At 59.9% G+C, this 229,635-nt stretch carries 209 protein-coding genes, 1 tRNA gene and 1 pseudogene (1 of these 211 running past the window's edge); 105 read left to right on the plus strand and 106 right to left on the minus strand.

Annotated features, from left to right (window positions below; all coding sequences use genetic code 11):
• Positions 1–102: the 3' portion of a sigma-54 dependent transcriptional regulator gene (locus CAG25_RS06585; protein WP_085610835.1), read on the plus strand. Its footprint begins 1,227 nt before the window's first position; only the last 102 of its 1,329 coding nucleotides appear in the window; the start codon falls outside the window, past its left edge; it ends in the stop codon at positions 100–102.
• 295 nt (positions 103–397) lie between these two features.
• A complete protein-coding gene (locus tag CAG25_RS06590) occupies positions 398–1,717 on the plus strand; it encodes an MFS transporter (RefSeq protein ID WP_085610836.1) in 1,320 nt (439 codons plus the stop codon).
• A gap of 129 nt (positions 1,718–1,846) precedes the next feature.
• Here the strand turns inward: CAG25_RS06590 and CAG25_RS06595 are convergent, their stop codons facing one another.
• Positions 1,847–2,602 carry a hypothetical protein gene (locus CAG25_RS06595; RefSeq protein ID WP_064599065.1) on the minus strand — a complete coding sequence of 252 codons (756 nt, stop codon included), beginning with the start codon at positions 2,600–2,602 and terminating at the stop codon, positions 1,847–1,849.
• Positions 2,603–2,945: 343 nt separating this feature from the next.
• Between CAG25_RS06595 and CAG25_RS06600 the strand changes: the two genes are divergently transcribed.
• Together CAG25_RS06600 and CAG25_RS06605 are read left to right on the plus strand one after the other, a co-directional pair.
• Positions 2,946–3,263, plus strand: coding sequence for a hypothetical protein (locus CAG25_RS06600; RefSeq protein WP_085610837.1), 318 nt, complete (start codon positions 2,946–2,948; stop codon positions 3,261–3,263).
• Between the two features lie 124 nt (positions 3,264–3,387).
• Complete coding sequence (locus CAG25_RS06605; RefSeq protein ID WP_039765924.1) at positions 3,388–4,017, plus strand: flavin reductase family protein; 630 nt, start codon at positions 3,388–3,390, stop codon at positions 4,015–4,017.
• Positions 4,018–4,021: 4 nt separating this feature from the next.
• Here the strand turns inward: CAG25_RS06605 and CAG25_RS06610 are convergent, their stop codons facing one another.
• Complete coding sequence (locus CAG25_RS06610) at positions 4,022–4,264, minus strand: hypothetical protein (protein WP_007960172.1); 243 nt, start codon at positions 4,262–4,264, stop codon at positions 4,022–4,024.
• Positions 4,265–4,307: 43 nt separating this feature from the next.
• Entirely contained in the window at positions 4,308–4,661 is a 354-nt protein-coding gene (locus tag CAG25_RS06615) for a putative quinol monooxygenase (RefSeq protein ID WP_064599069.1), read from the minus strand.
• Between the two features lie 336 nt (positions 4,662–4,997).
• Between CAG25_RS06615 and CAG25_RS06620 the strand changes: the two genes are divergently transcribed.
• Positions 4,998–5,927 carry an AraC family transcriptional regulator gene (locus CAG25_RS06620; protein WP_064383794.1) on the plus strand — a complete coding sequence of 310 codons (930 nt, stop codon included), beginning with the start codon at positions 4,998–5,000 and terminating at the stop codon, positions 5,925–5,927.
• 165 nt (positions 5,928–6,092) lie between these two features.
• On the opposite strand, the gene CAG25_RS06625 is transcribed toward CAG25_RS06620, so the two are convergent.
• The 6 genes from CAG25_RS06625 to CAG25_RS06650 form a co-directional block, all read right to left on the minus strand.
• A complete protein-coding gene (locus CAG25_RS06625) occupies positions 6,093–7,148 on the minus strand; it encodes an ABC transporter ATP-binding protein (RefSeq protein WP_085610838.1) in 1,056 nt (351 codons plus the stop codon).
• Between the two features lie 16 nt (positions 7,149–7,164).
• A complete protein-coding gene (locus CAG25_RS06630) occupies positions 7,165–8,013 on the minus strand; it encodes an ABC transporter permease (RefSeq protein WP_007960165.1) in 849 nt (282 codons plus the stop codon).
• Entirely contained in the window at positions 8,010–8,918 is a 909-nt protein-coding gene (locus CAG25_RS06635; RefSeq protein WP_085610839.1) for an ABC transporter permease, read from the minus strand. Before CAG25_RS06635 ends, CAG25_RS06630 begins: the two co-directional genes overlap by 4 nt.
• 184 nt (positions 8,919–9,102) lie before the next feature.
• Complete coding sequence (locus CAG25_RS06640) at positions 9,103–10,206, minus strand: extracellular solute-binding protein (protein ID WP_064383797.1); 1,104 nt, start codon at positions 10,204–10,206, stop codon at positions 9,103–9,105.
• A 217-nt stretch (positions 10,207–10,423) separates the two neighbouring features.
• On the minus strand, positions 10,424–11,872 hold the full coding sequence (locus CAG25_RS06645) for an aldehyde dehydrogenase family protein (protein WP_085610978.1): 1,449 nt from the start codon (positions 11,870–11,872) through the stop codon (positions 10,424–10,426).
• Positions 11,872–13,509, minus strand: a complete 1,638-nt coding sequence (locus tag CAG25_RS06650; RefSeq protein ID WP_085610979.1) for a 5-guanidino-2-oxopentanoate decarboxylase — start codon at positions 13,507–13,509, stop codon at positions 11,872–11,874. Before CAG25_RS06650 ends, CAG25_RS06645 begins: the two co-directional genes overlap by 1 nt.
• A gap of 138 nt (positions 13,510–13,647) precedes the next feature.
• On the opposite strand from CAG25_RS06650, the gene CAG25_RS06655 reads away from it, so the two are divergent.
• Positions 13,648–14,526, plus strand: a complete 879-nt coding sequence (locus tag CAG25_RS06655; RefSeq protein ID WP_074688417.1) for a LysR substrate-binding domain-containing protein — start codon at positions 13,648–13,650, stop codon at positions 14,524–14,526.
• A gap of 241 nt (positions 14,527–14,767) precedes the next feature.
• Here CAG25_RS06655 and CAG25_RS06660 read toward each other — a convergent pair whose 3' ends face one another.
• Entirely contained in the window at positions 14,768–15,382 is a 615-nt protein-coding gene (locus CAG25_RS06660) for an NAD(P)-dependent oxidoreductase (protein ID WP_085610840.1), read from the minus strand.
• 46 nt (positions 15,383–15,428) lie between these two features.
• Positions 15,429–16,307 carry an MBL fold metallo-hydrolase gene (locus CAG25_RS06665; RefSeq protein ID WP_085610841.1) on the minus strand — a complete coding sequence of 293 codons (879 nt, stop codon included), beginning with the start codon at positions 16,305–16,307 and terminating at the stop codon, positions 15,429–15,431.
• A gap of 115 nt (positions 16,308–16,422) precedes the next feature.
• Between CAG25_RS06665 and CAG25_RS06670 the strand changes: the two genes are divergently transcribed.
• Together CAG25_RS06670 and CAG25_RS28610 are read left to right on the plus strand one after the other, a co-directional pair.
• The gene (locus CAG25_RS06670) at positions 16,423–17,328 is read left to right on the plus strand and encodes a LysR family transcriptional regulator (protein WP_218191690.1); all 906 of its coding nucleotides are present in this window, start codon (positions 16,423–16,425) and stop codon (positions 17,326–17,328) included.
• An 86-nt stretch (positions 17,329–17,414) separates the two neighbouring features.
• Positions 17,415–17,591, plus strand: coding sequence for a hypothetical protein (locus CAG25_RS28610; RefSeq protein WP_007953274.1), 177 nt, complete (start codon positions 17,415–17,417; stop codon positions 17,589–17,591).
• A gap of 7 nt (positions 17,592–17,598) precedes the next feature.
• On the opposite strand, the gene CAG25_RS06680 is transcribed toward CAG25_RS28610, so the two are convergent.
• Positions 17,599–18,495 carry a helix-turn-helix domain-containing protein gene (locus tag CAG25_RS06680; RefSeq protein WP_085610843.1) on the minus strand — a complete coding sequence of 299 codons (897 nt, stop codon included), beginning with the start codon at positions 18,493–18,495 and terminating at the stop codon, positions 17,599–17,601.
• Between the two features lie 187 nt (positions 18,496–18,682).
• On the opposite strand from CAG25_RS06680, the gene pobA reads away from it, so the two are divergent.
• Complete coding sequence (gene pobA, locus CAG25_RS06685) at positions 18,683–19,867, plus strand: 4-hydroxybenzoate 3-monooxygenase (RefSeq protein ID WP_178076450.1); 1,185 nt, start codon at positions 18,683–18,685, stop codon at positions 19,865–19,867.
• 79 nt (positions 19,868–19,946) lie between these two features.
• Positions 19,947–21,464 (plus strand): MDR family MFS transporter, encoded by a 1,518-nt coding sequence (locus tag CAG25_RS06690; protein ID WP_085610845.1) that lies wholly within the window; start codon positions 19,947–19,949, stop codon positions 21,462–21,464.
• 44 nt (positions 21,465–21,508) lie between these two features.
• Here CAG25_RS06690 and CAG25_RS06695 read toward each other — a convergent pair whose 3' ends face one another.
• The 4 genes from CAG25_RS06695 to CAG25_RS06710 all read right to left on the minus strand — a co-directional run bounded on the left by CAG25_RS06695 (position 21,509) and on the right by CAG25_RS06710 (position 25,462).
• A complete protein-coding gene (locus CAG25_RS06695) occupies positions 21,509–22,357 on the minus strand; it encodes a cache domain-containing protein (protein ID WP_085610846.1) in 849 nt (282 codons plus the stop codon).
• Between the two features lie 124 nt (positions 22,358–22,481).
• Positions 22,482–23,357 (minus strand): ATPase, encoded by an 876-nt coding sequence (locus CAG25_RS06700; protein WP_085610847.1) that lies wholly within the window; start codon positions 23,355–23,357, stop codon positions 22,482–22,484.
• A gap of 116 nt (positions 23,358–23,473) precedes the next feature.
• Positions 23,474–24,466 carry an NAD(P)-dependent oxidoreductase gene (locus tag CAG25_RS06705; RefSeq protein WP_039765898.1) on the minus strand — a complete coding sequence of 331 codons (993 nt, stop codon included), beginning with the start codon at positions 24,464–24,466 and terminating at the stop codon, positions 23,474–23,476.
• A gap of 108 nt (positions 24,467–24,574) precedes the next feature.
• A complete protein-coding gene (locus CAG25_RS06710) occupies positions 24,575–25,462 on the minus strand; it encodes a LysR family transcriptional regulator ArgP (RefSeq protein ID WP_085610848.1) in 888 nt (295 codons plus the stop codon).
• A gap of 96 nt (positions 25,463–25,558) precedes the next feature.
• On the opposite strand from CAG25_RS06710, the gene CAG25_RS06715 reads away from it, so the two are divergent.
• The 10 genes from CAG25_RS06715 to CAG25_RS06760 all read left to right on the plus strand — a co-directional run bounded on the left by CAG25_RS06715 (position 25,559) and on the right by CAG25_RS06760 (position 39,548).
• Entirely contained in the window at positions 25,559–25,960 is a 402-nt protein-coding gene (locus tag CAG25_RS06715) for an ACT domain-containing protein (protein WP_085610849.1), read from the plus strand.
• Positions 25,961–25,965: 5 nt separating this feature from the next.
• Positions 25,966–26,568 (plus strand): LysE/ArgO family amino acid transporter, encoded by a 603-nt coding sequence (locus CAG25_RS06720; protein WP_085610850.1) that lies wholly within the window; start codon positions 25,966–25,968, stop codon positions 26,566–26,568.
• A 176-nt stretch (positions 26,569–26,744) separates the two neighbouring features.
• Positions 26,745–27,341, plus strand: coding sequence for a superoxide dismutase (locus CAG25_RS06725; RefSeq protein WP_003227660.1), 597 nt, complete (start codon positions 26,745–26,747; stop codon positions 27,339–27,341).
• Positions 27,342–27,695: 354 nt separating this feature from the next.
• Entirely contained in the window at positions 27,696–29,747 is a 2,052-nt protein-coding gene (locus CAG25_RS06730; protein ID WP_039765890.1) for a bifunctional diguanylate cyclase/phosphodiesterase, read from the plus strand.
• Between the two features lie 194 nt (positions 29,748–29,941).
• Positions 29,942–31,288 (plus strand): imelysin family protein, encoded by a 1,347-nt coding sequence (locus CAG25_RS06735; RefSeq protein ID WP_085610851.1) that lies wholly within the window; start codon positions 29,942–29,944, stop codon positions 31,286–31,288.
• Between the two features lie 287 nt (positions 31,289–31,575).
• Positions 31,576–33,003 (plus strand): di-heme oxidoredictase family protein, encoded by a 1,428-nt coding sequence (locus CAG25_RS06740; protein WP_085610852.1) that lies wholly within the window; start codon positions 31,576–31,578, stop codon positions 33,001–33,003.
• Positions 33,004–33,029: 26 nt separating this feature from the next.
• Positions 33,030–34,094, plus strand: a complete 1,065-nt coding sequence (locus CAG25_RS06745) for an imelysin family protein (protein WP_085610853.1) — start codon at positions 33,030–33,032, stop codon at positions 34,092–34,094.
• A gap of 14 nt (positions 34,095–34,108) precedes the next feature.
• Complete coding sequence (locus CAG25_RS06750) at positions 34,109–35,209, plus strand: DUF1513 domain-containing protein (protein ID WP_085610854.1); 1,101 nt, start codon at positions 34,109–34,111, stop codon at positions 35,207–35,209.
• 147 nt (positions 35,210–35,356) lie between these two features.
• Entirely contained in the window at positions 35,357–36,505 is a 1,149-nt protein-coding gene (locus CAG25_RS06755; protein WP_085610855.1) for an efflux RND transporter periplasmic adaptor subunit, read from the plus strand.
• 13 nt (positions 36,506–36,518) lie between these two features.
• Positions 36,519–39,548, plus strand: coding sequence for a multidrug efflux RND transporter permease subunit (locus CAG25_RS06760; protein WP_085610856.1), 3,030 nt, complete (start codon positions 36,519–36,521; stop codon positions 39,546–39,548).
• 72 nt (positions 39,549–39,620) lie between these two features.
• Here CAG25_RS06760 and CAG25_RS06765 read toward each other — a convergent pair whose 3' ends face one another.
• From CAG25_RS06765 to colR, 5 genes are all read right to left on the minus strand, one after another.
• Complete coding sequence (locus tag CAG25_RS06765) at positions 39,621–39,848, minus strand: hypothetical protein (protein WP_011335717.1); 228 nt, start codon at positions 39,846–39,848, stop codon at positions 39,621–39,623.
• Between the two features lie 2 nt (positions 39,849–39,850).
• Entirely contained in the window at positions 39,851–40,564 is a 714-nt protein-coding gene (locus tag CAG25_RS06770) for a lipopolysaccharide kinase InaA family protein (protein ID WP_064599119.1), read from the minus strand.
• A 4-nt stretch (positions 40,565–40,568) separates the two neighbouring features.
• On the minus strand, positions 40,569–41,237 hold the full coding sequence (locus tag CAG25_RS06775; protein ID WP_011335719.1) for a class I SAM-dependent methyltransferase: 669 nt from the start codon (positions 41,235–41,237) through the stop codon (positions 40,569–40,571).
• A gap of 162 nt (positions 41,238–41,399) precedes the next feature.
• Entirely contained in the window at positions 41,400–42,674 is a 1,275-nt protein-coding gene (locus tag CAG25_RS06780) for a HAMP domain-containing sensor histidine kinase (RefSeq protein ID WP_064599121.1), read from the minus strand.
• Positions 42,664–43,347: a two-component system response regulator ColR gene (colR, locus tag CAG25_RS06785; RefSeq protein ID WP_085610857.1), complete on the minus strand. Its 684-nt coding sequence runs from the start codon at positions 43,345–43,347 to the stop codon at positions 42,664–42,666. Before colR ends, CAG25_RS06780 begins: the two co-directional genes overlap by 11 nt.
• A 203-nt stretch (positions 43,348–43,550) precedes the next feature.
• On the opposite strand from colR, the gene CAG25_RS06790 reads away from it, so the two are divergent.
• Positions 43,551–45,500 carry an LTA synthase family protein gene (locus CAG25_RS06790; RefSeq protein ID WP_085610858.1) on the plus strand — a complete coding sequence of 650 codons (1,950 nt, stop codon included), beginning with the start codon at positions 43,551–43,553 and terminating at the stop codon, positions 45,498–45,500.
• Between the two features lie 51 nt (positions 45,501–45,551).
• A complete protein-coding gene (locus CAG25_RS06795) occupies positions 45,552–46,295 on the plus strand; it encodes a phosphatase PAP2 family protein (RefSeq protein WP_085610859.1) in 744 nt (247 codons plus the stop codon).
• Positions 46,296–46,370: 75 nt separating this feature from the next.
• On the opposite strand, the gene groL is transcribed toward CAG25_RS06795, so the two are convergent.
• The 4 genes from groL to CAG25_RS06815 all read right to left on the minus strand — a co-directional run bounded on the left by groL (position 46,371) and on the right by CAG25_RS06815 (position 49,891).
• Positions 46,371–48,017, minus strand: coding sequence for a chaperonin GroEL (gene groL, locus CAG25_RS06800; RefSeq protein ID WP_039765873.1), 1,647 nt, complete (start codon positions 48,015–48,017; stop codon positions 46,371–46,373).
• 49 nt (positions 48,018–48,066) lie between these two features.
• Positions 48,067–48,360 (minus strand): co-chaperone GroES, encoded by a 294-nt coding sequence (locus CAG25_RS06805; protein ID WP_003227685.1) that lies wholly within the window; start codon positions 48,358–48,360, stop codon positions 48,067–48,069.
• Positions 48,361–48,617: 257 nt separating this feature from the next.
• Entirely contained in the window at positions 48,618–49,094 is a 477-nt protein-coding gene (locus tag CAG25_RS06810; RefSeq protein WP_085610860.1) for an FxsA family protein, read from the minus strand.
• A gap of 65 nt (positions 49,095–49,159) precedes the next feature.
• Positions 49,160–49,891 carry a HugZ family protein gene (locus CAG25_RS06815; protein ID WP_085610861.1) on the minus strand — a complete coding sequence of 244 codons (732 nt, stop codon included), beginning with the start codon at positions 49,889–49,891 and terminating at the stop codon, positions 49,160–49,162.
• A gap of 160 nt (positions 49,892–50,051) precedes the next feature.
• Between CAG25_RS06815 and CAG25_RS06820 the strand changes: the two genes are divergently transcribed.
• A complete protein-coding gene (locus CAG25_RS06820; protein ID WP_011335726.1) occupies positions 50,052–50,810 on the plus strand; it encodes an SDR family oxidoreductase in 759 nt (252 codons plus the stop codon).
• A gap of 68 nt (positions 50,811–50,878) precedes the next feature.
• Here CAG25_RS06820 and apbC read toward each other — a convergent pair whose 3' ends face one another.
• Positions 50,879–51,973, minus strand: coding sequence for an iron-sulfur cluster carrier protein ApbC (gene apbC / locus CAG25_RS06825; RefSeq protein ID WP_064383825.1), 1,095 nt, complete (start codon positions 51,971–51,973; stop codon positions 50,879–50,881).
• Between the two features lie 155 nt (positions 51,974–52,128).
• Here apbC and metG point away from each other — a divergent pair, with 155 nt between their 5' ends.
• From metG to CAG25_RS06865, 8 genes are all read left to right on the plus strand, one after another.
• Entirely contained in the window at positions 52,129–54,180 is a 2,052-nt protein-coding gene (gene metG, locus CAG25_RS06830; protein ID WP_085610862.1) for a methionine--tRNA ligase, read from the plus strand.
• Between the two features lie 132 nt (positions 54,181–54,312).
• Positions 54,313–54,882, plus strand: coding sequence for an electron transport complex protein RnfA (locus CAG25_RS06835; protein ID WP_085610863.1), 570 nt, complete (start codon positions 54,313–54,315; stop codon positions 54,880–54,882).
• Entirely contained in the window at positions 54,879–56,093 is a 1,215-nt protein-coding gene (rsxB, locus tag CAG25_RS06840; protein WP_085610864.1) for an electron transport complex subunit RsxB, read from the plus strand. Before CAG25_RS06835 ends, rsxB begins: the two co-directional genes overlap by 4 nt.
• Positions 56,080–57,063 (plus strand): RnfABCDGE type electron transport complex subunit D, encoded by a 984-nt coding sequence (locus CAG25_RS06845; protein ID WP_085610865.1) that lies wholly within the window; start codon positions 56,080–56,082, stop codon positions 57,061–57,063. Before rsxB ends, CAG25_RS06845 begins: the two co-directional genes overlap by 14 nt.
• The gene (locus tag CAG25_RS06850) at positions 57,060–57,665 is read left to right on the plus strand and encodes an RnfABCDGE type electron transport complex subunit G (RefSeq protein WP_085610866.1); all 606 of its coding nucleotides are present in this window, start codon (positions 57,060–57,062) and stop codon (positions 57,663–57,665) included. Before CAG25_RS06845 ends, CAG25_RS06850 begins: the two co-directional genes overlap by 4 nt.
• The gene (locus CAG25_RS06855; RefSeq protein WP_085610867.1) at positions 57,662–58,243 is read left to right on the plus strand and encodes an Rnf-Nqr domain containing protein; all 582 of its coding nucleotides are present in this window, start codon (positions 57,662–57,664) and stop codon (positions 58,241–58,243) included. Before CAG25_RS06850 ends, CAG25_RS06855 begins: the two co-directional genes overlap by 4 nt.
• Positions 58,240–58,878, plus strand: a complete 639-nt coding sequence (nth, locus tag CAG25_RS06860; RefSeq protein ID WP_039765852.1) for an endonuclease III — start codon at positions 58,240–58,242, stop codon at positions 58,876–58,878. Before CAG25_RS06855 ends, nth begins: the two co-directional genes overlap by 4 nt.
• Positions 58,879–58,985: 107 nt before the next feature.
• Complete coding sequence (locus CAG25_RS06865) at positions 58,986–59,165, plus strand: PA3496 family putative envelope integrity protein (protein ID WP_085610868.1); 180 nt, start codon at positions 58,986–58,988, stop codon at positions 59,163–59,165.
• 88 nt (positions 59,166–59,253) lie between these two features.
• Here the strand turns inward: CAG25_RS06865 and CAG25_RS06870 are convergent, their stop codons facing one another.
• Positions 59,254–59,880 (minus strand): response regulator transcription factor, encoded by a 627-nt coding sequence (locus CAG25_RS06870; protein ID WP_007953203.1) that lies wholly within the window; start codon positions 59,878–59,880, stop codon positions 59,254–59,256.
• Between the two features lie 400 nt (positions 59,881–60,280).
• Here CAG25_RS06870 and CAG25_RS06875 point away from each other — a divergent pair, with 400 nt between their 5' ends.
• Positions 60,281–60,862 (plus strand): hypothetical protein, encoded by a 582-nt coding sequence (locus tag CAG25_RS06875; RefSeq protein WP_085610869.1) that lies wholly within the window; start codon positions 60,281–60,283, stop codon positions 60,860–60,862.
• A 133-nt stretch (positions 60,863–60,995) separates the two neighbouring features.
• Here the strand turns inward: CAG25_RS06875 and CAG25_RS06880 are convergent, their stop codons facing one another.
• Together CAG25_RS06880 and CAG25_RS06885 are read right to left on the minus strand one after the other, a co-directional pair.
• A complete protein-coding gene (locus tag CAG25_RS06880; protein ID WP_007953201.1) occupies positions 60,996–62,213 on the minus strand; it encodes an argininosuccinate synthase in 1,218 nt (405 codons plus the stop codon).
• Between the two features lie 129 nt (positions 62,214–62,342).
• Positions 62,343–63,251, minus strand: a complete 909-nt coding sequence (locus CAG25_RS06885; protein ID WP_007953200.1) for an OmpA family protein — start codon at positions 63,249–63,251, stop codon at positions 62,343–62,345.
• A gap of 160 nt (positions 63,252–63,411) precedes the next feature.
• On the opposite strand from CAG25_RS06885, the gene pyrC reads away from it, so the two are divergent.
• Positions 63,412–64,458 carry a dihydroorotase gene (gene pyrC, locus CAG25_RS06890; RefSeq protein WP_085610870.1) on the plus strand — a complete coding sequence of 349 codons (1,047 nt, stop codon included), beginning with the start codon at positions 63,412–63,414 and terminating at the stop codon, positions 64,456–64,458.
• Positions 64,455–65,129, plus strand: a complete 675-nt coding sequence (rnt, locus tag CAG25_RS06895) for a ribonuclease T (RefSeq protein ID WP_085610871.1) — start codon at positions 64,455–64,457, stop codon at positions 65,127–65,129. Before pyrC ends, rnt begins: the two co-directional genes overlap by 4 nt.
• 74 nt (positions 65,130–65,203) lie before the next feature.
• Here the strand turns inward: rnt and CAG25_RS06900 are convergent, their stop codons facing one another.
• Positions 65,204–65,806, minus strand: coding sequence for a peroxiredoxin (locus tag CAG25_RS06900; protein WP_007953195.1), 603 nt, complete (start codon positions 65,804–65,806; stop codon positions 65,204–65,206).
• 291 nt (positions 65,807–66,097) lie between these two features.
• Between CAG25_RS06900 and CAG25_RS06905 the strand changes: the two genes are divergently transcribed.
• Together CAG25_RS06905 and bfr are read left to right on the plus strand one after the other, a co-directional pair.
• The gene (locus tag CAG25_RS06905) at positions 66,098–66,316 is read left to right on the plus strand and encodes a bacterioferritin-associated ferredoxin (RefSeq protein ID WP_085610872.1); all 219 of its coding nucleotides are present in this window, start codon (positions 66,098–66,100) and stop codon (positions 66,314–66,316) included.
• A gap of 199 nt (positions 66,317–66,515) precedes the next feature.
• Positions 66,516–66,992 (plus strand): bacterioferritin, encoded by a 477-nt coding sequence (gene bfr / locus CAG25_RS06910; protein ID WP_064599145.1) that lies wholly within the window; start codon positions 66,516–66,518, stop codon positions 66,990–66,992.
• A gap of 105 nt (positions 66,993–67,097) precedes the next feature.
• Here bfr and grxD read toward each other — a convergent pair whose 3' ends face one another.
• The 3 genes from grxD to CAG25_RS06925 all read right to left on the minus strand — a co-directional run bounded on the left by grxD (position 67,098) and on the right by CAG25_RS06925 (position 70,064).
• Complete coding sequence (grxD, locus tag CAG25_RS06915; protein WP_039765841.1) at positions 67,098–67,439, minus strand: Grx4 family monothiol glutaredoxin; 342 nt, start codon at positions 67,437–67,439, stop codon at positions 67,098–67,100.
• A 97-nt stretch (positions 67,440–67,536) separates the two neighbouring features.
• The gene (locus tag CAG25_RS06920) at positions 67,537–69,642 is read right to left on the minus strand and encodes a molybdopterin oxidoreductase family protein (RefSeq protein WP_085610873.1); all 2,106 of its coding nucleotides are present in this window, start codon (positions 69,640–69,642) and stop codon (positions 67,537–67,539) included.
• 131 nt (positions 69,643–69,773) lie between these two features.
• Entirely contained in the window at positions 69,774–70,064 is a 291-nt protein-coding gene (locus CAG25_RS06925) for a hypothetical protein (protein WP_085610874.1), read from the minus strand.
• A gap of 406 nt (positions 70,065–70,470) precedes the next feature.
• Between CAG25_RS06925 and argF the strand changes: the two genes are divergently transcribed.
• Together argF and CAG25_RS06935 are read left to right on the plus strand one after the other, a co-directional pair.
• Positions 70,471–71,391 (plus strand): ornithine carbamoyltransferase, encoded by a 921-nt coding sequence (gene argF, locus CAG25_RS06930; RefSeq protein WP_085610875.1) that lies wholly within the window; start codon positions 70,471–70,473, stop codon positions 71,389–71,391.
• Positions 71,388–72,497, plus strand: a complete 1,110-nt coding sequence (locus CAG25_RS06935; protein WP_085610876.1) for an ABC transporter ATP-binding protein — start codon at positions 71,388–71,390, stop codon at positions 72,495–72,497. Before argF ends, CAG25_RS06935 begins: the two co-directional genes overlap by 4 nt.
• A gap of 49 nt (positions 72,498–72,546) precedes the next feature.
• On the opposite strand, the gene CAG25_RS06940 is transcribed toward CAG25_RS06935, so the two are convergent.
• Entirely contained in the window at positions 72,547–73,329 is a 783-nt protein-coding gene (locus CAG25_RS06940) for a PhzF family phenazine biosynthesis protein (protein WP_085610877.1), read from the minus strand.
• Between the two features lie 89 nt (positions 73,330–73,418).
• Positions 73,419–73,889 carry a Cys-tRNA(Pro) deacylase gene (gene ybaK, locus CAG25_RS06945; RefSeq protein WP_007953184.1) on the minus strand — a complete coding sequence of 157 codons (471 nt, stop codon included), beginning with the start codon at positions 73,887–73,889 and terminating at the stop codon, positions 73,419–73,421.
• A gap of 360 nt (positions 73,890–74,249) precedes the next feature.
• On the opposite strand from ybaK, the gene CAG25_RS06950 reads away from it, so the two are divergent.
• The 11 genes from CAG25_RS06950 to CAG25_RS07000 all read left to right on the plus strand — a co-directional run bounded on the left by CAG25_RS06950 (position 74,250) and on the right by CAG25_RS07000 (position 86,749).
• Positions 74,250–75,101 carry an MIP/aquaporin family protein gene (locus CAG25_RS06950; protein ID WP_085610878.1) on the plus strand — a complete coding sequence of 284 codons (852 nt, stop codon included), beginning with the start codon at positions 74,250–74,252 and terminating at the stop codon, positions 75,099–75,101.
• Between the two features lie 78 nt (positions 75,102–75,179).
• A complete protein-coding gene (gene glpK, locus CAG25_RS06955; protein WP_039765827.1) occupies positions 75,180–76,682 on the plus strand; it encodes a glycerol kinase GlpK in 1,503 nt (500 codons plus the stop codon).
• Between the two features lie 275 nt (positions 76,683–76,957).
• On the plus strand, positions 76,958–77,713 hold the full coding sequence (locus CAG25_RS06960) for a DeoR/GlpR family transcriptional regulator (RefSeq protein WP_007953179.1): 756 nt from the start codon (positions 76,958–76,960) through the stop codon (positions 77,711–77,713).
• Positions 77,714–77,958: 245 nt separating this feature from the next.
• On the plus strand, positions 77,959–79,497 hold the full coding sequence (glpD, locus tag CAG25_RS06965) for a glycerol-3-phosphate dehydrogenase (RefSeq protein ID WP_085610879.1): 1,539 nt from the start codon (positions 77,959–77,961) through the stop codon (positions 79,495–79,497).
• A 340-nt stretch (positions 79,498–79,837) separates the two neighbouring features.
• Positions 79,838–80,752, plus strand: a complete 915-nt coding sequence (locus CAG25_RS06970) for a glutamate/aspartate ABC transporter substrate-binding protein (protein ID WP_039765825.1) — start codon at positions 79,838–79,840, stop codon at positions 80,750–80,752.
• A 194-nt stretch (positions 80,753–80,946) separates the two neighbouring features.
• Positions 80,947–81,693 (plus strand): amino acid ABC transporter permease, encoded by a 747-nt coding sequence (locus CAG25_RS06975; RefSeq protein ID WP_007953174.1) that lies wholly within the window; start codon positions 80,947–80,949, stop codon positions 81,691–81,693.
• Entirely contained in the window at positions 81,693–82,364 is a 672-nt protein-coding gene (locus CAG25_RS06980; RefSeq protein WP_007953172.1) for an amino acid ABC transporter permease, read from the plus strand. The genes CAG25_RS06975 and CAG25_RS06980 overlap by 1 nt, the downstream gene beginning before the upstream one ends.
• Positions 82,361–83,095: an amino acid ABC transporter ATP-binding protein gene (locus CAG25_RS06985; RefSeq protein ID WP_007953170.1), complete on the plus strand. Its 735-nt coding sequence runs from the start codon at positions 82,361–82,363 to the stop codon at positions 83,093–83,095. Before CAG25_RS06980 ends, CAG25_RS06985 begins: the two co-directional genes overlap by 4 nt.
• Before the next feature lie 65 nt (positions 83,096–83,160).
• A complete protein-coding gene (locus CAG25_RS06990; RefSeq protein WP_085610880.1) occupies positions 83,161–85,074 on the plus strand; it encodes a sensor histidine kinase in 1,914 nt (637 codons plus the stop codon).
• On the plus strand, positions 85,071–86,399 hold the full coding sequence (locus CAG25_RS06995; RefSeq protein WP_039765821.1) for a sigma-54 dependent transcriptional regulator: 1,329 nt from the start codon (positions 85,071–85,073) through the stop codon (positions 86,397–86,399). The genes CAG25_RS06990 and CAG25_RS06995 overlap by 4 nt, the downstream gene beginning before the upstream one ends.
• A 20-nt stretch (positions 86,400–86,419) precedes the next feature.
• Positions 86,420–86,749, plus strand: a complete 330-nt coding sequence (locus tag CAG25_RS07000; RefSeq protein WP_162831789.1) for a GlpM family protein — start codon at positions 86,420–86,422, stop codon at positions 86,747–86,749.
• A gap of 1 nt (position 86,750) precedes the next feature.
• Here the strand turns inward: CAG25_RS07000 and CAG25_RS07005 are convergent, their stop codons facing one another.
• Positions 86,751–87,785: an alpha/beta fold hydrolase gene (locus CAG25_RS07005; protein WP_085610881.1), complete on the minus strand. Its 1,035-nt coding sequence runs from the start codon at positions 87,783–87,785 to the stop codon at positions 86,751–86,753.
• Positions 87,786–87,915: 130 nt separating this feature from the next.
• The gene (gene metE / locus CAG25_RS07010; RefSeq protein WP_085610882.1) at positions 87,916–90,228 is read right to left on the minus strand and encodes a 5-methyltetrahydropteroyltriglutamate--homocysteine S-methyltransferase; all 2,313 of its coding nucleotides are present in this window, start codon (positions 90,226–90,228) and stop codon (positions 87,916–87,918) included.
• A 111-nt stretch (positions 90,229–90,339) separates the two neighbouring features.
• Here metE and metR point away from each other — a divergent pair, with 111 nt between their 5' ends.
• A complete protein-coding gene (metR, locus tag CAG25_RS07015) occupies positions 90,340–91,257 on the plus strand; it encodes a transcriptional regulator MetR (protein WP_007953158.1) in 918 nt (305 codons plus the stop codon).
• Here metR and CAG25_RS07020 read toward each other — a convergent pair.
• Genes CAG25_RS07020 through CAG25_RS07035 form a run of 4 tightly spaced genes read right to left on the minus strand, consistent with a single transcriptional unit; the run spans position 91,241 to position 94,286 of the window.
• On the minus strand, positions 91,241–91,771 hold the full coding sequence (locus CAG25_RS07020) for a GNAT family N-acetyltransferase (RefSeq protein ID WP_085610883.1): 531 nt from the start codon (positions 91,769–91,771) through the stop codon (positions 91,241–91,243). The two genes, metR and CAG25_RS07020, sit on opposite strands and share 17 nt — an antisense overlap.
• A 2-nt stretch (positions 91,772–91,773) precedes the next feature.
• Complete coding sequence (locus CAG25_RS07025) at positions 91,774–92,412, minus strand: LysE family translocator (RefSeq protein WP_085610884.1); 639 nt, start codon at positions 92,410–92,412, stop codon at positions 91,774–91,776.
• A 23-nt stretch (positions 92,413–92,435) separates the two neighbouring features.
• Positions 92,436–92,870 (minus strand): NUDIX domain-containing protein, encoded by a 435-nt coding sequence (locus CAG25_RS07030; RefSeq protein WP_085610885.1) that lies wholly within the window; start codon positions 92,868–92,870, stop codon positions 92,436–92,438.
• A gap of 57 nt (positions 92,871–92,927) precedes the next feature.
• Positions 92,928–94,286, minus strand: a complete 1,359-nt coding sequence (locus CAG25_RS07035; protein ID WP_064599172.1) for an HD domain-containing phosphohydrolase — start codon at positions 94,284–94,286, stop codon at positions 92,928–92,930.
• A 256-nt stretch (positions 94,287–94,542) separates the two neighbouring features.
• Between CAG25_RS07035 and CAG25_RS07040 the strand changes: the two genes are divergently transcribed.
• Genes CAG25_RS07040 through CAG25_RS07060 form a run of 5 tightly spaced genes read left to right on the plus strand, consistent with a single transcriptional unit; the run spans position 94,543 to position 102,842 of the window.
• Complete coding sequence (locus tag CAG25_RS07040) at positions 94,543–96,816, plus strand: EAL domain-containing protein (RefSeq protein WP_085610886.1); 2,274 nt, start codon at positions 94,543–94,545, stop codon at positions 96,814–96,816.
• On the plus strand, positions 96,813–98,687 hold the full coding sequence (locus tag CAG25_RS07045) for a bifunctional diguanylate cyclase/phosphodiesterase (protein ID WP_085610887.1): 1,875 nt from the start codon (positions 96,813–96,815) through the stop codon (positions 98,685–98,687). Before CAG25_RS07040 ends, CAG25_RS07045 begins: the two co-directional genes overlap by 4 nt.
• A complete protein-coding gene (locus CAG25_RS07050; protein WP_085610888.1) occupies positions 98,684–99,631 on the plus strand; it encodes a cytochrome-c peroxidase in 948 nt (315 codons plus the stop codon). The genes CAG25_RS07045 and CAG25_RS07050 overlap by 4 nt, the downstream gene beginning before the upstream one ends.
• Entirely contained in the window at positions 99,628–101,442 is a 1,815-nt protein-coding gene (locus CAG25_RS07055) for a DAHL domain-containing protein (RefSeq protein ID WP_085610889.1), read from the plus strand. Before CAG25_RS07050 ends, CAG25_RS07055 begins: the two co-directional genes overlap by 4 nt.
• On the plus strand, positions 101,439–102,842 hold the full coding sequence (locus CAG25_RS07060; RefSeq protein ID WP_085610890.1) for an ATP-binding protein: 1,404 nt from the start codon (positions 101,439–101,441) through the stop codon (positions 102,840–102,842). Before CAG25_RS07055 ends, CAG25_RS07060 begins: the two co-directional genes overlap by 4 nt.
• A 7-nt stretch (positions 102,843–102,849) precedes the next feature.
• On the opposite strand, the gene CAG25_RS07065 is transcribed toward CAG25_RS07060, so the two are convergent.
• Both CAG25_RS07065 and CAG25_RS07070 read right to left on the minus strand, forming a co-directional pair.
• On the minus strand, positions 102,850–104,175 hold the full coding sequence (locus tag CAG25_RS07065) for an APC family permease (protein WP_085610891.1): 1,326 nt from the start codon (positions 104,173–104,175) through the stop codon (positions 102,850–102,852).
• Positions 104,176–104,321: 146 nt separating this feature from the next.
• Positions 104,322–105,137: a carbon-nitrogen hydrolase family protein gene (locus CAG25_RS07070; protein ID WP_085610892.1), complete on the minus strand. Its 816-nt coding sequence runs from the start codon at positions 105,135–105,137 to the stop codon at positions 104,322–104,324.
• 125 nt (positions 105,138–105,262) lie between these two features.
• Here CAG25_RS07070 and CAG25_RS07075 point away from each other — a divergent pair, with 125 nt between their 5' ends.
• Both CAG25_RS07075 and CAG25_RS07080 read left to right on the plus strand, forming a co-directional pair.
• Entirely contained in the window at positions 105,263–106,063 is an 801-nt protein-coding gene (locus CAG25_RS07075) for a LuxR C-terminal-related transcriptional regulator (RefSeq protein WP_011335770.1), read from the plus strand.
• Positions 106,064–106,099: 36 nt separating this feature from the next.
• Positions 106,100–107,719 carry an FMN-binding glutamate synthase family protein gene (locus CAG25_RS07080; RefSeq protein ID WP_085610893.1) on the plus strand — a complete coding sequence of 540 codons (1,620 nt, stop codon included), beginning with the start codon at positions 106,100–106,102 and terminating at the stop codon, positions 107,717–107,719.
• Positions 107,720–107,723: 4 nt separating this feature from the next.
• On the opposite strand, the gene CAG25_RS07085 is transcribed toward CAG25_RS07080, so the two are convergent.
• The 4 genes from CAG25_RS07085 to CAG25_RS07100 form a co-directional block, all read right to left on the minus strand.
• Positions 107,724–109,292 carry a glycosyltransferase family 39 protein gene (locus CAG25_RS07085; protein WP_143492871.1) on the minus strand — a complete coding sequence of 523 codons (1,569 nt, stop codon included), beginning with the start codon at positions 109,290–109,292 and terminating at the stop codon, positions 107,724–107,726.
• On the minus strand, positions 109,289–109,663 hold the full coding sequence (locus CAG25_RS07090; protein ID WP_085610895.1) for a GtrA family protein: 375 nt from the start codon (positions 109,661–109,663) through the stop codon (positions 109,289–109,291). Before CAG25_RS07090 ends, CAG25_RS07085 begins: the two co-directional genes overlap by 4 nt.
• Before the next feature lie 108 nt (positions 109,664–109,771).
• Positions 109,772–111,277 carry a glucosyltransferase domain-containing protein gene (locus tag CAG25_RS07095; protein ID WP_085610896.1) on the minus strand — a complete coding sequence of 502 codons (1,506 nt, stop codon included), beginning with the start codon at positions 111,275–111,277 and terminating at the stop codon, positions 109,772–109,774.
• A gap of 170 nt (positions 111,278–111,447) precedes the next feature.
• A complete protein-coding gene (locus tag CAG25_RS07100) occupies positions 111,448–112,869 on the minus strand; it encodes an amino acid permease (protein ID WP_011335773.1) in 1,422 nt (473 codons plus the stop codon).
• Between the two features lie 498 nt (positions 112,870–113,367).
• Here CAG25_RS07100 and CAG25_RS07105 point away from each other — a divergent pair, with 498 nt between their 5' ends.
• The gene (locus tag CAG25_RS07105) at positions 113,368–116,499 is read left to right on the plus strand and encodes a transglycosylase domain-containing protein (RefSeq protein WP_085610897.1); all 3,132 of its coding nucleotides are present in this window, start codon (positions 113,368–113,370) and stop codon (positions 116,497–116,499) included.
• A gap of 290 nt (positions 116,500–116,789) precedes the next feature.
• Complete coding sequence (locus tag CAG25_RS07110) at positions 116,790–121,709, plus strand: NEL-type E3 ubiquitin ligase domain-containing protein (RefSeq protein ID WP_256575315.1); 4,920 nt, start codon at positions 116,790–116,792, stop codon at positions 121,707–121,709.
• Positions 121,710–121,773: 64 nt separating this feature from the next.
• Here CAG25_RS07110 and CAG25_RS07115 read toward each other — a convergent pair whose 3' ends face one another.
• From CAG25_RS07115 to CAG25_RS07135, 6 genes are all read right to left on the minus strand, one after another.
• On the minus strand, positions 121,774–122,124 hold the full coding sequence (locus CAG25_RS07115; protein WP_371857709.1) for a CS1 type fimbrial major subunit: 351 nt from the start codon (positions 122,122–122,124) through the stop codon (positions 121,774–121,776).
• Entirely contained in the window at positions 122,125–122,274 is a 150-nt protein-coding gene (locus CAG25_RS29080; protein WP_371857707.1) for a hypothetical protein, read from the minus strand.
• 33 nt (positions 122,275–122,307) lie between these two features.
• Positions 122,308–123,051: a pilus assembly protein gene (locus CAG25_RS07120; RefSeq protein ID WP_085610899.1), complete on the minus strand. Its 744-nt coding sequence runs from the start codon at positions 123,049–123,051 to the stop codon at positions 122,308–122,310.
• A 43-nt stretch (positions 123,052–123,094) separates the two neighbouring features.
• Entirely contained in the window at positions 123,095–124,309 is a 1,215-nt protein-coding gene (locus CAG25_RS07125; protein ID WP_085610900.1) for a hypothetical protein, read from the minus strand.
• A 4-nt stretch (positions 124,310–124,313) separates the two neighbouring features.
• The gene (locus CAG25_RS07130) at positions 124,314–126,836 is read right to left on the minus strand and encodes a CS1-pili formation C-terminal domain-containing protein (protein ID WP_085610901.1); all 2,523 of its coding nucleotides are present in this window, start codon (positions 126,834–126,836) and stop codon (positions 124,314–124,316) included.
• 81 nt (positions 126,837–126,917) lie between these two features.
• Entirely contained in the window at positions 126,918–127,412 is a 495-nt protein-coding gene (locus CAG25_RS07135) for a CS1 type fimbrial major subunit (RefSeq protein ID WP_064599207.1), read from the minus strand.
• A 478-nt stretch (positions 127,413–127,890) separates the two neighbouring features.
• On the opposite strand from CAG25_RS07135, the gene CAG25_RS07140 reads away from it, so the two are divergent.
• Together CAG25_RS07140 and CAG25_RS07145 are read left to right on the plus strand one after the other, a co-directional pair.
• Positions 127,891–128,466, plus strand: coding sequence for a PadR family transcriptional regulator (locus CAG25_RS07140; protein ID WP_039765773.1), 576 nt, complete (start codon positions 127,891–127,893; stop codon positions 128,464–128,466).
• On the plus strand, positions 128,463–129,248 hold the full coding sequence (locus CAG25_RS07145; RefSeq protein WP_064599209.1) for a siderophore-interacting protein: 786 nt from the start codon (positions 128,463–128,465) through the stop codon (positions 129,246–129,248). Before CAG25_RS07140 ends, CAG25_RS07145 begins: the two co-directional genes overlap by 4 nt.
• Positions 129,249–129,266: 18 nt before the next feature.
• Here the strand turns inward: CAG25_RS07145 and CAG25_RS07150 are convergent, their stop codons facing one another.
• Positions 129,267–129,905: a Pr6Pr family membrane protein gene (locus CAG25_RS07150; protein ID WP_085610902.1), complete on the minus strand. Its 639-nt coding sequence runs from the start codon at positions 129,903–129,905 to the stop codon at positions 129,267–129,269.
• A gap of 1 nt (position 129,906) precedes the next feature.
• On the minus strand, positions 129,907–130,137 hold the full coding sequence (locus tag CAG25_RS07155; protein ID WP_007956650.1) for a VF530 family DNA-binding protein: 231 nt from the start codon (positions 130,135–130,137) through the stop codon (positions 129,907–129,909).
• 300 nt (positions 130,138–130,437) lie between these two features.
• On the opposite strand from CAG25_RS07155, the gene CAG25_RS07160 reads away from it, so the two are divergent.
• From CAG25_RS07160 to cmoB, 10 genes are all read left to right on the plus strand, one after another.
• Positions 130,438–131,799, plus strand: a complete 1,362-nt coding sequence (locus tag CAG25_RS07160; RefSeq protein WP_085610903.1) for a carbohydrate porin — start codon at positions 130,438–130,440, stop codon at positions 131,797–131,799.
• A 135-nt stretch (positions 131,800–131,934) separates the two neighbouring features.
• Positions 131,935–134,346, plus strand: coding sequence for a glucose/quinate/shikimate family membrane-bound PQQ-dependent dehydrogenase (locus CAG25_RS07165; RefSeq protein WP_039765764.1), 2,412 nt, complete (start codon positions 131,935–131,937; stop codon positions 134,344–134,346).
• Positions 134,347–134,722: 376 nt separating this feature from the next.
• A complete protein-coding gene (locus CAG25_RS07170) occupies positions 134,723–135,091 on the plus strand; it encodes a DUF6124 family protein (RefSeq protein ID WP_085610904.1) in 369 nt (122 codons plus the stop codon).
• A 702-nt stretch (positions 135,092–135,793) separates the two neighbouring features.
• On the plus strand, positions 135,794–138,217 hold the full coding sequence (lon, locus tag CAG25_RS07175) for an endopeptidase La (protein WP_085610905.1): 2,424 nt from the start codon (positions 135,794–135,796) through the stop codon (positions 138,215–138,217).
• A 168-nt stretch (positions 138,218–138,385) separates the two neighbouring features.
• Positions 138,386–138,763 (plus strand): hypothetical protein, encoded by a 378-nt coding sequence (locus CAG25_RS07180; protein ID WP_085610906.1) that lies wholly within the window; start codon positions 138,386–138,388, stop codon positions 138,761–138,763.
• Positions 138,764–138,884: 121 nt separating this feature from the next.
• A complete protein-coding gene (locus tag CAG25_RS07185) occupies positions 138,885–139,277 on the plus strand; it encodes a protease inhibitor I42 family protein (RefSeq protein WP_085610907.1) in 393 nt (130 codons plus the stop codon).
• Between the two features lie 2 nt (positions 139,278–139,279).
• On the plus strand, positions 139,280–139,930 hold the full coding sequence (locus tag CAG25_RS07190; RefSeq protein ID WP_178076445.1) for a lysoplasmalogenase: 651 nt from the start codon (positions 139,280–139,282) through the stop codon (positions 139,928–139,930).
• A 123-nt stretch (positions 139,931–140,053) separates the two neighbouring features.
• Positions 140,054–140,539 carry a hypothetical protein gene (locus CAG25_RS07195; RefSeq protein ID WP_085610909.1) on the plus strand — a complete coding sequence of 162 codons (486 nt, stop codon included), beginning with the start codon at positions 140,054–140,056 and terminating at the stop codon, positions 140,537–140,539.
• Positions 140,540–140,767: 228 nt separating this feature from the next.
• A complete protein-coding gene (gene cmoA / locus CAG25_RS07200; RefSeq protein ID WP_236191106.1) occupies positions 140,768–141,475 on the plus strand; it encodes a carboxy-S-adenosyl-L-methionine synthase CmoA in 708 nt (235 codons plus the stop codon).
• Positions 141,472–142,428, plus strand: a complete 957-nt coding sequence (cmoB, locus tag CAG25_RS07205; protein WP_085610910.1) for a tRNA 5-methoxyuridine(34)/uridine 5-oxyacetic acid(34) synthase CmoB — start codon at positions 141,472–141,474, stop codon at positions 142,426–142,428. The genes cmoA and cmoB overlap by 4 nt, the downstream gene beginning before the upstream one ends.
• 123 nt (positions 142,429–142,551) lie before the next feature.
• Here cmoB and tadA read toward each other — a convergent pair whose 3' ends face one another.
• Genes tadA through CAG25_RS28570 form a run of 3 tightly spaced genes read right to left on the minus strand, consistent with a single transcriptional unit; the run spans position 142,552 to position 144,591 of the window.
• On the minus strand, positions 142,552–143,049 hold the full coding sequence (gene tadA / locus CAG25_RS07210; RefSeq protein ID WP_085610911.1) for a tRNA adenosine(34) deaminase TadA: 498 nt from the start codon (positions 143,047–143,049) through the stop codon (positions 142,552–142,554).
• Positions 143,049–144,425, minus strand: a complete 1,377-nt coding sequence (locus tag CAG25_RS07215; protein WP_064599224.1) for a multicopper oxidase family protein — start codon at positions 144,423–144,425, stop codon at positions 143,049–143,051. Before CAG25_RS07215 ends, tadA begins: the two co-directional genes overlap by 1 nt.
• Before the next feature lie 13 nt (positions 144,426–144,438).
• Positions 144,439–144,591 carry a hypothetical protein gene (locus CAG25_RS28570; RefSeq protein WP_158090085.1) on the minus strand — a complete coding sequence of 51 codons (153 nt, stop codon included), beginning with the start codon at positions 144,589–144,591 and terminating at the stop codon, positions 144,439–144,441.
• Positions 144,592–144,622: 31 nt separating this feature from the next.
• Between CAG25_RS28570 and CAG25_RS07220 the strand changes: the two genes are divergently transcribed.
• On the plus strand, positions 144,623–147,700 hold the full coding sequence (locus CAG25_RS07220) for a membrane-targeted effector domain-containing toxin (protein WP_085610912.1): 3,078 nt from the start codon (positions 144,623–144,625) through the stop codon (positions 147,698–147,700).
• 246 nt (positions 147,701–147,946) lie between these two features.
• A complete protein-coding gene (locus tag CAG25_RS07225) occupies positions 147,947–152,218 on the plus strand; it encodes a membrane-targeted effector domain-containing toxin (RefSeq protein WP_371857710.1) in 4,272 nt (1,423 codons plus the stop codon).
• A gap of 81 nt (positions 152,219–152,299) precedes the next feature.
• Here the strand turns inward: CAG25_RS07225 and guaA are convergent, their stop codons facing one another.
• The 4 genes from guaA to CAG25_RS07245 all read right to left on the minus strand — a co-directional run bounded on the left by guaA (position 152,300) and on the right by CAG25_RS07245 (position 157,041).
• Positions 152,300–153,877, minus strand: a complete 1,578-nt coding sequence (gene guaA / locus CAG25_RS07230; protein ID WP_064599229.1) for a glutamine-hydrolyzing GMP synthase — start codon at positions 153,875–153,877, stop codon at positions 152,300–152,302.
• A gap of 99 nt (positions 153,878–153,976) precedes the next feature.
• Positions 153,977–155,446 carry an IMP dehydrogenase gene (gene guaB / locus CAG25_RS07235; protein WP_011335798.1) on the minus strand — a complete coding sequence of 490 codons (1,470 nt, stop codon included), beginning with the start codon at positions 155,444–155,446 and terminating at the stop codon, positions 153,977–153,979.
• A 115-nt stretch (positions 155,447–155,561) separates the two neighbouring features.
• Positions 155,562–156,110, minus strand: a complete 549-nt coding sequence (locus CAG25_RS07240; protein ID WP_085610914.1) for a sugar ABC transporter ATPase — start codon at positions 156,108–156,110, stop codon at positions 155,562–155,564.
• 163 nt (positions 156,111–156,273) lie between these two features.
• Complete coding sequence (locus CAG25_RS07245) at positions 156,274–157,041, minus strand: sulfite exporter TauE/SafE family protein (RefSeq protein WP_074691031.1); 768 nt, start codon at positions 157,039–157,041, stop codon at positions 156,274–156,276.
• A 100-nt stretch (positions 157,042–157,141) separates the two neighbouring features.
• On the opposite strand from CAG25_RS07245, the gene CAG25_RS07250 reads away from it, so the two are divergent.
• The 4 genes from CAG25_RS07250 (at position 157,142) to leuA (ending at position 162,267) form a co-directional block, all read left to right on the plus strand.
• Complete coding sequence (locus CAG25_RS07250) at positions 157,142–158,029, plus strand: LysR family transcriptional regulator (RefSeq protein ID WP_085610915.1); 888 nt, start codon at positions 157,142–157,144, stop codon at positions 158,027–158,029.
• A gap of 10 nt (positions 158,030–158,039) precedes the next feature.
• Positions 158,040–159,419, plus strand: a complete 1,380-nt coding sequence (xseA, locus tag CAG25_RS07255) for an exodeoxyribonuclease VII large subunit (protein ID WP_007956669.1) — start codon at positions 158,040–158,042, stop codon at positions 159,417–159,419.
• Between the two features lie 3 nt (positions 159,420–159,422).
• Positions 159,423–160,244, plus strand: coding sequence for a peptidoglycan DD-metalloendopeptidase family protein (locus tag CAG25_RS07260; protein WP_085610916.1), 822 nt, complete (start codon positions 159,423–159,425; stop codon positions 160,242–160,244).
• A gap of 343 nt (positions 160,245–160,587) precedes the next feature.
• Positions 160,588–162,267 (plus strand): 2-isopropylmalate synthase, encoded by a 1,680-nt coding sequence (leuA, locus tag CAG25_RS07275; RefSeq protein WP_064599237.1) that lies wholly within the window; start codon positions 160,588–160,590, stop codon positions 162,265–162,267.
• A gap of 203 nt (positions 162,268–162,470) precedes the next feature.
• Here the strand turns inward: leuA and CAG25_RS07280 are convergent, their stop codons facing one another.
• The 21 genes from CAG25_RS07280 to trmJ all read right to left on the minus strand — a co-directional run bounded on the left by CAG25_RS07280 (position 162,471) and on the right by trmJ (position 181,223).
• Positions 162,471–163,262 (minus strand): amidohydrolase, encoded by a 792-nt coding sequence (locus CAG25_RS07280; protein ID WP_085610918.1) that lies wholly within the window; start codon positions 163,260–163,262, stop codon positions 162,471–162,473.
• Entirely contained in the window at positions 163,250–164,398 is a 1,149-nt protein-coding gene (locus CAG25_RS07285; protein WP_085610919.1) for a pyridoxal phosphate-dependent aminotransferase, read from the minus strand. Before CAG25_RS07285 ends, CAG25_RS07280 begins: the two co-directional genes overlap by 13 nt.
• 119 nt (positions 164,399–164,517) lie before the next feature.
• Entirely contained in the window at positions 164,518–165,990 is a 1,473-nt protein-coding gene (gene der, locus CAG25_RS07290) for a ribosome biogenesis GTPase Der (protein ID WP_007956675.1), read from the minus strand.
• 136 nt (positions 165,991–166,126) lie between these two features.
• The gene (bamB, locus tag CAG25_RS07295; protein WP_085610920.1) at positions 166,127–167,278 is read right to left on the minus strand and encodes an outer membrane protein assembly factor BamB; all 1,152 of its coding nucleotides are present in this window, start codon (positions 167,276–167,278) and stop codon (positions 166,127–166,129) included.
• The gene (locus tag CAG25_RS07300) at positions 167,271–167,912 is read right to left on the minus strand and encodes a tetratricopeptide repeat protein (RefSeq protein ID WP_011335807.1); all 642 of its coding nucleotides are present in this window, start codon (positions 167,910–167,912) and stop codon (positions 167,271–167,273) included. The genes bamB and CAG25_RS07300 overlap by 8 nt, the downstream gene beginning before the upstream one ends.
• Before the next feature lie 41 nt (positions 167,913–167,953).
• Positions 167,954–169,243, minus strand: coding sequence for a histidine--tRNA ligase (gene hisS, locus CAG25_RS07305; protein WP_064383908.1), 1,290 nt, complete (start codon positions 169,241–169,243; stop codon positions 167,954–167,956).
• Between the two features lie 22 nt (positions 169,244–169,265).
• A complete protein-coding gene (ispG, locus tag CAG25_RS07310; protein WP_007956680.1) occupies positions 169,266–170,375 on the minus strand; it encodes a flavodoxin-dependent (E)-4-hydroxy-3-methylbut-2-enyl-diphosphate synthase in 1,110 nt (369 codons plus the stop codon).
• 3 nt (positions 170,376–170,378) lie between these two features.
• Positions 170,379–171,437, minus strand: coding sequence for a RodZ domain-containing protein (locus CAG25_RS07315; protein ID WP_085610921.1), 1,059 nt, complete (start codon positions 171,435–171,437; stop codon positions 170,379–170,381).
• On the minus strand, positions 171,437–172,195 hold the full coding sequence (pilW, locus tag CAG25_RS07320) for a type IV pilus biogenesis/stability protein PilW (protein WP_007956682.1): 759 nt from the start codon (positions 172,193–172,195) through the stop codon (positions 171,437–171,439). Before pilW ends, CAG25_RS07315 begins: the two co-directional genes overlap by 1 nt.
• Positions 172,196–172,207: 12 nt before the next feature.
• Positions 172,208–173,356, minus strand: coding sequence for a 23S rRNA (adenine(2503)-C(2))-methyltransferase RlmN (rlmN, locus tag CAG25_RS07325; RefSeq protein ID WP_007964428.1), 1,149 nt, complete (start codon positions 173,354–173,356; stop codon positions 172,208–172,210).
• A gap of 29 nt (positions 173,357–173,385) precedes the next feature.
• Entirely contained in the window at positions 173,386–173,811 is a 426-nt protein-coding gene (gene ndk, locus CAG25_RS07330) for a nucleoside-diphosphate kinase (RefSeq protein ID WP_039765715.1), read from the minus strand.
• Between the two features lie 88 nt (positions 173,812–173,899).
• Positions 173,900–174,100, minus strand: a complete 201-nt coding sequence (gene iscX, locus CAG25_RS07335; protein ID WP_008084655.1) for a Fe-S cluster assembly protein IscX — start codon at positions 174,098–174,100, stop codon at positions 173,900–173,902.
• A 14-nt stretch (positions 174,101–174,114) separates the two neighbouring features.
• On the minus strand, positions 174,115–174,456 hold the full coding sequence (gene fdx, locus CAG25_RS07340) for an ISC system 2Fe-2S type ferredoxin (protein WP_007956685.1): 342 nt from the start codon (positions 174,454–174,456) through the stop codon (positions 174,115–174,117).
• Positions 174,456–176,321, minus strand: a complete 1,866-nt coding sequence (hscA, locus tag CAG25_RS07345) for a Fe-S protein assembly chaperone HscA (protein ID WP_085610922.1) — start codon at positions 176,319–176,321, stop codon at positions 174,456–174,458. The genes fdx and hscA overlap by 1 nt, the downstream gene beginning before the upstream one ends.
• A 51-nt stretch (positions 176,322–176,372) precedes the next feature.
• Positions 176,373–176,894 (minus strand): co-chaperone HscB, encoded by a 522-nt coding sequence (gene hscB, locus CAG25_RS07350; protein ID WP_085610923.1) that lies wholly within the window; start codon positions 176,892–176,894, stop codon positions 176,373–176,375.
• An 8-nt stretch (positions 176,895–176,902) separates the two neighbouring features.
• Positions 176,903–177,226: an iron-sulfur cluster assembly protein IscA gene (gene iscA, locus CAG25_RS07355; RefSeq protein ID WP_003227904.1), complete on the minus strand. Its 324-nt coding sequence runs from the start codon at positions 177,224–177,226 to the stop codon at positions 176,903–176,905.
• Between the two features lie 34 nt (positions 177,227–177,260).
• Positions 177,261–177,647 (minus strand): Fe-S cluster assembly scaffold IscU, encoded by a 387-nt coding sequence (gene iscU / locus CAG25_RS07360; protein ID WP_003227907.1) that lies wholly within the window; start codon positions 177,645–177,647, stop codon positions 177,261–177,263.
• A 101-nt stretch (positions 177,648–177,748) separates the two neighbouring features.
• A complete protein-coding gene (locus CAG25_RS07365; protein WP_064599246.1) occupies positions 177,749–178,963 on the minus strand; it encodes an IscS subfamily cysteine desulfurase in 1,215 nt (404 codons plus the stop codon).
• Positions 178,964–179,013: 50 nt separating this feature from the next.
• Positions 179,014–179,505, minus strand: a complete 492-nt coding sequence (iscR, locus tag CAG25_RS07370; RefSeq protein ID WP_007956690.1) for a Fe-S cluster assembly transcriptional regulator IscR — start codon at positions 179,503–179,505, stop codon at positions 179,014–179,016.
• A 168-nt stretch (positions 179,506–179,673) separates the two neighbouring features.
• On the minus strand, positions 179,674–180,450 hold the full coding sequence (cysE, locus tag CAG25_RS07375) for a serine O-acetyltransferase (RefSeq protein WP_007956691.1): 777 nt from the start codon (positions 180,448–180,450) through the stop codon (positions 179,674–179,676).
• 2 nt (positions 180,451–180,452) lie between these two features.
• Complete coding sequence (gene trmJ, locus CAG25_RS07380; RefSeq protein WP_085610924.1) at positions 180,453–181,223, minus strand: tRNA (cytosine(32)/uridine(32)-2'-O)-methyltransferase TrmJ; 771 nt, start codon at positions 181,221–181,223, stop codon at positions 180,453–180,455.
• A gap of 145 nt (positions 181,224–181,368) precedes the next feature.
• Between trmJ and suhB the strand changes: the two genes are divergently transcribed.
• A complete protein-coding gene (gene suhB / locus CAG25_RS07385) occupies positions 181,369–182,187 on the plus strand; it encodes an inositol-phosphate phosphatase (RefSeq protein ID WP_007941397.1) in 819 nt (272 codons plus the stop codon).
• A gap of 97 nt (positions 182,188–182,284) precedes the next feature.
• Here the strand turns inward: suhB and CAG25_RS07390 are convergent, their stop codons facing one another.
• The 6 genes from CAG25_RS07390 to queA form a co-directional block, all read right to left on the minus strand.
• Positions 182,285–182,833, minus strand: a complete 549-nt coding sequence (locus CAG25_RS07390) for a glycine zipper 2TM domain-containing protein (protein ID WP_007956693.1) — start codon at positions 182,831–182,833, stop codon at positions 182,285–182,287.
• A gap of 120 nt (positions 182,834–182,953) precedes the next feature.
• On the minus strand, positions 182,954–183,868 hold the full coding sequence (gene secF, locus CAG25_RS07395) for a protein translocase subunit SecF (protein WP_007956694.1): 915 nt from the start codon (positions 183,866–183,868) through the stop codon (positions 182,954–182,956).
• A 9-nt stretch (positions 183,869–183,877) separates the two neighbouring features.
• Complete coding sequence (secD, locus tag CAG25_RS07400; RefSeq protein WP_039765691.1) at positions 183,878–185,746, minus strand: protein translocase subunit SecD; 1,869 nt, start codon at positions 185,744–185,746, stop codon at positions 183,878–183,880.
• Positions 185,747–185,810: 64 nt separating this feature from the next.
• Entirely contained in the window at positions 185,811–186,146 is a 336-nt protein-coding gene (gene yajC / locus CAG25_RS07405; protein ID WP_007956696.1) for a preprotein translocase subunit YajC, read from the minus strand.
• A 43-nt stretch (positions 186,147–186,189) separates the two neighbouring features.
• On the minus strand, positions 186,190–187,305 hold the full coding sequence (tgt, locus tag CAG25_RS07410) for a tRNA guanosine(34) transglycosylase Tgt (RefSeq protein WP_161794909.1): 1,116 nt from the start codon (positions 187,303–187,305) through the stop codon (positions 186,190–186,192).
• Positions 187,306–187,319: 14 nt separating this feature from the next.
• The gene (gene queA / locus CAG25_RS07415) at positions 187,320–188,369 is read right to left on the minus strand and encodes a tRNA preQ1(34) S-adenosylmethionine ribosyltransferase-isomerase QueA (protein ID WP_085610925.1); all 1,050 of its coding nucleotides are present in this window, start codon (positions 188,367–188,369) and stop codon (positions 187,320–187,322) included.
• Between the two features lie 108 nt (positions 188,370–188,477).
• Between queA and CAG25_RS07420 the strand changes: the two genes are divergently transcribed.
• The 12 genes from CAG25_RS07420 to CAG25_RS07475 all read left to right on the plus strand — a co-directional run bounded on the left by CAG25_RS07420 (position 188,478) and on the right by CAG25_RS07475 (position 198,124).
• Positions 188,478–188,562 (plus strand) — tRNA-Leu (locus CAG25_RS07420).
• Between the two features lie 164 nt (positions 188,563–188,726).
• Positions 188,727–189,968: an integrase arm-type DNA-binding domain-containing protein gene (locus CAG25_RS07425; RefSeq protein ID WP_085610926.1), complete on the plus strand. Its 1,242-nt coding sequence runs from the start codon at positions 188,727–188,729 to the stop codon at positions 189,966–189,968.
• A gap of 243 nt (positions 189,969–190,211) precedes the next feature.
• Positions 190,212–191,135, plus strand: coding sequence for a hypothetical protein (locus tag CAG25_RS07430; RefSeq protein ID WP_085610980.1), 924 nt, complete (start codon positions 190,212–190,214; stop codon positions 191,133–191,135).
• Positions 191,136–191,213: 78 nt separating this feature from the next.
• On the plus strand, positions 191,214–191,480 hold the full coding sequence (locus CAG25_RS07435; RefSeq protein ID WP_371857708.1) for a helix-turn-helix transcriptional regulator: 267 nt from the start codon (positions 191,214–191,216) through the stop codon (positions 191,478–191,480).
• Positions 191,477–192,085, plus strand: coding sequence for a hypothetical protein (locus CAG25_RS07440; RefSeq protein ID WP_085610927.1), 609 nt, complete (start codon positions 191,477–191,479; stop codon positions 192,083–192,085). Before CAG25_RS07435 ends, CAG25_RS07440 begins: the two co-directional genes overlap by 4 nt.
• The gene (locus CAG25_RS07445; protein ID WP_085610928.1) at positions 192,082–192,387 is read left to right on the plus strand and encodes a hypothetical protein; all 306 of its coding nucleotides are present in this window, start codon (positions 192,082–192,084) and stop codon (positions 192,385–192,387) included. Before CAG25_RS07440 ends, CAG25_RS07445 begins: the two co-directional genes overlap by 4 nt.
• 376 nt (positions 192,388–192,763) lie before the next feature.
• Positions 192,764–192,922 (plus strand): hypothetical protein, encoded by a 159-nt coding sequence (locus CAG25_RS28615; RefSeq protein WP_170930078.1) that lies wholly within the window; start codon positions 192,764–192,766, stop codon positions 192,920–192,922.
• On the plus strand, positions 192,919–193,203 hold the full coding sequence (locus CAG25_RS07450; protein ID WP_085610929.1) for a hypothetical protein: 285 nt from the start codon (positions 192,919–192,921) through the stop codon (positions 193,201–193,203). Before CAG25_RS28615 ends, CAG25_RS07450 begins: the two co-directional genes overlap by 4 nt.
• Positions 193,200–193,472, plus strand: a complete 273-nt coding sequence (locus CAG25_RS07455; protein ID WP_085610930.1) for a DUF3077 domain-containing protein — start codon at positions 193,200–193,202, stop codon at positions 193,470–193,472. Before CAG25_RS07450 ends, CAG25_RS07455 begins: the two co-directional genes overlap by 4 nt.
• Positions 193,469–196,387: a DUF927 domain-containing protein gene (locus CAG25_RS07460; RefSeq protein ID WP_085610931.1), complete on the plus strand. Its 2,919-nt coding sequence runs from the start codon at positions 193,469–193,471 to the stop codon at positions 196,385–196,387. Before CAG25_RS07455 ends, CAG25_RS07460 begins: the two co-directional genes overlap by 4 nt.
• 215 nt (positions 196,388–196,602) lie before the next feature.
• On the plus strand, positions 196,603–197,445 hold the full coding sequence (locus CAG25_RS07465; RefSeq protein WP_085610981.1) for a chromosome segregation protein SMC: 843 nt from the start codon (positions 196,603–196,605) through the stop codon (positions 197,443–197,445).
• 313 nt (positions 197,446–197,758) lie between these two features.
• Positions 197,759–198,124 (plus strand): histone-like nucleoid-structuring protein, MvaT/MvaU family, encoded by a 366-nt coding sequence (locus tag CAG25_RS07475; protein WP_085610933.1) that lies wholly within the window; start codon positions 197,759–197,761, stop codon positions 198,122–198,124.
• Positions 198,125–198,259: 135 nt separating this feature from the next.
• Here the strand turns inward: CAG25_RS07475 and CAG25_RS07480 are convergent, their stop codons facing one another.
• The 3 genes from CAG25_RS07480 to CAG25_RS07490 all read right to left on the minus strand — a co-directional run bounded on the left by CAG25_RS07480 (position 198,260) and on the right by CAG25_RS07490 (position 204,915).
• Positions 198,260–201,760, minus strand: coding sequence for an SIR2 family protein (locus CAG25_RS07480; RefSeq protein ID WP_085610934.1), 3,501 nt, complete (start codon positions 201,758–201,760; stop codon positions 198,260–198,262).
• 81 nt (positions 201,761–201,841) lie between these two features.
• Positions 201,842–202,582: a hypothetical protein gene (locus CAG25_RS07485; protein ID WP_085610935.1), complete on the minus strand. Its 741-nt coding sequence runs from the start codon at positions 202,580–202,582 to the stop codon at positions 201,842–201,844.
• Positions 202,583–203,712: 1,130 nt separating this feature from the next.
• Positions 203,713–204,915 carry a hypothetical protein gene (locus tag CAG25_RS07490; protein WP_085610936.1) on the minus strand — a complete coding sequence of 401 codons (1,203 nt, stop codon included), beginning with the start codon at positions 204,913–204,915 and terminating at the stop codon, positions 203,713–203,715.
• A 348-nt stretch (positions 204,916–205,263) separates the two neighbouring features.
• Here CAG25_RS07490 and CAG25_RS07495 point away from each other — a divergent pair, with 348 nt between their 5' ends.
• From CAG25_RS07495 to CAG25_RS07520, 6 genes are all read left to right on the plus strand, one after another.
• Complete coding sequence (locus CAG25_RS07495; RefSeq protein WP_085610937.1) at positions 205,264–205,593, plus strand: hypothetical protein; 330 nt, start codon at positions 205,264–205,266, stop codon at positions 205,591–205,593.
• A 155-nt stretch (positions 205,594–205,748) separates the two neighbouring features.
• Positions 205,749–206,120: a hypothetical protein gene (locus tag CAG25_RS07500; RefSeq protein ID WP_085610938.1), complete on the plus strand. Its 372-nt coding sequence runs from the start codon at positions 205,749–205,751 to the stop codon at positions 206,118–206,120.
• Positions 206,121–206,239: 119 nt separating this feature from the next.
• Complete coding sequence (locus CAG25_RS07505) at positions 206,240–206,986, plus strand: hypothetical protein (RefSeq protein ID WP_085610939.1); 747 nt, start codon at positions 206,240–206,242, stop codon at positions 206,984–206,986.
• Positions 206,987–207,057: 71 nt separating this feature from the next.
• Positions 207,058–208,977, plus strand: a complete 1,920-nt coding sequence (locus CAG25_RS07510) for an alkaline phosphatase D family protein (RefSeq protein WP_085610940.1) — start codon at positions 207,058–207,060, stop codon at positions 208,975–208,977.
• A 199-nt stretch (positions 208,978–209,176) separates the two neighbouring features.
• A complete protein-coding gene (locus CAG25_RS07515) occupies positions 209,177–209,431 on the plus strand; it encodes a type II toxin-antitoxin system Phd/YefM family antitoxin (protein ID WP_039765667.1) in 255 nt (84 codons plus the stop codon).
• Positions 209,428–209,682 carry a Txe/YoeB family addiction module toxin gene (locus CAG25_RS07520; RefSeq protein ID WP_011335833.1) on the plus strand — a complete coding sequence of 85 codons (255 nt, stop codon included), beginning with the start codon at positions 209,428–209,430 and terminating at the stop codon, positions 209,680–209,682. The genes CAG25_RS07515 and CAG25_RS07520 overlap by 4 nt, the downstream gene beginning before the upstream one ends.
• Before the next feature lie 8 nt (positions 209,683–209,690).
• Here CAG25_RS07520 and CAG25_RS07525 read toward each other — a convergent pair whose 3' ends face one another.
• Positions 209,691–210,863 carry an aspartate aminotransferase family protein gene (locus tag CAG25_RS07525; RefSeq protein ID WP_085610941.1) on the minus strand — a complete coding sequence of 391 codons (1,173 nt, stop codon included), beginning with the start codon at positions 210,861–210,863 and terminating at the stop codon, positions 209,691–209,693.
• 102 nt (positions 210,864–210,965) lie between these two features.
• Here CAG25_RS07525 and CAG25_RS07530 point away from each other — a divergent pair, with 102 nt between their 5' ends.
• From CAG25_RS07530 to CAG25_RS07545, 4 genes are all read left to right on the plus strand, one after another.
• Positions 210,966–211,871 (plus strand): LysR family transcriptional regulator, encoded by a 906-nt coding sequence (locus CAG25_RS07530; protein ID WP_007956710.1) that lies wholly within the window; start codon positions 210,966–210,968, stop codon positions 211,869–211,871.
• 45 nt (positions 211,872–211,916) lie between these two features.
• The gene (locus CAG25_RS07535) at positions 211,917–212,321 is read left to right on the plus strand and encodes a GNAT family N-acetyltransferase (RefSeq protein WP_085610942.1); all 405 of its coding nucleotides are present in this window, start codon (positions 211,917–211,919) and stop codon (positions 212,319–212,321) included.
• A gap of 64 nt (positions 212,322–212,385) precedes the next feature.
• Positions 212,386–212,910, plus strand: coding sequence for a hypothetical protein (locus CAG25_RS07540; RefSeq protein WP_085610943.1), 525 nt, complete (start codon positions 212,386–212,388; stop codon positions 212,908–212,910).
• Between the two features lie 173 nt (positions 212,911–213,083).
• On the plus strand, positions 213,084–213,788 hold the full coding sequence (locus CAG25_RS07545; RefSeq protein ID WP_085610944.1) for a hypothetical protein: 705 nt from the start codon (positions 213,084–213,086) through the stop codon (positions 213,786–213,788).
• Positions 213,789–213,858: 70 nt separating this feature from the next.
• On the opposite strand, the gene CAG25_RS07550 is transcribed toward CAG25_RS07545, so the two are convergent.
• The 9 genes from CAG25_RS07550 to hmpA all read right to left on the minus strand — a co-directional run bounded on the left by CAG25_RS07550 (position 213,859) and on the right by hmpA (position 222,732).
• On the minus strand, positions 213,859–214,350 hold the full coding sequence (locus CAG25_RS07550) for a RidA family protein (RefSeq protein WP_064599271.1): 492 nt from the start codon (positions 214,348–214,350) through the stop codon (positions 213,859–213,861).
• Between the two features lie 230 nt (positions 214,351–214,580).
• Positions 214,581–215,468 carry a heme o synthase gene (gene cyoE / locus CAG25_RS07555; RefSeq protein ID WP_039765651.1) on the minus strand — a complete coding sequence of 296 codons (888 nt, stop codon included), beginning with the start codon at positions 215,466–215,468 and terminating at the stop codon, positions 214,581–214,583.
• Between the two features lie 10 nt (positions 215,469–215,478).
• On the minus strand, positions 215,479–215,814 hold the full coding sequence (gene cyoD / locus CAG25_RS07560) for a cytochrome o ubiquinol oxidase subunit IV (RefSeq protein ID WP_007956718.1): 336 nt from the start codon (positions 215,812–215,814) through the stop codon (positions 215,479–215,481).
• The gene (locus tag CAG25_RS07565) at positions 215,814–216,440 is read right to left on the minus strand and encodes a cytochrome o ubiquinol oxidase subunit III (RefSeq protein ID WP_007956720.1); all 627 of its coding nucleotides are present in this window, start codon (positions 216,438–216,440) and stop codon (positions 215,814–215,816) included. Before CAG25_RS07565 ends, cyoD begins: the two co-directional genes overlap by 1 nt.
• Before the next feature lie 3 nt (positions 216,441–216,443).
• Positions 216,444–218,474: a cytochrome o ubiquinol oxidase subunit I gene (cyoB, locus tag CAG25_RS07570; RefSeq protein ID WP_064383941.1), complete on the minus strand. Its 2,031-nt coding sequence runs from the start codon at positions 218,472–218,474 to the stop codon at positions 216,444–216,446.
• Positions 218,475–218,477: 3 nt separating this feature from the next.
• On the minus strand, positions 218,478–219,419 hold the full coding sequence (gene cyoA / locus CAG25_RS07575; protein WP_011335843.1) for a ubiquinol oxidase subunit II: 942 nt from the start codon (positions 219,417–219,419) through the stop codon (positions 218,478–218,480).
• Between the two features lie 825 nt (positions 219,420–220,244).
• Positions 220,245–220,754, minus strand: a complete 510-nt coding sequence (locus CAG25_RS07585; RefSeq protein ID WP_007956723.1) for a disulfide bond formation protein B — start codon at positions 220,752–220,754, stop codon at positions 220,245–220,247.
• A 25-nt stretch (positions 220,755–220,779) separates the two neighbouring features.
• Positions 220,780–221,340 (minus strand): ester cyclase, encoded by a 561-nt coding sequence (locus tag CAG25_RS07590; RefSeq protein ID WP_085610945.1) that lies wholly within the window; start codon positions 221,338–221,340, stop codon positions 220,780–220,782.
• Positions 221,341–221,550: 210 nt separating this feature from the next.
• On the minus strand, positions 221,551–222,732 hold the full coding sequence (gene hmpA / locus CAG25_RS07595; protein WP_085610946.1) for an NO-inducible flavohemoprotein: 1,182 nt from the start codon (positions 222,730–222,732) through the stop codon (positions 221,551–221,553).
• Between the two features lie 163 nt (positions 222,733–222,895).
• Between hmpA and norR the strand changes: the two genes are divergently transcribed.
• The 5 genes from norR to CAG25_RS07620 all read left to right on the plus strand — a co-directional run bounded on the left by norR (position 222,896) and on the right by CAG25_RS07620 (position 227,204).
• Positions 222,896–224,452 carry a nitric oxide reductase transcriptional regulator NorR gene (norR, locus tag CAG25_RS07600; protein ID WP_085610947.1) on the plus strand — a complete coding sequence of 519 codons (1,557 nt, stop codon included), beginning with the start codon at positions 222,896–222,898 and terminating at the stop codon, positions 224,450–224,452.
• Positions 224,453–224,599: 147 nt separating this feature from the next.
• The gene (locus CAG25_RS07605; RefSeq protein ID WP_011335848.1) at positions 224,600–225,502 is read left to right on the plus strand and encodes a chemotaxis protein CheV; all 903 of its coding nucleotides are present in this window, start codon (positions 224,600–224,602) and stop codon (positions 225,500–225,502) included.
• Between the two features lie 27 nt (positions 225,503–225,529).
• Positions 225,530–225,988, plus strand: a complete 459-nt coding sequence (locus CAG25_RS07610; RefSeq protein ID WP_085610948.1) for an N-acetyltransferase — start codon at positions 225,530–225,532, stop codon at positions 225,986–225,988.
• 61 nt (positions 225,989–226,049) lie between these two features.
• Positions 226,050–226,367 carry a hypothetical protein gene (locus CAG25_RS07615; RefSeq protein WP_039765638.1) on the plus strand — a complete coding sequence of 106 codons (318 nt, stop codon included), beginning with the start codon at positions 226,050–226,052 and terminating at the stop codon, positions 226,365–226,367.
• 87 nt (positions 226,368–226,454) lie between these two features.
• Entirely contained in the window at positions 226,455–227,204 is a 750-nt protein-coding gene (locus CAG25_RS07620) for a YkgJ family cysteine cluster protein (RefSeq protein ID WP_085610949.1), read from the plus strand.
• Here the strand turns inward: CAG25_RS07620 and CAG25_RS07625 are convergent.
• The 4 genes and pseudogenes from CAG25_RS07625 to CAG25_RS07635 all read right to left on the minus strand — a co-directional run.
• Positions 227,201–228,265 (minus strand): methyl-accepting chemotaxis protein, encoded by a 1,065-nt coding sequence (locus tag CAG25_RS07625; protein ID WP_371857711.1) that lies wholly within the window; start codon positions 228,263–228,265, stop codon positions 227,201–227,203. The genes CAG25_RS07620 and CAG25_RS07625 overlap by 4 nt on opposite strands.
• Positions 228,266–228,508: 243 nt before the next feature.
• Positions 228,509–228,790: pseudogene (locus CAG25_RS29085) on the minus strand (PAS domain-containing protein); the annotation flags it as partial.
• Between the two features lie 147 nt (positions 228,791–228,937).
• Entirely contained in the window at positions 228,938–229,165 is a 228-nt protein-coding gene (locus CAG25_RS07630; RefSeq protein ID WP_085610951.1) for a hypothetical protein, read from the minus strand.
• A gap of 134 nt (positions 229,166–229,299) precedes the next feature.
• The coding region (locus CAG25_RS07635) for a DUF6124 family protein (RefSeq protein ID WP_085643985.1) at positions 229,300–229,635 on the minus strand (336 nt) is incomplete at its 5' end.

Raw genomic sequence — 229,635 nt, forward strand, 5'->3', positions numbered from 1 at the left:
GATGTGAAAGCCGTGCTTGAGGAACTGCAACTGCCGCGTCGCACGTTTAATGAAAAGATGCAACGGCATGGTTTGACCCGGGAAATGTTCGTACCCGACTGATCGTTTGATGATTGATCGTTCCCACGCTCCGCGTGGGAATGCCTCAATGGACGCTCTGCGCCCGCTTTGGGACGCAGAGCGTCCCCGGCTGCATTCCCACGCAGAGCGTGGGAACGATCACGCTGAATGAGCGGAAATCCGCTCATTCATTCCGGATCATCGGCAAAATCCCGCTCAACCCATTTCCCCAACCCTTCTAAACCGGCCCTCCCCCCGTTGGCACAGCTCCTGCTATAGCCCTCGCAGGCTGCGTTCCAACGCGCTCCACAAAAACAATTAAACGAAGGATCCTTCAATGGATAACTCCAACGCCCTGCCCCTTGGGTCGGCTGCCGTGCCGGCCAAAGAACGAACCACCGCCAGTCGCATCAAGTCGATCTTCAGCGGTTCCGTCGGCAACATGGTCGAGTGGTACGACTGGTACGTCTATGCCGCCTTCTCGCTGTACTTCGCCAAAGCCTTCTTCCCCAAAGGCGACACCACCGCCCAACTGCTCAACACCGCCGCGATCTTCGCCGTGGGCTTCCTGATGCGCCCGATCGGTGGCTGGCTGATGGGCCTGTACGCCGACAAGGTCGGACGCAAAAAAGCCCTGATGGCCTCGGTTTACCTGATGTGCTTCGGCTCGCTGATCATCGCCCTGAGCCCGGGCTATGAAACCATCGGTGTCGGCGCGCCGATCCTGCTGGTGTTCGCCCGCCTGCTGCAAGGCCTGTCGGTCGGTGGCGAATACGGCACCTCGGCGACCTACCTGTCGGAGATGGCGACCAGGGATCGTCGCGGCTTCTTCTCCAGCTTCCAGTACGTGACTTTGATTTCCGGCCAGCTCATCGCGCTGGGCGTGCTGATCGTGCTGCAACAGTTCCTGACCACCGAAGAGCTGTACGCCTGGGGCTGGCGTATTCCGTTCGCCATCGGCGCGCTGTGTGCAATCGTCGCGCTGTACCTGCGTCGCGGCATGGAAGAAACCGAGTCGTTCACCAAGAAGGAGAAGTCCAAGGAAAGCGCCATGCGCACCTTGCTGCGTCATCCGAAGGAACTGCTCACCGTGGTCGGCCTGACCATGGGCGGTACGCTGGCGTTCTACACCTACACCACCTACATGCAGAAATACCTGGTGAATACCGTCGGCATGAGCATCTCCGACTCCACCACCATTTCGGCGGCCACGCTGTTCCTGTTCATGTGCCTGCAACCGATCATCGGCGGCCTGTCCGATAAAATCGGTCGTCGCCCGATCCTGATCGCCTTCGGCGTGCTCGGGACGATCTTCACCGTGCCGATCCTGATGACCCTGCACACCATCCAGACCTGGTGGGGCGCGTTCTTCCTGATCATGGCGGCGCTGATCATCGTCAGCGGCTACACCTCGATCAACGCCGTGGTGAAAGCCGAGCTGTTCCCGACCGAAATCCGCGCCCTGGGCGTCGGCCTGCCGTACGCGCTGACCGTGTCGATCTTCGGCGGCACAGCCGAATATATCGCGCTGTGGTTCAAGAGCATCGGCATGGAAACCGGTTATTACTGGTACGTGACCGCGTGCATCGCGGTGTCCCTGCTGGTGTACATCACCATGAAAGACACCCAGAAACACTCGCGCATCGTCACTGACTGATCGGGTTTATGCAGCCACTGCAATGGTGGCTGTTCTGGCCTCATCGCGAGCAGGCTCGCTCCCACAGGATCAGATTTACGCCGATCCGATGTGGGAGCGAGCCTGCTCGCGATTGGAGTCACCTCGGTCTCATGCTGACTCGGCAATCGCCGGTTTTCCATAACGTTTCTGCGCAAAAGACGCGCCGACAATCATCACCAGCAGAATCCCCGCCAGCACCGCCGACGAACCGATGGTGCCAAAGTCCAGCCCACCCTTCTCATGGGACTTGGTCATCAAGTCGCCCAAGGTCGCGCCGAAGGGCCGGGTCAGCACGAACGCCACCCAGAACAGCGCCACCGTCGAAATCTTCGTGAAGTACTTGAGCAGCACGACTACGCCAATCGCCGAGCCGATCAACAGCGCGCCACCGGCAAAGCCCAGACCCGAGTCGTCCGCCAGGTAATCGCCGAGCGCGGTGCCCAGGGTGTTGGAGAACAGAATCGCCATCCAGTAGAACATCTCGCCGCGAAAGCTCTGCACCTTGGTGACGTTGAGCGAGTCGCCACTCAGGCGCCACACCGCGAAAATCGCCAGCAGGATCGCGATCAGGATCATGGAACCTGTGGCGTAACCCAGTTCCAGCGTACGGTCCATGAAGTCCGACATAGTGGTGCCGGCGGTGCTGGTCGACAGGATCACGATCCAGTACAGCAGCGGTTTGTAGGTCTTGGACATCAGTTGCGCGATCAGAGTCAGGACAAACACGCTGATCAGGATCAGCGAGCTGATGGCGTAACCGACATTGAGGGTCATCGACAGCAAATCCCCCGCGGTTTCCCCCAGGGTCGTCGCGCAGATTTTCATGACCCAGAAGGCCAGGGTGATTTGAGGCAGTTTGTTCATCGCAGGCAACGCTCCAGTGGGTGACGGCCGGTTTTTGGCTTTATGGCCGTGGGCAGACTGGCGTTGCGCGGGTGAAAAACCGGTCGGGAATCCATGAAAAATCTGTCACACAAACGAAAAGCGGCGATTAATCACCGGTTAATGCCCCCGCCGCATCCTGCACCTACCTGATCGATTAACTGCGCGACGCTCGCTGCGACGACGAAAGCGAATTGAATGCGTCGCCCTTAATATCAATTTAATCGATTGTTTTTAGCATTATTTTGCGCTTTTTAATCAATTTAGTTGGCGTAGCATGAACCCCATGCGAAAAACATCGCCAACGAACCCGGAGACAACGACCATGAAAACCAAACTGATCCTCGCCCTGACCCTGTCCGTACTGGCCGCCAACACCTTCGCCGCCGATGGCTCGGACAAAACCAAATCCGCCGACTTCATTTCCGGCGCCAGCGCTGCCATCGAAACCAGCCACACCGGTACCTACGCTGCTGACGGCTTCGACAAGACCAACGTCGGCAAAGCCGTTGCTGCGGATGGTTTCGACAAGACCGGCACTGCCAACGCTATCGCCGCAGACGGTTTCGATAAAACCGGTACTGCCAACGCCATCGCTGCCGACGGTTTCGATAAAACCGGCACTGCCGCAGCCATCAGCTGATCATCAAATACACACACCACAGCCCGGCTTCGGCCGGGCTTAGTCATGTCTGGAGGGCTGGAAATCAGCCGCCCGTCCTTGCACTATGGCCGCTCTCTGACAGCCGTTTCCAGGACCACCCGCCATGCCCGATGACATCCATTTCTACGAACCGGCCAACGGCCACGGCCTGCCCCACGATCCGTTCAACGCCATCGTCGGCCCGCGGCCCATCGGCTGGATTTCTTCGCAGGATGCCGAAGGCCGGCTGAACCTGGCGCCCTACAGTTTTTTCAACGCGTTCAACTACATTCCGCCGATCATCGGGTTCTCCAGCGTCGGGCGCAAAGACAGCCTGAACAACATCGAGCAGACCGGCGAATTCGTCTGGAACCTCGCCACCCGCCCGCTGGCCGAGCAGATGAACCAGAGCTGCGCGATGGTCGGGCCGCAGGTCAATGAGTTCGAACTGGCGGGGCTGACACCGGTGGCGTCAAAGGTGATTGCCGTGCCACGCGTAGGCGAAAGCCCGGTGTCCTTCGAATGCAAGGTCACCCAGATCATTCAGCTGCAGCGCGCCGACGGCGAGACCGTGCCGAGCTGGCTGGTGCTCGGCGAAGTGGTCGCCGTGCACATTGCCAAGTGGCTGTTGAAGGACGGGATCTACGACACCGCCGCCGCCGAACCGATACTGCGGGGCGGCGGGCCGGCGGACTACTTCCAGCTGGGGCCGGAGGCATTGTTCAAGATGTGGCGCCCGGGGGCGACGAAGTAAGCGTTTACCAGATCAGCTCGGCGTCGTCGGTGACGCCCTTGAGCTTGTCCAGTTCATTGATCGCGGCTTCATCGGCCGCGATGGCGCCGGGGAAAACCTGATCGTTCAGCAGTTTGTGAAAGCGCGGCGCGCCGCCGTCGACCAGGGCCTTGACGGCGATCGCCGCGTGATAACCCTTGTTGCCGCCCAACTCGACGGGGACTACAGCGGAAACCGCTTCGAAGTGTTCGAACTCTTTACGTGCCATATCGCAGGTCCTGGCTCAGTCGGATAAGCCGGACATTAAACATTCAACCGGCAAGTTTGTGTACCGGCGCAGTGCATTGCCCTACGGCCTGTGCGGCCGAGACTTCCTTGAACGTGTGGAAATCCAGGCTGTTGACCACCAGGTCCTGCACCAGCTCGGCAAAGACTTCCATCGACGGGCTGCTGAAGTACGCGGTCATCGACTGCTGGTTGCTCCAGAAACCGGAGACCAGCCACAATTCGGGATCACACTGCGAATGCTGCAAGGCAAAGCTCAGGCAGCCGGGGGCGGCGCGGGACGGTTCGATCAGGGCGCTCAGGCGCATGCCGAGTTCCGCCGAACGTCCGGCACGCGCTCGAACGAAGGCCATATGACTGACGGGAATCTGCTTGGACATGTTCAACCCTCCCAGGGAGTCGCGTGGCAGCCGGGGACGGGCTGCGACAGGATTCAAGGTTAAGGGCCGCTCCCCGTTCGCCGTTAGTCGATTCCTGCCGTCGCGTTGCACAATCCTGCGAGACTGTCTTGCAGACCTGTAACAAGTCGTAAATTCCTGTCACCGTCCTGTCACACCGATTTCGGGCAACTCTGACCACCTGCGTCCTGCTATGGCTGGATGGGCCAACAACCCAATGCAGGATCAGGCAAGCATTTCGCAGGATGTGTCTACCGCCCTGACTTGCACAAACTTATGCTCTGCTCCACTCCACCGACTTTGCCGAGGATGCCGCACGTGACGTCATTCGATCGTTTTCAAGCGCCACCCGATGCCGACATGGAAAAGCAGCGCGCGGAACTGGCGGCGATCATCCGCCGCAACACGTCCGAAGATGGCAGTTATGCCACTGCCGTCGGTTCGCTGTTCATGTCGCGCCACACCCAGTCCCATGACTTCGCCCCGGTGCTTGCGCAACCGGCGCTGTGCATCATGGCCCAGGGGCGCAAAGAGGTACGGCTGGCGGATGAGTTCTTCAATTACGACCCGCTCAATTATCTGGTGGTGTCGGTCTCGATGCCGTTGAGTGGACGGGTGGTGAATGTCTCGCCGGAGGAGCCGATCCTCGCCGTGCGCCTGGACATTGATCCTGCGGAAATCACCGCGCTGATCGCCGACGCCGGTCCGATGGGCGTACCGACCCGGCCGACCGGGCGTGGTCTGTATGTGGAGAAAATCGACAGCGCGATGCTTGATGCGGTGCTGCGTCTGGCGCGTCTGCTCGACGCACCGAAAGACATCGCCATGCTCGCGCCGCTGATCCGCCGGGAAATTCTCTATCGCCTGCTGCGCAGCCCGCAGGGGCATCGGCTGTACGAAATCGCCATTGCCAACAGCCAGAGCCACCGCATCAGCCAGGCGATCAAATGGCTCAACGGCAACTTCGAACAGCCGCTGCGCATTGATGACCTGGCGAAGGAAGTGAACCTCAGCGTCTCGACCCTGCATCATCGCTTCAAGGCGATGACGGCGATGAGCCCGTTGCAGTATCAGAAGCAACTGCGCCTGCAAGAGGCGCGGCGCCTGATGCTGGCTGAGGGGCTGGAGGCGTCGGCGGCCGGGTATCGGGTGGGGTATGAAAGCCCTTCGCAGTTCAGTCGCGAGTACAGCCGGCTGTTTGGGGCGCCGCCGCTAAGGGATCTGGCGCGGTTGCGGCTGACGGTCTGATCTGGATTATTGCGTCGCGGCTACTGGCCTCTTCGTCGGATCGCCGCCCGGACCAAGCCCGCTCCCACATGTTCTGTGTCGTACACAGGTTTTGCAGTCGACACCAGCCACTGTGGGAGCGGGCTTTCCCGCGAAGAGGTCGGCAGAGCCAGCATCAATTCTGGATCAGGCGCCGAGCACCCGACATGCCTCACTCGGCAACGTCACCGACACCGGATGCCCGATCCCCAATCCAAAGCCCTGACACGGCGTACTCAGCGCCGTGAAGGTCACCCCGGAACATTCCACCGTAGTCTCGATGGTCGCGCCGATATCCCGCACAAACGTCACCTTGCCCAGCAAGCGATTGCCCGCAGTGGCTTGGGGCGCCGACAGTTGCAGGTCTTCAGGGCGGATCAGCATTTTCACTTTCTGCCCGATCACGATGCTGCTGCAGATCGGCACTTGCAGGGCATCGCCGCCCGGCAGCACGACCTTGCCATCGCCCAGCGCGGTGGCCGGGAAAATATTCCCCGAGCCGATAAAGTCCGCGACGAATTCGTTGGCCGGATGCCGGTAGATTTCAATCGGCGTACCCACCTGCTGCACCCGATGCTCACCCAACACCACCACGATATCGGCCATGGTCATGGCCTCGCGCTGATCGTGAGTGACCATGATGGTGGTGATGTTCAGGCGTTGTTGCAGCTGACGGATTTCCACCTGCATCGACTCGCGCAACTTGGCGTCGAGCGCCGACAGCGGTTCGTCGAGCAACAGGATTTTCGGGTGCGAGGCAATCGCCCGGGCAATCGCCACCCGCTGACGCTGGCCACCGGAGAGCTTGGCCACCGGGCGATCGATCATCGGTTGCAGCTGGATCAACTCCAGCAACTCCACCACTCGCGCCTGTTGATCGGCCTTGCTGACGCCGCGCAGTTTCAGCGGATAGGCGATGTTTTCGCCCACGGTCATGTGCGGGAACAGCGCCAGCGACTGAAACACCATGCCGAAGTTGCGCAGGTGCGCCGGGGTGTGGCCGATATCCTCGCCGTCCAGGCGGATCTCGCCGCCGGTGAGGGTTTCCAGCCCGGCGATCATCCGCAGCAACGTGGTCTTGCCGCAACCCGACGGACCGAGGAAGCACACCAGTTTGCCCTCGGGCAAATGCAGGTTGACGTCTTTTACCGCGCAGGCCGAGCCGTAGTGTTTCTCGACGTTTTCCAGAATCAGACCAGACATAAATCACCTCAAGAAATCAAAAGGAAACGCCGCCTTCACCGACCAGCTTCTCCAGCGCCCAGATCAGGACGAAGTCGATCAGCACGATCAGCACGGCAAACGAGAACACGGTAGGGTCGAGCGATGACACGGTGCGGCTGTACATCCAGATCGGCACGGTCATGACGTCGATGGTGTAGAGGAAATAGGTCACGGTGAATTCGTTGAACGAGACGATGAACGCCAGCAGCATCCCCGCCAGAATCCCCGACTTCATCAACGGCACCACCACATCGACGATGGCCCTCAATGGTGAGGCGCCAAGCATCTGCGCGGCTTCTTCGACTTCGCTGCCGATGGAGAGCATGGCCGCCGTGCAGTTCTTCACCACGAACGGCAGGGCCAGAATCACGTGGGCAATCACCAGCCGCGAGGTGGTCATGTGGAACGGCAGGCTGTCGAACACCAGCAGCAACGCCAGCCCCAGCACCACCATCGGGAACACCAGCGGCAGCGACATCAATTGCAGCGCCACACCCTTGCCACGGAACTCGCAACGGGTCAGCGCGTAGGCCGCCGGCACCGCGATCAGCGTGGCGAAAATCATCGTCAGGCACGACACCAGCAAACTGGTGCCCATCGCTTGACCGAGGCTCAGCACATCGCTGGCGTCCGGTGACACAAACGTGTGCCACGCCGCCTTGTACCACTGCAGGCTGTAGCTGCTCGGCGGGAAGTCGAGGTTCGACGCGCCGCTGAACGACATCACGATCATGGTCAGGATCGGCAACACGGCCAGGAACAAAATGATCCCGGAGAGGATGCCGGCAAACTTGCCGGTGTCGCCCGGCAACAGCGACTGACGCTTCTTGATCAGGGCACTCATTGCGAAGCCTCCAGCAGACGGCGACGGCGGCCGGTGATGTATTCGGACAGGGTCATGATGGCGAGCGTGGTGACGATCAGCACCACCCCGGCGGCGGACGCGGCAGGCCAGTTCATCAGCGGGGCGATCTGGTCATGCACCATCACCGCGAGCATTGGCACTCGCCGACCGCCGAGCAACAGCGGCACCACGAAGCTGCTGGCGTTGTAGGCGAACACCAGGGTCGCGCCGGTGATGATCCCCGGCAGACTCATCGGCAACACCACCTGACGGAATACCTGAAAACGACTGGCGCCCAGCGTCGCGGCAGCCTCTTCGTAGCTGCGGGCGACGCCGCGCATGGCGCTGGCAATCGGCAGCACGGCCAGCGGAAACGCGGTCTGCACCAGGCCCATCAACACGCCATTCTGGTTGTACAGCAACATGATCGGCCGCTTGATCAGACCCAGGCCCATCAGGGTCTGGTTGAGCATGCCACCGGGGCCGAGGATCACCAGCCAGCCGTAGCTTTGCAGCAGCAGGTTGACCAGCAGCGGCAACAGCACCGCCGCCAGAAAGATCCGCCGCACGAACGGCGAGGTCAGGCGAGACATGGTGTACGCCACCGGGATCGCCAGCACCACCGCGATCACCGCGCTGATCAGCGCCAGACGCAAGGTCAGCAGCAACGATTTGAGGTAGTAGGGTTCGAGCAACTGGGCGTAACTGGCCAGGCTGAAGCCGGACCACTCCGCGCCCTTGGTGCCGACGCTCATGCGCAACACCAGCAGGCTGGCGGCAATCAGCACGCCGAGAAACAGCATCGACGGCGTGAGGAAAAACCACGCCCGCGCGGTCGGCGAAACACCGCGCGCCGGGCGCACGTTACCCGTGCCGACCGGTTGGGTCAGGGATTGATGTTCCATAGCAATGATCTCGTCAATGGAGAACGAATCTCCCAAACACCACTCTCCCCTGTGGGAGCGACGGTTCGCCGCTTCGACTTGCTCGCGAAAGCGGCGGGTCAGTCAACCCATGAAGCGACTGACAGATTGCATTCGCGAGCAAGCCCGCTCCCACAAGGTTTCTGTGGTGTCTGGAAGTACGGCGTCAGGAAGAAAAGATTTCCGTGTAGCGACGAATCCACTGGTCATGCACGGTCGCCAGGAAGGCGTTGTCGTGCATGATCGCCTTCTCCGCGATCTGCTCCGGCGTGAGGATGAAGGGGCTCTTGCGCGCTTCGGCGGAGATGATCGCCTTGGCGTTGACCGGGCCGTTGAAGATGTCTTCGGCCATCTTGCCCTGCACCAGCGGGTCGAGGGAGTGATCGATGAAGGCGTAGGCCAGGTCGGTGTCGCCCGGACGGTTCTTCGGCATCACCGAGAGCATCAGGTCGGTGTAGAAACCTTCCTTCATGCCGAACGTGGCACCGAGGCCATAGTTCGGATCACGGATCTGCTTGGGGAAAAACGCCGGGGCGTAGAGGCCGCCCATGTCCAGGGAACCGGTGCGGAACAGCTCGGCAATCTGGTTGGGGTTTTCACCCAGAGTCACCACGCGGTCTTTCAGCTCCGCGAGCTTCTTGAAGCCCGGTTCGATGTTGTGTTCGTCGCCACCGGCCAGTTTCGCGGCGATGATGATCAGGTCCATCGCTTCGGTCCAGTTCGGCGGCGGCAGGAAAATGTTCGGCGCCAGATCGGCGTCCCACAGCGCGGCATAGCTGTCCGGCGCGGTGCTCTGGGTGCGGGTGCTGTAGACCAGACTGTTGCACCACAGCAGGTAGCCGATGCCGTGACCGTTGGCCCCGGTGCGGTATTTTTCCGGGACGTCGACCAGGTTGGGAATGCGGTTGAGATCGGGTTTTTCCAGCAGTCCGGCAGCGGCCAGACCTTCGGCGCCAACGCCAGCCAGAGTGATGATGTCGTACTGCGGACGGTCACCGCCGGCCTTGAGTTTGGCGACCATTTCCGAGGTGCTGCCGGTGCGGTCGGCAATCACTTTGGCGCCAGTCTTGGCTTCGAACGTTGCAGCGATGTTGCGCAGCGCGGCCAGGCCCGTGTCATCGGACCAGGTCAACAGGCGCAGGGTCTTGCCGGCGAAGCGGGTGTCGCTGGCACTGGCCCGGATGAAGGGCATGCTCATGGCCGCCGCAGCCACCGAAGCCACGCCGACGGTTTTGATGAATTGACGCCTGTTCAGATCGTGCTCGCCCATTTGGGACTCCCATTATTCTTGTAAGTATGAGATTGATCGCAACCCTTGCATCTGCTTGACCGATATTGCTCAAGCGCCCGGTTTCAAAGGGCTTGAGCGTGGTCTGCGGGTTCATCCTGAGGTCGTGCAAAACACCTGACTATCGATAAAAACTCATTGGAGCCATGACGCCGGCGCATGCCTCGTTGCGAGGCATGCGCTGACCTTTTTCGGGCATTCAGAGCGCGCGGATCACGTGCTTGATTTCCTGAAATGCCGCCAGGCCCCACGGCCCCAATTCGCGGCCGAGGCTGCTCTGTTTGTAGCCGCCCCACGCGGTCTGCGGGAAGATCACCTGCGGCGCGTTGAGCCACACCAGCCCCGCCTGCAAGGCATTGGCGACCCGATCCGCGGTCTCGGCATTGCGCGTGACCACGCTGGCCACCAGACCGAACTGGCTGTCGTTGGCCAAGGCAATCGCCTCGGCTTGCGTAGCGAAACTGCGCACGCAGATCACCGGGCCGAAAATCTCTTCGCACCACAGCGCACTGTCGAGGGGCACTTCGGTGAAGATTGTCGGCTGCAAGAAATAGCCGCGCGGCAGATCGGCGGGACGATTACCGCCACAGATCAGCTTGGCCCCGGCGCTGAGGCCACGGTCAATATGACCGAGCACTCGCTGGTATTGCGCCTGATTGACCAGTGCGCCCATCTCGACGTCAGGATCGAACGGATCGGCGACACGGATTTTTTCCGCGCGGGCCTTCAGACGAATCAGGAATTCGTCGGCCAGTTCATCGGCGACCAGCACCCGGCTGGTGGCCGAGCACATCTGCCCGGCATTGAAGAAGCCGCCACCGCATGCAAGCTCCACCGCCAGATCCAGGTCGGCATCTTCCAGAATCAGCAGCGAGGACTTGCCGCCCAGTTCCAGGCTCACGCCCTTCACGGTTTCAGCGGCGCGCTGCATCACCTGCACACCGACGGCGTTGCTGCCGGTGAAGGAAATCTTGGCGATGCGCGGGTCCGCCGACAGCGGCGCGCCGACTGCCAGACCGGTGCCGCACACCAGGTTGAACACGCCTTTTGGCAAACCGGATTCGGCGATGATGGTCGCCAGTTCCAACTCCGGCAGCGGTGTGACTTCAGACGGTTTGAGCACCACGCAGCAACCGGCGGCCAGGGCCGGGGCGAGTTTCCACGCGGTGGTGACCATCGGGAAATTCCACGGCACGATCAGCCCGACCACGCCGCACGGCTCGCGGCGCAGACGTGCGCTGAAGTCGTCGCTGGGCAGCGGCACGTCGCTGTCGAGTTTGGCGTCGAGACCTTCGGCGAGTTCGGCGTAGTACTCGAAGGTGGCGATCACGTCATCGACATCGATGCTCGCTTCGAACTGCGGTTTGCCGTTGTTGCTCGACTGCAACTTCATCAGATGTTCGCGACCGTTGCGCACGCCATTGGCGATGTTGCGCAGGATCGCGCCGCGCTCGGCACCGGTGGTTTTCGACCAGCTTTTGAAGGCTTCGGTCGCCGCCGTTACCGCTTGATTGACGGCGCTTTCGTCACCGCCGTTGACCGTGGTCAGCAGTGCTTCGGTGGCCGGGTTGATCACGCGCAGGTGTTCGCGCCCGGCGGACCATTGGCCGTTGATGTACAGGCCGTCGAGTGTGGTCGGGAAATTCATCATTGGGCCACCGCCTTCATCCATTGGGTCTGGTCGATCTCGATCAGGGTCGGGCCCTGACGATCGGTGGCGGCGCGCAATGCACTGCGCAGGTGTTCGGCGGAGCTGATCGCCTCGGCCGCGCAACCCAGGGCCTTGGCCACACCGATGAAGTCCGGGGTGTAGATGTCCACGCCCACCGGCTCGATGGCACGGTTGACCATGTATTTCTTGATCTCTTCGTAACCCTGGTTATTCCACAGCAGGATGATCACCGGAGTGCGCGCTTCCACGGCGCTGGCCAGTTCCGGCAGGGTGAATTGCAGACCGCCGTCGCCGATCAGGCACACCACCGGCGGACGCGCGCCGTGTTCGAGGTTGCCGCCGAGCCATGCGCCAATCGCCGCCGGCAAGGCGTAACCGAGAGTGCCGTAACCGGTGGACGAGTTGAACCAGCGGCGCGGGCGCTCCGGGTTGAAGGTCAGGTTGCCGGTGTACACCGGTTGCGTGGAGTCGCCGACGAACACCGCGTTCGGCAATTCGTGCAGCACGGTTTCGAGGAAACGGGTCTGGGCCAGCATCGGGGCGTCCCAGGTCGCGGCCAGGTCTTCACGCAGACGGGCGGCGCGTACCTGGCCCCAATCGTTGCGGCGCTCGGCCAGCGGTTTGTGCGACAGCGCACTGAGCAGCGCCTGTGCGGCGTTGCGCGAGTCGGCCACCAGCGCCACGTGCGGCGGGTAATTGCGCACGGTCTGGTCGGGATCGATATCGACGCGCAGCAGCTTGCCGGGGATTTCGAAACCGCCGGCAAAGGTGACGTCGTAGTCGGTTTCCGCCAGTTCGGTGCCGATCGCCAGCACCACGTCGGCATCGGCCACCAGAGCGCGAGTCGCCACCAGACTCTGGGTCGAACCGATCAACAGCGGATGGCTCGACGGCAGCATGCCTTTGGCGTTGATGGTCAGGGCCACCGGCGCATCGAGCAGTTCGGCCAGTTCGGTGAGTTCGACAGCCGCATCGATGGCGCCGCCCCCAGCGAGGATCAGCGGACGCTGGGCGCCGGCCAGCAGTTCAGTCATGCGGCTCACGGCGGCCGGCGCAGCACCGGCGCGGTCGATGTTGACCGGCACGCTGGTCAGCAGTTCGTCGGCTTCTTCGACCAGCACGTCCAGCGGAATTTCGATGTGCACCGGACGCGGACGCCCGGCCTGGAACAGCGCGAAAGCACGGGCCAGCACGCCCGGCAATTCGGACGCCGACATCAGGGTGTGGGAGAACGCCGCCACGCCGCCGACCAGTGCGCTCTGATTCGGCAGTTCATGCAGCTTGCCGCGACCGCCGCCCAATTGGCTGCGCGACTGCACGCTGGAGATCACCAGCATCGGGATCGAATCGGCATAGGCCTGGCCCATGGCGGTGGTGATATTGGTCATGCCCGGGCCGGTGATGATGAAGCACACACCCGGTTTGCCGCTGGTGCGGGCGTAGCCGTCGGCCATGAAGCCGGCGCCCTGTTCATGGCGCGGGGTGACGTGGTTGATGCTCGAACGGGCCAGCCCGCGATACAGCTCCACGGTATGCACCCCGGGAATGCCGAACACCTGCTCGACCCCATAATCTTCGAGTAACTTGACCAGTACTTCGCCACACGTCGCCATGTCTTTGCCCTTCTTGTTCATTGAGGCACCGGGCTTTAAGGAACCGGTGATTGGCCTCATTGAAACGGGCGACCCGTAGCCGCAACAATCGATAAAAGCTCATACTAGCCATGTCCTCACGTCATACCTTGGATCCACATGAAACGACTGCCTCCCCTGCCCGCTCTGCACACGTTTCTGATCACCGCGCAGTGCTGCAACTTCACCCGGGCTGCCGAGCAGTTGCACATCACCCAGGGTGCGGTGAGCCGGCAGATCGCCGGGCTGGAGGAACATCTGGGTTATGAGCTGTTCATTCGTCTGGCCCGGGGCCTGGAGCTGACGGCCGAAGGTCGCGAATGGCTGCCACGGGTGCAGCAAGTGTTCAGCCTGATCGGCGACTCGGTGGAGCAGATCGGCGCCAAGCGCGAAACCCTGCAACTCAAAGCGCCGAGCTGCGTGATGCGCTGGCTGTTGCCGCGTCTGCTGCAATGGCAGCGCGAGCGCCCGGACGTGCCGGTGAAACTCACGGCGTCGTTGCAGCACGGGGTGGATTTTCATCGCGAGCAGTTCGACGCGGCGGTGATCTACGGCACCGCGCCCCACGACTCTCCTGCGACCCTGCATCTGTTCGATGAACAACTGACGCCAGTCTGCTCACCGACGCTGCTCAACGGCGGGCCGGCCCTGCACACACCGGCAGATCTGCAACAGCATCTGCTGCTGCACCCGACTCACACCGATGACGACTGGACACTCTGGCTTGAAGCCGCCGAACTGCACCTGAGCAATATCGCCAGCGGTCAGCATTTCGAGACGCTGGATCAGGCGATGTCGATGGCGTCCCATGGGACGGGGGTGGCGATCGGCGACTGGTCACTGATCGGCGACGACTTGAACGCCGGGCGACTGGTGATGCCGTTCGATCTGAAGGTGAAGACGGGATTGGGCTATTACATCGTCGCGCCGGCGTCGGAGCCGTCGGCGAAGTTACAGGAGTTGATGGGGTGGTTGGTGGAGCAGGCTCATACGCGGTGAGGCCCCCCCTCACCCCAGCCCTCTCCCGGAGGGAGAGGGAGCCGATCGTGGGATGCTCGAAAATTACGCCGACCTGAACGTGCTGTACCGAATCCATAATCGACTCGAACTTTCAGGTCGATGAATCACGTCAGACAACTCGGTCGGCTCCCTCTCCCTCCGGGAGACTGCTGGGCGGGCGGCGTTCCGATGAGGGCCAATTTTCGGATCAGACACAAACCCCGAAAACCACCCAAAACCCTCAATAACCGACGGTAAACCGCTGCCGCGAATGCTTCGGTGTTTCCACTTCGTCGATCAGCGCAATCGCGTAGTCGGCAAAGCTGATCGAACTCTGACCCTCAGCACTCACCAGCAAGTCATCCTTGCCGACCCGGAACTTACCGGTGCGCTCGCCTTCGACAAACAGCGCCGACGGCGACAGGAATGTCCAGTCCAGTTCCTTCTCCTGACGCAGTGCATCAAGGAACGCCGCACCGGCGCTGGCCTCAGCCTTGTACTCGGCCGGGAAACCGGCGCTGTCGATCACGCGGGTGCCGTCCGGCAGCAACAGCGAGCCGGCACCGCCCACAACCAGCAGACGTTTCACCCCGGCCTGTTTCACCGGACCGATCAGCGCGCTGGCCGGCACCGTGGCGAAATGCGCGGCGCTGATCACCACATCGTGACCGGCGACGGCGTCCTGCAACGCGGCGGCGTCCAGCACGTCGACATTCTTGCTGACCACACCGGCACGAGCGCCGATCTTCGAGGTATCCCGGGCGATAGCGGTGACGCTGTGGCCGCGACGCAGGGCTTCTTCCAGCAATTGGCTGCCGGCACGGCCGGTGGCACCAATGATTGCGATCTTGCTCATGACATTCTCCAGTTGGCTTGAGAGTGCTGCGTTTTTCAGAATCGGATTACCACTGCATTTCGCCCTTGGCGACTTTGGCGCTCAGCTCCAGCGAGCTTTCTTCGCCCAGTGTCGGGTAGCGTTTTTTCATCGCGGCGATCAGCGCGGCAGAGTCCTTGGCCTTGGTAGTTTCGGCATCGAACGCCTTAATGTAGTCGGCGGTGAATTTCACGGCCGCCAGCGACCGGGCGCTGTCACCCAGGTAGTGACCGGGCACCACGGTTTTCGGTTTCAGGGTTTCGATCGAGTGCAGGGTTTGCAGCCAGTCGGCATGGGATTGCGCGGTCTGGGTGTCGGCCATCCACACGTGGATGTTCTCGGCGACGACCACACCGCCGACCACCGCTTTCAACGAAGGAATCCACACGAAGCTGCGATCCGGCTGTTTGCCGTCAAGGCCGATCACCTGCAGTTTCTGCCCTTCGAGCATCAGGCTGTCGCCCTTGAGCACGCCCGGTACGATGGTTTTGCCCGGCATGTCGGCGCCCATTTTCGGGCCCCAGAAGGCGAGTTTGCCGTCGACGGTTTTTTTGATGTGATCAACGGTCGGTTGCGAGGCCAGCACCTTGGCATCCGGAAAGGCTTTGGTCAGGGTGTCGAGACCGAAGTAGTAATCCGGGTCACCGTGGCTGATGTAGATGGTGGTCAGTTGCTTGCCGCTGGCGCGGATCTTTTCCACCACTTGTTCGGCCTGGGATTTGCCGAACTGCGCGTCCACCAGAATCGCGTCCTTCTCGCCGCTGACCAGCACCGAGGTCACCGGGAAGATCGCATGGGTGCCCGGGTTGTAGACATCAAGAGTCAGGTTCGCGGCCGCTGCATGGGCAGCAAAGCCGAGGGTGGCGGTGGCCAGTAAAACGCGCTTGAGGGTGGTGAAGCCGATCATGGGTTGCTCCGCTGTTCGAATGCCGTGCTTGGCGATGGGGACAGAGCTTAGTTGCCAGACTCGTTACAAAAAATGCGATGCTTGAACATAGTTTGTTTCTGAAAGCGGGCAAATCATGGATCGTCTCCAAGCAATGCGGGTGTTTGTCACGGTGGTGGATCTGGGCAGCCAGTCGGCGGCGGCCGATCACCTGGATCTGTCGCGGCCGGTGGTGTCGCGATATCTGGCAGAACTGGAAGACTGGGTCGGGGCGCGTCTGATGCACCGCACCACGCGCAAACTGAGCCTGACCGCCGCCGGCAACGAAATCCTGCCGCGCTGCCGGCAGATGCTGGAGCTGTCCGGCGACATGCAGGCCGCCGTCAGCGAACCCGCCGATGCGCCTCGGGGTCTGCTGCGAATCAGTGTCAGTACCTCGTTCGGCCAGGCGCAACTGGCCGATGCCATGGCGGCGTTCGTCAAAGCGTATCCGGGAGTGAGCATCGACCTGCAAATGCTCGATCGCACGGTGAACCTGGTGGACGAACGCATCGACCTGGCGATCCGCACCAGCAATGACCTCGACCCCAACCTGATCGCCCGGCGCCTGACGGTCTGCCGTTCGGTGGTCTGCGCCGCACCCGCCTATCTGCGGGAACATCCGCAGCCGCAGCGGGTTGAAGATCTGAGCCGGCACAACTGCCTGACCCATTCCTATTTCGGCAAGAGCCTGTGGCATTTCGAGGAGGATGGCGAACCGGTCTCGTTGCCGGTGCAGGGCAACATCAGCGCCAACGAGGCCAGCACCCTGCTGCGCGCGACCCTGGCCGGCGCCGGCGTGGCGATGCTGCCGACCTATCAGGCCGGGGTGCATGTGCACAGCGGCGAACTGGTTCGCCTGCTGCCCCACGCCGAGCCCCGGCAGATGAACATCTACGCCGTGTACGCCTCGCGCAAGCACATGCCGGCAGCGTTGCGCTGCATGCTGGACTTTCTGGTGCAGCGTTTTCCCGAAAACCCGCAGTGGGATATCGGACTGTAAAGCCGTTCACAGAGCCGCTGGCAACTCCACGGCGCTGACCTATGCTGAAAGTAGTACCCAAGGGTATTCGTTCAGAGGTCAACGCCATGAACACCAGAACAAGAAGATACCTCGCGATTTTCATCACCTGCGCGGCCACGCTGGCGCTGTACGGCACCGCGGCATGGCGCGTGGAGCAGTTGCGGCAACTGCCCCGTGAATACGCGAGCTGCAACTTCGAGCGCTGCATCCCTCACAACGCCACCCTCAACGCCCTGCGCTGATAAGGGCTCAGGCGTCGTCGTTCTGCTCGGCCTTCAAGCGGTCGCGGAATGCCTTTGGCGAGATCCCCACCCGGCGCCGGAACAAGCGCGTGAAGTTGGTCGGATCGGAAAACCCCAACACCTCGGACATCTCGTAAATGGTCATGCTGGTGTACGTCAGCAGACGCTTGGCTTCCAGCAACTGACGCTCGTGCATGATCTGCAACGCCGGCTGCCCCGCCAGTTCACGGCAGGTGCCGTTGAGGTGCGAGACGGAAATCCCCAGCCGATGGGCCAGGTCTTCGACCTTGACGTGCTGGCGGTAGGTTTCTTCCACCAGTTGAATGAACCCGTTGAGGTATTCGCGCTGACGCTGCGGGCGTTGCGTGGCGTTGTGACGGCGGATCGCCTGACGGCTGACCCAGACCATGATCACACTGACCAGCGAATGCATGAGCATTTCCCGCGCCGGTTGATGGCCGTTGTACTCGGCCTGCAACGCGGCAAACAGACTGTTGAGGTAATCCGCGTCCTTGCCCGCCGGATAGCTTTCGGCCTGGGCCAGGGCCTGCACCGCGCTGCCCAGTTGCGCCTGCAAATGGTTGATCAACGGAGTGGCGAGGGTGACGACAAACCCTTCGACGTCCTCGGAAAAACGGAATCCATGCACCGATAACGGCGGCAGGATCTGGATCGCGGTTTCGTTCAGTTGCGTGCGTTGGCCTTCGATTTCAAGCTCTGCCTGACCTTTGAATACGAAGAGCAACTGGCACAAATCGGCGTGGCGGTGGGGTTTGATTTCCCATTGGTGTTCGCGGCTGCGTTTGGAAATGGTTTCACAGTGCAGCAAGTCAGGGGTCGGCCAGTCCAGGCTTTCACCGTAGAGCTTGAACACCGGAATCGAAGGCAGGTCAGGCTTGTTCATCACTTCAATCCAGGCCTCGAGGTTTGCGGGCGATAATCGCACCGATTGGCAGAATGTACAGGTATCGGCTCAGTTTTCACCTTCAATTGACAGACCCGCAAGGGAAAAATGCAAGCACTCGAATCCTGAAACTCATTCACCGGCCGTTGTCGCGTGAAGCTTGCGAGTCATAAAAACAATGAAAACGCTGAAAACCCAAGTCGCCATTATCGGCGCCGGTCCGTCCGGATTACTGCTCGGCCAACTGCTGCACAACGCCGGCATCGACACCCTGATTCTGGAGCGCCAGACACCTGACTACGTGCTCGGCCGAATCCGCGCCGGCGTGCTTGAACAAGGCATGGTAGAGCTGTTGCGCGAGGCTGGCGTGGGTCAGCGGATGGACGCCGAAGGGCTGGTGCACGGTGGGTTCGAACTGGCCCTCGACGGGCGCCGGATCCACATCGACCTGCAAGCGCTGACCGGTGGAAAAACCGTGATGGTCTACGGTCAGACCGAGGTCACCCGCGACCTGATGGCCGCTCGTCGGGAGACCGGAGGGCAGACCATCTACGAAGCCCGCCATGTCGTTCCCTGTGACATGAAAAGCGACGAAGCCTATGTCACCTTCGAAAAGGACGGCGAAACCTGGCGTGTCGATTGTGACTACATCGCCGGTTGCGACGGTTTCCACGGCGTGGCCCGGCAGTCGATTCCCGAGGATTGCCTGAAAGTCTTCGAACGGGTTTATCCGTTTGGCTGGCTGGGCATTCTCGCCGACACGCCACCGATTCACGAGGAACTGGTCTACGCCCGCCACGAGCGCGGCTTCGCCCTGTGCAGCATGCGCTCGGCGACCCGCACCCGTTATTACCTGCAAGTGCCGGCCGAGGAAAACGTCGACGACTGGTCGGATCAGCGTTTCTGGGATGAACTGCGCAAGCGTCTGCCGGAGGATCTGGCGCAGAAACTGGTGACCGGTCCGTCGATTGAAAAGAGCATCGCGCCGCTGCGCAGCTTTGTGGTCGAGCCGATGCAATACGGGCGGATGTTTCTCGTTGGGGACGCGGCGCACATCGTTCCGCCGACCGGCGCCAAGGGGCTGAATCTGGCGGCCAGCGATGTCAGCACCTTGTTCAGGATTCTGCTGAAGGTCTATCGCGAAGGTCGCACCGAGTTGCTGGAGAAATACTCGGAGATCTGCCTGCGTCGGGTGTGGAAAGCCGAACGGTTTTCCTGGTGGATGACTTCGATGCTGCACCGCTTCGACGAGCACGATGATTTCAGCCAGCGGATCTGCGCTTCGGAACTGGACTACTTTGTCAGCTCGGAGGCCGGTCAAAAAACCATTGCAGAAAATTACGTCGGGCTTCCTTATGAGGCTATCGAATAGCCTGCTACCGACTTACACTGGCGAGCATCCCCGCTCGCCTGGCGATCTGCGGGACACTCACTGCCCGCAGGTTTTGCCCGTGACCAATCTCAACCATCCCGAAACGCCCAAACCGGCCATTCGCAGCGTGCTGGTCGCGCTGATGATGGCGATCTTTCTCGGTGCGCTGGACCAGACCATCGTCGCCGTTTCCATGCCGGCCATCTCCGCCCAATTCAAGGACGTCAGCCTGCTGGCCTGGGTGATTTCCGGCTACATGGTGGCGATGACCGTGGCGGTGCCGATCTACGGCAAGCTCGGCGATCTGTACGGGCGGCGCAAACTAATGCTGTTCGGCATGGGCCTGTTCACCCTCGCCTCGCTGTTCTGCGGCATGGCCCAGAGCATGGAGCAACTGGTGCTGGCGCGGATTTTCCAGGGCATCGGCGCTGGCGGGATGATTTCGGTAAGCCAGGCGATCATCGGCGACATCGTGCCGCCTCGCGAACGCGGGCGTTATCAGGGCTATTTCTCCAGCATGTACGCGGTGGCCAGCGTTGCCGGCCCGGTGCTCGGCGGCTACATGACCGAGTACCTGTCGTGGCGCTGGGTGTTCCTGATCAACCTGCCGCTGGGCCTTGGCGCTTACTGGGTGGCCCGCCGCAACCTGATCGGTTTGCCGATTCCGCAGCGCAAACCGGTCATCGATTATCTCGGCACACTGTTGATGATCATCGGCCTGACCGCTCTGTTGCTGGCGATCACTCAGGTCGGCCAAGGCCATGCGTGGCGCAGCAGCGAAGTGCTCGGTCTCTTCGCTTGCGCGGTGGCGGTGCTGGCGGTGTTCGTCTGGCACGAGCGGCGCGCCCGGGAGCCGTTGTTGCCGATGCACCTGTTCACCAACCGCAGCGCCCTGCTGTGCTGGTGCACGATTTTCTTTTGCAGCTTCCAGGCGATTTCCCTGATCGTGCTGATGCCGCTGCGCTTCCAGAGCGTGACCGGCGCCGGGGCGGACAGCGCTGCATTGCACTTGCTGCCGCTGGCGATGGGATTACCGATCGGCGCGTATTTCGCCGGACGCCGCACTTCGATCACCGGACGCTACAAACCGCAGATTCTGAGCGGCGCGCTGCTGATGCCGATCTCGATCCTTGGCATGGCCTTCAGCCCGCCCGATGCCACGCTGCTCAGCAGCCTGTTCATGCTGCTCAGCGGGATCGCCGGCGGCATGCAGTTCCCGACTTCGCTGGTCGGTACGCAGAACTCGGTCGAGCAAAAGGACATTGGCGTCGCCACCAGTACCACCAACCTGTTCCGCTCTCTGGGCGGCGCGGTGGGCGTGGCGTTGATGTCGGCGCTGTTGCTGGCGTTGTTGCAGGACTCCAGTTTCGCCCACCTGGCCGGCAGCTCGCTGATGAGCGAAGGGCATTCCGGCAACGTGCTGCTCGACGGCCTGAACGCGGCGCCCGGCGATGCGCAGAATGCCTTGCGTGCCGAACTGCTGGTGACGTTCCGGCATTTGCTGATGGTCAGCGCGGCGGTGTCGCTGCTCGGGCTGGCGGCGGCGATTGCGATGCCGAACCGGTTGCTGCGGGGCCGTGAGCACGGCACCCGCTGATTGATGCCGATCGCTCCCACGCGCGGCATGGGAGCTTTCAGCAATCAAGCACTGTAATAACCGACCGCCACCAGCATGTTCCCGACCTTTTTCAGGTAGGCATGCTTGTTCTCGACCTTGCCGGTCACCGGATTTTTCCAGCGGTACTCGTACTCGCCCTCATCCTGCTTGCCGATCAGCGCCAGAATCGGTTCGCCCACCGGTTTGCCCTCCGGGTCGTCGACCTTTGCGAAGTCGGTGTTGATCAGCCGCAGGTTGGTGCCATGGGCAACGTAGCGGTGGTTGTCGAGATTGACCACGAACACATAGAGGTCGTCCTGCAGGTAACCGCCCCTGAGTGAGTTGATCGCGGACAGCGTGCCCTTCTCATCCCTGGTCAGGTCAGTGGCTGCCTTTTCGAGCAACGCTTTCGCCTGCTCCGCCGACGCGCGCGGAAGGTAATAACCCACCGCCAGAATCCGCTGACCGATGCGTTGATAGTAAACGTGCTTGCGCTCGACCTTGCCGTCGGACCAGTTCTGCCAGCGGTATTCGGCCTGCTGGATGCCGTTGCCTTCCGGCACTTTCAAGGCGTCCTTGAAGGACTTCTGCAAGTCCGGCCCGAGCACTTCACTCACGTCGCGACCGATCAATGCCGACGACGGCCCGCCGCTGGCGAGCATCACGCCCTTGGTATCGACCACGAACACATAGCGGTCCTTGTCGACGAATTCGCCCTGACGGCTGAACGCCGCAAACGCCTTGTCGCCGTTGTCGTGGTAATAGGCCAGAGCCTTTTCCAGCAAGGCGATGGCGGCCTTGCTGTCGTCTTTTTCCGTGGTGGCCGCGTTGGCCTGACCGAAACTCAACAGCAGCACCGCGCCGAGCCAGGCCAGCTTGTGCACAAACCCCATGACGCATCCCCCGTTCTTGTTGGTGTTTCAAGAGCGTAGACGGCCTGAAGGCATGTATGGATATTCAGAAGGCTTCTGAATGTTGCTGTGGCGAGGGTGTTCATTCCCTCGCCACACAAGAGGCTTACGGACGGGCGTTGAGTTGCTGTTGCAGGTTCTGGATCTGCGCTTGCAGGGTGTTGATGTTGCGGGTCATCTGCGCGCGGAACGCGTCGAACTCGGCAGTGTTGGTGCCACCCTGCGCAGCAGCCGGACGGTTGTCCTGCTCGCTCTTGAGGATGACGATTTCCTGCTCCAGACGGTCGATGGCGGCGTTTGAGCCACCCTGTTTTTTCAGAGCCGTGATGTCGGCACCGAGACTTTTGAACTGCGCATCGAAGCCCTTCACCTGTGCATCGAAGCTCTTGAGCTGGGCATCGAGCTTGCTGGTGTCGGCCGGCGTGCTTTTCAACGTTGCCAGTTCGGCGCTCAGGGCTTTGACCTGGGCTTGCAACTGGGTGTTGGCGTTCTGCTGTTCGGTGGTCTGGGCGGTCATCTGCGCCAGGCGCTTGTCCAGATCCGTCGCCTGCCCGGCCACGCCCTGCTGCTGTTTGCTCTGATCCTGAAGGGCGCTTTGCAGCTGTTTGATCTGCAGTTTCAGGGCTTCGCTGTCGGTGGTGACGTTGGTCTGGCTGGCCACGACCTTGCCGGAAATGTCCTGCAGACGCCCCGCCGCTTCCTCACTGATGCGCGCGAAACTTTCCTGGGTCGCCACCAGTTGCTGCTCCATCAGCGAAATCTGCTGGAAGCTCCACCAGGCCAGACCAATGAATGCGAAGAACAGCGCGCCAACCAGTGCCCATAACGGCCCGGTGCTGGCGGCCTTGACCTTGACCACGGGTGGCGTGCGCGAATGCACGGTGGTGCGGGCGGTGACCGGAAAATCGTCGTCATCGAGGGTATCGGCGCGCAGGCTCGGTACATCGTCGAAATCGTCGTGGGCATCGTTACGCATGGACATTGAGGCAACCTTTGTGAAACGCGGTGATGGCAGATTGGCGCGAAGTATAAACCCCGCGGCCGCTGGGGTTGACCCTCAAGCCGTGGCGCGGTTCAGTGCCGGCCGGCAGATTCGTATCAACGAATGTCCTGAGCCTTCCACCAGCCACAGAACTCATCGAGGGCCGTCCACAGACTGACTTTCGGATCGTAGTCCAGATAATGCCGGGCGCGACTGATGTCGAGGGTGAAATTTTTGTTCATCACCTGCATGCCCAGGCGCGACAGGGTCGGCTCGGGACGCCCGGGCCAGAGCTTGCACACACCTTCGTTGAGCGCCGCCACGCTGTAGGCCAGGCCGTAGGAACGATACTTGGTGACCTGTGGGACTTCCATCTTGCGCATCACGTAATTGACCACATCCCACAGCGGCACCGGAGCGCCGTTGCTGATGTTGTAGGCCTTGCCCAGCGCGGAGGCGTCGGCCAGCAGGCTGCTGAGCAACGCTTCGTTGAGGTTGTGCACGCTGGTGAAATCGACCTTGTTCAGACCGTTGCCGATGATTGCCAGACGGCCCTTGCGCTGCATGTTCAGCAAGCGCGGGAAGATGCTCATGTCGCCGGCGCCGGTGACGAAGCGCGGTCGCAGGGCGAGGGTTTCGAGGCCGAATTCCTGAGCGCCGAAGACCTTTTGCTCGGCCAGGTATTTGGTCGCCGCATAGTGATGCTTGAAGCGCTTGGGCACTTGCTCTTCGGTCAGCCCGAGGTGGTCGCGACCGTCAAAGTAGATCGAGGGCGACGACAGATGCACCAGCCGCCGAACCCGTTGCTTCAGGCAGGCCTCGACCACGTTTTCGGTGACTTGCACATTGCCCTGATGGAAGTCCTGATAGCGGCCCCACAGGCCAACCGCGCCGGCGCAATGCACCACGGCTTCGACGTCATTGCACAATTCCCGCACCAGATCCGGATCGCTCAGATCGCCTTGAACGAACTCGGCACCGCGACGCACCAGATGCTCGACACCCTCGGCCCGGCGACCGTTGACCCGCACGTCCAGGCCCTGCTCCAGGGCGAAACGCGCAAAGCGTCCGCCAATGAAGCCGCTTGCGCCGGTGACCAGAATTTTCATGTAGAGCTCCAACAAAACCAGCTGCAAGCTTCGAGCTTCGAGCTGCAAGGTAAAAACAGTACGCAAGCGCTTTACTTGGCGCTTGCAGCTTGACGCTCGTAGCTGCTTTCAGGCCACCAGCCATTGCGCCGACGAGCGCACCAATTGCTCGGTCAACAGCCCGAGCAACTGACCGCCATTGCGCCAATGATGCCAGTACAAGGGCACGTCGATCGGTTTATCTGGCAACAGTTCGCGCAGCACGCCGCGCTCCAGTTGCTCGCGGACCTGCAATTCCGGCACCAGGCCCCAGCCGAGCCCGGCTTCGGTCAGGCGGAGGAAACCTTCGGACGACGGGCACAGGTGATGTTCGAAACCGCCATCGACGCCGAGGGACGCGAGGTATCGATGCTGGAGAAAATCGTCAGGGCCGAACACCAGCGCCGGGGTGCGCGGTAATTGTTCGGCCCGCACGCCGTCGGGGAAATGCCGCTCGATGAACGCCGGGCTGGCCAGCGCTCGATAGCGCATCGCCCCGAGCAACACGCTGCGTGCCCCCGCCACCGGCCGCTCGCTGGCGCACAGGCAACCGGCCACTTCACCGGCGCGCATGCGTTTCAGGCCGACGGTCTGGTCTTCGACGATCAGATCGAGCAATAGATGTTGTTCGGCGCAGAAGTCGCCCACCGCCTCGGCCCACCAGGTGGCGAGACTGTCGGCATTCAGGGCGATACGCAGGCGCTCCGGCAGGCCCTCTTCGTCCAGCGCAGGCACCAGCGTCTGCAAATCCCGTTCGAGCAGGCGCACCTGCTGCACATGGTTGAGCAGGCGCCGGCCAATTTCGGTAGGCGACGGCGGCGTGCCACGCACCAGAACCGGCTGGCCGACCCGCGCTTCCAGCAATTTGATCCGCTGGGAGATCGCCGATTGCGAAAGGCCCAGCACCTGCGCCGCCCGTTCGAATCCGGCCTGCTCGACCACGGCGGCCAGAGCGGAAAGCAATTTGTAGTCGAACATCAGTTTTCCTAATGAGCGATCAGCACTATTGGTTTTTCTTATACAACGTCAACCGGGAGAATAGCCAGCAAGCACTCTTTATCAAGGATCACCCCCATGGCTGGCGAAACCTCGTTGACCACCCTGCTGCGCAGCATGAGCCCGCAGCTCAATGCCGGCGAATTCGTGTTCTGCACCTTGTCCGACGGCGAGTTGCCGAGCGGCCTGGAAGTCGTAGGCAGTTTCCGTGAACAGGAAGGCCTGACGGTGATTCTCGAACGCTCCCACGCCGAGCGCGCCGGGTTCAGCTTCGACTATGTCGCGGCGTGGATCACGCTGAACGTGCATTCGGCACTGGAAGCCGTCGGCCTGACCGCCGCCTTCGCCACCGCACTGGGCAAGGCCGGCATCAGCTGCAACGTGATTGCCGGCTATTACCACGATCATCTGTTCGTCGGTCAGGCCGACGCCGAACGTGCCATGCAAGTGCTGCGCGACCTCGCAGCCAACGCGGAGTAATCGTCATGTGGCAAAGCTATACCAACGGTTTGCTGGTGGCGTTCGGGCTGATCATGGCGATCGGCACGCAAAATGCCTTTGTCCTGGCCCAGAGCCTGCGGCGTGAGCATCACCTGCCGGTCGCCGCGCTGTGCGTCGCCTGTGATGCGCTGCTGGTGGCGGCGGGTGTGTTCGGTCTGGCCACGGTGCTGGCGCAGAACCCGACATTGCTGGCGGTCGCCCGCTGGGGCGGCGCGGTGTTCCTGATCTGGTACGGCAGCCAGGCGTTGCGCAGGGCGTTTTCGAAACAGAGCCTGCAACAGGGTGAAAACCAGACCGTGCGTTCGCTGCGCGCGGTGATGCTAAGCGCACTGGCGGTGACCCTGCTCAACCCGCACGTCTATCTCGACACCGTCTTGCTGATCGGTTCTCTCGGCGCACAACAGTCGGTGCCCGGCGCCTATGTCGTGGGCGCGGCGAGTGCTTCGCTGCTGTGGTTTTTCACCCTCGCCCTCGGTGCAGCATGGCTGGCACCGTGGCTGGCACGGCCGAGTACGTGGCGGATTCTCGATCTGTTGGTGGCGGTAATGATGTTCACCGTGGCAGGGCAATTGATATTGGCTTCATGATTTATTCCAAACAGCTCTGGAACCTCTATCCCACACAGTTGTTGCGTGGTTAAGCCGCCCCCCCGGTGCTATGATCCGAACCCTGCGCCGCAAAGAGTAAAAACTCGCCGGTGCATTTCTGGCCGCCCGTGATCGGCCTTGCGCTCACCGCAACAGACCTGATTAGGAGAATCATCATGGCTTTCGAATTGCCGCCGCTGCCTTACGCACACGATGCCCTGCAGCCGCACATTTCCAAGGAAACCCTGGAATTCCACCACGACAAGCACCACAACACCTACGTCGTGAACCTGAACAACCTGGTGCCAGGCACCGAGTTCGAAGGCAAGACCCTGGAAGAAATCGTCAAGACTTCCTCGGGCGGCATCTTCAACAACGCCGCTCAGGTCTGGAACCACACCTTCTACTGGAACTGCCTGGCGCCAAACGCTGGCGGTCAACCAACCGGCGCACTGGCTGAAGCCATCAACGCGGCTTTCGGTTCGTTCGACAAGTTCAAGGAAGAGTTCAGCAAAACCTCGATCGGCACCTTCGGTTCCGGCTGGGGCTGGCTGGTGAAAAAGGCTGACGGTTCCCTGGCCCTGGCCAGCACCATCGGCGCCGGCAACCCGCTGACCAGCGGCGACACCCCGCTGCTGACCTGCGACGTCTGGGAACACGCTTACTACATCGACTACCGTAACCTGCGTCCTAAGTACGTCGAGGCGTTCTGGAACCTGGTCAACTGGAAGTTCGTGGCCGAGCAGTTCGAAGGCAAGACCTTCACCGCTTAAGCTGCACGCCAGACAAAAACCCGGCTTTGCCGGGTTTTTTTATACCTGCGGAAATAATCGTGAGTGCGTTGCATCACAAACAAGGCTTTTTCCCACACCTGAAGCAGCCCTTCTCGCCTTGCTCCCAAGCCACGGCGAACTAACATCAAAAGAGGAAAAATTGTCCGACGTCCCTCAAGTTGGAGACCGAAACTACCGACACAGTACAACCAGGGCAAATACTCCAGACAGCAGCATATCGGCCAAGGCCACGGACAAATTTTCCGCGGCTCGATTGTCCCTTTGACTGCCAACACGGGATTGCCAATACTCATGGCAACTTGACGCTACCCGCACGGAACAAGGAATAACCCTTTGAAGCTGGAACTCAAGAACAGCTTGTCGGTGAAGTTGCTCCGGGTCGTGCTCCTGTCGGCATTGATCGTCGGCGTGGTCTTGAGCTGCGCGCAGATCGTGTTCGATGCCTATAAAACACGCCAGGCCGTCGCCGGCGATGCCGAACGCATCCTCGACATGTTCCGCGATCCCTCCACCCAGGCGGTCTACAGCCTGGACCGGGAGATGGGCATGCAGGTGATCGAAGGCCTGTTCCAGGACGACGCCGTGCGTCAGGCATCCATCGGCCATCCCAACGAAGCGATGCTCGCGCAAAAGTCGCGTGAGCTGCAGCAATCCAACAGCCGCTGGCTGACCGACCTGATCCTCGGCCAGGAACGCACGTTCACCACCCAACTGGTGGGGCGCGGGCCGTACAGCGAATATTACGGCGACCTGAGCATCACTCTCGACACGGCCACCTACGGTCAGGGTTTCATTGTCAGTTCGGTGATCATCTTCATTTCCGGCGTGTTGCGCGCCCTGGCCATGGGCCTGGTGCTGTATCTGGTCTATCACTGGCTGCTGACCAAACCGCTGTCGCGGATCATCGAGCACCTCACCGAGATCAACCCGGACCGCCCCAGCGAACACAAGATTCCGCAGCTCAAGGGTCACGAAAAAAACGAACTGGGGATCTGGATCAATACCGCCAACCAGCTACTCGAATCCATCGAACGCAATACCCACCTGCGCCATGAAGCGGAAAACAGCCTGCTGCGCATGGCCCAATACGATTTCCTCACCGGCCTGCCGAATCGCCAGCAATTGCAGCAGCAGCTGGACAAGATTCTAGTGGATGCCGGCAAGCTGCAACGGCGGGTCGCCGTCCTTTGCGTAGGTCTGGACGATTTCAAAGGCATCAACGAACAATTCAGCTACCAGACCGGTGACCAGTTGCTGCTGGCCCTGGCTGACCGGCTTCGTGCCCACAGCGGTCGCCTTGGCGCCCTCGCCCGTCTTGGCGGCGACCAGTTCGCGCTGGTGCAGGCCGATATCGAGCAACCCTACGAAGCGGCGGAACTGGCGCAAAGTATCCTTGATGACCTGGAAGCCCCGTTCGCCCTTGATCATCAGGAGATCCGCCTGCGCGCGACCATCGGCATCACCTTGTTCCCGGAAGACGGCGACAGCACCGAGAAGCTGCTGCAGAAAGCCGAGCAGACCATGACCCTGGCCAAGACCCGCTCGCGCAACCGCTATCAGTTCTACATCGCGAGCGTCGACAGCGAGATGCGCCGCCGTCGCGAACTGGAAAAAGACCTGCGCGACGCCTTGCTGCGCGATCAGTTCTACCTCGTCTATCAGCCGCAGATCAGCTACCGCGATCATCGCGTAGTCGGGGTCGAGGCATTGATCCGCTGGCAGCATCCGGAACACGGCCTGGTGCCGCCGGACCTGTTCATCCCGCTGGCGGAACAGAACGGCACCATCATCGCCATCGGCGAATGGGTGCTGGATCAGGCCTGCAAGCAACTGCGCGACTGGCACGATCAGGGCTTCGTCGACCTGCGCATGGCGGTCAACCTGTCCACCGTGCAACTGCACCACGCCGAGCTGCCACGGGTCGTCAACAACCTGCTGCAGATGTACCGCCTGCCGCCACGCAGCCTGGAGCTGGAAGTCACCGAAACCGGCCTGATGGAAGACATCAGCACCGCCGCCCAGCACCTGCTGAGCCTGCGCCGCTCCGGCGCACTGATCGCTATCGACGACTTCGGCACCGGCTATTCCTCGCTGAGTTATCTCAAGAGTCTGCCGCTGGACAAGATCAAGATTGACAAGAGCTTCGTCCAGGACCTGCTGGATGACGACGATGATGCGACAATCGTTCGCGCCATCATCCAACTGGGCAAGAGCCTGGGCATGCAGGTGATCGCCGAGGGCGTGGAAACCGCCGAACAGGAAACCTACATCATTTCCGAAGGCTGCCACGAAGGTCAGGGCTACCACTACAGCAAACCGCTGCCGGCGCGCGAGTTGGGCATTTATCTCAAGCAGGCCCAGCGCAGCAACGCGGCCATCCTCTGAAACGTGCCTGCCAGGCCCGACGCAACCCGGGTTCTGCCGGGCATCAACCTCGCTGTTGATCCAGCGCAGACCCCGCGCAAATAAGAAATATTTCCAGCTACAACCCTTTACACATAATGCGAAAGATTTGCATTATGTCGCAGTTTTGCGCACCCCGCGCCTGTCCACTCAATCACCGAAGCAGGATGTTCGCCATGATTCGTACGCCTCTGGCTACCGCCAGTCTGCTGGCCATCGCTATTTCCCTCGCCGGTTGCGGCGAAGGTAAAGACAAAGAAAAGGCCGCCGCTCCTGCGCCGACTCCGGCTGCGAGCACCGCTGCACCGGCTGCGCCTGCTGCTGCCGGTAAAGTCGACGAGGCCGCCGGCAAAGCCGTTGTCTCGCACTACGCCGACATGGTCTTCGCCGTTTACAGCGATGCCGAATCCACCGCGAAAACCCTGCAAACCGCCGTCGACGCGTTCCTCGCCAAGCCGAACGCCGACACCCTGAAAGCCGCCAAGGCTGCCTGGGTCGCTGCCCGCGTTCCTTACCTGCAGAGCGAAGTGTTCCGCTTCGGCAACACCATCATCGACGACTGGGAAGGTCAGGTGAACGCCTGGCCTCTGGACGAAGGCCTGATCGACTACGTCGACAAATCCTACGAACACGCACTGGGCAACCCGGGCGCCACCGCCAACATCATCGCCAACACCGAAGTACAGGTCGGCGAAGACAAGGTCGACGTCAAGGACATCACCCCGGAAAAACTCGCCAGCCTGAACGAGCTGGGCGGTTCCGAAGCCAACGTTGCCACCGGCTACCACGCCATCGAATTCCTGCTCTGGGGCCAGGACCTGAACGGCACCGGCCCTGGCGCCGGCAACCGTCCGGCCTCGGACTACCTGGAAGGCAAAGGCGCCACCGGCGGTCACAACGAGCGTCGTCGTGCCTACCTGAAAGCCGTGACCCAACTGCTGGTCAGCGACCTGGAAGAAATGGTCGGCAACTGGAAGCCGAACGTGGCCGACAACTACCGCGCCACCCTGGAAGCCGAACCGGCTGAAAGCGGCCTGCGCAAGATGCTGTTCGGCATGGGCAGCCTGTCCCTGGGCGAGCTGGCCGGCGAGCGCATGAAAGTGTCCCTGGAAGCGAACTCCCCGGAAGACGAACAGGATTGCTTCAGCGACAACACCCACAACTCGCACTTCTACGATGCCAAGGGCATTCGTAACGTTTACCTGGGCGAGTACACCCGCGTCGACGGCACCAAACTGACCGGCGCCAGCCTGTCGTCGCTGGTGGCCAAGGTCGACCCGGCTGCCGACACCGCGCTGAAAGCCGATCTGGCCGCCACCGAAGCCAAGATCCAGGTCATGGTCGATCACGCCAACAAGGGTGAGCACTACGACCAGTTGATCGCAGCCGGCAACACGGCTGGTAACCAGATTGTTCGCGACGCCATCGCTTCGCTGGTCAAGCAGACCGGTTCGATCGAGGCCGCAGCCGGCAAGCTCGGCATCAGCGACCTGAACCCGGACAACGCTGATCACGAGTTCTGATCACAGCGTCCGCGTTAAAAAAGGCGACCTTCGGGTCGCCTTTTTCGTTTCCGCCATATACAAAACCTGTGGGAGCGCGCTTGCTCGCGAAAGCGTCCTGTCAGGCAACGCATCAGTGGCTGAACCAGCGCTTTCGCGAGCAAGCTCGCTCCCACAAGATTTGCACCCAGCCTTAAGATTTCTGAAACCCCTACCCTGCATCAAGCAAACGATAATTCCTCTTATTCAAACCCACTCGCCCTGTTAGACTTTGCGCCTTTAAATTCGCCCCTCTTGCAGGAAGTCTGATGCCCTCGCTGCCTCTTCGCTTGTCCGCACTGTTTCTGGCCCTGGGCCTGAGTGCCTGCGATGACGCCCCGCGTTTCACCAAGGCCGAGCCGGGTGAAGCCCGTTCCGGCGGCGCGGCGACCGTGCGCAAGAGCGATCAGAACGCGTTCTCCCTGCCGTCGGCCAACCTGCCGCCCTCGCGGCGGGTGGACTTCAGCGTCGGCAACAGCTTCTTCCGCAGCCCGTGGGTGATCGCGCCGTCGACCACCACCGCCCGCGACGGCCTCGGCCCGCTGTTCAATACCAACGCCTGCCAGAACTGCCACATCAAGGACGGCCGCGGCCATCCGCCGACGCCGGATGCGGCCAACGCGGTGTCGATGCTGGTGCGTTTGTCGATTCCCGATGCGCCGGCCTATGCCAAGGTCATCGAACAGGTGGGCGTAGTGCCCGAGCCGGTCTACGGCGGCCAGTTCCAGGACATGGCCGTCCCCGGTGTCGCGCCGGAAGGCAAGGTGCGGGTCGATTACACGCCGGTGCCGGTACGCTTCAAGGACGGCACCGAAGTCGAGTTGCGCAAACCGGTCCTGCAGATAACCCAGCTCGGCTATGGCCCGATGCACCCGGACACACGTTTCTCGGCCCGCGTTGCACCGCCGATGATCGGCCTGGGCCTGCTCGAAGCGATCCCGGAAGAAGCGATCCTCGCCAACGCCGCCGCGCAGGCCAAAGAGAACAACGGCATCAACGGCCGGCCCAACCGGGTCTGGGATGATGAGCAGCAAAAGACCGTCATGGGGCGATTTGGCTGGAAAGCCGGCCAACCAAACCTCAATCAACAAAATGTTCACGCGTTTTCGGGTGATATGGGCCTGACCACCAGCCTGAGACCATTTGATGACTGCACCGACGCGCAAACCGCCTGCAAACAGGCGCCGAACGGCAACGGCCCGGACGGCGAGCCGGAAGTCAGCGACAACATCCTGCGCCTGGTGCTGTTCTACAGCCGCAACCTCGCCGTTCCCGCGCGCCGTGGGGTCAACGATGCGCAGGTGCTGGCCGGCAAGAACCTGTTCTTCCAGGCAGGCTGCCAGGCCTGTCACACGCCGAAATACACCACCGCCGCCAATGCCGCCGAACCTGAACTGGCCCATCAAGTGATTCGCCCGTACAGCGATCTGCTGCTGCACGACATGGGCGAAGGCCTGGCGGACAACCGTACTGAATTCCAGGCCTCCGGCCGCGACTGGCGCACCCCGCCGCTGTGGGGCATCGGCCTGACGCAAACGGTCAGCGGCCACACCCAGTTTCTGCATGACGGCCGCGCCCGCAATCTGCTCGAAGCCGTGCTCTGGCATGGCGGCGAAGCGAAAGCGGCGCAGCAACAGGTTTTGTCTTTCAACGCCGAGCAGCGTGCCGCGCTGCTGGCGTTCTTGAACTCACTTTAAACACTTGAACGAATCGGGAGCCCGACATGTTCCGTCCCAAGCTGTTGTTCACCAGCCTTGCCGCACTGGCCCTCGGCGCGTGCTCGCCGCAGGATCCGCAAGCCGTCACCTCGGCGGCCATCGCCAAATCGGTGATCCTGCCGACCTACACCCGCTGGGTCGAAGCCGACAAGCAACTGGCCGTCAGCGCCCTCGCCTACTGCCAGGGCAAAGAGTCGCTGGACACCGCCCGTGCCGACTTCCTGCATGCGCAGAAAGCCTGGGCCGAGTTGCAACCGCTGCTGATCGGCCCGCTGGCCGAGGGCAACCGCTCGTGGCAGGTGCAATTCTGGCCGGACAAGAAAAACCTGGTCGGCCGTCAGGTCGAGCAACTGGTCAGCGCCCAGCCACAGATCGACGCCGCCGCCCTGGCCAAGTCCAGCGTCGTGGTTCAAGGCCTGTCCGCTTACGAGTACATCCTGTTCGACGCCAAGCCTGACGTCGCCAACGACGCGCAGAAAGCCAAATACTGCCCACTGCTGGTGGCCATCGGCGAGCGTCAGAAACAACTGGCCGAAGAGATCCTCAGCAGCTGGAACAACACCGACGGCATGCTCGCGCAGATGAGCAAATTCCCCAACCAGCGCTACGCCGACTCCCACGAAGCGATTGCCGATCTGCTGCGGGTTCAGGTCACCGCCCTCGACACCCTGAAGAAAAAACTCGGCACGCCGATGGGCCGCCAGAGCAAAGGCGTGCCTCAGCCATTCCAGGCTGACGCATGGCGCAGCCAGTCGTCCATGGAGTCGCTGGAAGCCAGCCTCGCGGCGGCCAAAACCGTCTGGGAAGGCGTCGACAACAAAGGCCTGCGCGGCTTGTTGCCGGCTGAGCAAAAGCCGTTGGCGGACAAGATCGATGCAGCCTATGCGGCGTCGCTCAAACTGTTCGGCAGTACTCAGCGCTCGCTGACCGAAATGCTCAACGATGACGCCGGTCGCCAGCAGCTCAACGACATTTACGACAGCCTCAACGTCGTCCACCGCCTGCACGAAGGCGAGCTGGCCAAGGCGCTGGGCATCCAACTGGGCTTCAACGCCAACGACGGTGACTGATGAGGGCACGTGCCATGCTGCGACGCCAGGCTCTGACTTTAGGTAGTTTGCTGCTGGGAGCAGTGACGCTGGGCGGCTGGACGCTGTTCAAACGCAAGGACCAAAGCCCGCTGCTGTTGTCGGCGCGGGACGACACCGACGGCAAGCATTACGCCGTCGGTTATCGACTGGACGGCACCCAGGTGTTCGCCACCGAAGTCGGCCAGCGTTGCCACGACATCATCAATCACCCGACGCTGTCGATCGCGCTGTTCGTCGCCCGCCGGCCGGGCACCGAGAGCTACCTGATCGACCTGCGCAACGGTGCATTGCTGCAAACCGTGACCTCGCAGCCGAACCGGCATTTCTACGGCCACGCGGTGATCCACCACAGCGGTGACTACCTGTACGCCACCGAAAACGACACCACCGATCCGGGCCGTGGCCTGCTCGGGGTGTACAGATTCGAAGGCGAACGGCTGGTGCACAGCGGCGAGCTTTCCACCCACGGTCTCGGCCCGCATCAGGTGTCGTGGATGCCCGACGGTGAAACCCTGGTGGTGGCCAACGGCGGGATCCGCACCGAGGCCGAAAGCCGGGTCGACATGAACCTCGACGCCATGGAGCCGAGCCTGGTGCTGATGCAACGGGACGGCACCCTGCTGAGCAAGGAAACCCTCGCCCAGCAGATGAACAGCGTGCGCCACCTGGGGATTGCCAGCGATGGCACCATCGTTGCCGGCCAGCAATTCATGGGGCCTTCCCACGAGCGTTCGGAGCTGCTGGCGATCAAACGTCCCGGCCAGCCATTCGTGGCGTTCCCGGTGCCGGAGCATCAGTTGCAGTCGATGGGGCATTACACCGCCAGCGTCGCCGTGCACAGCGACCTGCGGCTGGTGGCACTGACCGCACCGCGTGGCAACCGTTTCTTCATCTGGGACCTGGACAGCGGCGAAGTGCGCCTCGACGCGCCATTACCCGACTGCGCCGGTGTCGGTGCGGTGAAGGACGGGTTTGTCGTGACCTCCGGTCAGGGACGTTGCCGCTACTACGATTGCCGCCAGGATGATCTGCTCGCCAAACCGCTGGATTTGCCCGCAGGGCTCTGGGACAACCATCTTCATCTGATGGCCTGAAATTCGCCGCCGACCGCTCGGTCGGCGGCCCCGCTTTTCTCCACCTTCCTCCCTTACACCCGGAAAAAACTGGCAGTTGGAATCCCTGCCGGACTCGGGGTAATGTGCCCGCCTGTCTCGCCTGATTTTCTCCAAGGAACTGGAAATATGCTGCGTCGCCGCATGCTGATCATGTTGGGTGTTGTACTGCTGATCGTTCTGCTTCTCGCCGGTTACAAGGCCTTCTCGATCTATACGATGATCCAGGGCTTTTCCAAACCGAAGCCGCCGATCAGCGTCGCCGTGGCCACGGCCGTCGAGCGCCCGTGGCAGATGCGCCTGCCCACCGTCGGCACGCTGAAGGCCTTGCAAGGTGTCGATCTGAGCCTGGAGAACGCCGGCACCGTCACCGAGCTGAAGTTCGAATCGGGGCAGAAGGTCAAGGCCGGCCAACCCTTGCTGCAACTGGACAGCGCGGTCGAAGCCGCCTTCCTCGAAACCGCCAAGGCCGATCTCGGCCTCGCGCAGCTGGATTACGGTCGCGGCAGCCAGCTCGTCGGCAGCAGCGCCATCTCCAAAGGCGAATTCGACCGGCTCTCGGCGCAGTTGCAAAAGAACAAGGCCACGGTCAATCAACTCAATGCGGCGCTGGCGAAAAAACGCATCGTCGCGCCCTTCAGCGGCACCATCGGCATCCGCCTCGTCGACATCGGCGACTACCTCGCCAGCGGCACCAAGATCGCCACTCTGCAGGATCTGAGCAGTCTCTACGCCGACTTCTACGTGCCCGAACAATCGGTGCCGAAACTGGCTATCGGTCAACCGGTACAGATCACGGTCGCGGCGTATCCCGGCCAGCATTTCACCGGCGCCATCAGCGCCATCAACCCGATCGTCGAAAGCACCACCCGTAACATCCTCGTGCGCGCCACACTGGCCAACCCCGATGGCAAGTTGCTGCCGGGCATGTTCACCAGCGTCGAGGTGCTGCTGCCGGATCCGCAGAAACACATCGTGGTCCCGGAAAGCGCGATCACCTACACCCTCTACGGCAACTCGACGTACGTGGTCACCCAGAAGAAAGCCGAAGACGGCACCGTCGAGAAAGACGACAAGGGCCAACCGGTACTGATCGCCGAGCGCAGGTTCGTCGAGACCGGCGAACGCCGTGATGGTCAGGTGATGATCAACAAGGGCGTGCAGAGCGGCGAACAGGTGGTGACGGCCGGCCAGATCAAACTGGACAACGGCGCCCACATTGCCATCAGCGACGACAAGACCCTCGGCGAGCAGAACAGTCCGCCCCGCGCCGACTGATCAAGGAAACCCCATGGCTTTTACTGATCCGTTCATCCGCCGCCCGGTGCTCGCCACCGTGGTCAGCCTGCTGATTGTGCTGCTGGGCTTCCAGGCCTGGAGCAAACTGCCGCTGCGCCAGTACCCACAAATGGAAAACGCCCTGATCACGGTGACCACCGCGTACCCCGGGGCCAACGCCGAAACCATCCAGGGCTACATCACCCAGCCGATGCAACAGAGCCTGGCCAGCGCCGAAGGCATCGACTACATGACCTCGGTCAGTCGCCAGAACTTCTCGGTGATTTCGATCTACGCACGCATCGGCTCCAACAGCGACCGTTTGTTCACCGAATTGCTGGCCAAGGCCAACGAGGTGAAGAACAAACTGCCCCAGGACGCCGAAGATCCGGTGCTGAGCAAGGAAGCCGCCGACGCCTCGGCACTGATGTACATCAGCTTCTTCAGCAAGGAGCTGAACAACCCGCAGATCACCGACTACCTGTCGCGGGTGATCCAGCCGAAACTGGCGACCCTGCCGGGCATGGCCGAAGCGGAGATTCTCGGCAACCAGGTGTTCGCCATGCGCCTGTGGATCGACCCGGTGAAACTCGCCGGCTTCGGCCTCAGTGCCAGCGACGTGACCAATGCGGTGCGCCAGTACAACTTCCTCTCCGCCGCCGGCGAAGTGAAAGGCGAGTACGTGGTCACCAGCATCAACGCCAACACCGAACTGAAGTCCGCCGAAGCCTTCGGCAAGATTCCGCTCAAGGTCAGCGGCGACAGCCGGGTGCTGCTCAGCGATGTGGCGCGGGTCGAGATGGGCGCGGAGAACTACAACTCGATCAGTTCATTCGGCGGTACGCCCTCGGTATACATCGGGATCAAGGCCACGCCCGGGGCCAACCCGCTGGAAGTGATCAAGGAAGTACGCAAGATCATGCCGGAGCTGGAAGCCCAGCTGCCGCCCAACCTCAAGAGCGAAATCGCCTACGACGCCACGCTGTTCATCCAGGCGTCCATCGACGAAGTGGTGAAAACCCTGTTCGAGGCGGTGCTGATCGTGATCGTGGTGGTGTTCCTGTTCCTCGGCGCCCTGCGTTCGGTAGTGATTCCGGTGGTGACCATTCCGCTATCGATGATCGGCGTGATGTTCTTCATGCAGATGATGGGCTACTCGATCAACCTGCTGACCCTGCTGGCAATGGTGCTGGCCATCGGGCTGGTGGTGGACGACGCGATTGTGGTGGTGGAAAACATTCACCGGCACATCGAGGAAGGCAAGACACCGCTGGACGCCGCGCTTGAAGGCGCCCGGGAAATCGCCATGCCGGTGGTGTCGATGACCATCACCCTCGCGGCGGTGTACGCACCAATCGGCTTCCTGACCGGACTGACCGGGGCGCTGTTCAAGGAGTTTGCGTTGACCCTGGCCGGGGCGGTGGTGATCTCCGGCGTCGTCGCGCTGACCCTGTCACCGATGATGTGCGCCATGCTGCTGCGCCACGATGAAAACCCCACGGGCCTGGCCCACCGCCTCGACCGGATTTTCGACAGCCTCAAGCGGCGCTATCAGAGCATGCTGCACGGCACGCTCAATACCCGGCCGGTGGTACTGGTGTTTGCGGTGATCGTGCTGTGCCTGATTCCGGTGCTGCTCAAGTTCACCAAGTCGGAACTGGCGCCGGACGAGGACCAGGGCATCATTTTCATGATGGCCAACGCCCCGCAGCCGACCAACCTCGATTACCTGAACACCTACACCGACGAGTTCATCAAGATCTTCAAGGAGTTCCCGGAGTACTACTCATCGTTCCAGATCAACGGTTATAACGGCGTGCAGAGCGGCATCGGCGGCTTCCTGCTCAAGCCCTGGAACGAGCGTAGCCGCACGCAAATGGAAATCCTCCCCGAGGTACAGAGCAAACTCGAGGGCATTCCGGGCCTGCAGATCTTCGGTTTCAACCTGCCATCCCTGCCCGGCACCGGTGAGGGCCTGCCGTTCGAGTTTGTGATCAACACCGCCAACGACTACGAGCTGTTGCTGCAAGTGGCCGACCGGATCAAGAAGCGCGCCATGGAGTCGGGCAAGTTCGCCTTCGTCGACCTTGATCTGGCTTTCGACAAACCCGAAGTGGTGGTCGACATCGACCGCGCGAAGGCTGCGCAGATGGGTGTGTCGATGCAGGATCTGGGCGGTACGCTGGCGACTTTGCTGGGCGAGGCGGAAATCAACCGGTTCACCATCGAAGGCCGCAGCTACAAGGTCATCGCCCAGGTCGAACGGGCCTACCGCGATAACCCGGACTGGCTGAACAATTACTACGTGAAAAACACCCAGGGCGAACTGCTGCCGCTGTCGACCCTGATCACCGTCACTGACCGCGCGCGACCGCGGCAACTCAACCAGTTCCAGCAACTCAACGCGGCCAAGCTGTCCGGGTTCCCGCTGGTGAGCATGGGGGAAGCCATCGACAGCGTGTTGCAGATCGCCCGGGAAGAAGCCCCGGCCGGTTTTGCTTTCGATTACGGCGGCGCATCGCGGCAGTTCGTCCAGGAAGGCAGCGCGCTGTGGGTGACCTTCGCGTTAGCGCTGGCGATCATTTTCCTGGTGCTGGCGGCGCAGTTCGAAAGCTTCCGCGATCCATTGGTGATTCTGGTGACCGTGCCGCTGTCGATCTGCGGGGCGCTGATTCCGCTGTTCCTCGGCTGGTCGAGCATGAACATCTACACCCAGGTCGGGCTGGTGACGCTGATCGGGCTGATCAGTAAGCACGGGATCCTGATCGTCGAGTTCGCCAACCAGCTGCGCAAGGAGAAGGGCCTGACACCCCGCGAGGCGGTGGAGGAAGCAGCGGCTATTCGTCTGCGCCCGGTGTTGATGACCACGGCGGCGATGGTGTTCGGCATGGTGCCGCTGATCGTGGCCACCGGCGCCGGTGCGGTCAGCCGCTTCGACATAGGGACGGTGATTGCAACCGGGATGTCGATCGGGACGCTGTTTACGCTGTTTGTCCTGCCGTGTGTTTACACCGTGCTGGCGAAACCCGATCCCAAGGCATGACGCAGTAAAACAAGCCATGACGCAATAAAAAAGGCCTCGCATTGGCGAGGCCTTTGGCTCTAATCGAACGATTCAACTCTGCGGCCTCATCCCTTGAGAAAGTCCGAACATGAACAGCAATAGATCATGATCGGGTTGTGTGGCCACGGCGGCTTTCGCCACCCGAGGCATCGGGCAATGCGGATCACTGGCCGATGCGCCAATGACCTGCATGCGTGGCTGTTCCCAGGCCGCCACCGCCAATGATGCAACTGCCAAGGCTCCTACCAGAAACAAACCTCGTGCAATTTCTAGTTTCATCGCTATAAACCTTTGATAGCGCTGCCAAACGCCGTCTCATAAAAGTAGACGAGTTTTTTCCAGTCCGTAGCGCTGAACGACGAGTGGCGACGCAGTTGCTTCATGTCATGGGCGGCCGCGCGATGAGCGGTCAGACGCTGACGGCATTTTTCCAGATCGATCAGAGCGACTTCGACCTTGGCCGATTCACCTGCGCCCGTCACCCGCACGAACACGTGCTTGATGTAGATGCAGCTGTGCTGCCAACGGCCCTTGTGCATGCGCGCCAGGTTTTCGGCGAGGTCCTTGAGCACGCGTTCATAGACGGCTTCGCCATATTGCTCACGACCGCCGGCGGCCTTCCATTGCTCAAACTCCTGAAAGCCATCGAGGGATTTGGTCACCAACAGCGCGCGCCAATTGAATTTCGGATCGGGCTGCGCACCACAGAACACGATTTCAGGAACACGAACCCCGAGACGGGAAACCCCGGTCAGCGCATCCAGTTCACGCAACACGGTAGGCCGCCCGAACGGGTGCCGCCAGCTGCGATAGATATGTCCGGTCTGGCGCTTGGCATACAGCAGTTGACCATCGCGCCCCACCACCCGCTGCACACCACTTTCGCCACCACGACGCACATTGGGTTCTTCCACCCACTCACCGCGCTGGTTCCAGTAGTAGTCGAAGCGATCCTCGGGAGCGACTTCCGCTTCTGCTGCAAATTGCACTGCCATCCTCTTACCTCTTGCGTAATACGTAGACTCGCCACATGGCATAGAGCGGAATAAAGTCCAGTTGTTCCTGGATCCGGAATCCTGCTTCTTCGAATTCCTTTTCAACCGTTGCGGCCGGTAACACAAATCGATTCTGGTAACCTTCCTGCCCACGCTTGCGCTCGGCGCGCTTGCGTTTCCAGGCCTTGAAATTGCCGTCCACCCACAGCGAAATGATTACGCTGTCCCGGGTGACACGCTCGAACTCGCGCAGAATCGCCCGGCGGTGCTCGGCTTCGCCGATGTGATGCAGCAGTCGCATGCAAAAAATGCTGTCGACGGCGTTATCAGGCAAGGCAATGTCGAACGCAGATGTGTGCAAGGGTTGTACCCGTTTCACCACATCCGCCGGTTGTGCCTGCATGGCGGTCTTGATCATCGACTCGGAGTTGTCCGCTCCGATGATCACCCGATTGGGTTTTTCCGCCAGCAGTGGCCAGAAACGTCCAGCACCGCATGGCAGGTCCAGCACCAGGCCCGGCTCGCCAACAAGGGTCAACGCCTTGCGGGCCAACTGCTGATCTCGCCAATTGGACAAACGACGCCCCAGACCGTCCTGATGTTTACGCAGGTACTTCTGCGCATGGTTGTCGTCGTATTTTTCGGAAAAATCGAGCTTGATCGGGCCGGCCATCACCAGGACTCCTGAAATTACTGATGACGTCACCTTAAGCAGCGGCGTGTCAGCGTCAGGTCATCCCTTTGTGAAAAAAACGTCATGTAAACCGGCAAACTATTTCAAGGTTATACAGGATTTAGACAGGTTGGAGGCACTCTCGTGTCAGATGCGCAGCTTTCAGCGCTTGCCCAGATCCACCTCGAAACGGCAGCCATTAGGCTCCATCGTGCTCAAAGTGACACTCCAGCCCTGGTTCTCGCAGATGCGTTGAACCAGTGACAGACCCAATCCCAGCCCTTCTCCGCGTTTTTCGTTGCCGCGCACAAAAGGCTGGAACATCGCCTCGCGCTTTTCCTCGGGAATGCCGACGCCCGAATCCTCGACCACAAAACCGTTGGCATTGAGGGTCAAGCGAATGAACCCCTGCTCGGTGTAGTGCAAGGCGTTGCGCAGCAAGTTGCCCATCACGGCATTGAGCAGTGTCGCGTTGTAACGGGTGTCGGGCGGATTGCCCGGTTCGAAAATCAGCTGCAAGCCCTTGGATTCGATGGGCTCTCGCCACAGGCACAGCAAACTGTCAGCCACTTGCGAGAGGCTTTGCTGGGGCGCTGCGCCGGCGTCTTCACGTTGGGCCCGTGCCAGCATCAGGAAGGTCTGCACCAGTTCGCGCATTTCCTCACTGGCGCGCGCGATGCGCTGAACCTGAGCCTTGCCGCGCTGATCGATACCCGGGTTTTCCAGCAGCAGTTCACAGGAGCTGGCCAGCACCATGAGCGGTGTACGCAACTCATGGCTGACGTCGCTGGTAAACAAGCGTTCCCGCGTCAGTGCCTGACGCAATCGCCCAAGTGTCGCGTCGAACGCCACCGCAAGCTCGCCCACCTCGTCCGCCGCGTAGTCGGGCGCCAGCGGAGGCGCCAGTCCGAGCAACTGATCGCGATGACGTACCTGGCGGGCCAGCCGCACCACCGGGGCCATCACCTTGCGGGCCAGCACCCAGCCGAGGAACACCGCCAGTGCCAGACTGAGCACGAAGCCCACCAGCACCACGGCGAACAATACGCGCTCGCGCTCTTCAAAATCGCTTTGATCCTGCAGCAGCACATAACGCCGACCATCAACGATCTCGACCATTGCGTGATACGACAGCTGCTCGCGAAAGACTTCATGGAAACCTGAATCCAGGTGTCGCAGGTCCTTGGGCAGCTCGAAATCCCCCGGCCCGCCACTGAAATAAAACAACTGATCCGGTTCTGGTCGATGGCTCCAGTCCGAGACGTTGTCCATCAACAGCAGGCGTTGCAGGTCGCCGCCCAGCCCGGCGGAAATCAGTTTTTCCTCGACCAGGTGCACGGTCGCGACGATGCCCATGGCAAACGCCCCGGCTACCAGCGCGCTCATCAGCGCAAAGGCGATGATGATCCGCTGGGCAAGGCTTTGCTTAAACTCCATCGCGGCCCTCGGCCAAGCGGTAACCCACGCCATGCACGGTGTGCAGCAATGGCTTGGAGAATGGTTTGTCGATCACCTGGCGCAATTGGTGAACATGGCTGCGCAGGCTGTCGCTGTCCGGGCAGTCATCGCCCCACAGCGCTTCTTCGAGAATTTCCCGACGCAGGACATGCGGGCTCTTTTGCATCAGCACCGCCAGCAGTTTCAGGCCGACCGGGTTGAGCTTGAGCAATTTGCCTTCGCGGGTCACTTCGAGGGTATCGAGGTCGTAGCTCAGATCGCCGACCTGCAGGGCACGACGGCCGCCGCCCTGGGTGCGGCGCATCACGGCTTCGACCCGGGCCGCCAGTTCCGACAGCGCGAACGGCTTGACCAGATAATCGTCGGCACCGGACTTGAAGCCCTGCAAGCGGTCATCGAGCTGATCGCGGGCGGTGAGCATGATCACCGGCGTATCACGACGGGCGTCTTCGCGCAGGCGCTTGCACAGGGTGTAGCCGTCGATCCCCGGCAGCATGATGTCGAGCACGATCAGGTCGTAATGCTCGGTGGCGGCCAGATGCAGCCCCGACAGACCGTCCTGGGCGCAATCGACGGTGTAGCCTTTGAGCCCCAGGTAATCGGCCAGATTGGCCAGGATATCGCGGTTGTCTTCGACCAATAGAATTCGCATGGGCACCTCCTCCGTACACGGTAGCGGCCGTCTTGGCCCGCGCAGCTTACGGCCATCGCCGACTCACGGCTAGGGCGGCAAGCAGCACAAATCCAGTCTTTCAACCAAATTCATTCGTTAACAAGTTTTTCACTATCGGTTCACAACCTGACTACAGTGACAACGCGAGACTCTCGCGCCATTAGATATAAGGAATGTAGACAATGGACTTCTTCAAGACAGCGCCTGTGCGCTTTCTGCTGCTGGTCACCGGCGCCTGGCTGGTGGTGTTTCTCCTGACCCGAACCGTGCTGTTGCTGACTCATCTGGATGAGGCCGGCGGCGTCGCGCTTTCCATGTTCGGCATCGGCTTGCTGTATGACCTGGGCTTTCTCACCTATGCCGCGCTGCCGATGGGCCTGTATTTACTGCTGTGTCCGCCGGCCTTGTGGCGCCGGCGCGGTCATCGCTGGTTCCTTCAGGGACTGTTGACCGTCAGTCTGTTCGCCATGCTGTTCACCTCCGTGGCCGAATGGCTGTTCTGGGACGAGTTCGGTGTGCGCTTCAACTTCATCGCCGTCGACTATCTGGTGTACTCCGATGAAGTCTTGAATAACGTGCTGGAGTCCTACCCGATCGGCACGTTGCTGAGCATTCTTGCGCTGCTCGCCGTCGCATTGAGTTTCGCGTTGCGCAAACCTTTCAACGCGGCGCTGGACGCCCCGTTGCCGCCACTGCGCGGTCGCCTGCTCAATGCCCTCGGTCTGTTGGTGGTGGCGGGACTGAGCCTGCAACTGCTCAGTCAGGACGCGCCGCGCGCTCAGGGCGGCAATGCCTATCAGAATGAACTGGCGAGCAATGGCCCGTATCAGTTCTTCGCCGCGTTCCGTAACAACGAACTGGACTATGGCCAGTTCTACAGCAGTCTGTCGCCGGAAAAAGTCGCCGGCCAGATACGTGCTGAATTGAGCGAACCCAACGCGCGCTTCATCGGCCAGGATCCACAGGACATCCGCCGAGTGATCGACAATCCTGGCACCGTGCGTAAACCGAACATCGTACTGGTCACCATCGAAAGCCTGAGTGCCAAGTACCTGGGCAGCAACGGCGATGAGCGCAACCTGACACCGAATCTGGATGCCTTGCGCAAGCAGAGTCTGTACTTCAACAATTTCTACGCCACCGGCACCCGCACTGATCGGGGCCTGGAAGCCATCACGCTGGCCATTCCGCCGACGCCCGGCCGTTCGATCGTCAAGCGCATCGGCCGCGAAAGCGGCTTCGCCAGCCTCGGCCAGCAGCTCAGCGCCGTCGGCTACGACAGCGTGTTCGTCTACGGCGGACGCGGTTATTTCGACAACATGAACGCGTTCTTCAGCGGCAACGGCTACCGCGTCGTCGATCAGAGCAGCGTCGATGAATCGGAAATTCACTTCAAGAATGCCTGGGGCATGGCCGACGAGGATCTGTACAAGCAGACCCTGAAGCTGGCCGATGCCGATTACGCCAGGCAGCAGCCTTTCCTGTTGCAACTGATGACCACCTCCAACCACCGCCCTTACACCTATCCGGACAATCGGATCGACATCAAGTCCGGCAACGGTCGCGATGGCGCGGTGAAATACACCGACTACGCCATCGGCCAGTTCCTGGAGCAGGCGCGACAGAAACCGTGGTTCGACAATACGATCTTCATCTTTGTAGCCGATCACACCGCCGGCAGCGCGGGCAAGGAAGACTTGCCGATCAGCAACTACCAGATCCCGCTGTTCATCTATGCACCGAAGCTGATCGAACCACGGGAAAACGCGCAACTGGCCAGCCAGATCGATCTAGCGCCAACCCTGCTGGGGTTGCTGAACCTGGATTACCAATCGACGTTCTTCGGTCGCAACCTGCTGCAGGACAACCCGCTGCCACCGCGAGTCGTGGTCGGCAACTATCAACATCTGGGACTGTTCGATGGGAAGGATCTGGCGATTCTCAGCCCGCGCCAGGGCCTGCGCCGGCATGACGATGCGCTGACCGAAAGTCGCGAGTCCAGGGCCGGCAGCGACGACCCGCTGATCAGCCGCGCCATCACCTATTACCAAACGGCCAGTTATGGCTTCAAGCAACAGCTGCTTGGCTGGAAAGCGCCCAGGGAGGGCGCCGAGCAAGTCAGCGAACGTTAATCGAAGCGCCCCGGGCTGATGCCCCGGGGCGTTTCCCGCTCTGGATATGTCATGTCATCAAGCGTTGTACGCCCTGCCCCTCGCCCACTGAATTTCTGGTTGTGCCTGGGGATTCCCGCCGTGGCGGCCGTCATTCTGGTGTTGCTGGAGCTGACCGATCTGGACATGGATCTGGCCCGGCTTTTCTATGACCCGGCGGCCGGTGACTTCATTGGCCGGCACAGTTATTTTCTCGAAGACATCCTCCACGACCGCGCCAAACAAGTGGTGATCGCCTTTTCGGTGTTTGCCATCCTCGGGTTCATCGGCGCGTTTTTCATCGAGCGGCTCAAACCGTTCAAGCGTGAGCTGGGCTGCCTGGTGTTGTCGCTGGGTCTGGCCACCTCTTTCGTCACGCCGGTGAAAGCGGTGACAGCGGTGCAATGCCCCTGGAGTCTCGAACAATTCGGCGGCCACGAAACCTACAGCAAACTGCTGGAGCATCGCCCGCCGACCGACAAGCCCGGTCGTTGCTGGCCGGGTGGTCATGCGGCTACGGGTTTCACCTTGTTTGCGCTGTTCTTCGTGCTGCGTGATCGTCGCCCACGGTTGGCACGCCAGGCATTCATCTTTGCCTTCGCGCTGGGTTCGGTGTTTTCGATCAGCCGGATGATGCAGGGCGCGCACTTCTTTTCTCATAACGTTTGGACGGCGATCTTCTGCTGGCTGATCTGTCTGGGCTCGTATTACTGGATTCTGTATCGCCCGGCAGCCAAGACCCCGGCCACGACTCGGGTACAACCGGCCAACGCCTGAACCCTGAAACGCGGGCAATAAAAAACCCCGTCTGCTCTCGCAGACGGGGTTTTTCGTTACAGGGGTAAGGCTGGCTTACATCATGCCGCCCATGCCACCCATGCCGCCCATGTCTGGCATACCGCCGCCAGCTGCACCTTCTTTCTTCGGTGCGTCAGCAACAGCTGCTTCGGTGGTCAGGATCAGACCGCCGATGGAGGCTGCAGCTTGCAGAGCCGAACGGGTCACCTTGGTTGGGTCCAGGATGCCCATTTCGATCATGTCGCCGTATTCGCCGGAAGCAGCGTTGTAACCGAAGTTACCTTTGCCGTTCTTGACTTCGTTGACGACTACGCTTGGCTCGTCACCGGAGTTGGCAGCGATCTGACGCAGCGGCGCTTCAACAGCGCGACGCAGCACAGCGATACCGACGTTCTGGTCAGCGTTGTCGCCGGTCAGTTCGGTCAGGGCTTCCAGAGCACGGATCAGCGCAACGCCACCGCCAGGTACCACGCCTTCTTCAACGGCTGCACGGGTTGCGTGCAGGGCGTCTTCAACGCGGGCTTTCTTCTCTTTCATTTCGACTTCGGAACCAGCGCCAACCTTGATCACTGCAACGCCGCCGGACAGCTTGGCCAGACGCTCTTGCAGTTTTTCACGGTCGTAGTCCGAGGAAGTTTCGGCAACCTGGGCACGGATCTGAGCGATGCGGGCTTCGATGTCGCCTTGAACGCCAGCACCGTCGACGATGATGGTGTTTTCCTTGGACAGGGTGACGCGCTTGGCGTTGCCCAGGTGTTCCAGGGTGGTGCTTTCCAGGCTCAGGCCGATCTCTTCGGAGATCACGGTACCGCCGGTCAGAACGGCGATATCCTGCAGCATGGCCTTGCGACGGTCGCCGAAGCCTGGAGCCTTGACGGCTGCGACTTTAACGATGCCACGCATGTTGTTCACAACCAGAGTCGCCAGGGCTTCGCCTTCAACGTCTTCGGCCACGATCAGCAGTGGACGGCCGGCTTTGGCTACGGCTTCCAGCACTGGCAGCATTTCGCGGATGTTCGAGATCTTCTTGTCGACCAGCAGGATCAGCGGGCCGTCGAGCTCGGCGACCATGGTGTCCGGCTTGTTGACGAAGTACGGGGACAGGTAACCACGGTCGAACTGCATGCCTTCTACAACCGACAGTTCGTTTTCCAGGCCCGAGCCTTCTTCAACGGTGATCACGCCTTCTTTACCGACTTTTTCCATGGCTTCGGCAATGATGTCGCCGATGGAGTTGTCGGAGTTGGCGGAGATGGTGCCGACCTGAGCGATGGCCTTGGTGTCAGCGCATGGCTTGGACAGGGCTTTCAGTTCTTTGACGATCGCGATGGTCGCTTTGTCGATACCGCGCTTCAGGTCCATCGGGTTCATGCCGGCAGCGACGGCTTTCAGGCCTTCGTTGACGATCGACTGAGCCAGAACGGTAGCGGTGGTAGTACCGTCACCGGCGTCATCGTTGGCACGGGAGGCAACGTCTTTGACCAGCTGCGCGCCCATGTTTTCGAAGCGATCTTCGAGTTCGATTTCTTTGGCGACGGAAACACCGTCCTTGGTGATGGTCGGAGCGCCGAAGCTCTTCTCGAGGATCACGTTACGGCCTTTCGGGCCCAGGGTCGCTTTTACCGCGTCAGCCAGAACGTTGACGCCTTTGAGCATCTTGGAGCGAGCGGCATCGCCGAACTTAACTTCTTTAGCAGCCATGATCGATATTCCTTAAATACTTTGTAGTAGCGGGAAAATGAGCGGGGTATCAGCCTTCCAGTACAGCGAGAATCTCGTTCTCAGCCATTACCAGCAGGTCTTCGCCGTCGACTTTCACAGTGTTGCTGCCGGAGTAAGGACCGAACACAACCTTGTCGCCGACTTTAACGGCCAGCGCACGCACTTCACCGTTTTCCAGAGTCTTGCCTGGACCTGCAGCGACGATCACACCGTGGTTGGCCTTTTCAGCAGCCGAACCTGGCAGGACGATACCGCCAGCGGTTTTCTTTTCTTCTTCGCTGCGACGGATGACGACGCGGTCATGCAGAGGACGAAGCTTCATTGTCGATCTCTCCTAATTGTGGTTTTCATCGGCCGGTGTAGTCCCGGCGGGTTTAACGAATCCGGCCTGCGCCGGTTGCGGCTCGTCGAGCGAGCCGCGAAAGTCTGTCCGACTCATATGCCGGAACCTTGCGGTGACCGATACATAAGGGCGCATAAGCTTATTACAAGGGCTGGAGACAAAAAATTTTCATGCGGCTGCATGAATTCGTGCCATAAACGAACACGGCACCCGAAGGTGCCGTGTCGATGCAGAATTTACTTGCTGTCGCGGTGTTCGAACTCGCCTTCGATCACGTCGCCTTCACGGCCAAGAGGCTGGCGCGGCGCGGGACCGCCGCGAGGTTGCAGGTCATCGGCGAACGCTCGCTGGCGCATGGCCTGTTCTTCGGCGCGCTGGCGCATCTTGTTGGCGACCAGCCGACGGCTGAACGGCAACAGCAGCACCAGACCGACCACGTCGCTGATGAAGCCCGGCAGGATCAACAGACCACCGGCCAGGGCCAGCATCAGGCCTTCGAGCATGGTCTGCGCAGGCAGTTCGCCGCGGTTCAGGCTTTCACGGGCACGCAGTGCGGTGGCCAACCCGGCGATGCGCAGCACGAACACGCCGAACATCGAGCCGAGAATGATCAGCAGCAGGGCCGGGAAAAACCCGATAGCCCCTGCCACTTTGACGAATACGAACAGCTCCAACACCGGGAACAGCAGAAAGAGCAACAAAAAAGGGCGCATCAAAGTTTCCTCAACGCAAGAAATGCCTTGCAGTAAGCCTTAGATGACGTCGCCCTTTCGTGAATTCAAGCGTCGGCCAGCGCATTTTTTGGCCAGACCTCGGCGTGAGCCAGAGAAACCAAGGCCTCGCGCACTTGTATCGGCGTATGACAGGGGGTTTGAAACGGTAGCCAGTACAACGCCTGTCCGATGCGCAGGTGCATGCCTTCAGTGTCGATCCCGGCCAGTTGCGCCGGTACGGTTTTCGGCAGACCGGCGAGGTCCACGTAATGCGCGATGGCCTTGGCGTGGTCGCTGTTCATGTGCTCGACCATGCTGATCTCGGCCTTGCCGGCGAACGGGTTGGCCAGTGTCAGTTGGTCGACCCAATGGATCGCGCCGAAGCCGCCTATATAGCGGTGGCGTACCGGCTTGAGCACCCAGAAGTCGAAATCGTGGGCCTTGTGGTAATTCTGCGAGTCGGGAAAGTAGCGGTAGTAACGCTCGGCGGCGGCTTCGATGGCGGCAGCGTCTTCGAGTTTTTCCGCCTCGGCCAGATAGGTCAGGCGACCAACGGCTTGCACATCGTCGGCCTCGCGCTCACCCACCAGCAGCGAACATTTCGGATCTTTCTGCAGGTTGTGGGTGTGCTGGGCGATACGGCTGATCAGGATCAGCGGCCGGCCCTGCTCGTCCAGGCAGTAGGGAACCACAGAGCCGAACGGAAAACCGGGCATCGATCTGGAGTGGGTCGACAGCACGCCACGGTATTCCTTGAGAAGCAATTCTCGGGCATTCTTAGCCGCTTCAACGCTCAATTTATGACTCCTTAAATAGAATCCGTCGACAAAACGGACAGGCGCATGGGTTTTGTCCCACTCGCCATCGGGCAGTTCTCATGTGCAACAGGCTGCTGGCCGGTGCAGATCGAGAGGCTACCTGTAAGGACCACTCTGACCTGCTCTCGGGGGCATGCGAATGCAACTCAACGACAAAGTAATCATTATCACTGGCGGTTGCCAAGGCTTGGGCCGCTCGATGGCCGAGTATTTCGCGGGCAAGGGCGCGAAGCTGGCGCTGGTCGACCTGAACCAGGAAAAACTCGATGACGCGGTCGCGGCCTGCAAGGCCAAGGGTGTCGAGGCGCGCAGCTACCTGTGCAACGTCGCCAACGAAGAGCAAGTGACGCATATGGTCGCCCAGGTCGCCGAAGACTTCGGCGCGATCCACGGTCTGATCAACAACGCCGGGATCCTGCGCGACGGCCTGCTGCTCAAGGTCAAGGACGGCGAGATGACCAAGATGAGCCTGGCCCAGTGGCAGGCGGTGATCGACGTCAACCTGACCGGCGTGTTCCTCTGCACCCGTGAAGTGGCGGCGAAAATGGTCGAGCTGAAGAACAGCGGCGCGATCATCAACATCTCGTCGATCTCCCGCGCGGGCAACGTCGGCCAGACCAACTACTCCGCCGCCAAGGCCGGCGTCGCTGCAGCGACCGTGACCTGGGCGAAGGAACTGGCGCGCTACGGCATTCGCGTGGCCGGGATTGCACCGGGCTTCATCGAAACCGAGATGACCCTGGGCATGAAACCTGAAGCGCTGGAGAAAATGACCTCGGGCATTCCGCTCAAGCGCATGGGCAAACCGGAAGAGATCGCCCATTCGGCGGCGTACATCTTCGAGAACGACTACTACACCGGCCGGATTCTGGAGATGGACGGCGGGTTGCGCATCTGACCTCTGTCGCGCAATGAAAAACGCCCCGGTGCACAGGCACCGGGGCGTTTTTGTTTAAACCACAGCCATCAATCGTCGCTGATGGTGATGTTCGGCATTGCCGGCGACGCCGCTTCCTGCAGCACGATCCGCGCGCCGACGTGGCGGGCCAGTTCCTGATAGACCATGGCGATCTGGCTGTCCGGCTCGGAAATCACCGTCGGTTTGCCGCCATCAGCCTGTTCGCGGATCAGCATCGACAGCGGCAACGAAGCCAGCAACTCGACGCCGAACTGGGTCGCCAGCTTCTCGCCACCGCCCTCACCGAACAGATGCTCGGCATGACCGCAGTTCGAGCAGATGTGCACGGCCATGTTTTCCACCACGCCCAGCACGGGGATGTTGACCTTGCGGAACATTTCCACGCCCTTGCGCGCGTCGAGCAGCGCCAGATCCTGCGGTGTGGTGACGATCACGGCGCCAGCCACCGGGACTTTCTGCGCCAGGGTCAGCTGGATATCGCCGGTGCCTGGCGGCATGTCGATCACCAGATAATCCAGGTCGCCCCACGCGGTTTGCGTGACCAGTTGCAGCAGCGCGCCGGAGACCATCGGCCCGCGCCAGACCATCGGCGTGTTGTCGTCGGTCAGAAACGCCATCGACATCACTTCCACGCCATGGGCCTGCAGCGGCACGAACCATTTCTGATCCTTGACCTGCGGGCGGGTGCCCTCGGGAATGCCGAACATGATGCCTTGGCTCGGGCCGTAGATATCGGCGTCGAGAATCCCGACCTTCGCGCCCTCACGGGCCAGCGCCAGTGCCAGGTTGGCGGCGGTGGTGGATTTGCCCACCCCGCCCTTGCCCGACGCAACGGCGACCACGTTCTTGACATTGGCCAGCCCGGGAATCTGCGCCTGGGCCTTGTGCGCGGCGATCACGCTGTTGACCTCGACCTTCGCAGTCACCACGCCGTCGAGGTTTTCGATGGCCAGTTGCAGCAATTGCGCCCAGCCGCTCTTGAACAGACCGGCGGCATAGCCGATTTCCAGCTGCACGCTGACGCGATCGCCGGTGATTTCGATGTTGCGCACGCAACCGGCGCTGACCGGATCCTGGTTCAGGTAAGGGTCGGTGTATTGGCTGAGGACGGCTTCCACCGCTGCGCGAGTGACGGCACTCATGGGCAACTCCGATAACAAGACTGGGAAAAGATGGCGGGTATCCTACCCCTTCTGTCCTCCGGACGGCATGCCCGGCAACGATTTGCAGAGGTGAAATATCTTTCCCGGCGCTTTATAGTGGCCGACCTCCGTTTCATCAAGTAGCGAAGCCCCACATGTCCGAACCACGCAAGATTCTCGTCACCAGCGCCCTGCCCTACGCCAACGGTTCGATCCACCTTGGCCATATGCTGGAATACATCCAGACCGATATGTGGGTGCGCTTCCAGAAGCATCGCGGCAATCAGTGCATTTATGTCTGCGCCGACGACGCCCACGGTTCGGCGATCATGCTGCGCGCGGAAAAGGAAGGCATCACCCCGGAACAACTGATCGCCAACGTCCAGGCCGAACACAGCGCCGACTTTGCCGAGTTCCTGGTGGACTTCGACAACTTCCACTCCACTCACGCCGAAGAGAACCGTGAGCTGTCGAGCCAGATCTACCTGAAGCTGCGTGACGCCGGGCACATCGCCCAACGTTCGATCACCCAGTATTTCGACCCGGAAAAGAAAATGTTCCTGGCCGACCGCTTCATCAAGGGCACCTGCCCGAAGTGCGGCACCGAAGACCAGTACGGCGACAACTGCGAAAAATGCGGTGCGACCTACGCACCGACCGACCTGAAGGATCCGAAGTCGGCCATCTCCGGCGCCACTCCGGTGCTCAAGGATTCCCAGCACTTCTTCTTCAAACTGCCGGATTTCCAGGAAATGCTCCAGGCCTGGACCCGCAGCGGCACCCTGCAGGACGCCGTGGCCAACAAGATCGCCGAATGGCTGGACGCCGGCCTGCAACAGTGGGACATCTCCCGCGATGCGCCGTACTTCGGTTTCGAGATCCCGGGCGAGCCGGGCAAGTACTTCTACGTGTGGCTGGATGCGCCGATCGGCTACATGGCCAGCTTCAAGAACCTCTGCAACCGCACGCCGGAGCTGGACTTCGACGCGTTCTGGGGCAAGGACTCCACCGCCGAGCTGTACCACTTCATCGGCAAGGACATCGTCAACTTCCACGCCCTGTTCTGGCCGGCGATGCTCGAAGGCGCGGGTTTGCGCAAGCCAACCGGGATCAACGTGCACGGCTACCTGACCGTCAACGGTCAGAAGATGTCGAAGTCCCGCGGCACCTTCATCAAGGCCCGTACCTACCTGGATCACCTGTCGCCGGAATACCTGCGCTACTACTACGCGGCCAAACTCGGCCGTGGCGTGGACGACCTCGACCTGAACCTCGAAGATTTCGTGCAGAAGGTCAACTCCGATCTGGTCGGCAAAGTCGTCAACATCGCCAGCCGTTGCGCCGGTTTCATCCAGAAGGGCAACGCCGGTCTGCTGGTGGACACCAACGCCGCACCGGAACTGACCGAAGCCTTCCTGGCTGCCGCGCCGAGCATCGCCGACGCCTATGAGGCCCGCGACTTCGCCCGTGCCATGCGCGAAACCATGGCGTTGGCCGACCGCGCCAACGCCTGGATCGCCGACAAGGCGCCATGGTCGCTGAACAAGCAGGAAGGCAAGCAGGATGAAGTCCAGGCAGTCTGCGCCACGGCGATCAACCTGTTCCGTCAGCTGGTGATCTTCATCAAACCGGTGCTGCCAGTGCTGGCCGCCGATGCCGAGGCGTTCCTCAACGTCGCGCCGCTGACCTGGAACGACCACACCACCCTGCTGGCCAACCACCAGTTGAACGAATTCAAACCGTTGATGACCCGCATCGACCCGGTAAAAGTGCAAGCCATGACCGACGCCTCGAAAGAAGACCTGACCGCCAGCCAGACCGACACCGGCGCCGCCGCGCCTGCCGGCAATGGCGAACTGGCCAGGGATCCGCTGTCGCCGGAAATCGACTTCGACACCTTCGCCGCCGTCGACCTGCGCGTGGCGCTGATCGTCAAGGCTGAACACGTTGAAGGTGCGGACAAGCTGCTGCGTCTGACCCTCGACATCGGTGACGAGCAACGCAACGTGTTCTCCGGGATCAAGAGCGCTTACCCGGATCCGTCGAAGCTCGACGGCCGCCTGACCATGATGATCGCCAACCTCAAGCCACGGAAAATGAAGTTCGGCATCTCCGAAGGCATGGTGATGGCAGCCGGCCCTGGTGGTGAAGAAATCTACCTGCTGAGCCCGGACAGCGGCGCCAAGCCGGGTCAGCGCATCAAGTAAGGTTCTGCCCTGACAGATCCCACAGGCGTGCTCCGTGCGCCTGTGGGATTTTTCATATCTGGCCCGCCCTCCACGGCTGCCGGATAATGCCTAACCTTAAGTGACACACGCCCCGTTCCTGCCGGCAGAACCATGACCGAACTCGTGCTTACGCTCTTCAGTGCTGCGCTGATCAACAACTTCGTGTTGCACTGGCCGCTGGGCGTCGATCCGCTGTTGGGCAGTGAGCGTCGACAAGTGCATGCGCTGGGGCTGGCGACGTTGTGTCTGATGCTGCTTGTCGGTGTGGCGGGTTACGTGCTCTGGCATTGGCTGCTAGTGCCGTTGCAACTGGAATTCCTGCGCCTGTTTGTGTTTATGCCGTTGAGCATCTTGCTGATCACGCCGTTGCTGAAGCTGTTGGCGTATTGGCTCCCCGCGCTGCCATTCGATGGTTTGTGGCCGCTGCTGCTGGGCAATGCCGGTGTGCTGGGGCTGACGCTGCTCAACGCGCAAGCGGACAAAGGCCTGTTGCATGCGACAGCGCTGAGCCTTGGCGCCGGCTTGGGTTTCTGGCTGGTGTTGAGCCTGTTCAACGATTTGCGCGAACGCACAGCCGACAACGATATTCCCCTGCCCTTTCGTGGCCTGCCGATCCTGTTGATCGGCGCCGGACTGATGGCCGTGGCTTTTCTCGGATTCAGTGGACTGATCAAAACATGAGTCTGATTCAACGCATCGATGCCCTGCTGCCGCAGACCCAATGCGGCAAGTGCGGCCATCCCGGATGCAAACCCTACGCTGAAGGCATTGCCGACGGCGAGCCGATCAACAAGTGCCCGCCGGGTGGCGACGAAACCATCGCGGCGCTGGCCGAACTGTTGAAAATCCCGGTGCTGGAGCTGGACACCAGTCGCGGTTCGGCGCCGCCGCAAGTGGCCTACATCCGCGAAGCCGAATGCATCGGCTGCACCAAATGCATTCAGGCCTGCCCGATCGACGCCATCGTCGGCGCAGCAAAGCTGATGCACACGGTGATCATCGATGAATGCACCGGTTGCGATCTGTGCGTGGCGCCTTGCCCGGTCGATTGCATCGAGATGCACCCGCTGCCTTTGGGCACGCTGCCGGTGGTGGGTGGCCTGGCCACCAGCCTTGAAGAACAGCAGGCCCGCGCGGCGAAACGCGATCACGCCCGGCAACGTTTCGAACGGCGCAACGCTCGCCTGCAACGCGAAGAACAGCAGAAGCAGGCCGAACGCGAAGCCCGGGCGCAGCGCGCGGCCCAGGTCGAAGTCGTCGCCACCACGCTCGATCCGGTGCAGGCGGCGCTGGAACGGGTCCGTGCACAAAAAGCCGCGACCGCCGATGCTGCGCTGAAAAAAGCCAAGATCGACGTGGCCATGAGTCGGGCGCAATTGAACAAGTCGCTCAAGGCCTTCGGTCATCCGCCGACCTTCGATCAGCAATCGCAACTGATCGTCCTGCAACAACAGTTCGAAGCGGCCGAACAGGCACTGGCGAAGCTGGAAAGCAACGCGGCACCTGCGCCAGTAGCAGCCGCCCCGGCGAAGGACGCCGATCTGAAACGGGCAAAAATCCAACTGGCGATGCGCCGTGCCGAACTGAAAAAAGCGCAAACCGCAGAGGCCCCGCCAGCCGAGATCGCCTTACTGGAGCAAGCGCTGCGTGACGCCGAACAGGCGCTGCACAACGCCGAAGCCGCCAGCGATCAACCGGCGCCGGAGCTTGTGCGTGTCGAGAAACGCCCGATCGACGACCAGCTGCGTCAGCTGAAAACCGAACTGGCCTACGCTCGCGCCGATCTGAACAAACTGCAACGGCGCGACGGCACGCCCGCCGACATCCTCGAAAAGGCCCGCGCCCGCCTGCAAGAAGCAGAGCGGCAGGTACAAGCCCATGTCATCCATTGAAGCCAGAGACGAGCGCCTGCAACAGGCAATGAAGCTGGTTTTGCTGGCGACATTGCCGGGATGGCTGGCGTTGTTCTGGTTTTACGGTTGGGGCGTGCTGATCAACCTGATCCTGTCCGTCGTCACGGCCTTGGGGGTTGAAGCTGTCGTGACTTATCTGCGCCGGCAACCGCTGCAGTCCACCTTGAGCGATGGCAGCGCGGTGGTCAGCGCCACGCTGCTGGCGATCGCGCTGCCGCCCTATTGCCCGTGGTGGCTGACGGTCACGGCGATCGCCTCGGGCCTGCTGCTGGGCAAACATCTGTACGGTGGCGTGGGCCGAAACCCTTTCAATCCGGCCATGCTCGGCTTTGCCTTGGCCATGGTGATGTTCCCTCAGCCGATGACCCACTGGCCGGCCCACGGCATGGAGCTGACGGCGGCTTTTGGCCAGGTGTTCAATCTGGGCGCGCAACCGGACGCCTGGGTTCAGGCCACCGCGCTGGACAGTCTGCGCATCAATAAAAGCCTGACCATGGATGAACTGTTTGCCGGCGATCCGGCGTTCGGTCGCGTTGGCGGGCACGGCGTCGAATGGGTGAACCTGGCGTTCCTCGGCGGTGGGTTGTTGCTGTTGCAGCGTCGGGTGTTTGGCTGGCACGCGCCGGTCGGCATGCTCGCCAGCCTGTTCGTGATCAGCCTGTTGTGCTGGAACGGTTCGGGATCGGACTCCCACGGCTCGCCACTGTTTCACCTGCTGAGCGGCGCGACCATGCTGGGGGCGTTTTTCATCGTCACTGAACCGGTGTCGGGGGCAAAAAGCCCGCTCGCCCGTCTGTTGTTCGGCGTCGGCGTGGGGTTGCTGACTTATGTGATTCGCACCTGGGGTGGTTACCCCGACGGCGTGGCGTTTGCAGTGCTGCTGATGAACCTGTGCGTGCCGGCGCTTGAGCGTTTCGCCATGGCCCGTCAGGCGCAGGTGGCACCATGAACCGCGCGAGCAGCCTGATCACACTGGTGTTGATCAGCGCGCTGGGAATCGGCGTGACATGGTTGATGCAACGCAGCAATGCGCCGCAGATCGCCGCCGAACAGCGTCTGCTTGAAAGTCGCAAGCTGCTGGACGTGCTGCCGGCCGACAGTTACGACAATCAGCCGCTTGAACAACCTCTGGCGCTGACCGACATCCACCTGAGCCACAGTCAGTTGCTGGGCGGTTATCGGGCGAGCAAAAGCGGCCAACCCGTGGCAGTGCTGTTACGCAGCCAGGCCCAAGGTTATGCCGGCAATATCGAGTTGCTGATTGCCATCGACGCCAACGGCCGATTGCTCGGTGTGAAAACCCTTGAGCAAAACGAAACGCCGTCGCTGGGCGGGCATATCGGTGACTGGCCAAACAGCTGGCTTCAGCGCTTTAGCGGAAAATCGAGCAGCCAGCCGACGGACAGCGGATGGGCTCTGAAAAAGGATCAGGGACAGTTCGACCAGATCGCGGGCGCCACCATTACGTCTCGTGCGGCGATCAATGCCATCCACGATGCCCTGCGTTACTTCGATGAACACCGGACGACCCTGCTCGGGAGCGCGCCATGAACACGCCAGCGACACTGTCGAATTCAATGATGCTGGTGCTGTTGATCGGAGCCACCGACTCCATTGCGGGTTCACTGGCGACGCTGTTGATGTTTACGGTTGTCGTGGGCGTTTACGGTTTGTGCATGGCACCGCTGCGCTCGCGCCTGAGCAGCGAGAGCCTGTTGCCGGTCAGCCTGGTGCTGGCCGCAACCCTGGCGGGCTGCGCCGATATTGTTCTGCAACGCGGTGCGCTGCAGTGGCATCAACTGATCAGTCTTTATGCCGGGTTGATTGGCTTGCAGTGCGTCGTGCTGGAGCACGATGGATTTTTTCGCCAGCCTGTACGTGAACGTCTGAAACAGTGCGGGCTGTTTGTCGCGCTGATGATTGTGCTTGCGATGTTGCGTGAGCTGATCGGTCAGGGCAGCATCGGCCATCATTTGTCGGAACACTGGCAAGGTTTGCTTCTGTTCGGCGACGGTCTTCATTTCGCGACGCTGGCTCCCGGCGCCTTCATATTGCTTGGACTGTTACTGGCCGCCCGTCAGGCCTGGACTCGCCCTGCCGACCTACCCGAGGAAACGCATCACCCATGAATGCCGCAAAACGTCTGGAGATCTTCCGCCGGTTTCACGAGGACAACCCCGAACCCAAGACCGAGCTGGCCTATTCTTCGCCTTTCGAACTGTTGATCGCAGTGATTCTGTCCGCGCAATCGACGGATGTCGGGGTGAACAAGGCAACGGCCAAGCTGTTCCCGGTGGCGAACACGCCGGCGGCCATTCACGCGCTAGGCGTTGAAGGTCTGTCCGAATACATCAAGACCATCGGCCTCTATAACAGCAAGGCCAAAAACGTGATCGAGACCTGTCGTCTCCTGGTCGAGCTGCACAATGGCGAAGTCCCGCAGACTCGCGAAGAACTGGAGGCCTTGCCGGGCGTTGGCCGCAAAACTGCCAATGTCGTGCTCAACACTGCGTTCCGACAGTTGACCATGGCCGTTGACACCCACATTTTCCGGGTCAGCAACCGCACCGGCATTGCACCGGGAAAAAATGTGGTCGAGGTGGAAAAGAAGCTGATGAAGTTCGTGCCAAAGGAATACCTGCTCGACTCGCACCACTGGCTCATTCTTCACGGACGCTATGTGTGTCTGGCACGCAAGCCCCGCTGTGGCAGCTGTCGGATCGAAGATTTGTGCGAGTACAAGCACAAGACTTCCGACGATTGAGCGGCTATTGGAGTTATTGATTTATCGATTGAAAAAATCTTTTTTACCATCTGCCGGAATATCGATATAAGGGGCGCCAAAGGCAGTCTTAGCCTGGAGTTGACCTTATGACTGACAGCAAAGAACAACTGGATGTAGACGACGATTTCATCGCTGCCGAAGCCGAAGACGCCGAACCGGTGGTTGAAGTTGCCAAGACCAATCTCAGCAAGCGCCGAACCATCGACAACCTGCTTGAGGAGCGCCGACTGCAGAAGCAATTGGCCGATTACAACTTTGATCTCTGATATTTGAAAGCCTCCCGAAACGGAGGCTTTTCTCTTTCTGGCATACGCTGATTCCGATCCGCCCATGATCCGTCAGCCACAGAAACTCTCAGACCAGGCCGTTCCGCTGCGCCAACTCAATCAGATCCACCAGCGACCGCGCATTGAGCTTTAAAAGCAATCGGGTCTTGTAGGTACTCACGGTCTTGTTACTGAGGAACATCCCGTCGGCGATTTCCTTGTTGGTCTTGCCGCGCGCCAGTTGCTGCAACACCATCATTTCACGCCCGGACAGGCGATCCACCATATCGGCCTCGCTGGCGTTTCCCAGGCTGGTCCTCACCGTATGCAACGCCTGATTCGGAAAATAGCTGTATCCGGACAGTACCGCCTTGATTGCACTCAGCAACTCCGTCAGATCCTGTTGCTTGCAAACATAACCCGCCGCCCCCGATTGCATGCAGCGCATGGAAAAGTGCCCAGGCGACTGGGATGTCAGCACGAGCACCTTCAACGGCATCGCACTTGTCGTAAGACGCGCAATGACTTCCAGTCCATCCAGTTTCGGTATGCCGATATCCAGTATTACGATATCCGGCATCTGATCACGGGCAAGTTGTAATGCATCCACTCCATTGTCGGTTTCTGCAATGACTTCGTAGCCATGACGTTCCATCAGCATACGCACCGCAAGACGAATGACGGGGTGATCATCCACGATCAGCACTTTATTCATGGGCAAGTCCAGTTTCGCTGTTCGAATTTTTAGAACCGGCACAATAACGCAGTCATTTCACTCATGGCATGGAGAAGTTCATTCATACCGGCATCAAGAGACAACTCCTACAGCCAATAAAGATTTTTCCTACAGAAAAGGACCACGAGAAAAATGACAGTCTTGAAGAACATAAAACCCGCCACCCAACCGTTCGAAACTCGACAATATTTTGACAAAGCCCCCCCCCAACAAAAAAACCAACCAAAAGAAATAAAAACCAGAAACAACATACCTATATTAATTCAACGACATTTCCGATAAACACCAACTAACCAGCGTCAGACCATCAATCTGACAGCCCGCTATACAAATCATTAGAAACCCCATAACGAGACCAACAACTTCATGAGCAGAGCACATGTTAAAAACCGACAGAAAGATCAACAACCCCATAAACATTATCGCCGTATTTGCATTGATAACCGAGACTTCCGCAGCGGTTTCCTTGCCCTTTCTGGATAACGAAGACCGGAAGATCTACATCTGGCTTCTAATCAGTTTTCCTTTTTTCCTGTCGTTCCTTTTCTTCATAACCCTTAATTTCAACTATCGGTCCCTTTATGCACCTTCGGATTTTGAAAACGACGACAGCTTTTTAAAGGCTTTTGAGGAAACTGCATCCCACTTGCATGAAACAGCGACTCAGCCCGATATAGAATTGCACACAGTAAAACTGCAAAAATCTTTCACTACGCTATATATCGTTGATATCAGGGGACGAAGTGTCGAATTTGACACAGACGCGCTATTGAAAAAAATCCCACCCTCTTCCAAGCACTCGCTCAGAATATTCCTGTTCCTGACCCGCTCGATATCGGACGTTTCATTAACAGAAAACGTCTTAAAATCGTTTAAACAAGCAAAGAAGGCTGCCGGAACTACCTACTGCATTGCTTACGACGTGGATTCAATGAGTATGATCCAGGTGGAAAAGGTTTGAACGCGCTGCAGAAGACGGGCACAGCAACCGCAACGAAAATACAGATCCGGATCAGTTTGAAGAACGGAGCGCCCAGAAACACAAAGGCCTTGTCTTACGACAAGGCCTTTGTTTCACATCCGAACCAAACGATTCAGAACAACTTGCGGCCCTTGTTGGCAGCGATGCGCATGCGCAGTGCGTTGAGCTTGATGAAGCCCGCCGCATCGGCCTGGTTGTAGGCGCCGCCGTCTTCTTCGAAGGTCGCGATGTTGGCGTCGAACAGCGAATCGTCGGACTTGCGGCCGGTCACGATCACGTTGCCCTTGTACAGTTTCAGGCGCACGACGCCATTCACGTTGACCTGGGAAGCGTCGATCATCTGTTGCAGCATCAGACGCTCAGGGCTCCACCAGTAGCCGGTGTAGATCAGGCTGGCGTATTTCGGCATCAGCTCGTCTTTGAGGTGAGCGACTTCGCGGTCCAGGGTGATCGATTCGATCGCGCGGTGAGCGCGCAGCATGATGGTGCCGCCCGGGGTTTCGTAGCAGCCACGGGACTTCATGCCGACGTAACGGTTCTCGACGATGTCGAGACGGCCGATGCCGTGCTCGCCACCGATCTTGTTCAGGGTCGCCAGTACGGTGGCCGGGGTCATTTCGACGCCGTCCAGCGCAACGATGTCGCCGTTGCGGTAGGTCAGTTCCAGGTATTGCGGGGTGTCGGGAGCCTTCTCCGGGGAGACGGTCCAGCGCCACATGTCTTCTTCGTGCTCGGTCCAGGTGTCTTCCAGCACGCCGCCTTCATAGGAGATGTGCAGCAGGTTGGCGTCCATCGAGTACGGAGATTTCTTCTTGCCGTGACGCTCGATCGGGATCGCGTGCTTCTCGGCGTAGTCCATCAGCTTCTCGCGGGACAGCAGGTCCCACTCGCGCCATGGAGCAATTACTTTCACGCCTGGCTTGAGTGCGTAGGCACCCAGTTCGAAACGCACCTGGTCGTTGCCTTTGCCGGTGGCGCCGTGGGAAATGGCGTCGGCGCCGGTTTCGTTGGCGATTTCGATCAGACGCTTGGCGATCAGCGGACGCGCGATGGAAGTACCCAGCAGGTACTCGCCTTCGTAAACGGTGTTGGCGCGGAACATCGGGAACACGAAGTCACGCACGAATTCTTCGCGCAGGTCGTCGATGTAGATTTCTTTGACGCCCATGGCCTGCGCCTTGGCGCGAGCCGGCTCGACCTCTTCGCCCTGACCCAGGTCAGCGGTGAAGGTCACGACTTCACAGTTATAAGTATCCTGCAGCCACTTGAGGATCACCGAAGTGTCCAGGCCGCCGGAATACGCCAGAACGACCTTGTTTACGTCCGCCATGCCATCACTCCACGGGGTTCTACGGAAAGCCGAGGAGTCTACCGCCCAAACGCGATAATTTACAGAGGCGCGACAGCTTAAGACGACAAAGCGACAGAATCTGTCGAGAGGGCGACGATGACCGGCAGGTCAGGAAGTCGCCGCCGTGTTGGCCGGAGTGCTGGCCTGAGGCGCCGGTGCGGTAGTCGGTGCCACCCGCGCCAGGTGCACGTTGACCCGGCGGTTCTTGGCCCGGTTGGCGGCATTGGTGTTCGGGACCAACGGGTAGCGTTCGCCATGGAAACGCACGGTGATCTGCGATTCCTGGATGCCGTTGGCCTTGAAGAAGTCGACCACGGCCAGCGCGCGGCGGCGCGACAGCTCGCGATTGGTCAGGCGATTGCCGCTGTTGTCGGAGTGGCCGTCGAGCTCAATGTGATTGACCGTCGGATCGGCCTTCATGTACTCGAGCATCACTTGCAGCTTGGCCTTGGCGGCGGCGTCCAGTTCGATGCCTTCGCCGGGGAAGCCGATCTGCGATTGTTTGACCTGATCGAAATTCTGCGGGAGCAGTTTCGCCACGCAGGTCTGATAGTCATTGAACGCCTTGCTGAACTTGACCGGCAACAGGCGCACTTCAGACACCCGACCATCGCCCGAGGCCCGGCGCACCACGGGGCTGCGACCATCCATCAAACCGCTGATCAGTTGCCCGGCCTGGGATTGAGAACTGTTGAACAGCACGTTGCCGCTGCCCAGTCGAACCGTGCCCAGATTGATGTCGCCACGCCCCGGCTGCCACGGCGCTGCCGCGGCCAGCAAGGTTGCCGAACCGCCGCCCAGCATGGCGTTGTAGGCGTTCAGGCGAAAGGTCGCCTGCTCACCGGCCTTGCGCACGAACTGCCCCGAGCCGAAGTCGGTGATCGGCTGCGTCAGACGGCACTCGAACTTGTCGCCCTCGACCGTCCACTCAATGTTCTCCAGACGGGTCTGGTAGGTCAGTGCCATCGCGGGAAGGCTGGCAAACACACTGAGCAAGGCTAAATATCGCTGGCGCACGGGAGGCTCCATTGGCTTCTACAACAAAAAAGACCGAGACATACATCTTTACGGCATACCTATGGGATATCGGACGCTCGTCGCAAAACTTGATAGCGAGTGCCTGCAAGAGTCTTTTCCGGTAGCATTCGCCTCAGTTTGACCCGCCTGGAATCCCCTCATGTCCGACCGCCTGACCCTGCTGCGTCCCGACGACTGGCACATTCATCTTCGCGATGGTGCCGTGTTGACCAACACCGTTGCGGATGTCGCGCGCACCTTTGGTCGCGCGATCATCATGCCCAACCTGGTACCTCCGGTGCGCAACGCCGCTGAAGCCGGCGGCTATCGCCAGCGGATTCTCGCTGCCCGCCCGGCCGGCAGTCGTTTCGAGCCGCTGATGGTGCTGTACCTCACCGACCGCACCCAGCCCGAAGAAATCCGTGAGGCCAAGGCCAGCGGTTTCGTGCACGCCGCCAAGCTGTACCCGGCCGGCGCCACCACCAACTCCGATTCCGGGGTCACCAGCATCGACAAGATTTTCCCGGCGCTGGAAGCCATGGCCGAAGTCGGCATGCCGCTGTTGATCCACGGTGAAGTCACCCGTGGCGACGTCGACGTGTTCGACCGCGAAAAAATCTTCATCGACGAGCACATGCGCCGCGTGGTCGAGCGTTTCCCGACGCTGAAAGTGGTGTTCGAACACATCACCACCGGCGATGCCGTGCAGTTCGTCAACGAGGCGTCCGCAAACGTCGGCGCAACGATCACCGCGCATCACCTGCTCTACAACCGCAACCACATGCTGGTGGGCGGGATCCGGCCGCACTTCTATTGCCTGCCGATCCTCAAGCGCAACACACACCAGGAAGCCCTGCTCGACGCCGCCACCAGCGGCAGCGCGAAGTTCTTCCTCGGCACCGACTCGGCGCCGCACGCCCAGCACGCCAAGGAAGCCGCCTGCGGCTGCGCCGGCTGCTACACCGCGTACGCCGCCATCGAGCTGTACGCCGAAGCCTTCGAACAGCGCAATGCCCTGGACAAGCTCGAAGCGTTCGCCAGTCTCAACGGCCCACGTTTTTACGGCCTGCCGGCAAACACCGATCGCATCACCCTGGTTCGTGACGAATGGACCGCCCCAACCAGCCTGCCTTTCGGCGAGCTGACCGTTATCCCGCTGCGCGCCGGTGAAAAACTGCGCTGGCGCCTGCTGGAGGAACACGCGTGAGTGAAGACCATTTCGACGACGAACTGGACGGTCAAAGTGGCGGCGGTTCGCGCCATCCAATGGCAGCACGCTTTCGCGGCTACCTGCCGGTTGTCGTCGACGTAGAAACCGGTGGCTTCAACTCGGCCACCGACGCTCTGCTGGAGATTGCCGCGACCACCATCGCCATGGATGAAAAGGGTTTTGTCTATCCGGATCACACCTACTTCTTCCGCGTCGAGCCGTTCGAAGGCGCCAACGTTGAAGCGGCGGCACTGGAGTTCACCGGGATCAAGCTCGATCACCCGTTGCGCATGGCCGTCAGCGAAGAGACGGCGCTGACCGACATCTTCCGTGGCGTGCGCAAGGCCTTGAAGGCCAACGGCTGCAAGCGGGCGATTCTGGTCGGCCACAACAGCAGCTTCGATCTGGGCTTCCTCAACGCGGCCGTCGCGCGGCTGGACATGAAGCGCAATCCGTTCCACCCGTTCTCCAGCTTCGACACCGCGACCCTCGCCGGTCTGGCTTACGGTCAAACCGTGTTGGCCAAGGCCTGTCAGGCAGCCGACATCGACTTCGATGGTCGTGAAGCGCATTCGGCGCGTTACGATACCGAGAAGACGGCCGAGCTGTTCTGCGGCATCGTCAACCGCTGGAAACAGATGGGCGGCTGGGAAGATTTCGACGACTGAGGGTCGCCGGGTTAAATCCCGCGCATGAAAAAACCGGCTCAAGAGCCGGTTTTTTTGTACCTCGACGATGCGCCTTACAGGGCAGCCGCGTTCTCGGTCAGGTAAGCCGCAACGCCTTCTGGCGAAGCGTTCATGCCTTTGTCGCCTTTTTTCCAGTTGGCAGGGCAGACTTCGCCGTGCTCTTCGTGGAATTGCAGAGCGTCGACCAGACGGATCAGCTCTTCCATGTTACGGCCCAGCGGCAGGTCGTTGACGATCTGCGAGCGGACAACGCCTTTGTCGTCGATCAGGAACGCGCCACGGAAAGCCACGCCGCCTTCGGACTCAACGTCGTAGGCCTTGGCGATGTCGTGCTTCATGTCGGCAGCCATGGTGTATTTCACCTGGCCGATGCCGCCATTGTTGACCGGGGTGTTGCGCCAGGCATTGTGGGTGAAGTGCGAGTCGATCGATACGGCGATCACTTCTACGTTGCGTGCCTTGAAGTCGGCCATGCGGTTGTCCAGGGCGATCAGCTCGGACGGGCAGACGAAGGTGAAGTCCAGCGGGTAGAAGAACACCAGGCCGTATTTGCCTTTGATGGCCGAGGACAGAGTGAAGCTGTCAACGATCTCGCCATTGCCGAGTACGGCCGGGACGGTGAAGTCAGGGGCTTGTTTGCCTACGAGTACGCTCATTGATATCTCCTGGTGTAGAAACTTGAAGTTCAGGGTCCGGGCCAGCCTGCCACCCTCAGGCGACAGCCCTGTGACACGAACCCCCTTCGCAAGGGCCGACCATCATACACTGCGTTTTTCGACTGGCCTTAACGGTTTTTCGCGAAATCCCGGCTGGCATTCAGCCATGCACCACCGTTCGTCAGTCACAGCCGTTGGCGATGAAAACCCTTCGGAAAGCACTTTGACAATCATTCTCGTTAACATTAAGATCCATCGCAATTGAGTCACAACCAGCGACGGTTCTCACTTATGTATGTTTGCCTCTGCACTGGCGTCACCGACGGACAAATCCGCGAAGCGATCTATGAAGGTTGCTGCAGCTATAAAGAAGTCCGTCAGGCCACCGGCGTCGCCAGCCAATGCGGCAAATGCGCGTGCCTGGCGAAGGAAGTGGTTCGCGAAACCCTGACCACGCTGCAAACCGCCCAGGCCGCGATCCCCTACCCGGCAGAATTTACAGCCGCGTAATTATCCCGATTTCGAAGAACCGGACTTAAGTCCGGTTTTTTTATGCCTGAAAATCAACTGCTTAGCGTCTAGACGCGGAACACAAACATTCTTATTCCGATTAATTTTCATTTATTATTCAATAACTTAGGTTTGACACTTATAAATACCAAGCTCAAACTCTGCCTTATATACCGCTACTTAGGGCAGGACTCCCATCATGAAAGGCGACGTAACAGTCATCCAGCATCTCAACAAGATCCTTGCCAATGAGCTGGTCGCGATCAATCAGTACTTCCTGCATGCGCGCATGTATGAAGATTGGGGCCTGAACAAGCTCGGCAAGCACGAGTACCACGAATCCATCGACGAGATGAAGCACGCGGACAAGCTGATCAAGCGCATCCTGTTCCTCGAAGGCCTGCCGAACGTGCAGGACCTGGGCAAGCTGCACATCGGCGAGCACACCCAGGAAATGCTGGAATGCGACCTGCGCATCGAGAAGACCGGCCATGCTGACCTGAAGGCCGCCATCGCCCACTGCGAGTCCGTCGGTGACTTTGGCAGCCGCGAACTGCTCGAAGACATTCTTGAATCCGAGGAAGAACATATCGACTGGCTGGAAACCCAACTGGGCCTGATCGATAAAGTCGGTCTTGAGAACTATCTGCAATCGCAGATGGGCGAAGACGAGTAATCAGCCAGCGCTAAACTCGAGACATTAAAAAGCCCCGCCCTCTTTCGAGAGGCGGGGCTTTTTATTGCCCGGACTTCAGCTCGCCGAAATCCGGGCAGAAGCCAATCAGGCTTCGGACTTGGCCGCAGCAGCCTTGGCGGATGCTTCCTTGACCAGGGTCTGCAGCTCACCGTTGGCGAACATTTCAGCCATGATGTCGCTGCCGCCGACCAGTTCACCGGCTACCCACAGCTGCGGGAAAGTCGGCCAGTTGGCGTACTTCGGCAGGTTGGCACGGATTTCCGGGTTCTGCAGGATGTCGACGTAGGCGAACTTCTCGCCACAGCCCATCACAGCCTGCGCAGCTTTCGCGGAGAAGCCACACTGCGGGGCATTCGGCGAGCCTTTCATGTAAAGCAGAATGGTGTTGTTGGCAATCTGCTCTTTAATCGTTTCGATGATATCCATGGAGCACCTCGGCTGAACTTTCCGACTCATGGGTCGGCACGGTGGCGCATTGTAACGGAATCCCGAGCGCGCTGCTCGGTCTCCCCGACAGACTTGCTCAAGCCGCCGCCACCGTCACCGGCACGCCATTGAGCGCCGCATTGCCTGACAGCTCGTCGAGCTGGCATTCATCGGTCAGGTCATTGGCGCTGGAGCCGGGTTGGCCGCTGGCAATCGCCAACTGCACACCCGGACGGGCGTGGCCCCATCCGTGCGGCAGGCTGACCACGCCTTTCATCATGTCCGCGCTGCCCAGCACCTCGACCTCGATCTGCCCGACCCGCGAACTGACCCGCACAAGCTGACCATCACTGAGCCCGCGACTGGCGAGATCGTCCGGGTTCATCAGCAGCTGATGACGCGGTTTGCCCTTCACCAGTCGATGGTAATTGTGCATCCACGAATTGTTGCTGCGCACATGACGGCGGCCGATCATCAACAGCTCATCGGCGGCCGGCGCCTGCAAAGCGGCGAAACGCGCCAAGTCAGCGAGGATTTCCGGCGGCGCTGCCTGAACTCGTTGATTGGCGCTCTTCAATCGCGATGTCAGGTTAGGTTTGAGCGCCCCAAGATCGACCCCGTGCGGATGATCGAACAGTGTTGCCAGCGACAATTTGTGTTCGGACGCATCGCCATAGGCGCCCATGCGCAACCCCATATCGATCATCTTCGCCGGCGGCATCGTCGGTTTCAGCTCCTTGCCGGTCTTCGCGGCAAAGGCCTTGGCCAGGCCGACGAAGATCTCCCAGTCGTGCAGTGCCCCCTCCGGTTTGGCGAGGATCGCCCGATTGAAACGGCTGACGTTGCGCACCGCGAACAGGTTGAAGGTGGTGTCGTAGTGATCGTTCTCCAGCGCCGAGGTCGACGGCAGGATCAGGTCGGCATAGCGCGTGGTTTCGTTGATGTACAGGTCGACGCTGACCATAAACTCCAGCCCGTCCAGCGCCTGCTCCAGTTGCCGGCCGTTGGGCGTGGACAACACCGGATTGCCAGCGACGGTAATCAGCGCGCGAATCTGGCCCTCGCCTTCGGTGAGCATTTCTTCGGCCAGCGCCGAGACCGGCAACTCGCCGCCGTATTCAGGACGCCCGGATACGCGGCTCTGCCATTTGTTGAAATGCCCGCCCGAAGTCGACGCCACCAGATCCACCGCAGGCTCGGTGCACAAGGCACCGCCGACGCGGTCCAGGTTGCCGGTCACCAGATTGATCAACTGCACGACCCAATGGCACAGCGTGCCGAAGGCCTGAGTGGAAACACCCATTCGGCCGTAGCAAACGGCACTTGGTGCAGCGGCGAAGTCCCGGGCCAGCTGGCGGATCTGCTCGGCGGGAACGGCGCACAACGGGCTCATGGCTTCGGCGGTGAAACCCGCTACCGCCGCGCGCACTTCGTCCAGACCGTCCACCGGCAGATGACTGTCCGAAGTCAGGCCCTCGGCGAAAAGAGTATTGAGCACACCAAACAGCAACGCCGCATCGCCGCCGGGGCGCACGAACAGATGCTGATCGGCCATCGCCGCCGTCTCGCTGCGCCGAGGATCGACCACCACCACTTTGCCGCCCCGGGCCTGAATCGCCTTCAGACGCTTCTCGACATCCGGCACGGTCATGATGCTGCCATTGGACGCCAGCGGATTGCCGCCCAGAATCAGCATGAAATCGGTGTGATCGATATCCGGGATCGGCAGCAGCAAGCCGTGGCCGTACATCAAGTAGCTGGTCAGGTGATGGGGCAGTTGATCGACCGACGTCGCCGAATAGCGGTTGCGGGTTTTCAACAGGCCGAGGAAGTAATTGCTGTGGGTCATCAGCCCATAGTTATGCACGCTGGGATTGCCCTGATACACGGCGACCGCGTTCTGCCCATGACGCTCCTGAATCGCCGAGAGTTTTTCGGCGACCAGTTCGAACGCTTCGTCCCACTCGATGGGTAGCCATTCGTTGCCGACCCGGCGCATGGGCTGGCGCAGGCGATCCGGATCGTTCTGGATGTCTTGCAGCGCCACGGCCTTGGGGCAGATGTGCCCACGACTGAACGTGTCCTGAGCATCGCCCTTGATCGAGGTGATTTGCACCTGACCGTCGGTTTCGGTGGTTTCGATGGTCAAACCGCAGATGGCTTCACACAGGTGGCAGGCACGGTGATGGAGAGTCTTGGTCATGGCCAGTCTCTGTCTTGTTCTGGGCAGGCAATCACGCCTGCGGGAACAAAACTATGGCCCGCAGCCCGATGCAGCGCCAGCGACGTTCGTCTTGTGAATCGGCGGCCATCAGGCCGGCCGATAGACTCGCGTCAGTTCGCCGGAAGCTGTGGCGGCGCGGCCAGCTGGATTTCCTGGATGGTCTCGATCTGCTCGTGGGCGACGTGGACGCCGGTGAGTTCGCCGATCAGTCGCCAATGCTCGTCGAGCCCGGCGCTGATGGTCGCCATCCGGTCGATCATCTGTCGACTGGCGGCCTTGACAACGTCGTCTTCGCTGCGCATCAGTTCGAAGGACATCGAGGTCATCGAGGCGGTGAGGTGGGTCAATGAGCGTGCCGTGTGGCCCAGCAGTTCCATTAACAGTTTTTCTTTCGATTCCATGCGGAGGCTTCCTGCGTCGCTCGTGATTTATTTATAACCCAGCACTTTGCTTTAGCAAATGTTTCAACCTGCGCATCCGACCAAGCGAACCGGTGGCTCACCGGTCGCAAACCGACCAGAGCGGTGCCATCCCCGCCGCGGCGGATTGCCAAGCCCGGTGGGGCCAGTGTACAAAGACCTCGCTGCCCTCTCGAAAACTGACCGGAAATCACAGTGTCCGCACTGCTGACACCCCGGCGCATTTCTGCAAAAACCGTAGCCTATTGGAAAAACGCGACATTTAGTGTCAATATCGCGCCTTCCCCTATTTCGTCGCCCCCGTGCGGCTTACGCCGCAGGTCTCGCCCGTTGTTCCGATAAACAAGGCTTTGAGCATCTGCGGTTTGTAGCAAAAAGGTAGTCAATGATGAGCGCAAGGCACTTTCTCTCCCTGATGGATTGCACGCCCGAAGAGCTGGTCAGCGTGATCCGTCGAGGCGTTGAGCTCAAGGACCTGCGTAACCGCGGCGTACTGTTCGAGCCTCTGAAAAACCGCGTCCTGGGGATGATCTTCGAGAAATCCTCGACCCGCACACGCATCTCCTTCGAAGCCGGCATGATCCAGCTCGGCGGCCAGGCGATCTTCCTGTCGCCGCGCGACACCCAGCTGGGCCGCGGCGAGCCGATCGGCGACTGCGCCATCGTCATGTCGAGCATGCTCGATGCGGTGATGATCCGTACCTTTGCCCACAGCACCCTGACCGAATTCGCCGCCAACTCACGCGTGCCGGTGATCAACGGCCTGTCCGATGACCTGCACCCGTGCCAGTTGCTGGCCGACATGCAGACCTTCCTCGAACACCGCGGCTCGATCCAGGGCAAGACCGTGGCCTGGATCGGCGACGGCAACAACATGTGCAACAGCTATATAGAAGCGGCGATCCAGTTCGACTTCCAGTTGCGCGTGGCCTGCCCCGAAGGCTACGAACCAAACCCTCATTTCGTGGCCAAGGCCGGTGACCGCGTGACCATCGTCCGCGACCCGCAAGACGCCGTGCGTGGCGCGCACCTGGTCAGCACCGATGTCTGGACCTCCATGGGCCAGGAAGAGGAGACCGCCAAGCGCCTGAAGCTGTTTGCGCCGTTTCAGGTCAACCGTGCCCTGCTCGACCTGGCAGCCGATGACGTGCTATTCATGCACTGCCTGCCCGCTCACCGCGGTGAGGAAATCAGCCTCGACCTGCTCGATGACCCGCGCTCCGTCGCCTGGGATCAGGCAGAAAACCGTCTCCACGCACAAAAGGCCCTGCTCGAGTTCCTTGTCGAACCGGCATATCACCACGCATGAGTCATGAATTACTGCTGAACCTGCGCAACCTCGCTTGCGGCTATCAAGATCAACGTGTGGTGCAGAACCTCAATCTGCACCTCAACGCCGGTGACATCGGCTGCCTGCTTGGCTCCTCCGGCTGCGGCAAGACCACCACCCTGCGTGCGATTGCCGGTTTCGAACCGGTGCACGAAGGGGAAATCTCTCTCGGCGGTGAAGTGATCTCCAGCGCCGGTTTCACCCTCGCCCCGGAAAAACGCCGGATCGGCATGGTGTTCCAGGACTACGCGCTGTTCCCGCACCTGAGTGTCGCGGACAACATCGCCTTCGGCATCCGCAAGCACCCGAACAAGGAGCGCGTGACCGAGGAGCTGCTGGAACTGGTCAACCTGAAGAACCTCGGCAAACGCTTCCCCCATGAGCTGTCCGGCGGCCAGCAACAACGTGTCGCCCTCGCCCGCGCCCTGGCGCCAGAGCCGCAGTTGTTGCTGCTCGACGAGCCGTTCTCCAACCTCGATGGCGAATTGCGCCGCAAGCTCAGCCATGAAGTGCGCGACATCCTCAAGACCCGTGGCACCAGTGCGATTCTGGTGACTCACGATCAGGAAGAAGCCTTCGCCGTCAGCGATCACGTCGGTGTGTTCAAGGAAGGCCGGCTGGAGCAGTGGGACACGCCGTACAACCTTTATCACGAACCGGCGACACCGTACGTGGCCAGTTTTATCGGTCAGGGTTACTTCATTCGCGGCCAATTGGGCACCCCGGAATCGGTGCAGACCGAACTCGGCGAACTGCGCGGCAATCGCGCCTACACCTGGCCGATCGGTGGCGCGGTGGATGTACTGCTGCGTCCGGACGACATCGTTTACGCGCCGGACAGCGGGTTGAAAGCGCGAATCGTCGGCAAGACCTTCCTCGGCGCTTCGACCCTGTATCGCCTGCAACTGCCGACCGGTGCACAACTGGAATCGATCTTCCCGAGCCACGCCGACCATCAGGTGGGTGCGGATGTCGGGATTCGGGTGGCGGCGGAACATCTGGTGCTGTTCCAGGCCTCCGGCAGCACCGCCGCGCAGATTCCGGCGGTGGAAAACGGCGTTCGCCGTTACAGCACCGCGCACTGATCTGCACACAAACAACGAGGGAGCCTGATGGCTCCCTTATTTTTTGCTCTCAGCCCAGCATCAATGTGCCGCTGGCCACCAGCGTCGCATTGCCGCCGATCTTCACCCGCTCGCCTTCCAGCCGACAAAACAGCTCGCCGCCCCGCGCCGAACGCTGGCATGCAGTCAGACTGGATTTGCCCAGACGTTTCGACCAGTACGGAATCAGGCTGCAATGGGTCGAACCGGTCACCGGGTCTTCATTGATGCCGATGGCCGGAGCGAAATAGCGCGAGACAAAATCATGCTGATTGCCCCGGGCCGTGACGATCGCACCCAACCACGGCAGCTTGGCGAGGGCGACCATGTCCGGCTGGCAATCGAGCACCGCCTGCTCCGACTCCAGCACCACAAACAGCTCGTTGGAACTCAGAACATCGACTGCCTGGACATTCAGCGCCCGCTCGATCTCCAGGGTGACGCCTTTCTCAACCGCTTCGATGGCCGGAAAATCCAGCCACAACCGGCCACCTTCGCGGCTGACACTCAACGGCCCGGACTTGCAGGTGAAGTCCAGACGCTCGGCGCTTTCCTTATAGATCTCGAACAGCACATAGGCGCTGGCCAGAGTCGCGTGACCGCACAGCGGCACCTCGGTGGTCGGCGTGAACCAGCGGATGTGCCACGCCTGCCCCTCGCGCACCAGAAACGCGGTTTCCGCCAGATTGTGCTCGGCGGCGATCTTTTGCATCAGCTCATCCGCAAGCCACGCGTCGAGCCGATAGACCATTGCCGGATTGCCACTGAACGGCCGATCACTGAACGCGTCGACCTGATGAAACTCGAGCTGCATAACCTTCTCCCTGTGTCAGTCGAACGAGCATGCAGCGCCGGCCGGATCAGCGCCAGTGACAGTGCCGGCCAATTTTCTTCATACAGACGTCAAGGGCGACCGATGTCGGCAAATTTCGCCTGGGTGTGTTCCGCCAATACCGCCGGCGCCAGTTCCACTTCCAGCCCGCGCCGACCGGCGCTGACATATATGGTCGCAAAAGGCTGGGCCGAATTATCGATGAAAGTACGCAGGCGTTTTTTCTGCCCCAGCGGACTGATGCCGCCCAACAGATAACCGGTGGAGCGCTGCGCGGCGGCCGGGTCGGCCATCTCGACTTTTTTCACGCCGGCGGCGTGGGCAAGCCCCTTGAGGTCGAGACTTCCGACGACCGGCACCACCGCCACCAGCAACTCACCCTTCTCACTGGCCGCCAGCAGCGTCTTGAACACCTGCGCCGGATCGAGCCCCAGTTTCTCCGCGGCCTCCAGACCATACGACGCGGCCTTCGGGTCATGTTCGTAACTGTGCACGCGATGTTCGGCACGAACTTTTTTCAACAAGTCCAACGCAGGGGTCATGGCAGCTCCGGGCTCGGCAGTGGCAAAAAATCCTGCGGCGGATTTTAGGCCATCGCTGGGCAAAAGGCTCTACCACGCGCCACGTTTCCCGGGGTTTGCAGGCCAGTAACAACCGCGCAGGCCGGGTGACCCGCAGGATCATTCACATGACTGATAGTTTATTTGTGACTGACGGTTCACTTTCGACCTTTGACAGGTTTGTTTCTTGTCTATATTTTTTCGAATCTGAATAATGTAAGAATTATCGTCATCGCAGCACCCAGCAGTAAACCGGGAACAGGATGGGGATCCTGCCTCGGCGAAAATAGCGCATTGCCCTGTCGGCAACGCGCCAGACAACAACAAAAACCGAGGTTTTCAATGACAACTGCGTTACAGCAACCATCGCTCTCGAGCCAGTGCCTGGCCGAGTTTCTGGGTACTGCACTCCTGATCTTTTTCGGTACGGGTTGTGTCGCCGCGCTCAAGGTCGCGGGCGCCAGCTTCGGCCTGTGGGAAATCAGCATCATCTGGGGCGTCGGCGTCAGCATGGCGATCTACCTCACCGCCGGCGTTTCCGGTGCGCACCTGAACCCCGCCGTCAGTATTGCCCTGAGCATTTTCGCCGACTTCGAAAAGCGCAAACTGCCGTTCTACATTCTGGCCCAGATCGCCGGTGCCTTCTGCGGCGCGCTGCTGGTCTACACGCTGTACAGCAACCTGTTCTTCGATTTCGAACAAACTCACCATATGGTCCGTGGCACTGAAGCCAGCCTGGAACTGGCGTCGGTGTTCTCCACCTTCCCGAACCCTGCGCTGTCGACCGCACAAGCATTTCTGGTCGAGATGATCATCACCGCGATCCTGATGGGCGTGATCATGTCCCTGACCGACGACAACAACGGCCTGCCGAAAGGCCCGCTGGCGCCGCTGCTGATCGGTCTGCTGATTGCCGTGATCGGCAGTTCGATGGGCCCGCTGACCGGTTTCGCGATGAACCCGGCCCGGGACTTCGGCCCGAAACTGATGACTTTCTTCGCCGGCTGGGGTGAAATTTCCTTCACTGGCGCACGTGAAATCCCGTACTTCCTGATTCCGATTTTTGCACCGATTGTCGGTGCCTGCCTCGGCGCTGCCGGGTATCGCGGGCTGATTGCCCGTCACCTGACCGGCGCCACACCTGCTACAAAGGATGCAGAACCGGCCATTGACGGCAAACCAAGAACTTCTTGAAACAGTCGGCGCGGGCTCCTGCCCTTATAGAGCCCGCGCCACGGCCCACTCTCCCTTATTTCGTCCAAGGCAATCGACATGACCGACATTCAGAACAAGAACTACATCATTGCCCTCGATCAGGGTACGACCAGCTCCCGCGCGATCATTTTCGACCGCGACGCGAACGTGGTCTGCACCGCACAACGCGAATTCGCTCAGCATTACCCGCAAGCCGGTTGGGTCGAACACGATCCGATGGAAATCTTCGCCACCCAGAGCGCAGTGATGGTCGAAGCCCTGGCCCAAGCCGGCCTGCATCACGATCAGGTCGCCGCCATCGGCATCACCAACCAGCGTGAAACCACCGTGGTCTGGGACAAGACCACCGGCCGCCCGGTGTACAACGCGATCGTCTGGCAATGCCGCCGCAGCACCGAGATCTGCCAACAGCTCAAGCGCGACGGTCATGAAGACTACATCCGCGACACCACCGGCCTGGTCACCGACCCGTACTTCTCCGGCACCAAGCTGAAGTGGATCCTCGACAACGTCGAAGGCAGCCGTGAGCGCGCGCGCAACGGCGAACTGCTGTTCGGCACCGTCGACAGCTGGCTGATCTGGAAATTCACCGGCGGCAAGGTCCACGTCACCGACTACACCAACGCCTCGCGCACCATGCTCTTCAACATCCACACGCTGGAGTGGGACGCGAAGATGCTGGAGATCCTCGACATCCCGCGCGAGATGCTGCCGGAAGTCAAAGCCTCTTCGGAAATCTACGGCCGCACCAAAAGCGGCATTGCCATCGGCGGTATCGCCGGCGACCAGCAGGCTGCGCTGTTCGGCCAGATGTGCGTCGAGCCGGGCCAGGCGAAAAACACCTACGGCACCGGTTGCTTCCTGCTGATGAACACCGGCGACAAAGCGGTGAAATCGCAACACGGCATGCTCACCACTATCGCTTGCGGCCCGCGCGGCGAAGTGGCTTACGCCCTGGAAGGCGCGGTGTTCAACGGCGGTTCGACCGTACAGTGGCTGCGCGATGAACTGAAAATCGTCAACGACGCCCACGACACCGAATACTTCGCCAATAAAGTGAAGGACAGCAACGGCGTGTATCTGGTGCCCGCCTTCACCGGCCTCGGCGCGCCCTACTGGGACCCGTATGCCCGTGGCGCCCTGTTCGGCCTGACCCGTGGCGTGCGCGTGGATCACATCATCCGCGCTGCGCTGGAATCGATTGCCTACCAGACCCGCGACGTCCTCGACGCCATGCAGCAGGACTCCGGCGAACGCCTCAAGGCCCTGCGCGTGGACGGCGGTGCAGTGGCGAACAACTTCCTCATGCAGTTCCAGGCCGACATCCTCGGCACCCAGGTCGAACGTCCGAAAATGCGCGAAACCACGGCGCTGGGCGCAGCTTATCTGGCCGGCCTGGCGTGCGGTTTCTGGGGCAGCCTGGAAGAACTGCGCGGCAAAGCGGTGATCGAGCGCGAGTTCGAACCGAGCCTGGACGAAGCAGCCAAAGAGAAGCTCTATAAAGGCTGGAAAAAAGCCGTCAGCCGTACCCGTGACTGGGAGCGTGAAGACGCTGAATAAGCCAGTCTGAGGACTGACTAAGGCTGGTCCAAACAGCGTGAAAGCGTAGCGAGCGAAGGCAAGACAAGGCAAAAACAGGCGAGGGCCGGCTGGGGTCGCACTCGACTTTACGGGTTTGTAAATGAGCAGTCCGAGCCTGTTTTTAACGCAGGATTGCTTGCGTAACGCCGAAGGCGCCCAGCACGAAGTAGCTTTCACGTTGTTTGGAAACTGGTAGGGAGCGGATTCCTGCGTCATCATGGGCAAATTTTGCACGGCAGCCCAAAGGAAGCCCCATGAATCTGCCTCCCCGTCAGCAGCAAATCCTCGAGCTGGTCCGCGAACGCGGCTATGTGAGCATCGAGGAAATGGCCACGCTGTTCGTTGTTACCCCGCAAACCATCCGCCGCGATATCAATCAACTGGCGGAAGCCAATCTGCTGCGTCGCTACCACGGCGGCGCCGCCTATGATTCCAGCGTTGAAAACACCGCCTACGCGATGCGCGCCGATCAGATGCGCGATGAAAAGCAACGCATCGGCGAAGCCATCGCCGCACAGATTCCCGATCACGCCTCGCTGTTCATCAATATCGGCACGACGACCGAATCGATTGCCCGCGCCCTGCTCAATCACAGCCACCTGAAGATCATCACCAACAACCTGCACGTCGCTTCGATGCTCAGCGCCAAGGATGATTTCGATGTGCTGCTGACCGGCGGCAACGTGCGTCGCGACGGCGGCGTGGTGGGTCAGGCGAGCGTGGACTTCATCAACCAGTTCAAGGTCGACTTTGCGCTGGTGGGCATCAGCGGTATCGACGAAGACGGCAGCCTGCTCGACTTCGATTACCAGGAAGTGCGGGTGTCCCAGGCGATCATCGCCAATGCCCGGCAGGTGATCCTGGCGGCGGACTCCAGCAAGTTCGGCCGTAACGCGATGATCCGCCTCGGCCCGATCAGCCTGATCGATTGCCTGGTCACCGATCAGCAACCGGTGCCGGCCCTGGCGCAACTGCTGAGCCAGCACAAGATTCGTCTGGAAGTCGTTTAACCCTCTCCGCATAACTCCCTCCCGGCGAATTCTCGTTCCCACGCTCTGCGTGGGAACGATCAGACACGCCCTGATCCGCGCTGACGCGCATTTCATGTTCGAATATTTTCCTTTTTCGGCCCTTCGATGAGTTTTTTCAATCGAAGTCGACTGGCTGCGCGCGTCTTTATGGGCTACCATTTTCGCAAATGAACATTCATGTTCGATTTCCAAGACAGAAAATCAAAAGAGCCCGAGGCCAGCCGATGTCCACATCTACCTTGCGTACGCCCCCTATCTCCGAGATCTACGACATCGCCGTCATCGGCGGCGGGATCAATGGCGTGGGGATCGCAGCGGATGCCGCCGGTCGCGGTCTTTCGGTGTTCCTTTGCGAAAAGGATGATCTGGCCAGCCACACCTCGTCGGCCAGCAGCAAGCTGATCCACGGTGGCCTGCGCTACCTCGAACATTACGAATTCCGTCTGGTGCGCGAAGCCCTGGCCGAACGCGAAGTGCTGCTGGCCAAGGCCCCGCACATCGTCAAGCCAATGCGTTTCGTGCTGCCGCACCGCCCGCACCTGCGTCCGGCGTGGATGATCCGCGCGGGCCTGTTCCTTTATGACCACCTCGGCAAGCGCGAAAAACTGGCGGGCTCGAAAAGCCTGAAGTTCGGCGCCGACAGCGCACTGAAAAGCGAAATCAGCAAAGGCTTCGAGTACTCCGACTGCTGGGTCGACGACGCCCGCCTCGTGGTTCTCAACGCCATGGCCGCCCGTGAAAAAGGCGCGCACATTCACACCCAGACCCGTTGCGTCAGCGCCCGCCGCGCCAAGGGCCTGTGGCACCTGAACCTGGAACGCGCCGACGGCAGCCTGTTTTCGATCACCGCCAAGGCATTGGTGAATGCCGCTGGCCCGTGGGTCGCCAAGTTCATCCGTGACGACCTGAAGATGGAATCGCCGTACGGCATCCGCCTGATCCAGGGCAGCCACATCATCGTGCCGAAACTGTACGAAGGCGATCACGCGCACATCCTGCAAAACGAAGATCAGCGCATCGTTTTCACCATTCCGTACCTGAACAACCTGACCCTGATCGGCACCACCGACCGCGAGTACACCGGCGATCCGGCCAAAGTGGCGATCACCGACGGCGAAACCGATTACCTGCTCAAAGTGGTCAACGCCCACTTCAAGAAGCAGATCAGCCGTGACGACATCCTGCACACCTACTCGGGCGTGCGTCCGCTGTGCAACGACGAATCCGATAACCCGTCGGCCGTGACCCGCGACTACACCCTGGCGTTGTCCGGCAGTACCGAAGAAGCGCCGCTGCTGTCGGTGTTCGGCGGCAAGCTGACCACCTACCGCAAGCTCGCCGAGTCGGCGATGACGCAGCTGATGCCGTTCTTCACCCAGATGCGCCCGAGCTGGACGGCCACCGCCACCCTGCCCGGCGGCGAGGACATGACCACGCCACAGGCCCTGAGCGCGCAGATCCGCGACAAGTTCGACTGGGTACCGACCGAAATTGCCCGTCGCTGGGCCACTACCTACGGCAGCCGCACCTGGCGCATGCTCGAAGGCGTCGACACTCTGGCCGACATGGGCGAACACATCGGCGGCGGGCTTTACACCCGTGAAGTCGACTACCTGTGCACCGAAGAATGGGCCACCACCGCGCATGACATTCTTTGGCGTCGCAGCAAACTGGGCCTGTTCACCACGGCGGCTGAGCAAGAGCGCCTGGCGGCGTACCTGAACAAGGTCGAGCAGAACCGCAGCAAGATCGAAGCGGCCTGATCCGTTCCTCGTTGAACAAAAAGCCCCTGAATCGAATGATTCAGGGGCTTTTTGCATTCAAGGCGAAACAAGGCGTGTCGCAGACGTTCGGTTTTCCGAACGCGACCTGACGGTCAATTCGGTTAACCGGATCAGATCCACGAAAAAACACCATCACAAAACTTTAATAACCTTATAAATCAATGCATTAGCGTGTAGCGACTGGTCTGGCACGACTCATGCTCTACACTCCTTCGACGAATGCCTGTTGCGCCAACACAACAGGAGCCGTCAGGCATTCGAAGCTCAAAAGGGCCCGCTCAACCGGCTCCATAAAAAAAACAATGTCGAGGAAAATTTGATGCGCATCGTTCCCCATATCCTGGGCGCAGCCATTGCTGCCGCTCTGATCAGCACACCAGTTTTCGCTGCCGAACTCACCGGCACCCTTAAGAAGATCAAAGAGTCCGGCGTCATCACCCTGGGCCACCGTGACGCTTCCATTCCTTTCTCCTACATCGCTGACGCTTCCGGCAAGCCGGTCGGCTACTCCCACGATATCCAGCTGGCCATCGTCGAAGCGATCAAGAAAGACCTCGACCTGCCAAACCTGCAGGTCAAATACAACCTCGTCACCTCGCAAACCCGTATCCCGCTGGTGCAGAACGGCACCGTGGACGTCGAGTGCGGCTCCACCACCAACAACGTCGAGCGTCAGCAACAGGTCGACTTCTCCGTCGGCATCTTCGAAATCGGTACCCGTCTGCTGTCCAAGGCTGACTCCAAGTACAAGGATTTCGACGATCTGAAAGGCAAGAACGTCGTGACCACCGCCGGCACCACTTCCGAGCGCATCCTCAAGGCGATGAACGCTGACAAGCAGATGGGCATGAACGTGATCTCCGCCAAGGACCACGGTGAATCCTTCCAGATGCTGGAATCGGGTCGTGCCGTTGCGTTCATGATGGACGACGCCCTGCTGGCCGGCGAAGCCGCCAAAGCCAAGAAAGCCTCCGACTGGGCCGTGACCGGTACTCCACAGTCGTACGAAATCTACGGCTGCATGATGCGCAAGGGCGACGCGCCGTTCAAAAAGGCTGTCGACGACGCCATCAAGGCGACCTACGCCTCGGGCGAGATCAACAAGATCTACGAAAAATGGTTCATGCAGCCGATTCCGCCAAAAGGCCTGAACCTGAACTTCCCGATGAGCGACGAGCTCAAGGCCCTGATCGCCAATCCGACCGACAAAGCGGCTGACGACAAGAAATCCTGATTTCTGACTAACCTTATCCCCTGAGGAGGCGCCTGCCTTTTCAGGGGATGGTCACTCCCTGCTGGCACTTATTGGAAACACTCGAACCGGTGGCTGTCGAGCCGATCGCGTGTGCCTGATTTTCACAATCAGGGCGGGAACGGAGCTTCCCCAGGCGGGCACTTGTACATCGATCGAATCGAGGGGAGACCCTAATGAATTACAACTGGGACTGGGGCGTGTTCTTCAAGTCCACCGGCGTGGGCAGCGAGACCTATCTCGACTGGTTCATTTCCGGTCTGGGCTGGACCATCGCCATCGCCATCGTCGCCTGGATCATCGCCCTGCTGCTCGGCTCGCTGCTGGGCATCATGCGCACCGTGCCGAACCGCATCGTGTCGGGCATCGCGACCTGCTACGTCGAACTGTTCCGTAACGTGCCGCTGCTGGTTCAGCTGTTCATCTGGTACTTCCTGGTGCCCGATCTGCTGCCGCCGGATCTGCAGGAGTGGTACAAGCAGGACCTGAACCCGACCACCTCGGCCTACCTGAGCGTTGTCGTTTGCCTGGGCCTGTTCACCGCCGCCCGGGTCTGCGAACAGGTTCGCACCGGTATCCAGGCGCTGCCACGGGGCCAGGAATCCGCCGCCCGCGCCATGGGTTTCAAGCTGCCGCAGATCTACTGGAACGTGCTGCTGCCCCAGGCCTACCGGATCATCATTCCGCCGCTCACCTCGGAATTCCTGAACGTGTTCAAGAACTCCTCCGTGGCGTCCCTGATCGGTCTGATGGAGCTGCTGGCGCAAACCAAACAGACCGCCGAATTCTCGGCCAACCTGTTTGAAGCCTTCACCCTGGCGACCCTGATCTACTTCACCCTCAACATGAGCCTGATGCTGCTGATGCGCATGGTCGAGAAGAAAGTCGCCGTGCCCGGCCTGATCTCCGTGGGGGGTAAATAATGGAATTCGATTTCAGTGGCATCGTTCCGGCCATTCCCGGCCTGTGGAACGGCATGCTGATGACCCTCAAGCTGATGGCGCTGGGCGTGGTCGGCGGGATCATCCTCGGCACCATCCTCGCGCTGATGCGCCTGTCCCACAGCAAACTGCTGTCGAGCATTGCCGGTGCGTACGTCAACTATTTCCGTTCGATCCCGCTGCTGCTGGTGATCACCTGGTTCTATCTGGCAGTGCCGTTCGTGCTGCGCTGGATCACCGGCGAAGACACCCCGATCGGCGCGTTCACCTCGTGCATCGTGGCGTTCATGATGTTCGAAGCGGCGTACTTCTGCGAAATCGTCCGGGCCGGCGTGCAGTCGATCCCCAAAGGTCAGATGGGCGCAGCGCAGGCACTGGGCATGACCTACGGCCAGATGATGCGCCTGATCATCCTGCCTCAGGCGTTCCGCAAGATGACCCCGCTGCTGCTGCAGCAGAGCATCATCCTGTTCCAGGACACCTCGCTGGTCTACACCGTGGGCCTGGTGGACTTCCTCAACGCCTCGCGCGCCAGTGGCGACATCATTGGCCGCTCGAATGAGTTCCTGATCTTCGCAGGTCTCGTGTACTTCACCATCAGCTTTGCCGCCTCGGTGCTGGTCAAGCGTCTGCAAAAAAGGTTCGCCGTATGATCTCTATCAAGAACATCAACAAGTGGTATGGGGACTTCCAGGTGCTGACCGATTGCAGCACCGAGGTCAAAAAGGGTGAAGTGATCGTGGTCTGCGGCCCGTCCGGTTCGGGCAAGTCGACCCTGATCAAGTGCGTCAACGCACTGGAGCCGTTCCAGAAAGGCGACATCGTGGTCGACGGCACATCGATTGCCGATCCGAAGACCAACCTGCCGAAGCTGCGTTCGCGCGTCGGTATGGTGTTCCAGCACTTCGAACTGTTTCCGCACCTGACCATCACCGAAAACCTGACCATCGCGCAGATCAAGGTGCTGGGCCGCAGCAAGGAAGAGGCGACCAAGAAAGGACTGCAACTGCTGGAGCGCGTCGGCCTGTCGGCTCACGCCCACAAGCATCCGGGGCAACTGTCCGGTGGTCAGCAACAGCGCGTGGCGATTGCCCGTGCGCTGGCGATGGACCCGATCGTCATGCTGTTCGACGAACCGACCTCGGCGCTGGACCCGGAAATGGTCAACGAAGTGCTCGACGTGATGGTGCAGCTGGCCCACGAAGGCATGACCATGATGTGCGTGACCCACGAAATGGGCTTCGCCCGTAAAGTGGCCGACCGCGTGATCTTCATGGACGCCGGCAAGATCATCGAAGACTGCAAGAAAGAAGAGTTCTTTGGCGACATCAGCCAACGCTCCGAACGCGCGCAGCATTTCCTCGAGAAAATCCTGCAGCACTAAAAACGGCTGCATTCCCCGACATCCACTGTCGGGGGAATGCAGGTGGTTGACCCAAGGCAACTGTGATGAAATGCGACCCCACTCTCTATCGCGCCACGCCGCCATCACTTGCCGTGAAACCCCGTCTGATCCGCCACCTGCTCCTGCCGCCGCTGGTCATCGCTCTGATGATCGGACTGGGTTACATCGGCTTCTGGACCAGCGAACATTTCGGCATCCGCAGCCTCGGCGAAAACGGCCAGCGCCAGCTGGAACTGCACGCCCGCGCGGTCGAAAGCGAGATCAGCAAATACACCTACCTGCCCAGCCTGCTGGAGCTCGAATCGAGCGTTTCGCAGCTGCTGGACGACCCGACCCCGGAACACCGGCAAACGGTCAACGATTACCTTGAAGGTCTGAACCGGCGCAGCCGCAGTCGGGCCATCTACGTCATGGACACCACCGGCCGGGTCATGGCCACCAGCAACTGGCGTGACGTCGACAGCTACCTCGGTGAAGACCTGTCGTTCCGCGCCTACTTCCAGAACGCCATCCGCGGCCAGCCCGGACGCTTCTACGGGATCGGCAGCACCAACGGCGAGCCCGGTTATTACCTGGCCCACGGCCTCGAAGAACACGGCAAGATCATCGGCGTCGCGGTGGTCAAGGTGCGCCTGGAAGCCATGGAAGAACGCTGGCAGCGGGCGCGCCTTGAAGCATTCGTCAGTGATGAAAACGGCATCATCATTCTGTCCAGCGATCCGGCCCGGCGCCTCAAATCAGTCATACCGCTGAGCGACGAGACCAAGGAAAAACTCGCCCGCAGCTTGCAGTACTACTGGTTCCCGCTGAACGAACTGCAACCGCTGGCCCGGGAAACCCTGTCCGAAGGCGTGGAAAAACTCACCTTCCCGGCCAACAGCGAAGTGCCGAGCCAACAGGATGGCGATGAAGAAAGCATCAGCTACCTGGCGCAAACCCGACCGTTGAGCGATACCCCGTGGAATTTCACCCTGCTCACGCCGTTGCAGGATCTGCGGCGCGAGGCAATCAATCAGGGGATTCTGGTGGCCGTGGCGTTTGCCCTGGTGGCGTTCCTGCTGATCGCCTGGAACGAACGGCGCAAGGTCATCGCCACCCGCCTCGCCGCTCGCGAAGCCTTGCAGGAAGCCAACAATCAACTGGAGCGTCGGATTACCGAACGCACCGCCGACCTGCGCGCCAGCAACGACCGGCTCAAGAGCCAGATCCGCGAACGGCGTCAGGCCGAAGAAACCTTGCGCCGCGCCCAGGACGAACTGGTGCAGGCCGGTAAACTCGCAGCCATTGGCCAGATGTCCACCAGCATCGCCCACGAACTGAACCAGCCGCTGGCGGCGATGCGCACGCTGTCGGGCAACACCATTCGCTTCCTTGAGCGCGGCCAGCTCGATGTCGCCAGCACCAACCTCAAGACCATCAACGACCTGATCGACCGCATGGGCCGGATCACCGCCAGCCTGCGCTCCTTCGCCCGACGCGGCGACGACAAAGGCCGCGCCAGCCTCGGCAAAGCGGTGGATGCCGCGCTGCAAGTACTCGGTGCTCGCGTCGAAAGTGCCTCGCTGCAACTGCATCGCCAGTTCGACGATGTGCAGGTGCAGATCGACCAGACGCGTCTGGAGCAGATTCTGGTCAACCTGATCGGCAACGCCCTCGACGCCATGCAGGCGCAACCGCTGCCGGAACTGTGGCTGGAAGGCGAAGAATTCAACGGCAAATATCGCCTGCGCGTGCGCGACAACGGCCACGGCATCGACGCGGAAGCGCGCAAGCATCTGTTCGAACCGTTCTTCACCACCAAGCCCGGCGAACAGGGTCTGGGCCTCGGCTTGACCCTGTCGGCCAGTCTGGCGGCCGCCACCGGCGGGCATCTGGGTGTCGAACACCCGGCCAGCGGTGGTACCACTTTCGTCCTCAGTTTACCGTTGGTAAGCCCTACTCCTGCCGAGCCAATATGAACAACGACCTCAGTGTATTGATCGTCGAAGACGACCCCCATGTCCTGCTCGGCTGCCAGCAGGCGCTGACGCTGGAAGACATTCCCTGCATCGGCGTCGGCAGTGCCGAAGAAGCGCTGGAGCAGGTCGGTGACAATTTCGCCGGGATCGTCATCAGCGACATACGCCTGCCGGGCATCGACGGCCTGGAGCTGCTGACCCGGCTCAAGCAGCGCGACCGCAGCCTGCCGGTGGTGTTGATCACCGGCCACGGCGACATATCCATGGCGGTCGGCGCGATGCAGAAAGGCGCTTACGACTTCATGGAGAAACCGTTCTCCCCTGAACGACTGGTGGACGTGGCCCGTCGTGCGCTGGAGCAACGCAGCCTGAATCGCGAAGTCTCGTCCCTGCGTCGGCAACTGGCCGAACGTGATTCACTGGAAGGACGGATTATCGGGCGTTCGCCGGCCATGCAGAACCTGCGCGAACTGATCGCCAACGTCGCCGACACCTCGGCTAATGTGCTGATCGAGGGCGAAACCGGTACCGGCAAGGAACTGGTCGCCCGTTGCCTGCATGATTTCAGCCGCCGTCACAGCAAACAGTTCGTTGCGCTGAACTGTGGCGGGCTGCCGGAAAACCTGTTCGAAAGCGAAATTTTCGGCCACGAAGCCAACGCCTTCACCGGCGCCGGCAAACGGCGGATCGGCAAGATCGAACACGCCGACGGCGGCACGCTGTTCCTCGATGAAGTGGAAAGCATGCCGCTGCCGTTGCAGATCAAACTGCTGCGGGTGTTGCAGGAACGCACCCTCGAACGCCTCGGCTCGAACCAGAGCGTGGCGGTGGATTGCCGGGTGATTGCGGCCACCAAGTCCGACCTCGACGAATCAAGCAAGGCCGGGGAATTTCGCAGCGACTTGTACTACCGCCTCAACGTGGTAACGCTGGAACTGCCGCCCCTGCGCGAGCGCCGCGAAGACATCCTGCAATTGTTCGAACACTTCACCCAGCAATCGGCCCTGCGTTTCGACCGGGCGCTGCCGGAGCTGGACAACCAGACGTTGTCGAGCCTGATGAGCCACGACTGGCCGGGCAACGTGCGCGAACTGCGCAACGTCGCCGAGCGTTTTGCCCTCGGTTTGCCGGCGTTCAAGAAAACCGGCGCGGGCAGCGCAGGTCAGGGCCTGGCGTTCGCCGAAGCGGTGGAAGCGTTCGAACGCAACCTGCTCAGCGACGCCCTGCAACGCAGCGGCGGCAACCTGACCCAGGCCAGCCTCGAACTGGGTATGGCCAAGACCACGCTGTTCGACAAAGTGAAAAAATACGGCCTGAGCCATTAAGCGAGAACGATGTGGATCTGATTTTCAAGGCAATGCTCGGTGCGGCCGTGGTGGTGATCCTCGCCATGCTGGCCAAGACCAAAAACTACTACATCGCCGGCTTGGTGCCGCTGTTCCCGACCTTCGCCCTGATCGCCCACTACATCGTCGGCAAGGGCCGTTCGATCGACGACCTGAAGACCACCATCGTCTTCGGCATGTGGTCGATCATTCCGTACTTCGTGTATCTGGCGACGCTGTACGTGATGGTCGACCGCATGCGTCTCGAAGCTTCACTGGCGGTGGCGGCGGTGGCGTGGCTGATGGCGGCGACGGTGCTGGTGTCGGTGTGGGTGCGGCTGCACGCCTGAGTCAGAGCAGGTTGTGTTCCGCCACCGGTTCGATCTGCGCCCAGTGCGACGTGTCTTCGCGATGCTCGCGCAAATACGGCAACACCGCCGCCAGCAACGGTTCCTTGAACGCTTCCTGAAAGCGGTGCGCCAGCCCCGGAATCAGCCGCAGCTGACTGCCGCGAATATGCGCCGCCAGGTGCACGCCGTGCATCACCGGCAGCAACGGATCCGCCGTGCCATGCACCACCAGCGTCGGCACCCGCAACTGGTTGAGCAACGCCACCCGGCTCGGCTCGGCAAGGATCGCCATGATCTGGCGCTTCACGCCTTCGGGATTGAACGCCCGGTCATAGGACAGCGCCGCCTGATGCAGCAAGGCCTGCCGGTCATCGCTGACCGAAGGGCTGCCCAGTGCGGCCAGCAGATCGGCCTGTTGCTCCAGCGCAATCTGGCGATTGGGCGCGCCGCGCCGTGACAACAACTGCACCAGCGCCGCGCTCGGCGCCGGCAGCCCTTCGGCACCGGAGCTGGTCATGATCAGCGTCAGGCTTTCGACCCGTTGCGGCGCCATCGCCGCCAGGTGCTGGGCGATCATCCCGCCCATGCTCGCGCCGAGCACGTGGAATTGCTCGACGTGCAAGGCGTCCATCAGGCCCAGCGCATCGTCGGCCATGTCGGTCAGGCTGTAAGGCGCCGCCACCGGCAGGCCGAGTTTGTAGCGCAGCACTTCAAAGGTCAGGTTGGCTTCCACCGGCGTCTGGCGCCAGGTCGACAGACCGACATCGCGGTTGTCATAACGGATCACCCGAAAGCCCTGCTGACACAGCGCGACCACCACTTCATCCGGCCAGTGGATCAACTGGCCGCCCAGGCCCATCACCAGCAACAGCGCCGGATCCGACGCACGGCCGATGCTTTGGTACGCCAGGCTCACCTGCTGCAGATCGACCCGCTCGGTCGGTACATTGACGTCGCAACGCGACGCCGCATAGGACGCCGGAACGAAAAAAACCGCGGCCAACAACGCCGCGATTGCAAAAAATCCCTTGAACATGAAAAACACCGAAACGCAGAACCCCAGTAGAGCGCGAGTCTGATGAAGTTTGTTCAAGCGCGCTGCCACAGTTCGATGACAGTTTGATGAAGAGTGCCGAGCGGTCGACACCCTTCATTCGGTGTTGCCGTTACGCCAACTGACTGCGCAACTGCCGAGCCGCCGCGACCATGTTGACCAATGCGGCTTCGGTCTCCGGCCAGGCGCGAGTCTTCAGGCCGCAATCGGGGTTGACCCACAGCCGCTGCGCCGGGATGCGTTTCACGGCCTTGCTCATCAACTTGACCATTTCGGCGGTGTCCGGCACTCGCGGCGAGTGAATGTCGTAGACACCAGGGCCGATGTCGTTCGGGTAGTCGAACGCTTCGAAGGCCTCCAGCAACTCCATGTCCGAACGCGAGGTTTCGATGGTGATCACATCGGCGTCCATGTCGGCGATCGCCTTGATCACGTCATTGAATTCGCTGTAGCACATGTGGGTGTGGATCTGGGTTTCATCTTTCACGCCCGAGGCAGTCAGGCGGAACGCCTGCACCGCCCAGTCGAGGTATTCCTGCCATTGTTCACGGCGCAGCGGCAGGCCTTCGCGGAACGCCGCCTCGTCGATCTGCACGATCTTGATTCCGGCGTTTTCCAGGTCCACCACTTCGTCCCGCAGGGCCAGCGCCAGTTGTTGCGCCTGGACTTTGCGCGACACGTCTTCGCGGGGGAACGACCACATCAGCATGGTCACGGGACCGGTCAGCATGCCTTTCATCACCTTGTCCGTCAGGCTCTGGGCGTAGCTGATCCAGTCAACGGTCATGGCGTTCGGACGGGACAGATCGCCATAAATCACCGCCGGTTTGACGCAGCGGGAGCCATAGCTCTGGACCCAGCCGAAACGGGTGAACAGATAACCGTCGAGCTGCTCGGCGAAGTACTCGACCATGTCGTTGCGCTCGGCTTCACCGTGCACCAGCACATCGAGGCCCAGACGTTCCTGCACCTGCACCGCGTGGCGGATTTCGCTGCGCATGGCATCGTGGTAGTCGTTGGCCGACAGCTTGCCCTGCTTGAATGCCTGACGGGCCAGGCGAATCGAGCCGGTCTGCGGGAACGAACCGATAGTGGTGGTCGGGAACGTCGGCAATTTCAAACGCGCCTGCTGTGCGGCGATGCGTTTGGCAAACGGCGAATGCCGCTGGCTGTCGCTGGCATTGATCGCCTCGATCCGCGCTTGCACGTCGGCCTTGTGAATACGCGGCGAGCGGGCGCGGCTCTCTTGAATCGCGCGGCTTGCGGCCAGTGCGTTTTGCACGTTCGGCGCTTGCGGGTCGTTCAGCGCATCACGCAACACCGAGATTTCGCTGCATTTCTGTACGGCGAATGCCAGCCAGCTTTTCAGTTCCGGATCGAGCTTGTCTTCACGCTCGACATCCACCGGGCTGTGCAGCAACGAGCAGGAACTGCTGACCCACAGGTTGTCGCCAAAGCGCTCCTGCGCCGGTTGCAGTTGCGCCAGCGCCTGCTCCAGTTCGCAGCGCCAGACGTTGCGCCCGTTGACCAGCCCGACCGAGAGAATCTTGTAGGTCGGCAGACGATCGAGCACCTGACCGAGCTGATCCGGTGCCCGCACAGCGTCGATGTGCAGGCCTTGCACCGGCAGGCCGACGGCCAAACCGAGGTTGTCTTGCAAACCACTGAAATAGGTCGCCACCAGTTTCTTCAGCGGCGAATACTGAAGGATGTGATAGGCGCGTTCGAAGGCGCTTTTCCAGGCTTGGGGCAGATCGAGGGTGAGGATCGGCTCGTCGATCTGCACCCACTCCACGCCCTGGGCGGCGAGGCGGCCGAGGATTTCGTTGTACACCGGCAGCAGGCGCTCAAGCAGATCGAGCTTGTCGAAATCGTTGCCTTTCGCCTTACCCAGCCACAGATAAGTCAGCGGGCCGATGATCACCGGTTTGACGTTGTGACCGAGGGCTTTGGCTTCTTCGACTTCATCGAACAGCTGTTCCCAGCTCAGCTTGAATGGCTGGTCGGCGGTGAATTCCGGGACCAGGTAGTGGTAGTTGGTGTCGAACCACTTGGTCAGTTCCTGGGCGTATTGAGTCTTGCCGTGCTCGCCGCCGCAGCAGGAAGACGTGGCGCCACGGGCCATGGCGAACAGGGTGTCGAGGGTCGGCAGACCGCGTTCGTCACGCACACCGTCGAAACGCTCGGGGATCACACCGAAGGTCAGCGAGTGGGTCAGCACCTGGTCGTACCAGGCGAAGTCGCCGACCGGCAGCAGGTCGATGCCGCCGTCCTTCTGCAATTGCCAGTGCCTGGCGCGCAACTCGTGGCCGACCTGATTCAGAGCGGCCTGATCGAGATCGCCTTTCCAGTAGGCTTCGAGGGCTTTTTTCAGTTCGCGGTTGGCGCCGATGCGCGGGAAACCCAGGGTGTGTGCCACGGCCATGTCGAGTGTTCTCCATTGCGTAAAAGATGGCGCCATTGTCGACAGCCAGAGCAACATGAGACAAACTCAACCTTTTCGTGTTGATCACAAATTTTCCTCATGGAGCCTGCGGTGCTTGAGATCCGTCACCTGAAAACCCTGCATGCCCTGCGCGAAGCTGACAGCCTGGTCGATGCGGCCGACCGCCTGCACCTGACCCAGTCGGCGCTGTCCCACCAGTTCAAGGAGCTGGAAGAGCGCATGGGCATGCCGTTGTTCGTGCGCAAGACCAAACCGGTGCGCTTCACCAGCGCCGGCCTGCGCCTGCTGCAACTGGCCGACGCGACCCTGCCGCTGCTGCGCGCCGCCGAACGTGATATCGGGCGTCTGGCAGGTGGCACCGCCGGGCGACTGCACATGGCCATCGAATGCCACAGCTGCTTCCAGTGGCTGATGCCGACCATCGACCAGTTCCGCGATGCCTGGCCGGAAGTCGAACTCGACCTCGCTTCGGGTTTCTCCTTCGCACCACTGCCGGCGCTGGCCCGGGGTGATCTGGATCTGGTGGTGACGTCCGATCCGCTGGAAATCGCCGGCATCACCTACGTGCCGCTGTTCACCTACGAAGCCATGCTCGCGGTCGCCAATCAGCATGCGCTGGCGAGCAAACCGTACATCGTCCCCGAAGACCTGCTGACCGAAACCCTGATCACTTATCCGGTGGAACGTGACCGCCTCGATATCTTCACCCGCTTCCTCGAACCGGCCGACATCGAACCGGCGCAGGTACGCACCTCGGAACTGACGGTAATGATGATGCAGCTGGTGGCCAGCGGCCGTGGCGTGTGCGGCATGCCGCACTGGGCGCTGCATGAATACAGCTCGCGCGGTTACGTGAAGGGCAAGCGGCTGGGCGAGAAAGGTCTGTTCGCGACGCTGTACGCGGCGATCCGCGCCGACATGCTCGACGCGCCGTACATGCGCGACTTCCTGCTGACGGCCAAGGACACCTCGTTCTCGACCCTGGATGGGGTCAGCGCGGTTCGTTGAGACTGGCGGTTGGCACGAAAGGCTGGGACCACATGTGGATCTTGTCGAAGTAGTCCTCGCCGACCCGCACCGCCATCGGCTCGAGGCCGAACTGGACGAAGCCGCAGCGCTGGTACAGATGAAACGCCGCGTCATTACCGGCGGTGACGGTCAATTGAATGACTTTCAGCGCCGGATACTGCTGCGCTTCCCCCAGCACCGCCTCCATCAATTTCAGCCCCAGCCCGCGCTGACGAAACTCGGCCGACACATACATGCCGAACACCGTTGCCTTGTGCCGGGCCTTCTCCCGAGGCTCGAACGCCAGGCCGACGATCCCCACCAGCCGGCCCTCTTCAAACGCGCCAAACACTGCGTCGAGCTTGCTGGTCAGGCGTGATTCCCACCAGCTCAACGGCATCACTGCACGCTCGCGCACACTGGAGGTGAACGCCTGCGGATGCCGGTCATACGCCTCCAGCATCAATTCGCGATAGGCCAGCGCATGACTGGCGTCCAGCCGCTCGATCCACATGTTCAGGCGGCCTTGCGCTGTTCAAGCATCAGCCGCACGGCCAGGCCGCCCAGCACGAATCCCATGAAATAACGCTGCGCCGCCAGCCAGGTCGGGTTGTTGACGAACCACGAAGCGATCCCCGCCGCGAACAGCGCGATCAGCAGGTTGACGCTGAAACTGACGCTGATCTGGGTCAGGCCGAGGATGATGCTCTGGGTGAACACCGAGCCGTGCTCGGGGGTGATGAACTGCGGGAATACCGAGAGGTAGAACACCGCGATTTTCGGGTTCAAGGCACTGGTGAGAAAGCCCATGGTGATCAGTCTGCGCGACGAATCCGCCGGCAACTGTTGCGCCTCGAACGGCGAGCGGGCGCCGGGTTTCACCGCCTGCCAGGCCAGCCACAACAGGTACAGCGCACCGGCCCACTTCAACACTTCATAGGCCATCGGCACGGCGAGAAACACCGCGGTCAAACCGGCGGCCGCCGCGAACAGGTGCACGAAGAATCCCGCCACCACGCCGAGCAGCGAGGTCACCCCGGCGCGACGTCCCTGGCAGATCGACCGCGAGATCAGGTAGATCATGTTCGGCCCCGGCGTCAGTACCATCAGCAGTGCGGCGGCGGCGAAAATCAACAGGTCTTGAAGCGGGATCATGACGAAGTCCTTTGCACGAATGATCAGGCGATCGCAGTCAGCGAGGCTCGATAAAACGGCAGGATCAGGTCGCGTGTCAATGGGGCGAGAACCACATCGCCGTCGGTGGTCGGGTCGATCCAGATCACCTCTTCGATCTCGGCCGCCGGAGACACCTTGGCGTCGATGGTCAATTGAAAGATGTCGGCCTGCACGACGAATCCCGGCTCGTTGGCGGCGGGTGCCGAGAACTGACCGAGAAAGCTTGCCTGCGCCGGATCGATCACCAGTCCCAGTTCTTCCTCCAGCTCACGGGCCAGCGCATGCACCGGCAGTTCATCGGCTTCAATCTTGCCGCCCGGTTGCATGAACGCCGTGGTGTTGCGCTTGCGCACCAGCAGGGTCTGGCCGTCGGGACCGATCAGCAGCGCGGCGGCGATACGGATGATGCGGGGGGAAACTGCGGATACAGAAGTCATGGGTCAGCCACCGGCCTTGAGAAAAGCCGCAAGGATCCCATGCCGGCCGCGCCAGCGTCATCCACCCTGGGCCGCGAGCGTCGTCTCGGGCTCTTGCGGCACCTTCACGAATACCTTGTATTTGCCGCCCTCCATGGCCTCGAAACTGATCAGTTTTTCAACCAGCGGAGCGCTCAGCACTTTGCCGGCGTTGAGCAGCAACATGCCGTTGTCGGCATTGAGGTTGCGCGCGAGGATCATCCCCGCCGCCAACTCCCGGGTGCCCATGACCTTGACGTCCGGATCGGCCAGGGTGATGTCGCTGACCATTGCGCAGACCTTGATGAAATCCTCGATCAGCTCGGGATCGTAGAGTTTGCCGGCGTACTGGCGCAGGTACAGCAAGGCTTCATCGCTGTTCATCTGCCGCTCGAGAATCAGCCCGCGCTGCAACTCGACAAAATCCACCGCCAGTTTCAACAGCCGCGAGCCCAAGGGAATGGCCTCGCCCTTGAGCCGGTCGGGAAACCCGCTGCCGTCCCAGTGCTCCTGATGGTGCAGGATCAGCCGCGCGGCATCCTTCATCGGGTCCAGTGTCATCAACAGCGATTCGCTCTGTTTCGGATAAGCCCGATAGCGGTCCCGCTCGGTGCTGTGCAGCAAGTCCGACGGCGTGGTCATCATGCTGTCGGTCCAGCTCAGCTTGCCGATATTGTAGAGCGCGGCGGCCATGGTCAGGTCGCGGCTGGCGGCTTCGTCCAGACGGTGCATCTTGCAGTAGCCGCGTACCAGCTCGATGATCTGCCGATTGGTCTGCTTCGCCGGCGGCAGGCGCAGGTTGGCCAGCAACGAGAACATTTCGGTGCCTGTCAGGAAACTGCGCTTGAGCTCCTCGTAGGCGAGGTCGAGCATGTCGGCGGTCTGCTGCAGTTCGGCGGTACGGGCGGCGACGTGTTTTTCCAGGGTGCTGTTGAGCAATTTCAATTGTTCGTTTTGCACTCGCGTCAGTTTTTCCAGACGTTCGCGCTCGCGTGCCAGATGCTGATGCTCGAGGGCCTGACGCAAGGTCAGCAGCATTTCCTCGTCGTTCCAGGGTTTGCTGATGTAACGGTGGATCTGCCCTTCGTTGATGGCCTTGATGATCGCCGAAGGATCGGCGTAGCCGGTGAGCATGATCCGCGCGGTCGCCGGATACCGCTCATGAACAAGAGCCAGCAGCGTGGCCCCATCCATGTTGGGCATGCGCGCGTCGCTCATCACCAGATTCACCGGTTGCTGCTCGAGTATTTCCAGCGCCTGGGCACCGCTGGTGGCCAGCAAGACGTCATAAGGCTGGCCGCGCAGCAGACGGCGCAGGCTGTTGAGGATCGGTTCCTCGTCATCGACCAGCAGTACTTTGGGCCGGGGCGGCGAAATCGGGGCGGACGGCTCTTCCATGGCGAAGCCTCGTGAAAAACGTTGGACATGACTGACGCGCCGGCAGACCTCCCCTGCTTACCCGCGCTTGAATCATAGGCTAGATGATTTTCGCCGGGGCCGTGTAAATCCTCTGTTACACCGCGACAGGCGAAGTTGCGCCCCTGCAACTATGCTCAAGTAGCTGGACGACACCATCGGCCTGCGCGCAGGCATGTGATGAGGGGAAAAGGATGCTCCCGATGACGAATGTGCGTGAACACACGGGTATTGCGTCATGAGTGCGCAACCCGGACACACCAACCGCCGCGTGCTCATCGTCGACGATACCGCGTCGATCCATGACGATTTCGCCAAGATCCTCAAACCGGCCACGGCTGAAGCCGACAGCCTGGATGAAACGGAAAGCCTGCTGTTCGGCGATGCGTCCTCCGCCCCCGTCGCACCGAAAGACCGTTTCGAACTGGACTCGGCCTATCAGGGCCGCGAAGCGCTGGACAAAGTCGAAGCCGCACTCGCCGCCGGGCGCCCGTACGCCATGGCCTTCATCGACATGCGCATGCCGCCGGGCTGGGATGGCCTGGAAACCATCGAGCGGCTGTGGCAGGTCGATCCCAAGCTGCAGGTGGCCCTGTGCACCGCCTACTCCGATTACTCGTGGGAAGACATCGACCGGCGGCTGGCCCTGACCGATCGCCTGCTGATCCTGAAAAAACCCTTCGACGCGATCGAAATCCGGCAGATGGCCAGCGCCCTGACGGTCAAGTGGCAAATGACCGAAGACGCCGCCATGAAGATGAACCTGCTGGAGCAGGCAGTTCAGGAGCGTACCCGGGAACTGTCCGACGCCAACATCATCGTGCAGAACAGTCCGACCATCCTCTACCGGTTGCGCGGTGAACCGTCGTTTCCGCTGATGTACATCTCCCACAACATCACCCGCTACGGCCATGTCGCGGCTGATCTGGTGGGTTCGGCCAACTGGGCGCAGACGCTGATTCACCCGGACGATCAGCTCAGTGTCGATACCGCCATGGGCCGGGTGCTCGATCGGCATGCCGAAGGCGCCTCCATCGAGTTTCGCCTGCGTACCGGCGCGGGCGACTGGCGCTGGGTGGAAAACCGCTACATCCCGGTGCGCGATCACGACGGCCGCCTGCTGGAAGTCGAGGGGATCATTCTTGACATCACCGAACGCCGGCTGGCCGAAGAGAAAATGGCCTTGCTGGCCCGCACGGACGGACTCACCGGACTTGCCAATCGCGCCACGCTGATCGAGCGTCTGCATCAGGCCTTCGCCGCCGCGCGTCGGGGAGCGGCACCTTTTGCGGTGTTTTACCTGGATCTGGATCACTTCAAGCGGATCAACGACACCCTCGGCCATCCAGTCGGCGATCTGTTGTTGCAGGCAGTGGCGCAACGGATCAAATCCAATGTACGGGAAAATGACGTGGTCGCACGTCTGGGCGGAGACGAGTTCGCGATCCTGCAACTGGACGTCAGCGACCCGACCCAGTCTGCTGCCATCGCGACCAAGATCCGCGATGCGCTTCTGGAGCCCTACCAACTGGCAGGCAATGCCTTGCGCATTTCCGTCAGTATCGGCATCTGCCTGTACCGCGCCAACAGTCTGGATGCCGACAGTCTGCTGGCCGGCGCCGACATGGCGCTGTACCGCGCCAAGGAAACGGGGCGCAATCAGTACCAGTTCCATTCCGAGCAAATCACTCGCGAAGTCGCCGAGCGCATGGCCCTGGCCGAGGAATTGATGACCGCCCTGACTCAGGGAGGACTGAAGCTCGACTACACGCCGGAAGTGGACATGCACAGCGGCAAGATTCTCGGCATGGCCGCGCAGGTCAAATGGCAACATCCCCGGCTTGGTCTGCTGCCGGCGTCGGCCTTCGTACCGGCAGCGGAAAAGACCGGTGCAATCATCCCGCTCGGTCGCTGGATCCTGGATCACGCCTGCTGGCAGATGCGCCAGTGGCAAAACGAGGGAGTGGCGCCTCCGGTGATGGCGATCAGGATTTCCCTGGCGCAACTCAAGAGCGGCCCCGAACTCATCTATGACGTGCTGCGCACCACCGCCCGCTGGGAACTGGCACCGTGGGATCTGCGTTTCGATGTCACCGAAGCGACCCTGGCCCAGACCAAATGGACCCACAACGATGTGCTGCCGCGCCTCAGCGAGCTTGGGGTAAAGATCGCCATCGACGATTTCGGCACCGAATACTCATCGTTCGATTACCTGAAAACCTACCGGGTCAATCACCTCAAACTCGCCCAATCCCTGATCGACAGTGCAGCCCAGGATGAAGGCAGCGCCAATACCCTGCGAGCGATCGTCAATTTCGCCCGGGATCTGGCGATCGACATCAGCGCCGAAGGCGTCCAGCCCGCAGATCGGGATGACGCCCTCACCTCTTCGGCCCCGCTGAAAAACGTGCAAGGCCTTTGCTTCAGGGAAGCTGTCAGCCCCGAGCAAGCAGCCCGCCTGCTGAAGGACGGAAACGCGACTGCCCCGCTGCCCAGGGAGGATGAGGGATGAAAACACCTTTTCCCCAGACCAACCGGCGCATATTGATCGTCGACGATACCCCGGCGATCCATGATGACTTTCGCAAGATACTGACCCCGGACGCCAGCGGTGCAGCAGACCTGGATACGCTCGAACAAACGCTGTTCGGCACCCGGCAATCATCGCACCTGACGTTCCAGCTCGACTCCGCCTATCAGGGGCAGGAAGCGCTGAAACTGGTGCAGCATGCGGTGGAAGAAGGCCGGCCTTATGCCCTGGCGTTCACCGACATGCGCATGCCGCCCGGTTGGGACGGCCTGGAAACCATCGAAAAACTGTGGGCGGTCGATCCGAATCTGCAAATCGCCTTGTGCACCGCCTATTCCGACTACAGCTGGGAGGCCATGGCCGAACGACTGGAATTCGGCGATCAGTTGCTGATCCTGAAAAAACCGTTCGACACCCTGGAAATCCGCCAGATGGCCAATGCCCTGACCTGGAAATGGCAGTTGGCCCAGGATGCGGCGCTGAAAATGCTCAGTCTCGAGCAGACCATCGAAGCCCGCGTGCATGAATTGCTCAAGGTCTCGCACCTGTTGCAGTACGACAGCCTCACGGGCCTGCCCAACAGCACCTTGCTCGGTGACCGTTTGACTCAGTCGCTGGCCGCTTGCCGGCGCCATGACAAACAACTGGTGGTGATGTTTCTCGGGCTGGATCGCTTCAAGCGCATCAACAATGCCCTGGGCCATCCGGCGGGCGACGAGATGCTCAAACGGGTCGGCCAGCAATTGCTCGCCTGCGTGCGCGAATCGGATTCGGTTTTTCGTTATGGCTCCGACGAATTCGTGGTGATGCTCAGCGACATCAATCACCCGCAGCAGTCGCGCAGCATCGCCGAGAAACTACTGAGCACTATCCGCACACCACAGACAATCGTCGGGCATGACGTGAGCGTCACGGCCAGTCTGGGCATCAGCCTCTACCCCGATGACGGGCTCGAGGCCATCGAGCTGATCAAGAAAGCTGAAACGGCCATGCGCAGCGCCAAGGAAAACGGACCGAACGAAATCGGCTTTTTCATCGAAGCCATGAACCAGCGCGCCCGGGAACAGCAAAGCATCGAGTCGGGCATTCGCCAGGCCCTGCAACGCCAGGAATTCGTCCTGCATTACCAGCCGAAAATCGAGCTGGCCAGCGGCCGGGTAGTCGGTGCCGAGGCACTGGTGCGCTGGCAGAAACCGGGGCATGGCTGGGTCTATCCCTCGGAGTTCATCCCGGTGGCCGAAGACAGCGGCCTGATCGTGCCGCTGAGCAAATGGGTGCTGGCCGAGGCCTGCCGGCAGACCCGCGACTGGCAACAAGCGGGGTTGCCGCCGATTCGCATGTCGGTCAACACCTCGGCCATCGACTTTCGCCAGCGGCACTTCGTCGAGGGCATCGAACAGGTGCTGGCACAGACCGGGCTGGATCCTCGCCTGCTGGAACTGGAGATCACCGAAGGTGTGCTGATGCAGAACGTCGACGCAACGATGAACGCGCTGGGCAGGCTGAAGGCGCTGGGGGTTCGGCTGGCCATCGATGACTTCGGCACCGGTTATTCCAGCTTGAGCTATCTGCGCCGTTTTCCCATCGATGTGCTGAAAATCGATCAATCGTTCATTCGCGGCCTGAGCCATGACAGCGGTGATGCCGCCCTGGTCGGCGCGATCATCAGCCTGGGCAAGAGCCTGAACCTCAACGTCATTGCCGAAGGTGTGGAAACCGCGCATCAGTTGGCATTTCTAAAAGCTCACCACTGCGAGGAAGGCCAGGGCTTCTATTTCAGCAAGGCCTTGCCGGCAGAGGCCTTCGCCCGTTTGCTGGAGTCTGCTCAACCTGGCACGTGGGGTGTTTCATGAATCGCCCGGGGTCGTTGGTTCTACTGCTCGGTCTATGCGCAAATGCCATCGCCGCACCGCTGGACGAGCCGCTGAAACCCTTGCCGCCAAAGCCGCACCTGGATGCCAGGCGGGTCGAGCTCGGGCGCCAGTTGTTCCATGACCCGCGATTGTCGATCAATAACACGCTGTCCTGCGCCAGCTGCCATCAACTGGATAAAAGCGGCGCCGACACCCGCGCCTTCTCCAACGGCTTCGATGGGCAACCGGTGGCGGTCAACACACCAACCGTATTCAACGCCAGCCTCAATTTCCGCCAGTTCTGGGATGGCCGCGTCGAAACCCTGGAAGAACAAAGCAACGTCGTGATCACCAGCCCCCACGAAATGGGCAGCGACTGGAACACCGTCGTGCAACGGATCGCTGACGACGCAGCCTACGGTCAAAGCTTTCGTGCCGCCTACCCCGATGCCGTGAACCGGGCCAATATCCAGAATGCGCTGGCCACCTATGAGCGCACGCTGCTGACCCCCGACTCCCGTTTCGATCAGTACCTGCTGGGCAATACCGATATCCTGACCCTCGAAGAAAAATACGGCTATCAGCGTTTCAAGGAGTACGGCTGCATTGCCTGCCATCAGGGCGTCAACATTGGCGGCAACATGTTCCAGAAATTTGGCGTGTTCGGCGACTACATCGCCGATCGCGGTAACCCGACGGTGGCCGACCAGGGCCGTTTCAACGTGACCGGCGACGAAGCCGACCGCGCCGTGTTCAAGGTGCCGAGCCTGCGTAATGTCGCGCTGACCGCACCGTACTTCCATGACGGCTCGGCGCCCACCCTCGAACGGGCGGTGGACGTGATGTTCCAGTATCAGTTGGGGCGCATGCCGAGCGAAGAAGACAAGACCCTGATCATCCTGTTTCTCAAGACCCTGACCGGCCATCCGGAGGGCCAGCCATGATGAAGGTTTCACGCCGTGTCAGCCTGATGTTGATCGGGCTCGTCGCCGTGCTGCTGGCCTCGATCCTGGTGTTTCTCTACCTCAAGTCCAGCACCGAGCAGACGACGGCCTACACCGAGTCCCGGGACCTGATCCGCCAGATCAAGCAGCAGGACTCGCTGTGGGAAAACGAAATTCTCAAGGCGCGGGTGGCGATCTCCCACAATTACGACCCGCTGGTCTCGCCGATGAGCGAGATGAACCGCCTGTGGGAACGCTTCGACACCATGGAGTCCGGCCACGGGCGCAACGACTCGACACAATGGGACGAAGCCCACGAGAGTTTTCTCAAGGCGATGCAGGAAAAGACCCGGCTGGTGGAGCAGTTCAAGTCGCACAACGCCTTGCTGCGCAACTCTCTGGCGTTCCTGCCGACCGCCGAAGATGACATTCAGGCACAACTGGCCGGCCTGTCCGATCTCGACAAGATTCAGGTGCAGAACATCGCCACCGATACCTATGACCTGCTGCTCAGCGCACTGGAGTTCTCTCAGGTCACCTCCGACGACAAGGCCGCCGATATCGTCCTGGGCCTGAACAAACTGGCGGTGAACGCGCAACGCCTGCCCCAGGACTTTCAAGCCCCGATCAGGATCCTGAGCAATCACATCAGCCTGATCCTGCGCGAGCAGCCGATCGTCAACCGCTTGCTCGAGGAGATTGAGGCGGTTCCGGTGGCCGAGCGCCTGGACAACATCACCAACATGCTCAACCGGGATCAGCAGCGGGTCGAAAAAATCGACAGGAAATATCACTTCTATCTGCTGCTGTTCTCGGTCCTGCTGATGCTGTCGCTGCTGTGGCTGGCCATCCGTCTGATCCGCAGTTTCGCCGAGATCAACCGGGTCAACGCAGCCCTGCAAACCGCCAACGATGTGCTGGAGCAACGGGTCGACGAGCGCACCCGGGAGCTCAAGAACGCCCAGAGCGAACTGCTCGACGCCGCACGCCAGGCCGGCATGGCCGAAATCGCGACCAACGTGCTGCACAACGTCGGCAACGTGCTCAACAGCGTGAACATTTCCTCCGACCTGATCGCGCGCAAGTTACGCAACAGCAAGACCCTGGGGCTGGGCAAGGCCATGCAGCTGATCAACGAACACCCCGACGACCTCGGCCAGTTCCTCAGCGAAGACCCCAAGGGCAAATTGCTGCCCGGTTATCTCAATCAACTGGTCGTTGCCATCGCCCAGGAACAGCAGGAAATGGTCGACGAACTGAACCAGATGAACAAAAGTGTCGATCACATCAAGGACATCGTCGCCACCCAGCAATCCTATGCCGGGGCCAGCAGCCTGACCGAGCCGCTGTACATCAGCGAACTGCTCGAAGACGCCCTGCGCATGAACGCCGGAGCCCTGACCCGGCACCACGTCACAGTGGTCAAGGACTACGCCGAAGTGCCGCAGGTGATGGGTGACAAACACCGTTTGCTGCTGATCCTGATCAACCTGATCAGCAACGCCAAATACGCGATGTCCGACCTCAGCAACCGCCCGCGCACCATCACCCTGGGCGTAAAAATCGTCGACGGGAATTATCTGGAAATCAGCGTCAAGGACGATGGCGAAGGTATCGCCCCGGAAAACATGACGCGGATCTTTGCCCACGGTTTCACCACCCGCAAAGAGGGCCACGGCTTCGGCCTGCACAGTTGCGCCCTGGCGGCCATCGAGATGAACGGCCACCTCACGGCCCACAGCGACGGACCTGGCCAGGGCGCCCTGTTCACCTTGCAGATTCCGCTGATCGCGGTAACGGAGAACGCATGAGCGAATTGTCGAACCGCCGCATTCTGCTGATCGATGACATGCCGTCGATCCACGAAGACTTTCGCAAGATCCTTGCCCCGGCTTCAGCGCAGTCGGCAGAGATGGACGAAATGGAAGCCGCGCTGTTCGGCGAAACCGCCAGACCCCGGCGAGCGGTTTTCGAACTGGACTCGGCCTACGGAGGGGAAGAAGGCCTGGCCAAACTCAACCTGGCCTTGCAGGAACAATGTCCCTACGCCCTGGCGTTCGTCGACATGCGCATGCCCGACGGCTGGGACGGGGCGCAAACCATCGAAGCGCTGTGGCAGCGGGATCCGCAGTTGCAGGTGGTGGTCTGTACCGCCTATTCCGACTATTCCTGGGACGAATTGCTGGATCGTCTGCACGCCCATGACCGGCTGCTGATTCTGAAAAAACCCTTCGACAACATCGAAGTCCAGCAGATGGCCAACACCCTTCTGACCAAATGGCAGATGACCGAGCGCGCGTCGCTGCAAATGCATCACCTGGAACATCTGGTGGATCAGCGTACCGCCCAGTTCAAGCAGGCCAGCGAAGCCTTGCAGCGGGAAATCGACGAACGCAAACAGCTGGAAGGCCAGTTGGTGCAATCGGAGAAGCTCGCTTCGCTGGGGCAACTGGCCGCTGGCGTCGCCCATGAAATCAACAATCCGATCGGTTTCATTTCCTCCAACCTCGGCACGCTCGACGGCTATTTCCAGCAACTGCTGGCCATGCTCGGCGCCTATCACACCGCCGGGCAAACTCTGCCCGCCGAACTGGCTGGGCAGTTGCAGCAATTGCGCGAGGACCTCGAACTGGATTTTCTGCTCGAAGACATTCCGGTGCTGATCAGGGAATCCAAGGAAGGCATCGCTCGGGTCGGCCAGATCGTCAGGGACCTGAAGGATTTCTCCCGGGTCGACAGCCATCAGCAATGGCAGTGGGCCAATCTGCAACAGGGCATCGAATCGACCCTGAACATTGTCGCCAGCGAGCTCAAGTACAAGGCCGATGTGATCAAGGAGTATCAGGAGCTGCCGGACATCGAATGCCTGCCCTCGCAAATCAATCAGGTCATCATGAACCTGGTGGTCAACGCGGCGCAGGCAATGGGCCCGGAGCGCGGCACCATCACCCTGCGCACTGGCGTGCAGGGAGAATCGGCAGTCATCGAAGTCGCCGATACGGGCTCGGGCATTGCACCCGAGACCCTGCAAAAAATCTTCGACCCGTTCTTCACCACCAAACCGGTCGGCCAGGGGACGGGCCTGGGCTTGTCCCTGTCGTATGGCATTGTAAAAAAACACGGCGGTGACATTTCCGTCAGCAGCAAACCGGGATTCGGTACGACGTTCCGCGTGCAACTGCCGTTGCGCCAAACCCGGCCCGCGGCCTGATGCCTGATCAGGCCGCTTCCTGAAAGTCCATCTCCGGTGGTTGGCGACGGAAGCCACCGGTCAGCACCGCCAGATACAGCACACCAATCGCCAGCCAACTCAGGCCCAGATACACCGCCAGGTGATCGAGGCTGACCATCAGCCACAAGTCCGCCAGCAGACCGATGAACGGGAAGACCAGGAACAGAACCAGTTCGCGCAGACCTTTTTTATCCCCGCCGATCCAGTAGTGAAAAATCACCGACAGATTGACCAGACTGAACGCCAGGAACGCGCCGAAGTTGATGAACGAGGTCGAGGTGGTCACGTCGAGTTTCAGCGCCAGCAACGCGACAACGGCGCACAGCAGGATGCTGTTGACCGGCGTACCGAAGCGCTCGTGCAAGGTGCCGAAAAACGACTTCGGCAACACGCCGTCACGGCCCATCGCGAACAACAGCCGCGAACCGCTGGCCTGCGCCGACAGGCCCGAGGCGAACTGACCGACGATCAGGCCGATCAGGAAGATCGACACGAACAGATCACCGCCGATGTTGCGCGCAATTTCGTAGGCCGCCGAGTCGACACTGTCGAACTGGAACGACGGATGGGCGATCTGCACAAAATAAGAGACACCGACGAAAATCAGCCCGCCGATGAGGGTGATCAACATGATTGCCCGAGGGATGGTGCGGCGCGGATCGCGGGTTTCTTCGGTGAGCGTGCTGACTGCATCGAAGCCGAGGAACGAGTAGCAGGCAATGGCCGCGCCGCTCATGATCAGCGGCATCTGCATGTCGCCGTTGAAGAACGGTTTGATCGACCACAGCGGCGTGCTGGCATCGTCGCCGACGTAATGCACGCACAGTGCGACGAAGGCGATCAGCACCAGAAACTGCACCAGCATCAGCAAGGCGTTGATACCGTTGGCCAGTTTCAGGCCGATGATGTTGATCGCGCTGGTGATGCCGATGAATACCAGCACCCAGATCCACTGCGGAATCGACGGGAACGCCGACGCCAGGTACGCGGCGCCGATCAGCCAGATCGCCATCGGCAGAAACAGATAATCGAGCAGCACCGCCCAACCGGCGATGAAGCCGAGTTTCGGGCTGATGGCCTTGCGCACATAGCTGTAGGCCGAGCCGGCCACCGGGAATGCGGCGGCCATGCGCCCGTAGCTCATGGCGGTGAAGAACATCGCCACCAGCGCCGCCAGATACGCGGCGGGCACCATGCCTGCAGTGGATTGGGCGAGGATGCCGAATGTGCCGAGGACAATGATCGGCGTCATGTAGGCGATGCCGAACAGCACCACCGACCCTGGCGAAAGGGTGCGTTGCAAACGAGCCATGGGCGACTTACTCCGGATTTTATTGGATTTATGGCAGAGGCCGAGTTCGGCGAATGTTTCGGGTGTTGCGTTGTTGTTTTTTGGGTAAGGCTTAAAGGTGCGTGATCGTTCCCACGCTCTGCGTGGGAACGATCAGGTACAACGGGTCAAGGGATCAGCAGCTCACGTACTCCTGAGGCGTGTTCAACCACCTCCCCCGGCAACCTCAACCGCTGATCATCCAGATACCGATAATCCTTGCGCGCCAGCTCCAGCTGAGCGAAATCCAGCTCGACACTGAACCGCCCTTCCTCACGCCCGGCCTCGAACAGCACCGTGCCCAGCGGATCCACCAGCGCACTGCCGCCGGCAAACACCAACCCGTCATCCCCGGCTTCCACACGGTTGACCATCAGCGCAAACGCCTGGTTTTCCTGGGCCCGGGCCATGATCGCGGTGCGGTGGGTCGGGCCGTACGGGTCCATGTTGCCGTTGGTCACGATCAACAACTCCGCGCCCAGTTGCGCCAGGGCCCGGGCCGATTCCGGGAACTCGATGTCGTAGCAGATCAGCAGACCGACCCGCACACCGTTCCACAGGCAGGTGGCGTAACGGTCACCAGCCTCGAACACACCGCGATCCGAGGCCCAGAGATGGGTCTTGCGATATTTCAGGGCGATGCCTTCGGGGGTAATCAGCAGCGTAGTGTTGTAGAAGCGGCCGTTGTCGTTCTCGGCCATGCCGATCACCACGGCGAGGTTGCGTTCGCGGGCGGCAGCCTGCACGGCGCTGACGGTCGGGCCGTCTACCGGCTCAGCGATCTGCGCCACGGTGGCGGCGGTCGGGAACCCCATCAGGTGGGTCTCGGGGAATACGATCAATTGCGTGTCGGCGGCGCAGGCCGCAATCGCCGCGAGGGCGCGTTCGAGGTTGTACGCCGTGTCTTTGTCACGGCCCGCCAGTTGGGCGAGTTCGACTTTCATGGGCAGTCCTTGTTATGAGCGCCGGGTGCCGAAAGATTGCCCGGCGGCTGTCTGTGGGCCAGTATGCTTCGCATTCGATCGGCCAGGGAATTACGCGGCCGGGGTAACCCGATAGGGGTAGAGGCATGACTCTTTCGTTTGACGACATCACCTGGCACCGCGCCGTCGGGCAGTTGATTGACGCCCTCGACAAGCCGAATTTCTGGGCGCAACTGGTACGCCTGCTCGACCAGTACGTGCCGTTCGATAGCTGGGTGGCGCTGCTGTTCAGCGCCGACCGCCACCCGCAGGTGTTCGCCGAATGCCCCGGTGCCGACGGCAGTCCCGATCAGCTGTTTCAGGATTACCTGCGCGGTCTGTACCTGCTCGACCCGTTCTACATCGCCTGCCGCGAGCAGTCGCGCACCGGTTTGTATCGCCTGTCGGAGGTCGCGCCGGAGCACTTCGAACTGACCGAGTATTACCAGCGATACTTTCGTCTGAATGTGGTGGCCGACGAAATCCAGTTCAATTGCCAGCTCGAGGGCGACCGTACGTTGTGCCTGTCGCTGGGCAGCCAGCAACGCTTCACCGGCGAGCAGATTGCCCTGTTGTCATTGATCCAGCCGTGGGTGCTCGGCCTGTTGCGCCAGCGCCTGCCCTATGAAATCAACGAAACCGTGGCATTGGCTCCGGCGCCTGCGCAACCGGACTGGCGGGTGCAGCTCGAGGCGTCGGTGCAGCAGCTCAAGGGCGCGCAGCTGACCGCCCGGGAACTGGACGTCGGGCGCCTGATGCTCAGCGGTTGCTCCAGTAAAGAAATCGCCCGTAAGCTGGAAATCTCTGTTGAAACCGTGAAAGTCCATAAGAAACACATGTACAGCAAGCTGGGGATCAAATCCCAGTCGGAGCTGTTTTCGATCTTTCTGCAGGCGCAGAACGCCTGACTGCCGCAAAAAAACCGTCCGAACCAAGGAAACCGTATGAGCCTGTCACTCCTGAGCCGCTACGCCTTCTTTGCCGTCTGCGTGATGTTCACCCTCGCCAGCCTGCCCTTTCTCGAACACGACTGGCTGTGGCCGATCACCGCCGTCACCGGGGTGCTGAGCCTGATCGGTCTGTTCGACCTGCTGCAGAGCCCGCATGCGGTGCGCCGCAATTATCCGATCCTGGGCAACATCCGTTATCTGGTCGAAGGCATCCGCCCGGAGATCCGCCAGTACCTGCTGGAATCCGACAGCGACGCCCTGCCCTTCTCCCGCGCCCAGCGTTCGCTGGTGTACTCGCGGGCCAAGAATGAAACCGCCGACAAGCCGTTCGGCACCCTGATCGACGTCTATCAGTCCGGCTTCGAATTCATCGGCCACTCGATGCGTCCGGCGCCGTTGAGCGACCCGAGCAGTTTCCGCGTCACCGTCGGTGGCCCGCAGTGCACCCAGCCGTACTCGGCGTCGGTGTTCAATATTTCGGCCATGAGCTTTGGCTCCCTCAGCGCCAACGCGATCCGTGCGCTGAACCAAGGTGCGAAGCTCGGCAATTTCGCCCACGACACCGGCGAAGGCAGCATCAGCCCCTATCACCGCGAACATGGCGGCGACCTGACCTGGGAACTGGGCAGCGGCTACTTCGGCTGCCGTACCAGCGACGGCCGCTTCGACCCGGAACGCTTCGCCGCCCAGGCGCAGACTCCGCAAGTACGGATGATCGAAATCAAGATGAGCCAGGGCGCCAAACCCGGCCACGGCGGGATCCTGCCCAAGCACAAGGTCACCCGGGAAATCGCCGACACCCGCGGCATCCTGATGGGCGAAGACTGCATTTCACCGTCGCGCCACAGCGCGTTCTCCACGCCGATCGAGATGATGCATTTCATCCAGCAACTGCGTGAACTGTCCGGCGGCAAACCGGTGGGCTTCAAGTTCTGCCTCGGTCATCCGTGGGAGTTCATGGGCATCGCCAAGGCCATGCTGGAAACCGGCATCCTGCCGGACTTCATCGTGGTCGACGGCAAGGAAGGCGGGACCGGCGCCGCACCGGTGGAGTTCACCGACCACATCGGCGTACCGATGCGCGAGGGCCTGTTGTTCGTGCACAACACGCTGGTCGGCCTGAATCTGCGGGACAAGATCAAACTCGGCGCCAGCGGCAAGATCGTCAGCGCTTTCGACATCGCCAGCGTGCTCGCCATCGGCGCCGACTGGGCCAACTCGGCGCGCGGCTTCATGTTCGCCATCGGCTGCATCCAATCGCAAAGCTGCCACACCAACAAATGCCCGACCGGCGTCGCCACCCAGGACACCCTGCGCCAGCGCGCACTGGTAGTGCCGGACAAGGCTCAGCGGGTCTACAACTTCCACCGCAATACGCTCAAGGCGCTGGCGGAAATGCTCGCCGCCGCCGGCCTCGATCACCCGTCGCAACTGTCGGCCAAGCATTTGGTGCGGCGCATGTCAGCGACCGAAATCAAACTGTTCTCGCAGCTGCACGTGTTCCTGAAACCGGGGGAATTGCTCACCGGGGAAGTGAACGGCGAGTTCTATTCGCGGATGTGGCAGATGGCACGGGCGGATAGTTTTGAGCCGCAGGATGGGGTGGCTGCCTGAGTGCTTATTGCATGTCGGCGTCCATGGATGCCGGCACAGAATCCGGGGCAAACAAATAAGCCGAAATGGGAGCGCCGTGGATCGTGATAGAGGGCGTGCATCCCTTGGCGAAAAGCGGCCTGTCAGCATGTAAATCGGCGTCTGTGATCCACCAGATCCTTTGGCTATGACAATCCAGAATCGTTACGCCGTCGAGATAGGTATTCATTACTGGATCCTGAATCAGGCTCAAGGCGTTGCGACGGGTGAGTTTCAAGAAGCCATCCATCGATGAGATCTCAAACCTGGGAGCGATGCCGGTGACGTTGAAATAAGCAAATGTCGGGTACCAAAAAGCGTTGGTTACTACGATTTCGTCTCCCGGGCGAGCTTTTTGATTCAATTGCGCCATCAACTGAGAAAACTGGGTGTCTCTGCGTCTCTCGGTTCCATTCAACCCATCTGTTTGCCAATACACCGTACTCAGCCCATGCAATTGCGCAAAGACGAAAAGCGGCAATGCCGCACTCGCCAACATAAAACGACGCGGCCACCAGATGTCCAAAGCGAGCGCCGCAATCATCGGCAGAGCTGGCGCGGTAAAAACCAGATATCGGGGTACAAGCAACGGTAGAAACAAAGAGATCAGGTAAACAGCAACCAGCGGGATAAAGAAATAGCCCACCAACAGAACACTGTATCGTCGCTCACCCTCGTTATTGATAATGGCTGTCACGGCACACGACACCACCAGAGCAAGGGGCATCAGGTGCCATAGACTCGGTTGGGAGATGCCGTCCCCCATTACGGTGAACTGCCAGACTAATGTCATTGCCCCCTGTAAGGTCACAGGCTCGATCCATCCCAAGCCCTCGGTGAGCGCAAGCTGCGATAAGAGGTGAGGTATCCAGGGCAAATATAGAAAAACGATGGCGACATTCGCGACTAACCATTGCTCTCCCGCCATTCTCGTTGCGTAGCGCTGCACTCCGCTTTGCCACCAAAACAGCCAATGCACCAACATGCACAAACCCGCGAAGTAGTGGGTATAAAACGCTGTAGTCATCAACAACACATACCAAGCCGCGAACCTGGTTTGCTCCGGCCTCCTGGCCCAACACACCAACGCCACCGTAGCGCCCATCAACCAGAACCCCAGCAAGGTATACATCCGCACTTCCTGACTGTAACGAACTGAAACCGGCAATAAAGCCAACAGCAATGCAGCCATCCACACCGCCCGGCGTGTGGCAATCAGGCTCATCAACTTGATACTCAGCAGCAACGTCCCGACATCCGCCAGTGCACTCAGCGCACGGGCCGGCAGCGCTCCTTCGCCCCACAGCAGCACCCAGTAATGCAGCAGGACGTAATAAAGCGGCGGATGCACATCCAGCGCCGTCAATGCCCAGATGCGTGTCGGTGTTTCTCGGGCCAGTAACAGACTGTAGGCCTCGTCATACCAGATACTCGGCACATCAATGGCGTAGAACCGGACGAACAGGGCGAGGGATACAACCGCCAGAAGGGCCAGTCTGTCGATCCTCAAGGAAGTGAACCCGGCGGAGGCGGCAACACTCGCAAGGCTTTTCATGCCTGACGCCCACGAAACAATACAAACCGGAAAAAGCAGTACCCCAGCAACAGATCCAGCAGTGAAAACACCGACACCGTCACCAGTCCGGGCAGACTCCATGCATCGGCGATCACACCTGTGCCGTAACTCAACGCCCCCATCACGCTGATAAACATCAGGTACGCCAGCACCGACGTTCCGGTCTCGAACGTGTAGAGCGCGTTCATGTAAAACGCGAAGGATGCGGCGATGCAAAACGCAGCGAAGTTGCTTGCCGCCTGATCGAGCTGAACCGCACTGGTCAGTACGAAAAAAACCTGCCAGTGGACCAGCGTTGCGGCGAGGCCGATTGCCGTTTGGGCGGGAAATCCTTTCCACAAGATCCTCATCGTCAATCCTTGCTGTCACTGCAACGGGCGGAGCTTTCACGCTAGGGCAAGGTACGGGTGCGGTCTACTGTCAGAAATTACAGGTAGGCGCTGGTTTCTGACCAACGGTCACCATTGCAATAACCGCCCGTGGGGCGGCTCTTTCATGACGATGAAGCCGTAGTCGCCGATCAGGTAGAGGCGGTAATAAAGGCTGTCCACCAAGGGTGGATAGCCCATCAGACCGGCGTGGGTCGCGTTGCGTCGTTCGCGTTCTGCAACCACATTGGTGATGCCCGCCGATGGCAGGGTTTCGGCGAGCATGAAGTAGTCGATGTTCAGCAAGTAACGCAGCACCGGCAGTTGTTTGAACGTCCCTTCCGCCCCCGCGAGCCAGCGGTCGGAGTACGTCACCGAGAGATAAATCCGTTTGGCTTCGCGCAGTTCTCGATGGGACGAGATGTCGTGGCTGAGGCTGTAGAGCGCACTGCTGGCGAAGGTTTTTTCCATCGTCAGCACCCGGCCATAAGCGAAGGACAGCGACAGCGTGGCCAGAAGCGGAATCGCCAACACCAAAGGCAACCGTTGATGCAGCGGCATCAACCCCAGCCAAGCCAGATAGAACAGCAGCATCAACAGCACGCCAAACCCCATCAGGGTGCGTGCGCCTTCGTTGAAATCGCGAAACAGCAGGGTCATGCCCGGCACCAGCAGCACAACCAGCGGCAATGCCAGCAGGCAACTGAAGCTCAGGAGCAAACCCTTGGCGCGCGGCATTTCGCGCTCGCGCACTTGGCGCCCCAACTGCACGGCGCCGAAGACGGCGCACAGCACCAACACAATACAAACCACCGTGTAGCCGCCGTGAAACAGCAGCGCAACCTTCTCCATCACCCGACCGATATTGACGCCGATCTGCAGCAACGGGTCAGCGCTCGGATTCAGCAATTGCGTGCGTCCGGCGTCAGTGAATGGATAGGCCGTGACGCTGTAGATCAGCACCGCCAGCAGCATTTGCGCCAGCCGCCAACCTGACCGGTGCTTGAGTTCATCCCACGGCACTTGCCGATGAACATTGCGCAGCAATTCCAGGCAGCACAACCCGAGAAACACATTCAGGCTGATCTGATACAACCCGATCGCCAGCGCCAGCAACACCGATGGCACCAGCCATCGCTGAATGCGTGAAGCGCCGCAAAAGGTGATTGCATAAATCACCGCGACCAGGCTCAGGGCCATGCCGGCGCCGTCGTATTGATAGGACAGGTTCTGCAACAGGAACGGGTTGTACCAGAGCGGCAACGGCACCAGACAACAGGCCAGCGTCGGTTCGGGAAAATAGTGGAAGGTCAGCCGGGTCAGAGCGAACGACATCGCTACGGTGGCGAGCAACAGCGGCAGTGGAAAAATATTCGGCGCAGCGCCGGTGAAGCTCAGCGCCTGATACAGCCAATCCATGAACAACCGCCCCTGCCCCGCCCAGGCGTTGCCGGCAGCGAGGGTGCGCCAGTTGTCGTCGATGTAGGGGAAATCGGCGAGGATCAGCGGCAGGATGTACAGCAGCGTGGCGAGCAGGAAGAACAGCACGACCTGACGGCGGCCGAGTTCTCTTACGAGAAAATCGCTGATCCTCATACCTGCGCCTCTTTTCACGGCTGCGCGGGAAACAACGTAGATAAACCTTCGAACATGACTCTGAATCAGAGGTCGTTTTTTGCGCTGATTTCAGACCAGCGGCATCAACTCACCCCCATGAAAAAGCCCCGGACTTTCGACCGGGGCTTTCAGGTTTCAGCGACAACGAATTACGAAGCCGAACGCATCGCGCCCTGTACCGAATCCTTCGGTTGCAGCTTGAACACGTAGAACAACACGGTCAGCAGCACCAGGAACGCCGGGCCTACATACAGCGCCACACGAGTATCCGGGAAGTACGCCATCAAGCCGACCACCAGCACCAGGAACGCCAGCGCCAGATACGAGCTGACCGGGAACAGCCACATCTTGTACTTCAGGCCCGCACGTTCGCTGGCGCTCAGGCCTTTGCGGAATTTGAGCTGGGCCAGCAGGATCATCACCCAGGTCCAGATCGCGCCGAAGGTGGCAATCGAGGTCACCCAGACGAAGACTTTTTCCGGCACCAGATAGTTGAGCAGCACGCCCAGCAGCAAGGCGAAGATCGACAGCAGCAACGCCCGACGCGGTACGCCGTTGCTCGAGGTGCGAGCGAATCCGGCCGGCGCCTGGCCGTTCTGCGCCAGGCTGTAGAGCATGCGCCCGGTGCTGAAAATGCCGCCGTTGCACGACGACAGTGCAGCGGTAATCACCACGAAGTTGATGATGCCGGCGGCGGTCTTGATGCCCAGACGCTCGAAGGTCATCACGAACGGACTGCCCTGGGTGCCGATTTCGTTCCACGGGTAGATCGACAGGATCACGAACAGCGCGCCGACGTAGAACAGCAGGATCCGCCAGAACACCGAGCCGATTGCATTCGGGATGGTCTTCTGCGGGTTCTTCGCTTCACCGGCGGTCAGGCCGATCATTTCCACACCGAGGTAGGCGAACATCACCATCTGCAGGGACATCAGCACGCCCGTCACGCCGTTGGGCATGAAGCCGCCGTGGGCCCACAGGTTGGAAATCCCCAGCGCCACGCCGTCATTGCCGAAACCGAAGGCGATGATGCCGATGCCACCGAGCACCATGGCGATGATGGTGACGATCTTGATCAGGGCGAACCAGAACTCGAATTCACCGAAGGCCTTCACCGCGATCAGGTTGATCGAGCCCATGCTGACCAGCGCCGCCAGCGCCCAGATCCAGCGCGGCACATCGGGAAACCAGATGCCCATGTACACCGCCACCGCGGTGATTTCGGCGACGCAGGTTACCAGCCACAGGAACCAGTAGTTCCAGCCGGTGAGAAAGCCCGCCAGCGGGCCGAGGTAATCCTGTGCATAGCGACTGAAGGAGCCGGCAACCGGGTTGTGCACGGCCATTTCGCCGAGGGCGCGCATGATCACCAGGATCGCCAGACCGCCGATGATGTACGAGAGCATGATCGCCGGGCCGGCCATTTCGATGGCCTTGGCCGAACCGAGAAACAGACCGACACCGATACAGGCGCCGAGCGCCATCAGGCGAATATGCCGTTCACCAAGTTCGCGTTTGAGCGGACCGCCTTGAGCGGTTTCGCCATGGGGCGGGTGATTGCCGACTGGCATGGGGGAGTTCCTCGTCTTGTTATTGGATGTGACCACCGAGTGTTCAGACGTCGGCCGATAAGCCTGCGCCTGAGGAAAACCGGCCCTTCTTCGTGGGCAGGACCGTCCCGCAGAAGCAACCTGCGGGATCAGCGGGGCGTGCAGTATAAAAAGCTTGCGACAGGTTTTTTCACTCTATAAGGCATCTGATTCAGACTTAAACCTCGTCTATTGCGAGGTTTACGAGACAAACCATCCTGCATTTCGAGGATTATTCACGGCGCAAATGGGCGCCGAGTATTGCACAGCAATGGTGCAACGTCATGCCGCGACCAAAGTCGCAGCTGCCTCAGGACCTCTCTGTTCCGGACTTTTCAGGCCTGCGATCACTTGCCGGAGGGTTGCAGTCGGATGTGCAGATTTGTTCAGGGTCCCGCCTTCACAATTTTTTCACCCGCGCCAACCACCGACTAAGCTTCAGACAAGTCCGATCAATCTGCGTGAATGGATCAATCGACTATGGGCGCTTTGTGGCAAACCGATTCGAGTGAAAAAGTGGTTCCGACTGAACGTGTGGATGAAGCGCCTTTACCTGAAAAACCCCGCCGCAACCGGCACGGGTGGAAGGCTTTCTGGCTCCTGGTGGTGATCATCGCGATTGTCGTGGGCCTGGCCGCGATGAAGGAAATGCGCACCTCGCGTTTTCAGTCCCGCGAAGTCAGCCAGTACGCCGCCAAACTCAAGTACGAATTGCAACCGGGGCCCAGCGAAGCGATCCGCTATCCGGGCAACGGGCCGTTCGACCTGCGCCTGGGCTACAGCTCGCTGGACGAGTTCCTGCCACGGCTGCTCAAGCGCAACTACGTGATCACCGAGCAGACGCGCTTCTCCCCGGCCCTGCTCAATTACACCGACAAGGGCTTGTTCGTGCCCTACTCCGAGAAGATCCAGGCCGGGCTGTCGATCACCGATTGCCGCGCAGCGCCGTTGTATCAGTACAACTATCCGCAGCAGCTGTACGCGAGTTTCGATTCGATCCCGCCGGTGGTGGTCAACAGCCTGCTGTTCATCGAAAACCGTTTTCTGCTCGACCCAAAGCAACCGCTGGCCAACCCGGCGGTGGACTGGCCGCGCTTCGGCATGGCCGCGTGGTCGCAGGTCGCCAAGTTGCTGCACTTGCCGGGGCAGTCGGCCGGTGGCAGTACTTTGGCCACGCAACTTGAGAAATACCGCCACTCGCCTGACGGCCTGACGGTGTCCGGCGCGGAGAAGATTCGCCAGATGATTTCCGCCAGCGTGCGCGCCTATCAGGGCGGCCCGGACACCTTGCCGGCGCGGCAGAACATCATTCGTGACTACCTCAACAGCGTGCCGCTGTCGGCGGTGCCGGGACATGGCGAAGTGCACGGCATGGCCGAGGGCCTGCGGGTCTGGTACGGCGCCGATTTCAACGAGGCCAACCGCAAACTCTCCAGCTCGGCGACCGATCCGCAGTCCATGGCGGACAAGGGCCTGGCCCTGCGCGAAATGCTCTCGCTGATGATCGCTCAGCGCCGTCCTTCGCATTACCTGACCAAGGGCCGCGAGGAACTGGTCGAACTGACAAACAGCCACCTGCGCCTGCTCAAACAGAACGGTGTGATCGACGCCGCCCTGGCCGATGCCGCGCTGGCCAGCACCATCAGCTATCGCGACTGGCAGACCCAGCCGACGATTCAACCGATCGAGACCAACAAGGGCATCAGTGTCGCCCGCAGCCGGTTGGCATCGATGCTCAACCGTCCGCTGTACGACCTTGACCGCCTCGACCTCTCCGCCACCAGCACCCTGCAAGGCGAGCTGCAAACCCAGGCCACCGCCTATCTGAAACGACTGGCTGACCCGGCCTATGCGACCGAAGTCGGCCTGATGGGCGAACGCCTGCTGACGCCCACCAGCACTACTCAGGTGCGTTACAGCTTCACCCTGTTCGAGCTGACCCCGGACGGTTCACGTGTGCGGGTGCAGACCGACAGCACCGATCAGCCGTTCGACATCAACGAAGGCAGCAAACTGGAGCTGGGCTCCACGGCGAAAATGCGGGTGCTGACCACCTACCTGCAAATCATCGCCGAGCTGCATGACAAATACGCCGCCATGAGCGTGCCGGAGCTGAAGAAAGTCGAGGTCCCTGAACAGGATCGCCTGAGCCGGTGGGTGGTCGATTACCTGATCCAGAACAAGGATCGCGATCTGTCGAAATTGCTCGGCGCAGCCCTTGATCGCAAATACTCGGCCAGTCCCGGCGAAGCTTTTTTTACCGGTGGCGGGCTGCACACGTTTCATAACTTTCGCAAGGAAGACAACGGCCGCCTGCCGACCCTGCGCGATGCCCTGCGCGAATCGATCAACCTGCCGTTCATTCGCCTGATGCGCGATCTGGTGCGCTACACCACCTACTCAGGCCCCAACAACAGCGCCGAGCTGCTCAAGGACGACCGCGACCCAAGACGTCAGGAATACCTCGCCTCGTTCGCCGATCGCGAGGGCACCTCGTTCCTGCTCAAGTTCTGGAAGAAGTACCGCAACAAGGACACCCAGGCCCGGCTCGATACCTTCCTCGACAGCATGCGCCCGACCCCGATCCGAATGGCCGCCGTGCACCGTTACCTGCTGCCCAACGCCAGCCAGGAGGACTTCAACACCTTTGTGCGCTCGCACCTCAAGGGCGTAAAAATTACCGAGAAACTCACCGACGAACGCCTGGAGCGGCTCTATCTGGCCTACGGCCCCGGCACCTACGACCTGCCGGATCAGGGCTTCATCGCCAAGGTTCACCCGCTGGACCTGTGGATGATCGGCTACCTGCTCAACCACCCCGACGCGACCTTCAAGGACATCGTCAAGGCCAGCCAGTTCGAGCGTCAGGAAGTCTACAGCTGGCTGTTCAAGAGCAGGCACAAGGGTGCACGTGACAGCCGCATCCGCACCATGCTGGAGATCGAAGCGTTCCTCGACATTCATCAGCGCTGGCAGAAAGTCGGCTACCCGTTCGATCACCTGGTGCCGTCGCTGGCCACCGCCATCGGCAGCTCCGGGGATCGCCCCGCCGCATTGGCCGAACTGATCGGCACCATCCTCAACGACGGTGTGCGCATGCCGACCCTGCGCATCGACAGCCTGCACTTTGCCGCTGGCACGCCTTACGAAACGAAACTGGTCAATGATCCTCATGTGGGCAAACGGGTGATGCCGTCCGAAGTCGCCACGGCGATGCGTGAAGCGCTGTCGCAAGTGGTGGACTCGGGAACCGCCAAACGTGTTTCCGGCAGTTTCAAACTGGCCGATGGAACACCGCTGACCATGGGCGGCAAGACCGGCACAGGCGACAACCGGATCGAAGCGATTGGCTCCGGAGGACGGATTCTCAGTTCGAAATCGATCAACCGCACGGCGACCTTCGTGTTCTACATCGGCGACCACCATTTCGGCACGCTCACAGCGTTCGTTCCGGGGCGCTCGGCGGAGAACTTCAAATTCACCTCGGCCCTGCCGGTGCAAGTGCTCAAGGGCATGGCACCGATCCTGATGCCGTACCTGCAACCGGGCAGCGACTCGCAGTGCCTGCCCCCTGCAAACACAGCGGTGGCGGCACTGAGTACGGGCACTTGAAACGGATTCAAAGCCGGGGTGTTATTTATATGTTTTATACATATCAATATTTAATGGATCCGCGATAAACCCCAGCATTCCCAAACAGGCTTTTGAACTAATCATTCCGAGTCTTGAACGTTAGTCTGAAAACTCACGACTTATTCAAGGCTTCACCAATGACTGCAATAAATGAATACAAAGGGCAACATTACGAATTGATAAAATCGCGTATCGACGCTGTTTATCTTGATATGCGCTGGCATCGAAACAATGCATTGCGACATGTTTCGCTGCATCGTCATATGTGGATGACCGATTTGCCGGCCAACCATGCCGAACGCCTGGACAGCGCCAACAAGAAGGCCTGGAGCACGCAGAACAAGGTTGACCGGATACTGTCGCGTTTGCAGGACATTCGTGCATTCGCCGAGCCATTGTTGCGGGCAAAGTTGTTTGAGCAATACAAAATCAATGTCGACGTCGAAAACACCTGTTTGCGACTGTATGTCCCCAAGGAAAGCAGTTGGTGGGTGATTCAAGTTTCAAAAGGATATAGCGCAAGAACCGTGTCGCTCCTCGATGCGGCCCTTCATAACTTCGCCTATGACGAAACATTCGCAAAAGACTCGGCTTTCGTCGTCAAGACCGATCCTGCGCGCGACCTGTTCGATGTATCACCGATCAATAGCCGGATCAGTGTCAGCCAGTTTCAGGCGCTGTGCCGCGAACTGGACATCGGCGCGCAGTACAAGGCCCACCTCGAAACGTTCCTGCTCGAGCGGGACCCGGTCTCTGTTGCCTATCTGAAACTCCAGGTCCAGCGCAGCCAGCAATCGGCGCTCAAGGCTGCCGCGCACATCGCGCTGGCGAAAAACGACATCAGCCGTCAGGGGCACGCACTGGTCCGCGAACTGCTCGAAGGTCGGCAGCAATTGAAGCTCGATCAGCAATCCATGCAGCTCTGCGATCTGGGCATGATGGACCTCACGCTCACCGGGATCCTGATCATCAGGCCCGATCCCGATACACCGCAGCGCTCACAGAAAATGATCGCCTATGTACCTCACGACCCCGAGCATCCGCTCAAGGAATACCCGTCCATCCCGGATTTCATGAACGAACTGAGCCGGCAACTGCGCGACAACAACGTCCTGCCATCGACCGGCATGAGCTACCGTCAGTTCTTCAGCCAGTTTGTCGATCACGAACAACGCGGACATTTTTTCGCCGATCTCGAGCAACGTCTCACGTACGTCAAGTGGTACCCGAGGGAGCCGGGCGATCCGCGGCCGTCCTGGCGCGAAACTCCGGTGAGCAATCCCCAGTTGCAGTTCAGCGCCCCGCCGATCAACCAGCCGCTGTGGACTCACCTTTACCAGCAACGACTGAACAAGATTCTCAATGACGCCCGGGGCATCGCGGTGCCCACTGCCGACGCGGACAGTCAGGCGCGCTGGGCCTGGTGGGAAAACTTCAAGAAAATCGCTTCGGATATCTTCAATGCAGCGCTGCTGGTGATGACACCTTTCGTACCGTTTCTGGGCGAACTCATGCTCGCCTATACCGCGTACCAGCTTACGAACGAAGCGGTCGAAGGCATGGTGGACCTGGCCGAGGGGCATTTCGCCGAAGTGGGCGAACATGTGCTGGGGGTGGTGACCGACGTCCTGCAACTGGCGGCATTCGGCGCCGGCGTGACGATCGGCAACACCTTTCGCCTGAAGCTTTCACCGCTGATCGAAGGGATGAGGCCCGTGCGCTCGTTCGACGGCAAGACCCGCCTCTGGCACCCGGATCTCACACCCTATGAGCAACCGACACTGGCACCGAACCCGACATCGAAACCCGACACCCTCGGTCTGCACCAGGTCGCCGGCAAAACCGTCCTGCCCCTGGAGGGCAAGCATTACCAGGTGCTGTACGACATCTCCAGCGACCAATATCGAATCCTGCACCCGACGCGCTCACAAGCCTACGCTCCCCAATTGCGCCACAACGGCCTGGGTGCCTGGGTCCACGAAGGCGAACGGCCCCAGGACTGGGAAGGATCAACCCTGATGCGACGGATCGGGCATTCCGTCGATGACTACACGCCCGCCGAGCTGGAAACACTGCGCCGCATCAGCGGCACGCCGGACGACTCGTTACGCCGGATGCATGTCGACAACGCCGCTCCGCCACCGCTGCTGGCCGACACCGTCGCCCGTTTCGATACCTGGGATCGAACCCGCGGTGCGAGCCAGCTCGTGCGTCACGGGCAACCCTTGCCCGCCGACTCCTACTGGTTTGAAACCATCGCGGCGAACCTGCCGGGATGGCCAGCGGATAAAGGGCTGAGAGTCTTCGAGCAAGCCGACCTGACCGGCAGCCACCGCCAGTACGGCAACGCCGCAGCGCCCTCCGACAAGATGCTGGACATCAGTCTTGCCGACCTGATGGCTGGCCGGCTGCCGGAGCGTCTGCCCGGTTTTCTGAGTGAATCCGACATGACCGCCGTGCTGGGCAGACATTACCCCCAGGACTTGCAGGTCCAGGCGCTGCGCAATCGGATGGCGCAAGCCGTCGAGGCGCGAACCCCCGAGATTTTCGATTACGAGTACCGATTCAGGAACCGCTCCGGCAATCCGCAGGTGAATCTGCTGCAGCGCCGACTCCCGCAACTGCCATCGGCGGTCGCTCAGCCCCTGCTGGAGCAGGCGACGCCCGCGGAACGACAGCTCATGTCCGAACAGCAGCGCATTCCCCTGCGCCTGAAGAACCTGGCCCGTGAAAGTGCCTTCGAAGCGCGGGCGGCCCGTGCCGTCGAAGGCCTCTACGAACCGGCATTGCTGGTGCCCGATACCGAGCGCCTGGCTCTCAATGCCCTGCGACTGCATGTCGACGCCTTCGCCGACTTGCGCATCGAAGTACGCGACGGCACCACTGAAGGACCGCTGCGTTGCCGTGCCGGGGCCGAAGACGCGACCAGCGTGCGAATCCTGGTCAGGGACGAGCATGGCCGCTATGAGGTGCACGATGGCGAGAACAGGCTGCTCCACGGTGCCGACAGTCTCTATGAAGCCGTCCTGTCAGCCCTGCCGGTGACAAAACGCAACGCACTGGGCTATCGCCCGGGGCAAGGGGAACTGTTCAGGCAATGGGTGATGGCCAAGGCGCATAAACCCGCCGAGCGCCGGACACTGCTTGCCCGGCCGCCCCTGCGGGCGTTCGTGCCACGGCAGACCGAGCTGCTGGTGCAGGGCAAGGGGCTGTCCAAGGTACGCTGGCCGTTCACCGAGAAAACCGTCGAAACCAAGGTGCAGGAACTCTATCCGCACTTTGACCGGGGCGAGGTGGCTGCCTTCACCCGTTCGTTGCAGGCCAAGGGCGATCCCCACCAGGAAATCGAACGCCTGAAGCTTGAGCGGACAAACCTGAGGAACACCCTGGAGAACTGGCGCCAACGCTATCTGAGCGGATTCGAGCCGGACGACGCCGGCCGCCTGCCCGACGCCTACTGGGAGTTCGAGCGCAAGGGCGGTCGGCTGATCATGGAGCGTCTGGTGGATTGCTTCGACAGGATTGGCGAGGTGTTCGGCGAACGCGGCACCCGTCTGGAGGACGGTTACACCCTGGACCTGTCCTCACAGCTACTGCCGCACAATCTCGAACGCTGGTGGCCACCCTTGCCGGAACTCAAACCGTATCTGGAACAAATCACGACGCTGAGCCTCGATGCCCAGCAGTTCTCGTCCGGGCCAGGGGGGCTGCTCAAGAACTTTCCCAATCTGCAGCAACTCAGTGCCAGGAACTGTGGCTTGCGAAGCCTGCCCGAGAACATCGGCAATATGACGCAGCTCAGAACCCTGCGACTCAGTGACAACATGATCGAGCTGACGCCGTCCGCCATCGAGCAGATGCAGAGACTCGAACGCCTGGAAATCCTGCGACTGGACAACAATCCATTGGGCGACCCGCCGCCCGTGCAGCGCATGCCCTGGCTCAAGGTCCTGAACCTGTCCAATACCGATCTCAAGGCCTGGCCGCCCGGGGTATTCAGTCTTGCCCGACCGAAGGGCTTTTTCCTCGATCTGCGCAGAAATCGGCTGCGTTCCATACCCGACGTCGCCCCAGGCTCGGACAAGGCCCTTCTCATCGCCCGTACCCGAGTCGACCGGGAAAAACTGCCGCCCGACCTTCGCATGACTTACGAACAGTACCGGGAGTCCGTGGGGTTGATGCCTGCCGTCAAGTATCGGTTGCCTGCCGCAGATCTGCTGGAGAAATGGACGCCCGACGAAGATGCATCGCTGTACAGCGAATCACCCGGCATCGGTATCCACCGCGCAGAGGATTGGCATGAACTGATTAACGAGCCGGATTCCGAAGGTTTTTTCAAGGTCATCCAGGACCTGACCCGTTCCGCCGACTACCGCCAGGGGGGACGCGCTCGCGCACAACTGACCGACCGCGTATGGCGCATGGTGGACGCCATGACACTCGACCCGATGCTGCGCGAAGAACTGTTGCTCATGTCCACCGAACCGGAGGGCTGTGAGGACGCCGGCGCCCAACTGTTCAACAACATGGGGGTAAAAGTGCTGGCCACGGAAGCCTTGAGCTTCTCCACTACCCTCGCCGAAACCGAATCGCGACTGGTGACGCTGGCCAAAGGGTCGGCGCGCCTTGAGCAAGTGGGTGAAATTGCCCGTGCCGATATCAAGGCACGTGGGCCGGACAGCAACCCCGATCAGGTCGAGGTGCATCTGGCGTATGAAACCGGACTGGCCAGGCGTCTGGATCTGCCCTGGCAGTCCGAGGCCATGAGGTTTCGCCCGGTGGCAGGCGTCACTGACGAGGCGATCGACAAAGCCTACGGGAAGATCATTGCAGCCGAAGCCGGCGACGGGCTGGTCAATCAAATGATCGAGCAACCGTTCTGGGATCGCTATCTGCGCCAGACCTACCCGAGCGATTTCGCCAGTAATACAGCGCTGTTCCATGACCGGCTGGAGCTGCTGTCATTGCGCCGGGAATGGCAGCGGGCACCCAGCCAAAGCGAGCAGCAGACCCTGTTGAAAAGCCTGGTGAGACTGGCGGACAAACTGTCCATCCCGCTGGACCAGGTCCTGACGGAGGAGCCATTGACCGATGCCGTCTACGAGAGCCTGCAACGCGACATCGGTTACGAGGAAAAGGGACTGAGCAGACGCCTGACCCGCGAAGCCATGGCCCGGGCCGGGATCTGATCTTCGACCGGTGTACGTGAGGCAAGCGCGCAATACCCTTCGCAACGCCATGCCAGGCCCGGGATCACGCTCCCGGTGCCCTGGCATTGAACAGCAGCATCACGGTGCCGCTGTAATCCCCCGGCCGGAATCCTCCGGTCGGTTTCAACGGTTCTATCTCCAGCAGCACTCGCTTGCCCACCGCCGCCTCCTCCTGTGACAGCACGAGTCGGGAAGGCACTTCAGGCCCGAGCACTACGCCATTGAAAGTGACCTTCAGCCAGATGTCCTCGCTCGACCTGCCGTTCGACAGATGCGCAGGGCTGTCCAGACGTGCCTCTATAGCGCTGGAGTCATGCCGCACATCGAAGTGCTTGCTCAGCGTGCTAAGCGTCTCGCTGCCGGGATTCCAGACCAGGCGCTGGACCCGGTGGATTCAGTCCGGTTCGGCGGGCACGATATAGAACGGCCGACTTGGAATCGTCAGGGACACCTCGAAAACGTGTTCCTCGCGGGCCCCCCATGTCGGGTGACTGGTCAGTGCGGTGATTGCCATCAATGCAAGGACGGCACATTGCTTGTTCATGTTCTTTACCTGCCGCGTCAATGGAAACCGCCGTCAGCGGCTCGTCACCCTCAAGTCTTTTTTGCTGTCGCCTTCGATCAACTTGAAGCGGTACTCGCGGCCCTTCTCCTTGTCGAAGGCAAACGTCTTGCCGGCCAGGATATGGTGCTTGGTGGTCGCGCCGCAGTCGGTTTCGTTACTCAGGGAACAGCTCTTGAACTCATCGACGATGACCACGGTGTTGCCGCTGTTGCGCAGCTCATAGCGATCGCCCGTTTCATTGACGACGGTCTCGAACCGGGCGTCCCTGGGCCGTACGAAAAAGATCGTGCCGAAACCGGTCATCAGGTTGACCCCGGCCGACAACGCCTCCTTGTAGGCGTCACGCTCCTGCTCGCTCACCACGAATTCATCCTCCTTCTCAGGCACCACCGGCACGAAACGCACCCGGAAATAGCGCTCGCGATCCCGCTCGCCCATGTACAGCAGGCGTGTGCCCTGCATGCCTTTGGTCGGCACGATCAACCGCGCCGGGCTGGCCATGAGGCCATTGCGCGACGCGCCGTCGGTGGCCGTCTCGATCGGGATTTCCTGCGGTTTGCCCTGATCGTCATAGACGATTTCCAGCACGTTGACCTTGACGAAGGCCGTGCTGTCGCCGCTGTTGAATACACGTTTGAGGTAGGTGCTCTTGTCACCATCCAGATAGTCGTACACCGTGCCGACATTGATCTGCGGCCCGGCCAGTGCGGGTCCGCCGAGCAGCCCGAGCAGTGAAAGCAGAAACAGGCGTGTCATCGTCTTCAACCTTTTGAAAGATGTAAGGGGTTGATCCGGAGGGTCAGACTTCCGAGTCCCAGATAATGGTGATGCGCCCCGTGAGCGTGTCGTTGACGCCGGGTCGCAATAGAAACTCGATGTCCCGCTGAGAAATCGAAAAATGCAGGTTGCCGGGCTTGCGGTCCACATAGTGGGTGGGCTGGAAAGGGCCTATCCACAAGTTGTGGTGCAGCGTGCCCGTCCAGCCATCGCCACCACCCGGGCCGACGATTCCCCCCGGCACACTGAGCTTGACGGTCGCCCTGGTGGATCGGCCTGTCGGACTGCGCAAATTGCACTCCTCACCGCCCAGCGAATCGCACGTCATCTGGATCTTGAAGCGTGACGACGCCGAGAGAAAGTAAGGCTGATCACGGAAGATCTTGGTCGGCTTGCGGCCGCTGTCGAGCCAGCTCTGCCAGCCCCCGGCCGGTTCAAGGGTGACCTTGTTGCCTCCCGGTGGCAGATCGACCTTCAGGGTGTGTTGTACATCCAGTACGAAATCCAGAGTCAGGTTGCTGTCGTCCGGGTACATCTGCATGCCGAGATCGAAATCACCACCGGGACCAAGGGTGTAGGACAACGAGCCGGTATAGAGCCCCGACGACATGCCCAGCGGATTGGGCGTGCGCAGTTCGTAAGCGAAATCCATCGTTCTGAAAGCCATCCCCGGAATCAGGAAAGCCGTTACCTTGGTACAGCTTGCTTCCACCGGCGTTTTCCAGAAAAACCGATACGTCGAAGGCGTGTAGGCACCCACGCCGCTGTACTGACAGGGCGCCGGCGCGTAAACCCAACTGCTGGTGGTCCAGAGTTTTTGATGACCTTCGAGGATGTCCGATACTCCGACCAGATTGGCGGCCGTATCGCTCAGCACAAAATCGGAGCCGATGCCGATGACCCGCACTTCGACGGTTTCGGTTTCCAGGGTGTCCCGGTTGGTGACTGTCAATGGCCTCCAGTTGGCTGGCACCTTCAGTGAAAGCGGAAAACCGGCTGTCATGAAGCGACTGGAAGTGAAACGAATCGGCAACTCGATACTGAACATCTGGTTGTCGACGCATTGATCCGGCCATACCGCGCAATAACCGCTGTTGGGCGTCTGGTTGATGAATACATTTTTGTTCGGATGCGCAGGATCAGGCTGGAACAAGGCACGGATTTCCTGATTCGCCGCCCCTGCCTGCGAGGCGCTCAGCGCCGTCAGCAGCCCCAGCCAACACGTCATCTTTTTCATGGTTTCAACCCGCCTTTTGCTCGGTAGAAGTGACATCGGCCAGGGTGTCCGGGGTGCACCGCAGATCACCGATCATCAACACGTTATTTTCACTGCGATGGCTGTTCGCATCGAGGCGGAACTGACACAGCAACTGGTTGCCCTGACGCACTTCCAGGGTTGGCGCTCCGGCGTTCATTTCCATCGAGAAGAAGCCATCGACTTCCGTCACCCCCCGGCTGGCGTGGTTGATCACGTGATGACCCTTGAGCGGCCGGCCCTGGGCATCGACCAACCGACCCAGCACAGTCAGGGTTCTCATCACCCGGACCTTGCGGTACTCCACCCCGCCCTTGTTCATGTGGTAACGGGTCCGCGCCGGCTCAATGGTCGCGGCCGGAGCGTGATTACCCTGGAAGTCAAAGCTCACCGAACTGTTCTGGTACGCGGTGATCGGGATGAAATTGCGCCCCGGTTTCAACGCCGCGCTGCCGCCGCTGTAATCGTCGGCGCGCAGGGCGATACCATCGATGTCCGACTCGACGTCGACGATCATCCCCGCGCCGCGGGTTTCGCTCTGACTGGTCAGAATCATCTGGTCGGCGCCCATGACCAGCGTGCTGTCGAGGTTCAGGCCACCGGTAAAGTTGCCGTTGTAGGAGGAGCGCTGCACGAATCCGTCGCCATAAACGACATCCGTGTGGAAACTCGCCAGGCTCGACAGGCCCACGCCATAGGTGTCGCTCAGCGCGGTGACCGACACGTTCTGCAGCACGTGATCCTTGAAGTCCTTGCGCCAGCCCAGGGACGCATTGTTGTCACGCCCGCCTTCACGGGCGGTGCGCGAACCGATGCTGCCGGTGATCTGCTGGCCGGGCGGCCCCAGAGCCAGATTGATACTCAGATCGACCCCGCGATTACGCTCGTCACCGCTGCTGAAAGTGCCCGGTCGGTCAAACAGCGACAGACGCCAGTTGGCGTCGCTGCCGAACAGCGTCGTGCGCTGGGTCCAGCCAAGATCCACGCCGACGCCTTCGGTGTTGCCATCGCTGTGGGAAACCCGGGCGTTGAGCGAATTGCGGCTGTCGAGTCGATGGTTGAGTGCCAGCGATGAGTTGCTGGTCTGCCCGACGAACACATTGCGCTGGCGAATCCGCGTGCCATCCGGCAGGGTTTCGTAGAGATCGGTGGTGTCGAGCCAGCTGCGGTTATGGCTGACCACCAGACTGCCGGCGCCGTAGTTGTACAGCCCTTGCAGGTCGAGGCCGGTGCCATGGTCCTGGGTTTCATAGATGTTGGCGAACAGGCTGACGCTGTTGGCCAGCGTCCAGTCGATGGACGTGCCGTACTGCAAGGTGTCGCGTATCTGGCGTGCCGACAGGCCGAGAATCATGCGCGGATGCAGCAGATAGTTGATCGAAGCCCCGGCCGTGGGATCGCCGGTGACCTGGTTGTCCCAGTTGCTCAGCAGTTTGCTTTCCTCACCGGCAAACAGGTTGTAGCGCCAGCGGTCATCGAGATTGCGCCAGTTGTTCGGCTTGTAGACCAGCTCCTGAGTGGTCGAGGTGATCTGGCCGTCCTCGATCAACCGCACCTCCACGTCATAGATGCCGCCCGGCAAGGGACGCGTGTCGAGGGTCTGCAGGCCCGCGGGCACCGACTGGGTGTTGATCAACAAACCGTCACGCAGGATCTCTACCGACGCCTGACGGTTGGCCGTGACGTAAATCGGGTACACGCTGGGCTGAGGCGAATTGATCGCCAGACTGTCGGAGCTGCCATACATCACCCCGACCGTGGTGTCGGGGCTGGCACCGAAGGAACGAGGCTGGCGCATCAGGCCTTCGGAGGCCGGCGTGAAATACCCCAGACGCAGGAAACTGCCCTGCAGTTCGCGCTGGGTGTGCAGCTCATGGACGGCGTGATAAAGCTTGTCGTCCGGGCCGCCGAGGCGGGCCAGCTGCATGTTGAATGTCTGGGTCCAGTTGCCCAGGCTGCCGCTGGCCGCCAGGCCGAAGCGCCCGCCCAGATCCTGATCCTGGCCACCATTGAGGTTGAGCTGGTTACGCACGATCAGGCCGCTGCTGCCACCCTCGGGTTGCTCATGGAAACGCTTGGCCTCGGTGTCACGTTCGGCATTGGCCGTCACGATCGACACCAGCGAGCTTTCCAGGTTGTAGTGCAGCGCAAGCATCTGCTCGGGGCATCGTCCGGTACAGGCACCCAGTGCGACGCCGGGCTTGAGATAGTCGGCCCAGACGTCCCGCTCGAAGGCGCTGAAACGGCTGTCGCTGGTGTCGGTGAATTCCAGCAGCGTCAGGCGATCGTCACGGGACAGCACCACCATGGCCTCGCCCAGAGGCTGTTGGTCGAGTTCGACCCGTACCGCCAGCGGAACATCAAAAAAGTGCTCTTCAAAATCCGCCGGCAAACCTTTGGCCTGCGCCAATAAACTTCGCGGTGTCGTACCAGAGGCGGCAGGAGCCGCCATGGCTGCGGCACAAAACAGCAACGCAAGTGCAGCCGCGATGGGCGTCATCGGGAACATGAACAGTTACTCTGATTGCAAACAGACAAGAAGTCCGACTGACAGAAACTTCCGTCAGCCGGATTTTGTTACTTCCAGACGTTAGAGCGAGCCGAGTACCGGATCCACGGCATCGAACATCATGGTGACCGCGCCGGTGTAATCACCCGGGGTGAAAGTGGAGCCTTTGGCGGTGATGCTGATCGGTGCGCGATAGTTCACATTGGATTCGGTTTCACCGACCACCAGTTGCGGTGTCTGGGTGAGCACGACGTTGTTGAACTTGACCTCCAGATCGATGATGCTCGAGCCGCCCACCAGCTTCGGCACGCCTTCCAGGTAACCATGCACCGAGCCGTTGTTGTTACGAGTGTCGAAGAAGCCGTTGACCGGTTTCATGCTGCCGGTGATCGGGCTGAAGCTCATGTCCTGGTCCTTGTTGACCAGATCCGGATCGACCGGAACCACATAGAAACCATTGGTTGGAACGTGAGCGATCAGGCTGATGGAGTGACGGGCTTCGCCGGCAGCAAACGCCATGGAAGAACCCAGTGCCAGAACAGCCAGTGGAGCAGCGAGTGCGATTTTCTTGAACATCGTTCATTACCCTGTCTTTATAAGATTGAGCATTGAAAGTTCAAACAACGCCGGCCGATAGCGACGGTGTGGCTTTGAAGTTTCAACGCCGGGGCATGATCGACTGTTCGCCATTGAATGTAAGCAGGCAACTTCCCACGAACGCGTAGTTAATCACCCCTGCAACTGGAAAGAAAAAAGAACAAAATCTTCAAATATAAAACAATGACTGTAAGTTATAGACTACCGACACTTTTCTCTGAAAAACCATACAGCAACTTCAGCAAGAAGAATGGGGGGCCGAGTGCAAATTAGAACATAAGCTCAACGATTAATAGAGTGATGACTTTAACTTTTTAGTTATGGTCGTATCGATGAGGTTTCCAGACTCACTGCCACGCACCGTTCGTCGCTGGCGTCGTCTTCGGGTCAGAAAATCCTTGCTCGCACGAAAAGATATATCTTAAGTTGTATCTAAATACGACGAGAGAAGACTGAAATGAGAGACCATCATTCCCCCCACCGTGAGCATGGCGACAGCCGTGACGGCTTCGAAAAACGCCACGGCCGCGAGCGCGGCGGTCGCGGCCCACGGGTGTTTGCCCCCGGCGATCTGAAACTGCTGTTGCTGGCGCTGATCGCCGAACAGCCCTGCCATGGCTACGACCTGATCCGCCAGATCGAAACCATGTTCGACGGCGCCTACAGCCCCAGCCCCGGCGTGATCTACCCGACCCTGACCTTTCTTGAAGAAAGCGAAATGATCAGCGGCGATGCCGAGGGCGGGAAAAAACGCTACGCCGTGACCGATGCCGGTCGCCAGTCCCTGAGCGAACAGGCGGTGGCTCTGGACGGCGTGCGCATGCGCATCGACGTCAGCAAGCGCTCGCTGCGCGGCCATGATCGCCCGCCGGAAATCCACGAAGCGGTGCATAACCTGCGCCATGCCCTGCAGATGCACCACGGACGCTGGAGCCCGGAAGAAATCCTGCGGGTGCGTGACCTGCTCAATGACACCGCCAAAGCCATCGTCGACGGCCCCGCCGTTCAATCTGCCCCGGAGAAAGCCGAATGACTGAAGTACAGACCCAAGGCATCCATCGTGTGATGCACGAAATCAAACGTCGCCGCCTGGAAGTGTTGCGCGTCGTCGACCTGACTCCGCGCATGCGCCGCATCACCCTCGGCGGGCCGGAACTGGCCGGCTTCATCAGCCTCGGTACCGACGATCACGTCAAACTGCTGTTCCCGCAGAACGCCGAACAGGCCGCCGCGCTGGAAACCCTGGTGCTCGGCGCTGGCAAGAGCGACGTGCCGATGCCCGAAATGCGCGACTACACCCCGCGCCGCTACGACCTCGACAAGCTTGAGCTGGACATCGATTTCGTACTGCATGGCGACGGCCCTGCCTCGACCTGGGCGGAGCAGGCCAAGCCCGGGCAATTCCTGCACATCGGCGGCCCGCGTGGCTCGATGATCGTGCCGGACATCTTCGACAGCTACCTGCTGATCGGCGACGAAACCGCCCTGCCCGCCATCGCCCGCCGCCTCGAAGGCCTGGCGGCCAATCGCAAGGCGCTGGTGGTGATCGAAGTGGAAAACGGCAAGGAGCAGCAAACGCTGGAAAGCGCGGCGCAGGTCAACGTGATCTGGGTACTGCGCGAAGGCGGCAAGGACAACCTGCTGACCACTGTCAAACAATTGCAGGTGCCCAAGGGCAATCTGTATGCGTGGGTGGCGACCGAGACCAAGGTTTCGCGGCAGATCCGCCGGGTGCTGCTCGATGAGCACGGACTCGACGAGAAGTTCGTCAAAGCGGTCGGTTACTGGCGCGCAGAAGGCTCCGAAGAAGAGTGAATACGAGCGGCGGCGCTGCTAAAGGCGCCGCCCCTGCCAGCGGTCGATGCCAATCACCAGCAACGCAATCAGCACAAACCCCAGCAGAATCCCCCCGGCATTGATGAACACCTGTGGATAACCCAACAGCGCCACGTCGATGAACGGGTACGCGTAAGCCCCCAGCAAATGCCCGCGCAACAGCGCATAGGCGAAGTACACCAGCGGATAAATCAGCCACAGCGGCAGGTGCTTCAGACGCAAGCTGCCCTTCGGCACGCACAACCACCAATAAGCCAGGAACAGCAGCGGCATCACGTCGTGGAGCAATTCGTCAGCGATAAACTGCCAGCCCTGCGGATGCCACAGATGTCGCAGCAGAATGCTGTAAGCCAGGCCCACCACTGCAATGCTGACGGTAATCCCGCTGCTGACCCAGGGTTGCAGAAACCAGCGTCGTGCTGCGGATTCGCGATCGGTCACGGCGCAGGTCAGCACCACCGCCACCAAGGTGTTGGTGAGCACGGTGAAGTAACTGAAGAAACTCACCAGCCCGCCCAGCAGGCTGGCGCCGACACTCAGCCGGGCGAAGAAAATCAGGTACAGCTGAATCCCCAGCCCGGCCCAGCCCAGCACTGCGGCCGAAGTGATCAGGCGTCGCCGCCATACGGCGTTCATCTCAGAGCGGACGCTTGGTGCGCATCAGCTTCACGTACAGCCGCTCGACTTTCTCCCGCGCCCAAGGTGTCTTGCGCAAAAAGGTCAGGCTCGACTTGATGGTCGGATCGCTCTTGAAGCAACGGATGTCGATGCGCTCGGCCAGGCCCGACCATTCGTAGTGGGTCACCAGCGCATTGAGGATCTGTTCGAGGGTCACGCCGTGCAGCGGATCGGGGTTGTGGTCGTTCATGCCGGGCCTTTGGGCGAAGTGAAAATACAGAAGCCGCGCACCTTAGCCGAGGGCATGGGCGGGTGGAAGGCCTTGGGTTAAATGTAGGCCAACCGGAGAAGATCGCAGCCTGCGCCAACGCCCGCAATGCGCTGTATTGCCGCACTGTTACCGAATCCGAAAGGGTTCATGTCTGCAAAAGCCCTTTGTGTTTTTGTAACAGGACATTATCCTGCCGCCCTTCTGCTGAACCGCTTCACTGCCTGCGTCAAATCGTAGCGGCCAGCTTATCCCCCAAAAAGATCAAGAAAGACCCTATTCATGCCCGATTTTCCGTTCTCCCGAGACAGCGCTATCTCCACCCTGCGCCTGATCGGCGGCTGCACCGCCCTTGGCCTCGCCACCTGCACCCAGGCCGCCCCGGCCTTCGACAGTGAATCACCATGGATGCTCGGTGACTGGAACGGCACCCGCAGCGAACTCTCGGCGAAAGGCATCGACTTCAAGCTCGACTACACCGGCGAAATGGGCAGCAACCTGCACGGCGGCTACGACCACGACCGCACCGCGCGCTACAGCGACCAATGGGGCCTCGGCACCCACCTGGACCTGCAAAAGCTGCTGGGCTGGAACGACGCTGAATTTCAGCTGACCGTAACCAAACGCAGCGGCAACAACATCAGCAACGACCGCATCAACGACCCGCGCGTCGGAGGCTTCGCCTCGGCCCAGGAAGTCTGGGGCCGTGGCCAGACCACCCGCCTGACGCAGATGTGGTACCAGCAGAAATTCTTCGATCAGAAGCTCGACATCAAGGTCGGCCGCTTCGGCGAAGGCGAAGACTTCAACAGCTTCCCGTGCGACTTCCAGAACCTGGCGTTCTGCGGCTCGCAGGTCGGCAACTGGGTCGGTGGCATCTGGTACAACTGGCCGGTCAGCCAGTGGGCGCTGCGCGTCAAATACCACCTGACGCCAGAGCTGTACGCGCAAGTCGGCGCCTACGAGCAGAACCCGTCGAACCTTGATCGCGGCAACGGCTTCAAGCTCAGTGGCAGCGGCACCCAGGGCGCAATCCTGCCGATCGAACTGGTGTGGAAGCCGAAGCTCAACGGCCTGCCGGGCGAATACCGCGCCGGTTACTACTACAGCAACGCCAAGGCCACCGACGCCTATAAAGACAGCAACGGCCAGCCGGCCGCCCTGAGCGGCGAAGCCTATCGCAGCGCTTCGAGCAAACACGGCGTGTGGCTCGGCGTGCAGCAACAGATCACCAGCGTGGCCAGCGACAACGCCCGTGGTCTGAGCGTGTTCGCCAACGGCACGATGCACGACAAGAAGACCAACGCCATCGACAACTACGTCCAGGCCGGCGTGGTCTACAAAGGCCTGTTCGACGCCCGTGCAAAAGATGACATCGGTTTCGCCCTGGCCCGCGTTCACGTCAACCCGGCCTACCGCAAGAACGCCGAGGCGACCAACCAGGCCCGCGCTGTCTACGACTACGACGATCCGTCCTTCCTGCCACCACAGGACACCGAATACAGCGCCGAACTCTATTACGGCGTGCACGTCACCAACTGGCTGACCGTGCGCCCGAACCTGCAATACATCCGCCATCCGGGCGGTGTGGACAAGGTCGACGACGCGCTGATCGGCGGGATCAAGATCCAGTCGTCGTTCTAATCCAGCGCACGCGGCTCAGTCCTGCGAAAGAAATTCGATAGCAAGACAAGTTTTTATCTGAACCATGCCCGCGCCCAATCGTCATCTAAAGTGACTACAGCGCGGGACTACATAAACGTCACGGAGAATCACACTATGAGCACTGAAGGTGCTTCGAGTCGAAGCCGTCTTCTGCCGAACCTGCTCGGCATTCTGCTTCTGCTGATGGGCCTGGCCATGCTGGCCGGGGGAATCAAGCTGAGTACGCTCGGCGGCTCGCTGTATTACCTGCTGGCCGGTATCGGCATCACGCTGACCGGCATTCTGATGCTGATGCGCCGTCGCGCAGCATTGGGCCTGTACGCCATCGTGCTGTTCGCCAGCACCGTCTGGGCGCTATGGGAAGTCGGTCTGGACTGGTGGCAACTGGTGCCGCGCCTGGCACTGTGGTTTGTCCTCGGTTTCGTGATGCTGCTGCCGTGGTTCCGTCGCCCGCTGCTGCTCGCAGGCCCGGCGCCGATGGGCACCGGCGGTTTGACCGTGGCCGTGATTCTGGCCGGCGTCACCGCCCTGGCCAGCCTGTTCACCCACCCGGGCGAAATCTTTGGCGAACTGGGTCGCGACACCGCCGACACCACCAGCACCGCGCCAGCCATGCCTGATGGCGACTGGCAGGCCTATGGCCGCACCGAGTTCGGTGACCGCTACTCGCCACTCAAGCAGATCACCCCGGCCAACGTCGGCAAGCTGCAGGAAGCCTGGCGCATCCAGACCGGCGACCTGCCGACCGCCGATGACCCGGTCGAGCTGACCAACGAAAACACCCCGCTCAAAGCCAACGGCATGCTCTACGCCTGCACCGCCCACAGCAAAGTGCTGGCGCTGGACCCAGACACCGGCAAGGAACTGTGGCGCTTCGACCCGCAGATCAAAAGCCCGGTCGGCTTCAAGGGCTTCGCCCACATGACCTGCCGTGGCGTGTCGTACTACGACGAAGCCGCTTACGCCAAGTCTGAAAACGCGGCGTCCGCTGTCATCTCCGAGGCCGGCAAAGCCGTCGCCCAGGCCTGCCCGCGTCGCCTGTACCTGCCGACCGCCGATGCACGCCTGATCGCACTGAACGCCGACACCGGCAAGATCTGCGAAGGCTTCGGCACCAACGGTGTGGTTGACCTGACCCAGGGCATCGGCCCGTTCACCGCCGGTGGCTACTACTCCACCTCGCCTGCCGCGATCACCCGTGATCTGGTGATCATGGGCGGCCACGTCACCGACAACGAATCGACCAACGAGCCGTCCGGCGTGATCCGCGCGTTCGACGTGCGTGACGGTCACCTCGTCTGGAACTGGGACAGCGACAAGCCAGACGCCACCGAGCCTTTGGCGCCAGGCGAAACCTACAGCCGCAACTCGGCCAACATGTGGTCGCTGGCCAGCGTCGATGAAAAACTCGGCATGGTTTACCTGCCACTGGGCAACCAGACCCCGGACCAATGGGGCGCCGACCGCACCCCGGGCGCCGAGAAATTCAGCGCCGGCGTCGTGGCACTGGACCTGGCCACCGGTAAAGTGCGCTGGAACTACCAGTTCACCCACCATGACCTGTGGGACATGGACGTCGGCAGCCAGCCAACCCTGCTGGACATGAAAACCGCCGACGGCATCAAACCTGCGCTGATCGCTCCGACCAAACAGGGCAGCCTGTACGTCCTCGACCGTCGCGACGGCACGCCGATCATCCCGATCAAGGAAATCCCGGTGCCCCAAGGCGCCGTGAAAGGCGACCACACCGCCCCGACCCAGGCCCGTTCGGACCTGAACCTGCTGGCCCCGGAACTGACCGAAAAAGCCATGTGGGGCGCCAGCCCGTTCGACCAGATGCTGTGCCGCATCCAGTTCAAGGAACTGCGCTACGAAGGCCAATACACGCCTCCGTCGGAACAGGGCAGCCTGATCTACCCGGGTAACGTCGGTGTATTCAACTGGGGCGGCGTCTCGGTCGACCCGGTTCGCCAGATGCTGTTCACCAGCCCGAACTACATGGCCTTCGTCTCGAAAATGGTGCCTCGCGAAAAAGTCGCGGCCGGCAGCAAACGCGAGAGCGAAACCGCTGGCGTACAGCCAAACACCGGCGCGCCATACGCGGTGATCATGCACCCGTTCATGTCGCCACTGGGCGTACCGTGCCAGGCTCCGGCCTGGGGCTACGTCGCCGGTATCGACCTGACCACCGGCAAAGTCGTCTGGAAACGCAAAAACGGCACCAGCCGCGACAGCTCGCCAATCCCGATCGGCTTCACCCTGGGCGTGCCAAGCATGGGCGGCTCGATCGTCACCGCCGGCGGCGTCGGCTTCCTCAGCGGCACCCTCGACCAGTACCTGCGCGCCTACGACGTGAACACCGGCAAAGAACTGTGGAAATCGCGTCTGCCTGCCGGCGGCCAAGCGACCCCGATGACCTACACCGGCAAGGACGGCAAGCAATACGTCCTGCTCGTGGTGGGTGGTCACGGTTCGTTGGGCACCAAGATGGGTGACTATGTGATTGCGTACAAACTGCCGGAATAAGTTGTAACGGCGGTAAAAGGAAAGGCGACGCCCTGTGAGGGGTGTCGCCTTTTTTGTGGGCTGCGTTTTTTTACACAGGGTGTGTATGTCCTACAGACAGAGTGTTTGCAGGGGATGTTTCTGACATGTCGCGTCGGTTGTGGCTCGGAAATGGTGTGGATAGGCTTTGGGGGTCGCTGCAAATTCAGCGAACGGGCTTGGTCGTCCGGGTTTAGAATGGCGCACTTTTCAGCATGCTTAATGGCGAACTGTGCGTGGGAGGGCTAACGGCCCTGCCGGGTATCCATTCCCTGGTCGACCAACCTGCGTACGGTTCGCCACCCTATTGCTTGGTCGCAGTGAGCGGCGAACTCCACATCCCGAATGGAGTTCCATCATGAAAAAGCCAACACCGAATCCACCCGAAACAGACGAAACCTCGCCCTACGAATCCGCCGATTCAAAGAAACTCCACGACGCCGCCGAACGCGCGCTCGACCATCATTTCAATCCCATTCCCAAAAAATGCCCCGGTCGCCGACCGAGCAAGATGTTCCAGGTCTCCCCGGACATGGACGACGAAACCCTGCTGGCCCATGCCTGTGAGTCCCTGGCCACCGCCAGCGTCATGGCCAGTGATGTGGCAGCTTTTGTCGATACGCCGCAGCGGCATCGGATCCTGGGGATTCAGCAAGTGATCATGCTGGCGGAACTGGCGGTGAATCGGGTGCTGGACAATGTCGAGGTCAGTCGATATCCGGCATAAATGCTGATGAGGTCTCTGCGGGAGTCAGGCTTGTGGTGAGTCAGTCAGGACGCTGCCCTCACCCTAGCCCTCTCCCGGAGGGAGAGGGGACCGACCGAGTTGTCTGGGAGAGGTACGCCGACATGAGATACCGAGTCGCACTCAGGTTTTAAAGCCCCCAATCGACTCCCTCCTCTTCGCACCACCACCACCACCACCACCACCACCACCACCTTCTCCTTTCTCCCCCCTGCTCTTCACCACTCACCACGATGAGCGTTAGCTCGAGTACCGCTCTTGACGTGCCGGCCCCATCGGAAGGCTGAGTGGAGGGATTTATCCGGGGGTGGGAGCGCAGCGACCGTGCGGCGCAGCCGCATGCATCGAGAGGAGGTGCAGCGAAGCAAACCGTAGGCGATGCCCCCGGATGAATCCCGGAACGAAGGAACGCCGAGCCACAGCGAGGCGCCGAACGCAGGGGCCAAGCCTTTTGCTTACTTTTCGGCGTTTGGAAAAGTGAGCCGCTGTAAGAGCGGAACCGCCAGCGGCAACACCCGCAGAAACGGATATTCACCCCAAACACCCAGAGCATGGCCGGCTCTAAGGCCGCCAAGCCCAAAACCCTGTCAAAACCCTGAACACACAAGCAGAAACACCCACCCCCATTGAAACCACCCAAACCCTGCCCCATCTAACAGCCATACCCAATTGCGCAGGTGCCCCATGAGCGACCAGCAAGAATTCCCCGAGAACCCCGACGACATCACCGAAACCGACGCCGAACACATCGAACACCACGTCCCAGGCAAAGGCCTCGCCCTGCCCGGCCAGAACCTGCCGGACAAGGTCTACATCATCCCGATCCACAACCGCCCGTTCTTCCCGGCGCAGGTTCTGCCGGTCATCGTCAACGAAGAACCCTGGGCCGAAACCCTCGAACTGGTCAGCAAATCCGAACACCACTCCCTGGCCCTGTTCTTCATGGACACGCCCCAGGAAGACCCGCGCCACTTCGACACCAAGGCGTTGCCGCAATACGGCACCCTGGTCAAGGTGCACCACGCCAGCCGCGAAAACGGCAAACTGCAATTTGTCGCCCAGGGCCTGAGCCGCGTACGCATCAAGACCTGGCTCAAGCACCATCGCCCGCCGTATCTAGTGGAAGTCGAATACCCGCACCAGCCCACCGAGCCGACCGACGAGGTCAAGGCCTACGGCATGGCGCTGATCAACGCGATCAAGGAACTGCTGCCGCTCAACCCGCTGTACAGCGAAGAGCTGAAGAACTACCTCAACCGCTTCAGCCCCAACGATCCGTCGCCGCTGACCGACTTCGCCGCCGCCCTCACTTCGGCGACAGGTAATGAGCTGCAGGAAGTGCTGGACTGCGTGCCGATGCTCAAGCGCATGGAAAAAGTCCTGCCGATGCTGCGCAAGGAAGTCGAAGTCGCGCGCCTGCAAAAAGAAATCTCCGCCGAAGTGAACCGCAAGATCGGCGAGCATCAGCGCGAGTTCTTCCTCAAGGAACAGCTCAAGGTCATCCAGCAGGAACTCGGCCTGACCAAGGACGACCGCAGCGCCGACCTCGAACAGTTCGAGCAGCGCCTGGAAGGCAAGGTCCTGCCGACGCAGGTGCAGAAACGCCTCGAAGAAGAGATGAACAAGCTGTCGATCCTCGAAACCGGATCGCCGGAATACGCGGTCACCCGCAACTACCTCGACTGGGCGACCTCGGTGCCGTGGGGCGTGTACGGCGAGGACAAGCTCGACCTCAAGCACGCGCGCAAGGTGCTGGACAAGCACCACGCAGGGCTCGAGGACATCAAGGACCGGATCCTCGAATTCCTCGCGGTCGGTGCCTATAAAGGCGAGATCAGCGGCTCCATCGTGCTGCTGGTCGGCCCGCCGGGCGTGGGTAAAACCAGCGTCGGCAAGTCCATCGCCGAATCCCTCGGCCGGCCGTTCTACCGCTTCAGCCTCGGCGGCATGCGCGACGAAGCCGAAATCAAGGGCCACCGCCGCACTTACATCGGCGCGCAGCCGGGCAAACTCGTGCAGGCGCTGAAAGACGTCGAAGTGATGAACCCGGTGATCATGCTCGACGAGATCGACAAGATGGGCCAGAGCTATCAGGGCGACCCGGCCTCGGCGCTGCTGGAAACGCTTGATCCGGAACAGAACGTCGAATTCCTCGACCACTATCTGGACCTGCGGATGGACCTGTCGAAAGTCCTGTTTGTCTGCACCGCCAACACCCTGGACTCGATTCCCGGCCCGTTGCTGGACCGGATGGAAGTGATTCGCCTATCGGGCTACATCACCGAAGAAAAAGTCGCCATCGCCAAGCGTCACCTGTGGCCGAAACTGCTGGAAAAGGCCGGCGTGTCCAAGGGCAGCCTGAGCATCAGCGACACGGCGCTCAAGGCCTTGATCGACGGTTACGCCCGTGAGGCCGGCGTGCGCCAGCTGGAAAAACAGATGGGCAAACTGGTGCGCAAAGCGGTGATGAAGCTGATCGAGGATCCGAAAGCGGTGATCAAGATCGGCCCGAAAGACCTCGAAGCGTCCCTCGGCCATCCGGTGTTCCGCAACGAGCAGGTGCTGTCCGGCACTGGTGTGATTACCGGTTTGGCCTGGACCAGCATGGGCGGCGCGACCTTGCCGATCGAGGCCACGCGGATTCACACGCTCAATCGTGGTTTCAAACTCACCGGGCAACTGGGCGATGTGATGAAGGAGTCGGCGGAGATCGCCTACAGCTACGTCAGTTCGCACCTCAAATCCTTCGGTGGCGATCCGAAATTCTTCGACGAAGCTTTCGTTCACTTGCACGTCCCTGAAGGTGCGACACCGAAAGACGGCCCGAGCGCCGGCGTGACCATGGCCAGTGCCCTGCTCTCCCTCGCCCGTAACCAGCCGCCGAAAAAAGGTGTGGCGATGACCGGCGAGCTGACGCTGACCGGGCATGTGCTGCCGATTGGCGGGGTGCGCGAGAAGGTGATTGCGGCGCGGCGGCAGAAGATTTTCGAACTGATTCTGCCGGAGCCGAATCGTGGCAACTTCGAAGAGCTGCCGGATTACTTGAAGGAAGGGATCACCGTGCATTTCGCCAAGAAGTTTGCGGATGTGGCGAAGGTCTTGTTTTAACCCGATGTAACCAAGGCATTGCCTCTATTGGAATGCCTTGGTCTAAATAACCAAGCGAAGATTCGATATCGCAAAAAACGATAAAAAACTGTCAATTACTACAGTAGCCTGTCGCCACATCTCCCTCCAGACTCCCCTTTCGAACTTAGTCATTCAGGGAGTCCATCAATGTCAACACAATCGAATATTTCCGATTATTTTACGGTTACACAAAATGGCCAAAAACTCTTCGAAACCGACCATATCGCGGTAAAGCAAGAACAAGGCTACATAACAATCGAAGGTTCCAAGGAACTGGGTTTTCCGAATGGACAGGCAATCAAACTTACAATTGATCCATCAACGCCTGACGGCGAGCACGAATTCAAGAGAGGTGAGAAGCTACTGGAAGTTTTCTACCTCAACAAAAAGGGAACACAGTACGCCTACAGGGGAACGTTTACTTCCGAGTTGGACAACACCAACAGGAAATATCGAATTGGTTTTGAACTTGATTTCCACGGCCATCACGATCCTATTCAGGTGCAACTCGACGTTAGTGGATAAACACTCCCCAGACTCAGGCTGATCGACAGCGCGCAGCCTTGGCCTGCGCGGCTTTGGTCACACTTTGTCTCATCTTCAGTTATGCTCGCCGTTCGTCGCCAACGCCGGAGCCACTGAATCCATGTCCCCCCTTCGCCTGTTTGTCCCCCTGTCCCTCGCCCTGCTGGCCGCCTGCGCCACGCAACCGAAAACCAACGTGACCGTGGAAAAACAGAGCGAATGCCCGGTGCGCCTGACCAACGGGCAAAACCTGATCGTCATGCTCCCGAGCAACCCCACCACCGGCTACCGCTGGGCCATCCAGGATTCTGCCGGCGGCATATTGCGCGCCCTCAGCCCCGAGGTTTACAGCAATCCGGAAGATGCCGGCGTGGTCGGCGCGGCCGGCCTCTCGACCTGGCGCTTCCAGGCTTTCGCCCCCGGCACCGGGCGTCTGCGCCTGACTTCGCAGCAACCCTGGGCGCCGGAAGTGTTGCCGGTGGAGACCTTTGACTGCGCCATTTCGGTGAACTGATCGTGGGCTGGCTGATCCTCGCGCTGATGGGTGCAGTGACCTTTCTCTATGGCCTCAGCACCCATGCGGCGCTGCTGTGTCTGTTGGTCAAACCGTTGCCGGTGCTGGCGTTGCTTGGCTGGCTGCATGACGCGCCACCCAGCGACTATCGGCGTTGGATCAGCCTCGGCCTGATTTTCTCGCTAGTCGGCGATGTATTGCTGGCGTGGCCGGGAGACCTGTTCGTGTTTGGTCTGGGTACGTTTCTGCTGGCGCATCTGGCGTACCTCAAGGCTTACCTCAGCGATTGCCGGCGCCTGGCCCTGCTGCCGCTGGTTCTCGCCTTGGGCGTCGGAGCAGTATTGCTCGGGATTCTTGTTTCCAACGGATTGGGGCCATTACTGTTTCCCGTCATCGTCTACGGCACGGCGGTCAGCGCGATGCTGTGGCGCGCACTCGCCCGTTTGGGAACTGCTGTGCCTAAACGCTCGGCGTTACTGGCGGCTGCGGGCGCACTGGCATTTGTGTTCTCCGACAGCGTGATTGGCATCAACCGTTTCGTCTCGCCGTTCCACACTGCGCCGTACATCATCATCCTCAGTTATTGGCTGGGCCAATGGGGTATCGCTGCTTCGGCCTTTAATAAAAGCGAACGACTCAAACAGTTTCCATAGCAATAACCTTAATTTCGATACGTTATAAAAGACTGTCAGATCTGACAGTGGCTCAGTTTTCGCTCCCTGATTACTCTTCCCTTGGCATCAATCAACCCCAAATGCAAAACAAGGAAGAGAACCATGAACGTATTCAAAAATAGCGCATCGGCGAATGCGGCAGAACCCTTTGTATCTGTCAACTGCGATTTTAAAGCATCGATTTCAGACCGCGTGGATTTCCGCAGTCAAAACATTCAGTACTTCGAGGACTACACAAGCGATGATATCGCACTTATTGCACGGTCATACGAGACTGGTTTTAATGATTCCAAAAAAGGGATGTTTTTGATTTTCCCCAAAGACATCCAATCGGGAAGTTACAAGCCATCTGATGAGAACTTTCCGTTTAAAAAATTCGAGTATTATGAAAATGCATCCAATGGAAACTATACAACTTCCTATACCTACGAAGCACAGAGCGGCACTGTTAATGTCGAAGTCATTTCAAACGACTCCAAGGCATTGCGCTACCTGATCAAATTTGATTTCAAAGGCAAAGACAACAGGACCGAAGAACTGCGCGTACAAGGCGAAGCACAAATAAATATCTTCACACGCGCTTTATGATCTGGCGCTAGACAATGAATGACCAGTCGTCCCTTTTCGATTTGGTCATTCATCAGACTTTTCGGGTTTTACCCGCCGCCAAGCCCCTCTTCACATCCTCTGCGGTTTCCCACGTTTTATCAGACAACCCGCGCATCTGCGCGTCAGTTTGGCTAAAATGCCGGCCTTTTCATCGACACCGCCGGAACCGCCGTGAGCAAAGAACCCGATCGCATTTTCGCCCAGCCGATGGCCCAGGTGCCTGACTTCGCCTTCAACGAAGACGTGGTGCGGGTGTTCCCGGACATGATCAAGCGCTCGGTGCCGGGTTATCCGACCATCGTGGAAAATCTCGGTGTGCTCGCAGCGCAGTTCGCCCAGCCGAACAGCGTGCTCTACGACCTCGGCTCATCGCTCGGTGCGGTGACCCAAGCCCTGCGTCGCCATGTGCGCACTGACGGTTGCCGGGTGATCGCGGTGGATAACTCGGCGGCGATGGTCGAGCGCTGCCGCGAGTACCTCAACGGTCAGGATTCGATGTTCCAGGAGTTGCTGCCGGTCGAGGTGATCGAAGGCGACATCCTCGCCCTCGACTTCAAACCGGCCTCGGTGGTGGCGCTGAACTTCACCCTGCAATTCATCGCTCCGGATCAGCGTACGGCATTGCTGGCGCGCATCCGCCAATCGTTGCTGCCGGGCGGCGCGCTGATTCTGTCGGAGAAGCTGCGCTTCAACGATGCCGAGGAACACGCGCTGCTGACCGATCTGCACGTCGCGTTCAAGCGCGCCAACGGTTACAGCGAACTGGAAATCGCCCAGAAGCGCAGCGCCATCGAAAACGTCATGAAGCCCGACAGCCTCGAAGAACACCGCGAACGCCTGCTGGCCGCCGGGTTCTCGAAAGTCGTGCCGTGGTTCCAGTGTCTTAACTTTGCCTCGTTGATTGCCTTGCCATGATTGATCTGTCCCCCCTCGCCCGCCGTCTGGCCGGCACGCCGCTGGCCGAATGGGCCAGCACCCTGCAAGTGCAGCTCGACAAGAAAATGGAGAAGGGCCACGGCGATCTCGAGCGCTGGCAAAGTGCGCTGGACGCCCTGCCGAAGATCCAGCCAACCGAAGTCGACCTGCTCGACGGCCTGAAACTCGACACCGATTGCGACGACGAAACCCGCGCCCAGATGCGCACCGCGCTGATGGGGCTGTCGCCGTGGCGCAAGGGGCCGTTCGATCTGTTCGGCGTGCACGTCGACACCGAATGGCGCTCGGACTGGAAGTGGTCGCGGGTCTCTCCGCATCTGGATCTGAAGGGCAAACGCATCCTCGATGTCGGTTGCGGTAACGGCTATTACATGTGGCGCATGCTCGGTGCCGGTGCTGACAGCGTGATCGGCGTTGATCCGAACTGGCTGTTCTTCTGCCAGTTCCAGGCGGTGCAGCGTTATCTGTCAGAGCCGAATGCCTGGCACTTGCCCTTCCCGTTCGAAGACCTGCCGCCAAACCTCGAAGGCTTCGACACGGTGTTTTCCATGGGTGTTTTCTATCACCGCCGCTCGCCGATCGAGCATTTGCTGGCGCTGAAGGATTGCCTGGTGAAGGGTGGCGAACTGGTGCTGGAAACGCTGGTGATCGAGGGCGACAAGCATCAGGTGCTGGTGCCGGAAGACCGTTATGCGCAGATGCGTAACGTGTGGTTCCTGCCGTCGGTGCCGGCGCTGGAATTGTGGTTGCGTCGTGCCGGTTTCACCGATGTGAAATGCGTGGATGTCAGCACCACCACCGTTGAAGAACAGCGCGGGACCGAGTGGATGAAGTATCAGTCGCTGAGCGATTTCCTTGATCCTGAGGATCACAGCAAGACGATCGAAGGACTGCCGGCGCCGATGCGGGCGGTGATTGTCGCGAAGAAGTAAATCTTCCAAACACCACAAAACCTGTGGGAGCGGGCTTGCTCGCGAAGGCGGTGTGTCAGGTACATCAATGTCGCCTGGAACTCCCTATTCGCGAGCAAGCCCGCTCCCACATTGGTTTTGTGTTCAGTCAGCCGGTTTCGCGCGCCGCGCCCGGAAGAACTCGGTCAGGACCGCCCCACACTCCTGCGCCAGCACCCCACCTTCATACAGCACTCGATGGTTGAGAAAGCCCTGAGTGAAGAACTGCCCCTGGCTCTGCACAATTCCGGCCTTGGGCTCCAGCGCGCCATACACCACCCGCGCAATCCGCGAGTGCACGATCAGCCCCGCGCACATGCTGCACGGCTCGAGCGTCACGTAGAGCGTGCTGCCCGGCAGGCGATAGTTATCCACCGCTTGCGCGGCGGCGCGGATCGCGACCATTTCTGCGTGTGCGCTGGGATCGCTGGTGCTGATCGGGCAGTTGAAACCACGACCAATGATCTCGCCGTCCTGCACCAGCACCGCACCCACCGGCACTTCGCCGAGGGCCGCGCCTTGGGCCGCCAACTCCAGCGCCTCGCGCATGAAGTCGCGGTCTCGGCTGCGGTCGATGATCGCCGCGGGGCGAATCTGGCGCATCACTTCACCTCGATGGCGGCCATCAGGCCGGTTTCCATGTGGTCGATCACGTGGCAGTGGAACATCCACACCCCCGGGTTATCCGCCACCAGCGCCACTTGCGCGCGCTCGTTCTTGCCCAGCAGGTAGGTGTCGGTGAAGTACGGCACGATCTTGTGCCGGTTCGACGCAATCACCTTGAAGCTCATGCCGTGCAGGTGGATCGGGTGCTGGTACTGGGTCATGTTCTTCAGTTCGAAAATATAGCTCTGGCCCAGTTTCAGGCTGGCGATCGGCCGATCGGCGCAGGTCTTGTCGGTGATGTCCCAGGCCTTGCCGTTGATCTGCCAAAGGCTCGGCGGCTTGCCGTTGTCGACATTCACCGACACCGACCCGACCCATTCGAAATTGAAGTTGAGTTTCTCGGCATTGGCCAGGTCCGGCTCGGCCACCGGGTTGGCCGGCAGCGCTTTCGGCCAGTCGGTCGGCGCATCATTGTTGGCCACCGAACGCAGGGTGCCCAGACGCACCGGGCCATTGCGCAGCGACAGTTCCTCACCGGCCGGCGGTGCCTTGATCGCCAGGCAGATGCGCATGCCGGGACCGAGCCAGTACTCCTTGCCCAACGGGCGCGGCTCGACCGGGTTGCCGTCCAGCGCATAGATCTGCGCTTCGACGCCGGGAATGTTGATGCGATAGGTCAGCGTGTTATCGAGGTTGAGCAAGCGTACGCGGGTGATCTGCCCCGCCGGCAGCTCGATCACCGGCGAAGGTACGCCGTTGATGGTCGACAGCCGCCCCGCCGTACCGCCACGGGCCGCTTCGCGCGGGATGCTGAACTCGACGAAGTTGCCCTCGTCGTCGATGTGCCAGTTCTTCAGGCTGAGGGTCTTTTCGTACTTGAATCCGGTCGGCTCGCGCTCCTCGACGATCAACGGCCCGACCAGCCCGCGACCGAGTTCTTCGCTGCTGCTGACGTGCGGGTGATACCAATAGCTGCCGGCGTCCGGCACACGGAATTTGTAATCGAAGTATTCGCCCGGCAGCACCGGCAGTTGCGATACGTAAGGCACACCGTCCATTTCCAGCGGCAGGCGGATGCCGTGCCAGTGAATGGTGGTCGCGACCGGCAGGTGATTGATGAACCGCACCCGCAGCCACTCACCCTGGCGCACGCGCAATTCGGTGCCCGGAGCCGACGGGCCGAAGGCCCAGGCTTCAGTCTTGTGCCCTGGCACCAACTCGACATCCAGTGGCGCGGCGATCAGTTCGTAGTCGTGACCGGCGTTGGCATCCGCAACCTTGCCCAACCAGTAACGCGTCGCGCCGCCGGCTCCCGCGCCAACCACTGCCAGACCGGCCAGGCCACCGAGGATTTGTCGACGGGAAAAGGACATGGACACAACTACCTCACAGATCAGCCGCAGGCCAGGGCGCCCGCAAAAGGCGAATACGATACACCTGCGCCTGGGAAACAGTAAGGGTGACGCGGCGGATGGCCGCAGATTCGCTCACCTGCGGGTGGTACATATGTACCGCACTGTCCTGGAACGAACGGCTCATTCTCGAGCTCTCTTCTCAAGGATCAGAGCCAATGAACACAGCAGAACCCCGCTCACTGCCCAACGCTGCCGACAAAGCCGCGCTCAAGATCATCGCCACCCAGGTCGTCACGGCTTGCCCGAGCCTCAACGACACAGCCCATCGGGTAGCCAAAGAGCTGCTAGTCAGACACAGCCTTACTGACCTTGACCCCGATCACGTCTATTACCACCGATTCAGAACCGCTCAGAGCCTGGCCGTCTCGTTCACCGGATGGCAGCACTATGGTGAAAAACCCTATGAGAGCCTGACCCTGACGCAACTGGTGATTCAGCGATTCCGGGTCACCGATCAGGACAATGCCGACTTGCTGGATCTGTACGGGGGCTTTTACAGCGCAGGGCCTGACGCCGAAAACTTCGATGCAACCAACGAGGTTCGCCTGCACGGCAACGAGGTGCTCAGGGCGTTCTGGGACATCAACTTCAGCGAGCGTTACCGCAACGAACTGCAAACCTTCTGGAACAACCACTCCGGCGAGTTCCGCACCCTGGCAAAATGCAGCTTCCTCGGCAAAGCCGTCGAAGCGCGGGAGCTCGGTCACCTGAGTGACGATGACTTTCTGACAGTGGTCAATGCGGTCATCGGCCCGCTGACCTGGCCCGTCGACCTGCACACCCTGCAAACAGAAACCGGGGGCGTCCATGGCGCGCAGGTCTACACCCTGGATATCGCCGGCCATGTCGCCACGGACATCCTGCGCATCATCGATTCAAAGGGGCGGCATATCGTTTACGTCCCCGGAGACACTCAGGCATTCCATGTACTGAATACACCTTGCAAGCTGCACTGGTGGGCTCTGCAACAACTGAACGAAAACGCGCCGCGCGAGCTGTTCCTCAAACACTTCCCGCTGGCCGACCGGCACTCGATGACCGAGAACATCAGCGATCTGATGAATCGCCTGGTCGCCACCTGGGGGCACGGCGATCATCACCTTATCAATCAGAATGAACAGGCAGTCAGCGAGGACGCGTTCAGCTGGCTTCGTGATTCCACCCGCAACGCCATGTTCGCTGAAGCCGACCTTTCCCTGACCTCAAATGGCGATCTGCGCAAGAAGCTGTGGATCGGCTACTTGAGCGCCGGTCTCAAAGTACTGGGTCCGATGGCCGTCGTCGGCTGGCCCGTGGCATTGCCGGTGATCGGCGCCAGCCTCGCCAGCATGGGGCTGAACATTGATCAGGCGGTCAACGGCAAGACTGCCGCGGAGCGCAAGGATGGAGTGATCGGAGCAATCGTCAGTGGTATCGATGCGTTGTTCAACCTGCCATTTCTTGCGGAGTTCGATGGTGCGTCGCCAGCCGTCGAGGCCGGAGAAATGGCTGAGGCCGATACGGCAACCGAACTGGAGCCGGAACATCCGAATGAAGTGTTTCCGGCCCTGGAGGAGTTGTCTTCGACAGCGCCTGAAACCGTGCAGGTGCCTGAGATTCCCCCACACTATCGATCGAACGAACTGCTCGAAGGTCTGACGCCGGTATCCGAGACTGGCAAGTTTCAGGGTATCTACAGGCTGAATACCGACCCTCCCTACGCCATCGTCATGAACGACACGGCTTATTACGTCCGCTACTTCACCGACTCACAGGGCGGCGGATTCTGGGCGATCGTCGATCCGGTGAGACCCAATCAGCTTATCCATGCAATGCCGGTGCGCTTGAATGACGAAGGGGTTTGGGAGCGCATGACTCAGTTGGGCCTCAAGGGCGGCGGTCAATGCCTCGGCAAACAATGCACCGTAGACGTGGTACTGGAACTCGACGAGCTCGAGCCGACACCCGAGGAATCCGCGCAGCCCGTAGAACCCGTCGCTTCATCTGCCCCACCCCCTGCCGAACCCCAGCCTTCGACCTCCAATGCGATCCATCAGGTCCAGACGCCCTATGACGTTGCCGGGGCACGACGGCTCGAGCTGAAACGCTGGGCGCTGCAACTGCGCGAAACCCATGTCCGTCTGCAGATTGGTCCCGATGGCGGGTTTATCGCTCCAGACCGTTATGCGCTGTATTGCGCCGACAAGGTGAGCGCACTCCTGACTTCCGCCAGACGCTTCTTCGGCAACCTTCCATGGGCGAACCTGCCTCCACGCCCGCCGATTCCGGCGGTCACGCCCTCGACGACCTTCGCCGACTTCATTGCACAGGCACTCGAAGAAGCGCCCGGCCTGGTCATTGGCGAGACCCCGGACCGTATCACCAGCATGCGATTGATCATCCAGAACATGCCCGTGCTGGCGCGCAATGGAGTCAAGACACTCTACGTACGTCGATTGCTCAATGACTTTGCCCAGGTCGAACTGAATGACTACTTCAGGTCCGGCGTCATGTCCGAAGACCTGCAACTGTACCTGAGCCGGCTCGGCACCGATCCCGCAGCGCAGTTTGACGAACTGGCGCTGGTCAGGACGGCCCGACAAAACGGTATTCGGGTCCAGGCCACCGATTGTGCGGCGACCTACAAAAAACCCGTTGCGCTCACGCTGCCTGAACAGCAGATGGCGACCACCCACCTGACAGCCGACATCATGTACATCGACGAGACCATGAATGACGTTGGCAAGTGGGTGGTGCTGACGGGAGTCGAAAATACCAATACGTTCAGGGGGGTGGCCGGTATCAGCGAACTGAAAGGTGGAATCGGCGTTCGGATCGAGGAAGTCGATCCGGGACAGGGCGAGCGCATTGAGCCAGACCCAGGCGTTGCGATAGAACGCGGCCCCCATCCACAGACACAGACATTGCGCGGAACCGTCGATACCCATTTCGCCGATCTGCTATTGCGCGCAGAAGCGCCTTTGGTAAGCCGCAGCGAGTTGCAGATCCATCAATTGCTTTATCGCGCAGGCATGTATGTTTTCGATCGTTTCGAAGGGGTCTACCGATTGTTTCACCGCAGCCAGACGGGCGAGGTTGTACAAACCCCCGTTCAGACTTTCGCGGATGGGCGCTACTACATTGATCGACCATCCTGGGGGACGATCAACCGCGTTCCCTACGATAATCTTGAACAGTTATCCAGCGCACTGAAGCAGATGGGACTGCAACTCCAAAGCCGTCTTCCAGCTTGATCGGAAACCGGGCGGGTCAATTTCGACCCGCCCGGGTTACGGATCGCTCGTTCGCTGCGGAGTTTTCCTATCCGGTTTTCCCCAAATACGACAATCAATCGTCACCCTAGCTGACAGACGTGTCGTGCCTGCACTTGAAATGATCGCGGTGTTTTTTTCAACCACCACGCTCAAGGAAAGACTGTGGACACAACAAAAGACATCGCCCTGCCCAACGCCGACGACCGCAAGGCGCTCAAGGCATTGGTGCCGACACTGGTCGCGGCCTGCCCCGACATGTACGAAATGGCCTGCGCCATCGCCAAGGACATCCTCGCCAGACATGACCTCGCCCACCTGGAACCCGAACAGGTTTATTGGCATCGGTTTCACGCAGCACAAAGCAGCTCTCGAACGTTCACAGGCTGGGAGCACCTGTTCGAAACTCCGCGTGAATCGATGACCCTGCCACAGCTGGTGATCCAGCGATTCAGCGTTCACGACCAGGACAACGCCGACCTGCTCGACGCCGATGCCGGTTTCTACACCGCAGGACCGGAGGCGGGCACCTACAACGAGAGCAACGAGGTACGCCTGCACAGCAGTGATGTATTGAAAGCGTTCTGGGGAATCAACTTTGCCGATCGTTACCGGAAAAAAGTCGATGCGTTCTGGAGCAAACACGCAAAGACCTTCAGGGCCCTGGCCAAATGCACCTTTCTGGCAAAGGCCATGGAGGATCGTGAAAGTGGTCGGCTGTCGGATGACAACTTCAGAACGGCCGTCAAAGCGGTCGCCGGCAATGTGAGCTGGCCGGTCACCCGCCAGATGCTCGAAGACGAAGCCCTGCCGGCTGACGGCTTGCGGATCGGCCTGCTGAAAATCGGCGGTTTCGTCGCGACCGACATCCTGTGCATCACCGATGGCCATGGCGGCGTGATCCTTTACGTACCGGGGGAAATCTGGGGGGTGCATGCCTTGCAAAACGCTCGCGACCTGCATTGGTGGGTGCTGTCGCAAATCAGAAAACCTTCCGATCGAAAACGCTTCATGGCGCATTTCCAGGTCGCCGATCACGACATCATCGAGGACACATCATGGCGTGCGGTCGCGAAACGGCGATGGCTCTGGGCACTAGGCCCGCTCGCCGGAGTCGTCTCGGAACTGTGGCGCGCCCCGCATATCGAGAATGTCGGACTCAATCATGCGCTGGATCTCTTGGTCAGTACCTGGGACAGCGACGATCACTCCCTCGTCGCCCGTACAGGCAATGCACTGACCACCGATGTGTTCACTTTTCTGGGAACCGCCACCCACGCCCGCATGATCAGCGATGGGGAATTCATGATGCATTCCAATGGCGATCTGCGTAAAAAACTGTGGGTCGGCTATCTGAATGCTTTCAATCGCATGTTCGGTCCCATGGCAGCCGTTGGCTGGCCGGTGGCGCTGGCGGTGGTCGGTGCAGGCATCGCCAACGTTGGCCTGCAGATCGACCAGGCAGTCAATGGCAAGACGCCAGAGGCGCGCAAGACTGGCGTGACCGGGGCGATATTCACGGCCATCGATACCGTGTTCAACGCCCTTTTCATCAAGGGCGGCGAGCTTCTGCCCGAAATTGCCGAAACCGAAACATTTATCGAACCGGAAGAAGAACTCGCTCAAACGGCGCTGTCCATCGCACCGCAAGAAAAACTCGCCGAAGCGGCACTGGCCCGTTCGCCGCTGCCAACGCTGGCCGAGATCGCGCCGAAACAGGTATTGCCTGCGGCACCGGAGGATTTTCTCGCATCGTTCAAGACCGAAATCGGTGAAAGCACCCGGATGGAGACCGGCAATCCGAAACTGCAGGGGATCATTCAAACCGCTTCCGGCAAGCATTACATCTATATGCGCCGTGCCGGATCCGACGGCTTCTACCAGGTGCGCTACGTCGAGCAGATGCGCGGCTGGGTTATCGTCGATCCGAGCAATCCCTATTCGTTTTATCGCAACGTGCCGGTGCGCCTGAACGAAGCACTCAAGTGGCAACCTGTCGCACGCCCAGGCCTCAGGGGAGGCGGAAAAATATTCGGCGACTGGCCCTGGGGACACACTGCCGATCCGCTGCCCGAAGTGGCGATGCAACCCATGCCGTATGACATTCCTCAACCCTACAGAGCGACGCTGCGCTCGGTAGCGCAAGGCCAGACCGATGACTTTGCGCTGGACACCCTGCAGGGAGGCGACAATGTTTATCAGGACTTCAAGATGCTGCGTCGCAGCCTGTATGACGCCTCCATCGACTCGTTCAGCGCCCCGAATCTGCCTCCGCGTCCAGCCCTACGACCACTCAAGCCTGCAACTCCCTTCGCGGAGATGACCAAGCGTCTGTTCAAGGAAGTCCCGGGGCTGGTGCTCGGTCAGGACAACGCCGCCTCAGGCGCCCGTGGTGTATTGATCGACAACTTCAAGGCACTGAACAAACAGAAGGTCAGAACGCTGTATCTGGATCATCTGCTGACCGACTTCCATCAGGCGGAACTGGACTTGTTCCACAAGACTGGCAAGCTGCCACCCGCACTTGAGGACTATCTCAAAGCCCTCGACACCCGATTCGCTGCCGATCCTGCCGGCCCCCATTCCTATACGGAACTGGTGAAAGCCGCCCAGAAAAACCATATCCGCGTACAAGCCATCGATTGCATGGCCAGCCGCCGCTTTCCGAATATGGAGAACACCTCCGAGATCAGCAGCCGGAAGATGATGAATTATTTTTCCGACGCGGTGATCCGGGCCGACCAAGCAGCACGAGGATCCCATCGCTGGATAGCCCTGGTAGATGAGACACGCGCCAGCACCTTCGACAAGGTCGCCGGACTCAGCGAGCTGGAGGGTGCCGCTTCATTGCGCATCGAAGAACTGCCCGTGGGCAAGGCTGGCGTGTTATCGACCGACCCGGGCAAGAAGGTGCGGGACCTGTTGGGCAACCCCATCGATCTGATCAAAAGCGACATGCGTTTGCAATTGAATGCGCCGCCCCCGTTGGCCTCCGCCCGCACGCTGGAAGAGGCCTTGCCCGCAAGAGGCATGTTCATGCTTCAGGAACCGTCCACGCTGGTCCACCGCAGCGGCGACGGGACGCTGGTACATACGCCGATCCAGCAGGATGCCGGAGGTTTTTTCATCGTTCGCCCCCGATGGGCGACAGTCAGCGGCCGTCATTTCGACAGTGTGCATGAGCTGACACAAGCGCTGGCAGATGAAGGCTTGACGCTCAAACGGGTGCGAATCGATCCGATGGCAACGCCAGAAACCCCAGGCATCGAACCTGCCGGCGCAGGTACGTTGGCCACTCCTGAAATGCCGCTGACTGACACCGCTGTCACCCATTCGCCCTATGACATTCCCAAGCCGTTTCGCAGCGAACTGAAGAACGCCGCCATCATCGGCAATGAACGCATACTGGGCGATGCATTCGAGAGCCTCGACAGTCACTCCCCCCTCAACGCATTCAGGGCTCTGCGCAGGCAGCTGCGCGAAGCTGCCATGCGTTTCTTCGCAGAGCTGAACTTACGTCCGCGTCCGGTCCTGCCTACTGTAGACCCGACCGTGACAGCCGAGTCATTCATCGAACAATTGCTCGCTCGGTTCCAGGGGCTGGTCATCGGCGAGAGCCATGCCGATATCGGCAGTAAACAGTGGCTCATCGAACAGATGCCGACCCTGGCCCGCAAAGGTGTGAAAACGCTTTACATGGAACACCTGCTCACGGACTTCCATCAGGCAGCCCTGGACAACTTCGCCAGGACTTCCGTGATGTCCCAGGACCTTGAGCTTTATCTGGAAAGCCTCGACCAGGGTCACATGACCGACCCGACACGGCGCTACACCTTTCTCAATCTGGTGAAAGAGGCCAACCGCCACGGCGTGCGCATCCAAGCCATCGACTGCATGGCCAGTTACAGACTGGAAGGCATGCGAGGCCTCGACCCGACAATCCGCCAGAAGATGATGAACTTCTTCGCCCACACGATCATCGAGGCCGACCAGGCCGCACGCGGCCCGCACAAATGGGCCGCGCTCATGGGCAATTCACACTCCAATACCTTCGAGGGCGTCGCAGGGGTCAGTGAGCTGGAAGACGCCGTCGGCCTGCGCATCGAGGATGTCGGCTACGGCGAGGCTCGTGGATTCGAACCGGATCCTGGCAAGACTTTTCTTGACCATAACGGCAATCCGACCGGCCGCGTACAAGGTGATATCCGCCTGCAAGTGCAAACACCGTGGAAAGCCGGGACGAAACAGCAGATCGATCAGTTGCTGAGTCGTCCGGGGATGTACACCTTGAAACAGGAGCCCCGCGAAACGCTGCTTCTGCACCGCGGTCGCGACAACGTGATTGCACGTACGCCGATCCACTTTGAATCCGGTCGCTATTTCATCGAGCGTCCCGCCTGGCCCACGCTCCATGAGAAGCGCTTCGGCAGCGTCGAAGCCTTGCTCAAGGCGCTGAACGAGCGGGGCCTGACCCTGGCCGGCTGGCACGGGCCTTTGTAAGCGGCAACAAAAAGGCCGCGTGAACACCGTTCACGCGGCCTTGGACTGCCAGCACTCACACCGTCATGGCGCGACGCGGGCTCACTCCCACTCAATCGTCGCCGGCGGCTTGCTCGACACGTCGTAAGTAACGCGCGAGATACCCTCGATTTCATTGATGATGCGGCCGGAAACGGTTTCCAGCAATTCGTAAGGCAGGTGTGCCCAACGGGCGGTCATGAAGTCGATGGTTTCCACCGCACGCAGGGCCACGACCCAGGCGTAACGACGGCCATCGCCGACCACGCCAACCGATTTCACCGGCTGGAACACCACGAAGGCTTGGCTGACCTTGTGGTACCAGTCGGCCTTGCGCAGTTCTTCGATGAAAATGTGGTCGGCGCGACGCAGCAGGTCGGCGTATTCCTTCTTCACTTCGCCAAGGATCCGCACGCCCAGGCCCGGACCCGGGAACGGGTGACGGTAGACCATGTCGTACGGCAGGCCCAGTTCCAGACCCAGACGACGGACTTCGTCCTTGAACAGTTCGCGCAGTGGTTCGACCAGTTTCAGGTTCATTTCTTCCGGCAGGCCGCCCACGTTGTGGTGCGACTTGATCACGTGGGCCTTGCCGCTTTTCGCGCCAGCCGACTCGATCACGTCCGGGTAGATGGTGCCCTGGGCCAGGTACTTGATGTTGTCGAGCTTGCAGGATTCGGCATCGAACACGTCGATGAAGGTGCGGCCGATGATCTTGCGCTTCTTCTCTGGATCGGCTTCGCCGGCCAGGTTGTTCAGGAACTGGTCTTCGGCGTTGGCGCGGATCACCTTGACGCCCATGTTCTCGGCGAACATGGCCATCACTTGCTCGCCTTCGTGCAGACGCAGCAAGCCGTTATCGACGAAGACGCAGGTCAGTTGATCACCGATGGCCTTGTGCAGCAGCGCCGCAACCACCGAGGAATCCACACCGCCGGACAGACCCAGCAGCACGTTGTCGGTACCGACCTGTGCGCGGATGTTGGCGATGGCGTCTTCGGCGATCTTCGACGGGGTCCACAGGGCTTCACAGCCGCAGATGTCCAGCACGAAGCGCGACAGGATGCGACCGCCCTGCTTGGTGTGGGTCACTTCCGGGTGGAACTGCACGCCGTAGTAGGCGCGCTCGTCGTTGAACATGCCGGCGATCGGGCAGCTCGGGGTGCTGGCCAGGATATGGAAATCGCTCGGCATCCTGGTGACCTTGTCACCGTGGCTCATCCACACGTCGAGGCCGAACAGGCCGTCAGCATCGATATGGTCTTCGATGCCGTCGAGCAGGCGGCTCTTGCCGACCACGTCAACGCGGGCGTAACCGAACTCACGCAGCTCGGAGCCTTCAACCTTGCCGCCCAGTTGTTCGGCCATGGTCTGCATGCCGTAGCAGATACCGAAGACCGGTACGCCCAGGTCGAACACCGCTTGCGGGCAGCGCGGGCTGTTGGCTTCGTGCACGGACTCGGGACCGCCGGCGAGGATCACGCCTTTTGGCGCAAATTCGCGGATCGCATCTTCGTCCATGTCGAACGGGTGCAGTTCGCAGTACACACCGATCTCGCGCACGCGGCGGGCGATCAGTTGGGTGTATTGCGAACCGAAGTCGAGGATCAGGATGCGGTGAGCGTGAATGTCGAGGGCCATGATTCAGTCTCGTCTAAATAATTCAGAAACAGTCTTGATTCAGAAACGACTCGGGGCTGAATAAAACAGCCCCGGTCATTTAACGTTTTGCTTGAAGCCTCAACCTACGCGGTAGTTTGGCGCTTCCTTGGTGATCTGCACGTCGTGAACGTGGGATTCGGCCATGCCGGCACCGGTGATCCGCACGAACTCAGGCTTGGTGCGCATTTCTTCGATGTTGGCGCTGCCGGTGTAACCCATGGAAGAACGCAGACCGCCCATCAACTGGTGGATGATCGCGCTCAGGGTGCCCTTGTAAGGAACACGGCCTTCGATGCCTTCCGGAACGAGTTTCTCGGCGCCTGCCGAGGAGTCCTGGAAGTAACGGTCGGAGGAACCTTGAGCCTGGGACATGGCGCCCAGCGAACCCATGCCGCGATAAGCCTTGTAGGAACGGCCCTGGAACAGTTCGATCTCGCCCGGCGCTTCTTCGGTACCGGCGAACATCGAGCCCATCATCACGCAGGAAGCACCGGCAACGATGGCCTTGGACAGGTCACCGGAGAAACGGATGCCGCCGTCGGCGATCAACGGAACACCGGTGCCTTCAAGGGCAGCGGCGACGTTGGCGATGGCACTGATTTGCGGAACGCCGACACCGGCGACGATACGGGTGGTGCAGATCGAGCCAGGGCCGATACCGACCTTGACCGCGTCGGCGCCGGCTTCGGCCAGGGCCTTGGCGGCTGCGCCGGTGGCGATGTTGCCGCCGATCACCTGCACTTCAGGGAAATTCTCTTTGACCCAGCGAACGCGGTCGATCACACCTTTGGAGTGACCGTGAGCGGTGTCGACCACCACCACGTCCACTCCGGCATTGACCAGAGCGGCAACGCGGTCACCGGTGTCTTTACCGGTACCGACCGCAGCGCCAACGCGCAGACGACCCTGGTCGTCCTTGCTGGCCAGCGGGTAGGCCTTGGCTTTTTCGATGTCTTTGACAGTCATCATGCCTTTGAGGGCAAACTTGTCGTCGACGATCAGGACTTTTTCCAGGCGGTGCTTGTGCAGCAGCTCGCGGACTTCGTTCTTGTCGGCGCCTTCGCGAACAGTGACCAGACGCTCTTTCGGCGTCATCACTTCACGAACGGTGGCATCCAGACGAGTTTCGAAACGCACGTCACGGGAAGTGACGATGCCGACCAGGTCGCCATCGTGCAGCACCGGAACACCGGAAATGTTGTGCATGCGGGTCAGTTCGAACAGATCACGAACCGTGGCGTCAGCCTCGATGGTGATCGGGTCCTTGACCACACCGGCTTCGAACTTCTTGACCTTGCGAACTTCGGCAGCTTGCTGCTCGATGGTCATGTTCTTGTGGATAATGCCGATGCCACCTTCCTGAGCCATGGCGATTGCCAGACGGGCTTCGGTGACGGTGTCCATGGCGGCAGAAACCAGAGGAATGTTCAGCTCGATGCCACGGGTAAGGCGGGTCTTCAGACTGACTTCGTTAGGAAGCACCTCGGAATAACCAGGCACTAAAAGAATGTCGTCGAAGGTCAGAGCTTCTTGGCTGATACGCAGCATCGCGGGGGCTCCCGAGCGGGAAAATGGAAGCGCGCCATTATACTCAGACACCCTACCGGGCTCAATGTAAAACTTGTCTTATATCAATGTTGCTGATGTACGGGAAAAACGCCCCCTACAACTCGACCTTGACCCAGCTCACCGGTTGATCCAGCCAATCGGCGAATTCGTCGATGAAACTCTGCTTGAACCCCGCCTCCAGCCAGTTGTTGAAGATGAAACCGAGGTTGGAAAACCCGCACTCCTGCAAATACAGGAAACCGTTGATGTCGTCCTCATGCCCGCATTCCGGGCAGGTGAAGTTATCGGTGCGGCCCGGCATCCAGTCTTCCAGGCTTTCGAACAGCGCTTCACCGATTTCCTGACGGCATTCGGCACAACCGGCTTCTTCGAGAAACCCCTTGGCCGGGGTGTAGATGCAGCGCTTGGTGATGACCTCGAGACCGTTGATCGGCTCGCCGAACGGCAGCGCCTCGGGGTACAGCACCACCGCACGGGCACCATCGGCGATGGCGTAGGCCATGCGATTGCCGGTACGTCCGCAAGTGCTCAGCTCTTCCTTGACGATGTTCTTGCGCACCAGCCAGCGCAGAATCGCCCGAGCGCGGGGCTCGTGCACCGGCAGGTTGGAGATTTTCGGGACGATGATGCTCTGCGAATTCATGAAAAGTCCTGCGGTATGGCTTCTGACGCCTTCGCGGGCAAGCCCGCTCCCACAAGGTTCTCAGTCGCTCACACATCCTGTGTACATCTGAGAAATCTGTGGGAGCGGGCTTGCCCGCGAAGAGGCCCTAAAGGCCGGCAGCTTAATCCCTGAGCCACTCAGGTCAAGTGCTTAAATAGCGGCCGATCAGCGCAATCCCGCTTGCCAGCACCAGCCAGGTCACCAGCCGCACGAAGGCCTCGCGGGACAGGCGCATGGTCAGCCGCCGTCCGACCCACAAGCCCAGCGCCATGGCCGGCAACAAGCACAGCGCCAGCATCAACAAGGGTAGCTCGGCATACACCCCGGCGATGGCAAACAGGCTCAAACGCACCACCGTGCTGCAACTGATCAGCGCACTTTGCGTGGCCCGTGCCGCGTCTTTTGGCAGTCGGCTGTTGAGGTAGATCGCATAAAGAAAGCCGCCACTGCCGAACAACGCCCCGAACAAACCGCCCACCGTGCCCATCGGCAACGCCCACCCAGCAGATAACTGCGCCGGTCGCGCCTTGATCCACAAGCTGTAGATCGCATAGGCACTGATAAACAACCCCATCAGCAGCAACAGCAGATCGGACTTGAGGTTGAGCAGGAAAATCACCCCCAGCGTGCAGCCCACCGCCATGCACGGCAACAGCCGCAGCAATTCCGGTTTAGCCACGTCGCGCCGCGACGGCAGCAGGTTGCCGAACGCCGCGACGAAATCCAGCAGCACCAGCAACGGCACGATTTTCGATAGCGGCATGAACAGAATCAGGATCGGCCCGGCCACCAATGCGGTACCGAAACCGGCAATCCCGAACACGATGTAGGCCAACGCGATGGCCAACCCGATCACCACCCAGCCCTGCGCGCCCCACGACCATTCGCTCAACAACCCCGCCACGCTCATTCGCTCGCTTCCTTTATAAGCCTGCGATGACTTTAGCCAGCGCCGAGGGTTGCGACTAATATCATCGAAACCGCCAAGCCATCTCGAAAAGGCATGCCTCGTGCTTTCAACCCGCCAATTGCGCTACTTCGTGGAAATCGCCGAGAGCGGCAGCTTCAGCGCCGCAGCCGAACGGCTGTTCATCGCTCAATCGGCGTTGAGCCGGCAGATCAAGGACATGGAAACCCGCCTGCAAACGCCGCTGTTCGAACGCACCGCACGCCAGCCCCGGCTCACCGCCGCTGGCGAAGCGTTTTTGCCCCGGGCGAGAAACCTGATCAATGAATTGAACAAGGCCAGCGCCCTGGCCACGGAAATCGGCCAGGGCCAGCGCGGCACCTTGCGCCTTTGTCACTCCAGCACCGTGCCGATCAGCGGCCGACTGTTGCGCGACATGAGCGCATATCTGGAGCAGCAACCCGGCGTTTCGCTGGACATCGGCACGCTCTCCTCGGAGGCGCAACTTGAAGAACTGGCCGAGGGCCGGCTCGATATCGGCCTTCTGCGGCTGCCGGTGCTGCGCCAGCGCGAGGGCGTTCAGATTGTGCCGCTCTACACCGAACGTTTGCTGCTTGCTGTGCCGGCGAATCATCGACTGGCGTTGGCGGAGGCCGTCGACCTGGCGCAATTGAAGGACGAAGCGTTCATCTCCATCCCGCATCCGCAGCGCGGCGGGCTGAGTTATTTGTGCGCCGACCTGTGCATGCGTCACGGCTTTTTCCCCCAGGCTGCTCGGGTGATGTCGCGCAAGACCACGCAATTGCAATTGATCCAGGCCGGATTCGGCATTGCTCTGTTGCCGGAATCGATGCAGGACATCGCGCCCGCCGGCGTGAGATTTCTGCCGCTGACCGGCGATTGCCAGAGCACCGTCGCCCTCGCTTCTCGGCAAAATCCCACACCTCTGGTGCAACACTTCCTCCAGACATTCACCGGCGAATGCCTTTAAACTGCGCCCCATGATTAAAGATCCCTTTGCAAGACTCGGCCTGGACCGCGAAGTCCTGACCGTCAGCCAGCTCAACGGCCGCGCGCGGGTGTTGCTCGAAGACGTGTTCAGCAACATCTGGGTCGAAGGCGAAATCTCCAACCTCGCCCGCCCGGCGTCCGGCCACGTGTATTTCACGCTCAAGGACAGTGGCGCGCAGGTGCGTTGCGCGCTGTTCCGCCAGAATGCGGCGCGGGTGCGTCAGGCGCTGAAGGATGGCCTGGCGGTCAAGGTGCGCGGCAAGGTCTCGCTGTTCGAAGGGCGTGGCGACTATCAGCTGATCCTCGACACCGTGGAGCCGGCCGGTGATGGTGCCCTGCGCCTGGCCTTCGATGCCTTGAAGGAAAAGCTCAGCGCCGAAGGCCTGTTCAGTGCCGAGCGCAAGGTGCCGCTGCCGGCGCACCCGCAGCGCATCGGCATCATCAGTTCGCCGACCGGCGCGGTGATTCGCGACATTATCAGCGTGTTCCGCCGCCGCGCGCCGCAGGTGCAACTGACGCTGATTCCCACCGCCGTTCAGGGCCGCGAAGCCACCGCGCAGATCGTCCGCGCCCTGAAACTGGCGGATGCCCGTGGGTTCGACGCGCTGATCCTGGCCCGTGGCGGCGGCTCGCTGGAAGACCTCTGGTGCTTCAATGAAGAAGCCGTGGCCCGGGCGGTCGATGCCTGTGTTACGCCGATCGTCAGCGCAGTCGGCCATGAAACCGATGTGTCGATCAGTGACTTCGTGGCGGATGTGCGTGCGCCGACGCCGTCCGCTGCTGCTGAACTGCTTGCCCCGGATTCCAGCCATCTGATCCGTCAGGTCGAAAGCCTGCATCGCCGGTTGGTGATGCGCATGCGTGACCGCTTGATGCGCGATCGCCTGCGCCTTGAAGGCATGACCCGCCGCTTGCGCCATCCTGGCGAGCGTCTGCGTCAACAGGCACAGCGCCTGGATGATCTGGACATGCGCATGCGTCGGGCGTTCGAGCGCCAGCTCAATACCCGTCGTGAACGCCTGATCCGCCTGGAAACCCGCCTCGCCGGGCAGCATCCGGGACGCCAGCTGGCCCTGTTGCGCCAGCGTCTCGACAGCCTCGCCGAGCGCCTGCCACGCGCGATGAACGAAGGCTTGAAACGCCGTCGCCTGCAGTTGCAAAGCCAGATGCAGACCCTGCACGTGGTCAGCCCGCTGGCGACTCTCGGCCGTGGCTACAGCATTCTTCTGGATGAGCGCGGCAACGCGATTCGCAACGCCGCGCAGACTCACACCGGCCAGCGCCTCAAGGCCAGACTGGGCGAAGGCGAACTGCAAGTGCGCGTCGAGGACAATCACCTGACGCCTGTCACTCTCTCTTTACTGGACTGATCCATGCCGCGTTTTCTTGCTCCGCTGCTGTTCCTGTGCCTGACCTTCAACGCCCACGCCGACAGTTACATCACCCGCCTGCTGAACAAACCGGTGCCGGGCGGCGTGGCGGTCGTCGATCTGGGGACCGCTGCGCAAGCGCCTAAAGCCACGTATCAGGGCAAACCGGTGCTGGTGGTCAAGGAGCAGAACAACTGGCTGGCGATTGTCGGCGTTCCGTTGACCGTCAAACCCGGCGTTCAGCAGATCAGCACTGGCGGACGTAACCTCAACTTCAATGTCGGTAACAAGAAATACCCGGAACAGCACATCACCCTGAAGAACACTCAGCAGGTCAACCCGAACCCGGCCAACCTCAAGCGCATCGAGGGCGAACTGGCCGAGCAGATCAAGGCCTACCGCAGCTTCAGCCCGAACACGCCGAGCAACCTGTTGCTGGACAAGCCGGTCAACGGGCCGCTGTCGAGCAAGTTCGGCGTGCGCCGTTTCTTCAACGGTGAAGAGCGCAATCCGCACGCAGGTCTGGACTTCGCGGTGCCGGCGGGCACACCGATCAAGACCCCGGCGGCGGGCAAGGTGATCCTGATCGGCAACTACTTCTTCAATGGCAACACCGTGTTCGTCGACCACGGCCAGGGCTTCATCAGCATGTTCTGCCACATGTCGAAGATTGATGTGCAGAACGGCCAGCAACTGGCGCGCGGTGCGGTGGTGGGCAAGGTTGGCGCTACAGGTCGGGCGACCGGGCCGCACATGCACTGGAACGTCAGCCTGAACGATGCGCGGGTCGATCCGGCGATTTTCATTGGGGCTTTCCAGCCTTGATTTCAGTCTGAACCCCCACCAGCAGGGATTGCGCACGACGAATGGTCCGCGCAATCCCGGCCAACAATAAGCGCGATTTCAAGAATAAAATCTCGGAAAAAACCGCTTTCCGGGTATTCCTCTCAATTTTTTCCGACTGCTTGCCATCCTCATCCCTCGCGGTTAGGGTTGAGGGCATGAAAACCTCTCACACCCTCATTCAGCTTCGCCAGCACCGCAGCCTGTGCCTCGTCAGCGCACGACTGCCGGGCTGAATCGCTGCGCCTCGTCCCACGCTTTTCCAAGAACGTTCGTTACACCGGCAGGCCGCCTCTTTTCGGCCCAGACAATAAGGAATTTCCCGATGAGCATGCTCAAAGACCCGTCTTCGAAATACCGCGCGTTTCCTGTGATCAACCTGCCGGACCGCACCTGGCCGTCGAAAACCATCAATGCCGCGCCGATCTGGTGCAGCTCCGACCTGCGTGACGGCAACCAGTCGTTGATCGAGCCAATGGACGCGGTGAAAAAACTGCGCTTCTGGAAAACCCTGGTGCAAGTGGGCGTGAAGGAAATCGAGGCGTCGTTCCCGGCCGCTTCGCAAACCGACTTCGACTTCGTGCGCACTTTGATCGAAGACGGCCACATCCCGGACGACACCACTATTCAAGTGCTGACTCAGGGCCGTGAAGACCTGATCGAGCGCACTTTCGAATCCCTGCGCGGGGCGAAAAAAGCCATCGTTCACCTGTACAACGCCACCTCCCCTTCTTTCCGTCGCATCGTCTTCAACCAGGACAAGGATGGGATCAAGGCCATCGCCGTCAACGCTGCCAAGCTGTTCGTCAAATACGCCGCCATGCAGCCGGACACCGAGTGGACCTTCGAGTACTCGCCGGAAACCTTCAGCGCCACCGAGCTGGAATTCGCCAAGGAAGTCTGTGACGCGGTGATCGAGGTCTGGAACCCGACGCCTGAGCACAAGATCATCCTCAACCTGCCGGCCACCGTTGAATGCGCGACGCCGAACGTCTACGCCGACCAGATCGAGTGGTTCCACCGCAACATCAACCGTCGTGACAGCGTGATCATCAGCCTGCACACCCACAACGACCGTGGCACCGGCGTGGCCGCCACCGAGCTGGGCCTGATGGCCGGCGCCGACCGCGTCGAAGGCTGCCTGTTCGGCAACGGCGAGCGTACCGGCAACGTCGACCTCGTGACCGTGGCACTGAACATGTACACCCAGGGCCTCGACCCGCAACTGGACTTCTCCGACATCGACGGCGTGCGCAAAGTCGTCGAAGAGTGCAACCAGATCCAGGTTCACCCGCGTCACCCGTACGTCGGCGACCTGGTCCACACCGCCTTCTCCGGCTCCCACCAGGACGCGATCCGCAAGGGCTTCGCCCAGCAGAAATCCGACGCACTGTGGGAAGTACCGTACCTGCCGATCGACCCGGCCGACATCGGCCGCAGCTACGAGGCGGTGATCCGCGTCAACAGCCAGTCGGGCAAGGGCGGCATCGCCTACTTGCTGGAACAGGAATACGGCATCAGCCTGCCACGTCGCATGCAGATCGAATTCAGCCAGGTCGTGCAGCGTGAAACCGACCGCCTGGGTCTGGAGATGACCGCGCAGCAAATCCACGCGCTGTTGCACAGCGAATACCTGCAAGCCAACACCCCGTACGCGCTGGTCAGCCATCGCCTGCAGGAAGAAAACGGCAACAGCGCCGTCGAAGTGGAAGTGGCGAGCAAGGGTCAGGGCGAAACCAACCTGCACTGGCGCGGCAAGGGCAACGGCGCGCTGGAAGCGCTGGTGGCCGGTCTGCCGATTCCGGTGGAGATCATGGACTACAACGAACACGCCATTGGCGCGGGCACCAACGCCAAGGCGGCGGCCTACATCGAATTGCGTGTGAACGGCGAACGTGCGGTGCACGGCGTGGGCATCGATGAAAACATCACCACCGCCAGCTTCAAGGCCCTGTTCAGCGCGCTGAACCGCTCGCTGAGCCAGCCGGAAGCGAAAGCGGCGTAACTTGACCGCTGCAATACGAAAGGCCCCGGAGTGCGAACTCCGGGGCCTTTTTTTGCCTGCCATTTTAGTGCTGTCTGTAATGACCCCTTCGCGGGCAAGCCCGCTCCCACAGGGGACGCCGGTGCACCCCAGACTCATGCACACCATAGAACACTGTGGGAGCGGGCTTGCCCGCGAAAAGGCTTTTGCAGACGCTGCAAATGTCAGGTGAACTCGAAGGTGTCGGCATCCAGATTCGCCGGGAACCGCTCGCGGTAAGCCGCCAGCGAAGCCGCTTCCAGAACCACCTTGAACAGCCCGTCAGCCTCTCCCGCCGCCAGCAACGTCTCGCCCTGGAAATCCAGCACCTGACTGTCGCCGGTATACGCAAAACCCTTGCCATCGGTTCCAACCCGGTTGACCGCCGCCACATAACAAAGGTTTTCAATGGCCCGAGCCGGCAGCAACCGGTTCCAGTGCTGCCGTCGCGCACCCGGCCAGTTGGCGGTGTACAGCAGCAGATCGGTGTCCTGAGCGTCGCGACTCCACACCGGGAAGCGCAAGTCGTAGCAGATCAGCGGCCGCACCCGCCAGCCCTTGAGCTCGAACTGCACCTGGCGCTCGCCGGGGGTGTAGTGGTTGTGCTCGCCGGCCATGCGGAACAGGTGACGCTTGTCGTAATGCAGCACCTCGCCGTCCGGCCGCGCCCACAGCAAACGGTTGCGGTGGCTGCCATCGGCGGCCTGGATGATCACGCTGCCCGTGACGACCGCGTTCAGCTTCGCCGCCTGGGCCCGCAGCCATTTGCTGGTCGGGCCGTTTTCGGCTTCGGCCAGGGTTTCGGATTCCATGGAAAATCCGGTGGTGAACATTTCCGGCAGGATGATCAGGTCGGCACCGCGCGCCTGTTCGAGCAAAACGTCGAAATGCTCGAGATTGGCCTGACGATCATGCCAGGCCAGGCTGGTCTGGATCAGCGCCAGATTCAGATCGGGCAACGCACTCAGATCACGCATAGTTTGGCCGCCGCTTCCCGCAGCGTCTCCTCACGTTTGGCAAAGCACAGGCGCACCAGACGCTGGCCTTGCGGTGGATTCTGGTAGAACACCGACACCGGAATGCTCGCCACGCCGTGCTCGCGGGTCATCCACATCGCCATCTCGACATCGTTCAGATCGGGGCGAATCTGCGAGTAATCAACCAGTTGGAAATAGGTGCCGGTGACCCGGGTGAAACTGAATCGCGACGGCGCCAGCAGATCACAGAACAGATCGCGCTTGGCCTGATAGAAACCCGGCAGCTCTTCAACGTGTTCCGGATGCTCGGCCATGTAATCGGCCAGGGCGTACTGCAACGGTGTCACGCCGCAGAAACTGACGTACTGGTGCACTTTACGCAGCTCTGCCGTCAGGGCCGGCGGCGCCACGACGTAGCCGGTTTTCCAGCCGGTGACGTGATAAGTCTTGCCGAACGAGCTGACCACGAAGGCGCGCTGATACAGCTCTTCATGGGCCAGCACGCTGACGTGCGGCACGCCGTCGAATACCAGGTGTTCGTAGACTTCGTCGCTGATCACGTAGATGTCGCGGTCACGGATCAACGCCGCCAGTTGATCCAGCTCGGCACGGCTGATCAATGCACCGCTCGGGTTGTGCGGGGTGTTGAGGATGATCATCCGCGTGCGCGGGCTCAAGGCTGCGCTGAGCTTGTCGAAGTCGATGGAGAAATCCTTCAGCCCAAGTTGCACATGCACGCAGCGCCCACCGGCCAGTTCCACCGACGGCTCGTAGCTGTCGTAGGCCGGGTCGAACACGATGACTTCGTCGCCGCTGTGGATAACCGCCTGGATCGCACAGAAAATCGCCTGGGTGGCGCCGGGGGTCACGGTCACTTCATTGTCGGCATCGACGTTGGCGCCATAACTGCGGGCGATCTTTGCCGCAATCTGCTGGCGCAGCGCCGGCAGGCCGGTCATGGGCGAATACTGGTTATGGCCACTGGCGATGTGTCGACCGACTGCGTCGCGCAGTGCCTGCGGGCCGTCGAAATCGGGAAAACCCTGGGAAAGGTTGATCGCTCCGGTCTGCGCCGCGAGCTGAGACATCTGCGTGAAAATAGTGATGCCGACATTCGGCAGCTTGCTGGTGATCATCGGGGTTCCCTGCTCTGCCCCGGCTCTGACGACGGCGCGGGAGAGCCCGAGGATAGCCCATCCGGCGCCCATAAAAAAAGGGCGCCAAACGGCGCCCCTTCTCTCTGTTCGCAACGACCTTACTTCTTGTCGCGGCGCTTCTTGCTGGCTTTCTTGTTGTGCGACATCAAGCGACGCTTCTTGTTGACCTGGCGGTCGGTCAGCGTGTTCTTGTTGCCTTCGTACGGGTTCTCGCCACCCTTGAACTCGATACGGATCGGCGTACCGACCAGTTTGAGCACACGGCGGTAAGTGTTTTCCAGATAGCGCACGTACGACTTCGGCACTTTCTCGATCTGGTTGCCGTGGATCACAATGATCGGCGGGTTCGCACCACCCAGGTGAGCGTAACGCAGCTTGATCCGGCGGCTGTTGACCATCGGCGGCTGGTGCTCGCTGACCGCGTCTTCGAGAATCTGCGTCAGGCGGCTGGTCGGCCAGCGGGTGACCGCCGACTTGAACGAGTTCTGCACCGAGGCGTAAAGGTTGCCCACGCCGGTACCGTGCAGTGCCGAGATAAAATGGATATCGGCGAAATCAACGAAGAACAACCGACGCTGCAACTCGACCTTCACGAAGTCGCGCTCGCTTGGCGTCATGCCGTCCCATTTGTTGATCGCGATCACCAGCGCACGACCTGCTTCAAGGGCGAAGCCCAGCAGGTTGAGGTCGTGATCGACCACGCCTTCGCGGGCGTCCATCACGAAGATCACCACGTTGGCGTCTTTGATCGCCTGCAGGGTTTTGACCACGGAGAATTTTTCGACTTCTTCGTGGATCTTGCCGCGCTTGCGTACACCGGCGGTGTCGATCAGCGTGTACTTCTCGTCGTTACGCTCGAACGGGATGTAAATACTGTCGCGGGTGGTGCCGGGCTGGTCGTAGACGATTACCCGGTCTTCACCGAGCATGCGGTTGACCAGGGTCGACTTGCCGACGTTCGGCCGGCCGATGATGGCGATCTTGATCCCGTCTTTTTCGCTCGGACCAGGAATGCGCTTGGCTTCCTCGCCTTCGGCGACCACTTCTTCCTCTTCACCTTCCGCCGGCTCGTCATCGTCGCGCGGGAAGTCGCTCAGGGCGGCTTCCAGCAATTGCGTGATGCCGCGACCGTGGGCGCCGGCGATCGGAATCGCGTGGCCCATGCCCAGCGGGGCGAATTCGGCGCGGGCCATTTCCGGGTCGATGTTGTCGACCTTGTTGGCCACCACGTGGGAACGCTTGTTACGTTTGCGCAAGTGTTCGGCGATCATCTGGTCGGCGGCAGTGAAACCCGCCTTGGCATCTACCAGGAACAGAACGACATCCGCTTCTTCGATGGCCAGCAGCGACTGCTCGGCCATTTTTTCGTCCATACCATGCTCGTCACCGGAGATACCGCCGGTGTCGATCAGAATGTAGGAACGCCCTTGCCACTTGGCCTCACCGTACTGGCGATCACGGGTCAGACCGGACAAGTCGCCGACGATGGCGTCACGAGTCCTGGTCAGGCGGTTGAACAAGGTGGACTTGCCGACGTTCGGTCGGCCCACCAGGGCGATTACGGGAACCATGCGGCTCTCCACTTCGTTATTTCAGAAAATACAAAAGCCGCTGCGAGGCAGCGGCTGGTGCTCGGGGCAACACCCGTGGGTGCTGCAAACCCTGCAGAAGCAAGGCCGCCTGGGGAATTAACCCCAAGCATAGTTGTTACTTGATGGTCAGGGCTTCCAGTTTGCCGCTGTTGCCATACACATAAATCGTGTCACCCACCACCAGCGGACGGGCACGCAGGCCGTCGCTGTCGATGCGCTCGCGGCCGACGAAACGACCGTCCACCTGACTCAGCAGGTGCAGGTAACCTTCCAGGTCACCGACAGCAACGTAACTGGAGAACACTTCCGGCGCCGACAGTTGACGACGGGCCAGCGAGTCGTTGCTCCACAGGGCTGTGGTGGAACGCTCGTCGACGCCTTCAACGGTGCCCGACGACAGGCTTACGTAGACGTTGCCGAAACCCTGGGCAACACCGGCGTAGCTCGACGCGTCGCGCTGCCAGAGTTGACGGCCGCTTTCCAGATCCAGTGCCGCAACGCGACCCTGATAGCTGGCAACGTACAAGGTACCGCCGGACAGCAGCAGACCGCCGTCGATGTCGACCACGCGCTCCAGTTCCGAACGACCTTGTGGAATCGCGATCCGCTGTTCCCAGACCGGCACGCCGTTGGAAATGTCGAGAGCGACCACTTTACCGGTCGACAGGCCAGCCACCGCGAGGCGGTTGGTGACAATCGGTGCGCTGGTGCCGCGCAGGGTCAGTACGGCTGGCGTGCTGTCATACACCCAACGTTGGTTGCCGGTGGCCGCGTCCAGACCGATCAGACGATCGTCCTGGGTCTGTACCACCACCACGTCACCGTTGCTGGCCGGTGGCGCGAGGACTTCGCTGTTGACGCGCGAGCGCCACTTTTCTTCACCGTTGATGGCGTCGAGGGCAACGACTTCACCGCGCAGGGTGCCGACCATGACCAGACCGTAACCCACGCCAACGGCGCCGGACACAGGCAGTTCAAGGTCTTTCTTCCATTTCACGTCGCCGTTGCCGCGATCCAGGCCCATCACGATACCGGTCACATCGGCCGCGTAGATGGTGTCACCGTCGATCGCCGGCACCAGCATGTTGTAGGTTTCGCCCTGACCGTCACCGATCGAACGGCTCCACTGCTTGTGCAGGACCACTTCTTCTTTGAAGTCGGTCAGCTCGGCCGGTGGCAGTTCTTTTTTGCTGTTGCTGCTGCAACCCGCGGCCAGAATGGCCAGAGCCAGCAATGCTGCATGCTTCCAACGGATCACGTCACGCATCCCCTTTGGCCAGGTCGTCCAGCTTGATTTGAAGGCCACCGACCGCCGCTTCATCCGACAGTGCCGCCTTGGCTTTTTGATACGCCGCGTTCGCTTCGTCGGTACGGCCCAGTTGTACCAGCAGGTCGCCCTTGAGTTCTTCGCGAGTGGCCAGGAACGACTTGTCGGCATCGCCTTCGAGCAGTTTCAGGGCTTCATCGGCCTTGTTCTGTGCGCCCAGTACCTGCGCCAGCCGCTGACGGGCGATTTCGCCCAGCGCCGGGTTGGCCGGTTTGGCAACGATGGCCTTGAGTTCGGTCGCCGCGTCGTCCAGCTTGCCGCTGTCGACCGCGACCTTGGCCACGAACAGGCTGCCGTACTGCGCGTAGGCAGAACCGCCGAATTCGCTGTTGAGCTTGCCGGCCAGATCCGCAACGCGCGCGGCGTCAGGCTTGCCGTCCGGGGTCAGCGTGGTTTCCAGCAATTGCTGATAGAGCACCGAGGCGCCTTGCGACTGGTTGCTCTGATACTTGTGATATGCCTGCCAGCCGAACACGATGACCAGCGCCAACAGGCCGCCGGTGACCAGAGGTTTGCCGTTGCGTGTCCACCAGTCCTTCAAATCCGCCAACTGTTCGTCTTCGGTACTCGACACCCCAATACTCCTTAATCGCTAAATCGGCTGTTTGGACAGCTTCAACCCTGCACGACGCAGGTGGCCAGGTGTGCAGCGAGCGCATCCCAGGCAATGCTTTGTTGTTCGCCCTGGCCACGCAGGGGTTTGAAACCTACCACTTGCTGGGCCATTTCGTCGTCACCGAGGATCAGTGCGTACAGCGCACCGCTCTTGTCGGCTTTCTTGAACTGGCTCTTGAAGCTGCCGGCGCCGGCATTGACTTGCAGGCGCAGGTTGGGCAGTTGGTCGCGTACCCGCTCGGCCAGGGCCAGACCGGCCAGCTCTGCTTCTTCGCCGAAGGCGCAGAGATAGACGTCAACCTGACGGGAGATTTCTTCCGGGATCTGCTCCAGGGTTTCCAGCAGCAGTACCAGACGCTCGATGCCCATGGCGAAACCGACGCCCGGGGTCGGCTTCCCGCCCATCTGCTCGACCAGACCGTCATAGCGCCCACCCGCGCAGACGGTGCCCTGGGCGCCGAGCTTGTCGGTGACCCATTCGAATACGGTTTTGCTGTAGTAATCCAGACCACGCACCAGCTTCGGGTTGAGCACGTAAGGAATGCCGACGGCATCCAGACGGGCCTTCAGGCCTTCGAAGTGGGCACGGGATTCGTCATCCAGGTAGTCGGCCATTTTCGGCGCATCGACCAGCACGGCCTGGGTGTCGGCATTTTTGGTGTCGAGCACGCGCAGCGGGTTGGTTTTCAGGCGACGCTGGCTGTCTTCGTCCAGTTTGTCGTGGTGCGCCGAGAGGTACTCGACCAGCGCTTCACGATAACGGCCGCGGGACTCGCTGGTGCCGAGGCTGTTGAGCTCGAGCTTGACCGCATCGCGGATGCCCAGCTCGCCCCACAGGCGCCAGGTCATGATGATCAGTTCGGCGTCGATGTCCGGACCGTCGAGGTTGAACACCTCCAGACCGATCTGGTGGAACTGGCGATAACGGCCTTTCTGCGGACGCTCGTGACGGAACATCGGGCCGATGTACCAGAGTTTCTGCACCTGGCCACCGCCGGTGATGCCGTGCTCGAGCACCGCACGCACGCACGCGGCCGTGCCTTCCGGACGCAGGGTCAGCGAGTCGCCGTTGCGGTCTTCGAAGGTGTACATCTCTTTTTCGACGATGTCGGTCACTTCACCGATCGAGCGCTTGAACAGCTCGGTGAACTCGACGATCGGCATGCGGATCTGCTTGTAACCGTAGTTATCCAGCAGACGCGAAACGGTGCCTTCGAAATAGCGCCATACCGGCGTCTGTTCCGGCAGGATGTCGTTCATGCCACGAATGGCTTGCAGAGACTTGCTCACAGAAATTCCTTAGTTCGTTCGATCAGCCGCGCGCAATAACCGCTGCGTCAGCTTCGACCTTCTCGGCCGCTTTCTCGCGGATCAGCTTTTCCAGCTCGTCCACCAGATTGTCATTCGTCAGTTTCTGCGACGGCTTGCCGTCGATGTAAATCAGGTTTGGCGTGCCGCCGGTCAAGCCGATATGGGCTTCCTTGGCTTCGCCGGGGCCGTTGACCACGCAACCGATCACCGCGACATCCAGCGGCACCAGCAGGTCTTCAAGGCGCCCTTCCAGCTCGTTCATGGTCTTGACCACATCGAAGTTCTGCCGCGAGCAGCTCGGGCAGGCGATGAAGTTGATGCCACGGGAACGCAGATGCAAAGACTTGAGAATGTCGTAACCGACCTTCACTTCCTCGACCGGGTCGGCCGCCAGCGAGATGCGGATAGTATCGCCAATCCCCTCGGCGAGCAGCATACCTAGGCCCACGGCGGATTTCACTGTACCGGAGCGCAATCCACCGGCTTCGGTGATGCCCAGGTGCAGCGGCTGGACGATTTCCTTGGCCAGCAGACGGTAGGCTTCAACGGCCATGAACACGTCGGAAGCCTTCACGCTGACCTTGAAGTCCTGGAAATTCAGGCGCTCGAGGTGTTCGACGTGACGCAGGGCGGACTCGACCAGCGCGGCCGGCGTCGGCTCGCCGTATTTCTTCTGCAGGTCTTTTTCCAGCGAACCGGCGTTGACGCCGATGCGGATCGGAATCCCGCGGTCGCGGGCGGCATCGACCACCGCACGCACGCGGTCTTCGCGACCGATGTTGCCCGGGTTGATGCGCAGGCAGTCCACACCCAGTTCGGCCACGCGCAGAGCGATCTTGTAGTCGAAATGGATGTCGGCAACCAACGGCACCTTGACCAGTTGCTTGATCTTGCCGAACGCCTCGGCGGCGTCCATGTCCGGTACCGAAACACGGACGATGTCGACGCCGGCGGCTTCCAGACGGTTGATCTGCGCGACGGTGGCAGCGACGTCATTGGTGTCGCTGTTGGTCATGCTCTGCACAGCGATAGGGGCATCGCCGCCCACGGGCACGTTACCGACCCAGATCTTGCGCGATTCGCGACGTTTGATTGGAGATTCGCCGTGCATGACTTATTGACCCAATTTCAGGCGAGCGGTCTCGCCACTGGTGAACGGAGCGACATCGACCGGCTGGCCGTTGTAACTGACCTGCGCGCCACGGGCAACGCCCAGACGCACGGCAAACGGAGGCTTGCCGACGACAGACAGGCTGTCGCCCTTGCGCTTGAGGCCGCTGTACAGAACCTTGCCGCTGCCATCGGTCACTTGAGTCCAGCAATCGGCGATGAACTGCACCTGAACCTGGCCCTGACCTGCAGCCGGAGTAACTGGCGCTGTCGGCGCGGGTGCAGCGACGGCCGGGGCTGCCGGGGCAGCAACGGTCGGTGCAGGCGTGGCCGGAGCGGCAGGCGCTGGAGTTGTCGGAGCAGCCACCACAGGCGCTGGCGTATGAACCGGTGCAGCCGGAGTCGCGGCTGGCGCAGCAGATGCAGGAGCAACCGGTGCGGTCGCAGGAGCTGCGGCCTCGGTCTCGGCGCCGGTCGATTCAGCTGAAGTTTCCGATTGAGGCAGCGCCAGAGCGGTCGAGCCCTCGGCTTCGCCTTCCGCAACGGCCTGGTCTTCCGGCTCGTCCAGCGGATGAATCTGGGTGGTGCCGTCAGCGCCTTCGACTTCGACGTGCTCCGGCGCCAGGCCGATCAGGTCCTTGGTACGCAGGGAGGTCTGATCCTGCCACCAGACGAAACCGCCGCCGATGACCGCAATCAGCAGCAACAGGCTGACGATACGCAAAATGGTGTGGGAAACCCGTACCGGCTCTTCAATACGACCCAGAGCGTGGACGTTGCTGCCCTGGGAATCGGTGCCGGTGGACTGGTCGAATTGCTGGACCAGAACGGTCTGATCCATGCCGAGCAATTTGGCGTACGCGCGAATGTAGCCGCGAGCGAAAGTATGCCCGGGCAACTTGTCGAAGGCGCCGGCTTCAAGATTGCTCAGGGAAGTCACGGTGAGGTTGAGCTTGAGGGCCACTTCGGCCAGCGACCAGCCATTGCTTTCGCGGGCCTGGCGCAGGGTCTCACCGGGGTTAACGCGATTCGCTGCTACAACTTCGGGATGCGCCGCTTTCATCATTGCTCCGACAGGTATTGCTGATATTCCGGCGTACCGGGATAGAGTCGTTTTAATTGCAGGCCCGCACTGGCGGCCTTGTCGCGATCTTCAAATACTTTTGCCAACCGAACGGCGAGCAACAGACTACGTGCATTTTGCTCGGAGAGCTGGCTGAAACGGTCGTAATAGTCACGCGCGGGCACATAATGCCTGTCTTCGAATGACAACTCAGCCATTTCCAGCAATGCCCGTGGCTGCTGGCGGTTCAAACGCAGCGCTTTTTCCAGCTGCTGCTGCGCCAGATCACGCTGCCCGAGCTTCGCCGCCGTCATGCCGAGGTTCTCGAACACCCGCGAACGCTCAGGATACAGGGTATCGGCGGCCGCCTGTTCAAAACGCTCGTAGGCTTCCTTGTAACGCTGTTCTTCGTAGAGAAAACTGCCGTAGTTGTTGAGGATGCGCGCATCGGCGGGACGGGAGGACAAGGCTTTGCGGAAGTGTTCGTCAGCAAGCGCAGGTTCCATTTCGGCCTGGAACACCAGCCCCAGCGCGGCATTGGCGTCGGGATCCGAACCGTCCAGCTCCAGGGCTTTTTTCAGTGGAACCTTGGCCCGTTCGGTCATGCCCTGCTGCAAGTATCCCAGCCCCAGCTGCACGTAGGCAGCCCGCGCTTCGTCACGGCCCTTGCTGGTCTTCATCGGGTTGTAATCGCCCGACAGGACACAACCAGCACACAGGCTGGCCAACAGCAACAGCAGCGCAAAGCGCAGGGACATAGAGATCCTCTCTTAGTTAGTGTTCGCGGCGTTCTGTGCCAAATCGCTGTCGGCGCTCAATTCGCGCACGGCGATGTAACGTTCGCTGCGACGGGTGCGATCCAGCACCTGCCCTACCAATTGACCACAAGCCGCGTCGATGTCTTCACCACGGGTGGTGCGCACGGTGACGTTGAAACCGGCCTGGTGAAGCTGATCCTGGAACCGGCGGATGGCGTTGTTGCTCGGCCGCTCGTACCCGGAATGCGGGAACGGGTTGAACGGAATCAGGTTGATCTTGCATGGAATATCTTTGAGCAGCTCGATCATTTCCACGGCGTGCTCAAGCTTGTCGTTGACGTCCTTGAGCAAGGTGTACTCGATGGTCAGCACACGTTTCTCGCCAAGGGCGGACATGTAGCGCTGGCACGACTCGAGCAGCATCTTAAGCGGATATTTCTTGTTGATCGGCACCAATTGGTTACGCAATGCGTCATTCGGTGCGTGCAGGGACAACGCCAGGGATACGTCGATGTGCTTGGCCAGCTCATCGATCATCGGCACCACGCCCGATGTGGACAGGGTCACGCGGCGCTTGGAGATCCCGTAGCCCAGGTCATCCATCATCAGATGCATGGCGGCCACGACGTTATCGAAGTTCAGCAGCGGTTCGCCCATGCCCATCATCACCACGTTGGTGATGGCGCGGTCGATGGTAGCCGGAACACTGCCGAAGGATTTGTTGGCAATCCACACCTGACCGATGACTTCGGCGGCGGTGAGGTTGCTGTTGAAGCCTTGCTTGCCGGTGGAGCAGAAACTGCAGTCCAGGGCACAGCCTGCCTGGGACGAAACGCACAGAGTGCCGCGCTTGCCCTGGGGAATGTAAACGGTCTCGACACAGCTGCCGGACGCCACGCGCACCACCCACTTACGGGTGCCGTCGCTGGAAATGTCCTCGCTGACCACTTCGGGACCACGGACCTCAGCAACAGCCTTGAGCTTCTCGCGCAAGGCCTTGCTGACGTTCGTCATGGCGTCGAAATCATCGACGCCAAAGTGGTGAATCCATTTCATTACCTGACCGGCACGGAAACGCTTCTCCCCGATTGAGTCGAAGAATTTTTCCATTTCCGGCTGGGTCAGACCCAGCAGGTTGGTTTTAACAGTCGATGTAGTCATGGATTCACCTTCACTCTTTAAGCCAATGCTTAGCGAGTGGTTACTTCAGTAGCTGCGAAGAAGTAAGCGATTTCGCGAGCAGCAGCGGCTTCGGAGTCCGAACCGTGAACAGCGTTGGCGTCGATCGATTCAGCGAAGTCAGCACGGATGGTGCCTGGAGCAGCTTCTTTAGGGTTGGTAGCGCCCATCAGCTCACGGTTGCGAGCAATGGCGTTTTCGCCTTCCAGAACCTGAACGACAACTGGACCCGAAGTCATGAAGGCAACCAGGTCGCCGAAGAAACCACGAGCGCTGTGCTCAGCGTAGAAGCCTTCGGCTTCGGCTTTGGACAGTTGCTTCAGTTTCGAAGCTACAACGCGCAGGCCAGCGTCTTCGAAGCGAGTGGTGATCTTGCCGATCACGTTTTTAGCAACGGCGTCAGGCTTGATGATGGAGAAAGTACGTTGAACAGCCATGGTGTAACTCCAAAAACGGTAATTTGCGAAAAATTAAACCCGCGAATTATACGCGGGTTCTTGGGTATTGCCTAACCTGCGAGGACGATCAGTCCAATTCTTCGGCCCAGAGAGTCTGAACCGCCTCCAACACCTTCTCGCCAACACGACCAGAGGTATTGTCGAAATCCGGCAGCTCTTTGATCCATTGCTGCAGGTCGACGAAATTGACAGAAAACGGGTCTACACCCGGTTTGGCTTCCGCCAGCTCTTCTGCAATACGTTGAACATCATTCCAACCGTAGCTCATGACAGTCTTACCAGTCAGTGCGGCGCTTCGGCCGCATGGTTAAGCGAATATTTCGGAATTTCGACGGTGATGTCTTCTTCACCGACGATCGCCTGACAGGCCAGGCGCGACTGGGCTTCCAGGCCCCAGGCACGATCAAGGAAATCTTCCTCCAACTCGTCGGCTTCTTCCAGCGAGTCAAAACCCTCGCGAATGATGCAGTGACAAGTGGTGCAGGCGCAGACACCGCCGCAGGCGCTTTCCATCTCGATGTGGTGTTCGTGAGCCAGTTCGAGGATCGACGTGCCGGGTGCTGCGTCGACAACCATGCCTTCAGGGCAGAACTTCTCGTGGGGCAGAAAAATGACCTGCGGCATCAGATATCCTCGATTTCATTCAGATTGCGCCCGGACAGAGCGGCTTTCACCGTCTGATCCATACGACGGGCTGCAAAAGCATCGGTCACTTGCGACAGACGCTTGGTCTGCTGCTCGATGGCGTACCCATCGGTACCTTTCATCAGTTCGGTCAGTTCCTGCACTTGCAACTCGATGACCATGCGCTCTTCAGCGTCGAGCAAACGCTCGCCATCCGCCTCCAGAGCGCCCTGCACCGCTTCGATCAGGCGCTGGGCATCGACCTGCTGCTCGCGAAGAACGCGGGCGACTTTGTCGTCATTGGCGTGCTGGAACGAATCTTTCAGCATCTTGGCGATTTCGCCGTCGGTCAGGCCGTAGGACGGTTTGACCTGGATGCTCGCTTCAACGCCCGAACCCAGCTCACGGGCAGAGACGCTGAGCAGACCATCGGCATCGACCTGGAAGGTCACACGAATTTTTGCCGCACCAGCTACCATCGCCGGGATGCCGCGCAATTCGAAGCGAGCCAGGGAGCGACAATCGGAGATCAACTCACGCTCGCCCTGCAACACGTGGATCGCCATCGCCGACTGGCCGTCTTTATAAGTGGTGAAGTCCTGGGCACGAGCGACGGGGATGGTGGTGTTGCGTGGAATCACCTTCTCCATCAGGCCGCCCATGGTTTCCAGCCCCAGGGACAGCGGAATCACGTCGAGCAGCAGCAGTTCGCCGCCATCACGCTTGTTGCCGGCCAGCGTATCGGCCTGGATCGCAGCACCGATGGCCACCACTTGATCCGGGTCGATTTCGGTCAGCGGTTGACGACCAAAGGCTTCGGCGACGGCTTCGCGAACACGTGGAACGCGGGTCGAGCCACCGACCATGACCACAGCGTGCACGTCTTCCAGCTCGACGCCGGAATCGCGCACGGCGCGGCGGCAGGCTTTCAGGCTGCGAGCGACCATTGGCTCGATCAGCGCATCGAAGGCGTCGCGGGTCAGCTGTGCTTTCCAGTCGCCGTAGGCAACTTCAACACTGTCGGCATCCGTCAGGGCTTCTTTGGCTGCGCAGGCGGCTTGCAGCAGACTACGCTGTGCGCCCGGATCGAGGTCGGCGGACAAACCGGCGCTCTCGATGATCCAGCCGGCAATCGCGTGATCGAAATCATCGCCGCCCAGCGCGCTGTCGCCGCCGGTTGCCAAGACTTCGAAGACACCGCCAGTGAGGCGCAGAATCGAAATATCGAAGGTGCCGCCGCCCAGATCGTAAATGGCGACCAGGCCTTCGGCATGCTGATCCAGACCGTATGCCACCGCCGCAGCGGTCGGCTCGTTGAGCAGACGCAACACGTTCAGACCGGCAAGTTTCGCCGCGTCCTTCGTGGCCTGGCGCTGAGCATCGTCGAAGTACGCCGGAACGGTGATCACCGCGCCCACCAGCTCACCGCCAAGGGTGGCTTCGGCGCGCTGACGCAATACTTTCAGGATATCGGCGGAGACTTCGACCGGGCTTTTCGGGCCCTGCACGGTGTCGATGAACGGCATGTGCGATTCGCCACCGACAAAGCGGTACGGCAGTTGATCGCCCAATTGCTTGACGTCGGACAGACCACGACCCATCAGGCGCTTGACCGACAGCACGGTATTCAGGGGATCGGAGGATGCGGCCAGCTTGGCTGACTCGCCGACTTCGACGCGATCGGCGTGATAACGCACGGCGGAAGGCAGGATGACCCGCCCTTCGGCGTCGGCCAGCGGCTCGGAAAGACCACTGCGCAACGCAGCGACCAGCGAATTAGTAGTGCCCAAGTCAATCCCCACAGCCAGACGACGCTGGTGCGGTTGAGGACTTTGGCCGGGTTCGGCGATCTGCAGTAGGGCCATCGTGATCAGGACTTATCTGTATATCAGGCGTGCGACCGGAGCGGCACTGGGTTAATCGTCGAGGCGCTCTTCTAACTGGCGCACTTCGTAGGTGAGCTTGTCGAGGAACTGCATGCGCCGCATCAGGCGTTCGGCCTGTTCGCGCTGCGCTGCATCATCCCAACAGGCTGCGAAGCTTTCGTTGAGCTCTTCCTGGGCGGTTTTCAGGCGACGCTTGAACGCCGCGACACCGGCCAGGTCGGCACTGTCCTGCAGATCTTCGAGCTCTTCGCGCCATTGCATCTGCTGCAGAAGAAACTCGGGATCGTGGACGGTGACTTCCATCGGCACTTCATGCCCGCTGATGGTCAGCAGGTAGCGTGCACGCTGGGCCGGACTCTTGAGCGTCTGGTAGGCATCGTTGAGCCGTGCAGACTGCTCGAGCGCCGACCGCTGCTCGCGCTCGGAAGCATCGGCAAAGCGGTCAGGATGAACGGCGCGCGCCAGCTCGCGATAGCGCGTGGCCAACTGCTCAAGATCCAGACGGAAGCCCGGCTGCAGCTCGAATAAAGCGAAATGACAAGGAATACCCACGACAAGCCTCAGATGTTGAAGCTTTCGCCGCAGCCACATTCACCGCGTACGTTGGGGTTGTTGAACTTGAAGCCTTCGTTCAACCCTTCCTTGACGAAGTCGAGCTCGGTGCCGTCGAGGTAGGCCAGGCTCTTCGGGTCGATGATCACTTTCTCGCCGTGACTTTCGAACACCTGATCTTCTGCAACCACCTCATCGACAAACTCCAGCACGTAGGCAAGGCCGGAACAGCCCGTGGTGCGAACACCCAGACGAATCCCTTCACCCTTGCCGCGCCCATCGAGGGAGCGCCGCACGTGTCGAGCAGCCGCTTCTGTCATGCTGATAGCCATCGTTGACTCCTTACTCGTCGCCAAATCTTGAAAGTCAGATCAAGCCTTTCTTCTGCTTGTAATCGCGAACGGCCGCCTTGATGGCGTCTTCAGCGAGAACCGAGCAGTGGATTTTCACTGGCGGCAGGGCCAGTTCTTCGGCCAGCTGAGTGTTCTTGATGGTTTCAGCTTCGTCCAGGGTCTTGCCTTTCATCCACTCGGTAGCGAGGGAGCTGGAGGCGATAGCCGAACCACAGCCGTAGGTCTTGAACTTGGCGTCTTCGATAACGCCCTGATCGTTGACCTTGATTTGCAGACGCATCACGTCGCCGCACGCCGGAGCGCCGACCATGCCGGTGCCGACATCAGGATCTTCCGCGTTCATCTTGCCGACGTTACGCGGGTTTTCGTAGTGGTCGATGACCTTTTCGCTGTAAGCCATGATTCTCAATCCTCACTCATCAGGGCCGCTCTTGAGACCCTGCAACTGCGCTGCGTAAACCGCCGCGTCGCTACAGGATCTGTATCCGGCGGCTTCTATATTTAGTGTGCCGCCCACTCGATCTTCGAGATATCGACGCCGTCTTTGTACATGTCCCACAGCGGCGACAGAGCGCGCAGCTTGGTAACGGCCTCGCAGACTTTCTGCGCGGCGTAATCGATTTCTTCTTCGGTGGTGAAGCGGCCGAAGGTGAAACGGATCGAGCTGTGTGCCAGTTCGTCGTTGCGGCCCAGGGCGCGCAGTACGTACGAAGGCTCAAGCGACGCCGAGGTGCAGGCCGAACCGGACGAAACCGCCAGATCCTTGAGCGCCATGATCAGCGACTCACCTTCAACGTAGTTGAAGCTCAGGTTCAGGTTGTGCGGAACGCGTGCGGTCAGGCTGCCGTTGACGTACAGCTCTTCCAGGTGCTCGACCTGCTTGTAGAAACGGTCGCTCAACGCCTTGATACGGACGTTTTCGGCAGCCATGTCTTCCTTGGCCACACGGAACGCTTCACCCATGCCGACGATCTGGTGGGTCGCCAGGGTACCGGAACGCATGCCGCGCTCGTGACCGCCGCCGTGCATGGTCGCTTCGATGCGCACACGCGGCTTGCGGCTGACGTACAGCGCGCCGATGCCTTTAGGGCCGTAGGTCTTGTGGGCGGAGAACGACATCATGTCGACTTTCAGTTTCTGCAGGTCGATTTCGACCTTGCCGGTGGACTGAGCGGCGTCGACATGGAACAGGATGCCCTTGGAACGAGTCAGCTCGCCGATGGCGGCGATGTCGTTGACGGTGCCGATTTCGTTGTTCACGTGCATTACCGACACCAGGATGGTGTCTTCGCGCAGCGCGGCTTCGATCATGGCCGGGGTGATCAGGCCATCTTCGGTCGGATCGAGGTAGGTGACTTCGAAACCTTCACGCTCCAGTTGGCGCATGGTGTCGAGGACAGCCTTGTGTTCGATCTTGGAGGTGATCAGGTGCTTGCCCTTGGAGGCGTAGAAATGTGCCGCACCCTTGATTGCCAGGTTGTCGGACTCGGTGGCACCGGAGGTCCAGACGATTTCACGCGGGTCGGCGTTGACCAGATCGGCCACCTGACGACGGGCGTTTTCGACGGACTCTTCGGCTTTCCAGCCGAACACGTGGGAACGGGACGCCGGGTTACCGAAGTTTCCGTCGACCAGCAGGCATTCACTCATTTTTTGCGCAACGCGCGGATCGACCGGGGTGGTCGCAGAGTAATCAAGGTAAATCGGCAATTTCATGGACTATCTCCTAAATCAGGCTGGCTGGCGTGCCGCTAGCTCTCTGGCTGTCATTCGACGGCGGACGCTTCAATCTTGTCCAGGCGCGGCGCCTTGCCATTGCAACGACGCTGATCCTGACGCTGGGCCACTTCCTGCACCTCACGGCGAGTTACGAGGTCGGCCAAGCTGATACCGCTGAGAAATTCGTGAATCTGCAGGCTCAGGTCGCACCACAGGTGATGGGTCAGGCAGGTGTCACCGGAGTGACAGTCGCCCTGGCCCTGGCATTTTGTTGCATCGACCGATTCGTTCACCGCATCGATCACCTGAGCCACCTGGATGCCCTGCATGTCGCGGGACAACTGGTAGCCACCGCCCGGACCGCGAACACTGGAAACCAGGTTACTGCGGCGCAGCTTGGCGAAAAGCTGTTCGAGATAGGACAGGGAGATGCCTTGGCGCTCGGAGATATCGGCCAGGGACACCGGCCCGTGTTGCGCGTGCAACGCCAGGTCAAGCATGGCGGTCACGGCGTATCGGCCTTTTGTAGTCAGTCGCATGGACAATTACCACGGAGTTCGGAATGGGCGGGAGTATGCAATTCCCGAGCATTTAAGTCAACTATAAGACCTAGTGCTTTAGTCGGGTTTACCCGCAAAAGAGCGCGCGAATGATAGCAGGGTCTGCGGCCTAATGGCACACCGGTTGGCAGCAGCCCTGCAAGTGCGTCAGTGGAGCTTGGATTCGTCCTTACCCTTGACGCAGGCGAAGTCTTCTTCACGCAGCTCGGGCAGATCTTTCGCACAGTAATTACTGCCCAGATCCTTCAGCGCACCGCACATCCCCTCCAGACGCCCATCCACCGCTTGCAGGTGATCGAGCAACTGGCCGATGGCGCGCGCCACCGGGTCGGGCATGTCTTCGCTGACGCCGTAGGCATCGAAGCCGATCTTCTCGGCCATCGCCTTGCGTTTGGCGTCGGCCTCGTCATCGGACTTGACGATGATCCGCCCCGGAATCCCCACCACGGTGGCACCCGGAGGCACTTCCTTGGTGACCACGGCATTGGAACCGACCTTGGCGCCGGCACCCACAGTGAACGGACCGAGCACCTTCGCACCCGCTCCCACCACCACGCCATCGCCGAGGGTCGGGTGACGCTTGCCCTTGTTCCAGCTGGTACCGCCGAGCGTCACGCCCTGATAGATCGTCACGTCATCGCCGATTTCAGCGGTTTCGCCGATCACGATGCCCATGCCGTGGTCGATGAAGAAGCGTCGACCGACCTTGGCGCCCGGATGGATCTCGATCCCGGTCAGCCAGCGACCGAAGTTCGACACCAGCCGCGCCAGCCATTTCAGATCGTTGCGCCAGAGCATGCCGGCCAGTCGATGAATCCAGATCGCATGCATGCCGGGGTAGCAGGTCAGGACTTCAAAAGCGTTACGCGCCGCCGGGTCTCGGTGGAATACGCTCTGGATATCTTCACGCAAACGCTCGAACATCATTAATCCTTCCGCTTAAGGAGCTCGCCACGGGCCGCTTTCTGGGTTTCCGTGAGGATGCCACGCAAAATATTCATTTCCGCCCGGCTGACCGAGCTGCGTCCGTACAACCGGCGCAGGCGCGCCATCAAGTGCCGCGGTTTTTCCGGATCGAGGAATTCGATGGCCACCAGGGTCTGCTCCAGGTGTTCATAGAACCGCTCCAGCTCATCCATGGTCGCCAGTTCGGCGCTTTTCACGGAGGCCACTTCTTCCTTCTCGATCTTGGTCGGCTGACCTTGTGCAGCCAGCCACGCCATGCGCACTTCATAACTCAACACCTGCACCGCCGCCCCGAGGTTCAGCGAGCTGAACTCAGGATCGGAGGGGATGTGCACGTGATAGTGACATCGCTGCAGCTCGTCATTGGTCAGGCCGGAATCTTCACGACCGAACACCAGCGCGATTTCCGCGCCCTGCCCTGCCTCCTCGACCACTTTGGTTCCGCACTCGCGCGGGTCCAGCAATGGCCAGGGAATGCGCCGGTCACGGGCACTGGTGCCGAGCACCAGATTGCAACCGACCAGGGCGTCTTCCAAGGTGGCGACGACTTGCGCGTTTTCAAGGATGTCACCGGCACCGGAAGCGCGGACATCGGCTTCGTGATGCGGAAAGACGCGCGGATCAACCAGCACCAGACGCGACAGGCCCATGTTTTTCATGGCGCGCGCGGTCCCGCCGATGTTTCCCGGATGGCTGGTATTGACCAGGACGACACGAATATTTTGCAGCACGGCGGGCGCTCTCGGACTCGGCAAAGGGGTGCAAATCTTACAGAACAGCCTACCGTTAAGCTATGAAAGCGAACAGCGACCTTCACCTGAAGAAAAGTTCTGATAGAATGCGCGGCTTTCTTTAACAACCTTAGGTGACACATCCATGCAGCCCATGCTGAATATCGCGCTGCGCGCCGCCCGCAGCGCCAGTGAACTGATCTTCCGCTCCATCGAGCGCCTGGATACCATCAAGGTCGACGAAAAAGACGCCAAGGATTACGTATCCGAGGTCGATCGCGCCGCCGAACAGAAAATCATCGACGCTCTGCGCAAGGCTTACCCGAATCACTCGATCATGGGTGAAGAGACCGGCCTGCACGCCGGCACCGGCATCGAAGGCGAAGAATACCTGTGGATCATCGATCCGCTGGACGGCACCACCAACTTCCTGCGCGGCATTCCTCACTTCGCTGTCAGCATTGCCTGCAAATATCGTGGTCGCCTGGAACACGCTGTTGTTCTGGATCCGGTTCGCCAGGAAGAATTCACCGCCAGCCGTGGTCGCGGCGCTCAACTGAACGGTCGTCGCCTGCGTGTCAGCGGTCGTACCAGCCTGGACGGCGCTCTGCTCGGCACCGGTTTCCCGTTCCGTGACGACCAGATGGACAACCTCGACAACTACCTGGGCATGTTCCGCGCCCTGGTTGGCCAGACTGCCGGCATCCGCCGCGCCGGTTCGGCGAGCCTGGACCTGGCTTACGTGGCCGCCGGCCGTTTCGACGCGTTCTGGGAGTCGGGCCTGTCCGAGTGGGACATGGCTGCTGGCGCCCTGCTGATTCAGGAAGCAGGCGGCCTGGTGAGCGACTTCACCGGCGGTCACGATTTCCTTGAGAAGGGCCACGTCGTTGCCGGCAACACCAAATGCTTCAAGGCAGTTCTGACGGCGATCCAGCCGCACCTGCCGGCCTCGCTGAAGCGCTAAGCGTTTCGCGAAACCAAAAAAAACACCCTTCGGGGTGTTTTTTTATGGGCATGAAAAAGCACCCCGAAGGGTGCTTTTTTTATAAGCCGTCAACCAGTCACTGGCCCGGCTCGTTCTGCGACAGGATCAGCTTGCCTTCCTTGTCGACCGGAATCTGGTTGCCCGGATCACGATCCATCCGCACCTTGCCTTCCTTGCCGTCCAGCGAATATCGGACGTCATAACCCACGACTTTGTCGCTGATGTCATTCACCGTGTTACAGCGAGTCTGAGTCGTGGTGTAGGTATCACGCTCCTGCATACCCTCCTGAACCTTGTTACCGGCGTAACCACCACCGACCGCACCGGCCACCGTGGCAATCTTCTTGCCGGTGCCGCCGCCGATCTGGTTACCCAGCAGACCACCTGCCAGCGCACCGACCACGGTGCCGGCAATCTGGTGTTGATCCTTGACCGGCGCCTGCCGGGTCACTGTCACATCCTTGCACACTTCACGTGGAGTCTTGATCTGTGTTTTGACCGGTTCTACGGCCAGCACTTGCGCATACTCAGGGCCGCTTTTAACCAGGCTGTAGGTGGCAACAGCACCCCCGGCAGTCACACCGACAGCACCCAATACCGCACCAACCAGCAACGACTTGTTCACATGAACCTCCTGACCATCACATGCGGGACGCGCCCGCGCTTCTCCCAGCCTTGGAGCAAAAAAAAAGACGCGAGTTCAACTCGCGTCTTTTTTGACTGACAACCGGGAAAACGACGGCCGTTATGGACGGTCGTCGACCTCCTTCTCGGTGTTGACCGGCGGAATCAGGTCTTCCGTCGACAGGTTCAGCCAGATCAGTACCACGTTGGCGATGTAGATCGACGAGTAGGTACCCGCCAGAACACCCACCAGCAGCGCCAGGGAGAAGCCGTACAGGTTGTCACCGCCGAAGAACAGCAGCGCCGCGATCGCCAGCAAGGTCGAAACCGAGGTCGCAATGGTCCGCAGCAAGGTCTGCGTGGTCGAGATGTTGATGTTCTCGATCAGCGTGGCCTTGCGCAGAACACGGAAGTTCTCACGCACCCGGTCGAACACGACGATGGTATCGTTGAGCGAGTAACCGATGATCGCCAGTACCGCCGCCAGCACCGTCAGGTCGAAGGTGATCTGGAAGAACGACAGGATACCCACGGTCACGATCACGTCGTGGATCAGCGACACGATGGCGCCGACCGCAAACTTCCACTGAAAGCGGAAAGCCAGGTAGATCAGGATGCCGCCGAGCGCCAGCAGCATGCCCATGCCGCCCTGGTCGCGCAGCTCTTCACCGACCTGCGGGCCGACGAACTCGACGCGCTTGACGGTCGCCGGGTTGTCGCCGCCGACCTTCTGCAGCGCTTCCGCCACCTGATGGCCCAACTGCGGGTCCTCACCCGGCATGCGTACCAGCAGATCGGTGGTCGCGCCGAAGTTCTGTACGACGGCTTCGTGATAACCGGAAGAAACCAGCTGCTCGCGCACCTTGGTGACATCGGCCGGACGCTCGTAGGTCAGCTCGATGAGCGTACCGCCGGTGAAGTCCAGACCCCAGTTCATGCCCTTGTGGAACACGCTGAAGATTGCCAGCAAGGTCAGGAATACGGTGACGCCGAACGCAAAATTGCGGACGCCCATGAAGTTGATTGTACGTAACATGGCAGCCCCTTAAATCCACAACTTCTTGAAGTCACGACCGCCGAAGATCAGATTGACCATCGCGCGGGTGACCATGATGGCCGTGAACATCGAAGTCAGAACCCCGAGGGACATGGTGACTGCGAAGCCCTTCACCGGGCCGGTGCCCATGGCGAACAGGATGCCGCCGACCAGCAAGGTGGTCAGGTTGGCGTCGAGAATCGCAGTGAATGCCCGACCGAAGCCTTCGTTGATTGCACGCTGCACGGTCATGCCAGCGGCGATCTCTTCACGAATCCGCGAGAAGATCAGTACGTTGGCGTCGACTGCCATACCCATGGTCAACACGATACCGGCGATACCCGGCAGGGTCAGCGTGGCGCCCAGCAGCGACATCAGCGCCAGCAGCAGCACCATGTTCACCGCGAGTGCAACGGTGGCGATCAGGCCGAAGAAACGGTAGATGGCGATGATGAACAGCGAGACGAACAGCATGCCCCACAGCGATGCATCGATACCCTTGGTGATGTTGTCCGCACCCAGGCTCGGGCCGATGGTGCGTTCTTCAGCGAAGTACATCGGAGCAGCCAGACCACCGGCACGCAGCAGCAGCGCCAGTTCGGACGACTCGCCCTGGCCGTTCAGGCCGGTGATACGGAACTGCGCACCCAGCGGCGACTGAATGGTCGCCAGGCTGATGATCTTCTTCTCTTCTTTGAAGGTCTGCACCGCGACGTCTTTCTCGACGCCGTCGACCACTTGCTTGGTGTAAGTGGTGACCGGACGCTGCTCGATGAAGATCACCGCCATGCTGCGACCAACGTTGCTGCGGGTCGCGCGACTCATCAGCTCGCCACCGTGGCCATCCAGACGGATGTTCACTTCAGGGGTGCCGTGTTCGCCGAAACCGGCCTTGGCGTCAGTCACCTGGTCACCGGTGATGATCAGGCCACGCTCGATCTGGGCAGGAGGACGATTGCCTTCGCGGAATTCGAAAGTTTCGGAAGTGGCTTTCGAAGCACCCGGCTCTGCCGCCAGACGGAACTCCAGGTTGGCCGTCTTGCCGAGGATACGCTTGGCTTCGGCAGTGTCCTGCACGCCCGGCAGCTCAACCACGATACGGTTGGCGCCCTGACGCTGGACGATCGGTTCGGCAACACCCAGCTCGTTGACGCGGTTACGTACCGTGGTCAAGTTCTGCTTGATGGAGTACTCACGGATTTCCGCCAGCTTGGCCGGGGTCATCGCCAGACGCAGCACCGGTTGACCGTTGAGGTCGGCCGGAACAATGTCGAAATCGTTGAAATTCTTGCGGATCAGCGCACGGGCCTGTTCGCGGGAATCAGCATCGCTGAAGCCCAGCTGAATGGCGCCATTGAGTTGCGGCAGGCTGCGATAGCGCAGTTTCTCTTTGCGCAACAGGCTCTTGACGTCGCCTTCGTAGACTTTCAGGCGGGCGTCGAGGGCTTTGTCCATGTCCACTTCCAGCAGGAAGTGCACACCACCGGACAAGTCCAGACCCAGTTTCATCGGGTGCGCGGCCACGCTGCGCAGCCACTGCGGGGTGGTTTGTGCCAGGTTCAGCGCGACGACGTAGTCATCACCCAATGCCTTGCGGACTACGTCCTTGGCCGGCAGCTGGTCTTCAGCCTTGGTCAGACGGATCAGACCGCCCTTGCCGTTCGCAGCCAGGCTCGAGGCCTTGACGTTGATCCCGGACTCCTTGAGCGCGGTGCTTACGCGATCCAGATCGGCCTGGTTGACCTGCAGAGCCGTGCTGGCGCCGCTGATCTGAATGGCCGGGTCATCGGGGTATAGATTCGGAGCGGAATAAATCAGACCGATCGCCAGCACCGCCAGGATCAGAATGTATTTCCACAGAGGATATTTGTTCAGCATCACGCCGCCCGTTATGAACGCGGGGCGCCTTGCGCGCCCCGTCGATTGAGTAGAAGTTGGAACCTTAGATCGCTTTCAGCGTGCCTTTTGGCAGCGTGGCGGCGATGGCGCCCTTCTGGAACTTCATTTCCACGGTGTCGGAAACTTCCAGAACCACGAAGTCATCGGCCACTTTGGTGATCTTGCCGGCGATGCCGCCGGTGGTGACCACTTCGTCGCCCTTCTGCAGGCTGCTCAGCAGGTTCTTCTGCTCTTTGGCGCGCTTGGCCTGTGGACGCCAGATCATCAGGTAGAAGATGACCAGGAAGCCGACCAGGAAAATCCACTCGAAGCCGCCGCCCATAGGCGCTGCAGCCGGTGCAGCCGCGTCAGCCATGGCATTAGAGATAAAAAAGCTCATTTAGCACTCCAGTTGCAAATGTTGAATCTTGGGGTCAGAAAACTCAGTCCAAAGGCGGAACGGGAAGCCCGCGTTTGGCGTAGAAGGCATCGACAAAGGCGGCCAATGTACCCTGTTGAATAGCCTCGCGCAAACCAGCCATCAGCACCTGATAATGGCGCAAATTGTGGATGGTATTGAGCATGCTGCCGAGCATTTCGCCGCACTTGTCCAGATGATGCAGATAAGCGCGGGAGAAGTTCTGGCAGGTATAGCAATCGCAGGTCGGATCCAGCGGCGAATCATCATGGCGATGGAACGCGTTACGGATCTTCAGCACGCCTGTATCAATGAACAGATGCCCGTTGCGGGCATTACGGGTTGGCATCACGCAATCGAACATGTCCACACCGCGGCGCACACCCTCAACCAGATCTTCCGGTTTGCCAACGCCCATAAGGTAACGAGGTTTGTCAGCCGGCATCATGCCCGGCAGGTAGTCCAGCACCTTGATCATTTCGTGCTTGGGTTCGCCCACCGACAGACCGCCGATGGCCAGGCCGTCGAAGCCGATCTTGTCCAGGCCTTCCAGCGAGCGCATGCGCAGGTCCTGGTGCATGCCGCCCTGAACGATGCCGAACAGCGCCGCCGTGTTGTCGCCATGGGCATTCTTCGAACGCTGGGCCCAGCGCAGCGACAGCTCCATGGACACACGGGCGACGTCTTCGTCAGCCGGGTACGGGGTGCATTCGTCGAAGATCATCACGATATCCGAGCCCAGATCGCGCTGGACCTGCATCGATTCTTCCGGGCCCATGAACACTTTCGAGCCGTCGACCGGGGAGGCGAAGGTCACGCCCTCCTCCTTGATCTTGCGCATGGCGCCGAGGCTGAACACCTGGAAACCGCCAGAGTCGGTCAGGATCGGGCCTTTCCACTGCATGAAATCGTGCAGGTCGCCGTGCTCCTTGATCACTTCGGTACCCGGGCGCAGCCACAGGTGGAAAGTGTTGCCCAGAATGATCTCCGCGCCGGTGGCGACGATGTCACGCGGCAACATGCCCTTGACCGTGCCGTAGGTGCCCACCGGCATGAAGGCCGGGGTCTCGACGGTGCCACGAGGGAAGGTCAGACGACCACGACGGGCCTTGCCATCGGTGGCAAGCAGCTCGAAAGACATACGACAGGTGCGACTCATACTGTTTCCTCTGGGCCGCGCGGCGCGGGATTACGGGTGATGAACATCGCATCACCGTAGCTGAAAAAGCGGTATCCGTTGTCCACGGCGGCTTTGTAGGCGGCCATGGTTTCCGGATAACCGGCGAACGCCGAAACCAGCATCAACAGCGTGGACTCGGGCAAATGGAAATTGGTGACCAGGGCGTCGACCACATGAAACGGCCGACCCGGGTAGATAAAGATGTCGGTGTCACCGCTGAACGGCTTGAGTACGCCATCGCGGGCGGCGCTTTCCAGCGAACGCACGCTGGTGGTGCCGACAGCAATCACTCGACCGCCGCGCTCACGGCAAGCGGCGACGGCATCGACCACGTCCTGACCGACTTCCAGCCACTCGCTGTGCATGTGGTGATCTTCAATCTTCTCCACGCGCACTGGCTGGAACGTGCCGGCGCCGACGTGCAGCGTGACGAACGCCGTCTCGACACCCTTGGCGGCGATCGCTTCCATCAGCGTCTGATCGAAATGCAGCCCGGCGGTCGGTGCCGCCACTGCGCCGAGCTTCTCGGCGTACACGGTCTGATAGCGCTCGCGATCCGAACCTTCGTCCGGGCGGTCTATATAAGGAGGCAACGGCATGTGCCCGACGCGATCGAGCAGCGGCAGCACTTCTTCGGCAAACCCCAGCTCGAACAGCGCATCGTGACGCGCCAGCATCTCGGCTTCACCGCCGCCGTCAATCAGGATCTTCGAACCCGGTTTCGGCGACTTGCTGGAACGCACATGAGCCAGCACGCGGTGGGTATCGAGCACGCGTTCGATGAGGATTTCCAGCTTGCCGCCGGACGCCTTCTGCCCGAACAGGCGCGCCGGAATCACCCGGGTATTGTTGAACACCATCAGATCGCCGGGGCGCAAATGCTCCAGCAGATCAGTGAATTGACGGTGTGCCAGGGCGCCGCTGACCCCATCCAGGGTCAACAGGCGACTACCGCGACGCTCGGCCAAAGGATGGCGGGCAATCAGCGAATCAGGAAGCTCGAAGGTAAAGTCAGCAACGCGCATGATGGGGTTCGTCTAGCAGGGCCGGAAAGTCTAGCGGAAATATCGAAAATTGACCATGAAACGTGATTGACCAACGGTAGGCACCTCTCTATACTTCGCCGCCATTGAGCCCTGATGGCGGAATTGGTAGACGCGGCGGATTCAAAATCCGTTTTCGAAAGGAGTGGGAGTTCGAGTCTCCCTCGGGGCACCACATAGCAGTATCTGAGAGTCTCTACCAGCCTCTCAGACCCAGAGAAACCGGCCACTTGGCCGGTTTTTTTGTGCCTGTCTGTTTACCCCTGTCTCCCCTTATCCGTTGTATCCCTGTATCCCTGCTTGTATCCTGAGATAATTACCGAACTTTGGGATACAAGGATGAAGCGCGCAGACATCAAGCGCCGCCCTCTCGCTGACACGACGCTTGCGGGACTGGAGCCGGAATCAAAGGAATACCGGGAACTGGACGGAAATGGTCTCTACCTCAGGGTTAAACCTGATGGTGGAAAATCCTGGCAGCTTCGCTACAAGCGCCCGGCGGGCAATTGGGCTTGGATGGGGCTTGGGGGTTACCCAGAAGTAAGTGGTGCATTGGCACGAGACAAAGCTGCGGAACTACGCAAAGTAATTAGCAGCGGAGCCGATCCGCTCGAACAGAAACGCTCGGCCAAAGCTGCCATTGATGCTGCAAGAACTCGGACCTTCAGAGCTGCTGCTGAAGCTTGGCTAAAGGCCAAAGAAGAAAAGGGCCTCGCCCCGTCCACACTTAACAAAATCCGCACCTACCTCGACAAAGACATACTCCCGGCGCTGGGAGATAAGCCCCTTGATGAAATTACTCGTACCGACTGTGCAGAGCTCCAAGCGTCTCTCGAAGCCCGGGACGCACACAACGTGGCGGAAAAGTGCCGCACGTGGATCAATCAGATATTCGGACGAGCCATCGGTCTAGGCCTTACGGAAAACGATCCAGGGAGCCGCCTGCGAGATATCGCAGCTCAAGCCCCGAAAACTCAGCAGCATCCTCATTTGCTGGAGCCTGAGTTGGCAGAGTTCCTACAGGCACTCAAAAACACACCTAGTAGGCTGACGGCCCGAACTGCGGCATGGCTCTGCATCTGGACAGCATCTAGACCGGGCATGGTTCGGTTTGCCGAATGGAAAGAGTTCGACCTGGATAGAGCAACATGGACGACACCCGCCTCCAAGATGAAGATGCGCAGGGACTTTGTGTGCCCCTTACCTAAACAAGCTCTTTTCGCACTCAAAGAACTCCATTGTCTCACCGGCCGTAGTCGCTGGCTGTTCCCTGGAGTCGGCGCTAAAAATCCGACGATCAGTGAAAACACCATCAACAAAGTTTTCGCGACCATTGGTTACAAAGGGCGCCTGGTTGGTCATGGAACTCGTCACACCGCTAGCACTTTGCTTAGGGAGCACGGCTGGCCGAAAGAGCATGTGGAAGCGCAGCTTGCTCACAAAGAAGAGGGAATATCCGGGGTATATAACAAGGCTCAGTACCTTGAGCACAGGGTGAAGATGATGCAGTGGTACGCCGATCACCTTGACGCATTGGCAAGCGAAAAGGTGATCAAGAGACAATTTGGTAAAGCAGTATGAGCTCAGGCATTCATCCCCTATTAAAAATCCTTGTTACGGGTGTTACTCGTGTAACGCCCCCGACCAAGTCCCCGTATTCATTGGGCTTTTTCGTCGTTACACGCATCAGCAACTTTACGTACACCGCACGTAACGCATTTAAAATGTGTAACGAGAGAAGCAATGTCTGGCCCCTGCTGGCTATCAAGCCAAAGGCGCGCCGCGCTGGTCTGACTCTCTATGTTCGGGGCCTGGGGCAGTCTCATGGATGACGATTTCAAGAGTGAAGAACTGGGAATACTCGTCGCGGGCATGGACGTAAATTGCCTGCTGCACGACCTGGACGAAGTCGAGCTAGGAGTTAGCGAACTGGCGCTCTATGGCCACTTTTACGACTATTTCAAGGAAAGCTTCGGCCTCATCCAGGATGCCCAAGCATTTTGGCTTGAAGATGGGGAATACGCGCAATGCGCAGATTCGATCATTCAGACAATGTTCCGTAAACGCGATGATATTGAGCAGCATTACAGCTTTAACGAGGTCTCCTCGCTACCTGATATCGCACGCCAATTTGTCGGCTTCGATCATCAAGCCTCTGACTCACAGCTGGTAGCAACCTACGCGCTGATTAAGGCAGTACTAGCAGTTGAAACCCTTTCAAATTGGTTATTCGATCTCGAACTGAGCGTCTATGACCTAGAGGCTGATCTGATCGAGTCGATACGGCAGACAGACCCGAAGCAGTACTTAAAACTCATCAATAGAGCACGGGACCGAGACAGCGCTTACGAAATACGAAGCAGGGAAGATTTCGCGATACTCAAAGGAGAAGCAGATAAGGCAATGATGTTGGCCTCTCTCTACGGCCAGATTGAAAAAGTCGATGTGTCAAAACCGGGCTTCAATGCGCTCGGTTTTCTACGCGTAGCCCTAGGCAACGTTAGCGGCGCACAAGCATCGCTACGTGGAAAGAAAGCCGGTATGGGAAACAGTAACCCTGAGTCAGACAAACAACAGGCCGCAGCAAAACGACGTGAGCGCATCTGCAAAGCAGCTGATCGACATATTGCAGCTGATCCAAAAATATCTGAAACAGACCTCGTGAAAGCGCTCGTTGAAAAAGACAAAGTGGCGTCGATACCTACTGTGAAAAAGTATCTCCGCGAACAACAATACATACCGAGGTAACCCAGAAAAAAAGCAAACCGTGTTTGCTTTTTTTTTGCTCCCTAGTCTGTGCCTGTCTCTCACTATGCAGGCATGACTATGAGTACCTATCCCGCTACTGATATTACCCCCCACCCTCACCGCGACCCAGCCACAACCTTGATCAGAATTTCTGAGGTCATGGCTATTGTGGGCCTCGCTCGCCCCACTATTTACAAGCTAATGCAGTGCACTGAAACCGGGTTTCCGCGACCGGTGAAACTGAGCTTGAGCAACGCACGCGGCGCTCCCGTCGCCTGGGTTCTTTCCGAGGTTCAAGCCTGGGCACGTAGCCGCATCGAGGCGCGTGATCAGGTGGCCGCATGAAACGCAACTACAGCCCATTTAAGGGGCCATTTCACGACATCTACGCCATCGGGTTTCGCCTCTATGTTCCCGGAGCGATCAACTGGCGGCACCGCACCATCGCGGGCGTGAGCTGGAACGGAAATGACCAAGAAGCGTTCTTTTTCAATCCCGACGGCCTCGCTTTACCCCTGACAGCCAATCCCTGGGAATTGCCTGAGCTGATTCGCCGTAACGCGGTGCGCAGAGAGTTCGCCAGTGTTCATGGCACCGGCCACTTCGCCATGAAAATAGACCGCCTCGCTTCGCTGAAATCTCTCGGCATGAACGACTGGGTCACCTATTGGCTGGTGGATCAGTCGGGCGGATACGCGAACGATCCAGCAGTGTGGCAACGCATCACCGAACAAGATCTTGCGGTTGAAAAAACGGCGAGCGAGCGCGCTCATCACGACAGGCGCTTGACCTCGGATCTAGCCAGCTACGTGGATGAGTGTGTTGCGCAACGCCGTGAGCATATGGCTGAACAGCACCGTCGTCGCTGCGTAGAGGACAGCAAGATTTTGGCTTGGCTGAAAGGCGAAACACCGCCACCTCTGTTCGCCAGCGTGCAGGAGGCAGCATGAGCCAAGAGATCGCGAACAACGCCTTGATGCACCCCTTTTCCGTCTTGCGTCGGGTCGGCTTTTCGCCCTGCGTCATGCAGCGTCTTGAACGCTACCGCAGCCAACAGGACAGGGAAGGTCGAGTGGTTAGTGTGCTCAGTTGGGCCGACGGCACCTGGTGCGCTCTCTCCCTCCACTGCGAAAAGACTGGGGCCGTTGTCGTCGACGAAGGCCAGCAGGTCGACGCCTACGAAGACGCCCGCTCCATGCTCAGCGGCGGATTTCTACCCCTTCTCTCCCTGCGCTGGGAAGCCCACGCCTGAAACGAAAACGCCTCCGGGGGCGATCCGGAGGCGTTGAGGTCAATCTACATGCACGAACAATTTATGCCCCACCTGAAAAATCCGCAAGCCATCAGCGCAGTTGCACTTTCGAAAAACGGACGTTACTCTCTGGCCGTCGCTGCAAAATCAGCGACCGGGTTTGGCGACCCGAGTTTAAGAAGGCGCACAGGCGCCCCCATCTCGATTGCAGGCGCTTTTTTTGTGCCCGCATTCCTGCTTTATGGCGGCTGTGCGTGGGAGACCTTCGGGTCTGCCGGGTTCCTTCTTACCCGGTTCGCCAACCTGCGCACAGCTGCCACCCCAATTCGTTTGGCGACGAATCGTGGCAGTTCCCACTTAAGAAGGAGCTCCACCCATGCACGCCCTCAATCCGTCCAAAATTCGCGCCGCTGCACACCGTGCAATGGCTCTCGCCGCTTTACACGCCAATTCCAGCCTCGCTACACGCCTCTCCCGCTACAACGCTCACATGGCCAAAGCCCGCGCACTCGAAACCGCAGGCGGTGCCCAATGAACAACTCACTGAGTTTTGCCCTGCCCGAAAACCTGCTTTGCGTGAATCCGACTGCAGAAGCCGGCGTACCTATTGACGCCATAACCTGTGCCATCGACCGCGCTGACTCGGTGCTGACGTTGCTTGAGGATCACTTCGAAAACGAATCCTCGCGCCTTGCCAATCACGTCATCGCCGCCGTCCTCTGGGACGTTCGCGGCACCCTCGGCCTGATCAAAACGCTGGCCATGCACGGCGACACCACCTCAACGCCTGCGGTGCAGAAAGGCGGTGCGCTATGACCACCTCGACCACGCTAGGTCACGCCACCTTTTCCCGCGTCAATGCCTCTGACCTGAAGCTGTTTCGCGTCAATGCCGGTGTGCCTGTCGAAGACGCACTGGAGATGGTGTCGTTGCTTCAGCATCACGCGAATCAACTCAATTTCGACGCTGCCATGAGTGACAACGGCGAGCGTTTCAGTTGGCCTGCCCTGTACCTGGGCGAGATGGCCAAAGCATTGATCGACGATATTAACGACGCGCTGTTTCTGCCGAGGGCTGACACATGAGCCAGCGCCCGAACAGCACCGCGAAACGTCCAAGCTTCGCCGACGTGAAAGCCGCCGCGCTGAATAACATTGATCGTGTTTTGTCGCACTGGCTGCCCAACGGCAAGCGCGTGGACGGCGGCAAGGAATACACCGCTCCGAATCCGACCCGCAGCGATAAGCGCGCCGGATCGCTCAAGGTCAATTTGAGCAAAGGCACCTGGGCGGACTTTGCCACCGGCGACAAAGGTGGCGACCTGATCGATCTGGTGCGCTATGTGGACGGCGGCACCGACGTCGAAGCCTGCCACAAACTGGCGGACTGGCTGAACGTTGCGCCCGGCGCCGCCACGGTTAAGGCCGCCCCGAGTAAGCCGAAGGCCCCGACGTGGAACACCATCCAGCCGATCCCGACCGAGGCCATGAACAAGTGCCCGGCCAAGCACCGTGATCACGGTGTGCCGACCAAAGTCTGGATCTACCGCGACGCACAGGGTCACCCCCTCATGGCGCTGTATCGCTTCGACCTCGGCCCGGATGAAGACGGCAAGCCGAAGAAGGTCTTTGCGCCCCTGACGTGGTGTCAGCGCGCCGATAGCCAAACCAAGCAATGGCGCTGGCAGGGGCTGCCGGATCCGCGTCCGCTGCTGCGCCTTGATGAATTGGCCCAGCGCGCTGACGCACCGGTGGTTCTGTGCGAAGGCGAGAAAGCGGCAGATGCCGCCGCCGAGTTGCTGCCGGACTACGTGGCCACCTGCTGGCCGAACGGCTCCAACTCTTGGCACAAAGCCGACCTGACGCCGCTAAAGGGACGCGATGTTTTGTTGTGGCCGGACAACGACGACAGCGGCAAAGCCTGCATGGCTACCGTTGCCGAAAAGCTGCGCGAAATCGGCGCCGCTTCCGTCCGGGTGATCGCGCTGGAGGTGTTCAAACGCAAGCCGACGCTGAAGAGCGACAGCGCCGCCTTCGCAAAAGGTGGTCAATGGGATGACGGCGACGATGCCGCCGATGCCCTCGCCAAAGGCTGGACCGCCGGCCACTTCACCGCGCTGGAAAGCGGCGGCGAGCTGTTCGGTGTGTTCGAAGAGAAACCGATGGTTGCCCAGGTCGAACCCAAACCGGAACCAGAGACAGAAGCGAAACCAAAAGCAGCAGCCAAGCGCCCGGCAAAATCGAAAAACGACTTGATGCCCGGTGGCTTTCGCCTGACGCCCGAAGGTGTGTTTTATGCGGGCGACGACGGCGAAGCACGCCCGGTGTGTTCACCGCTGGCGATCCTTGCGCGTACCCGTGACGAGAAGGGCCACAACTGGGGCTTGCTGGTCGAGTTCGACGACCCCGACGGTACTAAGAAACGCTGGAACATCCCGGCACGCACCATGACCGGCGATTTCGGTAAGGACGTACTCGGCCCATTGGTGGACATGGGGTTGCGTTTGGCCGGCAGCCGCTCGGGACGCAACGCACGCAACGATTTGCAAAGCTACCTGGGCGGTTTCGACAGTGCTCAACGTGCGCGACTGGTCACCCGTTTGGGCTGGCATGACAACGCCTTTCTGTTGCCCGAGCAGCAGGTCGGCATGCACGCGGAACACCTGCACTTCTACGAAGCCGGCGCGCAGCTTCCGCCGATCAGCGAAGCGGGCACGCTCGAACAATGGCAACAGCAGATCGGCGCGCTGTGCATCGGCAATCATCGTTTGGCATTTGTCGTCGGCGTGGCCTTCGCCGGTCCCCTGCTGCACATGCTCGGCCACGAATCGGGCGGCTTCCACCTGTACGGCGACAGCTCCGGCGGCAAGACCACGCACCTGCAGGTTGCCGCCTCGATCTACGGAGGGCCGCGCCTGGTGCGCTCATGGCGCTCGACCGACAACGCTCTGGAGTCGATCGCTGCTGCGCATTCCGACGGGCTTCTGGTACTCGATGAAATCGGCATGTGTGATGCCCGCATTATCGGCGAAACGGTGTACATGCTCGGCAACGGCACCGGCAAGGCCCGCGCCAATGATAGAGGCCAAGCAGGCCGGCAGGTGCAGGAATGGCGCCTGCTATTTCTCTCCACCGGCGAGAAGACCTTGGCGCAGCACATGGCAGAGGCGAACAAAGAGCTGAAAGCAGGTATGGAGGTGCGGATGCTCGCCGTCCCGGCCGATGCCAGCAAAGGCCTTGGCATGTTCGACACCCTCAACGGTTTCGAGGATGCCGCCGCCCTGTCCGACGCGCTCAAGGCGCGGGTAGCGAACTACTACGGCACCCCGCTCACCGCGTTCCTGTCTGCGCTGTGCGAACCCGGCAAGCGCCACGGCTGGGCAGCAATCCTGCGCCGCACGCTGGAAGGCTTTATTGCCCAAGCGCTCCCCGCCTCTGCCAGTGGACAGGCACACCGTGCTGCGGCGCGCTTCGGCCTCGCCGCGGCCGCCGGCGAGCTGGCCACCGCGATGGGCATCACTGGATGGCCGGACGGCACAGCCACCACCGCCGCACGTGTGTGCTTGAACGCCTGGCTCCACGAGCGCGGCGGCGCCGGTAACTTCGAAGGCGACGCGATCTTGGCTCGGCTGCGCCAGGTCATAGAGCGCTTCGGTGAAAGCCGCTTCACCCGCTGGGAATCGGCGGCGGCCAAGATCGACGAACACGGCCCGCGCACCATCGACCGCCTCGGTTTTCGCAAGACGCTGGAGCACGGCATGGGCGACACCATGCACACCACCAACACCTATTACGTGCTGCCCGAGGCGTGGCGCTCCGAGATTTTCCGGGGCATGAACATCAACGCCGTGAACAAGGAGTTGTTGCAGCGCGGCGTGCTGGAGCCGGCCAGCGATGGCAAGGCATCAAGTCTGGTCCGATTGCCCGGACTTGGGCCCCAGCGCTGCTACATCGTGAAGAGGATTCCGGGAACGGATGAGAGCGAGGCTCGGGCTGCCTGAAGGCACGTCCGCTGATCGAGGTAGCGCCGGCTTATTCCCGGCCTCGCCAGCCGCTCATTCAACCCAAACCCATTTTTGAAGGAACAAGACAGATGAACGAATTCCACGCTTCTATCGAACAACACGAACTGCTCGGCCGCGAGACCACCGGGCTGGCACGGCCGGTTTCGGAGAACGCTGCCGCGACCGGTCATTGTGACAAGAAACAACGGTTGATCGACGAGATCAACCAGCTGACCGCCCAACGCGATAAACACCTGAGCGACGCTGAACAGCACCACACCAAGATGGCGCCGTTGGAGGTGCTATTGGAAGGCGACGAAGTCATCGAGGAGGAGCGGCTGACCGAAATCCGCAAGGAGCACAGCAGCCTGAAAGTTCCTTACGACGCCAGTAAGCACCGTGCCTGGCTGCTGGATGCGAAGATCACTCGCCGCGAGAAACTGCTCAATCATGAAACCCTGATGGCGGGTTACACCGAGTCGATGGCGAACTGGAAAGCCGACGAACAAGAACTCAACGAAAAACGCGACAGCCTCAGCACCCGCTTGGCGCAGATTCAGCAGCAAGCGGAAGAGGACATGGCCAAGGCCCGGCAAGCCGAAACCGACGCCGCCACCGCCTATGCGCAGGCCGTGGCCTGGGGCGATACCGAAGGCGAAAAGAACGCCAATGCCGATGCGCAGAAGGCTGCGAAAAACCTCGCGACGGCGACCGAACACAATCGGCGCCAACACCTGATCATCACTGCACTGGAACAAGAGCTGGCCATCGTCGACCAGCACATTGCCGAGGCGCAAAGGGAATACGGTTCGATCCAAAAAACAGCGATGTTCCTGGCCCGCACAGTGCTGGAGGAACAATGGAACGAACAAGCGCAAGCGCTGATGGAGTTGGGCGGCAAGCTGTGGAATGTACAAGGCATGCTGGGAGGGGAACACCTCAGCCTGATGAAGCTGGTACTTCCACAAGAAGGCGAAGACTTCCACAGCTGGACTTGGCGCGAGCTGTCGGATCGATCCGGCAAGTACAGCGTGCAAGACATCCTTGCGCTTTAACGCTTTGAGCCCCCGAAACAGCCTGCGCAGGTAGGCTGTTTAACCCCCACAGGCTAAAAAATGATCATTCAATTTGACCTTAGAAACACCCCCAACTGGAAAGACCTACTGAAAGCAAGAATAGTCTCCTTAACGGAAATGCTGGAGTTCGTGGACAAACCCCGCATAAAAACGGAATTCGAGATTCTGACCGTAAAATTAATCAAGGCGGAGATCATCAGCATCCGAGAATATTTGAAACTGTCAGAATAGCAGTGAACTTGTGGGCCGCACGAACATTCAAACTGTCATCAAACAAACACAGGAAACAAACATGTCCAAACTTGCCGAATACCGTCAGCTGGAGAAACACCTCGCAGAGCAGCTCCAGGCACTGGAAACGATGAAGAGCGACGGCGCGCTGAAAAAAGAGATCGAGTTCGAGTCCAAGCTGCGCGAGCTGCTGAATCAGTACGGTTTCAGCCTCAAGCACATCATCAACCTGCTTGATCCACAGAGCACGAAGCGCGCTTCAACGCCAGCCGTGGCACTTGGCAAGCGTAAGCCTCGCGAGCTCAAGATCTACAAGAATCCGCACACCGGTGAAGTGGTTGAAACCAAAGGAGGCAATCACAAGACACTGAAAGAATGGAAAACCAAGCATGGTTCCGCCGAGGTTGAAAACTGGTTGAAAAAGTAAGAATGCTTTATTTGAAAAAAGGGCCTACCAAGGCCCTTTTTGTATCACTCTGTAAAATTTTTAAAAACTGCAAGACTACTAATACCGACTTAAAACCAGTACTGGATTAAATTTTTCGAAAAATGTTAGAGAAAATCAATCTACACCGACCAATACATGCCGTACTTCAGGAAGCGGGTCAGATTTCGACTCCTCTATTATTCGTCTCAGTTCTGACCCCTCATCATTTTTCTTTAGAAGATCATGAGCTAGTCGCACGCATGCTGCTCGGAGAAGAGAAACCGTAACCGCTTCCTGGCTGGTTTGCTCTATAAGTTGATAATTAGCATTATCAAAAATAACTGGAGACATTTCCCTCAGAACCTCAATATCGCTCGCGGACAGATAATCTTTTAAATACATCTCGTGAGCAACCCATAAAATCCCCGTCAGACCTGCAGTTCGGTTTGCCCCTATAAGTGAAACAGCAATCCTTATCAAACCATCAACTCTTTCACAGCACCTTAACTCTCGCCATTTCATTACAGCTTGGGATGAATAACCAACATGAGTTGGATTCGTGCTTCTCAACCCTCGCCGAATATAGAAATCCACATCGCAGGCAAAAATTTCGTTTTGCGCCGCAAAATACGAAAGCGCAATTATTGTTTTCGGCGAGCGAACCTCATCAAAAAAACTCTTTAACTGATAAAAATTCTTGGCACTCAACGCAGACTCTGGCAAAACGGGAAGGATAGAATTTGCGAGAGCGGTCCCAATTAAATCTCCAAAATAGTCTTGATCAGATAAATCTTCGTATGGTGTACCCCGGACTTTTTTAGGCCTCCAACCTGTAAACACATCAAAGTAACTCTCTGCTTGCGAAGCACTCGGAAACTCTTTAACAACAGCAGAGTTGATAATATTTATCAGTAAATCTTCGCTCAAAGAATCGACCACCTCATGGAAAACATGTTGCCTTACGAGCGTATTTACCGCACGCTCATCAGGAGATGGCAAGCTAAAGAAATAATGGCAAGACACATCAATTTTCGGCATAACAAAACACTTAGTTTTCTCCCCCCAAATTACATGAGACAACTTATCTAATTCGTCATCCTTCAAAAATCCAGATTTAGCCAAAGGTATAATTCGCAGCAAAGCCGAAGCACCAGTTTTAGAGGGCAGTGATATAGCGGAAATAATTTCTCTAATTCTAAAGTCCAGATTCGAATCAACTAGCCTATCACCTGGCTCATCAATCACGGGATTTGGCCAATCACCAAAATCTGCGAGTTTCGTTTCGGATTTCATCGGGAACGATAGAGTCTCGCTTATTAGACCACCACGATCTGAGGTAGGAATACTTTCTAAAGAGTATTTCAGCAAATGCCTTAAAGACTCAGTCAACCACACATGCTGAACGCTTTTAGCCTTCCCTAAACTTAATGCCTTTAAATATATAGATCTTGCGACTTCAGAATTTGCTCGCACGGATGCACGTGCTAACACCTCCATAAAAATCCTTAGTCGCTCTAGTGATACATGTGCAGACTCTGCTTCAGCAGCTTTAACTTCTTCTACCCAAAAATCAATTGCGGCCATACACAAATCAATTAAATAACCCGCTTCACGATTATTGAGACAAGCTATACTAACTCTAGAAAAATGCGTCTTTATAGCTCGCGATGTTTCAATACTTGCCGACCGAATAACAAGAGCAAATCGCCGCTCACTTTCTAGCTCATCTGAATCCGCCAACTTAGTTGCATGATCAGATAGCAAATTGCAATTACCCCAGCGATACGAAATCCCCGAAACACTTGCTATCCCATCCAGCAAAACTGCGGGATGAACTTCATTACTAAAACTGCGCACCTTTGAGTTATCCCTATAATATCCAGGCTCAAAGGATGGCAAAATACCCTGTTTCGTTTTCTGTTTTTCCACATACTCGTTTACTTTATTGCGCACATAATCTATGTGATCCCAGATATCACATTTCCAATCCCTATATTCCCTTGGGAGCTTATCAACATAACCTCGGTCCCCTACACAGCGCAACAACCAACTAGCAAGGGCCAATCTGGAAAGAATATAAATGGAACCCCTATTGTTGCGATAATGCTCCAAGAGTTCACGACGAGCCTCCATCACAAGTTTAAGCGCAGAATCTAATTTTCCTAGCTCAGCCAAAAGAGAAGCTTTTCTAAGCTTCCAACATGGATCATCTTCTGACAGTTCCTTGACCAGCGAACTCATCGCGGCGTAGTCAAATCTGTCGCGAGCCATAGTCAAATCATAATATAAGCTTTCATTAGCACTTTCAGGCCAATGTATCCTCCCGCTTTTTATAAGCGGCATTAGCCTCTCCACCGTTGAAACTGACTCCTCCTCACCAAGCCACTTAGAATTCTTCAAAAGAGCCACAGCTATTTCTACTTGTTGCTTCTTATTTAAGTCTTCACATCGAATGGCAGAATCACAAACTTGGATCATTTCTTCCGACAACCAATATGGGATTACTTCAAACGTTATATTGATCCGCCAAGCAACCTCATAGAAAAACCTATTCCGCGCACTAACACTCAAAGCAGAGATGGCGACCGGATTGACCAATCCAATCTCTGATATCTGACGTTGTAATTGCCAACGCAAAATGGCAGGACAGATTACCCAACCAGGATAGGTTTCACGATCCTCGCGCATTTGATTAAGCTTCATCTCAACTGTATCTGTAGAGAGAAGAGATACCGGAGACCACTCCCAAGACTCTTTTGGCTTTAGCTCATACAGTGCTTTAATAAAAATATTTGTTGCTTCTAAGTGCTTTGCATCTTGATCATCATACTGCTCAACAAGTTCACTTAGATCTACTGGGGCTATATTGATTGACTCTAAATATTTGCGCTTAGCCGCAGTTAACGCGAGTGGGCCTACAAGGTATATTCGCCTCGCGCTTTTAGATAGATGATCCCGCACCCACCCAGCCCACTGTAAAAAATTTGGATCATCCCCCGAAAACCCCAACAAACAAAGCTCATTCTCAATAAATACTTGCCTAGCAAAGTTCACAAAAGCGGCATTATTTTCGGGATATCTACGATAATCTTCTTGAGTAAATACAAGCTCATCAGTGACATCTACTGTCCCATGAAGCTTAACAATTCTAGGCGACCGAGCACTGGACAAATCACCTTGCTTATTAACAACAGAATACACCGGCTGATTAACTTTTATTGAGCTACGCTCAAGCAACGTATCCCAATTGGTAGTTAACACCTCAGACCAAGGCAACTGCAATAGATTTTCATGAAGCTCACCTGGAGACCAAGCGCCGTCATTTACTTCTCTTTTTATTAATTCTTGAAGCGACTGCCTACCAAAAAAAGCGCAATATTCTTCAGCCAACCTTAACGGATCAGAACTAACACTAGCATCGATATCCTTAGCCAGTTTTTTTGCCAAATCGAACCAAAGAGGAAGCCTGATATCTTTATTTCCACTGGTGGCGCCACATCTACTAAATCCAGCCCCCACCATTATCGCAGCGCCATGAAATGCGTTCTCTTGCCGCCAGAGAGCTGAAGCCAGCTTCTTCAAAGTTGCGTAATCAATAAGATCTGCGATGCATTTATCGTTAATAAAATTGGCCATTCGCGCCCCGTACCCCACACATCAAATTAAATTAGCAGTACCGAAATTCAATGACCCGCTAAGACATTTTCAATATCTTTATTAGACCAATGGCGAGGCGGCATCCCACAACTGATCGTACGCCTCTAATTTAAGCTGAGCCGTTTCTTCATTTACACGCACTAATGCTGTAGGAGAGCGCGAACCAAGCCCATTAAACGATTGACCGACGGTCCAGACTAGGTGTCCATCTACGATAATGAGACGATCATGTAAACTTTTAGCTGGAGTCATACGCACTTCCAGAGGACGTTGCTCGCCATATTGTGCTATCCAAGCCATGGCGGCTGGCAGCAGACCGGGTTTTCTGAAGTAACTATCCGTCAATACACGAATTTGGATTTTCTCAGCAGCCTGAACAGCGAAGTCAGTAAGAAGGTTCCTTTCTGCGTAAGGGTCAACTAGAAATATCGATTGATTAGCAAGAGCCATAACCCCACCTACAGCGGCTATTGCAGTGAAGGGTTCTCCGACTGGTATAAATCCGTTTTGTGCGTTTGCCGGCGCGTTAAGCTCTGCGACCGCTAGAGCATGGTAGAGGATCGCAGTCATCTTCTGGACCGCTCCGTCATGCCCTGGCTCATAGGGATTGCTAGAAAGCCCCTGAGCGGTGATTTTGAACATCATCGCATCGGTAGGATTGCCACTCTTTTCTAGGATGGCGGTTGCACGGCCAAGCCATCGCTGCCCTGTTGGCGTATTCCATCCGTGATTACGTAGGTCAGGCATATCCGTAATCAATTGCCCGAGTTGCGCATATAGTGCTTCGTCAGAGATCGGCATTTTATTCACCTCCATGATTACCACTAGATGACAGCAATCGCGTCGTTCCAATCGCGATTACAAGCTAAGATAGGTGGTTGTATGGGAGGGTGGCAAGAACTGAAAAATTTAAAAATTCATGATTCTTGAGCTGGCCTGGCACATAGCAAAAAATCTATCTGCCATCGACCTTCAGATCAGAACATAATTTGACATTATTTGCGGATGGGAACGTTCAAGGGCTAAAGGAATATCCTGAGACTCACGCTCTTCTAAAGCTTTTTTGCGGGCGATGTGGTTCGCGGAGTTTCATCAGCATCGTTAATTACCGATTATCAGCTTCTTAATTTCCAAAGGTGTAACACCGATTGTTAGCGTAACATCCTTCAGCACCACAAAAAATCAATGTGTTACACTGGAGAAAAGCCTTAAAAATCAGACATATAGACCTTTCTGTAACAAGTATAACACCTGTAACACTGATTTATTGAGTGCCCCCCTTCCCCGAGAATTAAAGAACCTCCAGCGTGACAACCCAATGTAGCAGGGGAGTTGGGTTACTTACGATGGTAGGTAAAAATGCCGCCATCTAGTTGTGCGAGAGTAGGATCTCTAAACGGCTTCGAATCTGTGAAGTCCCGCTAGCCTGAGACGGGCATGCGTGAGCCGCCGGGGATCCTAGGCGAATGTGAGGGGCATAGGGTCGGAAAACCGCCGGACTTTGTTAGCGGACAGGTGCCCAGCTTAGTGAACAGGTGAACCGGGTGAACACACAGTTCACCAGTGAAATTACCCAAGCTGCTGAGAGGTCGCCGGGGACCCTGAGCATTTGTGTATGACACGGGGCACAAAACCCGCAGGATCTTGAGTCTGGCTGAATTTTTTGCATTGGTTGACAGGTTGACACGGTTGACGACCGAAGACGTGCGAAATCATCAACACGACAGGCCATCGTTACCGAGGCGGTAACGATGGCCTTTTTTCAACGAAATCCCTTCGATTTCAATGATTGAAATTCAATAAGCTCGAAGTCGTGCCGCTAACAAGATCCCGCGGGTTTCCGACCCCGTAGTCTTCTAGAAGTGTCAGGGGCCCCCGCCAATTTTCATGACGCACGATGGCTTGGCGCGAATTAGATGTGACAAATCCCCCTACGTGTAAAAGGCTAGCTGGTCCAAAGTCAGAATCGCCTGTAGCGCTCGCGTCATCGTGTAACTTTCTGCGGTCGCCGCCCCATGTCCAACCGCGTGACGAGAGCTGGCAGTGCCGGTTTGCAGTGTGGGGTCGAAATTCGCAAAGGTATGGCTTGTCAGATATTTAGCAAAAGCGGCAGAAAAAAACAGAGTGTCGGAGTCACCGGACTTCTGCTCAGCGGAAGCAATCGCAAAGATCAAAAGATCTTTGAGCTTAGCGCTTTTCCCGTCATTGGCTGCCCGATAAGCGTCCGCAAGAACACCTTCTATTTCTGTAAGAAGAATTTTTATTACCGCTATCGGCTCCCGCTTATTAAAGGCATCAACAGCTACCTGCAAGATTATCCCTCTGTTGGCAAAATGGGGCTTTAAGGCCCATCGCTCCATCATTTTCTGCATCCGACTCTCATCGAAGCTCTCTAGGATGCTCGCCTCAATGACACTCACATCAAAACCAGCAGAGCAGTGGTCCGCAAGCCCTTTAAATTCTTTGGCGATAATCTCCACAAACGGAAACCACCCCAGGCCGACCAAGCTCTCAAAAACAGCTCGATTGGCCATGGTTTGATACAAGTGACGGTATTTCAGTTGTCGGTACAGAGAACCGAGTGCTGTATTGAAACTTTCTAAATCTAAATTGCCGTCCGTATTAAAGTCGAACGCAAGCCCAAACCCCCAGTCTTGCCGGAACATGCACCAAACTCGATCTGAGCTTTGAATATCAACGCATGGGAACGTCATTGCCGTTATATCTGCAATATCGTGTGCAAAAATAGCCGTTCCTGCGGTAACACTTCGCGTCAATGAGCAACGGAGAACCACAGCGGCGGTATCAATCCATAGCTCGGCTGTATCGTCCGCCTTCATTACCATCAAGACCGTATTTGCGCGGTCCAAGCTGATTGCCACTCCCGCTTGTTGGGACAGATGGTTGACTACAGAGGTAAAACTGCTAGCCATTTTATGGAACATGGGGTCATCAGAAGTGGTGGCTAGCCTGGTGCACACTTTTACGTGACCGTCACTGCTAGGCTCAACAGATACCCCACAGAGCGGTTCCACATTTGAAAACCTAAACGGTTGTCCCAGGTTGCTGATACTGCCTACGATAGGAAAGTCATTCGGGGAAGCTTCGGCAACATTGCCTTCTGTGTCATTCATCGGTGAATTATCTCCGTGATCAGGTAGCGCAATTTACGAACGTCGACGAGACATTCACCATTGACAGGTAGGTAATTGAAGGTCGAACAGAGGATAGCTCCCGTCTAGAGACCAAGCATCAAGAATAAATTTTGTAATAGCTATGCCGAGAAGACTTAGCAACTCGCAGCTTGTATCCCTGTGTGTATCCCTATAGGTATAATCTAGCTGCAAGCCACAGAGAATATGGAACCCGACGGTCTCCCTCGGGCACCAAAATTAAGAAAGGTCTTGCTTAGCAAGGCCTTTTTTTTCGTCTGTCGGAAAGTGCCGCCGGGCCTCCGGCGAGATCCCACACAGGTTCACCGCATGGAAACGTCACTGGAAACCGTCGCCCTGTTCTCCCTCAAACTCGCGTACGAGGAAGAAGGCCTGAGCCCGATTCTGCGCGATGACATGGTCATGGGCGACTATCAGAAAGACGTGTTCGAACTGCTGGTGCGCCGGGGTGATGTCGAGACGATCCAGTTCAAAATGAACGAGTGTCTGGCGCTGGCGATGGACGCCCTGGGCGGTTTGGAAAAGCCGTTGGGGCGGGAGTTGCACAAGTTGTCCGCCGATTTCAACCAGGCACGTTCGATGGAGCAGTTGGACGCACCGCTCCTTGCACTCAAGGGCTATTTGAAAGACGTACTGTAAGGCGTTACAGAAATGCCGGCAGTGGCATCTGGCACTTCAGTTGGGGAGGATGAAGATAGTGGCGCTACGACACTGTTTTGCTATCTTGCGACCTTATTGAAAATAGAGGCACTGACGTCCTCTCAAGTGAAATGTCTTTCAGGAAAAAGATCGCAATGGACGCTTGGCTTTTCATGTTTGTCCACGTTGTGACCTGGATCTGGGTCGTGGGCGAAAGGGGCCGCTGGAATTTGCTGGTAGCGAACTGCGCCGGCTTCATCAGCGGCTGGATCGTAGGCTGGGTGTTTGTGATCCTGTACCAGTGGATCTTCGCTGGCGCGAATATGGCGATGCCACCGATTCCGGCGCGCAGCCTGCTGATTGTGATGAGCGGCGCGGGAGCACTGGTCGGCATGTGGATGTGGGTCGCACAGCTCAAGCGACCTGAGTCCAGTCTGCTCCGTCATCTGATCGGGGCTGTCTATGGGACCGCGGCGGGAGCTATTGCCCTGCTACTGACCACCCGACTTATCTATCCAGGCGCTTGACTGAATATCCATGCCATGGAGTAACGATCGACGCGTTGATGGCGCGATGCACCAGGTTTGGTATCTTGACGCCCCCGTCGTGTTCCGGGTTTTGCGAAAGGTTAAAAGGAAAGGATCGAATGGAGTTTCTGCGTTTTCTGGCATTTGTCGCGGCCTGGGGTTTCATGTGGCGCTGGGTAGTGAAAAACCGCGGCAGCTGGCACTTGTTCTACGGCCACCTGGTCGGTGCGGCAGGCGGTTTCATTGTGGCGATGGTGGTGTTGGCGATCAGCTTTTCACTGCTCCCGTCGGCGCATCATTACGAAGCCGCGCAGACTGCAAACGTCGTGGCACAGCAGCACGCCGAGCCGACCTCGTTGCTGCCGGAAGCCGAGGCGGTTGCAAGCCCTGCTGCGCTGAAAGACGCGCCGGTGTTTGCCGCTATCGAGCCGGACAACAAGCCCTCTCCAGCGGATTCCGCGTTGCTGCCGAACTACGCCAGTCGGGCGCCGAAGACGATGTCGGTGCAAACCGTGATCGACCAGAGTGACGATCAGGGGCGCAAGGCCCTGACGGCGCTGAGCAAAAAATTGCGCGCCGACGCCCAGGGCGACAAATCGATGCTCGCGTACGTGATGTGCAGCCCGTTCGTGACCGGCACCTTGCGCTTCCCCGCATCTGCCCGTTTTGCCGACAGCAAAAGCCTGACACCGCAGCGCTTCAAGGATCAGGTTTACTCCTTCAGCAACACCGTCACCGCGCGGAACATGAATGGCGACGACGTGACGTACCGCTTCGACTGCTCCGTACAGGAACAGCAAAGAGTCGATGCGACACCTGCCGAATGGCGCCTGTTGGCGCTGAAGCTGGAAAAAACAGGCTCTTAAGCCTGGTTTAAGGGTTCGAGGCGCCGGCTGCGCTATCATCGCCGGCCTGTGCGCCTTGAGCTTTTCCCCTGATGCCTCCGACACCTGATGACCTGAGCCTACTGCCCGCTGTTCTGGCCGGGCCGTTGCTGCGACGGCTGGAGCCAACGCGCTTAGTGCTTTGGCTGGTCGGCAGCCGCGAGCTGTCGTTGACCTTGCACCTGCAAGGCGTAGGAGACATTCCACTGGATGCCGGGAAATGCACGGTCATTCCGGTAGGCACCCGGGCGTTTGTTCACCTGATCGACGTTCCGCTGGAAACCGCCCTGCCCTGCGACACCCGCATCGACTACGACCTGTTGATCGATGACCAGCAACCCATCGCCGACTGGGCGCCACACCTGCTCTACGACGACGCCACCTGCCCGAACTTCGTCCTGCGCTCGCGCATCGACCAGTTGCTCCACGGCTCCTGCCGCAAGCCCCATCACCCGGCCGCCGACGGCCTGCTCTGTGTTGACCGGTTGCTGGCCGCCGAAACCGATCCGCAGCAACGCCCCGCCCTGCTGATGATGAGCGGTGATCAGGTCTACGCCGACGATGTGGCGGGTCCGATGTTGCGGGCGATTCATGCCTTGATCGAGCGCCTCGGTCTGTTCGGTGAACACCTCGAAGGCGCGGTGGTCAGCGACAGCGCGAAACTCTACGAACACCCGGCCAGCTACTACCACCGCGCGGATTTGCTGCCGGCACTGGAAAGCAACGAGACATTGCGCGAGCGTTTCTTCGGCGGTGCGCGCAAACCGATTTTCACCAGCAGCAGCGCCGACAATCACCTTGTGACGTTCGCCGAAGTCATGGCCATGTATTTGCTGGTGTGGTCGCCAACGCCTTGGACGCTGGTCAATCCGCAGCCGCCAGCGCTGACGCCGGAACGCCTCAAGCGCTATGCCCTCGAACAGACCCGCATCGACGGGTTCAAGGCCGGCCTCGGCCAGGTGGCCCGAGCATTGGCGCATTTGCCGAGCCTGATGATCTTCGATGACCACGACATCACCGACGACTGGAACCTGTCCGCACAATGGGAGGAAACGGCCTACCGCCACCCGTTCTCCAAACGCATCATCGGCAACGCGCTGATCGCCTACATGTTGTGTCAGGGCTGGGGCAACAATCCGGATGCATTCAGCGCTGTACTGGAGAAAACCCGAGGCTTGAGCGCCAGCGGTGACGACCGCTATCTCGACGCTCCCGTGCAGGACGAATTGATTGAGGAATTGCTGCGTTTTCAGCAGTGGCATTTCGTATTACCGACCAGCCCGGCGCTGGTGGTGCTCGATAGCCGCACCCGACGCTGGCGCAGCGAAATGGCGCTCAAGCAACCGTCGGGTTTGCTGGACTGGGAAGCCTTGAGCGAACTGCAGCAGGAACTGCTCGACCACCCTTCGGCGATCATCGTTTCGCCAGCACCGATCTTCGGCGTGAAGCTGATCGAAACCGTGCAGCGAGTATTCAGCTGGTGCGGTTATCCACTGCTGGTGGACGCAGAAAACTGGATGGCCCATCGCGGCGCAGCCCAAGTGATCCTGAACATTTTCCGACACTCGCGTACACCGGGCAGCTACGTGGTGCTGTCAGGCGACGTGCATTATTCCTTCGTCTACGAAGTCCTGATCCGACACCGCAAGGCCGGCCCGCGCATCTGGCAGATCACCAGCAGCGGCATCAAGAACGAATTCCCGCCTACCCTGCTGGAATGGTTCGATCGCCTCAACCGCTGGCTTTACTCACCACGCTCGCCACTCAACTGGCTGACCAAACGCCGCCGCATGCGCATCGTGCCGTACGTGCCGGAACACGCCGAAGCGGGTGAGCGGCTGTGGAATTCGGCGGGGATAGGCCAGGTGTTTTTCAATCAACAGGGGCAGCCGAGCGACATCATCCAGCACAACGCGAACGGCGCACCGAAGACCCGGATGCTGGCGCCGGATTTGTCGGACTACCCTGATTAGAAAAATCTCACGTAGACAGTGAGAGGGATGGCAGGCTCGTCGGAATCAGCTTACAGAAGACCCAGAAACGTCTTGATGGGACTTCGGTGATACTCAGCACACCGCAGGCAGCCCGTCTGTGGCGCAACCACTGATAGGTATCGCCTTGTCATCCTGTACTCATTTCTGTACGTTCTTTGCATCAAGCGAGGACTACAACATGGACACTATCAACTACACCACAGCTCGTGCGCACTTGGCCGAAACCATGGATCGTGTGAATGAAGACTGCGCCCCGCTTCTGGTAACCCGCCAAAAAGGCGAGCCTGTAGTGATGATGTCTCTGGCCGAATACAACGCGCTGGAAGAAACGGCTTATCTGCTGCGTTCTCCGGCCAATGCCGAGCGCTTGATCAAATCGATTGGCGAAATGCGCGCTGGAAAAGCCAAAGTCAGGCAACTGATTGAAGAATGAAAATCCAGTTCACGCCAACGGGCTGGGAAGACTACTTATGGTTTCAACAAAACGATAAGGCCGGTCTCAAACGAATCAATCTTTTGATCAAAGCGATCCAGCGCCAACCCTTTGAAGGCTTGGGTAAACCGGAGCCGCTCAAGCACAACATGAGCGGCTTCTGGTCACGGCGGATAACTGCCGAGCATCGCTTGGTCTATGCGATCGTAGACGGCGAAATCTGCGTCATAACTTGCAGATTTCACTACTGACCAAGTGATCAGACATGGCTCAGGGAACGGCCCACCCCTCTGACAATCATCCCCACCTCCCGCTCATCAATCGTCAGCGGCGGCAGCAACCGAATCGTCTTGCCGCGAGTAACGTTGATCAGTAGTCCATGATCCCGCGCGGCAATCAATGTCAGGTCGCGGATCGGCTGTTTGAGTTCGATGCCGATCATCAGCCCTTGCCCACGAATCGCCAGCACATTCGGATTGTCCGCCAGCTCTGCGCGCAAGCGGGTCAGCAGGCGCTCGCCCTGGACCCTGGCATTTTCCAGCAGGCCTTGTTCCTCGATAATCTCGAGCACGGTGCAGCCCACCCGACACGCCAGTGGATTGCCGCCGAAGGTGCTGCCGTGGCTGCCGGGGGTGAACAGATCGGCCGCCCTGCCCCGTGCCAGGCAAGCGCCGATCGGCACGCCGTTGCCCAGGCCCTTGGCGAGGGTCATGACGTCGGGAACGATGCCTTCATGCTGGAACGCAAACCAGCGACCGGTACGGCCGATACCGGTCTGGATTTCGTCGAGCATCAGCAGCCAGGCGTGACGGTTGCACAGCTCGCGCAGGGCCTTGAGGTAGCCGGGCGGTGCCAGTTGCACGCCGCTTTCACCCTGAATCGGCTCGACCAGAATCGCCACGATCCGCTGGCCATGCTTGCGCTGTACCTGCTCCAGCGCCTCAAGATCGCCGAACGGAACCTTGACGAAATCCCCGGGCAACTCATTGAAGCCCAGGCGCACCGCCGGGCCATCGCTGGCGGACAAGGTGCCGAGGGTACGCCCATGAAACGCGTTGGCCATCACCACCACCAGCGGCTGCTCGATGCCTTTGCGCCAGCCGTAAAGGCGCGCCAGTTTCAGTGCGGTTTCATTGGCCTCGGCACCGGAATTGTTGAAGAACGCCCGCTCCATCCCCGCCAGCCGCGTCAGCTTCTGCGCCAGCGACTGTTGCCAGTCGATGCTGTAGAGGTTGGAGGTGTGCAGCAGCAATCCCGCCTGCTCGCTGATCGCCGACACGATGCGCGGGTGCGAGTGACCGACATTGGTCACCGCCACGCCCGCCACCGCGTCCAGATACTCGCGGCCCGCCTGATCCCAGAGTCGGGTGCCCAGGCCCTTGATGAAGCTCAGGTCCAGCGGTTGATAGGTGTTCATCAGGGCGGCGGTCATGTCGGCAAACTCCAGCGAGGTGAGAGGTGCTGGCAGTATGGTTATCCACCTGAACTGGATAAACTCGGCAAAACTTCAATCATTTAGAAGCCAGGCTTGATAATGGATCTGTTCCAGTCGATGAGCGTATACGTCAAGGTTGTGGAGTCCGGCAGCATGACGGCGGCCGCGCTGCAGTGCGAAATGTCCACGACCATGGTGGGCAATCACCTGCGGGCACTGGAGCAACGGCTTGGTGTGCAATTGCTGCAACGCACCACCCGCCGCCAGCGACTGACCGAGTTCGGCAGCGTTTACTACCAGCGCTGCCTGGAGGTATTAGGTCTGGTCGCCGACTCCGAACGGCTCGCCGAACAGACGCTGGATGAACCGCGCGGCATCCTGCGGGTGACCGCGCCGCTGACCTTTGGCGTCGAACGCCTGGCCCCGGCGCTCAGCGAGTTTTCCCTGCAATGTCCGCAGGTCAAACTCGACGTGATCCTGACCAACCGTCGCCCGGATCTGTTGGAAAGCGGTCTCGACGTGGCCTTCCGACTGGGCCACTTCGACCAGTCCAACCTGATCGCCCGCCCGCTGATCGACTACACCCTGACCGTCTGCGCCTCCCCGGAATACGTTGCCCGACGCGGCATGCCGCTCACGCCTGAGGAACTGCGCCAGCACGATTGTCTGTCCTTCGCCTACCCTGCCGGCGATGACTGGCAATCGGTGGAAAAGCAGTGGCGCCTCAGCGGCCCGGACGGCGAAATCATGGTCGACGTCAAAGGCCCGATGCTGATCAACAGTTCCGCCGGCCTGCATCAGGCCGCGCGCACCGGCATGGGCATCGTGATGCTGCCGGACGCACTGGTGGAACAGGACCTGCGCGACGGCAGACTGGTCGTCGTGATGCCGGACTACCAGCCGCCGAATCGCCCGATGCACCTGCTTTACGCGCCGGATCGCTATCGGCTGCCGAAACTGCGTCGCTTCGTCGAGTTCGCCATGCAGATGTGGGGCAGACCGTAAGCAACGCGACTACTGTTGGAAACACACCAGGGACGGGATCAACGAATGAACAAGGACATTTCAATACGCGACCTCCTGCCGACGGAAGTCGAGGCCGCAAGGCAGTTTCTGGGGCGGCACGGCTGGGGTCATCGCACCGGCACCGCCGAGCATTTCGCAAAGCTTGTTCAGAACTCCCAACGCACTGCCGTTGCATTGAGCGGCCAGCAGGTTGTCGGTTTCGCCCGTGGCATCACCGATGGTTTGTCCAACGGTTACCTGTCGATGGTCGTGGTCGACGGGCAACACCGGCGCGCGGGAATCGGGCGGGCGCTGGTCGAACATGTGATGGGCGACAACACCGACATTACCTGGGTTCTGCGTGCCGGCCGCGAAGGTGCGGAAGCGTTTTTTGCCAGCCTGGGGTTTGAAACCTCGGTGATCGCGATGGAGCGTTTGCGACTGAAATAGCCGACGGTTACTGTGACCCCGACTATGCTCCACCCTCCTCTTTTTCCAGCATGGATGCTGCGCAATGCTCACGATTCTGCAAAACACTCCGATACGGGTTTACCTGATTTTTCTGCTGGTGGTTTATTTCGGCATCAAGTCGTTTTCTCCCCGACGCGAGAGCCGTGCCTCGATGTTGATAACGCCCCCGGCGTTTTTGGCATGGTCGCTGTACTCACTGAACCTGACGATCAACCCGGGCCTGTTTTTCAGCACCTGGTTCGCGGCGCTGTTGCTGGGCAGCCTGTCGGCCTGGCTGGTGTTCTCCCGCCGGGGCGTGGTGCTCGACGACTCCGCGACAGGCCTGATCATGCCGGGCACGGCAAAAATCCTGATCATGTACCTGATGTTCTTTTCTGCGAACTACTACTTCAATTATCAGCATGACGTGCATCCGGAGCGTTCCGCGTCCCCGGACCTGCTGTTGCTCAAGTCGATTATTTCGGGGTTCCTGGGCGGCCTGATCGGCACCCGTTCGTTGAAGCTCTACTGGACACTGCGTGCTCTGGCGTCCGGGCGGTTGCCGAGGAATGTCGCCGCCAATGAATAAGGCACAGCGCTCGCGGTGCCAGGTTGCTCAACACAAATCATCCGGATAAATAATCGGCACCGCCGGCCCCTTGCTCCGTGACAACGCTGCCGCGCTCCCCTAAATTAGTCGGCCTGAAAAAGCCCCCAGCGCTTTCTCGTCTCATCTCAAGTTAAAAAAGTAGTGAAATTTCAATGTCCGATTTCAACACCGCTGAATCCGTAGTCACTCTGTCGTCCAAAGCGGAATACGAAAACTCCATCAATCTTTCACAACATATCCCACAGGCGAAGATCATCAGCGAGATGGTGCTGGACGCGTTCCAGTCGAGCCGCGAAAGCGATCAGATCCGCGAACTGCGCGCCGCGATCCGTCAGGCCCACGACCGCTTCGATGACGACCAGGCTTACGAGCTGATGGGCGAACTCAAGCGCCTGAAGGACGCCGAGGCTGCCGACATCGCCGCCCTCGAAGATCTGAGCAGCAAATTCCCGATCAGCCGCATCCTGTCCAGCTTCAAGGACGATCCGGCGTTCCAGGAAATCGTCTATGGCCTGGCCCTCAAGGTGCTGAACCAGACCCATCAGGCGATCAGCAACCCCAGCGGCGGCAAGAGCAAGGCCGCACGCGCCAAGAAAGACGTCGAAGTGTTCAGCATCAGCAAGGACGGCATCAGCGTGACCCTGCCAATGCGCACACCGCGTTCGCGCCTGAGCGTGGATCGCGAGGCGCTGGAATTCCTCGGCTTCACCTTCGTCGGTGAAGGCGATGAGGCGGAAATCGAAGGCGAAACGTTCGTCGACAACACCGGCGCCGAACACGCCATCAATCGCAAGAACATCATCACCGCCCTGCAACAGCAGACCGCGTTTGATGGCTACAGCATCGCCGCCCAGTAATACCGGGCGCTGACAAAAAAGCCCCGCACTGAAATTCAGGCGGGGCTTTTTGTTGTGCGGCTTTCAGCGATTACGCCGAAGGATGCACTGCGGCGATCATATCGACTTCGATGGCTGCGTTTTTCGGCAACTGATAGACGCCGACGGTGGTGCGGGTGTGTCGCCCGACATCGCCCAACACATAACTGAACACATCCGACGCGCCATTGGCGACTTCGCTGAGGTCAACGAAATCCGGCGTGGACTTCACGTACACCGTGACCCGCAACAACGACCTGACCTTGTCCAGCGAACCGACTGCATCGACGATAAAGGCCAGGCAGCGCATCGCGCTGATGCTTGCCGCCGCCTGCGCATCCTTGAGCGTCAACTCCTGCCCCACTCGCCCTGGATACTGAATCCTGCCCTCGGTGCGCGGCACCATGCCGCTGATGTAGATCTCATCGCGATGACGGATCAACGGCGCGTAATTGCCACCCACCGTGTTCTCGCCATTGATGTCGTAGTTCAGCTCTTTTGCCAGGGCAATGAATCGCTCGTCGCAGGTCATCCTCTCAGTCATTTCGCCCAGCCTCTTGATCGATGCATGAAGTTGGATCCGAATCTAGGGCTTTTGCCTGTTGATCGCAACCTGTCGATTTCTAGCTAGTCGTTTCGAGGGAATGGCTGATTACCGCACCCCTTTGGTAGCGAGGCTGTTCACGACAAAGGACGTCGTTTCTCCATCATCCGAGCAACAAAAAACCCCGCTCATCTCTCGATGAACGGGGTTTCTCGTACAACGTTCGAACCTTACGGCGCGTACGTCAGCAGCAGCTCGGTCGGCACCTTGAAGTCCAAGGACATCATGACGCTCAGCGCGGTGATGGTGAAGATCGAGAACACGAACAGCTTGCGTGCCCAGACCGTGTCATCCACCGCCTTGTAGCCGGTCCAGGCCATGTACAGCCAGTACATGCCCATGGCCGCGGCGACGGCGAGGTAGCTCATGCCGGCGTAACCGCTGAAGGTCAGCATCAACGTCGCTACGAGGAAGGCCAGGATGTAGAACAGGATGTGCTTCTTGGCCACCTGGATTCCGCGCTTCACTGGCAGCACCGGAATCGATGCGGCCAGGTAATCGTTGAAGCGGAAGATCGCGATGGCGTAGGAATGCGGCATCTGCCACAGGCTGAACATCACCAGCAGGGTCAGCGCGGCCATGTCGAAGCTGTTGGTCACGGCCACGTAACCGATCACCGGCGGCATGGCGCCCGACAGACTGCCCACCAGCGTGCCGTGAACCGACTTGCGCTTGAGGTACAGGCTGTAGAAGCCGACGTAGATGATGAAGCCGATCACGGCGAACAGGGCAGCCAACGGGTTGGCCACCTTGTACAGCAACGCAACGCCGGCGACACCCAGGACGGTCGCATAGACCAGGGCCAGTTTCAGGGAGATCAAGCCCTGGACCAGCACCCGGTTCTTGGTGCGCTCCATCTTCAGGTCGATGTCGCGGTCGATGCAGTTGTTGAACACGCAACCGGAGGCCACGACCAGGGAAGTGCCGATCATGGCTGCCAGAAACACGGCCAGATCGACATGCCCTTTCGAGGCCAGGAAGAACCCGCCTGCCACAGAAAGCACGTTACCGAAAATGATCCCCGGTTTGGTGATTTGGATAAAGTGCTTGAGCGACATCGGGTTTACCTCACTTCGCCATCATGTAGGTGTGGATGCTGAACATGATCCACAGCGACAGACCGACCAGCAGCACGATCACGATGGCCGTAAAGACGAACGCAATCACGTTGTTACGTTGAGCGATGGAACGGTCCAGGTGCAGGAAGTAATACAGGTGAACGATCACCTGGATCACGGCGAACAGCAGGACGATTGCCAGCGTCGTCGACTTCGGCAGGGTCGGGAACATCACCAGGCCGAACGGGATGACGGTCAGGATTACCGACAGGATGAAGCCGATGGCGTACGACTTTACGCTGCCGTGGCCAGCATCATGGCTGTCATGGGAGTGTGCATTAGCCATTACAGGGTCCCCATCAGGTAAACAACGGTGAATACGCAGATCCACACCACGTCCAGGAAGTGCCAGAACAGGCTCAGGCAGCTAAGACGGGTCTTGTTGGTCGCCGTCAGGCCGTGCTTGTTGACCTGGTACATCATGATGCCCATCCAGATCAGACCGGCGGACACGTGCAGACCGTGGGTACCGACCAGCGTGAAGAACGCCGACAGGAAGCCCGAACGGCTAGGACCGAAGCCCTCGGAGATCAGCAGGTGGAACTCGTTGATCTCCATGGCGATGAAGCCTGCGCCGAGCAGGAAGGTCATGAACAACCAGCCCAGAACCTGCTGCTTTTTACCCTTGTACAACGCCAGCATGGCGAAGCCGTAGGTGATCGAACTGAACAACAGCAGAGCGGTTTCGCCCAGCACGTATGGCAGTTCGAAGATGTCGTGGCCCGACGGGCCACCGGCGACGTTGTTTACCAGTACCGCGTACACCGCGAAGATCGACGCAAACAGAATGCAGTCGGTCATCAGGTAGAGCCAGAAACCGTATACGGTCATCTCGCCCGAGTCGTGGTGATGGTCATCGTGCCCATGGTCATGACCATGGGCGTGTCCAGCATTGGTCACTAAGTTCGACATTGTTTAAGCCTGTTCCAACTTGGTTTCAACACGGGTTGCGGAAGCAGGGATCTTCCCGGCCGCTACCAGACGCTTGTGCTGCTCGGCTTCGATGCGCTCGATCACGTCGACCGGCACCATGTAGCCCTGATCGTCACGTGCTGCGTGGATCACGAAGTAGATGACAGTGCCGGCCAGGCTGGCGATCGCCAACCACCAGATGTGCCAGATCATCGCGAAACCGAACACGGTCAGCAGCGCGCCCATCACCACGCCAGTGGCGGTGTTGTTCGGCATGTGGATCGGTTCGTACTTGGCCGGAGCCTTGTACGCGGTACCGTTTTCCTTGGCCTCGGTGAACGGATCGATGCAGTCTGCCTTTGGCAGTACAGCGAAGTTGTAGAACGGAGGTGGCGACGAGGTCGACCATTCCAGGGTATGGGCATTCCACGGGTCACCGTGTTCGCACATGTTTTCCGGTTTCTTGCGGTCACGCACCGACACGTACAGCTGGATCAGCTGGCAGGCGATACCCACAGCAATCATCACCGCACCGAACATGGCAACGTACAGGTACGGTACCCACTCAGGGTTGGTGGTGGCGTTCAGACGACGGGTCATGCCCATGAAGCCCAGAGCGTAGAGCGGCATGAACGCGACGAAGAAGCCCGAGATCCAGAACCAGAACGCTGCTTTACCCCAGCCTTCGTGCAGCTTGAAGCCGAACGCTTTCGGGAAGTAGAAGCCGAAGCCTGCGATGTAGCCGAATACCGCGCCGCCGATGATCACGTTGTGGAAGTGCGCGATCACGAACAGGCTGTTGTGCAGAACGAAGTCAGCACCCGGGATGGCCAGCAGTACGCCGGTCATGCCGCCGATGGCGAAGGTCACCATGAAGCCCAGGGTCCACAGAACCTGGCTGGTGAAGCGCAGACGGCCCTGGTAGATGGTGAACAGCCAGTTGAACAGCTTCACACCCGTCGGGATGGAAATCAGCATCGTCGCCAGACCGAAGAAGGCGTTGACGCTGGCACCCGAACCCATGGTGAAGAAGTGGTGCAGCCAAACCATGAAGCCCAGTACCGAGATCGCGCCCGAGGCGTAGATCATCGAGTGGTGGCCGAACAGTTTCTTGCCGGTGAAGGCCGAGATGACTTCCGAGAAAATGCCGAATGCCGGCAGGATCAGGATGTAAACCTCAGGGTGGCCCCATGCCCAGAACAGGTTGACGTACATCATTGGATTGCCACCAAGTTCATTGGTGAAAATGTGGAAATCCATGTAACGGTCAAGGGTCAGCAGTGCCAGGGTAGCGGTCAGGATCGGGAACGAAGCCACGATCAGGACGTTTGCCCAGGTGCAGGTCCAGGTGAAGATCGGCATGTCCATCAGTTTCATGCCAGGGGTACGCATTTTCAGCACGGTCGCGAGGAAGTTAACCCCGGTTAACGTTGTACCCAGACCGGATAGCTGTAGCGCCCAGATGTAGTAGTCCATCCCCACGCCAGGGCTGTATTGCAGACCCGACAGCGGTGGATAGGCAACCCAGCCGGTCTTGGCGAATTCGCCGACGCCCAGGGACAGGTTGATCAGCACGACGCCGGACACCAGCAGCCAGAAGCTCAGGGAGTTCAGGAACGGGAACGCAACGTCACGCGCGCCGATCTGCAGCGGCACTGCAAGGTTCATCAGGCCGGTGAAGAATGGCATCGCCATGAAGATGATCATGATCACACCGTGAGCGGTGAAGATCTGGTCATAGTGTTCAGGTGGCAGGTAGCCAGGCGAACCCTCGGTGGCCATGGCCAGTTGGGTCCGCATCATGATGGCGTCGGCAAAACCGCGCAGCAGCATGACCATGGCGACGATGATGTACATCACGCCGATTTTCTTGTGGTCGACCGACGTCAGCCACTCGGTCCACAGGTAAGTCCACTTCTTGAAGTAGGTGATTGCAGCGAACAACGCCAGACCACCGAGCGCGATCATCGAGATGGTGACCATCACGATCGGCTCGTGGAAAGGGATCGCTTCCCAACTTAATTTACCAAACATCGTTTACTCCTCTGCCCCGGCAGCTGAATGCGAATTCGAGTCCATATCCGTTGCCGCCACTTCTTTCTCTTTCTTCTCGTGCTTCAGCGGCTTACCTGGTTTCATGCCTTCGTACTTGTCGACGATGGTCTGGAACAGGTTCGGCGTGACCGAGGAGTAGAGCTCGACTGGATTGTTCTGGCTTGGCTTGGCAAGGGCTGCGTATTCAGCGGCTTCAAGCTGTTTAGGTGCCTTTTTGACTTCACTTACCCAGGCGTCGAAATCTTCCTGAGAAGTTGCGATCGCTTTGAATTTCATACCGGTGAAACCAGCGCCGCTGTAGTTGGCGGAGATACCGTCCATTTCAGCGTTGCGGTCAGCGATCAGGTGCAGCTTGGTGGTCATGCCCGCCATCGCGTAGATCTGGCCGCCCAGGCCCGGGATGAAGAACGAGTTCATCACCGCGTCCGAAGTGATCCGGAAGTTAACCGGGGTGTGCGCCGGGAACACGATCTTGTTGACCGTGGCGATGCCTTGTTCCGGGTAGATGAACAGCCACTTCCAGTCCAGCGCGACCACTTCGATGGTCACCGGCTTGACGTCGGATTCGATCGGACGATACGGATCCAGCGAGTGGGTCGACTTGTAGGTGATGTAACCCAGGGCAATGATGATCAGGACCGGGATGGTCCAGACTGCCACTTCGATCTTGGTCGAGTGCGACCATTTCGGGGTGTAGACGGCGTTCTTGTTGGAGGCGCGGTACTTCCAGGCGAACAGGAAGGTCATGACGATGACCGGCACAACGACCAACAGCATCAGCAGCGTGGCGGTGATGATCAGGTTGCGCTGTTCCAGGCCGACCTGGCCCGTTGGATTGAGCAAGGTCATGTTGCAGCCTCCCAGCAACAACGTGCCGAGCAGCGGCACTAGGCCTAGTAATCTGGGGTACCTGTTTTTACTCATCTCACGACCTCTAAAGCAGCTTGCGCAATGCAGTTGGGTTTTGATCGCCAACACTTCACCCTGCCAAGGGTTGGCATTTTCTTTGGATTGAATAAGGGCCGCCCGTCGCGCGTCAGACGCTCGACAAAACCTGGGACAGCGGTCAGTTCTTATTCGAATTCGTGGTCAAAGGCCTTGTTACAGACCAATTCCATTTGGTGCGGAAAGTTGGAAAGGCACCGACACCTGGGTGTCTCGCAAGCCTCTCGGCTGCCCGACACCCGACTTCCTGCTCGCCTCCTTAATAAAGGCTGAACAGTGCCGGGAATTCAGTGCGGGCGATTGTAGATAGGTAGCGCCCTATACACCATGTCTTATCCCGAAATAATTTTTATCGCTCAGAGCAACAATCCATCATCGTTTTTGCAAAAGTGCCCCATGTTATCGAAATCGATTCTCAACAAAAACATCAAAAAATGTAGGCCTATCGGCCTCAGTTCAGACAGCTCCGAGAGCTTTTTCCCACGGCGCGATCCGCGCAAAGCCCGATATGCCAAGGCTTTTGGCCATCTGTCAGAGTCTGTTAAAACTGCCTGATCCGGCACTCCCGTGCAAAAACCAAAAAACTCTGAAACAGACCAATCCTTTTTTGTAACAGCACTCCAATCCGGGCCTGTGAACCGCGCTGCGACTGGGCGCGTGTGACAACATGTCGCACACCTGTCGCACCCTTACTTGCCGTTCGTCACGGTGTTTTCACCAAGACCCTGAAATGCAAAACGCCTCAATTTCCGTCACCGCAAATCGAGGCGTTTGTTTTATCGGCGCACGCGCCGAAAAGTTGATTCAGCGCAACGCTTTTCGGTTACGCGAGGTCAGCAGCGGCACCAGAATCACCACCAGCACGAAGGCCACCAGCGCCCATTGCGCCAGCGACAGACCGAGGATCGGCGGGTACGGCGTCGAGCAGAAACCGTCGACCTGGAAGCCCAGCGGGAAGATCTTCGCCAGCGGCAGGTCATCGACGATCGGCTGCAACACATCGATGCCGCAGCTCACCGCCGGATAGAACTGGGTGTACACGTGATGCCCGGCGACACCGGCCCCGGCGATGGCACAAATCACCACCAGCACCTCAAACACGGTGATGCTGCGCCGGGTGCGCATGGCCGCGCCGATGAACGCGAACAACGCGATCAGCAGCAACGCATAACGCTGCAGGATGCACAGCGGGCACGGCGCCTCGCCCAGCACGATCTGCATGTACAGCGCGCCGCCGATCAGCGCCAGGCAGATGATGCCCAGCAACACCAGATAGCGCCGCTCACGTCCCAATCGAATCGTTTCCTCGCTCATCGCGTTTCCCTTTCAAGTCCATGGTTCAGCTGGCCGGCGGCTGCGCTTGCAGTTGCGCCATCAGGCTGATGTTGTCTTCGATATGCCAATTGGCCGCGATGCGACCGTTGTCGATCTGATAAATATCGGTTGCCCGGAAGTCTACACGCTGGCCCTGCCCTTTGAGAGCCTTGAAGGTGCCGGTGAAATGCCCGCGAAAGTGCAGGTGCACCACCACGCGATCCCCGGCGACGATCATTTGCTCAATCTCGCAGCTCAAGTCCGGCACCGCCGTGCGAAAGAACCTCGACGCCAGCAGTGGCCCGGTCGGCCCCTGCACCCGGCCTTCCGGCGGGGTCTTGTCGACGAACTGCGGCGACAGGGCGGCGGTGGCCAACGCCTCTTCGCCCGTGTTCCAGAAACTGCCATAACGCCGCGCCGCCAGTTCCATTGCATCTCGCTGGGCCTTGGGCAGGCTCTGATCGACGATCAGGGTCTGGGGTTCGATCAAGGCGGATTCGGCGAAGGCGAACGGACTGGACAGCAAGGCAACCGACAGGCCCAAAGTGGCCAGGCTGAAACGACGGGAAGAGGCGAAGTGCGACATGGGGACGATCCTGATCATGTAAACGAACGAGCGCCTATCATCAGCATCGGGGAATAAACGATAAACCGGTTAAGAAACGATTAACCTTTAAACAGAATTTAAGAATCAAGTCCGCGTAACGGCCAATCGCGGGCAAGCCCGCTCCCACATTGAAATGCATTCCAATGTGGGAGCGGGCTTGCTCGCGAATGAAGGCGACTCGGTTCCGGATTATTCCAGAGCAGCAGCCGGCCCGAAGAACTCATACCGGCTCTGCTTCTCAGGCACGCCCAGCGCCTTCAGGTGACGCTTGATCGCCCCCATGAAACCTTTCGGCCCGAGGAAGTAAGCGTCCACATCACGCTCCACCGGCAGCCACTCGCCCAGTTGCTCTTCATTCAACAACCCGACCTTGTCCGCCGCCGGGCTCACGCCGTCATCTTCGGCGTAGCAATAGAAGCGCTTGAGCTGCGGATGGCGCGCGGCCAGCCCGTCGACCCAGTCCCGAAACGCATGCACGCTGCCGTTGCGCGCACTGTGAATGAAGTACACCGGACGCTCGGTTTCCAGCGCCGCTTCCAGCATCGCCAGCGTCGGAGTGATGCCGACGCCGCCGCTGATCAGCACCAGCGGTTTGTCGCTGGCAGTCAGAGTGAACTCACCCGATGGCGGGAACAGCTGAATGCTGGCGCCGACGTGCAGTTGATCGTGCAGGTAATTGGAGGCACGGCCGCCCGGTTCGCGTTTGACGCTGATGCGGTACTGACCTTTGTTGGCCAGGGCAGACAGCGAGTAGTTGCGGCGGATTTCTTCGCCGTCGAGGATCAGCTTCATGCCGATGTACTGACCCGGCTCGGCGGCGAGGATCGGGCCCTTGTCCGCCGGTTCGAAGTAGAACGAGGTGATTTCCGCGCTCTCCTCGACCTTGGCCGCGACAATGAACTCCCGCGCCCCGCGCCAGCCGCCGACGGCTTGTTCTTTCTGGTCATAGATCGCGGTTTCGGCGCCGATCAGGATATCGGCCAATTGACCGTAGGCTGCGCCCCAGGCACTCATCACTTGCGGGGTGGCGATTTCTTCGCCGAGCACTTCGGAGATGGCGCGCAGCAGGCAGGTGCCGACGATCGGGTAGTGCTCCGGCAGGATTTGCAGGGCCACGTGCTTGTTGATGATCTTGGCCACCAGATCGCCCAACTGGTCGAGTTGATCGATGTGGCGGGCGTACATCAACACACCGTTGGCCAGAGCGCGAGGCTGGTCACCGCTGGCCTGGTGGGCCTGGTTGAACAGCGGGCGGACTTCCGGGTACTCGGAGAGCATCATCCGGTAGAAGTGGGTGATCAGCGCTTCACCGCCGCTTTCCAGCAGAGGCACGGTGGACTTGATGATGGCACGATCCTGGACGCTAAGCATAAGGGTGACTCCTGAGCTTTCTCTAAAAGTGCCTTATCCATTCCAGTATTCGTGCCAACTATTTTTTCTATACAAATCAATAGCTTGAAAATTTTGTAGTCAGATCGACACAAGCACCTCTATAGTCGCTTCGACTACAACGTGTCTCTTTGACTACAAGCCTATGTCCGCCAAATCATTGCTCACCGCCCTGCTTCCACTGGTTTCCGACCTGTCCCGCGAATTGCCCGAAGGCGAGCGCTACCGGCGCCTGCTCGAAGCCATGCGCGCCCTGCTGCCCTGCGATGCCGCCGCATTGTTGCGCCTCGACGGTGAATGGCTGGTGCCGCTGGCGGTGGACGGTTTGAGCACCGATACCCTCGGCCGGCGCTTCAAGGTCAGCGAACACCCGCGCTTTGAAGTGCTGCTGGCCGGTGAAGGGCCGACCCGCTTCGCCGCCGACAGCGATTTGCCCGACCCTTACGACGGGCTGGTCGACGGCCTCGACGATCATCTTGAAGTTCACGATTGCCTCGGCTGTCCGTTGTTCGTCGATGAAAAACTCTGGGGCCTGATCACCCTCGACGCCCTCGATCCGGAGCGTTTCGAACCGATCGAACTCGACGCCCTGCAAGCCTTCGCCAGCCTCGCCTCGGCCACTGTGAATGCCGCCGAACGCATCGAACGTCTGGCGATCCGCGCCGAAGACGAACATCAGCGCGCCGAGGTCTATCGCCAGGCCAGCGGCCAGCAGAACCGCGAAATGATCGGCCAGAGCAAGGCGCATAAACGGCTGGTGGAAGAGATCAACCTGGTCGGCGGCAGCGACCTGACCGTGTTGATCACTGGCGAAACCGGAGTCGGCAAGGAACTGGTGGCCCAGGCGATTCACGCTGCCTCCAAGCGCGCCGACAAACCGATCATCAGCCTCAACTGCGCCGCCCTGCCGGATACCTTGGTGGAAAGCGAACTGTTCGGCCATGTGCGCGGCGCCTTCACCGGTGCCACCAGCGACCGGCGCGGCAAGTTCGAACTGGCCAATGGCGGCACGCTGTTTCTCGATGAAGTCGGCGAGTTGTCGCTCACCGTCCAGGCCAAGCTGTTGCGGGTGTTGCAGAGCGGTCAGTTGCAGCGCCTGGGTTCGGACAAGGAACATCAGGTCGATGTGCGCCTGATCGCTGCGACCAACCGCGACCTGGCCGAAGAAGTGCGCAGCGGCCGCTACCGCGCCGACTTCTACCATCGACTCAGCGTCTACCCGTTGCGGGTGCCGGCGCTGCGTGACCGGGCGCGCGATGTGTTGCTGCTCAGCGGCTATTTCCTGGAACAGAACCGCTCGCGCATGGGCCTCAACAGCCTGCGTCTGAACAGCGACGCGCAGGAAGCGCTGCTGGCCTACACCTGGCCGGGTAACGTGCGGGAACTGGAACACCTGATCGGACGCAGCGCACTGAAAGCGCTGGGCAACTGCAAGGTGCGGCCGAAGATTCTCAGCCTCAGTGCGCTGGATCTCGATCTGCCGCGCGAGGTTGTGGATAACTCACCGGCGCCGTCCGAAGCAGCCACCCTCCAGCCGTTGATCAGCGGCGACCTGCGCACCGCCACTGAGCAGTATCAGCGGCAGTTGATCAGTGCAGCGCTTGAGCGCAATCGGGACAACTGGGCCAGTGCGGCGCGGGAGCTGGGGCTGGACCGGGCGAATCTGGGGCGGATGGCGAAGCGGTTGGGGATGAAAAGCTGAAATGTGCTTCAAGTTCAAAAGCGCCTTCATCGGAACGCCACCCGACAACTAACCTAAAGCCCAACCTTTTGGCGCCGATAACCCGGCATCAATAGTTTCTGGCGACTTCCACCTTCGCCCACCCACCTTTCTCCACAGAAGGTTTTTATGTCTTCCAACAAAGCCCGCGCAGATTCACTTTCGCTTCTGCTGTTTACCTTGCGCAGCGGCAAGCTGATGGCGATCAACCTGCTGAAGGTCAGTGAAATCATCCCCTGCCCGCCGCTGACCAAGTTGCCGGAGTCGCACCCGCACGTCAAAGGCATCGCCACCCTGCGCGGTGCTTCGCTGTCGGTGATCGATCTGAGCCGGGCCATCGGCGAGCGGCCGTTGGAAGATCCGAACGGCGGCTGCCTGATCGTCACCGACGTCAGCCGTTCGAAACAGGGCCTGCATGTGCAGGCGGTGAGCAAGATCGTGCATTGCCTGACCACCGACATCAAACCGCCGCCGTTTGGTTCCGGCGGTTCGCGCGCCTACATCACCGGCGTGACTTCGGTCGACGGCACGCTGGTGCAGGTGCTGGACATTGAAAAAGTCATCCACGGCATCGCCCCGGCACAGATCGAAATGGCCCCGACCGAGCTGAGCATGGAAGACGCCGAAGTGCTGGGCAACGCGCGGATCCTGGTGGTCGACGACAGTCAGGTGGCACTGCAGCAATCGGTGCACACCCTGCGCAACCTCGGCCTGCAATGCCACACTGCGCGCAGCGCCAAGGAAGCCATCGACTGCCTGCTGGACCTGCAAGGCACGGCGCAGCAGATCAACCTGATCGTCTCCGACATTGAAATGTCCGAGATGGACGGTTACGCCTTCACCCGCACCCTGCGCGAAACCCCGGACTTCGCCCACCTCTACGTGCTGCTGCACACCTCACTCGACAGCGCGATGAACAGCGAAAAGGCCCGCCTCGCCGGAGCCAACGGCGTGCTGACCAAGTTCTCCTCGCCCGAGCTGACCCACTGCCTGATCGAAGCGGCCAAGCATGTCGCTGCTCAGGGTCACTGAGTCTTGAGCGAGACGTTCTGTTTTCTGATGCGGCGCGACCTGAGCCAGGACGTGCCGACCATCGAATGGCCGAACGGCATCGAACTCACGACTTACAGCGCCGAACGCGCATCCGCCGTGCATGAACTGATGCAGATCGGCTACCGCGAAGGCGGTGGCCGGGTGCCGGCGCTGGACGTCTGGCAACAGCAGTTCGAAACCGATCCGGAATACGATCCGGCACTGTGTTTCATCGCCAGCGATGCCGAAGGCGTCATTGGCGTGGCGCAATGCTGGACCAGTTCCTACATCAAGAATCTGGTGGTGCATCCTCGGGGGCAAGGTCGGGGATTGGGTCGGGCGTTGCTGCTTCATGCGTTCAAGGCGTTTCGGGATCGACGCGAAGGGTTTGTCGACCTGAAGGTGCTGGAGAGCAATCAGCGAGCGCAGCGCTTGTACGAAATGTCTGGAATGTATGTGGTTCGCCGGGAATTGGTGCCGGACTGACAAACTAAAATCCTGCGGCATACTCCAACCTTGGCGATCAACTTCCAAGGATGCCCGAGCCATGAAACGCCTCGCCCTCTCCGTACTTTGCCTCATCGCCCCGTTGGCCCACGCCTCCAGCCCCGACGCCTGGGCGGCCTACGACAAAGCCGTGCTCGCCAGCTGCACCAAGGCCAGCGGCCTGAAAAACGCCAAACCGGTCGGCAACGCCGCGCAATTCGATGACCGCGTCGGCTACACCGCGCTGTTGTTGCAAGGCCAGTACCCGCAAAAACACATGAAGGGCCAGCAAGGCACCGAGCTGTGCCTGTACAACAAAAAGTCGAAAACCGCGTTCGTCACCGAATGGGACTCGATCCGCCCGACCGCCAAACCCTGAGCGAATGGCGCACAACTTGCTTCACTCCGGGCCTGTACGGCGGCTTTATGTCGCCGATTCACACCCTGATTGAAGATTGCCCGCTCAATGAATACGACCTTTTCCTGCGTAGGCTGCGGCAAATGCTGCACCGATCACCATGTGCCCCTGACCCTGGCCGAAGCCCGCATGTGGGCGGCTGACGGCGGTCAGGTGATCGTGCTGGTGGAGGCGTTTCTTGCCAACGGCCTGGGCCTGCCGGAACAGCAGCGTGAACACGCTCAGCGGCGTTCGGCGGTGGTGCGCAGCGGAATGTCCGACGCCCACGTCGCGATCACTTTCGCCGCCTACAACGTCGGCCCCTGCCGGAATCTTGACGAAGACAAGCTGTGCCGCATCTACGAGCGTCGGCCGCTGGTGTGTCGCATTTATCCCGCCGAAATCAATCCGCACATCCCGCTGAACCCTGCCTCCAAGGACTGCCCGCCAGAATCGTGGGAGCAAGGGCCGCAACTGATCGTCGGCGGTGAGCTGGTGGATCAGGAACTGGTGACGCTGATCCAGCGCTCGCGTCAGGCCGATCGCGACGACATCCGGATCAAGGACGCGATTTGCGGCTTGCTCGGCATCCGCACCACCGCGCTCAAGGGCGACGGGTTTACCGCGTACCTGCCGGACATGGGCGCGTTTGCCTCGGTGATCGATCAGGTCACGGCCCAGCCATTGAGCGAAGTTTCCAGTGAATGGCTGTTCCATGTCTCCGGCGACGACATTGCCGGGCAAGTGCGGGCGGCCGGGGCACAGGTGGTGTCCGAGCCGCCGCAGACCTACGCGTTCATTTCGTTGCGAGCGGCCTAAGCGCCCCGCCGCCGCCCCCAGAACTCCCGCGCCAGCGAACGCAAATCCCCCGCCAGCCCCGCCACATCCTCTGAGTTGAGCTGGCTCTGGCGCCCTTCATCCACCGTCAACTCGCACGCCGTGCGAATACTGACGATGTTGCGGTTGATGTCCTCGCTCACCGCGCTCTGCTCCTCGACCGCTGCGGCAATCTGCAGACTCATCTCGGTGATCTGCTCGACCCGCCCGCTGATTCCGTCCAGTGCCCGGGCCGCACGCTGGGCCTGTTCGACGCTGTTATCCACATGCTCGCTGCTCTGCTGCATCACCAGCACCGCATCCCGCGCGCCGTTTTGCAGGGTGCTGATCATCCGTTGAATCTCGTTGGTCGACTGCTGAGTACGCTGAGCCAGACCACGCACCTCATCGGCCACCACTGCAAACCCACGTCCCGCATCCCCGGCCCGCGCAGCTTCGATCGCGGCGTTGAGCGCCAGCAGATTGGTCTGCTCGGCGATGCTGCGAATCACCTCCAGCACCCCGGAAATCTCGATGCTGTGGCCTTCGAGCTGATGAATTACCTCGGTCGCCCGCCCCAACTCCTCGGCCAGCCGCAACACTGCACTGCGACTCTCGCCCACCAGCAGATGACCTTCACGGGTTTCCGTACCCGCCATGTCCGCCGCCACCGACGCCTGCTGCGCATGGCTGGCCACCTCGGCCACACTGGCCGCCATCTGATGAATCGCCGCCGCCACCTGATCGGTTTCCGCCTGCTGCGCCAACGTGCTGGTGTGACTGCTGTGCAGATGATCGACCAATTGCGCCGCATGCCCGGCCAGCCGCTGCGATGCATCACCGATCCGCCCCACCACCGCGCCGACCTGCGCTTCAAGCATCTGCAAGGCAAACTCGATCTGCCCGAACTGATCCCGCCGCCCGGTATAAATGCCCTGGCTCAACGGGTTATCGGCAATCAGCCGGGCACGCTCGGTCAAATGCTCCAGCGGCCGCAATAACCAACCCACGCCCAGCGCACAGGCGCCACTGCCGGCCACCAGCGCAGCGGCTTCGATGCCCATGGACTCCGGCCGCAGCCAGGCTTCCATCCCCAGCACCAGCGCCAGCACCGAACTGGTCAACGCCATGATCTTCGCCCGCAAACTCAGGCTCGGCAGCCACTGCCACCGCGCCACCCGCCCCTCGCGCAACTGCGCATACGCCCGCTCCGCCGCCGCCATCTGCCGCGCATCCGGCCGTGTACGCACCGACTGATACTCCACCGCCGCACCGTTCTGCGTGACCGGCGTGACATAGGCACTGACCCAGTAGTGATCACCGTTCTTGCAACGATTCTTGACCAGCCCCATCCACGACCGCCCACCCTTGAGCGTCTGCCACATATGGGCAAACGCCTGCGCGGGCATGTCCGGATGACGCAGCAAATTGTGTGGCGCACCCAGCAGCTCGTCGCGGCTGTAACCGCTGATCCTGATGAAGTCGTCGTTGGCGTAGGTGATTGCGCTGGTCAGATCGGTGGTCGAGAGAATGTTCGCATCCGGCGCAACATCGACATTGCGCCCGGTCACCGGGAGATTGATCTTCATGAAAAGCGCGCTCGTTTTATTGGAAAGAGTCGGCAGGGCTGCTGACTCTAAGCGCACTCACTGGTTAAACGTTGATCTGGCTCAGGAACTGAGCAATTAGCCATCACTGTGACCGAAAATCACAGCGACGGCCGAGGCGGGAATGAATCAGCGCTTGCCCATCGAACGGCGAGTACCCGAAGGCGCCACACCCGGAATCTTGGCGTGACGATCACCGTCCTTGCCCTTGAACTGCGGCTGCTTGGCCGCTTTGGCCGCCGCCAGCTCACCTGGCTTGAACGGAAACTTGAACGCAGGAATGGTCGGCTTGGATTCGCCGGTCTCGGCCAGCTCTGCCGGGACATCGCTCACAGCGTTGTCGATTGGGGAAGTCATGAAAGCTCCGCGAAGCAAAAAGTCCGGCCCGGTGGACGAGCCGCGAAAGCGCGCAGTATACCTGCGTGTGCGGAGTTTAAAGAGTCCCCAAAAGGGTACGACCGGTCCCTTTTGGGAACTCTTCGACTAGCGGATCACGTTTGCGGATCAACCCGATCCAGCGCCCTGTTCACCGCCAACTCGGCCAGCATGATGATCTGCTGGATTCCCAGCGCCGTACTGCGCTGCGGGCCCGAAAGCTCATTGGCGAAATTGCTGGCGATGGTACTGGCCGACGCCAGGGACTCGCAGGCATTGGCCAGCAGGCTTTCGGTGTCGACGTTAGGAGTGACCATGTACATCGTGCTCGGGCGAGGTTTGGCAGGGTTGGGGCAGAGGTAATAATCGAGGGCGCGTTTGATGGCTTCGCGGTTACGGGCGAGGTCTTCGGCGCGCATGGCCTCTTCGAGTGGGGTGGGGGATTCGAGGGG

This window comes from Pseudomonas sp. B16(2017), assembly GCF_002113205.1.
Classification (GTDB): domain Bacteria; phylum Pseudomonadota; class Gammaproteobacteria; order Pseudomonadales; family Pseudomonadaceae; genus Aquipseudomonas; species Aquipseudomonas pharyngis.

What these genes read in the sequence shown, in the direction of transcription:
- CAG25_RS06590 (WP_085610836.1), top strand. Translation starts at nt 398, where the DNA reads ATGGATAACTCCAACGCCCTGCCCCTTGGGTCGGCTGCCGTGCCGGCC.
- CAG25_RS06595 (WP_064599065.1), bottom strand. Translation starts at nt 2,602, where the DNA reads ATGAACAAACTGCCTCAAATCACCCTGGCCTTCTGGGTCATGAAAATC.
- CAG25_RS06600 (WP_085610837.1), top strand. Translation starts at nt 2,946, where the DNA reads ATGAAAACCAAACTGATCCTCGCCCTGACCCTGTCCGTACTGGCCGCC.
- CAG25_RS06605 (WP_039765924.1), top strand. Translation starts at nt 3,388, where the DNA reads ATGCCCGATGACATCCATTTCTACGAACCGGCCAACGGCCACGGCCTG.
- CAG25_RS06610 (WP_007960172.1), bottom strand. Translation starts at nt 4,264, where the DNA reads ATGGCACGTAAAGAGTTCGAACACTTCGAAGCGGTTTCCGCTGTAGTC.
- CAG25_RS06615 (WP_064599069.1), bottom strand. Translation starts at nt 4,661, where the DNA reads ATGTCCAAGCAGATTCCCGTCAGTCATATGGCCTTCGTTCGAGCGCGT.
- CAG25_RS06625 (WP_085610838.1), bottom strand. Translation starts at nt 7,148, where the DNA reads ATGTCTGGTCTGATTCTGGAAAACGTCGAGAAACACTACGGCTCGGCC.
- CAG25_RS06630 (WP_007960165.1), bottom strand. Translation starts at nt 8,013, where the DNA reads ATGAGTGCCCTGATCAAGAAGCGTCAGTCGCTGTTGCCGGGCGACACC.
- CAG25_RS06635 (WP_085610839.1), bottom strand. Translation starts at nt 8,918, where the DNA reads ATGGAACATCAATCCCTGACCCAACCGGTCGGCACGGGTAACGTGCGC.
- CAG25_RS06640 (WP_064383797.1), bottom strand. Translation starts at nt 10,206, where the DNA reads ATGGGCGAGCACGATCTGAACAGGCGTCAATTCATCAAAACCGTCGGC.
- CAG25_RS06645 (WP_085610978.1), bottom strand. Translation starts at nt 11,872, where the DNA reads ATGAATTTCCCGACCACACTCGACGGCCTGTACATCAACGGCCAATGG.
- CAG25_RS06650 (WP_085610979.1), bottom strand. Translation starts at nt 13,509, where the DNA reads ATGGCGACGTGTGGCGAAGTACTGGTCAAGTTACTCGAAGATTATGGG.
- CAG25_RS06655 (WP_074688417.1), top strand. Translation starts at nt 13,648, where the DNA reads ATGAAACGACTGCCTCCCCTGCCCGCTCTGCACACGTTTCTGATCACC.
- CAG25_RS06660 (WP_085610840.1), bottom strand. Translation starts at nt 15,382, where the DNA reads ATGAGCAAGATCGCAATCATTGGTGCCACCGGCCGTGCCGGCAGCCAA.
- CAG25_RS06665 (WP_085610841.1), bottom strand. Translation starts at nt 16,307, where the DNA reads ATGATCGGCTTCACCACCCTCAAGCGCGTTTTACTGGCCACCGCCACC.
- CAG25_RS06670 (WP_218191690.1), top strand. Translation starts at nt 16,423, where the DNA reads ATGGATCGTCTCCAAGCAATGCGGGTGTTTGTCACGGTGGTGGATCTG.
- CAG25_RS28610 (WP_007953274.1), top strand. Translation starts at nt 17,415, where the DNA reads ATGAACACCAGAACAAGAAGATACCTCGCGATTTTCATCACCTGCGCG.
- CAG25_RS06680 (WP_085610843.1), bottom strand. Translation starts at nt 18,495, where the DNA reads ATGAACAAGCCTGACCTGCCTTCGATTCCGGTGTTCAAGCTCTACGGT.
- CAG25_RS06695 (WP_085610846.1), bottom strand. Translation starts at nt 22,357, where the DNA reads ATGGGGTTTGTGCACAAGCTGGCCTGGCTCGGCGCGGTGCTGCTGTTG.
- CAG25_RS06700 (WP_085610847.1), bottom strand. Translation starts at nt 23,357, where the DNA reads ATGTCCATGCGTAACGATGCCCACGACGATTTCGACGATGTACCGAGC.
- CAG25_RS06705 (WP_039765898.1), bottom strand. Translation starts at nt 24,466, where the DNA reads ATGAAAATTCTGGTCACCGGCGCAAGCGGCTTCATTGGCGGACGCTTT.
- CAG25_RS06710 (WP_085610848.1), bottom strand. Translation starts at nt 25,462, where the DNA reads ATGTTCGACTACAAATTGCTTTCCGCTCTGGCCGCCGTGGTCGAGCAG.
- CAG25_RS06715 (WP_085610849.1), top strand. Translation starts at nt 25,559, where the DNA reads ATGGCTGGCGAAACCTCGTTGACCACCCTGCTGCGCAGCATGAGCCCG.
- CAG25_RS06720 (WP_085610850.1), top strand. Translation starts at nt 25,966, where the DNA reads ATGTGGCAAAGCTATACCAACGGTTTGCTGGTGGCGTTCGGGCTGATC.
- CAG25_RS06725 (WP_003227660.1), top strand. Translation starts at nt 26,745, where the DNA reads ATGGCTTTCGAATTGCCGCCGCTGCCTTACGCACACGATGCCCTGCAG.
- CAG25_RS06735 (WP_085610851.1), top strand. Translation starts at nt 29,942, where the DNA reads ATGATTCGTACGCCTCTGGCTACCGCCAGTCTGCTGGCCATCGCTATT.
- CAG25_RS06740 (WP_085610852.1), top strand. Translation starts at nt 31,576, where the DNA reads ATGCCCTCGCTGCCTCTTCGCTTGTCCGCACTGTTTCTGGCCCTGGGC.
- CAG25_RS06745 (WP_085610853.1), top strand. Translation starts at nt 33,030, where the DNA reads ATGTTCCGTCCCAAGCTGTTGTTCACCAGCCTTGCCGCACTGGCCCTC.
- CAG25_RS06750 (WP_085610854.1), top strand. Translation starts at nt 34,109, where the DNA reads ATGCTGCGACGCCAGGCTCTGACTTTAGGTAGTTTGCTGCTGGGAGCA.
- CAG25_RS06755 (WP_085610855.1), top strand. Translation starts at nt 35,357, where the DNA reads ATGCTGCGTCGCCGCATGCTGATCATGTTGGGTGTTGTACTGCTGATC.
- CAG25_RS06760 (WP_085610856.1), top strand. Translation starts at nt 36,519, where the DNA reads ATGGCTTTTACTGATCCGTTCATCCGCCGCCCGGTGCTCGCCACCGTG.
- CAG25_RS06765 (WP_011335717.1), bottom strand. Translation starts at nt 39,848, where the DNA reads ATGAAACTAGAAATTGCACGAGGTTTGTTTCTGGTAGGAGCCTTGGCA.
- CAG25_RS06770 (WP_064599119.1), bottom strand. Translation starts at nt 40,564, where the DNA reads ATGGCAGTGCAATTTGCAGCAGAAGCGGAAGTCGCTCCCGAGGATCGC.
- CAG25_RS06775 (WP_011335719.1), bottom strand. Translation starts at nt 41,237, where the DNA reads ATGGCCGGCCCGATCAAGCTCGATTTTTCCGAAAAATACGACGACAAC.
- CAG25_RS06780 (WP_064599121.1), bottom strand. Translation starts at nt 42,674, where the DNA reads ATGGAGTTTAAGCAAAGCCTTGCCCAGCGGATCATCATCGCCTTTGCG.
- colR (WP_085610857.1), bottom strand. Translation starts at nt 43,347, where the DNA reads ATGCGAATTCTATTGGTCGAAGACAACCGCGATATCCTGGCCAATCTG.
- CAG25_RS06790 (WP_085610858.1), top strand. Translation starts at nt 43,551, where the DNA reads ATGGACTTCTTCAAGACAGCGCCTGTGCGCTTTCTGCTGCTGGTCACC.
- CAG25_RS06795 (WP_085610859.1), top strand. Translation starts at nt 45,552, where the DNA reads ATGTCATCAAGCGTTGTACGCCCTGCCCCTCGCCCACTGAATTTCTGG.
- groL (WP_039765873.1), bottom strand. Translation starts at nt 48,017, where the DNA reads ATGGCTGCTAAAGAAGTTAAGTTCGGCGATGCCGCTCGCTCCAAGATG.
- CAG25_RS06805 (WP_003227685.1), bottom strand. Translation starts at nt 48,360, where the DNA reads ATGAAGCTTCGTCCTCTGCATGACCGCGTCGTCATCCGTCGCAGCGAA.
- CAG25_RS06810 (WP_085610860.1), bottom strand. Translation starts at nt 49,094, where the DNA reads ATGCGCCCTTTTTTGTTGCTCTTTCTGCTGTTCCCGGTGTTGGAGCTG.
- CAG25_RS06820 (WP_011335726.1), top strand. Translation starts at nt 50,052, where the DNA reads ATGCAACTCAACGACAAAGTAATCATTATCACTGGCGGTTGCCAAGGC.
- apbC (WP_064383825.1), bottom strand. Translation starts at nt 51,973, where the DNA reads ATGAGTGCCGTCACTCGCGCAGCGGTGGAAGCCGTCCTCAGCCAATAC.
- metG (WP_085610862.1), top strand. Translation starts at nt 52,129, where the DNA reads ATGTCCGAACCACGCAAGATTCTCGTCACCAGCGCCCTGCCCTACGCC.
- CAG25_RS06835 (WP_085610863.1), top strand. Translation starts at nt 54,313, where the DNA reads ATGACCGAACTCGTGCTTACGCTCTTCAGTGCTGCGCTGATCAACAAC.
- rsxB (WP_085610864.1), top strand. Translation starts at nt 54,879, where the DNA reads ATGAGTCTGATTCAACGCATCGATGCCCTGCTGCCGCAGACCCAATGC.
- CAG25_RS06845 (WP_085610865.1), top strand. Translation starts at nt 56,080, where the DNA reads ATGTCATCCATTGAAGCCAGAGACGAGCGCCTGCAACAGGCAATGAAG.
- CAG25_RS06850 (WP_085610866.1), top strand. Translation starts at nt 57,060, where the DNA reads ATGAACCGCGCGAGCAGCCTGATCACACTGGTGTTGATCAGCGCGCTG.
- CAG25_RS06855 (WP_085610867.1), top strand. Translation starts at nt 57,662, where the DNA reads ATGAACACGCCAGCGACACTGTCGAATTCAATGATGCTGGTGCTGTTG.
- nth (WP_039765852.1), top strand. Translation starts at nt 58,240, where the DNA reads ATGAATGCCGCAAAACGTCTGGAGATCTTCCGCCGGTTTCACGAGGAC.
- CAG25_RS06865 (WP_085610868.1), top strand. Translation starts at nt 58,986, where the DNA reads ATGACTGACAGCAAAGAACAACTGGATGTAGACGACGATTTCATCGCT.
- CAG25_RS06870 (WP_007953203.1), bottom strand. Translation starts at nt 59,880, where the DNA reads ATGAATAAAGTGCTGATCGTGGATGATCACCCCGTCATTCGTCTTGCG.
- CAG25_RS06875 (WP_085610869.1), top strand. Translation starts at nt 60,281, where the DNA reads ATGTTAAAAACCGACAGAAAGATCAACAACCCCATAAACATTATCGCC.
- CAG25_RS06880 (WP_007953201.1), bottom strand. Translation starts at nt 62,213, where the DNA reads ATGGCGGACGTAAACAAGGTCGTTCTGGCGTATTCCGGCGGCCTGGAC.
- pyrC (WP_085610870.1), top strand. Translation starts at nt 63,412, where the DNA reads ATGTCCGACCGCCTGACCCTGCTGCGTCCCGACGACTGGCACATTCAT.
- CAG25_RS06900 (WP_007953195.1), bottom strand. Translation starts at nt 65,806, where the DNA reads ATGAGCGTACTCGTAGGCAAACAAGCCCCTGACTTCACCGTCCCGGCC.
- CAG25_RS06905 (WP_085610872.1), top strand. Translation starts at nt 66,098, where the DNA reads ATGTATGTTTGCCTCTGCACTGGCGTCACCGACGGACAAATCCGCGAA.
- bfr (WP_064599145.1), top strand. Translation starts at nt 66,516, where the DNA reads ATGAAAGGCGACGTAACAGTCATCCAGCATCTCAACAAGATCCTTGCC.
- grxD (WP_039765841.1), bottom strand. Translation starts at nt 67,439, where the DNA reads ATGGATATCATCGAAACGATTAAAGAGCAGATTGCCAACAACACCATT.
- CAG25_RS06920 (WP_085610873.1), bottom strand. Translation starts at nt 69,642, where the DNA reads ATGACCAAGACTCTCCATCACCGTGCCTGCCACCTGTGTGAAGCCATC.
- CAG25_RS06925 (WP_085610874.1), bottom strand. Translation starts at nt 70,064, where the DNA reads ATGGAATCGAAAGAAAAACTGTTAATGGAACTGCTGGGCCACACGGCA.
- argF (WP_085610875.1), top strand. Translation starts at nt 70,471, where the DNA reads ATGAGCGCAAGGCACTTTCTCTCCCTGATGGATTGCACGCCCGAAGAG.
- CAG25_RS06935 (WP_085610876.1), top strand. Translation starts at nt 71,388, where the DNA reads ATGAGTCATGAATTACTGCTGAACCTGCGCAACCTCGCTTGCGGCTAT.
- CAG25_RS06940 (WP_085610877.1), bottom strand. Translation starts at nt 73,329, where the DNA reads ATGCAGCTCGAGTTTCATCAGGTCGACGCGTTCAGTGATCGGCCGTTC.
- ybaK (WP_007953184.1), bottom strand. Translation starts at nt 73,889, where the DNA reads ATGACCCCTGCGTTGGACTTGTTGAAAAAAGTTCGTGCCGAACATCGC.
- CAG25_RS06950 (WP_085610878.1), top strand. Translation starts at nt 74,250, where the DNA reads ATGACAACTGCGTTACAGCAACCATCGCTCTCGAGCCAGTGCCTGGCC.
- glpK (WP_039765827.1), top strand. Translation starts at nt 75,180, where the DNA reads ATGACCGACATTCAGAACAAGAACTACATCATTGCCCTCGATCAGGGT.
- CAG25_RS06960 (WP_007953179.1), top strand. Translation starts at nt 76,958, where the DNA reads ATGAATCTGCCTCCCCGTCAGCAGCAAATCCTCGAGCTGGTCCGCGAA.
- glpD (WP_085610879.1), top strand. Translation starts at nt 77,959, where the DNA reads ATGTCCACATCTACCTTGCGTACGCCCCCTATCTCCGAGATCTACGAC.
- CAG25_RS06970 (WP_039765825.1), top strand. Translation starts at nt 79,838, where the DNA reads ATGCGCATCGTTCCCCATATCCTGGGCGCAGCCATTGCTGCCGCTCTG.
- CAG25_RS06975 (WP_007953174.1), top strand. Translation starts at nt 80,947, where the DNA reads ATGAATTACAACTGGGACTGGGGCGTGTTCTTCAAGTCCACCGGCGTG.
- CAG25_RS06980 (WP_007953172.1), top strand. Translation starts at nt 81,693, where the DNA reads ATGGAATTCGATTTCAGTGGCATCGTTCCGGCCATTCCCGGCCTGTGG.
- CAG25_RS06985 (WP_007953170.1), top strand. Translation starts at nt 82,361, where the DNA reads ATGATCTCTATCAAGAACATCAACAAGTGGTATGGGGACTTCCAGGTG.
- CAG25_RS06990 (WP_085610880.1), top strand. Translation starts at nt 83,161, where the DNA reads ATGAAATGCGACCCCACTCTCTATCGCGCCACGCCGCCATCACTTGCC.
- CAG25_RS06995 (WP_039765821.1), top strand. Translation starts at nt 85,071, where the DNA reads ATGAACAACGACCTCAGTGTATTGATCGTCGAAGACGACCCCCATGTC.
- CAG25_RS07005 (WP_085610881.1), bottom strand. Translation starts at nt 87,785, where the DNA reads ATGTTCAAGGGATTTTTTGCAATCGCGGCGTTGTTGGCCGCGGTTTTT.
- metE (WP_085610882.1), bottom strand. Translation starts at nt 90,228, where the DNA reads ATGGCCGTGGCACACACCCTGGGTTTCCCGCGCATCGGCGCCAACCGC.
- CAG25_RS07020 (WP_085610883.1), bottom strand. Translation starts at nt 91,771, where the DNA reads ATGTGGATCGAGCGGCTGGACGCCAGTCATGCGCTGGCCTATCGCGAA.
- CAG25_RS07025 (WP_085610884.1), bottom strand. Translation starts at nt 92,412, where the DNA reads ATGATCCCGCTTCAAGACCTGTTGATTTTCGCCGCCGCCGCACTGCTG.
- CAG25_RS07030 (WP_085610885.1), bottom strand. Translation starts at nt 92,870, where the DNA reads ATGACTTCTGTATCCGCAGTTTCCCCCCGCATCATCCGTATCGCCGCC.
- CAG25_RS07035 (WP_064599172.1), bottom strand. Translation starts at nt 94,286, where the DNA reads ATGGAAGAGCCGTCCGCCCCGATTTCGCCGCCCCGGCCCAAAGTACTG.
- CAG25_RS07040 (WP_085610886.1), top strand. Translation starts at nt 94,543, where the DNA reads ATGAGTGCGCAACCCGGACACACCAACCGCCGCGTGCTCATCGTCGAC.
- CAG25_RS07045 (WP_085610887.1), top strand. Translation starts at nt 96,813, where the DNA reads ATGAAAACACCTTTTCCCCAGACCAACCGGCGCATATTGATCGTCGAC.
- CAG25_RS07050 (WP_085610888.1), top strand. Translation starts at nt 98,684, where the DNA reads ATGAATCGCCCGGGGTCGTTGGTTCTACTGCTCGGTCTATGCGCAAAT.
- CAG25_RS07055 (WP_085610889.1), top strand. Translation starts at nt 99,628, where the DNA reads ATGATGAAGGTTTCACGCCGTGTCAGCCTGATGTTGATCGGGCTCGTC.
- CAG25_RS07060 (WP_085610890.1), top strand. Translation starts at nt 101,439, where the DNA reads ATGAGCGAATTGTCGAACCGCCGCATTCTGCTGATCGATGACATGCCG.
- CAG25_RS07065 (WP_085610891.1), bottom strand. Translation starts at nt 104,175, where the DNA reads ATGGCTCGTTTGCAACGCACCCTTTCGCCAGGGTCGGTGGTGCTGTTC.
- CAG25_RS07070 (WP_085610892.1), bottom strand. Translation starts at nt 105,137, where the DNA reads ATGAAAGTCGAACTCGCCCAACTGGCGGGCCGTGACAAAGACACGGCG.
- CAG25_RS07075 (WP_011335770.1), top strand. Translation starts at nt 105,263, where the DNA reads ATGACTCTTTCGTTTGACGACATCACCTGGCACCGCGCCGTCGGGCAG.
- CAG25_RS07080 (WP_085610893.1), top strand. Translation starts at nt 106,100, where the DNA reads ATGAGCCTGTCACTCCTGAGCCGCTACGCCTTCTTTGCCGTCTGCGTG.
- CAG25_RS07085 (WP_143492871.1), bottom strand. Translation starts at nt 109,292, where the DNA reads ATGAAAAGCCTTGCGAGTGTTGCCGCCTCCGCCGGGTTCACTTCCTTG.
- CAG25_RS07090 (WP_085610895.1), bottom strand. Translation starts at nt 109,663, where the DNA reads ATGAGGATCTTGTGGAAAGGATTTCCCGCCCAAACGGCAATCGGCCTC.
- CAG25_RS07095 (WP_085610896.1), bottom strand. Translation starts at nt 111,277, where the DNA reads ATGAGGATCAGCGATTTTCTCGTAAGAGAACTCGGCCGCCGTCAGGTC.
- CAG25_RS07100 (WP_011335773.1), bottom strand. Translation starts at nt 112,869, where the DNA reads ATGCCAGTCGGCAATCACCCGCCCCATGGCGAAACCGCTCAAGGCGGT.
- CAG25_RS07105 (WP_085610897.1), top strand. Translation starts at nt 113,368, where the DNA reads ATGGGCGCTTTGTGGCAAACCGATTCGAGTGAAAAAGTGGTTCCGACT.
- CAG25_RS07110 (WP_256575315.1), top strand. Translation starts at nt 116,790, where the DNA reads ATGACCGATTTGCCGGCCAACCATGCCGAACGCCTGGACAGCGCCAAC.
- CAG25_RS29080 (WP_371857707.1), bottom strand. Translation starts at nt 122,274, where the DNA reads ATGAACAAGCAATGTGCCGTCCTTGCATTGATGGCAATCACCGCACTG.
- CAG25_RS07120 (WP_085610899.1), bottom strand. Translation starts at nt 123,051, where the DNA reads ATGACACGCCTGTTTCTGCTTTCACTGCTCGGGCTGCTCGGCGGACCC.
- CAG25_RS07125 (WP_085610900.1), bottom strand. Translation starts at nt 124,309, where the DNA reads ATGAAAAAGATGACGTGTTGGCTGGGGCTGCTGACGGCGCTGAGCGCC.
- CAG25_RS07130 (WP_085610901.1), bottom strand. Translation starts at nt 126,836, where the DNA reads ATGTTCCCGATGACGCCCATCGCGGCTGCACTTGCGTTGCTGTTTTGT.
- CAG25_RS07135 (WP_064599207.1), bottom strand. Translation starts at nt 127,412, where the DNA reads ATGTTCAAGAAAATCGCACTCGCTGCTCCACTGGCTGTTCTGGCACTG.
- CAG25_RS07140 (WP_039765773.1), top strand. Translation starts at nt 127,891, where the DNA reads ATGAGAGACCATCATTCCCCCCACCGTGAGCATGGCGACAGCCGTGAC.
- CAG25_RS07145 (WP_064599209.1), top strand. Translation starts at nt 128,463, where the DNA reads ATGACTGAAGTACAGACCCAAGGCATCCATCGTGTGATGCACGAAATC.
- CAG25_RS07150 (WP_085610902.1), bottom strand. Translation starts at nt 129,905, where the DNA reads ATGAACGCCGTATGGCGGCGACGCCTGATCACTTCGGCCGCAGTGCTG.
- CAG25_RS07155 (WP_007956650.1), bottom strand. Translation starts at nt 130,137, where the DNA reads ATGAACGACCACAACCCCGATCCGCTGCACGGCGTGACCCTCGAACAG.
- CAG25_RS07160 (WP_085610903.1), top strand. Translation starts at nt 130,438, where the DNA reads ATGCCCGATTTTCCGTTCTCCCGAGACAGCGCTATCTCCACCCTGCGC.
- CAG25_RS07165 (WP_039765764.1), top strand. Translation starts at nt 131,935, where the DNA reads ATGAGCACTGAAGGTGCTTCGAGTCGAAGCCGTCTTCTGCCGAACCTG.
- CAG25_RS07170 (WP_085610904.1), top strand. Translation starts at nt 134,723, where the DNA reads ATGAAAAAGCCAACACCGAATCCACCCGAAACAGACGAAACCTCGCCC.
- lon (WP_085610905.1), top strand. Translation starts at nt 135,794, where the DNA reads ATGAGCGACCAGCAAGAATTCCCCGAGAACCCCGACGACATCACCGAA.
- CAG25_RS07180 (WP_085610906.1), top strand. Translation starts at nt 138,386, where the DNA reads ATGTCAACACAATCGAATATTTCCGATTATTTTACGGTTACACAAAAT.
- CAG25_RS07185 (WP_085610907.1), top strand. Translation starts at nt 138,885, where the DNA reads ATGTCCCCCCTTCGCCTGTTTGTCCCCCTGTCCCTCGCCCTGCTGGCC.
- CAG25_RS07195 (WP_085610909.1), top strand. Translation starts at nt 140,054, where the DNA reads ATGAACGTATTCAAAAATAGCGCATCGGCGAATGCGGCAGAACCCTTT.
- cmoA (WP_236191106.1), top strand. Translation starts at nt 140,768, where the DNA reads ATGGCCCAGGTGCCTGACTTCGCCTTCAACGAAGACGTGGTGCGGGTG.
- cmoB (WP_085610910.1), top strand. Translation starts at nt 141,472, where the DNA reads ATGATTGATCTGTCCCCCCTCGCCCGCCGTCTGGCCGGCACGCCGCTG.
- tadA (WP_085610911.1), bottom strand. Translation starts at nt 143,049, where the DNA reads ATGCGCCAGATTCGCCCCGCGGCGATCATCGACCGCAGCCGAGACCGC.
- CAG25_RS07215 (WP_064599224.1), bottom strand. Translation starts at nt 144,425, where the DNA reads ATGTCCTTTTCCCGTCGACAAATCCTCGGTGGCCTGGCCGGTCTGGCA.
- CAG25_RS28570 (WP_158090085.1), bottom strand. Translation starts at nt 144,591, where the DNA reads ATGAGCCGTTCGTTCCAGGACAGTGCGGTACATATGTACCACCCGCAG.
- CAG25_RS07220 (WP_085610912.1), top strand. Translation starts at nt 144,623, where the DNA reads ATGAACACAGCAGAACCCCGCTCACTGCCCAACGCTGCCGACAAAGCC.
- guaA (WP_064599229.1), bottom strand. Translation starts at nt 153,877, where the DNA reads ATGGCCCTCGACATTCACGCTCACCGCATCCTGATCCTCGACTTCGGT.
- guaB (WP_011335798.1), bottom strand. Translation starts at nt 155,446, where the DNA reads ATGCTGCGTATCAGCCAAGAAGCTCTGACCTTCGACGACATTCTTTTA.
- CAG25_RS07240 (WP_085610914.1), bottom strand. Translation starts at nt 156,110, where the DNA reads ATGAATTCGCAGAGCATCATCGTCCCGAAAATCTCCAACCTGCCGGTG.
- CAG25_RS07245 (WP_074691031.1), bottom strand. Translation starts at nt 157,041, where the DNA reads ATGAGCGTGGCGGGGTTGTTGAGCGAATGGTCGTGGGGCGCGCAGGGC.
- xseA (WP_007956669.1), top strand. Translation starts at nt 158,040, where the DNA reads ATGATTAAAGATCCCTTTGCAAGACTCGGCCTGGACCGCGAAGTCCTG.
- CAG25_RS07260 (WP_085610916.1), top strand. Translation starts at nt 159,423, where the DNA reads ATGCCGCGTTTTCTTGCTCCGCTGCTGTTCCTGTGCCTGACCTTCAAC.
- leuA (WP_064599237.1), top strand. Translation starts at nt 160,588, where the DNA reads ATGAGCATGCTCAAAGACCCGTCTTCGAAATACCGCGCGTTTCCTGTG.
- CAG25_RS07280 (WP_085610918.1), bottom strand. Translation starts at nt 163,262, where the DNA reads ATGCGTGATCTGAGTGCGTTGCCCGATCTGAATCTGGCGCTGATCCAG.
- CAG25_RS07285 (WP_085610919.1), bottom strand. Translation starts at nt 164,398, where the DNA reads ATGATCACCAGCAAGCTGCCGAATGTCGGCATCACTATTTTCACGCAG.
- der (WP_007956675.1), bottom strand. Translation starts at nt 165,990, where the DNA reads ATGGTTCCCGTAATCGCCCTGGTGGGCCGACCGAACGTCGGCAAGTCC.
- bamB (WP_085610920.1), bottom strand. Translation starts at nt 167,278, where the DNA reads ATGCGTGACGTGATCCGTTGGAAGCATGCAGCATTGCTGGCTCTGGCC.
- ispG (WP_007956680.1), bottom strand. Translation starts at nt 170,375, where the DNA reads ATGCACGGCGAATCTCCAATCAAACGTCGCGAATCGCGCAAGATCTGG.
- CAG25_RS07315 (WP_085610921.1), bottom strand. Translation starts at nt 171,437, where the DNA reads ATGAAAGCGGCGCATCCCGAAGTTGTAGCAGCGAATCGCGTTAACCCC.
- pilW (WP_007956682.1), bottom strand. Translation starts at nt 172,195, where the DNA reads ATGTCCCTGCGCTTTGCGCTGCTGTTGCTGTTGGCCAGCCTGTGTGCT.
- rlmN (WP_007964428.1), bottom strand. Translation starts at nt 173,356, where the DNA reads ATGACTACATCGACTGTTAAAACCAACCTGCTGGGTCTGACCCAGCCG.
- ndk (WP_039765715.1), bottom strand. Translation starts at nt 173,811, where the DNA reads ATGGCTGTTCAACGTACTTTCTCCATCATCAAGCCTGACGCCGTTGCT.
- iscX (WP_008084655.1), bottom strand. Translation starts at nt 174,100, where the DNA reads ATGAGCTACGGTTGGAATGATGTTCAACGTATTGCAGAAGAGCTGGCG.
- fdx (WP_007956685.1), bottom strand. Translation starts at nt 174,456, where the DNA reads ATGCCGCAGGTCATTTTTCTGCCCCACGAGAAGTTCTGCCCTGAAGGC.
- hscA (WP_085610922.1), bottom strand. Translation starts at nt 176,321, where the DNA reads ATGGCCCTACTGCAGATCGCCGAACCCGGCCAAAGTCCTCAACCGCAC.
- iscA (WP_003227904.1), bottom strand. Translation starts at nt 177,226, where the DNA reads ATGGCTATCAGCATGACAGAAGCGGCTGCTCGACACGTGCGGCGCTCC.
- iscU (WP_003227907.1), bottom strand. Translation starts at nt 177,647, where the DNA reads ATGGCTTACAGCGAAAAGGTCATCGACCACTACGAAAACCCGCGTAAC.
- CAG25_RS07365 (WP_064599246.1), bottom strand. Translation starts at nt 178,963, where the DNA reads ATGAAATTGCCGATTTACCTTGATTACTCTGCGACCACCCCGGTCGAT.
- iscR (WP_007956690.1), bottom strand. Translation starts at nt 179,505, where the DNA reads ATGCGACTGACTACAAAAGGCCGATACGCCGTGACCGCCATGCTTGAC.
- cysE (WP_007956691.1), bottom strand. Translation starts at nt 180,450, where the DNA reads ATGTTCGAGCGTTTGCGTGAAGATATCCAGAGCGTATTCCACCGAGAC.
- suhB (WP_007941397.1), top strand. Translation starts at nt 181,369, where the DNA reads ATGCAGCCCATGCTGAATATCGCGCTGCGCGCCGCCCGCAGCGCCAGT.
- secF (WP_007956694.1), bottom strand. Translation starts at nt 183,868, where the DNA reads ATGTTACGTACAATCAACTTCATGGGCGTCCGCAATTTTGCGTTCGGC.
- secD (WP_039765691.1), bottom strand. Translation starts at nt 185,746, where the DNA reads ATGCTGAACAAATATCCTCTGTGGAAATACATTCTGATCCTGGCGGTG.
- yajC (WP_007956696.1), bottom strand. Translation starts at nt 186,146, where the DNA reads ATGAGCTTTTTTATCTCTAATGCCATGGCTGACGCGGCTGCACCGGCT.
- tgt (WP_161794909.1), bottom strand. Translation starts at nt 187,305, where the DNA reads ATGTCTTTCGAGCTGCTTGCCACCGATGGCAAGGCCCGTCGTGGTCGT.
- queA (WP_085610925.1), bottom strand. Translation starts at nt 188,369, where the DNA reads ATGCGCGTTGCTGACTTTACCTTCGAGCTTCCTGATTCGCTGATTGCC.
- CAG25_RS07425 (WP_085610926.1), top strand. Translation starts at nt 188,727, where the DNA reads ATGAAGCGCGCAGACATCAAGCGCCGCCCTCTCGCTGACACGACGCTT.
- CAG25_RS07430 (WP_085610980.1), top strand. Translation starts at nt 190,212, where the DNA reads ATGGATGACGATTTCAAGAGTGAAGAACTGGGAATACTCGTCGCGGGC.
- CAG25_RS07435 (WP_371857708.1), top strand. Translation starts at nt 191,214, where the DNA reads ATGAGTACCTATCCCGCTACTGATATTACCCCCCACCCTCACCGCGAC.
- CAG25_RS07440 (WP_085610927.1), top strand. Translation starts at nt 191,477, where the DNA reads ATGAAACGCAACTACAGCCCATTTAAGGGGCCATTTCACGACATCTAC.
- CAG25_RS07445 (WP_085610928.1), top strand. Translation starts at nt 192,082, where the DNA reads ATGAGCCAAGAGATCGCGAACAACGCCTTGATGCACCCCTTTTCCGTC.
- CAG25_RS28615 (WP_170930078.1), top strand. Translation starts at nt 192,764, where the DNA reads ATGCACGCCCTCAATCCGTCCAAAATTCGCGCCGCTGCACACCGTGCA.
- CAG25_RS07450 (WP_085610929.1), top strand. Translation starts at nt 192,919, where the DNA reads ATGAACAACTCACTGAGTTTTGCCCTGCCCGAAAACCTGCTTTGCGTG.
- CAG25_RS07455 (WP_085610930.1), top strand. Translation starts at nt 193,200, where the DNA reads ATGACCACCTCGACCACGCTAGGTCACGCCACCTTTTCCCGCGTCAAT.
- CAG25_RS07460 (WP_085610931.1), top strand. Translation starts at nt 193,469, where the DNA reads ATGAGCCAGCGCCCGAACAGCACCGCGAAACGTCCAAGCTTCGCCGAC.
- CAG25_RS07475 (WP_085610933.1), top strand. Translation starts at nt 197,759, where the DNA reads ATGTCCAAACTTGCCGAATACCGTCAGCTGGAGAAACACCTCGCAGAG.
- CAG25_RS07480 (WP_085610934.1), bottom strand. Translation starts at nt 201,760, where the DNA reads ATGGCCAATTTTATTAACGATAAATGCATCGCAGATCTTATTGATTAC.
- CAG25_RS07485 (WP_085610935.1), bottom strand. Translation starts at nt 202,582, where the DNA reads ATGCCGATCTCTGACGAAGCACTATATGCGCAACTCGGGCAATTGATT.
- CAG25_RS07490 (WP_085610936.1), bottom strand. Translation starts at nt 204,915, where the DNA reads ATGAATGACACAGAAGGCAATGTTGCCGAAGCTTCCCCGAATGACTTT.
- CAG25_RS07495 (WP_085610937.1), top strand. Translation starts at nt 205,264, where the DNA reads ATGGAAACGTCACTGGAAACCGTCGCCCTGTTCTCCCTCAAACTCGCG.
- CAG25_RS07500 (WP_085610938.1), top strand. Translation starts at nt 205,749, where the DNA reads ATGGACGCTTGGCTTTTCATGTTTGTCCACGTTGTGACCTGGATCTGG.
- CAG25_RS07505 (WP_085610939.1), top strand. Translation starts at nt 206,240, where the DNA reads ATGGAGTTTCTGCGTTTTCTGGCATTTGTCGCGGCCTGGGGTTTCATG.
- CAG25_RS07510 (WP_085610940.1), top strand. Translation starts at nt 207,058, where the DNA reads ATGCCTCCGACACCTGATGACCTGAGCCTACTGCCCGCTGTTCTGGCC.
- CAG25_RS07515 (WP_039765667.1), top strand. Translation starts at nt 209,177, where the DNA reads ATGGACACTATCAACTACACCACAGCTCGTGCGCACTTGGCCGAAACC.
- CAG25_RS07520 (WP_011335833.1), top strand. Translation starts at nt 209,428, where the DNA reads ATGAAAATCCAGTTCACGCCAACGGGCTGGGAAGACTACTTATGGTTT.
- CAG25_RS07525 (WP_085610941.1), bottom strand. Translation starts at nt 210,863, where the DNA reads ATGACCGCCGCCCTGATGAACACCTATCAACCGCTGGACCTGAGCTTC.
- CAG25_RS07530 (WP_007956710.1), top strand. Translation starts at nt 210,966, where the DNA reads ATGGATCTGTTCCAGTCGATGAGCGTATACGTCAAGGTTGTGGAGTCC.
- CAG25_RS07535 (WP_085610942.1), top strand. Translation starts at nt 211,917, where the DNA reads ATGAACAAGGACATTTCAATACGCGACCTCCTGCCGACGGAAGTCGAG.
- CAG25_RS07540 (WP_085610943.1), top strand. Translation starts at nt 212,386, where the DNA reads ATGCTCACGATTCTGCAAAACACTCCGATACGGGTTTACCTGATTTTT.
- CAG25_RS07545 (WP_085610944.1), top strand. Translation starts at nt 213,084, where the DNA reads ATGTCCGATTTCAACACCGCTGAATCCGTAGTCACTCTGTCGTCCAAA.
- CAG25_RS07550 (WP_064599271.1), bottom strand. Translation starts at nt 214,350, where the DNA reads ATGACTGAGAGGATGACCTGCGACGAGCGATTCATTGCCCTGGCAAAA.
- cyoE (WP_039765651.1), bottom strand. Translation starts at nt 215,468, where the DNA reads ATGTCGCTCAAGCACTTTATCCAAATCACCAAACCGGGGATCATTTTC.
- cyoD (WP_007956718.1), bottom strand. Translation starts at nt 215,814, where the DNA reads ATGGCTAATGCACACTCCCATGACAGCCATGATGCTGGCCACGGCAGC.
- CAG25_RS07565 (WP_007956720.1), bottom strand. Translation starts at nt 216,440, where the DNA reads ATGTCGAACTTAGTGACCAATGCTGGACACGCCCATGGTCATGACCAT.
- cyoB (WP_064383941.1), bottom strand. Translation starts at nt 218,474, where the DNA reads ATGTTTGGTAAATTAAGTTGGGAAGCGATCCCTTTCCACGAGCCGATC.
- cyoA (WP_011335843.1), bottom strand. Translation starts at nt 219,419, where the DNA reads ATGAGTAAAAACAGGTACCCCAGATTACTAGGCCTAGTGCCGCTGCTC.
- CAG25_RS07585 (WP_007956723.1), bottom strand. Translation starts at nt 220,754, where the DNA reads ATGAGCGAGGAAACGATTCGATTGGGACGTGAGCGGCGCTATCTGGTG.
- CAG25_RS07590 (WP_085610945.1), bottom strand. Translation starts at nt 221,340, where the DNA reads ATGTCGCACTTCGCCTCTTCCCGTCGTTTCAGCCTGGCCACTTTGGGC.
- hmpA (WP_085610946.1), bottom strand. Translation starts at nt 222,732, where the DNA reads ATGCTTAGCGTCCAGGATCGTGCCATCATCAAGTCCACCGTGCCTCTG.
- norR (WP_085610947.1), top strand. Translation starts at nt 222,896, where the DNA reads ATGTCCGCCAAATCATTGCTCACCGCCCTGCTTCCACTGGTTTCCGAC.
- CAG25_RS07605 (WP_011335848.1), top strand. Translation starts at nt 224,600, where the DNA reads ATGTCTTCCAACAAAGCCCGCGCAGATTCACTTTCGCTTCTGCTGTTT.
- CAG25_RS07610 (WP_085610948.1), top strand. Translation starts at nt 225,530, where the DNA reads ATGCGGCGCGACCTGAGCCAGGACGTGCCGACCATCGAATGGCCGAAC.
- CAG25_RS07615 (WP_039765638.1), top strand. Translation starts at nt 226,050, where the DNA reads ATGAAACGCCTCGCCCTCTCCGTACTTTGCCTCATCGCCCCGTTGGCC.
- CAG25_RS07620 (WP_085610949.1), top strand. Translation starts at nt 226,455, where the DNA reads ATGAATACGACCTTTTCCTGCGTAGGCTGCGGCAAATGCTGCACCGAT.
- CAG25_RS07625 (WP_371857711.1), bottom strand. Translation starts at nt 228,265, where the DNA reads ATGGGCATCGAAGCCGCTGCGCTGGTGGCCGGCAGTGGCGCCTGTGCG.
- CAG25_RS07630 (WP_085610951.1), bottom strand. Translation starts at nt 229,165, where the DNA reads ATGACTTCCCCAATCGACAACGCTGTGAGCGATGTCCCGGCAGAGCTG.